The organism is Flavobacterium sp. GW823-FHT06G12, from assembly GCF_058794775.1.
Genome location: NZ_JBXAHE010000006.1, coordinates 56,471 through 287,156, shown reverse-complemented (window position 1 = coordinate 287,156; position 230,686 = coordinate 56,471). Strand labels below are relative to the sequence as shown.

Genomic DNA, 230,686 nt, shown 5'->3' with positions numbered 1-230,686 from the left:
TGATAGCGAGGTAGATTGGAAATTAGCTGAATTAAAATATGAATTGTTACAAAGTATTAAATAAGCAAGTATATACTCAAGGAGATTTTTCAATTGTACCGATTCGTTATGAAGATCGATTAGATATAATGAAATGGCGTAATGAACAAATTTATCATTTGCGTCAACATAAACCGCTTACAATAGAAGATCAAAATAAATATTTTTCTGATGTCGTAGCTGGACTTTTTGGATTAGAAAAGCCAAATCAAATTCTGTTTTCTTTTTTAGAAAGTGATATGTGTATAGGGTATGGAGGACTAGTTCATATTAACTGGATTGATAAAAATGCAGAGATTTCTTTTGTGATGAATACTGAACTTGAAAGAGAAGCTTTCAGTAAACATTGGATTTTATTTTTGCAATTAATCGAAGAGGTAGCTTTTGTTGAACTAAAACTTCATAAAATTTCTACTTATGCATTAGACCTGAGACCTGATTTATATCCTGTTTTAGAGAAAGCGGAATATAATGAAGAGGCAGTATTAAAAAAACACTGTTTATTTAATTTTGAATATGTAAATGTTGTAATTCACTCTAAGTTTAATAACTTATAAAGATTAATTATTTTATAATGAAAAAAGTAGTTATAGTTACTGGTGGTAATAAAGGACTCGGAAAGGCTCTAATAGATTTGGCATTAAAAGATAATGATTCAGTAATTATATCTATTTCACGTGATTTACATATTGAGCATGTTTCAATAAGTAATCAAAAATTAATTTTAGTTAAAACAGATTTATCTCAACCTTTTTCTGATGAAATTTTAAATACTATAGATAAAGTTATTTCAAAAGAATCTCTTTTATACGTTTTTAATAATGCAGGAATTGTCCTTCCCATTAATAAAGTTGGAAATTTTGTAAAATCTGAAATTGATATTTCTATTGCGGTGAATATTCTATATCCTGTTAATCTGATAAATGCACTTTTAGATAGATATGAAAATCTTAAGATGATTATAGTAAATATTTCATCGGGAGCAGGAAGAAAACCTATTTCGCATTGGTCATTATATGGAGCCGCAAAATCGTATATGATTATGTTTTTTGACATAATCAAGGAAGAAAGCAAAGAGAATCTTATAGTACATAGTATAGATCCAGGTGTTCTAGACACTCAAATGCAGGAGAATATTCGAAAATCTGCATTTCCTAAACAAGAGGATTTTATTGCCTTTAAAAATAATGATGCTCTGATTACACCTTTGGAAGCAGCAATAAATATTTTTAAAACAATAAATTTTTAAATAATGGAGATTGGTATTATTTCAGATATACATGGGAATCATTATGCTTTAAGAGAGGTTCTAAATGATTTTAGAAAAAAAGGCATAGAAAAGATTTTAGTTTTAGGTGATATTGTTGGCTATTATTACCATCCTGAAATTATTTTGGAACTATTATCTTCTTGGGATTATGAAATTATCAAAGGTAATCACGAAGAACTTTTGGAAGAGCTTTATAATAATAAGATAGAAAGTAGTGTCTTAATCACAAAGTATGGTAGGGGGCACGAAGTAGCATTAAAGAAGCTGAATGAAGAAACGTTGCAATGGTTATTCTTTTTACCAGAACATAAAACTGTTGAGGTTGAAGGTGTACGCTTTCAATTAAATCATGGAAGTCCTAATCGTATTGACGAATATATTTATCCTGACGCGCCGAATGAAAAATTAGAGGAATGTAATTCTATTCTTCATGATTTTGTCTTGATAGGACATTCTCATTATTCATTTTCTTATCAGTGTAAAAATAGCGTTTTGATCAACTGTGGTTCAGTAGGGCAATCTAGACAAAAAGGAGGAGTTGCTTATTGGGCAAGTGTAAATACTGATGATAAAACTTATTCTTTAAATACAACGTCTTACGATGTTTCCGATCTACTTTTAGAAGTAAAAAAAAATGATCCTGAAGCTGAATATATGTATAACATACTTCAAAGATGACATAATAAAAAAAAGAAATATAAAAGCAACATAGATATTTATTAAAATGATTGATAGAAAAATTAATGTATTAGTAACGGGATGCGGAGGTGATATTGGCCAAAGTGTTGGTAAAATTTTGAACAGTCTAGATTTTATTGGTAGTTTGTACGGTTGCGATATTTCTGATAAAAATGCAGCAAAATTTATTTACGATAATTTTTTTATAGGACTACCTTGTTCAGATCCAAATTATTTAAATAATTTACACGAATTTATAATTAAATATAAGATTGATTTTGTAATTCCAATTTCAGAACCGGAATTACGATTTTTTTCAAAAGAAAACATTAATAAAATAGGATTAGCTCCATTGGTCACTGCATCTAGTGAAGCACTTAAAGTAGGTTTTGACAAATTATTTACTGCCGAATTTTTAAAAAAAGAGAATCTTCCTTTCCCTGTTACACATTCAATTGATTCAGTTAAATCAATTGAGAAATTTCCTGCAATATTAAAATCTCGTACAGGTTCTGGTAGCTCTACTGTAAGTATAGTTTATGATAATGCTAGTTTTATTTCGATTAAAGCGAAAGAAAAGGATTTTATTGTTCAAGAGTATTTAGAAGGCGATAATGGTGAGTATACCTGCGGTGTTTTTAGAAGTAAGGATGGCTTAACACGTTCCATTATAATAAAAAGGGAGTTAATGGGAGGATTTACAGGTTACGGAGAAGTTATTAAAAATGAAGAAATATCAACATTACTTTATCAAATTGCAGAAAAAATTGATTTAATTGGAAGTATTAATGTTCAATTAAGACTTACAATTAAAGGGGCTGTGGTATTTGAAATTAATCCAAGATTTTCTAGTACAGTGCGATTTAGAGATCTTTTAGGATTTAAAGATGTACAATGGTCATTAGAAGACATGATGAATATTTCCGTTTCCGAATATAAAGAGACATCGATAGGTAAAAAGATATATAAAGGTTTTAATGAATATATACAATAAATATGAAAGCATTTTCCATAGAAGATAGATTGGTAGGGGGAAATTACCCTTCTTTTATTATTGCAGAATTATCAGCTAATCATAATGGTAGTATAAAAAATGCTATTGATACAATTAGAGCTGCAAAACGTGCTGGTGCGGATTGCATAAAGTTTCAAACTTTTACTGCCGATACAATAACGCTTGACTCAAAAAAAGAAGATTTTAAGATTACCCAAGGAACTTTGTGGGATGGAAGATATCTTTATGAACTCTATCAAGAAGCTTATACTCCTTGGGAATGGCACGAAGAGTTATTTAGAGTTGCAAAAGAAGAGGGATTAATCTGTTTTTCGTCTCCATTTGACAAGACTGCAGTAGATTTTTTAGAGAATTTGAATGTACCGGCCTATAAAATTGCTTCTTTTGAAATAACTGATATTCCCTTAATTGAGTATACTGCTTCCAAAGGAAAACCAATTATCATTTCTACAGGAATTGCAGAGCAGGCTGATATAGAACTAGCTTTGGATGCATGCAGAAGAGTAGGAAATAACGATATTGCATTATTAAAGTGTACTTCTAGTTATCCAGCACCAATTGAAGAAGCTAATATGTGTATGATAAAAGATTTGTCAGAGCGTTATAAAGTAATCAGTGGCTTATCAGACCATACAATGGGCACTACCGTTCCAATCGTTGCAACTGCTCTAGGAGGGAAAATAATAGAAAAACATTTTATTTTAGATCGCTCTATTGGAGGCCCGGATGCTTCATTTTCTATGAATGAGGAGGAATTTACAGCTATGGTGAAGGCAGTAAGAGAAGCTGAAAGTGCGATTGGAATTGTTGATTATTCCTTAACTGAAAAACAGGCTAAAGGAAAAGATTTTTCAAGATCTTTATATGTTGTTAAAGACATTAAAGCAGGCGAGCAAATTACTGAAGAAAATGTTAGATCAGTTAGACCTGGATTTGGAATGCATCCTAAGTATTATAAAGAAGTTTTAGGAAAAAAAGTATCTGCTGATTTGCAAAAAGGCGATTCTCTAAAATGGGATTGTATAAATAAATAATAATTATATGAAAACAAAAGTACTTAATTTATTATTAATCTTAATTTTTTGTTTTTCTTGTACAGCACAGGATGAAAATGATAATGGTAACAAAATTGTGCAGAGAATAACTTACAGTACTGGTTTAAATAACGCTTTTACAGATTTGGTTTACTTTAAGGATCAGTTTTTTTTAGTGTATAGAGAGTCAGATAAACATGTGTTTGGACGCGACGGTGTTATTAAACTATTGAATAGTGTTGATGGGAAAAATTGGAAATTAATCAAAGATTTTGCTGTTAGTGGTGTCGATTTGCGTGACCCTAAGTTTGCAGTAAATAATGATAAATTAATGCTTTATATACATGGATCAACCTACGAAGATAAAACTCTTGTGAAATTTGCAGATTTTAGAGCAAACTTTTCTGATAATTGGAGTAAACTTGAAAATGTAACACTCGATAATAAAATAAAAACGACCGCAAAATTTGCAGGAAATGAAGCATGGCCTTGGAGGGTTACATGGCAAAATGGAAAAGCATATACTTTAGGATATAATGGGGTGGATATTTTTAGACTTTATAATAGTGAAGATGGTCTTTTTTTTAAAAGTGATTCCAAGGTTTATAGTAATGTCGCGCTTCCAACAGAAGCTACAATTAAAGTTAGTCCAACTGGTGATTTTTATGCTTTAATACGACGAAACTATGCATCTGCTTTGTTTCAAAAATATGATAAAGAGAAAAATGAATTTGTAACATTTAGTGAGCTTCCATTTACTAACTTTGGAGGACCAAATTTTGTTTTTTTAAACGATAAAAAAGTACTTTTTTCAGGATCTTTCGGATATGTGTTAGTTGGTATATATGATTTAGAAACAAAACAATATAAAATTATTAGTAGCTTTGGTGGTGGTGATTGTGGATATCCGGGTATCGTTATAAAAGATAATTTTCTTTGGTTAAGTTATTATGCATCTTATGAGACAAAAGGGGGTTCATCTATTTATATTGCTAAGATTAATCTTGAAGGTATTTTGGCGGAATAAAATCAAATGGATAAATATTTAATTAAATACCTAAGAGATAATTCAGAAGATGAATTGTCGTCTAAATATATTGATTTTTTTAAAATTGAATTAGATTGGCATATATATAATAACGAGAGACATATTGCAGAAAGATATCATAGAGAAAAAAAAAGCAGTTTTAAAGAGGAGGTTATAAAAACGCTTCAATATTGTTATGCAATTGCTGGATTCTCAGATAAAATAAAATCGGATAAGTCGAATGTTTTGTCAACATTACCATTCTTGGATCAATTGACTTTACAGGATCTTAATCTTATCTCATATTCTCCTGTTTGGCATCCAATAGGCAAAAAGAATATTTTTGGAGATTTGCAATCAATTAAATGGCATAAAAAGATTCAAAAAATTATCCAAAAAGAGGACTTCTACTCATTTTTAAATAAAAATTTGCATTTTGAGTTAGAAGAATTTCAAAATCATTTTTTTAAACAATATAAGGAAAAAGATTTTAGAGCATTATTGCTCCACACCGATCAAAATTTTTACAGTAAGTATTTCATAGATATATTCAAAAAATTAGAAAAGCCATCAATAGTCTTTAGTCATGGTTTGCCTGCAATATATTCAAAAGATATTGATAATAGATCAGATTTTTTAATGGTCTGGAGTGATAAAATTAAAGAGAATTACTTAAAAGCAGGTTTTGATTCTGAAAAGATTAAAGTTGTTGGAAACCCTCATTATAAAAAAAATCAAAAAAATAAAGAATTAAGATCTGATTTAAGCGATATATTAGTTGTACCTGTATCTTCAATACTTTGGCATCAACATGAATATGATTCTACAGTCCTCGTAGATAAAAGTATGGTAGTATTGTATCTGTATAAAGTGCAAAAAGTTTTGGAGAAATTAGGAGTAAAACAAGCAAGATATAGAACACATCCTTCAATTAATAAAGACTGGGTTCATGCATTTTTAGATCAAAATTTCTATATTATGGATAATCAAGAACTCGCAAAATCTATAAATCGTTCATCCTTAGTTATTGGTGCAACTTCTACTGTGCTATTAGAGTCTTTAATTTATGGCGTTAATTATATTGTTTTTGAACCAAAAGATAGCGAGAACGTAAATATGGCAGGATTTAAGCTTGTTCCACCATTTGATGGATCAGACGAGAAAGTTATAACTGCAAAAGATGAAAATGAATTAGAAAATATGTTAAGAAATAATAATAAAACAGATTACAGTTTACTTAAGGACTATATTCAAGATTTTGATATTTCTGTCATGAAAGAGTTGATAAAATAGTGCCATGGCCGAAAGTAAGAAATTAATTAAAAATACAACTATTTATGCTCTTGGAGATATTATACCAAGACTCTTAAGTTTTGTAGCTTTTCCTGTTTTAACACATTATCTGACACCAACAGATTATGGAATTTTAAATTATGTAAATGCACTTTCTACTTTTTTGATGGTTGTATCATTTCTATGTACAAATACTTATTATTTAGTATATTTTTATAGATGTGAAGATGAAATTGCACAAAAAAAATTATTAGGAAATCTTTCTACATTTATTATTGCTTATAATTTAATAATAGTCCTGTTGCTATTATTATGCGGAAATTACTTTTTTAAATTATTAGATAGTAAAATTTCATTCTATCCATATATCATAATTGGAATTTTGACTAATTTTTTTAATATTTTTTCAATTCTTCCTTCAGCATTATATAGATTGTTAGAAAAACCACTTTTTTTAACAATGATAAATATTTCCAGAGGTGTAATTACATTAGTCTTAACTCTAATATTGGTAGTTTTCTTCAATTACTCAGCATTAGGAGTTTTATATTCACTATTAATTCTGAGTATTGTTTATGCAATAATTTTTTTATTTATTACCCAGAAATTTATTATTTGGAATTTTAATTGGAAACAAATCAAAGAGATATTAATTTTCTCATTACCCTTAGTTCCAGGATCGTTGGCCTATTATATAACAACAATTTCAGATAGAATTTTAATAGATAAATATTTAAATTTAAACGACTTAGGTATTTACGGTACAGCATCGACATTAGCTCTAATCCTTAATATATTTTCATATGGTGCTTATAAAGCTTTTGAGCCTTTTATTTTTAAGAGTTGGGGAGAAGAGAATTTCTCATACATTTTTGAAAAGATAAGAAATAATTTTGTTTATGTATTATTATTTGGAAGTTTAGGTTTGTCACTTTTTTCAAAAGAATTTTTTCAAATTTTTTCTGGGGTCAAATTTCATGGAGCTTATTTTTATGTTCCAATGATTATAATAGGAGTTTACTGTTCGTCTGTTAAAATGTTATATGGAACTGTTGTAACTGCAAAGGGAAAAACAAAAGTTAATTCAGGAATTAGTATTTTTGGAGCAATAATAAGTGTAGTTTTAAATATTAGCTTATTGCCTTCTTTTGGTTTAGTAGCTGCGGCATTGGTATCAAGTCTTGTGTTAGCAATTGAATGTTTGATTCTAATTTGGTATGCTAAATTGGATATCCATAGAAATACTCCAATTTTAAGTTTTTTGGTAGTTTGTCTAGTTACCTTTTTGTTTGTTTATATGATAAATTTGGAAAACATATTTTTATCTATAGTATTAAAAATAACTGTATTAACTGTAACGATTTCAATTTTATCTAAAATCTTGTCTGTAAATCCTTTTGAAATTGTCAAAGGATTTATAAAAAAATAATTATTTATGAAGAAAAATGCACGTGTTATTGCATTGTACTTGCCGCAATATCACCCAATTCCAGAAAATGATCAATGGTGGGGAAAAGGATTTACAGAATGGACAAATGTTGGAAAGGCTAAAACCTTATTCAAAGGACATTATCAGCCACGAGTACCTGCAGATTTAGGATATTATGATTTAAGAGTAGCAGAAACAAGAAAAGCTCAAGCGGATATGGCGAGAGAATATGGTATAGAAGGTTTTTGTTATTGGCACTATTGGTTTGGAAATGGTAAACGATTAATTGAAAGACCCTTTAATGAAGTAGTAAAATCAGGAGAACCTGATTTCCCTTTTTGTTTAGCTTGGGCAAATGATACATGGAAAGGTTTTGCTCATGGTCTTAATAACAGAAACGTTTTAATCGAGCAATTGTATCCAGGCGTAGAAGACTATACAGCACATTTTTACGAAGTATTGGATGCTTTAAAAGACGAGAGGTATATTACTGTCGAAGGCAAACCCCTTTTTATGATTTATAAGCCATTAGATAGTGAAGAAATAAAAGTATTCATAAAAACTTGGAGACGTCTTGCAATCGAAAACGGATTAAAGGGGATTTACTTTGTAGGACATATCAATAATTCAAATGGAGATGTCAATTCTGTTATGAATGTTGGTGTAGATGCCGTAAATACGGTAAGAATTAATAATTACTTAATTAATCATCGTACTTTTTTTCAGAAAGTGCTTAAAAGAATTAATAAAGTTTTTAGAGGGGTTCCTAATGCTTTTTCTTATAAAACAATGAGTAAATATTTTATCGAATCAGAAATAGACTCTCTTGAACTTGTATACCCTAGTATTATTCCAGGTTGGGATCATACTCCACGAAGTGGAAAAGAAGGTTTAGTTATTACTGATTCTACTCCTGAATACTTTAAATCTCATTTGAAGGATGCATTAAAAACGGTTGAAAATAAAAGCAATGAGCATAAAATTGTTTTCATCAAATCATGGAATGAATGGGCTGAAGGAAATTATATGGAACCGGATTTAAAATTTGGGAAACAGTATTTAGAAGTTTTAAAACAAGAATTAGAAAGAGAATAATGAAAATTGCATTACTTGGCAGTAAAAATTTTGATAGTTTAGAGTTTCATTTGAATGATTCTTTAAGTTTTTTAAAGCATGATGTTTTTTATATAGATATTAAGGATGTTACAAAGGTTTCTTATAGGTTAAATTATTGGGGATCAAAACTTATAAAGGCCTATGATGAAATTGTGTTTAAGAAAATTGCTTATAAAATTGTAGAACAGAATCCTGAATTGGTAATCTGTACTTACAGAATAATTCATCCCATTTGTATTGAAATAATAAAAAAATGTTTGCCAAATGTACCTGTAATACATATAAACCCTGATGCTGTCACAACTTTTGAACAACAACAAATTTTTGCATCAAAATATGATGCCTATTTTGCCAAAGACGTTTTTATTGTAGACTTTATGAAAAATAAAATGGGGCTAAACACATTTTATATGCCTGAAGCGTTTAATCCTCGCGTTCATAAAATGCCTTCACAAAATAGAGTTGAGGTAGAGAATGAAACAAACATTGATGTTGTTACTTTTGGAACAATGTATCCTTACAGGGCTCAGATGGTAAGTAAATTGGTAGAAAGTGGTATTAAAATGACTCTTTTTGGTACTGCTGATAAAAAGTTTCCAAAGAAAGAAATAACAAATAATTTTAGAAACGAATATATAACAGGTAGTAGAAAAGCAGAAGTCCTTTATGGGGCGAAAGTGGTTTTCAATAATTTCCATTATGCGGAAATTAATTCTGTAAATGTTAAGTTTTTTGAAATTGCCGGTATTGGTGGATTTCAAATCTGTGATTTTAAGCCTTCAATAAAAGAGTATACTGCTATTCCTGTTGAAAAGTTTACATATAAAAATATAAACGAAGCTATAGATTTAATTAATTACTATTTAGCAAATAGAGAGGAAAGACATCAATTAGCCTTAGAGCAACATATACATTTTCTTCAAAATCATACATATGAGCATCGTGTAAATGAAATATTAAAATGTTTATAGTTCGTTATAAATAAATTTATCGTCGGTGTTTATATATTTAATAACTTTTCTTTTATTTATCTGTTTTTCATTTCTAGAGGTTCGTACTGACATAAGTGAAAGAACAAAAAAGTATTTATATACTTTCTTATTTTTTTTCTTAGTTTTTCAAGTTGGATTCAGATGGCAAACAGGAACTGACTGGTTTGATTACCTACGACATTTCGCGCAATCAACATCATATGAAGCGGTATTGATTAATGTTTTGTTAGGATACGAAATAGGATATGGTTCTTTTGTTTTTTTGGTAAGATCCTTTACAGACAACTATACTGTTTTCCTAGTTTTACATGCAGTACTATATTATTTTTTAGTATTTAAGGCTAATAAGATTTTAAGTCCATTTCCATTTCTTTCTTTATTAGTATTTTACGCTTCAACAATGGGTATTTTAGGGTCAAACAAGCAACTTATTGCTTTGGCTATTTGTTTTTATTCTTTGAAATATTTATTGGACGGAAAATCTTTTAAATTTTTTTTACTGGTTTTCATTGCCTTTCTTTTTCATACTTCTGCTCTTTTATTTTTAATCTATTATTTTCTTAATAGAGATATTAAAAAAAAATATATTCTGTTATCATTAGTTTTAGCTATTGTAATAGGAAAGTCAAGTTTGCCCAATTTATTGTTTTCTAATTTTGCTAATTTTCTAGGTGGAGCATTAGCCGATAAGGCAGAAAAATATGGAGACAATAATTTATCAGCTACTAGTTTAAGTTTGATAGGTTTAATTAGGCGACTACTATTTTTTTCTCTATTTTTTATAAATTACGACAAAATAACATCGAAGTTCCCTACTTACAAATTACTGTTTAATGGTTTTTTTGTTGGCTTGCTTATTTATTTTTTATTTTCTGGATCGCTCATTGTTTTGGCAGGAAGAGGAAGTTTCTATTTTAATATAATGGAATGTTTTTTAATGTCAAGTCAATTGCTTCTTTTTAAATCTAAAAAAGATAGGGCTTATCTATTGTTAGTATTTTTTATTTATTCATATTTTATATTTTTTCAGTCTATTGCTGAATATCCGGAATTATTTATTCCTTATAATGGAGTACTTGATAGTAGATTTCCTGTTAGTAGCGAAATTTAAAAATGTTTATGTTTTTAATTTAATCAATTAAACAGAAGTTTTTTTTATGCATTTAGATAAAAAACTAATTATATTTTCATATGATTTTCCACCTTCGAATGGTGGTATTGCAAGGTTATGTCAAGAAATAGCTGTTGGAATGAAAACTCATTATAGTTCTGTTTCAGTACTTACAAGAAAAAAGAATGGGCCAAATATTCCTTATAATTTAAAGGAAGTTCAAATAATAGAACTGCCAAATAAAAGAGTTGCCTGTGAACTTAAGGCATTATCTTATTTAAGAAAGTTAAAAGATAAAAGCAATTATGATATTATTTGTGGTAATTGGCATCCAGAATCTTTCTTATGTATAATTTCAGGGTTTAAAAATGTATTTGTGTTAGGGCATGGTACAGAATTTTTAAGTGGAGATTCTTATTTTAGAAAACAAGTATGGTTACCATATTACAGTAAATTTGTTTTAAACAGAATAAAGTTAATTATTGCAAATAGTAATTATACTGAAGGATTAATTCGTCAAATATCTTATTTAGCAAATGCAACAACCCTTCCTTTAGCAGTTAATCATAACTTTTTCAAACCTTTAAATAAAGACTCTAGTCAGTTTAGTAAATTAAAAATATGCACTGTCTCTAGAATTGAACATTTTAAAGGGCATGATTTTATTGCAAAGGTGATTGCAAATATGCCAGCAGAATTTAGAGAAAAAATTGAATGGAATATTGCAGGGACAGGTAATTATTTAAAAGATTTAGTTGGAATTGTAGATGTTTTGGGGCTCAAAAATCAGGTTAAATTTCACGGATTCGTTAAGGATGAAGATTTACCTGCATTTTATAGTAATAATAATTTATTTATTTTATGTTCAAGAGAAAACCCTAACAATACTAGCGTTGAAGGATTTGGTTTAGTTTTTTTAGAAGCACAATCATGTGGAATACCTGTTATTGGTACTAATACAGGAGGAATTTCTGATGCAATTCATGATCATAATGGAGGCTGGTTAATAAATCAGGATGATGAATCTCAATTAAAAAATTTATTGCTTAGTTTTTTAAGAGATGAATCTATTATTAATAAAATGGGAGAAAAGGCACGAGAAAGAGTTGTTAAGTATTGTACTTGGGAAATTTATTGTATGAAATTAAAAGAATTATTAAGTATATGATTTCAGTAGTAATACCAACTTATAATTCTGAAAAAACAGCATTAGCTGCTATAAAATCGGTTCTTTTTCAAACTTATGAGGATTGGAATATAATTATTATAGATGATGGATCTCAAGATAATACTTTTGTTTTAATAGATGAATTTTTAAAAACGTTGCCTGAAAATCTATCTGCAAAAATTACATTGTTTAAACAGCAAAATCAGGGACCTTCTGCAGCAAGAAATTTAGGAGTTAGTTTGTCAAAAGGAGAGTATATTGCTTTTTTAGATTCCGATGATTGTTGGGATAAAAACAAGTTAGAGATTCAGATGAAATATATGAAGAATGATGATTCTTTATATTTATGTGCAACCGCATTTGGAAGAAAAAGAATTAAAGAAAAAACAGACTCTAAATATATTTCTTTTCGAAAATTACTTTTTAAAAATTATTTTTCTACTCCGACAGTATTAGTTAAAAAAAAGATCTTTAACCAGTTTGAATTTGATGTAAATCAGAGAAATTCAGAAGATTATAAGTTGTGGTTGCAAATTGCACATGAGTATAAGTGCTTATACATTAATGAAGTTTTAGCGAGTAATCAGGAAAACAAAAAAGATTATGGGGAATCAGGATTATCAGCAAACCTCAGGAAAATGCAAAAAGGGGAGCTATCAAATTTTGTTTTTTTATATAAGCAATCTAAAATAAATGGATTGTTATTTTTGGGATGCGTTTTTTTTTCCAGTTTAAAATTCTGCATTAGATTAGTTAAGTCTAAAATTCTGTGAGAGTACGTTTTTAGAGTATAGTATTTTAGATTTTCTTCGATTGTAAATTGAAGAAAATTATTAATTAAAGTTTATGAGGATAATAATCATTATTACAAGAGGGGATACAATTGGTGGTGCTCAAACACATGTTGCATCAATAAGTAAAAAGCTAATAGAAGATGGTCATGAAGTTAGAGTAGTTTTTGGAGGAGAAGTTGGTCCTTTTGCAGAATTATTAAAAGTAAATAATATACCTTATTCAAATATTACATCTTTCACAAATAAGTTTTCAGTTAAGAATGATTTTCAAGCTTATAAAGATGTAAAAGAGATAATTAAAAATTTCCAACCAGAATTAATCTCGTTGCATTCTACCAAAGCGGGTATATTAGGAAGAATTATAGCAAAAAGGGTTGGTTTACCAGTTGCCTTGACGGTTCATGGCTGGTCTTTTTCTAATGGGATACCTTTATATAAGAGAATAATTTCTGGCTTTATTGAAAGAAGCTTAGCGTTTATGGTCGATAAATATATTTTAGTTTCTAGGTATGATTCAAATATTGCTAAAAAATTAAAATTTAAAAAATCTAAATTATTTGTTATACACAATGGTGTTGAAGACTTTTTAATTCAAGCTGATGAGAAAAAAGAAGAAACATCAAAACTTTCGATTGTAATGGTGGCAAGATTTGATAATCAAAAAAACCAGAAAATGTTAATAGATGTTTGTAGAGATATTTCTGATATAGAGTTAAGTTTTATTGGAGATGGACCTCTTTTAGAAGAAATTAAAGCGTATTCTAACGATCTTGACCTTTTATGTGAGATTAATTTTCTAGGATTACGACTGGACGTTAAAAAAATTATAAGGCAGTATGACGTTTTTGCTTTAATCTCAAATTGGGAGGGATTCCCAATTTCAACAATTGAAGCAATGTGCGTAGGAATGCCAATTATTGTTTCTGATGTTGGTGGAGCTGCCGAATGTGTTGAGGAAGGAGTAAATGGTTATGTGATAAAAAATGAAGACAAGAATTATTTGAAAAATGCTATACTTGAATTAAGAGATAACAAAGCATTATTAAAAAGATATGGAGAAGGTTCAAGAAAAATATTCTTAACGCAATTTACTGATCAAGTTATGTATGATAAAACAAAAACAATTTTCAATGATATATTAAATAATTCGTAAATGAAAGTTTTATTGACAGGTTCAAGTGGTTTCTTAGGTAGTTTTATTAAAAGTAGTTTTGTTGATTACGAGGTTTTCGAATTAAATCGTAATTCAGGAAATTATCACTATTCATTAGAAAATGAGATTCCACAATTCGAACATCATTTTGATTTGATTATTCATTCTGCAGGAAAAGCTCATAGCGTTCCTAAAACACAAATTGAGAAGCAAGCATTTTATGATATTAATGTAAAAGGTACTGCAAATTTGTTAGAAGCCCTAAAAAAAACAGGTTTGCCAAGTCAATTCGTATTCATAAGTTCAGTAAGTGTTTATGGCTTAGAGGAAGGAAAAAATATTGATGAGAGTTATCCTCTTTTGGCAAAAGATGCTTATGGGATAAGTAAAATTGAGGCAGAAAAGTTGGTGCAAAAATGGTGCAATGAGAACGAAGTAGTTTGTACTATTTTGAGGTTGCCCTTATTGGTTGGAAAAAATCCGCCTGGAAACTTAGGCGCAATGATTAAAGCCATCAATAAAGGTTATTATTTTAATATTGGAGGAGGTACTGCAAAAAAAAGTATGGTTTTAGGCAAAGATATAGCTCCTTTTATTTTGGCAGTAGCATCAGTTGGAGGTGTTTACAATTTAACTGATGGGGTGCATCCTAATTTTAAAGAATTAAGTCTTGCTATTTCTAAGAATAAAAAAGAAAAAGTAAATTTACCTTTGCCCATTGCTATTATGATAGGAAAAATTGGAGATTTCTTTGGAGATAAAGCACCTATTAATTCTTTAAAAGTTAAAAAAATAACTTCAGATTTAACATTTGATGATGCTAAAGCAAGAGAATTATTGAATTGGAAACCAGAATCAGTTTTAAATTATTTAAAGACCGAAAGTTTATAAAGATTAAAGTTTAGTTTGATATATCTTTTTTAAAATCCATAATTAATTTTACATAATAATGCAATACACAATAATAGGTTTAATTTTAATGATATTAATGCTTCTTTATTTCAAAGTTGCGGATCGTTTTAATATTATTGATAAACCGAATCAAAGAAGTTCACATACAGAAATAACACTTCGAGGAGGTGGTATAATTTTTTGGTTTTCAGCTTTGCTTTATTTTTTTCAGCATATCGAAAGCAATTATTTTTTCTTTGCAGGAATTACATTGGTAAGTTTAGTAAGCTTTTGGGATGATATTCAAAGTCTTTCAAATAAGATTAGAATTTCAATTCATTTTCTTGCTATCACATTGATCTTCTTAGATCTCAACTTGTTTACTCTTATGCCAATTTGGGGAGTTGTTATATCTTATGTGCTTGCAATTGGATTAGTAAACGCTTACAATTTCATGGACGGTATTAATGGAATAACAGGACTCTATACTTTGGCGGTACTTGGATCTTTATTATATGTTAATGCCAAAATTCAACTATTTACAGATGGCAGTTTCATAAAATATGGAATGATTGCAAGTCTTGTCTTTTTGTTTTTTAATTATAGAAAAAAAGCGAAATGTTTTGCAGGCGATGTTGGTAGTATTGCAATTGCATTTTGGATTATTTATCTAGTTTTAAAATTAATTTTAAGTACAAACTCGGTTATTTGGCTTTTGTTTTTAGCTGTTTATGGAGTTGATGCTGTTTGTACCATTTTACATAGGCTTTATTTAAAACAAAATATATTCGAAGCACATCGTTTACATTTGTATCAAATTCTTAGCAATGAATACAAAATACAGCATAGATTAGTTTCGTTATATTATGCATTGGCACAAATTGGAGTTTCTATTTTAGTAGTATCACTTTATCAAAAAATAAGCGATTATATATTATTTGCGATTATAATTGTTCCATTGCTTTTAGTATATTCTTTAAAATTTTATTTAATAAATAAAAGCAACTTAAAATTACAAGTATGAGTCCAGAAGTAATTCAGGGAGGAAATTTTTCTGATCACCGAGGAACTATTTCATATGTTAATGATTTTAGTTTTAGTGACATTGAAAGATTTTATATCATTACAAATTCAGAAGAAAACCCTATCCGTGCTTGGCAGGGACATAAATTAGATTCAAAGAATTTTTATTGTGTAAAAGGATCTTTTAAAATCCATTTTGTCAAAATTGACAATTGGGAAAACCCTTCAAAAGATTTGACTATTGAAACAGTAGAAGTCTCTGAATTTGACAGTAAAATTGTTCATATTCCTGCAGGTTATGCAAATGCAGTAGAATCACTAGAAAAAGACTCAAAATTAATATCATTTTCTACTTTGCCATTATCAAATGTAAAAGAAGATGATGCACGATATCCTTCAGATTATTGGAGTTTAAATGAGTAGAATTTATTTATCTTTATCGCAACAAAGTGGTTTTGAAATAGAATATATTGAGAAAGCATTACAATCTAACTGGATTACTTCTGGAGGACCAAATGTAAATGATTTCGAAATTGAACTTCAGAATTATTTCGGAGAAGATTCATTTGTTTCAGCGTTAAATTCTGGAACATCAGCTATTCATTTATCATTAATTTTATTAGGTGTTAAACGAGGAGATGAGGTTATTTGTCAAAGCTTGACATTTTCAGCATCTGCGAATCCGATTTTATATCAAGGCGCAATTCCTGTTTTTGTTGATAGTGAACTTGAAACTTGGAATATATGTCCTGATAATCTCGAAATAGCGATTAAAGATCGGATTAAAAAAGGTAATAAACCAAAGGCAATAATTGCCGTTCATTTGTACGGCATGCCGTACAAGGTAGATGAAATCCATGCTATTGCTGATCGTTATGGAATTCCAATTATTGAAGATAGTGCCGAAGCATTAGGAAGTTCTTATAAGGGAAAAAATTGCGGTACTTTTGGCGAATTTGGAATATTGTCATTTAACGGAAATAAAATAATTACGACCTCGAGTGGTGGCGCTTTAATATCTAATTCAAAAGAATTAAAAGAGAAAGCCATTTTTTATGCAACCCAATCAAAAGACGATGCTATTCATTATCAGCATAGTCAAATTGGATATAATTACAGAATGAGTAATATTTGCGCTGGCATTGGTTTAGGTCAAATGAAAATTTTTCAGGAAAAAATAGATTCAAGAAGAAATAATCATATGTTTTATCAAGAGCTTTTTTCAAGTATTGAAGAGGTAGGGCTTTTTGAGGTAAAAAATGAAGATTATTTTTCAAATTATTGGCTCAACACGATTTTGCTAAAATCAAGCGAAGTTAAAAATGATTTATTGCAAGCCTTTGAAGAAGCAAACATTGAGACACGTCCTATTTGGAAACCAATGCATTTGCAACCAATTTTTGAAAGCTATCCTTATTACGGCAATAAAATATCAGAAAGGATATTTGAAAATGGATTATGTCTTCCATCTGGAGCAGATTTAACAATTAAAAATAAACAAAGAATAAAAGAAGTAGTCAACGCTTTTTTTCATAATTAAAAAAAACATTTACCCAATTTATATGAAAATTGAAGAAACCTATATTAAAGATTTAGTTATTATTGAACCAACTGTTTTCGGAGACGAAAGAGGTTATTTTTTTGAATCTTACAGTAAAACGAAATTTGAAGATTTAGGAATTAATATTGATTTTGTTCAAGATAACCAGTCATTTTCAAAATATGGTACATTAAGAGGCTTACATTATCAAAATCCCCCTTTTGCACAAACGAAATTAGTGCGTGTTTTAGAAGGTGAAATTATTGATGTTGCTGTAGATTTAAGAAAAGATTCACCTACTTACGGAAAATCTTTTAGTATTTTACTTTCATCTGAAAATAAAAAGCAATTGTTAGTTCCTCAAGGATTTGCCCATGGATTTTCGGTTATTAGCGAAACCGCATCAGTAATGTATAAATGTGACCAATTTTATAATAAAGCTTCTGAAGGAGGAATCAAATATGATGATCCATCTTTAAATATTGATTGGGGAATGGATTTGAACAATGCAATCGTTTCTGATAAAGATCAGATTTTGCCGTTTATTGAAAACTGTAATAGCTTATTTTAATGAAAAAAATTCTTGTAACGGGTGCAAATGGTCAATTAGGATCAGAACTTTCAGTTTTATCATCAAAATATCCAGAATATGAATGGGTTTTTGCCGATAGAACAAAAATTACATTAGACAATCTAGATCTTTTGCCTATTCAGTTAAATGAAATTAAGGCAGATGTGATTTTGAATTGTGGTGCTTATACTGCAGTTGATAAAGCTGAAACAGAAAAAGATCTAGCTTTTACAGTAAATTCTTCGGCAGTAGAAATAATTGCAAAATATGCTTCAGAAAATAATGTGAAGTTAATTCATGTGTCCACAGATTATGTTTTTGATGGTACTTCATCAGTTGCTTTAAACGAAGAAGCATTTACAAATCCTATTAATGCCTACGGGGAAAGTAAATTAGCAGGAGAAATTGTATGTATGAAGCAAAATCCAGATTCAATTGTTATTAGAACTTCTTGGGTTTACAGTAAATTTGGAAATAACTTTGTAAAAACCATGCAACGCTTAATGCAAGAGAAAGAAGAAATAAGTGTTGTGAACGATCAAGTTGGTTCACCAACTTATGCAGCTGATCTAGCGCAGGTAATGATCAATATTGTTAATTCACCAAATTGGATTTCAGGAATATATAATTATTCTAACGAAGGAGAAATAAGCTGGTATGAATTTGCTTTGAGCATTAAAGAGTTAGGAAATTATAATTGCCAAGTAAACGGTATTCCATCTTCTTCATATCCAACACCTGCAAAAAGACCGAGTTTTTCATTATTAGATAAAAATAAAATAGAATCAATCTATAATTTAGAAATTCCATATTATAAAGAAAGTTTAAAAAAGATATTTCTATAATATAAATATTGAGTTTGATTTTTATATTCTGATTAAAGTCAAAGTTTAAAATACTAAAATTAAAATTTATGAAAGGGATTATATTAGCTGGAGGTTCTGGCACAAGATTACACCCATTAACTTTAGCGGTTAGTAAGCAGTTAATGCCCGTATATGATAAACCCATGATATACTACCCATTATCAACTTTGATGATGGCAGGAATTAGTGAAATTTTGATAATCTCCACACCTCATGATTTGCCTCATTTTAGAAAACTTCTAGGGGATGGAAGCGCGATTGGTTGTAAGTTTAGTTACGCAGAACAACCAGATCCAAATGGTTTGGCTCAGGCTTTTGTTATTGGAGAAGAGTTTATAGGCAAAGACAAAGTGGCTTTAGTGTTAGGAGACAATATCTTTTTTGGAACAAATATGCAGCAACTTTTAAAGGATAATGCTAATCCAGATGGAGGTGTAGTTTTTGCTTATCACGTTGCGGATCCCGAAAGATATGGCGTCGTTGAATTTGATGAAAATAAAAAGGCCATTTCTATAGAAGAAAAACCTATCCTACCTAAGTCAAATTATGCAGTTCCAGGACTATATTTCTATGATAATTCTGTTGTAGAAATTGCTAAAAATATAAAACCAAGTGCCCGTGGTGAATATGAGATTACAGATGTCAATAAAGTTTACCTAGAAAAAGGAAAATTGAAGGTTGGAATATTAAGTAGAGGGACGGCTTGGTTAGATACAGGAACATTTAATAGTTTGATGCAAGCAGGACAATTTGTTCAAGTAATTGAGGAAAGACAAGGACTAAAAATTGGTTGCATTGAAGAAATTGCTTGGAGACAAGGTTTTATTGATGATCAACAACTTGAAAAGTTAGCACAACCACTGTTAAAATCAGGATATGGATCATATTTAATAGATTTTCTGAAACAAAAGAAAAAAAGTGTTAAAATTTAATTTGTATCTTTAACTAATTATTTAAAATCTTTAATTTGTATTTTTGTATAAATGTCGGATTAAAGGCACTTAAAAAAAAGAACAATTGAACACAGAAAAACCAAATAATATAACCTCTTTGTTATATAATACCTTTTCGCCAAGAAATCTTCGGGCAAATATTAATAATCTAAGTTATTTGCCTAGATGGATTATTGTTGCTATAGATGTAATGGTTTTGGTTTTTTCTTTTTGTCTTACCTATTTGCTTTTTGAAGGTACGGCAATAGGGTATCTTATTACGTCTCATAATTTTTTCTTTGTTGCAGGATTAATTATTGCCAATGTATTTTTTTTCTGGCTTTTTAGAACATACTCAGGAATTATTAGGCATTCTTCCTATATAGATGCAATAAAATTGTTGTTTTCTCAAATGTCTGTTCTTGTGTTTTTCTTGTTTATAAATTTAATCTTTGAATTATATACGGGCCATAAAGCATTTTTAAATACTGCCCTTTTTATTAATTTAGTATTGTCTTTTTGTGGACTTTTCTTATATCGTGTTGTAGTAAAGCAGACATTTGAAATGTATTTTTCTGAAAAAGCTACGACTAAATTAATTCGAACTGTAATTTATGGCACAGATGCTAATGCAATTTCTGTTGCAAATGCATTGAAATTTGAAAGCCCTTCTCGTTTTAAAATAGTTGGTTTTGTTGATAAGAATAATCAGAATGCGTCTAAACGTATGCTAGATCTTCCTATCCTTATTTTAAGAAAGAAGTTGCCTGCTTTAATGCGTTCTGTAGCTGCAGAAGGTGTAATTATTGCAGATAAAAGTTTAAGCAAAGACGAACAGCTTATTATAGTTGATCAATGTTTGGAGTTTAATTACAGAGTATATACAGTACCTCTTATTTCAGACTGGGAAAATCAAAAGGAAATTTCGCAAAAAGTTAAAAATATCCAAATCGAAGACTTGTTAGAAAGAAAACCTATAGTTCTAGACAGTAGATCTATTTCTAAGCAGTTAAAAGATAAAACAATTTTAATTACAGGAGCAGCAGGATCGATAGGAAGTGAGATTGTAAGGCAAGTTTTGAATTTTAATCCAAAAAATGTTATCGTTTTAGATCATGCAGAAACACCATTGCACAATTTGTGTTTGGAAACTCAAGCAATGAATGTAAGCACTAAAATTGTTGCGGTAATTGCAGATGTAAGAAGTAAAAAAGCTTTAGATAAAGTTTTTAAAAATTATAATCCACATGTTGTTTTTCATGCTGCAGCCTATAAGCATGTACCTTTGATGGAAGAAAATCCTTCTCAGGCAATTCAAACTAATATCAAAGGAACTAAAAATCTTGCTGATTTGGCTTGCAAATATCACGTGAAGAAATTTGTAATGGTTTCTACAGATAAAGCGGTTAACCCAAGTAATGTAATGGGAGCCAGCAAACGAATCGCAGAAAAATATGTACAGTCTTTATTCTTAAAAAATCAAAGAGAGAACATTCAAGGAGGGACAAAATTTATAACTACTCGTTTTGGAAATGTTCTAGGTTCAAATGGGTCAGTCGTTCCGTTGTTTACTAAACAAATTGCAGAAGGTGGACCTGTAACAATCACACATCAAGACATTATACGTTATTTTATGACAATTCCAGAAGCTTGTCAACTTGTATTGGAAGCTGGAGCTATGGGGAACGGAGGAGAAATCTATATTTTTGATATGGGTAAGCCAGTTAGAATTATTGATTTAGCCCGAAAAATGATTAAGCTGGCTGGTTTTATACCAGATAAAGAAATCAAAATTAAAATTGTCGGATTAAGACCTGGAGAAAAGCTTTATGAAGAATTATTAAATGATACTTCAAAGACTCTTCCAACATATCATAATAAAATTATGATTGCGCAAGAAATTCAAGACGAGTATGAGAATCTTCATATTGATGTTGATGAGTTAATTGGAATTGCTGATTTTTACGAAAATGATGATATTGTTGCTAAAATGAAAAAAATAGTTCCAGAGTTTAAAAGTATGAATTCGACTTTTGAAGTTTTAGATAAATAATATTAAACAAAAATAAAATCAAATATAATCAAGAGGTGTTTTTTTAAACGCCTTTTGACATTTTTAAACAAATTCTAAAATATTAAAAATCTTGTTAATTTTTTGCAATAAGGTTTTTACGCTCTTAAATGGATTCTAAAAATACAAATGATTGGTTGTTTGAGATAACACCAAAAAATAAATTTCTTACGCTCAATTTTAAGGAAATTTGGCAGTATAGAGATTTATTAATGCTTTTTGTCAAAAGAGATATTATAACAGTTTATAAACAAACTGTTTTAGGGCCTCTATGGTATTTAATACAGCCTTTGTTTACTTCTATTACTTTTACTATTATTTTTAATAACGTTGCAGGAATTAAGACTGGAACGATTCCTCCATTTTTATTCAATTTAGCAGGAATAATGGTTTGGAATTATTTTACTGCTTGTTTAAATGGGACTTCAGATACATTTAAATCTAATGCCAATATATTTGGGAAAGTATATTTTCCAAGAATTATTACTCCTTTGTCTATAGTGATTTCGAACTTAATTAAATTTGGAATTCAATTAGGTATATTTATTTTCTTTTACATTTTCTTTTATTTTCAAGGAGTAGATTTACAACTTAATATATCTATATTATTTTTCCCAATCTTAATTTCGTTTATGGGAATTTTAGGACTAGGTTTAGGAATGATGATTTCTTCAATGGTTACAAAATATAGGGATTTAAATAATTTAGTTGGTTTCGGCGTACAGCTTTTAATGTATATATCTGCCGTAATGTACCCGATGGAATTAATAAAAGAAAAACTCCCAAAATTTGGCTGGATTGTAGAATACAATCCATTAGCTTATGTGATAGAAACTTCACGTTATATGTTATTAAATATTGGGAATATATCAATTTTAGGTTTAATATATACAATGGTAGTTACAATTGTTGTTTTCTTTACTGGACTATTGGTTTTTAATAGAACAGAAAAAAGCTTTATAGATACCGTATAAATGAAAGATATAATATTAAAAGCCGAAAATATTTCTAAACAATATCGCTTAGGTCAAGTCGGTACAGGTACTTTAAGCCATGATTTAAATCGATGGTGGCATAAGATTAGAGGAAAAGAAAATCCATATCTAAAAATTGGAGATACTAACGATCGTTCTACCAAAGGAACGTCAGATTATGTTTGGGCTTTAAAAGATATAAATTTTGAAGTTGAAAGAGGTGAGGTTTTAGGAATTATTGGAAAAAATGGAGCAGGAAAATCTACGCTTTTAAAAATACTTTCAAAAGTTACCGCTCCAACAACAGGTAATATAAAATCACGAGGGCGTATCGCTTCTTTGCTAGAAGTTGGAACAGGGTTTAACGGAGAGATGACAGGAAGAGAAAATATTTTTCTTAATGGAGCTATTTTAGGAATGACCAAAAAGGAAATTACTTCAAAGCTTGATGAAATCATTGAGTTTTCTGGTTGTGAACGTTATATAGATACTCCTGTAAAAAGATATAGCTCAGGAATGACAGTTCGTTTGGCATTTGCTGTTGCAGCTTTTCTAGAGCCTGAAATTTTAGTGGTTGATGAGGTTTTGGCAGTTGGTGATGCTGAATTTCAAAGGAAAGCAATAGGGAAAATGCAGGACATCTCAAGACAAGGTGGTAGAACTGTTTTATTTGTAAGTCATAATATGCAAGCAGTAAGTACTCTTACAACAAAATGCATTATCATGCAAAACGGAGGAATAATCTTTGAAGGCGAAACAGGGGCTGCAATTTCTAAATATTTGGCTTTAGAATATACCAAAGACAATATTTACTTAGCGGAGCCAAAATTAGATAAAGCTTCAATCACTAAAGTGGAATTAAAGACTACATTGCCTAATAACGTTCAAAGGAATAATGAAGCGTTTGAAATAGATATTCAGATATTTGTGCCAGAGGCTTTAGAACAAGCGGCTATTGCTGTTCAGGCAATTAATGAGAATGAATCTCCAATATTGTATTCTTGGAATTTTGATAAAAATATACCATTTGCGAAAAAGAAAGGCTATTACAATTTAACTTGCAAAATTCCACGATTAAGGCTTTTTATGGGGAAATATAGTCTTATTATTCATTTTGCAGATAACAATGGCCTCAATAAATTGGAAACTATCAGTGAAATATGCCCTTTTGAAGTTGTAATGTTTGGGATAGTACACCCATATAAATGGGTTGCAGGGACTTGTGCATATATTGAAGAAGCTGAGTGGGAGGTTAAATTTGTAGATGAAATCTAGATGGGACTAAAAAAATTAGTTAAGAAAATTCTAATTGTATTTTCTTCACAGAAGAAGGATCTAGAGGCAGAGAAAAAATATATCATAGGGAATAATGTAGAGTTTTTTGCATCTGAGATAGGAGATTATTCATATATTTCTCCGAGTTCGAAAATACATTCTACAACCATAGGTAAGTTTTGTTCGATTGGTCCGCATGTTATAATTGGTTATGGAGATCATCCTACTGAATTTTTGAGTACAAGTCCATTATTTTATTATGGTACAAAGAAATTTGACATCAAAATTGCAACGAAAGATTATTTTGATCATCATCAGAAAGTAATCATTAAAAATGATGTTTGGATTGGGGCTAATGTATATATCAAAAATGGTATAACAATTGGCAACGGAGCTGTCATTGCCGCTGGAGCTACGGTGATTAATGATGTACCAGACTACGCCATTGTAGGAGGTGTGCCAGCAAAGATAATTAAGTATCGATTTGATAGCAAAATTATAAATGAATTACTCGAAATTAAATGGTGGGATTGGGAAATTTCGAGAATTAAAAAGAATCATAAGTTTTTTGTGATGAAAAATATTGAAGATGTTTTTAAAGTGCTAAAAAATGAAAGTGAATAAAAATAATTCGGATGACGGTTTTCTTTACATTAAATTAAGTTATTCAAATTTAGACAGATATTACATTAGAACTTCTATTTTAAATGCATTAACAAAGAATTTGAATAGATTTGATGGAAAAATATTAGATATAGGTTGTGGCAAAATGCCATATAGAAATTATATTCTTAAAAATAGTGAGGTAACAAATTATATTGGTCTTGACATAGAAGAAGCACTGGTTTATGATTCGGAGATAAAACCAGACTTTACTTGGAATGGAATCAATATGCCTTTTGAAGACAACTCTTTTGATTGTGCATTTGGAACAGAAGTTTTAGAGCATTGTCCAGAACCAGAAAGAATTTTAAAAGAAGTTTATAGGGTTTTAAAAGAGAACGGTGTTTTTTTCTTTACAGTTCCATTTTTATGGAATCTTCATGAAGTGCCTCATGATGAATATAGATACACCCCTTTTTCCTTACAGCGACATCTTGAGAATTCAGGATTTGATAATATTGAAATTAAAGCGTTAGGTGGCTGGCACGCTTCTATGGCACAAATGATGGGGTTATGGGTAAGTAGAGCTCCGATGAGTGGTAAAAAGAGAAAAATTCTGTCTTTAATTATAAAACCTTTAATTCATTATTTAATAAAAAAGGATAAAAGTTTGAATACAGATTTTAAAGAAGGACAAATGATAACTGGACTATATGGGTTTGCAAAAAAATAAAATCGCGATTGTATCTCCAGGACAAAATATCTATTCGGAGACTTTTATTCAAGAGCAAAAAAAAGGATTGAAAGGAGAAATTTTTTATTATTTTAATGGAACCGTACCAACTTTTCTAGAAAATAAAGGAAAGTTGTTTTCAAAATTTGACCTAATCATCTTTAAGATAAAACAAAAAATAGCTTTTACTAAATTTAGTGCCACAGAACAGGCCTTTATACGATCACTCAAAAAAAATAAGATAGATGTAGTTTTGGCACAATATGGTCCAACAGCAGATAAAATTGTTTCAGTCTGCGAAAAATTAAATCTACCTTTAATAACTCACTTTCATGGTTATGATGCTTCAGAGTATTCTATCATAACGCAATGCAATAATTACAAAGAAGTGTTTTTATATAGCAAATATGTTATTGCTGTATCTTTATCAATGAGGCAAAGATTAATTGAGCTTGGTTGCCCAAATGAGAAAATTGTCTACAATGTCTATGGACCAAATTCTGTTTTTTTAGATGTTAAACCTTCATTTAAAAGCTCAACTTTTATAGCTGTAGGACGTTTTGTAAATAAGAAAGCTCCATATTATACTATTTTAGCCTTTAACAAAGTTTTGAATAAATTTCCAGATGCAAAATTAGTTATTGGCGGAAACGGAGTATTGTACGAAACCTGTGTAAATTTAATACGTTATTTAAAAATAGATAATAATGTATCATTGCCTGGAATAATTGGAAGAGAAGATTTTCTTGGATATTTAGAAGACTCTTTAGCTTTTGTTCAACATTCAATAACTGCAATTTCTGGAGATCAGGAAGGTACACCTGTCGCAATTTTAGAGGCTTCTGCTGCAGGATTGCCTGTTATTTCAACCCAACATGCTGGCATTCCTGATGTCATCATTGATGGCAAGACCGGTTTTTTAGTAGAAGAGCATGATGTAGAAATGATGGCAGAAAAGATGATTTTTTTTCTAGAAAATAGAAGTTTGGCAATGCAATTTGGTGAAAAAGGGAAAGAACTCGTAAAAAGTAATTTTACGTTAAAGAAACATTTAGATGTAATAGATGATTTAATAGAAAAAGCCTTAATTGAAAGGTAAGTATTCTATAATTTCTATTATTGCTTTATACGATTTAGAAATGTTAATCAAAGAAAATTAGAAAATATGGATACGATTGATAAATCTAAAATTGCCATTCTTACCACTGTTGCAAATTTTGAGTTGTATAAAAGAACAGCTACAATTTTTCCAGAGGAGATTGATAAAATCGTTATTGATGGAACTAATGGGATGTATGGTTTAGAGAGTATAAACTATATGTTTAAGAAACTCAACAATAAAAAGTATGAGTGGATTATAATGGCAGATGAAGACGTTTTTTTCTATGATTCTAATCTTGTTTTCGATTTGATTACATACATGGACAAAAATGATTATCAAATATCTGGAGTTAGGGATGGTGGATTAATTAAACACAGAATTAATAATCCAGAAGTAATTAACACTTTTTTCTCTGTAATAAATTTCAAGAAATTATCAGAAATATACGATTTTAAGTCAGTCAAAGAACACCAAATATTTATCCCAGAAATTTTTGAGAATAAAGACTATTCTTTTTTAAAATACGATTATGATATAAAGAGCCTTGATGAACCATATTACTGTTTTTATTTTTGGTCTATTCTAAAAGGCTTTAAAGTTTTATATCTCGATACAATAAATCCAGTTAATAATGATGAAACGGGAAATATAGTTCTTGATGTAAATGGAAAAAAAATAGCTTTTCACAGCTGGTATGCTCGTGCCTATAAAGTTCATGAAGATCAAACCAAAAGAATTGATCATTATATAAAAGAATTTAAGATTGAAGAAGCATCAATCAATTTAAAAGATGTGCATGTTTTAAAAAAGAGATTTTTTAATTTTAAGAAAAGACTTAAAAAAAGTATAAAAAAATATATAGGAAAATGATAACAATAATTTTTCCTTATCGCAATAGAGAACCGGCCCGGGTTAAACGTTCTTTAGATTCGCTGAAAGGCCAGACAAATTCTAACTTTGAAGTTGTTTTTGTAGACTATGGCTCAAATTCAGTATCAGCATCCAATATTAAAGACTTAGTGGCTAATTATAAATTTGTAAAATACATTTATAATTATTCAGAATTTCAGCCTTGGTCAAGAGCTAAAGCAATTAACATCGGACTAAAAAATGCTACCACAGAGTACATATTTACAGCTGATGTTGATATGATTTTTAGTCCAAATTTTGTTTGTAAACTTCATGAATTAAAAAATCCATTTAAAGGCTATTATTTTAAAGTTGGTTTTTTGAACGAAAAAGAATCAGAATCTGATAAGAAATTTCAAGATTTTAAAATTGATTTTAGTAGTGGAGTTGGAGCGCAAGGACTATCATTATTTCATCTTAATAGTTTGAAAGAAGTAAGAGGATATGATGAATTTTTGCATTTTTGGGGAGCTGAAGATATCGATATTCATAATCGATTAGAAAAAAATGGGGTTGAAAGTGTTTTTTATTCGGAAGAAATTTTAATGCTCCATCAATGGCATACCAGCTATAGAAAAGAAGAAAAAAAAGTGCTTGCAAAAGATCTGCAACTGACATATATTATAAAAATAAATCATCAAAAACTGTTAGCAAATACAAAAAATAAAGGAGTACAAGTCAATAGTATAAACTGGGGAGCTGGTATTTGTAAAAATGATTTTGAGATTTTAAAAAAGGACAAGCAAGAAAAAATAATGCTTAACAAAAAAGAGGTTGTCAGCCACTTTCTGTTTTGTGAATTACCGAATTTTGAAGACAATATTTTAAACATTAGTTTTATGGAAGATCCTTTTCAGAATTCTCTGAAATATAAATTAAAGAAAATTCTAGGCAAAAAAGTTCCTAAATATTATACTTTAAAAGAAATTAATGATTTACTGTTGCTTCATATTATTTCTTTTTATCATACTTTTCCTTACTTGTACGAGGTCAGTGACGAATTAAATAGTATCAGATTCAAAATAAAAAAAAGTGATTAGAGGAGCATTCTCAAAAGAATTGAGCAGCTTCGAAAATATAATTTCATGAATTCACCTAAAGTTTCAGTAATAATTCCAACCTATAATCGTGCACACATTATTAGTGCGACGCTAGATAGTATACTAAACCAAATCTATCAAAATTGGGAATGTATTATTGTAGATGATGGTTCAAATGATGGTACGGAAAATATAATAAACAAATATTTAAAGCATGATAATCGCTTCAAATTTTATCGCCGCCCATCTAATCGTTTAAAGGGAGCAAATGCTTGCAGAAATTATGGAATTGAAAATAGTTGTGGGGCATATATAATGTTTTTAGATTCAGATGATATTTGTGAGTCTTTTTGCTTAGAAGAAAGGGTAAAGATAGTTACTAGTGACCTTTCGATAGATTTATTAATTAGAGATGGAGCCTTTTTTATTGATGATGTAAAGCAATCATTTTCCTTTAACAAAGATCCAGAAATAAAAAATAATGAAAATTATTTGAGGATGTTTTTAAGCCATAATACTCCTTGGCAAACTACCGCGGTTCTGTATAAAAAAAGTAATATAAGAAATTGTCAGTTTGATGAAAAATTAAAGCGTTTTCAGGATTTAAGTTTTAATATTACAGTACTTTCGCAACCTGAAAGAATAAAAATTCATAGAGACTTTAAAATTGATTATTACTACAGAGATGATAAGCAGAAAGTTTTTAGTCCAAATTTTATAAGTAATATGTATGAATCTTTTGTTGTTTTTCATCAAGTTCATATTAATTTGTTTGAAAATAAAATTTACGAAGGAGACTTTAGAAGATTTAATTGTAAAATCATTTATCAGTTTGTCATGCCATATTTCTATCAAAATAAAAAAGCATCAAATCAATTTCTTTTCTGGACAATAAGTTCCGATATGTATTCATTTTCGCAAAAATGGACATTGATTGTATTGTTGTTTGTTCTAAATATAAATCTATATAGAATAAAAGGTATCGGAATGTATCAATTTAGGAATAAGATAAAAAGCTTTGAAAATTAATTCTAATAAATAAATGCCAAATAAAACCTTAATATCTGTTGTTGTTCCTTGTTATAAACAATCTCATTTTTTAGCGGAAAATCTACAGTCAGTTTTAGATCAGACTTTTGAAGACTGGGAATGCATCATTGTTAATGATGGTAGTCCAGATAATACAGAGGAGATAGCTCAAGAATGGTGTAGAAAAGATCATCGTTTTAAATATTTAAAAAAAGAAAATGGAGGCTTACCAAGTGCGAGAAATGCAGGAATTGCTCTTAGTGAAGGAAAATATATTTTGCCATTGGATTCTGATGATAAAATTCATTCAAGATATCTTGAAAAAATTTGTGAAGCGTTTTCTGAAAATCCAGAAGTAAAAGTTGTTACTTCTAGAATTCAATTATTTGGAGCTAGCAATAAGGAATTGAAATTACCAGATTACAGTTATAAAAAAATATTGGTTAGAAATTGTTTCGGCCATTGTTCTGCTTTTAAGAAAGACTCTTGGAAGGAGGTTAATGGTTATGACGAAAATATGAAATCGTTTGAAGATTGGGAATTTTGGATAAGGATATTAGATGGAAATAGTAAAGTGTTTAAAATTCCGGAGTTGATGTTTATATATAGAAAACATTTTGAAGGTAGTATGAGTAATAAATTCGCATTGGATCCTGATTTTTATTTTGGCCTTTACGATTATGTATTTCAAAAGCATAGGGAGATTTATAGAAAATATTTTCCAAATCCAATAATAGCTTATAATGAAAATTTAATTTTAAAAGAATTCAACGAAAAAGTCAAAAGAAATTTTATTTTCAAAATGTATGTTAAAATAAAAAAAATATTATGATTAGTGTTGTAATTCGAAATAAAAATCAAGAAAAGGCACTAGGGTTTTTATTAAAAAATTTAAAAGAACGCTATCCTGAAGATATAGATGAGATTATTGTTTTAGATAATCTATCTACAGATGGAAGTAAAGATATAGCAACTCAATTCAATGCCAAATTTGTTTCCATAAAAAAATTCAGTTATGGAGGAAGCGCAAATTTGGCTGCAATGTCTGCGTCTAATAATATTGTGGTTATCTTTAGCGCTCATTCTTATCCAGTTAGTCCAGATTTTTTTAAAGTAATTAAAGAAAAGTTTGAAAATAATAAAAATCTAGCAGGCTTACGTTGTTTGCATTCTTCAAATGATTTTAGAAATTATATACTTGGAATTGATGCTAGGAGTGATCCTAATAAATCAGGGGTAATTTTTTCGGGATCAGCTTTTAGCCGTAAAGTATGGGAAATCATTCCTTTTAACGAGCAAGTTCCTACCTTTGAGGATAAAGATTGGACTTTGAGAGTTTTAAAAGCTGGTTATGATGTAGAATTTGCACCAGTTGTTTTTAATTACGAAATAAAGAGAACTCTGGCACAAGAGTACTTTAGATTTAAGAATGATATATTAGGAAATTATCAAATTTGGCACGTCGAGCCCAGTATGATTTCTGTTGTTAAGGGTTTTATTATGTCATTGCTTAAAGTTATTAAAAATTCGTTTATTCAAATTTATTATATACTGAAGAGATTCTTTTTTATGATAAAATTTAAAATTACCAAACCTCAAAAGTTTAATTATTAATGAGAATTATTTTTTTATACTGGTGTTCATTAGAGAGAAAAGATGGGAAGGATAATTATGGAGATTTATTATCAAAATATATTGTAAAGAAAATTTCAAAGTCAATTGTTTTTAAAGTTAAATATCCATCCTCTAGATTTTACAATTTTTGGATTAAGAACTACAGTGTTATAGGAAGTATTATTACTTCCGCAAGTAGAAACACAATTGTCTGGGGAAGTGGTATCATAAAAAAAAATGAAAACATTAGAAACGCAAAATTCTTAGCAGTTAGAGGTCCATATACCCGCAAGAGAATTATGGAGTTAAATTATGAATGTCCAGAAGTTTATGGTGACCCAGCTATTTTACTGCCGTTTTTTTTTGATAAAAAAACAAAGAAAAAATTTGAAGTCGGAATAATTCCTCATTATGTTGATTTTGACGAGGTAAATGAATTTTATAAAAATGATTCAAGAATTAAAGTAATAGATTTGCTAACTAACGATGTCGAAGCAACAACATTAGAAATATTGGAATGTGAGCAAATAATATCATCATCTTTACATGGAATAATTGTTTCTCAAGCTTATGAAATACCGGCAATTTGGGTTAAGTTTTCAGATAAATTATCAGGAGATAATATAAAGTTTTATGATTATTTTGAGTCTTTAGGTATTCAATATAAGAATGAATTTGTTTATAATGTAAATGATTTAGACTATGTAGAAATAAAAAAATTACTAATGTCTGAAAAAGAAATTTTACTTCCCGAGAAAGAAGTAGTTAGCTTAAGAAGAAAAGAATTATTAGATAGTTGTCCTTTTTAAATGAGAATTGGCGAAAACCCTACAAGAGATAGATTAATAGAAAAAAGTGATTCTTCGCACCGAATTATCATTCCTTTATATATACCCCATGAAAAGGATTACTATAAGGATGCATTTAAAATTTTTAAATTATGTGTCTCATCTATAATAAAGACAAGTAATTCGATAGTAAAGATCTCGGTAGTCAGCAATGGATGCAGCGATTCTATTAACGAAAGGCTATTGGATATAGCTAAAGAAGGTTTAATAGATGAGCTAATTATTGAAAAAGGGGCAGTTGGAAAAGTAAATAGTATTTTAAAAGCATTAAGAACTGCGCAAGAACGCTTAGTTACTGTTACTGATGCAGATGTATTATTTGTCAATGGATGGGAAGAAGGAATTTTAGAAGTTTTCAATGCTTTCCCTAAAGCCGGATCAGTCAGTCCTGTACCGGTTTTTAGAACACATTTAAGACTAACTAGTAATATATGGTTGAGGAATTTTTTTTCTAAGAAATTATATTTTAGAGAAGTTAAAAACCCCGAAGGGCTTACTGCATTTGCAAAAAGTATTGGGTGGCCAGATTTAGAATTGAAATTTAAAGATGTTATTGCGACAATTCAATCTAAAAATAATACGATCGCTGTGCTAGGATGTTCACATTTTGTAGTTACTTATAAACGAGAAATTTTCGATCAGTCTCCAAAAACAAATAGTATTTATCAATTGGGAGGCAATAGCGAACATCTTTATCTTGATGAGCCTGTTATTAAGATGGGAGGATATCGTTTAGCCACTTACGATAATTATGCTTTTCATATGGGTAATGCTTTTGAACCTTGGATGGAAGATGTTTATGAAAATCTGAAAGTAATAGACAAAATGGTGATGGACTATAATACCCTTCCGTTTTTAAAGAAAAAAAAATTAGAGTGTTTTTTTTCTGAAAAAATTTTTAAAAAGATTTTTATGAATAAAAAAATACGTAGTTTGATTTTTAAGTATAAAGGACTAAATCAAGAACAGATAAAAAATTTTTTAAGTTGGTAACTTACTTTTAAAAGTGCTCAAAAAACTTTGGATTCTCATTTAAAGAGATAAATTAAAAAGGTAAATTTTATGAAAAAAACCGCTATAATTCCACTTCGTAAAAATTCAAAAGGAATTCCTGGGAAAAATAAAAAGAAAATGCTTGGAAGACCACTTTTTTCATGGGTTTTAACAGAAGCTATTTTCTCAGAATTAGATGAGGTTTATATTTTTACAGACGATCAAGATATTATTGATTATATCAAGAGAGAATATTTTTGGACTCCAAAAGTAAAGGCTCTTTTAAGGAATGACGAAAATGCTTCTGACTCCGCATCTACAGAAAGCGCCATGCTGGAATTTGCTACATTGGTAAAAAACGATTTTGATGTGCTGTGCTTATTGCAGGCAACTTCTCCAATGACAAAAGCCCAAGATATTAATGCTGCATTAAACGAAATCCTTATCAATAAAAAAGAATCGGCTTTGACTGTTGTCAATACACACCGTTTTATTTGGAATTCAAATGGAACTCCAAGTAATTATGATGTTTTTAAAAGACCAAGGCGCCAAGATTTTGATGGATTATTGGTTGAAAATGGAGCTGTTTATGTTACCACAAAAGACGCTTTCTTAAATTCGAAAAATAGAGTAAGCGGTTCTATTGGTTTGGTAAAAATGGCAGAAGAATCTCTTGTAGAAATTGATAGTTTATCTGATTGGGATATTATTGAAAAACTTTTAGGAGATCGTCAGAAAAAACAAAAATTACACCAAAGAATAGATTATTTAGTTTTAGATGTCGATGGTGTTTTTACAGATGGATGCGTCTATTATGATGCTAATGGCGAAATGGCTAAAAAGTTTGATATGCGCGACGGAATGGGCTTGGAAATTTTAAGACAGAATAATGTCGAAGTTGTAGTTATGACTTCAGAAAATTCTGAATTAGTTGCGCAGAGAATGAAGAAATTGCAGATTAAACATATATTTTTAGGAGTAAAAGATAAATTTTCCTTTTTAACACATTTTCTTTCAGAGAGAAATAGTAGTTTTGGCACCGTTTCCTACGTGGGTGATGACGTAAATGATTTGACTAATATTTGTAGTGTTGGATGGTCTTTTGCACCAGCTGATGCAACAGATATTGTAAAAGCAAATGCAGATTATGTTTTAACACACCAATCTGGAGGTGGAGCAATACGAGAAACTTGTGAAATTTTATTAAAGTATAATAAACGTTATGAAGGAATTTAAAAAACCTTATGTGATTGCAGAAATTGGATGTAATCATAAAGGCGAAATGGAAATAGCAAAGGAATTAATTAAAATTGCAAAGATCTTCGGAAACGCAGATGCAGTAAAATTCCAAAAGCGCAATAATAAAGAACTTCTAACAGAGGAACAATATTATGCTCCGCATCCAAATGCTTCTAATTCTTATGGAGAGACTTATGGTGCACATAGAGAGTTCTTAGAATTTGATGTTGAACAGCATAGAGAGTTAAAATCATATTGCGAAGAAATCGGAATTATATATTCTACATCGGTTTGGGATACAACTTCAGCAAAAGAAATCGCATCATTAAATCCAGATTTTATTAAAATACCATCTGCTTGCAACAACAATTTTGAAATGTTGGAATGGCTTAGCGAAAATTATTCGGGAGAAATTCATATTTCTACAGGAATGACAACTAAAGATGAGACAGATACTTTGGTCGAATTTTTTACTAAAAAAGAAAGAAACCAAGATTTAGTTTTATATAATTGTACATCAGGTTATCCAGTTCCTTTTGAGGATGTTTGCCTTTTAGATATTACTATCCTACAGCAAAAGTATGGACATTTGGTAAAGCATATTGGTTTTTCTGGTCATCATTTAGGAATTGCTGTAGATGTGGCGGCTTATACTTTAGGAGCTAATATTATCGAAAGACATTATACCCTAGACAGAACTTGGAAAGGTACAGATCATGCTGCTTCATTAGAACCAATGGGTTTACGCAAACTTACTCGTGATCTTCAGGCGGTTTATCAAGCGTTGAATTTTAAGTCTACCGATATTTTGCCAATCGAACAAATTCAAAGAGACAAACTAAAAAACAAAAAAGTACAAGCTTAAAGGATTTCAATTAAAGCCATTTAAATATCTTAACTTGTAACAGAGGCTAAAAATGAAGATGTAAAATTTTCCTATTAGATCCTATTTAAATTAAAATGAAAAAAAACATATTTATTTTTTTGCCTGATGGTGTTGGACTTCGAAATTTTGCCTTAACCTCTTTTAAAGAAATTGGAGAACAAAATGATTTCGATATTACATATTGGAACAACACTCCATTTTCGATTAAGGAGAAACTAGGTTTTGAAGAATTAAAAATTCAAGAAAAAGCATTACATCCATTAACAACAGTTTATAGCCGTGCGCGTAAAAGAATGGAATTAAATTTCTTTGATAAGAAATTTAAAGAGGTGGTTTACAATACCTATAATTTTCCGCAATCTTATAAAGGAGTTGCTAACCTTGCTAAAAGTTTAATGGTCGATGCTTTGACAACTTTTGGATCTAACGAAAAAGGAATCAAATTTGTTAGGAATCAAATAAAAAAAGGCGAGCGAACTACAAGTAAATACAAAGAAAGTAAAAGACAATTAGAAAAATACAGACCAGATTTTGTTTTTTGCACCAATCAGCGTCCAACGCAGGCAATTGCTTCTATTTTAGCAGCACAAGACTTAAGAATTCCAACAGGAACTTTTATCTTTTCTTGGGATAATCTTCCTAAAGCAACGACGCTAGTCGAAACTGATTATTATTTTGTGTGGAGTGAACACATGAAAAAAGAGGTTTTAATGTATTGTCCTTATGTAAAAGAAAACCAGATTTTTGTAACAGGAACACCTCAGTTCGAAAGTCATTTTGATAAAACAATTTTACAATCAAAAGAAGAATTTTATAATTCACATAATCTCGACTTAAACAAAAAATATATTTGTTACTCTGGTGATGATATAGTTACATCTCCTTTAGATCAATATTATTTAGAAGATTTAGCATTATCAGTTAGAGAATTAAACCAAAATGGATATTCTTTAGGAATCATTTATCGAAAATGCCCAGTAGACTTTACAGATCGTTATGATGAGGTTTTGAAGAAATATCAAGATGTTATTGTAAGCATTGATCCATTATGGAGTCCAGTTGGGGAAAGTTGGAATGAAATTATGCCGACAAAAGAAGATTTTGCATTGCAGGCAAATATTTGTGAATACACAGAATTTGTTGGTAATATAGCTTCATCAATGGTATTTGATTTTTCTGCGCACGATAAATCTTGCTTATTTTTTGACTACGAACAGCCACAACTTAGAAAGGGAATTCGTGATATTGGGCAAAACTATAAATACATTCATTTTAGATCAAAACCTTCAGAGCAGTCTGCTTTATGGATAAGAGATAAAAAAGATCTAACCAATATGGTTAAAGATATTATTGACGGAAAAATTTCAAGTGTTAAAGACAGTAAAAAGTGGTTTGAGATTATTGTTGGACCAAATCCTACCAAAGCATCTGAAAAAATCTGGGAAAGTTTAAAAGATATCTCAGGAAGTAATTTAGATTAATCAATAATATTTAATTCAGAGAGATGTATTATCTACTATGTCACAAGTAAATCGTATTTATTTACCCAATTTAAATTCATTAAGAGGAATTGCTGCCTTAATGGTCATTTTTTCTCATTTACCTGCTGATAAATTTATATTAGCATTTAAAAATTTCGGCACTATTGGTGTAGCCATTTTTTTTACACTAAGTGGTTTTTTGATTTCATATCTTTTACAAGTAGAAGCAAAAGAGTTTTTTACTATAAATGTAAAAAACTTTTATATAAGAAGAATCTTAAAGATATGGCCACTTTATTTTTTAATATTGTTTTTTGTATATATACTATATCCACATATTTTTCCGTCATGGTATGATACTGAACAGGAGAGGTTTTCTGCAAAAAGTCTATTGATGAATATCTTCTTTTTGACTAATGTAACTCTTATTTTGAAGCTAACTCCTTTCATTATTAGAGTAATTTGGTCAATCGGAATTGAAGAACAATTTTATTTGATTCTGCCGTGGATAATGAAAGTTGAGGAGAAAAAACGAATTTTTATACTTTTCGCATTAATTTTTCTATTGCCATTTTCTAAGCTGTTTTTAGTATTATATCAAAAGATAACAGCTAGTGATTCTTTACAAATTATTTCAAGTATAATAACTGTTACAAGATTTGATTGCATGGCAATTGGGGTATTGTTTGGAATTTTATCTTTTTCTAAAGAAATTAAACTAGGGAGGTTTATTATCAAACAACAGTATTTTACAAAAAAAGAAGTTCAGATAACGATATATGCTCTTGCATTAATCTTTGTTTTAATCACTATAATAGTTCCTTCTCTTTTCAATATAATTAATTATGTAGTTTTACCATGGCTATTTGCAATTATAATTTCTAATCTGGCTACAAACAAAGAATCTATTTTTCATTTAGAAAATAAAGTATTCAACTATTTAGGCAAAATTTCATATGGTATGTATTTGCTACATGAGTTTGTTATTTTGATGTTATTGCCTTTAGTATTGCCTTATCTTGTAGATTTACCGTCGTTTATTAAAAGTTTTATTGGTTATCTGATTGCTTTTGGTTTGACTATTATTATTTCTCACATTTCCTTTTATTGTTTTGAAATTCAATTTTTAAAACTTAAAAATAAAGTGTCGTATTTTAAGACATCTAATGAATATTAAATTTTATAACCGTTCGTACAGAATCATATGTTTTTTAATTCCTTAGCATTTGCTGTTTTTCTGCCAGTAGTTTTTTTTCTCTACTGGTTTGTTTTCAATAAAAACAAGAGCACACAAAATGCTTTATTAATTGTTGCAAGTTATTATTTCTATTCTTGTTGGGATTGGAGGTTTCTATTTCTGCTAGTTTTTTCAACATTTTTAGATTATTTCACAGGAATTCAAATCGAGAAAAGTAATTCGGGAAAAAGTCGAAAATTTTGGTTTTGGCTTAGTATTTTAGTAAATTTAGGATTTCTAGGAGTCTTTAAATACTATAACTTCTTTGCAACTTCATTTGCCGAAATGTTTACCTCAGTTGGCTTTAAAGTAAGTCCAATGTTGTTGAATGTAATTTTACCTGTTGGAATTTCATTTTACACTTTCCACGGATTATCTTATGTAATTGATATTTATTATAAAAGAATTAAGGCGGAATATAATTTCATAGATTATTCTTTATTTGTAAGTTACTTTCCTCTTTTAGTTGCTGGACCAATTGAAAGAGCAACGCATTTACTTCCAGAGTTAAAAGAAAAACGCGAGTTTAATTTAGAAAAAGCAAAAGAGGGAGTCTATCAAATTGTTTGGGGACTTGTTAAAAAAGTGGTTATTGCAGATACTTGTGCAGTTTATGCTAATGCTATTTTTGATCATTATCAGTCAATGAATTCTTTTTCATTAATCATGGGGGCAATTTATTTTGCATTTCAGATTTACGGAGATTTCTCAGGATATTCAGATATTGCACTAGGAGTTTCTAAATTATTTGGTTTAGACTTATTGCGAAACTTCAATTACCCATATTTTTCAAGAGATATAGCAGAGTTTTGGCGTCGTTGGCATATCTCACTTTCCTCTTGGTTTAGAGATTATTTATATATTCCTCTAGGTGGAAGCAAAGGTGGACTTTGGATGAAAATCCGAAATACATTTATCATTTTTGTTGTTAGTGGATTCTGGCACGGAGCCAACTGGACATATATTGTTTGGGGATTTATAAATGCTGTTTATTTCCTTCCACTATTGCTTTCAAATAGTAATAGAAATAATATGGATTCTATAATTTTAAAATGGAATCTAGATTCTGTCAAAGTATTGTTTAGTATTCTAACAACATTTTTGTTAACTTGTATTGCTTGGGTATTTTTTAGAGCAAAAACTATTACAGATGCTGTTTTGTATCTAAAAAGAATATTTACTAACGGCGAGTTTAGCCCTCAGTATTTAGATAACGAACGATATAATTATGAATTACTATTGATGATTGGTCTGTTTGTTTTAGTAGAATGGAATAATAAAACTAAAGTAGAACCAATTTCAGGAAAAAGAAGTTGGTTAAAAATGGCATTGGCAATTATTGCAATTATTGCTTTCGGAACTTATTCTGATTATAAAGAATTTATTTATTTCCAGTTTTAATGAAGAAGTTTTTATTATACATATTAGGAATTTTTCTTTTAACAGTTGTGATAGCAGTTCTTCTGGACGGATTGTATACTTGTGTTTTTATACAGTCCAAAAATCGTGGAAAAATAGAAACCGTTTTCAATTCTACATCAAAAAAGTATGATGTGGTTATTTTAGGCTCTTCAAGAGCTAATAATCATTTTGTTTCCCAAATGTTCGAAGATAAAGGATTAAATACGTTTAATTACGGAATGAGTGGCGGACATTTATTTGAAGCTTCATTAATGTTAAAATTAATGATAGAAAGAAAATATGAAATAAAAAATTTAATTCTCGAAGCAGATTTGAATCTTTCTAACGATCAGGAATCTGAGGGAGTTGCTGCAAAATTTCTTCCCTACATACATTGTTCAAAAGCCATTAAAGATCATTTTTTACCAGAACCAAATTTCAACGAATTATATTATATTCCTTTTTACAGATATGTAAAATTCGATTCGAAAATTGGTTTTCGAGAAATCTATAAAATTGCTGTAAACGAGAAAACTAATGCATTAGACAATTTAGGATATTACCCTTTAAAGAAACATAAAAATGGTAATATGAAAAATAATATTGTTAATCTAAATCCGTTGCCACATAATAAATATTACGAGGAAATTAAGAATATTTGTAAAAAAAATAATATAAATTTTATTGCTGTTATGACGCCAATGTGCGAAAATGTTGTTGGAATGAATTACTTTGATAAGGTAAAAAAAGCGTATCCTGAAATTCATAATTATGAAAATGTTGTTGTAGAAAATAAATATTTTTCTTCATGCGGCCATATGACAAATCATGGAGCTCGATTATTTACAGCAAGAATTATCAGAGATTTTTTTGGGAAATAATAAATATAGGCAATGAAGAATTTTTTAATTTATGTATTCAAAATTTTAGTATTAACTTTTGTTTTGATGTTTATATTGGATAAAATTTATTCATATGCCTTTCTCCAATCGAATAAAAGAAGTAAAATCAGTCTTATTTATAATTCGCCGCCAACAAATTATGATGTTGTAATATTGGGCTCTTCTAGAGCAAACAATCATTTCGTGACAAAAATGTTTACAGATAAGGGGCTAAAAACATTTAATTTCGGAATGCAAGGCTCTAAACTGTTTGAGTCTGATTTGATTCTGAAATTACTTTTAGAAAAAAAAAATAAAATCAAAAATGTAATAATTGATGTTGATGTTACACTAAAATCTGAAAACAAATCAGAGAGAACATTTTTGATGTTTTTGCCTTATTTTGATGATTCTCGTGTTATTAGGCGGCATTTTGAAGAATTGGAAGACTTTAACAGCTTTTACTATATTCCATTTTATAGATACCTAAAATTTGATTCAAAAATTGGTTTTAGAGAAATGTTTTCTTCTGTCTTAAATAAAAAAAGTAATGAAATTGGTAATGGAGGATATTATCCTTTACCTGAAAATAATGGAAAACTAAATGCCGAAATTTTAGATTTTCAACCACAAAGGAATAAATATTATGAAGAAATTAAAAAGATTTGTAAAGTAAATAATATTAATCTCATTGCAATTATGACACCTATGTGTGAAAAGGCTGTAGTTAATGATTACTTCAAAAAAGTCAATATGCTATATCCTGAAATTTATGACTATGAAAATAAGATAATTGAAGATAAATATTTTTCTACCTGTGGACATATGAATGATATGGGAGCCAAAGCTTTTACAACAAAAATTTTAAACGATTTTTTTAATAAATAATGCATATTGCTTTTTTAACCCCAGAATATCCCCATTCAAAAACACTGCCATCTGGTGGGTTGGGCACTAGTGTAAAAAATCTTGTATCAGCGTTAATTGCTGAAGAAATTAAAGTTTCTGTATTTGTTTATGGACAGAAAAACCAAGAGGTTATAAAAGAAGATAATGTTGAAATTCATCTTATTAAAAACAAAAAATATAAGTTTTTAAGATGGTTTTTTTATCGTAAATACATAGAAGAATATTGCAACTCATTTATAAAAAGAGAGTCTATTGATTTAATAGAAGCTGCTGATTGGACAGGAATAACAGCTTTTATGAATTTCAAAATTCCATTGGTAATTCGTTTTCATGGAAGTGACACTTACTTCTGTCATCTAGAAAATAGAAAACAGAAGATAAAAAATTTCTGGTTTGAAAAATTGGCCATAAATCGCGCACAAGCATTTATTGCACCAACTAAATTTGCCGGAGAAGTTTCAAAAAAACTTTTCAAAATTCGAGAAAAAGAAATCAAAATAATTCATTATGGGCTTAATCTAGGAAATTTTGAAAACCAAAATCCTCATCAATTTGAAAAGAATTTGATTCTATACATTGGAACTTTAATTAGAAAAAAAGGTGTTTTAGAACTGCCGGAAATTTTTAACAAAGTTCGAAATGATTTCCCAAGTGCTAAATTAATTTTAATAGGAGCAGATTCTTTTGATATAAAAACAGGTTCAAAATCGACTTGGGAATTAATGAAAAATTTATTTAATGAGGATGATTTAAAACACGTTCATTATTTAGGTAAAATTCCTTACGATGAAATTCAAAATTACATAAGAAAAGCAAATGTGTGCGTATTCCCAACTTTTGCAGAAACTTTAGGAATGGTAACAATAGAATCGATGGCTATGCAAAAAGCGGTTGTGAATAGTAATATTGGTTGGGCACAAGAACTTATTGTAGACGAAGAAAGCGGTTATTTGGTTCACCCTTCAAATCATGATCTATATTCTAATCGAATTATTCAATTGCTAAAAAACAATTCACTTTGCCTAGAAATTGGAAAGAAAGCAAGAATTAAGGTAGAACTTAAATTTGATATCAATAAGTTAGTAAAAGAGAATATAGAATTTTATAGAAAGATAACCAATCAAAAAAGGTAATGGTCGTTGTTTGTCATCAAAATAATAAGGTTGTAAAAGTTTACCGAGAGAGAGAAGTTATTTCATTTAGCGCTTCTTTAAATCTTGCCGCAACTTTAATGACGTTAGCAAAAAAATTCCCAACAGATAGATTAATCTGGAGTCATACTGCAATAGAAGCCAACATAAACTGGGATGCTTTAGATTCAATTTTTCATCATGACAGAATTATGGCATCTTTCAATAGCGACCAAGAAGAGTATTTTTCCGAAGGTATTGGTTATATTGACGAATCTATTTTTATAAATGTCAATAAAAATGTAAGTTATCCGACTTGGTTATGCAGTAGTGCTTTGGGAGGAATTAGTTCTAAAGCATTTTTGCAATTTGAAAATACAATTGAGTTAGAAGATAACTTTGATTATTTCTTGAACAGTATAGCAAAAATTGGAGCTCCAAAAGGATTATTTTGCTATTATGAGCCAAGACTTGTTATAGATAAAGCAATTTCTGTACCTGTTAAAAAGGCAAATGTTTATACCTTATTTCGATTTACAAAGCAACATTATCGTACACGTTGGATATTCATATTGCTATTGAGTTTTTTAGTTTTCGAAAAACGTTTTCCTATAATGGCTTTGTTGTTTTCTTTAAGATTTAAAAAGCGTGATAAAACCGCTATTGACATGTCTGCAGTACCAGTTCAATCAAAGTTGAAAGTTGTAGAGTCTAAAACTATTGATGTTATTATTCCGACAATAGGACGAAAAGATTGCTTATATGATGTATTGCAAGATTTAGCAAAACAGAGCCATTTACCCAAAAATGTTATAATCCTAGAACAGAATCCGATAGCAGAGAGTAGTAGTGAGTTAGATTATTTAACCACAGAGAAGTGGCCTTTTGTTATTAAACACATTTTTACTCATACAACGGGAGCTTGCAATGCGCGAAATGTTGCTTTGGGCCAAGTCTCGAGCGAATGGGTTTTTTTAAATGATGACGATAATAGGTTTAATGAAAATTTAATCATTGACATTTTTGATAAAATAGAACAGTTCGGAATATATGTTGCGACAACATCTTATTTGCAAAAAAATGAAAAATTAGTTTATAAGGATATTCATCAAACGGATATTTTTGGCTCAGGAAATAGTTTTGTAAAATCAAGTTGTTTAGATAAAGTTTCTTTTTCAATGGCACTAGAATTTGGTTATGGAGAAGATTTTGACTTTGGCGTGCAATTACGAAAAGAAGGCTTTGACGTAATATATTTTCCTAATCCATCTATTTTACATTTAAAAGCTCCTTTTGGAGGATTTAGAATTAAACCCAAATTTCCTTGGTTAAATGATAAACATCAGCCAAAGCCATCGCCAACAATCATGTATATAAAGAAAAAACATTTACATCCAAAACAACTAGAAGGATATAAATTAAGACTCTTCATGAAATCTATCAGAAATGAGTCTTTTTTTAATTGGTTTAAATTTTATGCATCATTTACGAGACGATGGAATGCAAGTATAAATTGGAGTAATAAACTGTAAGAATTTAAAATGTCTGCTAAAAGATGGTGAAGATATATACAGAACATAGTTTTTTGAATGCTGATAAAAGGAAAATAATATTTCCATTATTATTTGATTTAGTATATCTGCCAAATGATAAAGCGAGATCAAATTTTATTTTAACAGATTCTATTTTAGAAGCAGACGTTGCTATTTTTCCTGTAGATATTGTTTCTTTTTTGAGAAAAGATAAGTCTGATTTTTTTGAAAATTGGATTTCAAAAGTATCAGAATATAAAGTTCCCATTTGGATTTATGCAGCTGGCGATTTTGGATTTACTTTTAAGAATAATAATGTTCTAACTTTTAGATTAGGAGGTTTCAATTCAAAGTTGAGTAATAATTCATGTATAATTCCTTGTTTTGTAAATGATCCTTATGATAAAATTTTAAAAAATGATTTTTTTGTGCTTTCTAAAAACGAAAAGCCAAATATTGGCTTTGTAGGAAATGCAAATGGTTCTTTTTCTAAATTAATCAAAGAGTTTATCTTATATTTAAGAAGGAATGTAATTAATATAAAATTCAAATTTCCAGAAGATTATCATCCTTTTTATCCTGCAGGAAAAAATAGGCATAAATTATTGCAGAAGATTCAGAAGGAAGATAAAATTGAGAGTAATTTTATTTTTAGAGATAAATATCTAGGAGGAAATAAGGATAAAAGCACTAAAGAAAAAACAACTTTAGAGTTTTTTAAAAATATTCAAGATAATCTCTATACTTTTTGCCTAAGAGGAAATGGGAACTTCTCTGTTCGATTTTATGAAGCATTGATAATGGGCAGGATTCCAGTTTTAATCGATACAGATGTAAGACTTCCTTTAGTTAATTCGATTGATTGGACTAGACACTGTGTGATAGTTTCAAAAGATTCTATAATTCAGGAATTACTAGATTTTCATTTATCCAAGCCAGATGAAGAAATAAGAAAAATACAGGAAAACAATCGAAAATTAGTGTTAGAAAAATTGAATAGAGTTGACTATTTTATTCAAATTAGTAATCTATATTTGAAAAAGTAATGAAATTCTCTTTAATCATATGCACTTACATGCGTCCTACTCCGTTATTAAAATTATTAATTTCGATTAAGGATCAAATTTTATATCCAGATGAAATCTTGATTATTGATGGCTCACTTGACAATAAGACTAAATCGATCTTGGAAAACAATAATTTCGATCATTTAAAATATTATTTAATCTCAGAGCAAGATAGAGGTTTAACAAAGCAACGTAATTTTGGAATTTCGAAAGTAGACCCAACTAGTGATATAGTCTGTTTTTTAGATGATGATACAATTCTCGAAACTGAATATTTTGCAAATTTGTTGAATACCTATAATTTGTTTCCAGATGCTTTAGGAGTTGGAGGTTACATTACAAATGAGATTAAATGGCAAAAAATACCAGAAAGTTATTCAGAAAATAAAAATGAATTTTATTATGATGGTTGGAAACGAAAAGATGGAAGCCGTTTTGTTCTGAGAAAAAAAATAAATCTGGATAGTGATTGCCCTCCTGGATTTTCTCCAAAATTTTCGCATGGAAGAAGTGTCAGTTTTTTACCTCCGAGTGATAAAATTTATCCAACAGAACAATTAATGGGAGGGGTTTCTTCATTTAAAAAATCTGTCTTTGAACAATTTTCATTTTCCACATATTTTCAAGGTTATGGCTTATATGAAGATGCTGATTTTTGTTTAAGATTGGCTAAAGAAGGTAAACTATATTTAAATACAGCAGCAAAACTTAGTCATTATCATGACTCAGCAGGTAGGCCAAATCAGTATACATATGGCAAAATGGTGGTTAGAAACGGATGGTATGTTTGGCGTATAAAAAACCCTAATCCAATTTTAAAAGACCGTTTAAAATGGAACTCAATTACAATTTTATTGACCGTTGCAAGATTTGTAAATGCGATTAAAGGGAGAGACAAAAAAGTTGTCTTTACAGAATTTGTTGGAAGAGTTGTAGGCTGGTGGAGTTTAATATTTAACAAACCAAAACAAAAATGATTTTTGTTATAAAAAAGAAGATCGTAAAAAAACTTAAAGAATTTAAGAAGAATTACTCTTATGTTAGATTTTACAATAATCAAGATCCGGTTATCTATTTAAATTTAAAACATAAGACAAAAGTTCGGACTTATCTAAATCTTTTTTTTAGAATTAGAGCAGTGTATAATGAACCAATAGTTATAGAATTTTCACTTTTAAGGATGGTATTTTTAGCAAGATGGTTTAAAGATCTTGACTATATTTATTTTTCAAAACCTTTTTCAAAACTTAATAAAGTAAAAGTATTTAGCCATAATAAAAAAGCTGATTTTAATGTTAACTATAATTTTAAAAAAGTTTATTCTTCTGTAGATTTTAATAAAAATGCATTGCCATACATAATGCATCCTAATAACTATTTAAGCAAGGAAGCTCAAATTATGGAAAAAAAAGTTGGCATTTTAATGAGTGGCAATTTTGACAAAAAAATTTATGATACAAACATCATTTCTAAAAACTTTGGAATGATGAATAGATGGGATGTTTACCAGGAAATTTTGAAACATAGTGCCCTACTTTCTATTTACGGAACAGATCTTTTAGAGAATTTAGATTCAGGAAAATTTAAAGACAAATTTGTTTTAATGAAATGGCAAACAGGAGCAATCCCAATAGAAAAATGGAGAGATTATCTTTCTTCTGCAGATTTTATATTTTGTGCTCCTGGCATGACCATGCCTATGTGCCATAATGTACTTGAAGCAATGTCTGTTGGAGTAATTCCAATTTTAAATTATTCGAATTGGCTAAATCCTTCATTAGAAGATGGTGTTAATTGCTTAGAATATTCTAATTCCAGTAATATAGCTAAGGTAATAGATACTGCCCTGTCTTTGCCAGAAGAAAAGAAACAGATTTTGAGAGAAAATACAATAGCGTATTTCAAAAAATATTATGATTTATATGATTTCAAAAAGAATTCATCAAATGAACTAGTAGTTTTAAATGAAAATATTTCTGATTTAATTTAACGAATGTCTGCATGAAAAAATTTGTTATTATAACGCATGTAAATCACATTCGAAATCAAGATCAGTATTATGGTTATGCTCCATATGTGCGTGAAATGAATCTTTGGCTTCAATATGTCGATCAATTAATTGTAGTTGCGCCATTAAAAAAAGACAATCTAACATCTATTGATTTAGCGTATAATTGTAAAGATATTTTTTTTAGTAATATTCCAGATATTAATTTCATTACATTTAAAAGCAGATTTTTTTCAGTTTTTAAATTACCAGTTATTTTTTGGAAAATATTTCTAGCAATGTATCGCGCAGATCATATACATTTAAGATGCCCAGGAAATATTGGGCTTATTGGGTGTTTTGTTCAAATTCTATTTCCAAAAAAAATAAAAACAGCTAAGTATGCTGGTAATTGGGATCCTAAAAGCAAACAACCTTGGACTTATAGACTACAAAAATATATCTTAAACAATACCATTCTAACGAGAAATATGCAAGTTCTTGTATATGGAAATTGGGATGGCCAATCAAAAAATATTAAATCCTTTTTTACAGCAACTTATTCCCAAACCGAAAAAGAAGCTGTTCAAAAGAAAAGTTTTCAGGAAGGAATTTCTTTTGTTTTTGCAGGAAGTTTGTCAAAAGGTAAAAATCCGCTTTATGCAATACAAATTGTAAATCAATTATTGAAGAAAGGGTATAATATTACTTTTAATCTTTTTGGCGAAGGAGAAGAAAGGGACAATTTGCAACGATTCATTTTAGAGAATAAAATAGAAAAATTTGTTTTCTTACATGGGAATCAAGATAAAGAAACAATTAAGAAGGCCATGAAGGAAAGTCATTTTGTAATTTTGCCTTCTAAAAGTGAAGGTTGGCCAAAAGTTGTTGCAGAAGGAATGTTTTGGGGTTGTGTTTCAATTGCAACAAAAGTGTCATGTGTTCCGTATATGTTGGATTATGGTAAACGTGGAATTTTACTGGAAATGAATTTAGAAAAAGATACTGAACAGATTGAAAATGTACTGATGAATCAAGATGTTTTTTTAAGCAAAAGTCAAGTTGCCTTAAAATGGTCGCAGGGTTATACTACAGATGTTTTTCAAGAGGAAATAAGGAAATTAATTAAATGAGGATTGTACAAATTATAGACTCTTTAGAAATTGGAGGAGCTGAACGCATGGCAGTTAACTATGCAAATGCATTAGGCGAAAAAATTGAATTTTCGGGTTTAATTGCTACTAGAAGTGAAGGTGAGATGCTAAATCAGATTTCAAAAAAAGTTTCTTATTTGTTTTTAAATAAAAAGAGAAAAATTGATTTTAAGGCAATTTTTAAATTAAAAAAATATTTAAAGCAGAATAGAGTAAATACTATCCACGCTCATAGCTCTTCCTTTTTTACAGCTGTTTTGGTTAAATTAATTTATCCAAAAATAAAAGTTATCTGGCATGATCATTATGGACCAAGAATAGAACAGACAAAAAAAGATAATATAATTTTGATTTTTTGCTCTTTATTTTTTGCCTCGATATTTGTTGTAAATAAACAGCTAAAAGAATGGAATATGAAAAATATGAAATGCAAAAACGTTGTTTTTGTTCCAAATTTCATTCAGCAAAATCATTCCTCTGAGCAAATAACCGAATTAAAAGGAATAGAAGGAAAGCGTATAGTTTTTTTGGCTAATTTAAAAACTCCAAAAAATCATATTGTAATTTTAAAATCCTTTTTTGATCTAAAACTGTTTAATCTTGGGTGGAGCTTACATTTAATTGGTAAAGATTACCATGATCAATACTCCCAAGTTTTAAAAGATTTTATTCAAAAAAATAATTTGGTTAATCACGTACATTTGTATGGAACTAGAAAGGATATAAGATTTATTCTTTCGCAAGCTTCAATAGGAGTCTTAGCTTCTACCTTTGAAGGATTTCCAGTAACATTGATTGAATATGGAGAATCGGAATTGGCCGTTCTTTGTACTAATGTAGGGTTCTGTTCGGATATAATTAAAAATGAAGAACGAGGATTATTATTTGATCCAAAAAATGAGTTTGAACTTCTTGCTCAATTTAAAAGAATAACGGCAGATAAAAATTTGAGAAGAGAAGTTGCATATAACTTAAAGAATTTAGTCCAAGATTATTACACAGAAGATAAAGCTGTTGAAAAAATTCTTAAAGAATATTACAAAGTAAAATAATGAAAAACATAAAACTTAATTATTTCTCTCTAATTGTAATTCATGCTTTAATTGCATTAATTGTTTTCATAATTCCATTTTTATCAAAAGTTTATGCTCTGTCGATTCTTTTTATAGGGGTTTTTATTGTTTCTAAAAATAAAAATAAAAATAATGAAGTCCTTCTTATAAGTGCTTATTTAGTTGGAGCAGAGGTTTTTTTACGGATGACATTAGGTAGTTTGAATAATGAGTACGTAAAGTTTTCTGTGATATTTTTTATGCTTTATGGAATGCTTTATAGTAATTTTTCTAAAAATGCATTTATATATCTTGTTTTCTTATTTTTTTTAATTCCAGCAATTTTTGTAACCACTAGTGAAGCTACTTTCAATATAGATGTTAGAAAAGTTTTAGTTTTTAATTTGTCTGGCCCTTTCTGTTTGGGTATTTGTGCTGTTTATATGTTTAAGAGAAGAATTACTTTTGATAAACTACAGAGTATTTTAATTTCATTAGGATTGCCAATAGTTACTACTACAGTTTATTTGTTTTTATATACACCCAATATTAAGGATGTTGTAACGGGGACTCAATCAAATTTTGAAACTTCAGGAGGTTTTGGTCCAAATCAGGTTTCTACAATTTTAGGTCTTGGAATGTTCGTTTTTTTTACACAATTAGTGCTTTTTTCCAAGTCTAAATTACAATTTTTGATTAACGGAGGACTATTTATTTTTATCAGTTATCGAGGAATTGTTACTTTTTCGAGGGGAGGAATTATTACAGCAGCCTTTATGATTGTATGTTTTTTAGCTATTTTATATTATTTTTCTAATGCTGAAGGAAAAAGGAAATTTAGTTTCGTATTTGTTCTGACGTTTTTAATTGGCACAGGAATATGGTTTTATAGTTCGTTTCAAACTAACGGTCTTATTGATAAACGTTATGCTAATAAGGATGCGAGAGGACGTGAGAAGGGAGATCGTTTAGGAGGAAGAGAAGAAATTATGAATCAAGAGACAGATATTTTTATTGATAATCCAATCTTTGGCGTAGGTGCTGGAATGAGTAAGTATGCGAGAGCTCAAATTACCAATGAAGAAGTTGCATCACACAACGAAGTAACCAGAATGTTTAGTGAACATGGTTTGTTCGGAATATTTGCATTATTGATTCTTCTTATCACACCTTTCATTTTATATATTAATAATAAACAGCATATATATTTTTTCTCATTTTTTGTTTTTTGGCTTCTTACCATAAATCACGCCGCAATGCGAACTGCAGCTCCTGCATTTATATATGCATTAAGTCTTCTTTCAGTACAAATAAAAATTCCTGAAAAAACAAGAGAAGCAAATTAGCTAAATTCAATTTTTATAATACATTTGCCTCAAGTTTAAGCCCCTAACAAACTGAAAAATAATGTTGTCAAAAAAGAAAATGCATTTCGAAATTTCGGAAAGGAGAATACTGCTTCTTTCTTTCGATGCTGTTTTTGTTTTATCCGCTTTATATCTATTAAGTTCAATATTTGAGTATCATTATTTTGATTTCGGAGTAAGTAGTTCTTTAAGTATTGTTCTATTAATAGCATATCTTTACATTTTTGGAGTAATATTTGAAATTTATAATTTACAAGTAGCAAGCAACCATCTTCAGATTTTGCAAAATGTTGTTTTTACTGCAACAGCTACTGTTTTAGCCTATTTATTTACGCCAATTTTCTCTCCGGTACTTCCCAAACAAAGACTCGTCATATTAATATTTTATTTTACGATATTAATTACGTTGTTGTTATGGCGTTTATTTTACTGCTACTTTTTAGCTTCTCATAGATTTTCTCAAAATGTCGTTTTGATTTGTGATCAAATTGAAGTTGAAAAATTGGTTTTGGGATTGGAGAATGTCGATCCGCATTATAAAATTATTGGTTTTGTAAACTCCGATTCTATTGCAGATGAAAATTTAGATTTTCATTACGTAAAAGAAATAAAAAAGGACGATTTAGAACATTTTGTATCAACGAACCATATTTCAGAAATTATTATTGCTTCTCAGAATACAGATGGTATTACTCCAGATTTATATCAGCAATTGCTTCATTTATTAGAAAAAGGAATTATTATACGAGAATATACTCAAGTTTATGAAAGTAAAACGCAAAGAATCCCCGTTCATCATATAGAAAGAGATTTTTATAGATTTTTTCCTTTCAGCAGAAGCAATAGTAATAAACTTTATTTGTCTTTTGTTCGACTTATAGAAATCATGTTTTCTATTCTAGGGCTATTAATTTCTCTGTTTTTTATCCCAATAATTTTTCTTTGCAACATCTTCGCAAATAAAGGGAGTCTTTTTTATACTCAAGAAAGAGTAGGGAAGAATGGAATCATTTTTGAAATTTATAAGTTTAGAACCATGACAGAGAATTCAGAAGCCAATGGCGCTGTTTTCGCTAGTCATAATGATAAAAGAATTACTCCGTTTGGTAAATTCATGCGAAAGTCAAGAATTGATGAATTGCCTCAATTTATTAATGTTTTAAAAGGAGATATGGGAGTAATAGGGCCAAGACCTGAGCGACCATTTTTTGTCGAAGAAATCGCCGCAGTAATGCCTTTTTATGAAACACGCCATGTAATTAAACCTGGACTTACGGGCTGGGCACAGGTAAATTATTCTTATGGAGAATCTATAGACGAAAGTTTGATTAAGCTTCAATACGATCTATACTACATCAAGCACAGAAGTGTTTTTCTTGATTTAAGTATCACCTTCAAAACCATTACAACGGTTTTATTCTACAGAGGGCAATAATTTTTTTAGATTATAATCGGAATTGGTTTTTTGTTTCGAATTGCTGTTCGTACTAAAACCACTCCGCTCGTAATGATTAATGGTAAAGTAATAAAGAAATGCGCCTTGTTAATCAAAAATAGAAAGTAAACCACTAAAAGTACAAAGTTGATTAGTGAAAATCTATAAGTCCATAATTTGTTTTTGAAAATAGAAAACAAAACTAAAACCAATAAAAACGGGCTAAATAATAGAACATTGTAATTCATCGCCAATTCTTGGTGAAAAGAGTAAAATCCCATAATAACGAAGAATATCCCAATAAGAGATAAAATCACAAAGTAGATTTTATCTACCGTTTTGTTTCTTGCAAAGATTACAAAAAGCAAGATAAAGAGATAAGTGTAAATGTTATTCCACCAAGATTTTGGTGTTTCTTTTGCAAACTCTAATAGTGTTTTGCTTTTTGCCGCTAAGGGTTTATTTTGAAAACTTGTTTTGTCTAAACTATTCTTCAATTCAAAAGGAAGAAAAATTCTTGTTCCCATTTGATCGACTTTCGTTCCAAAAATAATACTTGTTCCCAACTGATCGTAGAAATGGCCATCAAAATAAGGAAATAGGATAGAACGATAGGTTTTGTCTGTGTCTTGTGTTTTTACGATAACATCTCCGCCTAAAGTTTTATTCACTACATCTACAACCATCGAAGTACAGTTTTTATCGATGAATTTATAAGTATAATAGCGCTCTTCAGAATCTAATACAGCATTTAACTGGTCGAAAAGTTTTTGTTTTAAATCTGGTGAGATCAATAATTCCTGCTCGTAAATACTTCTTTTCTCATAAGTATATTCTTCAAAAAAATCGGCATATGAATGTACAGTTGCAAAATATTGCAAATCTCCTTTAGCAAACTTTAAAACAAAATTTGGAGTTCTAAAATCAAAAGTTCCATAATTGTAAACAACATCAAAATTGTTTACGGGATCTAAAACTCTAATTCCCGTATGTCCGAAATAAGAATAAGTTTCGTTTCCAAGTCCGCAGGTCAAAATGCTTATTTTGGCATCTTTCGATAAAGCTAAACTTTGGCTGAAACCAATAAAACTTGATAAGAATAATAAAATAAAAAGTGCTTTTTTGGACATGAGAGTTTTCATGATTTAAAATTTTAAATGTTTGCGGTTTCTAATTATCTAAAGATACCCAAATCTACTTTTAACGAAAAAATATTAGAATACAAAGCGGTACTTTGATTTCCTAAATCGGTTAAAGCATAATCAATCTGTATGCCTTTATATCTAAACCCTAAGCCAATGTTAGGCTGAAAGTTTATTTTTTCGGTATTATCTAATTGTGTTACATTCTGAAAATTTCCTGCTCCAGCTCTTACGAAAACTAAATCGGTATAACCAAATTCAAACCCTAGAGCTGGGTCTATACTTACGGCTTTTGACGAAATAATATCATTTGTCTGCTCAAAGCGCATATTTAAATTTGCAGAAGTGACAAGACTACATTCGTTATGGAAATCAAATCTTTTTGAAACTCCTAATTGAGCTTTTGGCAATGTTATTTCTGTACTTTCTGGCAATTCGTTGTTTTCTCCCGGAATTGCATTTGCAATTTTAGCATATTCTTCTTCATCAATATTCCAAACATTGTAAGTTGTGGTAATATCGCGAAGCATTAAACCAAATTTCCAGTCATTTCTTTCAAACTGAAGTCCGATATCAAATCCAAATCCCCAAGAATTGGCGAATTTCCCAATTATTCTTCGAATTACTTTTGCATTTACACCATATTGAAATCCATCAACAGGCAATTTTCGAGCATAAGAAAAAGTAAAGCCATAATCTGCCGTAGAGAACAAGCTGATTCTGTTATAATCAATATTTCCTTGATTATCGATTAACTGCGTGGTGTCCATAATGTCGTCTACTCCAAAACGAATCATCGAAATTCCCCAAGCACTTCTGTCATCAATTGGACTTGCATAACCTATGTAGTCGTACTGTGCAATATTGGCGAAGTAGCTGGCATGCATTAAAGCAATTTGATGATCTTCAAGATGAGTTAAACCTGCTGGATTCCAGTAACCTGCCGTTACATCATTTGTTGCAGCAGTTACAGCACTTGCCATTCCAAGAGCTGCGGCATCGACCCCAATATTCATAAATTCATTCGAGTATTTTCGAACGGTTTGTGCATACTGAAAAGTACAGCTGCAAAATAATAAAAACACTAAATATTTCTTCAACGTATATGTTTTTGCAGATCGAGGCCTGTTTTAAAATTTTTATCAAAAATATAATATTTTACTCATCTAATAAGTTCCTTTAGTTAAATATTCCCAAAGTCATACTTCGAATTAAAAAACTCTCGAAAAAACTCGTTTTGCATCGAGTTATTATACTAAATTTGTTCTCTGCCATTATCAAAATTTAAAGCTATGAATATTAAAAAACACATTCCAAATCTAATTACATTAATTAATCTTTTCTGCGGTTGTGTCGCAATTGTCTTTATTTCCGAAAACAATTATTTAATGGCTTTTTTCATGGTTTGCTTAGGAATCTTTTTTGATTTCTTCGACGGCTTTTTTGCTAGATTATTTAAAGTTTCAAGTCCGCTTGGATTGCAATTAGATTCTCTTGCAGATATGGTAACAAGCGGAGTTGCTCCAGGATATGTGATGTACAGTATGTTTGTACATAGCGGTCATGAATTAGGAACTCACCCTGCAATTCCGTTTTTAGGGTTTATTATCACTTTAGGATCTTGTTATCGTTTGGCCAATTTTAATATTGACACTCGTCAGACAGATTCTTTCATCGGATTGCCAACTCCAGCAAATGCCCTTTTTATTATTAGTTTGCAAATTGTTCTAGATATGTATGCAGAATCGTCACTGCTTATTCTTGAATTATTGACCAACCAATGGGTTTTGTTGATTATAACATTTTGTAGTGCTTATATTTTGAATGCTGAGATTCCGTTGTTTGCTTTAAAAATTAAAAAATTCAGTTTGAAAGAAAATGCCCTTCAAATTGTATTTCTTGTTATTTCGGTATTGATGATTATTTTACTTCATTACATCGCAATTCCACTAATTATTGCTTTTTATGTATTGTTGTCAGTTATCAATAATCTTTTCTTGAAAAAGTAATTCTGTTTAATGGCAAGAAAAACGACTTATCGTAAAACATATACAAGAAAGCCCGCTGGAAGATCATTTCTAAGCAGGCTTTTTCGTTCATTTTTATTGATTCTTTTGGGACTTTTATTCATTGGGATAATTTATCATTATCGCAAAGGACTTGCTTATTATTTAGGTTTTAAAACAGAAAGAGTTTTAGATGAAGATGAGGTAGACAAACATCTTTCTGATGTTCGAAACATTCGTGTTCTCGAAAACCATAAAGGAAAAGTAATTGGAATTGACGTTTCTGAATTTCAAGGAAAAGTCGATTGGGAAGAAGTCGAAATCTTGGATGAAAAATATCCTGTTCAATTCGTGTTTATTCGTGCAACAGCAGGAAACGACCGTGTAGACAGACAGTTTAAAAGAAATTGGGAAGGTGCAAAAGAGAATAAAATCATGCGTGGCGCTTATCATTATTATCGCCCAAACGAAAATTCTATTGAACAGGCAGATCTTTTTATCAAAACAGTAAAATTGCAAAAAGGAGATCTTCCGCCAGTTTTAGATATTGAAAAATTGCCTAAAAATCAGCCTTTAGATAGTTTGAAAAAAGGATTAAAACGTTGGTTAAATAAAGTAGAAAAGCATTACCAAGTTCGTCCAATAATTTATTCAGGAGAACGATATTATTCTGATTTTTTAAAAGAAGAGTTTAGCGAATATCTTTTCTGGATTGCGAATTATAATTTTTACAGAGAGAAAATTGAAGATGATTGGTTGTTCTGGCAATTTACAGAAAAAGCTTCTCTGCCAGGAATAAAACATCGTGTTGATGTTAATATTTACAATGGAGATTTAGAGCAATTGCATTTTATTACTGTTGAGTAGTTTTAGTTTCTGTCGAGAACTATTTCCATAAAACCAAAATAACAATTATTACAAAAGGCAATAAAAGCATTACAGAATATGGATTGGCAAAATTTATAGTATAACCCATCCATTGAATCTTTTTCGGAGGAAGTAATCTTTTGTCTTTTGGGTTATAATAAAAGCTATTGAAGAAATACCAGTTTTTTGGGTCTTTGTGCCAGTTGTCGTAATCTTCCTGAGTTGGTTTTTCTGATTTCATTTGCAACTATTTAAGAATCTTAGATTAAAAAAAAATGGTAAAAAGAAATTTACTTTTTACCATTGATGTATAACTGTCTTAAAATTCAAGTTTCTTTTTACGTAGCTCGAAGTTTTGCCCAAGATAAACACGACGAACCATTTCGTCTTCTACCAATTCTTCTGGAATTCCTGCTTTTAGAATTCCTCCTTCAAACATTAAGTATGTTTTATCAGTAATTGCTAATGTTTCCTGAACGTTGTGATCGGTAATTAAGATTCCGATATTTTTGTTTTTTAATTGCGCAACAATTCGCTGAATATCCTCAACCGCAACAGGGTCAACTCCTGCAAAAGGCTCATCCAATAAAATAAACTTTGGATCGGTTGCCAATGCGCGTGCAATCTCTGTACGACGGCGCTCACCTCCAGAAAGTAAATCGCCTCGGTTAGTACGAATGTGCTCTAAGCTGAATTCTTCAATTAAGCTTTCCATTTTAGCAATTTGCTCCTCTTTAGAAAGTTTAGTCAATTGCAGTACACTAAGAATGTTATCCTCAATGCTAAGTTTTCTAAATACAGAAGCTTCTTGTGCCAAATAACCAATTCCTTGTTGTGCACGTTTGTACATTGGGTAATCGGTAATATTCAAATCATCAAGATAAATGTTTCCTTGATTTGGTTTTACTAATCCCACAATCATGTAAAAAGACGTTGTTTTTCCAGCTCCATTTGGACCCAAAAGCCCTACAATTTCTCCTTGATTTACTTCAACAGAAATTCCTTTTACAACACTACGTCCTTTATAGGTTTTGATTAAATTATCGGCTCTTAATTTCATTTGTTTAATGTGAAAATTAGATAATTTGAAAATGAGATAATTTTTTTTAAAACTAAATCATGATCAATTTTATAATTTGATTTGAAAGGCAAAATAAGTGTAAAATATTCAATAGAATGAATCAATTAACAAATTATTGCGTTTTCAAAATTTAGAACTTGTATTTCAAAATTAAATAATTAGCGCATTTCAAGAGAAATTATCTAATTATCAAATTGACACATTTTCTAATTATTTGCCTTGCTCTTCAAGTGCTTCCCAAAATTCGTAAGCTCTTCTTAAATGTGGAATTACAATTGTTCCTCCAACAAGAGTTGCGATTCCCATTGCTTCCATCATTTCTTCTTTAGAAACACCTTCTTTATAACTTGTTTCTAAATGGTATTTTACACAGTCGTCACATCTCAAAACAGTTGATGCAACTAAACCTAAAAGTTCTTTTGTTTTTACATCAAGAGCGCCTTCAGCATAAGCATTGGTGTCAAGATTAAAAATTCGCTTTACAATTTTGTTATTGTCAGCAAGCAGTTTTTCGTTCATTTTAGAACGATAGTCATTAAATTCTTGAATTATATCAGACATTTTCTTTCATTTTATTTTTATACACAATCTTCGATATCCAGATACTTAATTCGTAAATGATTAGCATCGGAATTGCAACAATAGTTTGACTCACAACGTCTGGCGGAGTTACAATTGCAGCAATAATTAAAATAATTACAACGGCGTATTTCCAATATTTTCTTAAAAAAGAAGGAGTTACTAAGCCTAATTTGGTTAAGAAGTAAATTGCAATTGGAAGCTCAAAAAAGATCGCACTTCCTAGAATACTTGTTTTTACCATTCCCATGTAAGATTCTAGTGTAAACTGATTTTTTACAACATCACTCACAGAGAAAGTAGCAACGAAATTAACCGACATTGGAATAACTACAAAATAGCCAAATAATACGCCTAAGAAGAAAAGCATTGAAGAAACAAAGATGAATACTTTTGCATTTTTGCGTTCTTTCTCATATAAAGCAGGACTGATAAACTTCCAGATTTCCCATAAAATATAGGGAAAACTCAAGATAAAACCTGCCAGAAGGCACATCCATACAAAAATATTTACCTGACCTTCCATTTCTGTATTCTGAATGATAAAATTCAATTCAGTAATACAAATGCTGTCTGCAAATCCTAATGAATGCGATAAATCACAGAACCAAACGTAGGTAAAAAATGTTGGCCTAATTGGCCCTAAAATAATCTGATCAAATAAATAATCACTGATAAAATAAGTGACAAATGCCATAATACATATTGCAATTGTACTTCTAACTAATAACCATCTAAGTTCTTCAAGATGGTCTAAAAATGACATCTCGCCAAGGTTTTTCTTTGCCATTATACGATTCCTTCTTTTAAAATGTCATGTAAATGTAATACTCCTTTATATTCGCCATTGTCGGCTACGATTAATTGTGTAATCGAGAAATCTTCTAAAATATTTAAAGCGTCAACCGCCATAGTTTCCGAGGAAACTACTTTTGGATTTTTAGACATAATATCTTTTGCTGTTAAGTCTGCTATAGTATCTACGTCGTTTAGCATTCTTCGGATGTCTCCATCAGTAATAATTCCAACAATTTTATTGTCTTCAATTACTGCTGTTACTCCTAATCTTTTTTCAGAAATTTCAAAAATTGCTTTTTTAATAGAAGTTTCTGGTGTAACTGCAGGTTTTAATGAATGCTCAATCATATCTTTTACTCTAAGCAGTAATTTTTTTCCTAAAGCTCCTCCTGGATGATAAACCGCAAAATCTTCGGGTTTAAAATCACGCATTTCCATTAAGCAAACAGCCAATGCATCGCCCATTACAAGCTGTGCTGTTGTACTATTTGTAGGAGCTAAATTAATAGGGCAGGCTTCTGTATCAACAGTTGTATTTAAAACCAAATCAGAGCCTTTTGCCAAAAATGAAGTTGTATTTCCTGTAATGGCAATTAAAGTGTTTCCAAACCTTTTTAATAAAGGAACAAGAACTTTAATTTCTGGACTATTTCCGCTTTTAGAAATGCAGATAATAATATCGTCGTTTTGTACCATTCCTAAATCACCGTGAATTGCTTCTGCTGCGTGCAAAAACATAGAAGGAGTTCCAGTTGAGTTAAAAGTAGCTACCATTTTTTGAGCAATGATCGCGCTTTTTCCAATTCCAGTAACGATCAGACGGCCTTTGGTTTCATATATGCGTTGGACGGCTTCGTAAAAATTTTCGTCCAAAAAATCAATTAGTTTTGTAATTGCTTCACTTTCAGAGAGTATTGTTTTCTTGGCGATCGCCAATATATTTTCTTTTGTGATCAAAACAGAATATTTAAAATTTGTATGTATAAAAGAAAGTTGTATCTTTATGTGTTGCAAATTTATACAAAATACCATTAATATAGAGAATGAATTCAAATGAAATTGAAATACATAAAGAATTAAAGAAGTATTTCGGCTTTAGCCAATTTAAAGGCTTGCAGGAGCAAGTCATTACGAGCATTTTAGACGGAAAAAATACATTCGTAATTATGCCGACCGGTGGAGGAAAGTCTCTTTGCTACCAATTACCGGCTTTAATTCAAGAAGGAACAGCAATTGTTGTTTCTCCTTTAATTGCTTTGATGAAAAATCAGGTAGACGCAATTCGAAGTCTTTCGTCTGAAAATGGAATTGCACATGTATTAAATTCCTCTCTAACTAAAACAGAAATTGCTCAGGTTAAAAAAGATATTACATCTGGATTGACCAAACTTTTGTATGTCGCCCCCGAATCATTAACAAAAGAAGAATATGTGGCTTTTTTACAAAGTGTTCCAATTTCTTTTGTTGCTATTGATGAGGCACACTGTATCTCAGAATGGGGACATGATTTTAGGCCAGAGTACAGAAATCTGAGAAATATAATCAAGCAATTGGGTAAAGTACCAATTATTGGTCTTACCGCGACGGCAACCCCAAAAGTTCAGGAAGATATCCTGAAAAACCTTGACATGGCTGATGCTAATACTTTTAAAGCATCATTCAACAGACCGAACTTGTATTATGAAGTTCGCACAAAAACGAAAAACATTGAGTCGGATATTATTCGATTTATCAAACAACATAAAGGTAAATCTGGAATTATTTACTGCTTAAGCCGTAAAAAAGTAGAGTCGATTGCCGAAGTTTTACAAGTAAACGGAATCAGCGCAGTTCCTTATCATGCAGGTCTAGATGCCAAAACACGGGCCAAACATCAAGATATGTTCTTGATGGAAGATGTCGATGTTGTTGTAGCAACAATCGCATTCGGAATGGGAATTGATAAACCAGACGTTCGTTTTGTAATTCACCACGACATTCCAAAATCACTTGAAAGTTATTACCAAGAAACTGGTCGTGCAGGACGTGACGGCGGAGAAGGACATTGTTTGGCTTACTACTCTTATAAAGATGTAGAAAAGCTAGAGAAATTTATGTCTGGAAAACCAGTTGCAGAACAGGAAATTGGTTTTGCACTTTTACAGGAAGTTGTGGCTTATGCCGAAACCTCAATGTCACGCAGAAAATTCCTGTTACATTATTTCGGAGAAGAATTTGATAGCGAAAATGGTGAAGGTGCCGATATGGACGATAACGTTCGTAATCCTAAACATAAAGTAGAAGCCAAAGAACAAGTAGTTAAATTGCTTGAAATTGTTCGTGATACCAAACATATTTATAAATCAAAAGAAATTGTGTTTACTTTAATCGGACGTATTAATGCCGTAATTAAAGCACATAAAACAGATACTCAGCCTTATTTTGGCGTAGGTTCAGACCACGATGAAAAATACTGGATGGCATTGCTAAGACAAGTTTTGGTTTCTGGTTATTTGTCTAAAGACATTGAAACTTATGGAGTAATCAAAATCACAAAAGCTGGTTTAGATTTTATTAAAAAACCAGTTTCATTCATGATGTCTGAAGATCATGAATACAGCGAAGCAGATGATGAAGCAATAGTAACATCATCAAAATCTTCTGGAACTGCCGATGAGGTTTTGACAGGAATGCTTCGTGAACTTCGTAAAAAAGTAGCCAAAAAACTTGGAGTGCCTCCATTTGTAGTTTTCCAAGATCCGTCAATTGAAGATATGGCTTTAAAATATCCGATAACAATTCAGGAATTATATAATATTCATGGTGTTGGTGAAGGAAAAGCTAAAAAATATGGTAGTGAATTTGTTGCTTTAATCAGTCGTTATGTAGAAGACAACGATATTATTCGCCCAGACGATTTAGTGGTTAAATCTACAGGAGTAAATTCTGCCAACAAATTATATATTATCCAAAATATTGATAGAAAGCTTTCATTAAATGATATCGCTTCCGCGAAAGGACTTACGATGGATGCATTAATCAAAGAAATGGAACAAATTGTTTATTCTGGCACAAAATTGAATATCAAATATTGGTTAGACGATATTTTAGATGACGATCAGCAGGAAGAAATTCACGATTATTTCATGGAATCTGAATCTGATAAAATCGAAGATGCTCTTAAAGAATTTGATGGCGACTACGATATAGACGAATTGCGATTAATGCGTATTAAGTTTATTAGTGAAGTAGCGAACTAAAAAATAAATTCCAAATTCCAACCCTTTTTGGGAATATTCAAAATAAAAATTCCAAATTCCAAGTTTTCTATAGCATTGGAATTTGGAATTTCATTTTTTTAAGTATTTCAGTTTTGGAATTTGGAATTTAAAATATTGGAATTTTATTCAGTATATAATTCCCCACGATGCGGTTTCAAAGCATCTCTTACCTGAATCATATTTTCGTCTGTTACAACCATAAATGCTATGGCGTACATTTCGTCTATGATTTTATATCCAGTAATATTTAAAGGTAGCTTTTCTATTGTAATATATTCTTTAAGATGAATTTCGTGATGTTCTGCAGTTTTAGCAGAAGCTGGCCCACGGAAATCCCAGATTAGTTTTATTTTTCGTGACATTTTATTTAAAGGTGCAAAGGTTCAGAGTAGCAAAGGTACAAAGTCTTTCTCAAAGGTTCTAAGATTCTGAGATGCTAAGGTTCTAAGTTTTTTTCTGTAGAGACATACTGCAGTGCGTCTAACTGCTCTTAAGAGAAATCTTTGTAATCCAAATAATCTGTGGCTAAAAATAAATCGCAAAGATTTTATGAAAAATAAATTAAGGATAAAATCTGCTTAGATCTGCGTAAATCTGCGTGAAAATTTAGAGTAAATATAAAATCTCATTTCAAAATAGTACTTTTGCATGTTCTTTTCATAGAAAGAAAAGCTAATAGAATAAATAAAACAAAATGCCTAAAGAACTTTTACTTCAAGTTACACCCGAAATTGCTGCAAACGAATCATTGCTAAAAGATTATTTGTCTAAGCAGATTAAAGTTTCTGCTCAAGAAATTCAGCACGTTTCAATTTTAAAACGCTCTATTGATGCACGTCAGAAAGCGATTAAAATTAATTTGAAAGTTCTTATCTATTTAAAAGGCGAACCTTTTCAGGAAACTAAAATTGAGCTTCCTATATATAAGGACGTTTCCAATGCACAAGAAGTTATTGTTGTTGGCGCTGGTCCAGCTGGGCTTTTTGCGGCATTGCAATTAATTGAATTAGGTTTAAAGCCAATTGTACTCGAAAGAGGAAAAGATGTTCGTGGCCGTCGTCGTGACTTAAAAGCAATTAACCGTGAACATATCGTAAATGAAGATTCAAACTATTGTTTTGGTGAAGGTGGGGCAGGAACGTATTCTGATGGAAAACTATATACTCGTTCTAAAAAGCGTGGCGATGTAACTAGAATTTTAGAACTTTTAGTTGCTTTTGGAGCTTCTGAAGATATTTTGGTAGAAGCGCATCCGCATATCGGAACTAATAAACTTCCAAAAATTATTGAAGATATTAGAAATAAAATTAGGGAGTTTGGTGGTCAGGTTTTGTTTGAAACCCGTGTCAGCGATATTTTAGTAAAGAATAATGAAGTTGAAGGAATCGTAACGCAAAACGGAGATAAAATTCATGCTAATAAATTGATCTTGGCAACAGGACATTCGGCTCGCGATATTTTTGAGTTATTAGACAAAAAGAAAATTTTAATAGAAGCAAAACCTTTTGCTTTGGGAGTTCGTGCAGAGCATTCGCAAGAATTAATTGATAGTATTCAGTACAGCTGTGATTTTAGAGGAGAACATTTGCCACCAGCACCATATTCTATCGTAAAACAAGTGAACGGCCGCGGAATGTATTCATTCTGTATGTGTCCGGGTGGAGTAATTGCGCCATGTGCGACAAGTCCGGGAGAAGTAGTTACAAATGGTTGGTCACCATCTAAACGTGATCAGTCAACGGCTAATTCTGGAATTGTGGTCGAGTTGAAATTGGAAGATTTTAAACCATTTGCAAAATTCGGAGCTTTGGCTGGAATGGAATTTCAAAAAAGCATCGAACAAAAAGCTTGGCATTTGGCTGGCGAAACCCAAAAAGTTCCAGCACAAAGAATGATTGATTTTACCAAAAGTAAAGTTTCAGCAGATATTCCGAAAACATCTTATGTTCCAGGAACCACTTCGGTTGAGTTAGGACAGGTTTTTCCTGGATTTTTAACTCAAATTATGCGTCAAGGTTTTCAGGATTTTGGAAAATCAATGCGCGGATATTTAACTAACGAAGCAATTTTGCATGCGCCAGAAAGTAGAACTTCATCGCCAGTTAGAATTCCGAGAGATCCGATGACTTTGGAACATTTGCAAATCAAAGGTTTATATCCTTGCGGAGAAGGTGCAGGTTATGCAGGCGGAATTATTTCTGCGGCAATTGATGGCGAAAAATGTGCTTTAATGATTGCGGAATCCTTGAAATAATTGACTTCAGGTTTTTTGGTCCAGTAAAGATTGTTATCTTAGTATTCTGATTTTAATAGAATATTCCCCCAAAGATGACAATACAAGAAATCGAAAAAAAATACAGATTTGAATACCCTTTCTTATACAAACAGTTAGAGGCTGATGGCATGCTAGATGTTGGAGAATATGGTCCAAATTGGTATACAGATGTCTATCCTACTTTAAAAGACAATCCGCCTTTGCTTTTACATTCTTATGATTTTGAATCGCTGAATTTAAAATCTGTTGCAGAAGAAATAGAAGAGCTTCAAGATCCAGAAGATTATCGAAATATCAACCCAGAATTTAAATTTATTCCGTTTGCTAAAAGTGGCGGCGGCGATCATTATTGTTTCTTTTTAAACGAAGAAAACAATGGAGATGTGCCGATTGTTTTTGTTTGGCACGATTCTAATGAAGTTAATTATTTGGCAAAAAATCTTCAGGATTTTATCTTCAAAGTTTTATTAATCGATATGTCTAAACAAGATGTCTATAATGAACTTACTGATGAGGAATTTAGAGACGATATAGAATCAGTATTTAAATCGCACAAAAAGTATCTGACTGAGCAGCAAAACGCAATCCTATCAGCTATTTTAGAACGAGATATAGTTGATTACGAAATACATGTTTCGCCAAAAATAGTTGAATCTGCTAGAGGATTATTAACAGATCATGAATTAGAATCGATTGTTAATGAAGTGATTCCTTTTGATAAAATGAATCAGAGTTTTAAATATTCTAACGATTAGTTTTAATACCAGTAATTGTAATGAGCTTTTTCTCAAACATATTTGGACGCAATAACGACCCAAAATCGATTATCTCTTTTGATGTTATTGATCCTATTTACTCCTATTTATATAATGAGCAGTCAAGTCTTGAATTTAAAGTAAAGGGAATTCAGGAAGATGTGATGGTGAATTTGTTTTTCTTTCCAAGTTCATTTGATCGTGAAGAAGGAAATGAAGAAATTAAAAAAGCAGGTTTCAATAATGCTTATGAAGTTTTGAATGAACTTTATAAAAAAATGAATATTTCGACTCTTTCTGATGAGAAGATTCAAGAAGGTTTAGAATACGATTTTATACACATTCAATTTTATTCAGAACCGACCTCAGAAGAGAAAAAGTTCTTTAAGCGTTCTATAAAAAACTTCGTGATCTTTTTCTGCTGTACGAATAGTTTAGAAATAAACGATTTTAAAATATTGTATTCAGGAAGACATTTCTTTGATTATACAAAAGGATTGCTCGAAAGCGAACTTTTAGATATAAATAATCCGAAGAATGAAAGTGAAGAAATCGGAATTAGAGATTTTAAATTGGTTTTGCAGGGAATCTGCCAATATTTAAATATTGAAATTCCTAAAACAATAGAACTTTCTTCTCAAGAAAATTTAGTGCAAAATGAAGAAGCGACTGTAGAAACATTTAAAGAATTTCTGCAATTAGTTTCTAGAGGAGAAATCGACGAAGAACTATTACAAAGTCAATCCCAAGAACTTTTTGATAAGAGAAATCAAAATCATGATGAATTTGATTATGATTTTGACTTTTTTGAAGAAATAAATACTTGGCATAGCGACTGGAAATTTGATCCCGAAGATGCAGAATATTTTATTTCTGAAATGCTTGGTGAAGATTTTAGGTTTGATTATCCAGAAGAAACCTATAGTCATGATTTGTTTCCATACATTCAATCTGAATTAGAAAAAAGGAATTTGGAATTAATGACGTATGAAACGTATGGCGATAGTTATTTGTTTTTTCTAGCCAATAAAAATGAAGTAAATAGGATTCTAGAATTGTCTGAAGTGACAAAAATGGAAGTCGTTAAATTATGATGTTTTGCCACGAATTACACCAATTCTCACGAATTAAATTTAAAACCAAAAATAAAAATTAGTGAAAATTGGTGTAATTCGTGGCAAAAAAAATTAAGGAATCAAAATAATTTTCCCAGTGCTTTTTCTGCTTTCTAGAAAATCGTGCGCCAGTTTTCCTTCTGATAATTTAAAGGATGTTGGTTCTGAAAGTTTGATTTTTCCTTCGGTAATCCAACTAAATAATTGAGTTGCTCTTTTAATTCTTTCTTCTTTAGAATTTAAATAACTCCACAAATCGCCTCCAGTTAAAGTTTTAGAACCGTCCATAAGCATTCTTGGGTCTACAGGTGCTGGATCTCCGCCTGCCATTCCGAAGAAAACTACTTGTCCACATTCTTTGGTGACTTCAAAACTTTCCATCAAAGTACTTCCTATACTATCATAAACAGCATCGACACCATTTGGAACAACTTTAAAAACTTGCGATTTCCAATCGTCATTATAAAGAAAAACGTGATCTGCACCTTGTTTAAATCCAGTTTTTGCTTTTTCAGCCGATGAGGTTAAGCCAATAACGGTTGCTCCAAGAAGTTTACTGATCTGAGTTAGTATTTGACCAACTCCACCTGCAACCGCATGTATTAAAACAGTTTCTCCTTTTGCAGTTTTATGACTATCTGTTGCAAGATAATGAGCGGTTAAACCTTGAAGCAAAACAGAAGCTGCGATTTCAAAAGAAATATTTTCAGATAGTGGAATAATGTGATTTACATTTACGGCCACCAATTCTGCATTGGCAAACGGAGCATCGGCAAAAGCCACACGATCGCCAATTTTAAATTCTGAGTGATTATTTGCATCAACAACAATTCCTGCTCCTTCATAACCGGCAATAAAAGGCGGATTTCCTTTTAAGTGATAATTTCCCTTGCGTCGGTAAACATCTGCAAAATTTAATCCGATGGCTTTCATTTCGACTAAAATTTCGTCTTTTTTTAATTGCGGATTAGGGATTTCTATATATTCTAAAACATCTGATTCTCCAAAAGAAGAAAAGGTAAGTGCTTTCATTTTTAATTGATTTAAGAATGTAAAGTTCGGGAAAATTCAAAAGAAAAAGCCTCAAATTATTTTGAGGCTTTTTTTATTTTTTCTTGGACACTCCCGATAGCTATCGGGATAAAAGGATTTTCACAGATTTTTTTACTTTTTACTTTAAAAATCTTTAGGATCCTTTTAATCTGTGGCAAAAAAACTAATTAGATCTTAGGGAATTTCATGTCATTAAAAGTGCTTTTTTGTTTGGCCAAAGCTTCAATGTCTTGCCATTTTCTAGGAGAATCTGCAGAAAGATTTTCATAAGAATCTTTAAGCATTAAAATATCATCTTCGATACGAACACCTATATTCCACCATTTTTTATCGCATTTACTGTTTGCTGGAATATAAATTCCAGGTTCAACAGTAAGAATCATGTTTTCTTTTAGAGTTCCCATATAATTTCCTTTATCATGAACATCTAAACCAAGAAAGTGCGAACATCCGTGCGGATAATAAATTCGGACATCTTTAGGATCTGTAATAATTCCTAATTTAATTAATCCAGCAGTTATAACTTCTTTTGCTTTTTTATTTAAATCCTGAATAGGAGTTCCTTCTTTACAGATTTTAAAAACTTCTTCCTGTGCATCATAAACAATTTGGTAAATTGCTTTTTGCTCTTCAGTAAATTTTCCGTTTGCAGGAATTGTTCTAGTAACGTCTGCAGAATAACCGTGATATTCAGAACCAACATCCATTAATAATAATTGATTGTCGATTTTTGTAGCGTTATTGTCTCCATAATGCAAAATACATCCGTTTGCTCCAGCGCCAACAATTGGAGGATAACCTTCTCCTTCTGCACCGTAATGTTTGTGAATGTAGGCATGAATTCCGTCTGCTTCATTTTCGCTCATATCTGGGCCAACTGCTTTCATAACCTCATTATGTGCAACGCAAGAAAGTTTTACCGTTTTGCGCATTAAAACAAGCTCTTCAGGAGTTTTGATTTCGCGAAGAGAATTGGTGATTTTGTCAAACAAATCTGTAGAAGCTTCATTTGCTGTTGTAATTCCTGCTTTAGATTTAAAAGATTTTAGTAATGCATATAAATTATCAGGACTGTTGTTTTCTGCAACATCTGTTGGAATTTCGTCATAAATAACTTTGTCAAATTTTGCAAAATCAATTGCAAAGGCATTAAAGTCTTTTCCGTTGTAAACAGTTGTAAAACCTAATTTAGATTTAGCTCCTTCAATTCCTAAACGTCTTCCGGTCCATGTTTCGCGAGATGCATTTCTTTCTCTTACAAAAAGAACTTCGTTGTATTTTTCTGTTCCTTGAGGTTCTTTAAAAAGCACTAAAATAGCATCGGGTTCTTTGTATCCTGTTAAGTAATACATGTCAGGATTTGGATGATAATTGTAGTTAATGTCTTTAGAAAAAACTTTTTCTGGATAAGAAAAAACAATGGCGACAGAATTAGCAGGCATTAAAGCTCTAAAAGCTTCACGTCGTCCTTGATGGAATTCTTTTTTTAGGTAATCTGTTGGAAGGTTTTCTTGCGATTGAACAAACGGAGCTGTCAATGCAAATACAAACAAAAATAGAAATTGTTTCATTTTTTGGTTTTTTTGTTGATGATTTGGCTTTTTGATTGATGCAAATTACAAAAAAAATAGTGTTACTTGTTTTATTTTAAACATCTGGGCGATAAAACTTTAAATAATTTGTAGTAACTTAGAGACAGAAAATAACAGCGTTGAGTTAAATTTAAACTTAAGAAAAGCTGTAACTGGGCATGAATATTGAGAATAGGATTTTTATAGAATTATTTTAGTTCAAAAAAAGAAAACAAATTATAAATCTTTAAAAAACATTTTTATGAAAAAATACACATTTGCAGTCCTTTCAGTTTTAACGCTATTATTTGCTTCATGTAAGACATCAAAAACAGATAAAAGCGCAGGCGATCTATTTGACACAACTTGGGAACTTGAGTATATTTCTGGACCAAGAATTGCTTTTGAAGGATTGTATCCGCATAAAAAGCCACAACTTACTTTCGATCAAAAAGAAACAAAAGTATACGGAAATAATGGATGTAACGGTTACAGTGCGCCTTATACTTTAAAAGGTAAATCTTTGACTTTTGGAGAAGCGGGGCCAACTACAATGATGTTTTGTGAAGGTGGTGGAGAACAGGAGTTTTTAAAACAAATTAAATTAGTTACGAGTTATTCTGTTGATAAAGACGGAAAACTAAATTTAATTCATGATAATGTACCAGTGATGCGATTTAAAAAAGTAGCTAAACAATAGTTTTAAAAATCAATATATAAGAAAGGTGAAATGAAATTTATCATTTCACTTTTTTTATGCTAAATCTAATTTGTCTTTAATTTCAAGTGTTCAATGTTTTTGTTGATGATATTTTTGTCGGATGCTGTTTTAGCTAAACCAAGAGCTGTTTCAAAATGATGTAATGCCTTTTTTATGTCAATTCCAGAATAGAGATTTCCTAGTAGAGAATAATAAAAATGATTATCGGTTAAATTCAATTTTTCAGCTTCTTTGATTGCTTCTTCTTTGCCTTTTACTTTAGATAGAGCATAAGTTCTGTTTAAAGCTACAATTGGCGAATATTCTAAAATGATTAGATTGTTATAGAGTTCCAGAATATTTTCCCATTTTTCTAGAGTTTCTGTTTTTATCGTGTGCCAATAGGCAATTCCAGCTTCTAAGTGATATTTTGAAAGTGTATTTCCGGTTGAAGACTGACTTAGAAAATAAGTTCCTCTATTGATTAATTCCTGATTCCAAAGCGTTTGATCTTGATCTTCGTATAAAATAATTTCTCCATTTGAACCAGTTCGCGCATCAAACCTTGAAGAATGAAAACACATCAAAGCCATTAAAGCATTGGTTTGCGGCAAATTTGTACTTTCATTCTGAATTAGTAAATAAGTAAGACGCATCGCTTCGGTGCAAAGATCTTTTTGTAAAGTGGTGTTTTGCGAAATAGAGTAGTAGCCTTCAGAATAAAGCAGGTAAATGGTTTTGAGAACTGTTTGTATCCTGTCTTTTATTTCAGTATTGTTCGGATGCTGAATTTTTATGTTTTCTTCTTTTAGCTTTTCTTTGGCTCGATTAATTCTTTTGTAAATGACATCTCTGTTAGATAAAAAAGCATCGGATATTTCATTGATTCCAAAACCGCATAATAAATTTAAAGCAAGAGCAATTTGAGCTTCTTCAGAATTACACGGATTACAAACCGTGAAAATCATAGCAAGCTGACTATCGGCAATATTTTGATCAGATAAATCAATGTCGATTTCAGGATTGTTTAATGGAGTGTTGTGTTTTATTTCAGTAACGATTTTGGTCTCAAAAACGTTGTTTCTTTTCAGATAGTTTTTGGTTTTATTTTTGGCAACGGTATAAAGCCAAGCTGAAGGGTTTTCTGGAATGCCTTTAATTGCCCAAGTTTCTGAAGCGGTCAAAAAAGTATCACTTACAATATCTTCTGCAATTTCGATATGCTGAATTCCGAATAAGCTGCAGAGAACTGAAACTATTTTTTGATATTCGGTCCTGAATAAGTTAGGCAAAAGTTCTTTGTGCTCCATGTTTTTAAGAGAAAAATGCCTAAGTAAAGATACAAAGGCATTTTTGTTTAAGTTGATTTAAAATCTAAACGGCCATTCTAATTTCAACATTTCCGCCAAAATTTAAAACCGGACATCCTTGCGCGATTTCGGCTGCTTCGTCATAATCTTTGGCTTTAATTATAATCAATCCGCCAATAGATTCTTTAATTTCAACAAAAGGCCCGTCGGTAATTCCCTTATTTGAATTTACAAGTTTTCCTTGGCCGTCCCATTTTTGTAAAGGTCTTGCTAGTTTATCTTGAGCAGCAAGACTTCCAAACCAGTTTTGCCATTGCTGTAAATGCTGCTGCAATTCTTCTGGAGACGGCTGTGTTTCTTTTGTTTTAAAATCTCTTCTGAAAATCAATAAAAACTCATTCATTTTTTATGTTTTTAAATTGAATAATTTGCTTTGAGTTGTATAAAGTTAATTGTTTTTACAAAATAAAATCAATTACTGTTTATCCGAACTGTCCAACTCTATAAGTTCCAGGTACATTGGCAAAAGTGATGTTAAGACGGTTCCAAGCGTTGATGGCAGCAACTGCAAGCGTAAGATCTATTAATTCTTGTTCTGTAAATTCAGCTTTTGCGATTTCGTAAATTTCGTCTGGAACATCACAAGCATTTACAGCTTCTGCTAAAGCAAGAGCGACTCTTTCTCTTTGTGTAAAATACGGAGTTTCTCTCCAGACACTTAATCCAAATAAACGTTGTGTTGTTTCTCCAGCGGCTAAAGCTTCTTTTGAATGCATGTCTAAACAATAACCGCAGTTGTTGATTTGAGAGATTCTGAAATTTATTAATTCCATAAGAGAAGTTTCGATTGCTCCTTTTTTCAAATAACCGCTAATTCCAAATAATGTGCTAACTGCTTTTTGACCTTGTTCGAATAAATTAAGTCTAGTTTCCATGATGTATATTTTTTAATTGTTTATACCCTAATAACAATCGAACTTTCAGAATTGGACAAAAAAGAGAAAAAAAAAATTAAAATATTTTTTCAATTAAAAGAAAAACCCAGTGTTTACAAGGTTTGGTGAAATAAAAAAAACCGTCCATTTTTGTGGACGGTTGATAATAATAAGTTGTATTAGCCTTGTTTCTTTTTCAGTTTATCTTTAAAAACCTTTTCAAACTTTTCTATTTTAGGCTGAATCACCATTTTGCAATACGGCTGGTTTTTATTGTTCGCATAATAGTTTTGATGATAATCTTCGGCTTTATAAAAAACTTTAAAAGGTTCCACCTTGGTCACAATCGGACTATTGTAGACTTTTGCTTTGTTTAGTTCGGCAATAATACTTTGAGCCGCTTTTTTCTGTTCGTCATTTCTATAGAAAATAACGGAGCGGTATTGTGTGCCAACATCTGCACCTTGGCGGTTTAAAGTAGTTGGATCGTGAACGGTAAAGAAAACTTTGAAGATCTCGTTAATATCAGTTACAGTTTTGTCATAAGTAATCTGAACCACTTCGGCGTGGCCCGTTTCTCCTGTGCAAACTTCTTCGTAAGTAGGGTTAGCAACATTTCCTCCTGAAAATCCAGAAACAACAGATTTTACTCCGTCCAGATTTTCGTAAACGGCTTCAACGCACCAATAGCACCCGCCGCCAAGCGTAATAGTTTCTAGATTGGATTTTTTATTTTGAGAAATGCCATTTAGCGAAAGCGTAAAAAGACATATTAAAAGTATATTTTTCATTTTTAGTTTATTTATTGTCAGGAATAAAATCAAGAGCAATCGAATTCATGCAGTAGCGTTTTCCAGTAGGAGCAGGACCGTCATCAAAAATGTGGCCTAAATGTCCACCGCAACGTCCGCAAAGCGCTTCGGTTCTTTCCATTCCAAGTGAGTTGTCTTCTTTAAAAACTATGCTTTTTTTGTTTTCCTGTTCAAAGAAGCTTGGCCATCCGCAACTGCTTGAAAACTTAGCTGTAGATCTAAAAAGCAAGTTGCCGCAAGAAGCGCAGTAATAAGTTCCTTTTTCATCAGAATTCCAATATTTTCCCGTAAAAGGTCTTTCAGTGTCGGCTTCGCGCATTACAGCATAAACATCCTCAGGCAAAACCTTTTTCCATTCAGCGTTGCTTACATTAAGTTTTGTGGTGTCGGTATTTGAATAATAAGGATTTCCGGGTTTACTGATTTTGTTTTCCATAACGGCTGTTTTTGCAGATTGTTTTTTTGTGTTTTGTCCGCATGCCTGAAAAATAAAAAGCGGAATCAAAAAACAAAGGCTGAAAATTAGGTTTTTAGATTTCATAAGTTCTTAGGTAAATTAATCTGTATATCAAAGATACGTTGAGAATTAGCTTCAAATTACAGTGTTTATTATTATTGAGATTTTTTTAAGTGTGTTTTAACTTTTTATTAGTTACGTAAAAGAGGGCAATGTAGTTTTTATGTCTTAATTTTAACAGCTTTTAAAATTTAGTATAAATTATAACGCTGTAAATCAAGAAAATAGAAGCGAGGTGAAAAGCTTAGTTTTGAGCAAGCTTAATTAGCATTTTTAAGCCATTTCTTTTTTCGTATTTTTGTTTGCTTAAGAAGCCTTATGACAGAAGAAAACGTAATACTAGTTAATCAGAACGATGAACAGATTGGCTTAATGCCAAAATTAGAAGCACATGAAAAAGCGCTTTTGCACCGTGCCTTTTCGGTTTTTATTCTAAATAGTAAAAACGAAATTATGCTGCAGCAGCGTGCTCATCATAAATATCATTCTCCGTTGCTTTGGACCAACACTTGTTGTAGTCATCAAAGAGAAGGAGAAACAAACATCGAGGCAGGAAGCCGAAGATTGTTTGAGGAAATGGGTTTTAAAGCCGAATTGAAAGAGCTGTTTCATTTTATTTATAAAGCGCCTTTTGATAACGGCTTGACAGAACATGAACTGGACCATGTTATGATTGGTTACTATAACGACGAACCAAACATAAATCCAGATGAAGTAGAAGACTGGAAATGGATGAGTATTGAAGATGTTAAAGCAGATATTGAAAAACAGCCCGAAATTTATACCGTTTGGTTTAAGATAATTTTTGATGAATTTGATCATTATCTTGAAGACCATAAATTATAGCCAACTAACCAGAAACATAAATGAGAGTAACCATATCAAGAAAAGCACATTTTAATGCTGCACATCGACTGCATCGAAAGGATTGGTCATTTGAAAAAAACGACGCTGTTTTTGGAAAATGCAATAATCCGAACTTTCATGGTCATAATTATGGTTTAACAGTAAGTGTTACAGGAAAGATTGACCCGGAAACTGGTTTTGTTTTAGATGTGAAAGTATTAGCGGATATTATACGAGAAGAAGTAGAAATTCCGTTTGATCACAAAAATCTTAATCTGGATGTTCCAGAATTTGCAGATTTGAATCCGACTGCAGAGAATATTGCTGTTGTGATATGGAATAAAATTAGACAACGAATTCATGCCGACTTTGATCTTGAAGTTGTGCTGAACGAAACGGACCGAAATTTTGTAACTTATAAAGGAGAATAAAAAATGTCATTAAAAATAGGAGATATAGTTCCGAATTTTACTGCGAAAGACAACAATGGTGAACTTTTTGAAAGCCAAAGTGTTTTAGGAAGAAAGCCACTGGTGATTTATTTTTACCCAAAAGATAATACGCCAGGATGTACAACCGAAGCTTGCAGTTTTCGGGATCAATACGAAGATTTTAAAGATTTGGGAGCTGAGGTAATTGGTATTAGCAGCGATAGTGTAAAGTCACATCATAAATTTGCTTCTAAACATAAATTGCCTTTTATTTTGCTTTCAGATCAAGATAAAAGATTAAGAAAACTTTTTGGTGTTCGTAATAATTTGTTCGGGCTTTTGCCAGGACGCGTTACTTATATAATTGATAAGAATGGTTTATTGATTTCGATATTTGATAGTGCAAATGCTGCCAAACATATACCGAAAGCCTTAGAAATTGTTCAAGAATTAGTATCATAGATTACCAAAATAGTATCAAATTAGAATTAATTAAACAAATATATTAGCCTAAAAAACATGAGTCAGAATTTATACCCTTTGCAATTTGAACCGATTTTGAAAGAAAGAATCTGGGGAGGAGAAAAACTAAAAACTATTCTAAACAAACCAATCGTTTCTAAAATTACTGGCGAAAGCTGGGAATTGTCCACTGTACAAGGTGATATAAGTGTCGTTGCAAATGGAGTTTTAAAAGGAAAATCTTTAATGGATTTGATTGATGAAACACCAGATGCTATTTTAGGAACTAAAGTTTATGAGCGTTTTGGAAAGCAATTTCCGTTACTTTTTAAATATCTAGATGCAAGAGAAGATCTTTCTATTCAAGTGCATCCAAACGACAAGTTGGCAAAAGAACGTCACAACTCATTTGGTAAAACTGAAATGTGGTACGTAATGCAAGCCGATGCTGATGCGAGAATTATTGTTGGTTTTAAAGAAGATTCTAGTAAAGAAGAATACTTAAAACATTTGCACGATAATACTTTGGTTTCGATTTTAGATGATGTGAAAGCAAAATCTGGTGATGTTTTCTTTTTAGAAACAGGAACTGTTCATGCTATTGGTGCAGGATTAGTTGTTGCAGAAATTCAGCAGACTTCTGATATTACATATAGGTTATATGATTTTGATCGTGTAGATGCACAAGGAAATAAAAGAGAATTGCACGTAGACCTTGCACTAGATGCAATTAACTATAATAAAGTAGATACACAGAAAAAATACGAGACAAAAGTTAATACCTCAAATACTGTTGTAGACTGTCCATATTTTACAACGAATTTCCTTCCGTTAGAAAATAAATTAGAAGTTGCCAAAAATGGAGAAACATTTACAGTATATATGTGTATTGAAGGTGATTTTGAAATTGAATATGACGGATTCAAGCAAGCTTATAAAAAAGGAGATACTGTTTTGGTTCCAGCTGCAATAAATGCATTTAATTTGAGCGGAAAAGCTTCAATTTTAGAAATTTACATTTCTTAGCATTAAATTTAAAGATAATATGTACTTTTGCAGACGCAAATTAAAATAAAAAGAAAATGGCAAACGTTAAGAATTTAAAGAAAGACATCAACTTCGTATTAGGAGATATTATTGAGGCAGTTTACTTGTTTGAGATGTCAACAACAGGAAATCCTACTCCAGAAACGAATGCTTTGGTCGATGAAGCTATCGCTGCATTCGATACTTTGATTACAAAAGTGAACGCAAAGAACGTTGAAAATAAAAAAGCACATTTCAAACAAATTAATGTTGAATTAGAACAGGCTGCTAATCAATTGATTGAAAAAATCAACGCATTATAAGAAAAAAAAAGTGTAAAAAAGTGCAAATTTATTTTGGGAAATTGAAAAACCGCTTTATATTTGCACCCGTAATGAGGCCGATGTAGCTCAGCTGGCTAGAGCAGCTGATTTGTAATCAGCAGGTCGTGGGTTCGAGTCCCTCTATCGGCTCAAAAAAACGGAAACCATCACAGAAATGTGATGGTTTTTTTAATTATAGAGAGAGGTGTGAAAATTTTTTTGGAATATTAAAAAACATTTATATCTTTGCACTCGCAAAATAGGCCGATGTAGCTCAGCTGGCTAGAGCAGCTGATTTGTAATCAGCAGGTCGTGGGTTCGAGTCCCTCTATCGGCTCAAAAACCATCACAGAAATGTGGTGGTTTTTTTTATGCCTAAAATCAAACTCCCGTTTTAGAGTTTGTGTTTTTCGTTTAATTAAAATCGATTTAAGTTGTTTTTATTTTGATGATATAATTGCTTTTTAACGCTTGAAAATATTAATAGCGAGCACGAATGTCTTCTTGTTAAAATTTGTTGATTTAAGATATAAAAAAAGCCCTGAAATATTCAGGGCTTTTTTGTTTTTATAAAATGAAATTATTTTTTTGCTTCAGTTGCTGCAGTTTCTGTTTTAGTTTCTGCAGGAGCCTTTTGTTCTTCTTTTTTGATTTCAGATACATATTTTGTTAGTTTCTTTCCGTAAAAAGATTGAGCTACTTTTGGCGTCATCGATTTTTGGATTGTATCAAGAAATTTTAAATTGATATCGTAAATTTCTGCTAAAGCAATATAAGGTGCTACCTCGTGATCTTTATTGTTTATAGCAAAGTTTGTAGCGTATAAATATTTTCTTTTGATATTTGACTGCTGTTTTGCATCTATGCTGTCAATTGCTTTTTGATCTTGTCTTTTTAAGGCTTTGAATTTTGATTCTACCATAGAAAGGTTTTCATCTCTAAAACGAACATTTATTTTTTGATACTCTTCGTATAGTTCTTGGTTTTTAGATCCAGTAATTTTTGCGCCGGTGATGAAGTTGTCCAAATTGGTCTCGATATTCATGTTTCCTGGCTCAGCAAAAAATAAGATGTTGTTATCTAAAGAATTTGTTACACCGCGATCTAGAAACAAATAAAGCATCTCAGGAGATTCTAATTTGATATCTCTTTCAAAAGTTGAATTTCCGTCGATTTTAATACTGTCGATGGCAACAAGAGAAGTATCAACAACTCTTTGGATATATAAAGTTCCGGTTTTTAAACCTTTAATGTTTCCTGTAAGGTGTAGGTTGTCAGCAGCAGATTCTTTTTTGCTGCAAGATGCTAATACTGCAAGAGTAACAAAAGCAATTAGTGTTTTTTTCATTAGTTTTTGAGATTTTGGTGCAAAATAAAGAAAATAGTTTAAATGTAATGAGGCTGTTGTTTTATTTTTATAAAAAAATAAATCCCAATCTATTTCTAAATTGGGATTTTAAAGTAATGCAAGAAAAGGTCTTACATTGATAATTGGTATGAAGCGCCATTTTCTTGTGTATAGGTGTAAATCGCATCACAGTCGTTGTTTCCGTAATCTATTACTCCGTTTAAAATTTCTCCTTGTACTTTTAATTGTCCTTTAGAGATGAATAAACAAGAATATTTTTTAGTCAATGGCTCTTTTATTGTTAAGGTAATTGATTCGCCATTTGCAGATGTCACTTTATGTGAGCCTTCTGTTATTTCGTATACATTGTCAGATAAAACCAAAGGAGTATCTACGCCTGCAATTTGTTTAGTGGTATAAAATCCAGAATTAATGTAAACTCCTCCCTGTATATCTGTAAGTTTGCCATTTATTACTTTTCTAGTCCATTGTGGTGTAGCGGCAACAGTTGTGGTGTTAGTGTATTCAATAGTGCCTTCTAGCTTGGTATAGTTTATTGAGTAGTCAATTCTTTCAATTGTCATTTTACTTCCAGTTTCCATAATTGGACCTGTAAGAGTTACTTTTAATTGTCCTTTTCGAGTAAGGTTGTTTATGTCTTTACATCCTGCTGTTCCAAAATCTGCTAAAAATACTTTAGGATATTCTTCGCCGTTTGGAGTGCTTATTGTTACAGTTGCGCAAAGTCCTGCAGGCGTTTCTGCAGTTTTTGCAGTAGTTGAAGTGGCTGTAGTAATTAAAAGCCCCGTGTTAAGATCCATTTCGTTAGAAGTATCAACAAAAATCGATGCTCCAACATTTGTTAGATTTGTTGAATTTCCTGGTTCGTCGTGATTGTCGCTAGAACAAGAAATATATAAAAATGCTGTAGTGCAAATAGTTGATAATAAAATGACAGTTTTTTTCATGGTTTTTTTGTTTTGGATTAGATTAATAAGGCAGTCAAATGTAATAAAAAAATAAGTTACAATTTAAAAATCCTATAGTGGTTAATTTATAAGATATCCTAACGATTTTTTGAACAAAAAATTATAATAATTGCTAATTAATGAGATGATTTAAACAATCTAAAACCGATTTTGGTTTAAACAAAAAAAAGCTGCCCAATCGGACAGCTTTTGTTAGGAAAGCAATTTTATGCTTATTTGATCATTTCAAAACTTCTTTTTACGAAAGCAGTAAGCGCTTCGCCTTTTAATAGGTTTTGAGATAATTTAGCTAAATCTAATGCTTGTTTGACCAAATGCTCTTGATGCGTTTTGTCTTCTGTGTTTAAGATGCTTGAAGCAAGATCAGAATTTGTATTTACCACCAAATTGTACATTTCTGGCATATTACCCATTCCGAACATTCCGCCGCCTGTTTGGCTCATTTCTTTCATTCTACGCATAAATTCTGGTTGCGTAATAAGGAATGGGGCAGCTTGAGAATCCATAGCTTCTAGTTGAACGCTGTATGCTTTTGGAATATAAGCTTCTAAAGAAGTTTTTAAAGCTGCTTTTTCGTCATCAGATAATTTAGAGATCGTATTTTCTTCTTTTTTGATTAAGTTGTCAATATGATCAGAGTCAACACGTACAAAAGTTAATCCGCTGTTATCGTTTTCAATCTTTTGGATTAAGTGCGAAATAATCGGAGAATCTAAAAGCAATACTTCGTAACCTTTGTCTTTTGCTGCTTCAATATAAGAGTGCTGTGCATCTTTGTTTCCAGCATAAAGAACGACAAGTTTACCATCTTTATCAGTTTGGTTTTCTTTTAGTTTTTCTTTTAATTCTTCTAAAGTAAAGTAAGTGTCATCTACAGTTGGGTACAAAACAAATGCACCTGCTTTTTCGTAGAACTTATCTTCAGAAAGCATTCCGTATTCTAAAACGATTTTAATATCGTTCCATTTTGCTTCAAAGTCAGCACGGTTTTCGTTAAATAAAGCTTTTAATTTATCTGCTACTTTACGAGTAATGTAGTTTGAGATTTTCTTAACTGCACCGTCAGCCTGTAAACCAGAACGAGAAACGTTTAATGGAATATCTGGAGAATCGATAACTCCTTTTAACATTGTCAAGAATTCAGGAACAATTCCTTCTACGTTATCTGTAACGTAAACTTGGTTTTGGTACAACTGAATTTTGTCTTTCTGGATCTGCATGTCGCTTCCTAATTTCGGGAAATACAAAATGCCAGTTAAGTTAAACGGATAGTCTACATTTAAATGAATGTGGAATAAAGGATCCTCAAACTGCATTGGATACAATTCTCTGTAGAAGTTTTTGTAATCTTCATCAGTTAATTCAGAAGGCTGTTTTGTCCAAGCTGGATTTGGGTTGTTAATGATGTTGTCAATTTCAACAGTTTCATTAACGTAATCTTCTGGAGCGTCTTCTGGTTTTGGAAGCGTTTCAGTTCTTGTTCCGAATTTAATCGGAATAGGCATGAATTTATTGTATTTGTTTAATAAACCACTGATTTTAGAATCGTCTAGGAACTCTAAAGAATCTTCTGCAATATGCAGAATGATTTCTGTTCCGCGTGAAGTTTTGTCAGCTGGTTCTAAAGTAAATTCAGGGCTTCCGTCGCATGTCCAATGTGCAGCTGGTTCATCTTTGTATGATTTTGTGATGATTTCTACTTTTTCTGCTACCATAAAAGCAGAGTAAAAACCAAGACCAAAATGTCCGATGATACCAGAATCTTTAGCAGAATCTTTGTACTTGTCTAAGAATTCTTCAGCACCAGAAAAAGCAACTTGATTGATGTATTTTTCAACTTCATCAGCTGTCATACCCAAACCTTGATCGATAATGTGGATTTTTTTACCTTCTTTATCTACTTTTACTTCGATAATCGGGTTTCCGTATTCTACTTTAGCTTCACCAATGCTAATAAGATGTTTTAATTTTAAAGTAGCATCAGTACCATTAGAAACAAGCTCGCGCAAGAAAATTTCGTGGTCGCTGTATAAGAACTTTTTAATTAAGGGAAAAATGTTTTCTACTGAAACATTAATTTTACCTGTTGCCATATTTTTTAATTTTTGAGTTTTAATTTGATGATTTTCATTTGTTCAAATAAAATACCAATTCTATTTTGGGTGACAAAATGGCGGAAATGTTAATTTTGAAAGAAAATAAATAGATTCTAAAACGAAAAATATCTCAATGAATCGTATATTTGTGGTACAATAATTGTTAAAAAGGCAAGTATTAATCTAAAAAAAATTGTACAAAATGAAGAAGAGTATTTTTATATGCTTGATTGCCGCTATGTTTTTTGCGTGTAAATCAGCTTCGTCAACAGCTTCATCTTCTGAGGCTACTACGCTTTCAACAAAACTTGACAAATCGACTCAAGTAGCGTTAAAAGGAAATTGGGTGCTTACCAATGTTTCTTACCCAGGTTCTGATTATATCAAAGTAAATTCATTTGATCTTGCAGATTCAAAATGTTTTATTGGAAGTACTTGGAGCTTTATTTCAAACAACAATAAAGGAAATATGGCTTTAACTTCTCCAAGTTGTACTGGATTTTCTTCGCCGATTGTATGGAGCATTAATAATCAAGGCTTATTTGTATTAAAGATTCTTAATGCAGGTGAAAAAGCAAAGAAAGTAAGAGATGGCTATTTGCTTAAAGTTGCAGGTGTAACTGAAAGTTCTTTTCAGTTAGTTGATAATATCAATGTTGGAGGTCAGGTAAAAGATGTAGTTTACCAATTTCAAAGAGCTAATTAATATTTTAAAGATATAGAAAATGAGAAAGATAACGGTTTTAGGTTTAAGTAGTTTAATGGTTATAGCTAGTTTTTTTACAAGCTGTGATTCGGTAAAAAACGCAAATAATACACAAAAAGGAGCCGGAATTGGTGCAGTTGCAGGAGGTGTAATTGGTGCTGTATTGGGAAATAATATCGGTCGAGGCGGAAACGCTGCTTTAGGTGCTGCAATTGGAGCTGCTGTAGGTGGTGGAACTGGAGCATTGATCGGAAACAAAATGGATAAACAAGCTCGTGAAATTGATCAAGCTTTGCCAGGTGCTTCTGTTGAAAGAGTTGGAGAAGGAATTCACTTGACATTGAATGAAAATGCAGTGCGTTTTGATACTAACAAATCAACTTTGACATCTCAAGCAAAAGCTAATTTGGATAAACTGGTTCCTGTATTTAATGAGTATGGCGATACAGATATTCAAATTTTTGGTTACACAGATAACACTGGAAAACCAGAGTATAACTTAACACTTTCAGGACAAAGAGCTGCTTCTGTGCAAGCGTATTTAGTTTCAAAAGGATTAAAAGCAAGCCGTTTCAAAACTTCAGGTTTAGGAATCGCTGATCCAATTGCAACAAATGATACTCCAGAGGGAAGAGCGCAAAACCGTCGTGTTGAATTCTCAATTACAGCAAACGACAAAATGGTAAACGATGCTAAAGCAGAAGCTGGAAAATAAGTTTCTAATTAAAATAAATCATAAAAAAAGCTGTTTCAATAATTGAAGCAGCTTTTTTTTGACTTTAGAAATTAAACATTGTAAATTTGACGTCTCATATTACAACTCATGCTTGACATTCAAAATATATCTTTTTCGTACACCGAAAGCCCCGTTATAAAAAATATTTCCTTTTCTATTGAAAAAGGTCAGAACGTTGCCATTATTGGCGAGAGTGGTTGCGGAAAAAGCACACTGCTCAAGCTTATATATGGACTATATGATTTGAACGAGGGAAACATTTTTTATGGTGATAAACCTATCTTGGGACCAAAATTTAATTTGATTCCAGGAATGCCTTATATGAAATATTTGGCACAAGATTTTGACTTGTCTCCATATGAAACGGTTGCAGAAAACGTGGGCAAGTTTTTATCTAATGGTTTTGCAAACATGAAAAAACTTCGTGTTCAGGAATTGCTAGAGATGGTAGAAATGGATCAGTTTGCCAATGTTAAGACCAAATTCTTAAGTGGAGGACAGCAACAAAGAGTTGCTTTGGTTCGAGTTTTGGCTTTAGAGCCAGAAGTAATTTTGTTAGACGAACCATTTAGTCAGATTGATGCTTTTAGAAAAAATGCTTTGCGCCGTAACTTATTCCGTTACCTAAAGCAAAAGGGAATTACTTGTATTATTGCAACGCATGATAGTACAGATGCTTTATCTTTTGCAGATCAAGCAATAGTAATGAGAAATGGAGAAGTATTGGTAAAAGATGATCCTTCAAAAATATACGAAGATCCAAAGGTTAAGTACGTGGCTTCTTTGTTTGGAGAAGTAAATGAAATTCCGACTCATTTATTATTGTCTTATCCAGACGAAACACATAAAACGCTAGTTTATCCGCATCAATTTAAAATGGTTTCGGAGTCAAAATTAATGGTAAAAATTAGGAGAACGTATTTTAGAGGAAGCCATTATTTAATTGAAACTGTTTATAAAAGACAGTTGATTTTCTTTGAAAGCGAAATAGATTTACCGCTTGAACAGGAAGTTTTTCTGGCACTAAATTATTTATAATTAGAGGATGTGTCAATTAGAAAATTATATGATTTCTAATTGTTAAAATAATAAACCCGACAGGTTTTAAAAATCTGTCGGGTTTACTTTTGGAATCAAATTATGAATTTAGTTTTTCAGATATTTCTCTAAGAATTGATCTTGTTCCCAAAGCAAATGAAGAATGTTTTCTTTAGCAACATAGCTATGAGATTCTTTTGGCAAAATAACCATTCTTGCAGGAGCTCCTAAACCTTTTAATGCTTGAAAATAACGTTCTGTCTGCAAAGTAAAAGTTCCAGGATTATTGTCTGCTTCTCCGTGAACCAATAAAATTGGAGTTTTCATTTTTTCTGCATTCATAAATGGAGACATTGCATTGTAAACTTCTGGAGCTTCCCAGTAATTTCGTTGTTCAGATTGGAATCCGAATGGTGTTAGAGTTCTGTTGTAAGCACCACTTCTTGCAATTCCGCAAGCAAAAAGATCAGAATGCGTTAGTAAGTTTGCTGTCATAAAGGCTCCATACGAATGTCCTCCTACAGCTACTTTTTTACGATTGATATAGCCTAAAGCGTCAACAGCGTCAATAGCTGCTGCGGCATTATCAACTAATTGAGAAATAAAGTTGTCGTTCGGTTCTGTAGTTCCCTCTCCAATAATCGGAAAAGCGGCATCGTCTAAAACCACATAGCCTTTTGTAACCCAATACACAAATGATCCGTAATAAGGAAAAGTGAATTCGTTTGAATTTTGAGTCGATTGAGAAGCGCTATTTCTATCTTTATATTCTGCTGGATAGGCCCAGATCAATAGCGGCAATTTTTCTTTTTTAGTTTTATCGTAACCAGCAGGTAGATATAAAGTTCCTGAAAGTTCCAATCCATCCTTACGTTTGTATTTAATAACTTCTTTGCTAACGTCTTTAATGCTTTCAAACGGATTCTTGAAATCAGTAACTTGTGTTAAGCTGTTTTGTTTTTTAATATTTCTGAAATAGTAATTCGGATATTCTGTTTTTGACTGAATCATAACTAAGACCTTTCCAGACTTAAAATCTTCAATTTCTAAAATATCTTCTTTTTTATCTTTGTATGGAGAAGTATAAATGCGCTTTGATTTTAAAGTTTCCAGATTGAATTCGTCAACAAAAGGGAATTGTCCATTTTTGGTATAACCCTCGCCAATTCTGTAAAGGTTATTTTTTTCGATAGCTAAAACATATTTGTTGTAGGCATTTTTTCTTGTTTCAAAAACTCCAGGATCAGAATAAACATCTTGAGAATTTCTGTCTGTGATTAATTTTGGCTGTTGATTTGGATTTGAAGGATTAATCAAAAATGTTTTGGTGTTTCTCGTATCGTACCATTCTTCTGAAAGGACTGCTAAATTATCATTTCCCCAAGTAATGTCACTAAAACGTTGTGGTGTTTTTGCCAATGATGTTGCTTCTTTGTCAAAAGGTGCATCCCAAAGAAAAACTTCATCTCTAAAATCAACTTTGTTGGCAGGATCTCCTTCGTCTAAAGCTACAACGTACGATAATGTCGCAGGTTTATCGTTTCTCCAAGCCATTTCTCTTTTTCCTTTTCGAACAGCCATAAAACCTTTTGGCATAATTTCGTTTAAAGGAACCTCGTTTACCGTTTTAATTTCTCTTCCGCTTAAATCGTAAACAACGGTTTTGAATGGAAATCTATTCAGTGGAACTACATAAGAAAATGGTTTTTGAATGGTAGTAAGCATAATATAATTGCCATCTGGTGAGATTCTTTCTCCAGCAAACATGGCAGCGTCTTTATACAAAACAGCATCACCATTTAGTTTTACTTTGTATAATTCAGAAGTTATGCAGTTTTCAAAATTAGCTTCGTCGTTTTTGTTTTTCAACATGTCTGGATACGTTCTGTTTTGAGATTTTTCTCCCGAAGTATTTGAAATAATTGGCCCAGTAGGCAAATCTTTTTTAGAATCCAAAAGTGGCTGTCTGTTTTTAGGAAGCATTTTTACTAATATAGTTTCACTATCCAAAAACCAGCTAAACGGATTTCCAAGGTTTGCATTTACTCTAGCCTCTGTAAGTTTTGTTGCTTGGGCAGTTGCCACATCCAAAACCCAAAGTTCAACACCCGAATTTGTAGTATGAGAGAATAAGATTTTTTTGTCGTTTGGTGACCAAAGAATATTTGTTATTTTCGGATTCTCAGGTAAGCCTTTAACTTGAATTTCTTCCTTCCCACTTATTTTTTTTAGTTTAAGATTGATCAAGTAAGTTGCTGTGCTTGAAATATTAGTAACAGGATTAATTCTTAAACCTGCTAGTTTAACTTCTTCTTGATTTAGATCTTCTAGCGTTTTATAAGTATTGCGATACATTAAGAGCATGTTCTCTTTTTTTGTATCCATAGATACCGAAGGAGGCCTTTGGTAATCTGCCAAATCTAAAATAGATTTCGAAGGTTTTTGATAAACTAGATTCTCTTGAGCAAAAGAGAAAAAGCTTATGTTTAAAAATAAAAACAGCGTAACCTTTAATTTCATAGTTTTAATTTTATGAGTTTATAAAATGGTATTCAAAATGTTTGTCTAATATACTTTTGTCTTGTTACAACTTGTATCTGATTTTTCATTTTTTTCAATATTTATGTCCGAAAATTGCCTTTTCAAGAAGTAAATGATTATAAGTTGCTTTAGAATTAAAATATATTAAATTGCTAATAACGAAAAAAATAGTATTTTGTGTACGTATATTTTAAAGTATGCGTAAATTTGCAATCCAATTTTTTAATAAATAATAATAGATTATGTATCATTCAAAAATAGCTGGTTTAGGATATTATGTTCCTTCTAATGTGGTGACTAACGATGATTTGTCTAAGATCATGGATACTAATGACGAGTGGATTCAGGAAAGAACAGGAATTCAAGAAAGAAGACACATTATCCGTGGAGAAGACACTACGACTTCAATGGGAGTAAAAGCAGCTAAAATTGCAATCGAGCGTTCTGGTGTAGCCAAAGAAGATATTGATTTTGTAGTTTTTGCTACCTTAAGCCCAGATTATTATTTTCCAGGCCCAGGTGTTTTGGTTCAAAGAGATTTAGGTCTAAGAACAGTTGGTGCATTAGATGTTAGAAATCAATGTTCAGGCTTTGTTTACGCAATTTCTGTTGCAGATCAATATATCAAAACCGGAATGTATAAAAATATTTTGGTAATTGGTTCTGAAGTTCATTCTACAGGACTAGACATGACAACTCGCGGACGTGGAGTTTCTGTAATTTTTGGTGATGGAGCAGGAGCAGCAGTTTTAAGCCGTGAAGAAGATTTAACAAAAGGAATTTTATCTACACATTTACATTCTGAAGGCCAGCATGCTGAAGAATTAGCATTGCAAGCGCCAGGAATGGGAGCGCGTTGGGTAACAGACATTATTGCAGATAATGATCCGAATGACGAAAGTTATTATCCTTATATGAATGGGCAGTTTGTATTTAAAAATGCTGTAGTTCGTTTTGCAGAAGTAATCAATGAAGGATTAGAAGCAAATGGTCTTCAGGTTTCAGATATCGACATGTTGATTCCGCATCAAGCAAACTTGAGAATTTCGCAATTTATTCAAAATAAATTCAAATTGACAGACGATCAAGTTCATAATAATATTCAGAAATACGGAAATACAACAGCTGCATCTATTCCGATTGCTTTAACTGAAGCTTGGGAACAAGGAAAAATCAAATCTGGCGATACTGTAGTTTTAGCAGCTTTCGGAAGTGGATTTACTTGGGCAAGCGCTATTATTAAATGGTAAATTAATTCATCTTACATTATATTTAGAACCTGCTTCTTATTAGGAGCAGGTTTTTTTATACAGATTTGTCAGGCTGAGCGGAGTCGAAGCCCCGTTCCAATAGGAGCGCCCTTCGACTCCGCTCAGTGGGACAAAACTTTGACGATTGTATGTGATTGATTTCTATTTGTCAGGCTGAGCGGAGTCGAAGCCCACATTCCAATTGGCACGTTCTTTTATTTAATGATTTGAATTAAATTTCTTACTTTTATTTTTTTTGAAAATAAAAATTATGAAAAGATATTACGTTTATATTTTGAAATGCTCCGATGGAAGTTATTACACAGGAATGACAAATGATATAAATAGGAGACTAAATGAACATAATTATGGCTTGAATAAAGAAAGTTACACTTTTGAAAAAAGACCTTTAGAGTTAGTATTTTGCACTGAGTTTAATGATGTTATCCAAGCTATCGCATTTGAAAAGCAAGTGAAAGGCTGGAGCAGAAAAAAGAAAGAAGCTATAATAAAAGATAAATGGGAGGACTTGAAAAAACTTTCTCAATGTCTGAATAAAACAACTCATAAAAATTTTAATAAAAAGGATGTTTAGTATTAAATTAGCCTTCGATTTTGCTCAGTAGAATACAAGCGACTTGTCAGGCTGAGCGGAGTCGAAGCCCACGTTCCAATAGGAGCGCGCTTCGACTCCGCTCAGGGTGACAAAGATTGAACTTAATTGTTTTAAAGTTTGTGAGGCTGAGTGAAATAGAAGCCCTTTTAATAAAATCAAAATGAAAAAAAATCAACTAGAAATAGCTTGTTTTAATTATGAATCGGCATTGATTGCTCAAGCAAACGGTGCAGATAGAATTGAGCTATGTGAAAATATGAAACTGGGAGGAACTACTCCAAATTCTATTTTGGTAGTAAAAGTTCGCGAAAGCATAAGTATAAAAATGCATGTTATCATTAGGCCTCGTGGCGGAGATTTTGTTTATTCTGACGAAGAACTCACAGAAATGAAACAAGACATAAAACAATATAAAAAACTAGGTGTTGACGGTTTTGTTTTCGGAATTCTAAAAGAAAACGGAAAAATAAATAAAAAGCAGAATAAAGAATTGGTTCATTTAGCGCATCCGCTTTCATGTACTTTTCATCGTGCTTTTGATGTGGTTAAAAATCCAGAAAAGTCACTAGAATCTATCATAGACTGTGGTTTTAAAACCATTTTGACTTCTGGTCAAGGCGTAAGTGTCGAAGAAGGAATTCTCGCTTTAGAAAGACTTCAGGAATTGGCAGGAGACAGAATTGAGATTATGCCAGGTGGTGGTTTACGGTCTTCTAACATCAAATTGTTGCAAGAAAAATTAGATCTGACTTTTTATCATTCTTCAGCAATTACAGATAATTCTGAAACTGCAAATCCAGAAGAAATAAAAGAACTGTGTAATTTTTTATAAGTTTAATAAAACAAAAAAAGTCTGGAGGTGGCAATCTCCAGACTTTTTTTCTACAAGAAATTATTCAAAAATTATTTAAAAAAAATCTTTTTAGGTAAGATTAGAACATTCCGCCCCCACCTTTATTAGTATTATCTTCTCTTTGTTTACGCTGTAAGTTTTTGATTTTTCCTCCTCCAAAGTTGTATGTCAAACCTAAATAAACTGTTCTGCTTTCCCAAGAAAACTGACCTGTTTGAGGATAAGGATAAATTCCATCAAAAGCATATTTCATTGTCTTGAAAACATCATTAAAACGTACACTAATGTTCATTTTGTTGTCTAGCAATGTGTAACGTGAACCAATATCCATTTTGTACATTTCATGTCGATTTTGCTGAACATCTTCAACAGGTCCTCTGTAAAAACCAAATAGCAAGAAACTTAAGCGTTTTGTAGGTTTAAAGTTAGAGTTCATACGAGCGTTAAAAGCTGTAGTTGTTACGCTACGTTCAAGAGGTGAACTTGTGCTAGTTGCTGGATCAAATTCAAATACAATACCTTGTTGTTTAATGCTCGAAAAGTCGATAGACGGTTGAATATCCCACCATTTTGTCAATTTATAATTTAACGAAACATCAAAACCATAAGCACTATTGTGATCATAATTTGTATAGCTCAAGATTTGTTTGTATCCAGACGGATCATTTGGATCTGGACTCAATGTTCTGCTTATTTGATCATTAATGCTTCTTACATAAACACCTGCAGTAACACTTCCTTTTTCAAGTGTTTTAGTATAATTAACCTCTACCGAATTTGTAAACTGAGGTCTTAATTCAGGATTTCCATATGAAGTTACTAATGGAGTTGAGAATTCACGAATTGGCTTAGTTTGCTCTATACTTGGACGGTCAACACGACGGCTATAGCTAAATTGAAGAACATTTTTTTCATTCAAATTATACGTCAAATAAGCTGATGGATATAAAGTAATATAATCATCATTAAACTTATCTTGGCCGTGGTTTAAATTAGCTTGAACTTTATAGCTCTCAAAACGAGTTCCTAATTGGTAACTGAATTTCTTGAATTTTTGACCAAAAGTCACATAAGCCGAATAAATATCAGTGTCGTAAGTGTAATTTGAAACTCTTTCGTCAACAGGAACTAAAGGATTACCAGTATTATAATCATTATTTGTTCTAGTAATTCTAGCTTCTGCACCAGCTTCAAGCGTGGTTTTGTCATTTAATGGATTTACATAATCAACATTTATCGTGCTTAATTTTCTTTGATCACCAATTTGATCGCTATAAATTACACTATTTGAAGTGTTATCAGGTCTTGTTGTATTAGTATCAAAACTTGCATTTTGGTCTGATTTCGTATCACTGTAATTACCTTCAAAATCTAAAGTATGTCCTTCTTTTTTGAAAATATGTTTGTATGCCAAATTGTAAGTTCCAGTTTTTGTTGGCCCTTTGTAAAGTGAATTTTGGTAAATGTTTAAAATATCTGGATCGCCATTGTTGTAATCGATATTAGTAATTACATTTCCGTTTCCAGTTGATTTATTTTGATTGGTATAGAAAGACAAAGTGTTTTTGTCATTAATTAAATAATCCATTCCTAACTTGTATAAGTAATTATCATTTTCGTTAGAAATTTTCAAATTTTGTTCTACATCCTGATCCAATCTTAAGATTCTACCTTTGTTATAGTACGTTCCAAAGTTTTGTCCTCCATTTCCAAAGAAGTTTACTTTTCCTGTTTTGTAGTTCAAATCAAGCGATTGATTGTATTTTGCAGTTTCTCCAAAAGTAATACCTCCGCTATAGCTTCCGTTAAAACCAGTGTTTGCACTTTTATGCAATACAATATTAATAATTCCAGACATTCCTTCTGGATTGTATTTTGCACTTGGGTTTGTAATTAACTCAATTTTTTTGATAGAAGTTGATGGAATTTGTTTCAATAATTGAGCAGGATCAATGTTCGATGGACGGCCGTCAATTAATACACGTACATTGTCATTTCCGCGAAGCGAAAGTTTTCCGTCCTGATCTACATTTACAGATGGAATATTGCTCATAATGTCAGATGCAGAAGCTCCAGCAGTTGTTAAATCTTTACCAACAGTAATTACTTTACGATCAATTTTTTGTTCAATTGTTGAACGTTCTGCAACTATATTTACACCTTTTAACTGAGTCGCTTCTTCTTCAAGAGCAACATTTACAGTTGCTGTTTTTCTATTTTCGCTTAAAATTACAGAACCAATATATTTCTTGAATCCGATATATTGAATTTCTATTGTGTAATTTTTTAAAGCAATGTTTTTAAATGAAAAGCCTCCGTTGTCATCTGTATTTACTCCAGAAACCACTTTTCCATTTTCTTTAAGCGAAACAGTTGCATAAGAAATCGGCGCATTGTTCGACTTTTCTGTAATTTTTCCAGAAACACTTCCGGTATTCTGGGCCTGTGCAGTTGCGATTATACCTAATAACGCAAACAGAAAGAATTTTAATTTCATGATTTTTTTACTGATTATTTTTTGATTTGATTGATGATGATTTTCGTTTTGTTAGTTTTTCTTTTTTGTTTTTTTCTGGCTTCAATAAAAATTGAAATCACTATGTAAGACTCTTTTGCATTTGATATGTTACAAGAAATTGAAGAAAAAAAAATATTTTTTTTCTCATAGGCTGTTTTGTAAGAGATTAGGCTTTTGATTTTTTGATAATTTTAACAATTAAAAAATGTGCTTTTTTGTCAAATCGAAACTCTTTTCTTGAATTTAATATGTTTTTGATTTTCTCTAATTGATGAATAAGCAGTATCTTTGCTCACTTAAAAAATAAGTTTACATGTCATTATCACAAATTCTTACACCTTCTATACAAAAAGCAATACAAGTATTATTTGATGTTACTGTTGATAAAATTGAGTTTCAAACTACTAGAAAAGAGTTTGAAGGAGATATTACAATGGTAATTTTCCCTTTATTGAAAGTCATCAAAATCAATCCGGCTGAATTAGGAAATAAAATTGGAAATTATCTAGTTGAGAATGTTTCTGAGGTTGCTCGCTTTAATGTAGTTTCTGGTTTCTTGAATATTGTTATTTCGGACAGTTATTATGTAAATTTCTTTAACGGAATAAAAGATCAAAAACAATTCGGATTTGTAGCTGCAAACCCAGAAGAAAAGGCAATTATGGTAGAGTATTCTTCTCCAAACACCAATAAACCTTTACACTTAGGACACGTTCGTAACAACTTGTTAGGGTATTCTGTTGCAGAAATTCTAAAAGCTTCTGGTAAAAAAGTTTATAAAACACAAATTATCAACGATCGCGGAATTCATATCTGTAAATCAATGTTAGCTTGGGAGAAATTTGGTAACGGAGAAACTCCTGAAACTTCTGGTTTAAAAGGAGATAAGCTAGTTGGTAAATATTATGTAGAGTTTGATAAAGCTTACAAAAACGAAATTAACGGTTTGGTAGAAGCTGGTAAAACTGAAGAAGAAGCAAAAAAACAAGCACCTATTATTATCGAAGCGCAAGATATGCTTAAGAAATGGGAAGCTGGCGATGAAAAAGTGATTGCTCTTTGGAAAAAAATGAACGAATGGGTTTATGAAGGTTTTGCAACAACTTACAGCAATCTTGGAGTTAATTTTGATAAATATTACTACGAAAGCAACACCTATCTTTTAGGTAAAGATGTTGTGCAAGTAGGTTTAGATAAAGGTGTTTTTGAAAAAGATCCAGACGGTTCTGTTTGGATTGATTTGACCGGCGAAGGCTTAGATCGTAAAGTTGTTTTACGTTCTGATGGAACAGCGGTTTATATGACACAAGATATCGGAACAGCAATTCAGCGTGTAAAAGATATGCCAGATGTTGGCGGAATGATTTATACGGTCGGAAATGAGCAAGATCATCACTTCAAAGTGTTATTCTTAATCTTGAAGAAATTAGGTTTTGATTGGGCTTCAAGTTTATATCACTTATCATACGGAATGGTAGATTTACCTTCTGGAAAAATGAAAAGCCGTGAAGGAACTGTTGTAGATGCTGATGATCTGATGCAGGATATGACCGATACAGCAAAACAAATTTCAGAAGATTTAGGAAAATTAGACAGCTATTCTGCCGAAGAAAAAGCAAAATTGTACAAAACGATTGGTTTAGGAGCTCTGAAATATTATATTTTAAAGATAGATCCGAAAAAACGTATTTTGTTCAACCCAGAAGAATCGGTAGATTTTGCAGGAAATACAGGTCCGTTTATTCAATATACATACGCAAGAATTCAGTCAATCATCCGTAAAGCCGATTTTGATTTTTCTAATAAAATTGAAATTGAAGAATTACATGAAAAAGAGAAAGAATTGGTAAAACAAATCGAACTTTTCCCAGAAGTAATTCAGAATGCTGCCCAAAATCATAGTCCGGCATTAATTGCTAATTATACGTACGATTTAGTAAAAGAATATAACTCTTTTTACCAATCTGTTCATATTTTAGGTGAAGTTGATTTGACGAAAAAAATATTCAGAGTGCAGCTTTCGCAAAAAGTTGCCGAAGTAATTAAATCTGCATTTCAATTGTTAGGAATTGAAGTTCCTGAAAGAATGTAAGAAAAAATAGAGTTAAAGAGTAAGAAAGCCAATAGTTTTAAACTATTGGCTTTTTTTATTGCTTTTTTGGCTTCAATGGTACAAGTCTAGTAAAATTCTGAAGTAGGTTTGCAGTGGCTTTGTAAATATTACAATGCAAGTGATAAAATTATAAGTCAATTCTTCTAATATTCATTTTTAACTATTTTGAATTAGTACGCTTTTAGTAAAGATGATAGAGATAAAAAAGAACCATCTAATTTAAGTAGATGGTTTTTATTCTTAATGACATTTCTACTTCGAGTTTTCTTCCCATAAAACTTTTCCTTTTTAAATAGCTTTACCAGTAAATCCTTATTTGTAGTATTAATATTATATTTTGTAATGTTAAAAGAAGTTTAATTCTTGTTAAAATTATTTTAATTTTTTAAGTTCGCCCTCTCTAATTAAAAAAACAAAATAATGAAACAAAAATTAAAAGGACTTATGATGCTTTTTTTCGTTCTGATTTTGCAATCGGCGATTGCTCAAGAGAAAAAAATTACAGGAAAAGTTTCAGATAATGCGGGAGTGCCTTTACCGGGTGTGAGTGTGTTGGTTAAAGGAACTAAAGTAGGATCACAAACAGATTTTGATGGTAAATATGAGATTAAGGCTTCATCAAATCAAGTGCTAGTATTTAGTTACATTGGAATGAAATCTAGTGAAATTACTGCAAGCTCCTCAGTTATTAATGTAAAAATGTTAGATGCTGGAGCTCAAGAACTCGAAAGTGTTGTAGTTACAGCTCTTGGTATTAAAAGATCTGAAAAAACTTTAGGGTATGCAGTTTCAAAAATAAACTCTGATGAGATAACAAAATCTGGTGAGCAGAATGTTTTACAAGCTTTAGCAGGAAAAGCAGCAGGAGTTCAAGTTATTGGTACAGGAGGTACTCCTGGTGCTTCAAGTAAAATTATTATCCGAGGAGTTAATACAATTTTAGGAAGTTCAGATCCTTTAATTGTTGTAGATGGAGTGCCTATTGATAATACGACAAGCCAAACAACCGCAGGTGATAATCCATTTAATGCAAATCTTTCGGGTATTAATAACTCTAATAGAGCTTTAGATATAAATCCAGAGGATATTGAAAATGTATCGGTGCTTAAAGGACCTGCTGCAGCTGCATTATATGGAGAACGCGCTGGGAATGGAGTTATAATTTATACGACCAAAAAAGGAAAAGCTGGAAAAGGACTTGGTATAGATTATACAACTTCATTGGCTATTGATAAAGTCAGCCAGTTGCCAGCAAGACAATCAAAATATGTTCAAGGAACAAGTGGCACTGCTACTGCCGTTAATCCAAATACACCTCAAAGTTGGGGGCCGTCTGCTGAACAATTAGGTATACCAATGTATGATAATGTTGGTAATTTTTTTAAGGAAGGATTAACCTTTACAAATAATATATCTTTCTACGGAGGAGATGATAAAGCAACTTATAGAGCTTCTTACGGGAATGTCACTCAAACTGGAATGATCCCAGAAACAGGATTGAAAAGAAATACGCTTAGAGTTGTGGGAGACTTAAAGTTAAGTAATAAATGGAAAACAGGTGGGAGTTTGCAATACACGCATACTACTAATACGTTAGCTCAAAACGGGAGTAACTCTTCTGGAGTTATGCTGAGTTTAATGCGTTCTGTTGGGAATTATGATTTAAGAAATTATATAGATAGTGAGGGAAATAATTTAAACTATATTTCTTCATACGACAATCCTTATTTTACAGTAAATGAAAATCCAGCAACAAGTGATGTAAATAGAGTGTTTGGTAATATGTATTTAACATATACTCCTGCAACATGGATGTCTTTAACTGCAAAAGGAGGAATAGATGCCTATTCAGACTATCGTAAACAGATTTATGCTATTTCTTCAAATGGAGATAACTTAGGAGGAATTGGAGAAGTTGCTTTCAATAACATTAATAATAAGCAATTCTATGCAGATTTTTTAGCAAATGGTTTACTTCCATTAAAATCAGAATGGTTGAAAATAAATTATACTGCAGGTCTTAATCTTCGTTCATCGCAAAATACAGATGTTTTTTCAAGAGGAAAAGAACTTGCCGTAAGAGGGCTTTATAATTTATCAAATGCTACTCAGTTGTATACTTCAAATACTGAGAGTAATATTATGTCGAGGGCTTTATTTGGGCAGTTAGAGTTTGATGTTAAAAACCAATTGTTTGTAACAGGGTCTGTTAGAAAAGAATGGTCATCAACTTATGGAACAGATGCTAATAGTGCTATATTTCCAGCAGCATCTGCTTCTTGGGTTTTATCAAATTCATTTGCTTTGCCAGAATGGACAACTTTCGCAAAAGTAACTTATGCTTATGGAGAAGTTGGTATTGCACCAGCTCCATATAGAACAATTAGTACATATTCGCAACCATTTATGACAGATGGGTTTACGGATGGATTAAGCTTTCCATACAATGGTATCAACGGAATGGCAGTTTCAGGACGTTTAGGTAATCAGCAATTAAAACCTGAAAGAGTTTTAGGCCACGAAGTTGGATTAAATACTAAATTTTTTGAAAGCCGTCTGACTTTTGATGTTAATTTATATTATAAGACTTCTAAAGATTTATTGATCGACGTGCCATTACCACAATCAAGCGGTTTTGCTGTTGTTTATCAAAATGCAGCTGAGCTTGTAAATAAAGGTATTGAAGTTGAATTTGGTTATGATGTATTTCAAAAACACAATCCTTTTCAATGGAATATCAATTTGAATTGGGCGAAAAATGAAAATAGGGTAACAGATATTGCTGGAAATCTTGATGAAATTAGTATAGAGACTGCTTTTGGATCAATAGGTTATTATGCTGTAAAAGGACAGCCATTAGGAAGTTTTTACGGTACAAAATGGCAACGAAATGCAGATGGTCAAAAAATCATTGGAACAGACGGTTTGCCAGTATTGCAAAGTGAAATAGGAAACTTAGGGAATTCTGCGCCTAAATGGACAGGCGGAATAAGAAACACTTTTACATACAAAAGGGTTACTTTATCAGGACTCTTAGATTTTAGACGCGGTGGAGTTGTGTATAACGGAACATTAGCAAGATTGCACAATTTTGGTATCTCAGAAGCTTCTGCAGATAGGGAACATTCTTATGTTATTGAAGGTGTGAAACAAGATGGTACACCAAACAATATTGCTATTACTGCAAAAAATTATTACCAAAAATATTTAGGTGATGGTGGAGGTGCTTCTGAAGAAGCAGTAACAGATGTAAATTGGGTAAGATTACGTGATGTAACATTAAGTTATGATTTTAATGTGAAAAAATTTAGCGTATTCAATTCTGCACAACTATCATTTACAGGAAGAAATTTGTGGCTAGACACAAATTATAAAGGTGTAGATCCCGAGACTAGTTTGACTGGTGCAGGATCAAGAATTAATGGATTGGATTACTTTAATAATCCAGGAAGTAAATCATTTATTATGAGTCTTAAAGTAGGCTTTTAAATTTAAAATAATTCGAAATGAAAAAATATATAACAAGTATAGTTCTAGCAACCATTGGTTTTGGTATGCTGATGAGCTGTCAATCTGAATTAGATAATTTTAATGAAAATCCTAATTCGCCTATTATAACCACTCCTAGTTTGTTATTAGCTGCGATGGAAGTTTCGACTTTTTCAACACATACAACAGGGTTAATTAGAACATCGAATATTTTTGATCAGCATCTTGCCGGTACTAGTGTTGGTCAATTAGGAGATATCCAGCGTTACATAGTTACTGAACAAGATGTAAATAACGAATGGAATACCTTGTATAGTACAACTTTGATGAATGGTTATTTATTAAACCGCGATTTTGCCATTTCACATCCTTATTACAATGGTATTGGGCAGGTGTTAACAGCTGTTAATTTAGGTTATGCGACAGATTTGTGGGGTGACGTTCCTTATGATGAAGCTTTTAGAGCAGATCAAGGAATAAAAAATCCAAAATATAATACACAACAGGAGATCTATCAAAGACTACAGACAATTTTAGACGATGCTATCGCTAATTTACAAAAGCCAGTTTCAAGTAATAGTACTGTCCCTGGTAATGATGATTATATTTTTAATGGAGATACTAAAAAATGGATTCAGATTGCCTATGTTTTAAAAGCAAGGTTTGCTTTGCGATTGACAGAAGTTGATTCTGAATCTGCTCAAAAAGCATTAGATTATATTAATAAATCGGGAATTAGTTCAAATGCGGATGACGCAAATACTTTCTTTACAGGAACATCAAATGGACTTAATCAATGGTATGCTTTTGATGTAAGTCGTCAGAACTATCTTAAAACGGGAGCTTACTTTGTAAATTCTTTAAAAGATAATGATGATCCAAGATTGTCATTCACTATTGCGCTAAATAAACCAAAATCTCCTTTGGAGCCAACTTATGTTGGTAATGTACCTGAAGATGTAGATACTGTAACGTCTTCTTACATTGGTTCGGCTTTTGCAAGCCCTTCATCAGCGATTGGAATTGTTACCTACGCAGAAGCAAAATTTATTGAAGCAGAAGCAAAATTTAGGTTAGGGCAAGATGCAAAACAACCATTTCAAGACGCAGTAGCGGCTTCAGTTCTTAAAATCACAGGAAGTGCAGTAACGTTTGATTTTTTAAATTCTGCAACTCAAACGGTAGATTTAGAGTCAATAATTCAACAAAAATATATTGCTCTTTTTTTAACTATGGAACCTTACAATGATTATAGAAGAACCGGGTTTCCTTCATTGATTCCAAATCAAAATTCTAATGTAAAACTTATTCCAGTAAGACTGCCAATACCATCGGATGAAAGACAATATAATCCGAACGCGACAGTTGTGAGTAATGTAACGAGCCATGTATGGTGGGATAAATAATAAAAAAAATCCGGAAGCTTTAAAAACTTCCGGATTTTTTTTAAAAGAATTTTCGTGTAAAAAAGTAGTAACGAGATTTGTACATGTCATTTTTATAAGTATGTTTACAGTAAGAAATAATTGGTTATTTTTCAGTTAAAAGTGCCAATAAACAAAAGAGAAAGATCGGCTAATGATCCTATAAAATAAATACGAGGAAGCCGAAAATCGCGAGAGTAGGCAAAATTTAAACCCAAAAACAATGATTAAAAAATCTTTACTTTTAATGATGCTTCTTTTTGCACTTACAGCAACAAAAGCTCAAGATTTAATTAACCCATCTTATGGATTTTCACACAGTAAAACAGCTTACATTACACTAGCAGACGGAACAGAACTTAGCGGAACTATTCGCGATATTGACAGAGAAAAAGGACTAATTGAATTTATTAAGTTACAAGACGCAGCTGGAAAAAAGCACAAACTAAAACCAGAGGATATTAAGTATATGTATTTACCACCTAGTGGACTTGATAATTTGACAAAAAAAATTGATTTTGGTACAGATTTTCAAAAATGGAACGATGATAAACTTAACCAAGAGTACTTAAAGGAAGGTTACGCATACTTTGAAACTGCTGATGTGCAAATCAAAAAGAAAAAATCAAAATTATTAATGCAACTTTTAAACCCTGCATTCAGTAAAGAATTTAAAATATATTGTGATCCACATGCAAAAGAAACTACTTCTTTAGGAGTTGGAGGTGTTAAATTTGTAGGTGGAGATGCTAAATCTTACTATGTTGCTAAAAAAGATGCACCTGCATTTTTATTAAAGAAAAAAGAATACAAAAAAGAGTTTGCAACATTGTGGAGCGGATGCGACAAATTAATTACTGCATCTTCAGCAGATCCAAAATGGACAGATTTATCAAGACACGCTGTTACCTATTCAGAGTGCGCTCAGTAATTAAATAAAACAAATAAAAAAATCCGGAAGTTTTTTAAACTTCCGGATTTCTTATTTTAACAACTAATTCTAATTACTTAACAAATTTGTCAATAATAGCATCTGATTCTGCTTTTGCAGTATCTGGTTTTAAATCAAATAATAAAGAGTAAAGTGCTTTTCTGTCTACTTTAGCTTCTAAGTTAAGATCTTTATGTCTGTCAAAAAGAGTTTGCCATTTATCACGAACGTTTTTCCAAAGAGCGTTATTTGCTACCCACCATTTTTGAGCTGCGATACATTTTACATCTGGAACTTTAGTATACACATCAAATCCTTTTTCTTGCGCCAATAAAACATCTTTTCCAGCATCGTCACGAACCAATTTATCATTGTCTTGCTCATGATTCCAACCTGTAGCAGTGATTTCGTGAATATTTCTTCTTTTTAAAACATTGTAATCGTTACGTTTTGTTTGCTCTCTTCTAGGAAGCGGTGCATCAGCAACGTTTGCCCAATAATCTTGTCCATCAACGTGAACCCATGTTGAAGATCCTTCATATCTAGGACTATCATCTACTTGATATACTTTTTGAGTCCATTGGCCTTTAACCGCTTTTTTGTCTAATTTTTTATATTTCCAAGAATTTCCTTTATCAAATGTATATAAGTCTGTGTTTTCGTAAAGCCAATCTTGTCTCCAGTGTTTGATAATCATATCGTCACTCACGATCAATAAATGCTGCATTACGATTTTGTTAGGAGTATCTTCTAATAACTCTACCCATTCTAAAGCAGATTCATGTTTCGTTTCAGAAGGTTTATAAGTAAGAGAATCTTTTGGGTATGAGAAAGTTTCAGTAAAATTGAACTTTACCTCATAACAACCACACATAGATTTAATAGATTTTATGTCTTGTTGTTTTTTATCCTGACTAAAACCAAGACTGCATGTTAAAGCCATAGCGGCTGACAAAAAAAGGTTTTTTGAAATCATAACTTATTGTTTTGTTTTTAAATTTTTCGCAAATATATAAATTTAATTTAGAACAATTAAAAATAATCATATATTTGCACCGATTATTAAGACTCAATAAAAATAATGAAAATTAAAATTACTCTTTTTGCAGTTGTGCTTTTTTGTCAAATTTCTGTTTGTCAAGAAGTTAAAAAAGATAGTGTAGAAACAAATGAATTATCGGAAGTTAAAGTTACTACTGCAACAAGAACAGAAAGAGTGCTTTCATCATTGCCTTTACCAATGACAATTATTACATCTGAAGCAATTATTAAGTCTGGTGTTACAAGATTGAATGAAATTTTAAGTGAACAAACGGGGATTATTTTGATTCCTGATGAAAGTGGTTTTGAAGGAATTCAAATGCAAGGATTAGATGCCGCATATACAATGATTTTAATTGATGGAGTACCGTTAGTAGGTAGAAGTGCTGGTGTTTTGGACCTATCAAGAGTTTCTGTTGGAAATATAGAAAGAATTGAAATTGTTAAAGGAGCTTCTTCAGCATTGTATGGTTCTGAAGCAATGGGTGGAGTAATAAATGTAATTACAAAAAGACCTAAAAAAGATACGTTTACGGGAAGTCTTTCTTATCGATATGCGACTTTTAATACTAGCGATGCTAATACCAATTTATTGTGGAAAAAGAAGAAGTTCTCGGCTAATCTTTTTGCTAATTTTTATTCTACAGATGGTTATGATTTAGATAAAAGTACACCTTTAAAAAATGTAGAGCCATTTTATAATTTTACTATTCAGCCTAAGATATATTACGACTTTTCGGAGAACCTGAAGTTAATTGTAAATAACCGTTTTTATGATATGAAAATGGATAGCAGAGCGATAATAGATGCTGAAAATTATAGTGGAGATGCAAAAGAAAAAGAATGGAATTCGCAACTAAAATTAGAGCATAAATGGAGTTCGAAAGTATATTCTGAATATGAATTTTATGCTACAAATTATAAAAATGATTCCTTTTTAAAAGACGAGAATAATGTTCTTTTTGAAAGTGCTTATTATAACCAATGGTTAATTCGACCAGAGGTTAGAACGACACTTTCATTAAAAAATGATAAACTAACAGGTGGGGTTGGGGTAAGTTATGAGACTTTAGACAGAACTTATTTTGAAAAACAAGTAAACTTTAATTCACAATATGTTTATCTGCAATATGATTACAACCCAACGGAAAAATGGAATATTCTTGCTGGATTTAGGTACGATAATCATAGTGTGTATGCTTCGCAATTTAGTCCAAAATTAGCGGTCAATTTTAAGGTTAGCGAAAATTTCTCTTTAAAGTCTTCTGTAGGTTATGGATATAAAGCGCCAGATTTCCGTCAGTTGTATTTTGACTTTACAAATCCATCGGTTGGGTATACCGTTTTGGGATACAATGTTGCCGAAGATCGTTTAAATCAATTAGACGAACAGGGACAGCTTTTATCTAGAGTAGATGGAGTAAATTTTAGTGAACCATTAAAGCCAGAAAGTTCAATAAATGTGAATCTTGGAACTTTTTACAAGAAAAATAAATTAAGATTAGACGTAAATGCTTTTTATAATTCAATAGAAAATTTAATTGATACCCGTGTTGTAGCTCAAAAAACGAATGGACAGAATGTCTTCAGTTATTTTAACATTAGTAAAATTTTTACTTACGGTTTAGAATTTAATTCAACTTACGATTTCACAAAAGAATTATCGGTATCATTTGGATATCAGTTTTTAACAGCAAAAGACAAATCTGTTCTAGATAATTTCGAAAACTATCAATACGTACGTAACTCAGATTTACAAACCATTCAAATTAAAAAATCTGATTATTTTGGATTGTTTAACAGATCAAAACATACGGCCAATGTTAAGTTAGCGTACACTATACCTAAAATAAAAACAGATATCAATTTGCGTGTTTTCTATAGAAGCAAATACGGAATGTTCGATACCAATGGTAACCAGATTCTAGACAAATATGACACATTTGTCGATGGCTACTTCTTAACAAACTTATCTATATCAAAATATATCGGAGATAAATTTATGCTTCAGGCAGGAGCAAATAATTTATTTGATTTTACAGATCCATCTCAAATTAGCAATCTAGCAGGTAGACAGCTTTTTGCACGAATTCAATATAATTTTTAATCAACATTTATTTAACACCTTTCACAAAATGAAAACAAAAATTTTAAAACTTTCGCTTTTAGCATTATTTATTTCTACAGCATCTTGCAGTAGCGATGACGACAAAAATGAAGTAACACCGGTGGTAACAACAAAAGTTTCTAATGTTTATGCTCCGCAAACAGGAGGACAAGGACAACCAGTTGGTGGTGAATTTACAAAATTCAGTTTTTCTCAAAATAAAATTGTAACTGACGATAGTTGGGATATCGCTTTCCGCGGTACATCAGTTATTGTTAATGGAGGAGCAAAAATTAGCGCTACTGATACAGGAGAGCCAGAAAGAAAAGGACAAGGAGCAGTAAGTGTTGTTTCAGGTATTTTTGCAAACGTAACAGCTTTTCCAGCTGCATCTACTTTTGCTCAGGATGCTAGCGGTGCTTCTGCATTCCCTTCTTCAGGAGATAATGCTTGGTACGATTATAATGGAGCAACTCATATTATTTCTGCAAAAGCAGGAAGAGTATTTGTTATCAAAACTCATGATGGAAAATATGCAAAAGTAGAATTCTTAAGCTATTATAAAGATGCACCTGCAACACCAGACCCAAATACTGCTGTAGCAAGATATTATACTTTTAATTTTGCATACCAAGCAAATAGCACTACTACATTTTAAATAAAGAGTTAATCTCGAATATTTTTATTTTATACAGGTATTTTTAAATAAAAACATCAAAAATCTAGTTAATCATTAGCTTTGTTTTTTTTATTTTTTTTTTTGATTCAAGAGGTTAGAAATTCTAACCTCTTTTTTTTGTTCTACTTTCTTGTTAAAATTAAATAGAAACAAAATGTTATTCTATCTTTGCACAAATTTTTTCTGCAATAAGTTAACAATTATTTAATTGGTTTAATTTTTGAATGCAGTTCTTCATATTTTATAATTATTAGGTGAATACAAAATCTTATTTTTTTCAGTCTTTTGCAATCGTAGCTTTGGCGCTAGTTGCTTTTATTGGGTTTAAACAAATCCTTCCAGACAAAATATTTTCTGAGAGTAAGTTAGATTCTAAAAATATATTGATAGACAGTTTGCTTTTAGAATCTGTTGCCGAAGATTCCTTATCGTTAGACAAAGACAGTATTGCGAAAAGTGAAGAAGCATTAAACGGACAGAAAATTGTTTTTGATCAAACAGAAGGAATCGAGTTTCCTGCAGAAACATTTGAAAACTACAAAGGTTATCAATATCTAATTTCTTTTTATGAGAAATTGTATCAGTTAGAAAAAAATCCGCAGAATAAAGTGAGAATCGCTTATTATGGAGATTCTATGACCGATGGAGATTTAATCGTTCAGGACGTTCGTACCAATTATCAGGAACGTTTTGGCGGTAATGGTGTTGGTTTTGTTTCTATTACTTCAGAATCTGCTGCGTCTAGAGGTTCTGTAAAATCAACGTATTCTAAAAACTGGAAAACGCAATCTTACTTAAATGTGAAAAGACCGACGTGTCCTTTTGGAGTTAACGGACACGTATTCTTCGCAAATGATAAGTCCAATTCAACTTGGGTTCAGTATGAAGCTGGATTGAATAAATATTCTACTTCTTTAGATAATGCAACCTTATTTTACGGCCGTTCGTCTAAAACTGGAAAAGTTAATTTCATTATCGGAAAAGATACAATCAAGAAAAGCCTTTCTCCAAATAGTTTGGTTAATACGCTTAAAGTTTCATCAGGAAGTTTAAAATCGTTTAAAGCAAATTTCGTTCAAGCAGATTCTATTCCGATTTACGGATTTAATTTTGATAACGGCGCAGGAGTTCACGTAGATAATTTCTCGCAGAGAGGGAATTCTGGACTACCGATTTCGATGTTTAATGCAGACGTAATGAGAGCATTTAATAATAGCTTGAAATACGATTTGATTATTTTGCACTACGGAACCAACGTTTTAAATTACGGAACTAAAAATTATTCTTGGTATGAAAAAGGAATGACAAAAACCGTAAATAAAATTAAAGAATCTTTCCCAGGTGTTTCAATTTTAATTGTTTCTACTGCAGATAAATCAACTAAATATGATTTAGAAATGAAAACCGATTCTGCTGTAGTTCCGTTAATGAAAGCGCAAAAACATTACGCGCTTGAAGCACAGGCAGGTTTTGTGAATTTATATACTCTAATGGGAGGAGACGGTTCTATGATTAAATGGGTTGATGAAACTCCTGCAAAAGCAAATAAAGATTATACCCATTTTAACCAACGTGGAGCAAAAGCAATTGGAAATTTGCTATACGGGCAATTAAATAAAGGATACGAAGAATATAAAGTGCTCAGAGAAAAAAGAGATGCTGAGGGAACTAAGCCAAAACCAGTACGAAAAGCCAGACCAGATTCCGTTTCAGTAACAAAAGACAGTGTATGATAAACAAACTTATTCTTTCTTTTTGTTGTCTTTTTTTTGCAACAAATGAAAAAACTTCAAAAACACCCGTACATCCAACACCAAAAAGTATGATTCAAAAAGCAGATACAGCAGCAATTGGTGCTCCTTCTGAGGGTCAAATTTACAATGCAAAAGCATTAAATGATTTTTTTCAGAAACTGGAAAAAAACGAAGATCAGAAGAATCAAAAAATCAATATTGTACATATTGGTGATTCGCATATTCAAGGTGATTTGATGACCAATGAAATTAGAAAAAAACTGCAACACAAGTTTGGTAATGGAGGGCGAGGTTTAGTGTTTCCATATCAACTGGCTAAAACAAATGGTTCTTATAACGAACGTTTTAGATCAAACAGAACTTGGGAAAGCTATAGAAATATTCATCCTGTTAAGAATTGTCCGATTGGGTTAAGCGGAATAGGACTTTGGAGAGATTCTGGTGGATTCGTAATAGAAATGAATGTAAAAGATCTAGCTTACAAATTCAATACGATAAAAATTATTACGCCTCAGAATCAAGATATGTTCGATTTGGCGATTTCATCTAAGATCAATTCTATTCAGACCACAGAGCCCAAAATAATTACACACAAAATTAAAAAAGGCGAAGTACTTGGTTCAATTGCAGATAAGTATAATGTTTCGATTATAGAAATTAAAAGAGAGAATCATTTAAAGTCTAATAATATTCGAGCAGGAAGAATTCTGAAAATTCCCACAAAGGAAACGAAACCAAAGACAATCTCAATGTCAGAATTTGTTCCTTTAGCAATAAAAACAGATTCGTATTCGCATTATTATAATTCAGAAAATGCTTTGAGTCGAATTTTCTTAATTCCGAACAAAGAAGCAAAAGATTATGAATTAAACGGAATTGTTTTAGAAAAAGATGCTCCAGGATTAATCTACAGTAGTATTGGAGTAAATGGCGCTAAATATTCAGATTACAATAAATATCCGTTATTCTTTGAGCAATTAAAATCATTGCAAGCAGATTTACTGGTTTTTTCGTTAGGAACAAATGAAAGCTACGATCATTTAGATGTAGAAAAATATATTCGTGAGCTAAAAGAATTTATCAGCAATATAAGAGCACAAAAAATAGATGCGCCAATAATTGTAATGACACCGCCGCCATCTTTGCTAAGAAGAAAACCAAATACTTATATTGATGATTATGCGAGACAAATTATTGATATAGCTCAGAAAGAAGGTTTTGCCGTTTGGGATCTGTACGATGAGTTTGGCGGAATGAGCGGAATAAGACAATTAAAAATACAAGGATTAATTGGTCCAGATTGGGTTCATTACTCAAAAAAAGGATACGAGAAACAAGGAGATTTGTTTACTCAGGCATTTTTAAAATCATACGATAATTTTAAATTAAAGAATTAAATTGACAACAATAGATAGCATTAATAATTGGTTTATTCAAAACTTTGGTGCAATTACGATAGAACAAGTTAAGAGTTGGTTCGTTTACGATCCAGACGAAAAACTTTTATTCAATACTGGTTTATTCTTAGGTTTATTTCTGGTTTTCTATTTTGTGTATGGTTTTTTACGCAAAACATTTTATTTGAGATTAACATATGTTATTCTCTTCTCACTTTTCTTTTACTATAAATCAAGTGGAATTTACTTTCTGCTGTTATTGCTTTCATCGGTTGTAGATTATGGTTTGAGTCAGATTATTTATAGAGAAAGTAGAGATGGCGTTAAGAAGTTATATTTGGTTATAAGTGTTATTTTGAACTTAGCTCTTTTAGGCTATTTTAAATACATGAACTTCTTGATTGTGACTTACAATGATATGTTTCATGGTAACTTTGCACTTCATAATGTTTTCCTTCCAGTTGGAATTTCGTTCTATACTTTCCAATCGATGAGTTATATTATTGAGATTTACAGAGAAGAAATTAAACCGACAAAAAATTATATCGAATATTTATTCTTCGTTTCTTTTTTCCCGCAGTTAGTTGCTGGACCAATTGTGCGTGCAAAAGATTTCTTGCCTCAGATTTATCAAAAATTAAACTTGACTAAGCAGGATGTAAATAATGCTTTGTTTTTAATTATCGGAGGTTTAATTAAGAAGACAGTAATCTCAAATTATATATCGGTAAACTTCGTAGACCGTGTTTTTGATACGCCAATGAGTTATACTTCGTTTGAAAACTTAATGGCTTCGTACGGATATGCAATTCAGATTTACTGTGATTTTTCTGGATATTCAGATATGGCAATTGGTATTGCATTATTGCTTGGGTTTAAATTGCCAGTTAACTTTAGAACACCATACAAATCGACTTCTATTACAGATTTTTGGAGAAGATGGCATATTTCGCTTTCAACTTGGTTAAAAGACTTTTTATATATATCAATCGGAGGAAACAGAGAAGGTTCTTTCGCAGGATATTTATTTCCGAGTTTATTCTTCTTCGGATTATTACTTTGGGGAATGTCTTGTTACAACGAAAGTGTAATTCCGCTAATAATTGCAGGAATAAGTATTTTGATTTTTGCTTTGTCATTTCTGCTTTCAAGTAAAATAAAACAGACATTGGTAACCAATTTCAATCTGTTTACCACAATGCTTTTAGGCGGTTTGTGGCACGGAGCAGGAGCACAGTTTATTGTTTGGGGAGCGCTTCACGGATTAGCTTTGGCTGTTCATAAAATATTTATGGAATTCTTTCCTTCGAAGAAAGATAAAAGTCCGAATTTCTTATGGAGATTTTTCTCAATCGTGATCACATTTCACTTTGTGGTTTTCTGTTGGATTTTCTTCCGTGCAAGAGATTTCGAAACTGCTTTGCAAGTAATTAATAATATTGGCCAATTAACATTCGAACCAGAACTTTGGAAAACAATTGTATTAGGTTACAAAAATGTTTTCGGATTAATGTTGTTCGGTTACGTTTGGCATTTCTTACCAGAATCATTCACAAACGGAATGAAATCTGTTTTCGACAAAACGCCTTTACTTATTAAAGCAATAATCTTAGGATTTGTTTATTGGATCGTTTACGCAACAGCGGTAGCAGGTTCGCAACCATTTATATACTTCCAGTTTTAATTCTGGAGGTTCAAAGGTTCATAGTAACAAAGGCACAAAGATTTTATTCTTTGTGTCTTTTTTCTTTTGCCACAGATTAGAAGGATTAAAATGATTTTTTTCTCTCGCAGATATAGGAAATTTTTATTCTCAATCAAAAAATAATCTGTTCGATCTGCGAGAGAAAAATATTAGTTTAAATAATTCGAGAAATTAGCGTAATTCGTGGCAAAAAAACTTTGCGCCTTTGTGCCTTCGTGGCAAAAAATTGCGTACAAATAAAAATTGCCTGAAATATCTAATTAGATTATCTTTGCACTTCAAATAAAGAAAATGATATGTTTGATAATTTAAGTGATAAGTTAGATAAAGCGTTCCATATATTAAAAGGACACGGTAAAATTACAGAAGTAAACGTTGCAGATACTTTAAAAGAAGTTCGTCGTGCGTTACTTGATGCCGATGTTAACTTTAAAATTGCTAAAGATTTTACAGCAAGAGTAAAAGATAAAGCAATTGGTCAGGATGTATTAACAACATTACAGCCAGGACAATTGTTGGTTAAGTTAGTAAAAGACGAACTTACCGAATTAATGGGTGGAGATGTTGCTGGCGTTAACCTTTCAGGAAATCCAACAGTGATTTTGATGTCAGGTTTGCAAGGTTCTGGTAAAACTACTTTCTCTGGAAAATTAGCAAACTACTTAAAAACAAAGAAAAATAAAAAACCACTTCTTGTAGCGTGTGATATCTACCGTCCGGCGGCGATTAATCAGCTTCATGTTGTGGGAGACCAAATAGGTGTTGAGGTTTACTCAGAACCAGAAAATAAAAATCCTGTAGAGATTGCTCAAAACGCAATTAAACATGCTAAATCAAACGGATTCAATGTTGTTATCGTCGATACAGCAGGACGTTTGGCAGTAGATCAGGAAATGATGGACGAAATTGCTCGCGTACACAAAGCAATTCAGCCACAAGAAACATTGTTCGTTGTAGACTCTATGACAGGACAAGATGCTGTAAATACAGCAAAAGCTTTCAACGATATCTTAAACTTTGATGGAGTTATCTTAACGAAATTAGATGGTGATACTCGTGGTGGAGCTGCGCTTTCAATCAAATCGATTGTAAACAAACCAATCAAATTTGTTGGTACTGGAGAAAAAATGGAAGCAATTGATGTTTTCTATCCAGAACGTATGGCTGAGCGTATCTTAGGAATGGGAGACGTTGTGTCTCTTGTTGAAAGAGCTCAGGAACAATTTGATGAAGAAGAAGCAAGAAAACTTCAAAAGAAAATCGCTAAAAACGAATTCGGTTTTGACGACTTCTTAACGCAGATTCAGCAAGTAAAGAAAATGGGTAACATGAAAGATTTAGTCGGAATGATACCAGGTGCTTCAAAAGCGATGAAAGATGTTGAAATCGAAGACGACGCTTTCAAACATATCGAAGCGATCATTTATTCGATGACTCCAGGAGAAAGAAGCAAACCAGCCATTATCGATGTAAAAAGAAAAGCTAGAATTGCAAAAGGTTCGGGAACAAAAATCGAGCAAGTAAATCAGCTGATGAAGCAGTTTGACCAAATGAGCAAGATGATGAAGATGATGCAAGGTCCAGGCGGAAAGAATCTGATGAAAATGATGGGGGGTATGAAAGGAATGCCGGGTGGTATGCCAGGCGGAATGCCAAAATAATAAAAAGAGTTTCAAGTTTAAGGTTTCAATTTAGAAACCAAAACTTGAAACTTTTTCACTTAATATATTAAGAGTTTCGTTTTAACATGAAACCTGAAGCTTGAAACAAAAATTAAAACCTGAAACAACACACAATGCAGCTACTAGACGGTAAAAAAACATCTAATGACATTAAAAACGAAATTGCAGTCGAAGTTCAATCTATAAAAGCAGCTGGAGGAAAAGTACCTCATTTAGCAGCGGTTTTAGTGGGTAATAACGGAGCAAGTTTAACTTACGTAGGAAGTAAAGTAAAATCATGTCAAGAAATTGGTTTCGATTCAACTTTAGTTGCTTTACCAGAAACGATTACAGAAGACGAGCTTTTAGCAAAAATTAAAGAATTGAACGAAGATGACAATCTAGATGGATACATCGTTCAATTGCCTTTGCCAAAACACATCGACGAGCAAAAAATTCTATTAGCAATCGATCCTGACAAAGATGTAGATGGATTTCACCCAACTAACTTTGGTAGAATGGCTCTTGAAATGGAAAGTTTTATTCCAGCAACGCCATTCGGAATTATGGAATTGTTAGAACGTTACAAAGTAGAAACCGCAGGAAAACATACAGTTGTAATAGGAAGAAGCCATATCGTAGGACGTCCGATGAGTATTTTAATGAGCCGAAAAGGAAATCCAGGAGACTCAACCGTTACACTTACTCACAGCCGAACTAAAGATTTAGCAGAATTCACTAAAAATGCTGATATTATTATTACTGCTTTAGGAGTTCCAGAATTCTTAAAAGCAGATATGGTAAAAGAAGGAGTAACAGTTATCGACGTTGGAATTACACGCGTAGAAGATGCATCAAATGCAAAAGGATATGTTATTAAAGGAGACGTTGATTTTGATGGTGTAAGCAAAAAAGCATCATTCATTACGCCAGTTCCAGGTGGAGTAGGACCAATGACAATTGCAATGTTGCTTAAAAATACACTTCTGGCAAGAAAAATGAGAAGCGCAAAAAATAAATAATATTGTGTCAAAATAAAAATAAAAAGCCTGTTCATTAAAAGAATAGGCTTTTTTGTTTTTATCATTTGGGCGTGACCGTATTTTGCGAATGGCGCGCCAATCTTTACGCATATGCGCGCCATTCGCAAAATACGGTCGGGCTATCCGCGCTACTTCGGTAGCCAGCTTCTATCCCTCACGCGGTTTGTACAAATAGACCTGATAGGTTTTTAAAACCTGTCAGGTCTTGTTGAAATAAAAAATCACTTTTTTATTTGCCAATTAAAAATAAATAATAACTTTGTAACGCAAAGTACTTTAATTATGAATCAAAAGCACCAAGAAGATTTAGCACATATTCGTTCCATGATGGAGCGCTCTTCAAGAGTTTTATCATTAAGCGGACTTTCAGGAGTTTTCGCGGGTCTTTCGGCTTTAATTGGCGGAATCTATGTTTACGAGCTTTTCAAAGCAAACGGAATGGATTATCTAAGCGATGAGCATAGATTATATTCTGCCAATTTGGTTTCAGAATTATTCTGGATTGGAATTACAATTTTAGTATTTGCATTTTTATTCGGAATCTTTTTTACCATAAGAAAAAGCCGAAAATATAATTTGCCAATCTGGACTTCAGTAACAAAAAAATTATTGTTTAATTTGGCTGTTCCGCTTGTAACAGGTGGTGTATTTTGTCTAGCTTTAATGTATCATGGGCACTTTGGTTTAGTAGCGCCAGCAACATTAATTTTTTATGGACTAGCACTTATAAATGCAGAAAAATATACATTTTCAGATATAAAATATCTAGGTTTTTCGGAACTGATTTTAGGATGTATTGCACTTTTTAATATAGGATATGGGTTGATTTTCTGGGTTTTAGGATTCGGAATCTTACATATCGTGTATGGATTAGTGATGTTTAAAAAATACAAATAATCCAATGGGAATTATTGATAAACTAAATAAAGATTTTGAAAGCCGTGTCAGACTGGGTATTATGTCCGTTCTGATGGTTAACGACTGGGTAGATTTTACCGAGATGAAAGCGCTTTTAAATATCACTGATGGTAATTTAGCAAGTCATTCCTCTGCGCTTGAAAAAGCGGGTTATATCGAAGTGAAGAAAGAATTCGTGGGCAAAAAGCCAAAAACCTCTTATCAGGTGACCGATTTGGGGCGTGCGGCTTTTAAAGAACACTTATCGTACCTTGAAAAATTAATGAAATCCTAATAACGCTATTTTTTTATCCATAAACTTTGAAATACAAAGTACTTTTAAATTTAAAACAATGAAAAAACATCAATTTATTTTAGCTTGCACAGCGGTTTTTTTACTGCTTTTTTACAACGAATCTGTTGGAATCAATATTTCTATTTTCGGTGTAGTTCTTACGCTCTTGATTAGTTATTTCTATCAGGAAAAGATGGTCGACAGATCACATTTGGTTCTTGTAATGACCTCTATTTTATCTTGTTTTGCCTTTGCTTGGTACGGAGATGCAGCATCATTCTTTGCCTTAGCCCTATCAATTGTATTTTTGCAATTCAAAACTCAAAATGGAGAACTCAAGATAATTCAGGTTTTCCCACTAATATTCTTAAATGGATTTGCTTCTGTAGGTAGAATATTTATGTTTCATCAATGGCTTCCAGAGCGAAAAATCCATAATGATTTTGCTAAAAAACTAGTGGCCTTTGTTTTGATTCCAATTGTTTTTCTCGGATTGTTTTTTATCGTGTATTCTTTCGGAAGTGATCATTTCTCTTCATTATTTACAGATTATGAACTGGATATCAATTTACCGCAATTAATAGGAATTAGTATTTTAGGATTTTACATTTCATTCAATTTTTGGAATTATTGGGTTCCAGATGCCTGTTATGAATACAATCCGAAATTAAACAATGATTTTAGCAATATTTCTGAAGTGAAAAATCAAAGTACTTTTTCTTTTTTAGATCTGGATTTCGAAAGAAAAAGTGGTGTGATTACTTTGTTTCTGTTAAATATTATGCTTTTAGTTTTTATCGGAACATATAATTACGAGCAGTTTTTTGAAGTAGTGACAGCACAGGCTTCTAAACTTAGTTCTGATACACATGAAAGAGTAAATTCTGTTATCTTTTCGATTCTCATGGCAGTTGGTGTAATTATGTTTTATTTCAAAGGCGGATTCAATTTTGATAAAAAAGCAACACTTCTTAAAACACTTGCCAAAATCTGGATTTTTCTAAATGGAATTTTGATTGTAAGTACCATCATCAAAAATTCAGAGTATGTTTCATTTTTTGGTTTAACCTATAAACGTTTGGGAGTTTACGCTTTTCTTATTTTGGCAATCATTGGTTTGGTTTACACTTTTTTGAAAATTAAAAAACAAAAAACCAATGTTTATTTAGTAAATCAGATGGTTTGGTGTTTTTACGGGACTGTACTTTTATGCAGTTATGTAAATTGGGGAAACATAATTACCAATTATAATATCTCAGTAAATAAGGGGGTTTCGCCTATTTTTTTAAGCGGTTTAAATTTTAATGATGAGGCTCGAAGAGAATACTTCCAAAAGAACAATTTAGACGGGAAATATGCAGAATCAGTCAGAGAAGAAATGATTTTAAATTATCAAGAGGCTAGTTTTTTATCTAAAGCATTATACTATGATTTTTTAGATAAAAAGAAATAAATAAAAAAATCCCATTCGTTTGAATGGGATTTTTTTATTTATTATCTCCTCTTTTTTTAAATCTAGGATCGTGTTTTGAAATAAATGCTTTTCTTCTGGTTGGAGTTGCAGCGTTTGAGGTTGAACTTTCAGTTTTAGGAAAGCTTGCTTCTTCCGTTTTGCTAGAAGGCTCAATTAACTGATTTAATTCTTTTATTTCAGCATCTGTCAAATCTCTATATCTTCCAACAGGAACATCCAAAGAGATGTTAATGATTCTAATACGTTTTAAGGCAGTAACTTCATAACCCAAGTATTCAGACATTCTTCTAATCTGACGGTTTAATCCTTGCGTTAAAATGATCTTGAAAGTGAATTTGCTAATTTGTTCGACTTTACATTTTTTGGTAACCGTATCAAGAATAGGAACACCATTCCCCATCCTCTGAATAAAACGATCTGTAATTGGTTTGTTTACCGTAACGGTATATTCTTTTTCGTGGTTGTTTCTGGCACGAAGAATCTTATTTACAATATCACCGTCGTTGGTCATAAAAATTAATCCTTCACTGGCTTTATCCAATCGTCCAATTGGGAAAATACGTTTTGGATAATTAATATAATCAACAATATTATTTTTAACTTCAAGGTTAGTCGTGCATTCAATTCCGACAGGTTTATTGAAAGCTAAATAAACCAATTTTTCATTTTTCTCTACGATTAATTTACCATTAATACGTATTTCGTCATCTGGCGAAACTTTAGTTCCCATTTCCGCCACCGCACCATTTATAGTTACGCGTCCTTCTTCAATTAATTTATCAGCTTCGCGACGAGAACAATAACCGGTTTCTCCGATAAATTTATTGAGACGTTTCAAATTTTCTTCCATACTGCAAAAGTAGACAAAATTTAAATTTTAGACTTGAGATTTCAGATTTTAGATTTTATTTTAGAAAAAACCTTTGTTCCTTTGAACTTCTGCACCTTTTTTTAAGAGTGATGAAACTCCTTACTATCTTTGGGTGTTTCATTTCTTTCAAACATTCCGTAATCACGGACTACAGATGCAATTCTTAAATGATAATCTTTGAAAACTTCATTTCTACCTTTTGCCTGAGCTGCACGATGCATCTCTAGATTTCTCCACTGCTGAATGCTTTCTTCATCTCTCCAAAAAGATAAAGATAAAATTTTTCCAGGATCAGCTAGACTCTGAAATCTTTCTATTGAAATAAAACCATCAATGTGACTTAATTCGGGTTTTAAATTTGCAGCGATATCTAAATATTCTTCTTTCTTTCCCTCGTTGGGAATGACTTCAAAAATTACAGCAATCATTTTAATTTTAGATTTTAGATTAAAAAAGCTTAGGGTCTTAGCGACTTAGTGGCTCAGTAACTTCAGAAAACAGAAACTCAATCACTTTATCGTACAATTCGTCATCGTGCATGCCGTGGCCTAAACCGCTAGTTTCGATAAATTGACTGTTTTTCCAATTGCTGGCTATTTTTTTTCCTTCTTCAAAAGCTACAATCTTATCTGTCGTATCATGAGCAATAAAACCAGGAATAGTAAATTGAGAGGCAAATTTTTGTCCCGAAAAATCTTCCAGTTTAAAATTGAAACGATTAACAAATTTGTTTTCTAATAAAGACAACATTCTTCTATTCAAACTCAGCATTGAGATATAATTATCGATCAAAGTTTTTAAATCAGAAGGAGCGCCAAGAACAACCATTTTGTTAATGCTCGTGTTCGGAAACAAATATTGATGATAAACGCAGGCCGCTCCGCCAATAGAATGCCCAATTATAATTTCTGGCTGATATTTTTCTACAGCTTTATTGATAAATTCGGCGTAAAGTGGCACATTAAATTCTTTTCCGCTACTTTGTCCGTGTGCAGGCGCATCAATTGCAATAATGGTGCTTCCAGATTTTTGAAGATGTGGTAAGGTTTTTTTCCATCGTGCAGCATTGCTTTCCCAGCCATGCACTAAGAGAATTTTGGTTTCATTTCCTTTCCAGATGTAGGTTTGAAAATGATGTTCATTATGATGAAACATTTCTGTTTCTGTATGTCGTAAAACTTTTGGAAGTTCCTCTTTTTTTAATCGGCCAATTCGAGGCTGGCTAAAAAGAGCATAAGAAAGTTCCATAGCTTTTTTCGGACGAACATAACTCAAAAAGTTAATGTAAGATCCAACTGATTTTAATGTGATGAACCGAATTCCTTTTTTAATTCCCAAAACTTAAATTTTTTCTAAAGATAAAAAAAGGTCTGCCACGAATTACACAAATTGGCGCGAATTTTTTATTCTCAAAGGAGTAGATTAAAAAAATAATTTGTGAAAATTCGTGGAATTCGTGGCAAAATAAACGTAAAAAAAAAGTCCCGATTTAATCGGGACTTGATATTTAGAATTTTGTGAACAATTGTTCCATTTTTTCTTTTTCTTCTTCAGCTAATTGTGTATCAACTAAGATTCTTCCAGAGTGCTCATCAGTGATGATTTTCTTTCTTGAAGCAATTTCAACCTGAGTTTGAGGTGGAATTGTAAAGAAAGATCCAGCAGAAGCTCCTCTTTCGATAGAAACTACAGCTAATCCGTTACGAACACTGCTTCTGATTCTGTTGTAAGCAGCCAATAATCTGTCTTCGATTTGTGCAGCAAATTCAGCAGATTTCTCAGTTAAGAAAGTTTCTTCTTTTTGAGTTTCAGCCATGATAGCATCTAATTCAGATTTTTTATGTTTTAAATGAGAGCTTTTAGCATCAAGTTTTTCTTTTAAATTAGAAATAACTTCTTTTTTGTGCTCGATAGAAGCTTTCATTTCTTTGATTTGCTTTTCAGCCAATTGAATTTCTAATTCTTGAAATTCAACCTCTTTTGTCAAAGAATTAAATTCTCTGTTGTTACGTACTGATTCTTGTTGTTTTGTGTACTTCTTGATCACTTCTTTATGCTCCTCAATAGCAATTTTTTTTGCTTTGATTTGCTCCTCAATCACTTCAAGTTCACCTTTCAGTTTTTCTGAACGAGTGCTTAAACCTGCAACTTCATCTTCTAAATCTTCAACCTCTAAAGGAAGTTCTCCTCTAACGTTTCTGATTTCGTCAATTCTAGAGTCAATAAGCTGTAAATCATATATTGCTCTTAACTTGTCCTCAACACTTAATTCTTTCGTATTCGTCATATTCTATAAGTACTTAACTGGATTTGTATTTTCTTCCGATAAAATGATTGCAAAATTAAGAATTTTTTTTCGAAGATAATCAACAATATAATTTTTTGTATAGCGTTCGCTCTCAAAATGACCAATATCTGCCAAAAGTAACTTGTTTTCGGCTTCATAAAACTGATGATACTTCAAATCGGCAGTCAAAAATGCATCTGCTCCAGAACTTATTGCATTTCTAATTGCAAAACTTCCTGAACCTCCTAACACAGCGACTTTTTTGATTTTTTTTTCTAAAAAAGCAGAATGGCGAATTCCGTCGGCAATCATTTTTTCTTTTACAAACTGAAGAAAGTCTTTCTCGTCCATTTCAACTTCAAATTCGCCAATCATTCCTAAACCAATATTCTGATGAGAATTTTCAAGATTGTAAATTTCATAAGCTACTTCTTCGTAAATGTGATTCGCAAAAAGAGCTTTTAAAATTCGGGATTGCAAGTGCTTTTCAAACGTAACTTCGATTTTTATTTCCTGTGTTTCGGTTAAGTTGTGGCGTTCTCCGATTACAGGATTGCTTTCAGAATTTCCTTTGTATGTTCCAACTCCTTCAGAGTTAAAACTGCAATTGTCGTAATTGCCAATTGTTCCTGCACCCGCTTCAAATAATGCTTTGCGAACTTTATCTGCATTATCAGGAATTGTATAAGTAACTAATTTTTGGATGAAATTATTTTTAGGAACTAATATCTTAGTATTTGTCAGACCCAAAGCATCACAAAATATTTTATTAACTCCTGCCGAATGATTGTCTAAAGCTGTGTGAACGGCATAAATAGCTATATCATTTTTAATTGCTTTTAGAATGGCGCGTTCCACATAATTTTTACCTGTGATTTTTTTAATTCCAGAAAACAATATCGGGTGAAAGCAAACGACTAGATTAGAGTTTTTAGAAATAGCTTCGTCAATTACATTTTCTAATGCATCGTGACAAACTAAAACTCCCGTACATTCGGTTTCAGAATCTCCGACTAAAAGTCCAACATTGTCAAAATCTTCGGCATAGGCCAAAGGAGCCATTTCTTCAAGAACCGATATAATATTTTTGATTTTCATTTTAAGATTTGTTTCAAGTTTTAGGTTTCAAGTTTCAAGTTCTTCGACTTGTGGCAAAACCTCAAACAAATTAACGAAAAAAATTATACTTTCGTAAAATGAACTTACTTCGAAAATTACTTTTCCTTTTTTAGTATTTAGTTTTAATATATCGCTTAAATTTGCCTGTTTTTTCTTTCATTTTTTAAGGTTTAAATGATAGAGTAATTTTTAATAGATTAAGGCGTTACAGGATTTTATAAGATGGCAAAAAATAGAAAGATAAATGTTCAGGGAATAGATATAGTTTTATACCAAGATAATAAAGATGATTTTATGTCACTTACTGATATTGCGAGGCATCGTGATAGCGAACGCAGTGATTATATTTTGCAGAACTGGATGAGAAATCGCAGTACAATTGAATTTATTGGATTGTGGGAAAAATTTAATAATCCTGATTTTAATTCCATCGAATTTGATGGAATTAGAAATATGGCAGGTTCTAACAGTTTTTCTTTAACTCCCAAAAGGTGGATTGAAGCTACGAATGCTATTGGAATCATTTCGAAGACTGGGAGATATGGAGGGACTTTTGCTCATAAAGATATTGCATTCGAATTTGCAACTTGGCTAAGTGCAGAGTTTAAATTTTATTTGATAAAAGAATTTCAAAGATTAAAGGAAGAGGAAAGTAGTACTAAGAAGCTCGAATGGGACCTACAACGAACAATTTCAAAAATTAACTACGTTATACATACCGACGCAATAAAAGAAAACTTAATTCCCTTGTCTTTAAATGCTAAGCAAAAGAACTTTATTTATGCAGATGAGAGCAGATTTATTAAATGTTGCTTTGTTTGGTAAAACAGCCAAAGAATGGAGAGACGAGAATCTTAATGCAAAAGGAAATATTAGAGATGTCGCTTCTATTGAGCAGTTAGTAGTATTGTCAAATTTGGAAAGCATAAATGCTATGTTGATACAACAAGGTATGATACAAAAAGAAAGATTAATAAAATTGAACGGAATTGCTATTAATCAAATGAAAACGCTAATTAATTCTAACGTTTTGAATAAACTAAAATAATGAACATACTTCGAAAAATACTTTTCCCTTTCGCCATTTTATACGGATTCATTACTTCAATCCGCAATTTTCTTTTTGATAAAGGAATTTTAAAATCAACTTCATTTGATCTTCCTGTTATTGCAGTTGGAAATTTAAGCGTTGGCGGAACTGGGAAAACTCCTCAAATAGAATATCTGATTCGATTATTATCTGATAAATATAAAGTGGCAACTTTAAGTCGAGGTTATAAAAGAAAATCGGAAGGTTTTGTTTTGGCTGATGAAAATTCGAATGCTGAAATTTTAGGCGACGAACCTTTTCAGTTTTATCAAAAATTTCCAAATGTAATGGTTGCTGTTGACGCCAATCGTACAAATGGAATTCAGCAACTGCTTTCGCAAAAAGAAAAACCTGAAATTGTTTTGCTCGATGATGCCTATCAGCATCGAAAAGTAAAAGCAGGTTTTTACATTTTGCTTACTTCTTATGGAGATTTATTTGCAGATGATTTTATGCTGCCAACAGGAAATTTGCGGGAAAGTAGGAGTGGAGCAGAAAGAGCCAGTATCGTAGTCGTTACAAAATGTCCAAGTATTTTAACTGAAGAAGAACAAACTGCGATTAAATTAAGATTGAAGCTTAATTACAAGCAAAAGCTATTTTTTAGTTTTATTGATTATGATAATGTGATTTACGGTAAAAATGAAAAAATTTCCGTTAACGAAATTAAATCACAATCAAAAATTCTTTTAGCCGGAATTGCGAAACCAAAACCATTTTTTGATTATTTAAAGAATGAAAACGATGAATGTTTGACTTTTCCAGATCATCATCATTTTTCTGATGCGGATCTAGATTCAATTCAAGTTAAAGCAAACGGCAGAAAAATAGTTACAACCGAGAAAGATTATGTGCGTTTAAAAGATTCAAAATTGGTTTCTCAATTGTATTATCTTCCAATAAAAAGTTCATTCATCAACTATCAGCAAGACTTCGATGCTACGATTTTAGAGTATGTAAAAGAAAACTTAGCACCTTAGTATCTTTGTATCTCAGAACCTTTGTTAGTCAAAAAACTTAGCAATAGTACTGTAGAATTCGTCTGGAACAAAAGGTTTGGTAATAACATCATCCATTCCAAAAGAAAGAAGCATATCTCGGTTTTCGTCAAGCGAAATTGCTGTTAAGGCAATAATTGGAGTTGCTTTGTCAAATTCACGAATCAATTTAGTAGCTGTAGTTCCGTTAATACCAGGAAGATGAACATCCATTAAAATCATATCGAAGCGCTTGATTTTTAAAAGTTCGACAGCATCTTCTCCATTGTCAACAATCTCGCAGGTGATGTTTTTGTTTTCTAGCATTTTGCGAGTGATCATTTGATTGATCTTGTTGTCCTCAATCAATAAAATAGATTTGTTTTTCAATTGTTTGTCGTTATAAGGTTTTACTTCTTCGATTACTTCCAATGGTTCGTTGTTAATTTTAAAATTTAGTTTAAAGGTAAATGTAGAACCTTTACCCACTTCACTTTTTAGTTTTATTTCGCCTCCTAAGAGTTCGATTAATTTTTTTACGATAGTTAATCCAAGGCCAGTTCCTCCGTATTTTCTATTTACTTCTATAGAGCCTTGAGAAAAACTTTCAAAAACAGTTTGGAGTTTATCCTCAGGAATTCCAATACCAGTATCCACAATTTCAAAGTAAACTGTTGCTTCTTCTCCTTCTTGCGAATACAATTTTGCAATAACATTTACATGTCCGTTTTGAGTAAATTTTAAAGCATTGTTGATTAAGTTTAATATAATCTGAGATAATTTGGTCGGATCACCAATTAGATTGTCTGGAATTGCTTTGTCTATTTCTAGATTAAAATAATTTTTGTTGGCAGTTGCTAGTTCTTTTAATGAACTTTGAATATTAAAAAGCAGTTCTTTCAAATTAAAGCTGATATTTTCAACTTCAACTTTAGTCGAATCAATTTTATTAATTTCTAAAATTTCATTGATAAAAGTAGTTAGATAATTACCAGAGAATTTTAAAGATTCTAAGTACTTTAATTGCTTTTTCTTCGGTTTGTCTTCAAGTAGAATATGGGTTATTCCGTTAATGGCGTTCAATGGCGTCCGGAGTTCATGGCTTACTGTAGATAAAAATTCAGATCTGGCTTTTGATGCTTTTTCTGCTTTGTTTTTAGCCAAAATCAATTCTTTGTTCTTTTCTCGAAGCAATAAATTATTCTGATTTCTAATAATATTGTTTTTGTACAATGCTAAACTCAAAAGAGATAAAATTGAAATTAAAGCAATTGCCAGTATACTCACCAACTTAGAATAGCGATATGTTTTGAGCTGAAATTTTTCTTCGCTTTCTTTTTTTATGGTATTGTTTAAAGATTGATTTTTTTTGAATTTTGAGAATTCATCCAAATCAATTTTGGCATTCTTTAATTTTAAAATATAATTTTCAAGCTGATAATGTTCGTCTAAATACGAATACGCTAGATCATAATTTTTATTTTGTTTGTAATATTGGCTAATCGCTAGAACGATTTTAGATTTCTTGGCAAAATCATTTATTTTGGCATTGTAATCTAATGCTTTGTCAAAATAAATCATTGCCGAATCATTTCGTTTAAGCTGTCCCTCAATTAGTCCAAGCTGATAATATGCATCTATTTTGGTTTTTATAATTGCATTGTTATCCGGCTTTTTGGTGATGGCTTTAAGAGTTTTTACTGCCGATTTAAGATCATTATTAGTCTTAAATGCCAAAGCTTTCTGATAATCTAAAACTGCGGCATTATCATTAATGTTTAGTTGTTTTAGTAAATCTGTGGCTTTCGTATAATAGACACTGGCCGTTTTGTAATCGCCTTTTGCTGTATTGGCTACTCCAATATAATGCAATGCCAAAACTTTTGTGCAGCTTGGTTTTAAAGTGTCAAATAAAGAAACTGTTTTATGGAAGTTTTTTAAAGCTTCTTCAAATTTTCCTTGGTTATAATAAATTTTACCAAGCTTAAAAGTCTGATTTGCAAGATTCTCTTTTTTGCCATTTTCTTCACAAAAATTAATCGATTTTTCAGTGTAGTAAACTGCTTGATTGAACTTTTTATTGTTAAGATTAGAATTAGCGAGCTTGTTATAATACATGACGCTATCCGTATTCTTTTTGGCTTGAGAATACAAAAACGAGTTAAAAAAACAAACAACAATAAAAAGATAGTATTTCATGTATGGCAATGCTATTACAATGAATCTTATTTTTTTCTTATCAGTAAAATTAAATCGATCAACCTTGATGAATAGCCAATTTCGTTATCGTACCAGCCTACAACTTTTACCATTTTGTCGATAACTGAAGTTAGCTGAGCATCAAATAAACAAGAATGTGTGTTGCCAATTACATCTACCGAAACAATCGGATCTTCGGTATAATCTAATATTCCTTTTAAATTTGTTTTTGAGGCTTGTTTGAATGCTTTATTTATTTCTTCAATGCTCACAGCACGTTTTACATTGAAAGTTATGTCTGTTAATGAGCCGTCTGGAACAGGTACTCTAATACCACATCCACCCATTTTGTTGTGCAATTTAGGAAAAATTTTCGTTAATGCCTTAGCTGCACCCGTAGTTGTTGGAACAATCGACTGGCTGGCACCTCTTGCACGGCGTAAATCCTTATGGGGCTGGTCATGAAGACTTTGGTCTGTTGTAAAAGAGTGTATAGTTGTAATGTATGCCTGTTCAATTCCGCACAACTCTTCGATAATTTTAATCATCGGAGCGGCGTTGTTTGTGGTACAGCTCGCATTAGAAACTATATCTTCATTTCCTTCCAGAATATTTTGGTTTACACCAAGAACAACCGTTTTTATGGTGTCAACTTCTGATGGAGCAGAAAGAATTACTTTTTTTGCTCCAGCTTCTAGATGCGCATTTAATTCTTCATGCGTTTTGTATTTACCTGTCGATTCGATTACAATATCAATCGAATGCGATTTCCAATCTATGTTTGCAATATTTTTTTCGTGAAAAAAGAAAAAATGCCTTCCATCTACAATGATACTATTTTCGTCATGACTTACTTCAGCAGGCAAAACTCCATGTATACTGTCATATTTAATTAAATGCGACATGGTTTTATTGTCTGCAATATCATTTATAGCTACGACTTCGATTTCGGGGTGATTTAAAAGCAATCGGAATAAATTTCTTCCAATTCTTCCAAACCCATTAATAGCAATTCTTGTTTTCAATGTTTTGTTTATTCGTTTAACTGTTTAATCGTTTAATCGGTTTTACAATTAAACGATTAAACGATTAAACTTTTTTATAAAATATGTTTTTGTGCTTTATAAGAAGAACGAACAAGAGGTCCGCTTTCTACATGTCTAAAACCTAATTCAATACCAAATTTTTCATATCTGGCAAATTGTTCAGGTGTAATAAATTCTTTTACAGGAAGATGTTTTTTACTTGGCTGTAAATACTGTCCAATAGTAACCACATCAACATTTGCATTTCTCAAATCAGTCATAGTCTGGAAAACTTCTTCTTCAGTTTCTCCAAGCCCAAGCATAATTCCAGATTTTGTTCTATTAATTCCTTTTTCTTTTAAATAACGAAGGACTTCTAAACTTCTATCATATTTTGCCTGAATACGAACTTCGCGAGTTAAACGTCGTACCGTTTCCATGTTATGAGAAACAACCTCAGGATTTGCTTCTACAATACGATCAAGGTTTCTTTCAATTCCTTGGAAGTCTGGGATTAAAGTTTCAAGAGTAGTTTGAGGATTCATTCTTCTGATAGCTCTTACAGTTTCCATCCAAATGATAGAACCACCATCTTTAATATCATCTCTATCAACACTGGTAATTACAGCGTGTTTAATGTTCATGATTTTAATAGAACGAGCTACTTTTTCTGGCTCATCCCAATCTACTGTTTCTGGTCTTCCGGTTTTTACACCGCAGAAACCGCAAGAACGAGTACAAACATTTCCTAAAATCATGAAAGTTGCTGTTCCTTCACCCCAGCATTCGCCCATGTTAGGACAGCTTCCAGAAGTACAAATGGTATTTAAACTATATTTATCAACTAAACCTCTAAGTTCAGTATATTTTTGTCCGATAGGTAATTTTACTTTTAACCACTTTGGTTTTGTGGTTTGTATATTTTCAGTGACTGTTTCCATATATCAATGTTCAAAGTACAAAGATACGGAATGTAGTTTATTTAGAGATGTTTATTTGCTTTTCGTTTGCTTTTGTTGAAAGAGTAGACATTTTTGCAATAAGTAAATTTTAATGTTAATACTTTGATTTAAAATGTTTTTTTGACTTTGTTTTCCTTGCTGATTGTTTCTTCTTCTAACGTTTTGGCTATTTTATTGTAAAATAAGAATATAACCTTAATCTGTTACAAATTTGACTTCTTCAGATATTGTAAAATTTATACTGTACTAATTTTGCTGTTAATTTAACAGTTTAAAAACATGAAAAAGAAATTTATTCTAGTAGGAATGTTGTTTGCAGCTCTTGGCTTTGGTAAAATAGAGGCACAAATACTTTCGGATAAATCAATGGGAGCTTTGAGCAAAGGTGTTTCAGGATTTACTTTTAGTGATGCAGATGCGGCGGCTCTAGCAAAAAAATCTATCGATGAAATGGATGCAAATAATCCCGTTGCAACACCTGCAGATGGCTATTCAATTCGTTTAGATCGAGTATTTGGAAAACACACAACCACCGAAGGGGTAACTTTAAATTATAAAGTATATCTGGTAAAAGATATTAATGCTTTTGCTTGTGCTGACGGTAGTGTTCGCGTGTTTGCAGGTTTGATGGATATTATGGATGATAATCAATTGCTTGCTGTTATTGGGCATGAAATTGGACATGTTGTTAATCATGATACAAGAGACGCAATAAAAGCGGCTTATAAAAAAGAAGCCCTGATGGATGCCGCATCGTCACAATCTGGAAAAATGGAAACGCTAACCAATTCTCAATTAGGACAAATAGGAAGTGCCATGATTGATAGCAAACACAGCCGAAAACAAGAATCTGAGGCAGATGCTTTCTCTTATAATTTCATGAAAAAAAATGGCTATGATGTGAATGCTGTAGAATCTGCTTTTAGAATTCTGCAAAATTTAAGCGAAGGAGCTGAGTCGTCTTTTATGACCAAAATGATGAGTTCTCACCCAGATTCTGGAAAAAGAGCCGATGATGCTAAGAAAAAGGCAACAAAAGACGGTTTGTATCATGCTTATGTGCAACAGAAAATTGATAACACAGCGCCTGTAAAAGCAAAAACAACGACAACGGCTAAAAAAACGACTGCAAAAAAGAAATAATTTTTTTGATATAAAGGTAAAAGGCAAATTCATTAGTGTTTGCCTTTTTTTGTTTTAAAATATTGTTAGATAATATTTTAAGCGACTGCAGTATAGCTAGTTTAAAAATTATACCTTTAAATGTTAAAAAACTAGATTTCTAATAGAAATGTGAAAATGTTATTATAGTATATTTGTTGTTAAATTAATAAAAGTAAAAAATGAAAAAGAAATTTATTGTATTGGGAGTTTTATTGGCCGCTTTTAGTTTTACTAAAACAAATGCACAGATTAATCTGGGAGATAAAGCAATTGGGGCAGTTCAAAAAGGAGTTACTGGTTTTACTTTTAGTAATGCTGATGCAGCAAAACTATCTAAAGAAGCCGTTGATAAATTAGACGCTGAACATGAAATTGCTGGACCGACAGATGGTTATGCTTTAAGATTAAATCGTGTTTTTGGCAAACATGCATCTGGAGAAGGATTTACTTTAAATTATAAAGTGTATAAATTGAAAGAAGTAAATGCTTTTGCAACTGCAGACGGAAGCGTTCGTGTGTATTCTGGATTAATGGATATCATGGATGATAACGAATTAGTTGCTGTAATTGGGCACGAAATCGGTCACGTTGCAAACAACGATTCTAGAGATGCTGTTCGTGCAGCTTATCAAAAAGAAGCTTTAATGGATGGAGTTGCTTCTCAGTCGGCAACTGTGGCAACAGTTACAGATAGTCAGCTTGGAAAAATTGGAAGCGCGATTATTGATAGTAAATACAGCCGTAAGCAAGAATCTGAAGCCGATTTATTTGCTTATAATTTCATGAAGAAAAATGGTTATGATGTAAATGCTGAAGAATCTGCTTTTAGAATTTTGGCAAAAATGAGCGAAGGATCTGAAGCGTCATTTATTGATCAAATGATGAGTTCGCATCCAGATTCTAAAAAGAGAGCAGATGATGCTAAGAAAAGAGCAGAAAAAGATGGTTTGTACAAACCATATGTACAGCAGAAAATTGTAAATACAGTTCCTGTAACAACTACTAAAAAGACAACTACAACAACCAAAAAGAAAACAACTACAACCAAAAAGAAATAAGAGTTGTTCTTTAGAATTATAAACCCCAGCAATGCTGGGGTTGTTTTTTTATCCTAATACATGAAAAGCAAGAACTTTTTGCACTTCATAAACATTAACCGATTTGTTGAATTGTTTTACAATACTTGGTTGCTGTTCGCTTGAGATCCAGATTTTTAATTCGGCATCAAGATCAAAAGTTCCTGCAGTTTCTACACTGAATCTTGTAATGTTTTTGTAAGCAATAGATTTGTATTCTGTTTTGCTTCCTGTAATTCCTTGCACATCAACTAAGATTAATCTTTTGTTGGTAAAAATAAAAGTGTCGCGAATAAGTTTAAAACCCATTTCGATTTCTTCATTTGTAGTTAAAAGCTGTCCATACTTCTTGATTAAATCTTCTGAACTTACAGAACCTGCATTACCAAGAATGGCTGAAAATATTCCCATTATTTTGTTTTTAATTAGTTGAAATGAATTCCGTTTTTAAGAGGTAAATGTAGTGGATTTTAAACGAATATAAACAAAAAAGCAGAACCTAAAGTTCTGCTTTTTACTTTTCAAAATATCTATAAATTAGTCAACTTCTGTTTTTATCGTAATAGGAAGATTGTATGCAGTTCGCACTGCTTGTCCGTTAAGAACTCCTGGAGTCCATTTTGTTTTTAATGATTTTAAAACTCTAATTGCTTCTTTACCCATTCCGTAGCCAGGATCATTTTTTACCATAATGTCAGTAAGTGATCCGTCTTTTTCAACTACAAACGATACATACACTTTTAATGTTTTTTCTACATCAAGTTCTGGTCTGCGGAAATTATTTCCAACATATTTGTAAAACTGTGCAATTCCGCCTGGGAATTCTGGAAGCTTATCCAAAACGGCAATAGAAACAGGCTCATTAGTTGGTGGCGCAACCGAAGCAACTTCACCATTTCCTCCAGAAGAAGGCATTGTATTAATTGCAGGTCCATTTCCAGTTGTATTGTCTGAAACAGGTACATTTTCTGTATTTACCGCAATGTTTTCAACTGCATCTTGTGTTCTACTAACAACAGGATTTGTCAACTGAACCGCATCCGTTTTTGGAGCTGTGCTATGTTCAACCATAGGCGCAGGTGGAGCTGGCGGTGGCGGCACAACAATTGGATCCACAGGTATAACCGTAGGTTTGTAGATTGTTGGTTCTGGCTCTACTTCAACGGGTGAAGTCCTAAATAGTTTGCTAATAAGTACTGGTGTACTTCCTAAAGCCGTTATTAACAATAAACCCATAAAGAGAGCTGTAACAGAATTTTTGGAATTCTCCTGGCGTAATTGATACGCGCCGTATTCTTTGTTTTTGTTCTCGAAAACAAGATCGGTCCACTTGTTTTCATAAATGCTTGATTTAGACATAATTTTTGGGTTTTAAGGTTAAGTAACTTTAAATCATACGCAGAAAAGGTTTAGGGTTGAGCTAACAACGTAGAAGTTGTAGTTTTAATGTTGTGAAAATGTGTTTATTTTAAGAATAAAGGTAAGAATTGTTTATTCTTTGATTAAAGATAATAAATTATCTGTTACGTTCAATGATTTCTGCTAATAATTTTTTAGCACGTAAAAGTTTTACTTTGACGCTACTTAAAGGTTCGTCAATCTTAGCAGCAATTTCCTGATAAGACATTTCTTGGAAATAACGAAGCTGAATTACTTCTTGATAATGTGGTTTAAGTTCTTTGATGCATAAGAGCAGACGAGAGAGATTCTGTTCTTTAATTAAAGCATCTTCTGCAGATGGAGTAGGGTCGGCAATGTTGTATGCCTGTTGGTCTTCGTTGTCTGTGATTTCTATAAAAAGATTGGTTTTCTTTTTTCGAAGTAAATCAATATAGACATTTTTTGCAATTGCAATAAGCCAGGTGTTAAACTGAAATTCTGGATTATAAGAAGCTATTTTGTCAAAAGCTTTAGAGAATGTTTCTATGGTAATATCTTCTGCGGTGGTTTCATTTTCGGTTCGTTTGAGCATAAACGAATACACCTCATTCCAATAATGATCTAATAAAAAAGTAAAGGCGATCTGATCGCCTTTTTTTGCTTTTTCTATTTTAGAATTTATTTCCAATATACTGGTTTTGAAAAGATATTAGTTATAAAGATATTAATTTGCGTTAATATAAGCGCTATCTCAACAACTGGAAACCAAATTTTAATATCTTTTTCTTTTAGTTTTCCTGCTGAAAATCCGATTACTGTCCATACAACAGTGTAACGTGTTGCTAAAATTGCTAATACGGCGATCCATTGAAATTGAAACGCTAACAATATTATAACTGACAAAAAGAAAAATAATTGCGAAAGAAAGAACAAACCTAACTGCATTTTGTCAAAAAACTTGTAATGTTCTGCAGTAGAAACATGTCTTCTTTTTTGAGTAAACCATTCCTTATAAGTTGTCTTAGGTCTTGAATATGTAAAACTTTCAGGTGTATAAGAAATAGTGGTATTTGTTTTATTCGCCGCTTGGTTAATGAACAAATCGTCATCGCCAGAACGAATCTGAATATGGTCAATAAAACCATTTACATTAAAAAATTCTTCTTTTTTATAAGCAAGATTTCTGCCGACTCCCATGTATGGAAGTCCCATTTTTGCCCAAGAAAAATATTGCATTGCTGTTAAAACAGTTTCAAAACGAATAATTTTGTTTAAAAACGAACGCTCTACTTTCTCATAGCCACCATAACCCAAAACGATAGTTTTGTTCATAGTAAAATGAGAAGACATGGAAGAAATCCAATCTTTAGAATTTGGGAAACAATCTGCATCTGTAAAAAGTAAATAATCTTTCTTTGCTGCTTTTATTCCAAGCGTTAAAGCGTATTTTTTATTTCCCCAAAAAGCCTCATTGTTTTCGACTTTAACCAAACGGATATTAGAGAATTCTTTTTCAAATTCTTCAAAAACTTCAAGAGTTTCATCGCTAGATGCGTCGTCAATTAGAACAACTTCGAAATCTGGATAATCTTGCTGTGCTAAAAGCGGAATGTATTTTTTTACATTCTCCTCTTCGTTTTTAGCGCATACAATTACAGAAACCGGAAGATTTTTAGGTTTCACATGTTGAGGTTTGGCAAAAGCAAATTTTCCAAAAACTCCTAAATAATAAAATAATTGAACTACGACAATAGCAATAAAAAAGTAAAATATGTATATAAGCATCTGATTTATTTGGTTCTATTAATTTCACGTTCTGCGACTGCAAATGTACTTATCAATTCGCTAAATTCAATAACCAAAACCGATTTACTTTCGGCATTTTGACATTTCTTTTGCAACAGCAATAGACTGAGGGTTTTCGGTTTTTTCCAGTTCCGAAATTATATTTTTGTAATTGTGATCATCGCGGTTTTGGGACAGTTTTTTTGTAGCTTGAATTTCTTCAATTTCGATTTCAAAACCAAAAATTCCACGGGCTTCCCGCATAGTTTTTTCAGATAAATCTTCAACACGAATAGGGTTCTTAGAATTCGCTTCGTATTTGTCTACAAGTTTTTTCAGTTGTTCTACAGAAGTTTCATAATCTACAATCTTGATTTTTCCGTAAACATGTACGGCTATGTAATTCCATGTTGGAACATTTTCGTGATCATACCAAGACGATGAAATATAACTGTGTGGTCCTGTAAAAATAGCTAGAACCTGATCGTTTGCTGCAAAACCTTCTGCTTGTGGATTCAGTTTTGAAATATGCCCTTGTAAAATTTCCTTTCCATCAGAATTTAATTCTAATTCTATCGGAATATGAGTTGCGCACAACTTCCCGTTAGTCTGATTAACTAGAATTCCAAAGCTGTTTTCTTTTAAAAAAGCTCTAATTTCTCCAGGATTTTCGTTTTTATATAGGTCAGGTGTGTACATTATTTGTGGTTTAAGAAAGATTTACAAATAAATTTTTATGTTTAATTTTCAGCAACTTCTTTATCTAAATTAAACAATTTTGAATTTACGCTAAAATAAATAAGGAAAAGTCCAATGATCGTAAAAACAATTCCTTCGATTAAGCATTGTATGGCAAAATCATCTGAAAGCATTACTCTGATTGGTCTAAAAAGAAGTGAAAATATTTCTTTTCTAAAAAACTTTAATCTTAAAAGAACATACAAGGCGATTGCAAGCAAAATAGTGTTTATAGAAGAAAGTTTACGTTTCCAGTTAAGAAATGCAACGTAGAAAATGCCCATTAAAAGAGCAAAAAAGATCCATATAAAAACACTTGGCCAGAAATTGGAAACATCTTCATTTGTAGGGAATAGTCTGTTCCAATTTTCGGATTTTTGAAACTGAAATTGATTTTTCATGCAAATGACTTTTTCTGCAACAGTAAATAAACGCAACTGAAAAATGCCATTAATTAGGAAAATCATTCCTAGAAATTGAACTAAAAGAATTCCTATGTTTAGTTTTTTCATTAAAGATTTAAAAAATGAAGATTATATTTAAATCACATTAACTTCCGCCTCGATCTGAATGCCGAAAGTTTCAAAAACCGTTTTCTGGACTTCTTTCGAAACCGCTAAAATTTCTTGACCTGTCGCGTTTCCGTAATTTACCAAAACTAAAGCTTGATTTTTATGAACTCCAGCATCGCCAAAACGTTTTCCTTTAAAACCCGTTTGCTCAATTAGCCATCCTGCAGGAACTTTTACTTCTGTTTCTGAAACTTCGTAAAATTTCATTTCTGGGAATTTTTGGTGTATTTTTTCAAAATCAGATTTCAATAAAATCGGATTTTTAAAGAAACTTCCACTATTTCCTAATTCTTTTGGATCTGGCAATTTACTTTGTCTAATAGCGATTACAGCATTACTTACATCTTTTAAGGTTGGTTCTGTAATGTTGTTTTTAGCCAATTCAGCCAAAATATCTCCGTAAGATGTATTGATTTTATGATTGCGTTTGGTCAGTTTAAAAATAACCGAAGTAATGATATATTGGTCTTTAGCTTCATGTTTGAAAATACTTTCGCGGTAGCCAAAATTACATTCGGCGTTCTCAAAAGTTTTTATTTCCTGAGTTGCAATATTCATGGCTTCACAAGAAACAAAAGTGTCTTTAATTTCCGTTCCATAAGCGCCAATATTTTGCACTGGAGTTGTGCCGACATTTCCAGGAATTAGTGACATATTTTCTAATCCGCCAAAATTGTTGTCTATTGTCCAAAGAACGAAATCGTGCCAAGTTTCTCCTGCTTGACTTTCGACCCAAACAAAATCCTCGTCTTCTTTTGTGATTTTTTTTCCTTTTAAATCGATATGAATAACCAGCGCCTCAATATCTTTTGTCAAAAGCATATTGCTTCCGCCGCCCAAAATGAATTTTTTCTCGTTTTTGTTTTCTGCTAAAACTGTTTTTAATTCATCAATAGAATGAACCGCAACAAATTGTTTAGCACTGGCTTCAATGCCGAAAGTATTATATTTTTTTAAAGAAAAATTGGATTGGATTTCCATAAATAAAAGGCTTTTTAAGTTCCGAAACTTCGGAAAAATTCTGAGATCAAAAGTAACGATTATAATTTATTTGAGTAGATTTTCTGTAAAAAGACTTTTTTCAAAATTTTACTTTATGGCTTCAATAAATCGCTGCATTTCTTTCATTGTGCCAATAGTAATTCTAGTCCATTTTCCGTTTTCTTCGTAGATTTTTGTTCCTTGTATATTATGGGCTTCTAATTGCTTGAAAAAATCTTTTTTATAATTGTCTAAAGAAAAATAAATAAAGTTTGCGTGCGAAGGAATGCATGTTAAATTTAGTTTGGTAAGCTGGTCGATAGTATATTTTTTTACTTCTTCATTTGCCGTGTGTACTTGTTGAATAAATTTATCGTCATTTAGCGATGCTATCGCCGCAGCTGTAGATACCACACTAACAGACAAATTAGGAGAAGATTTTAAAATGCTAAGTTCTTCAATTGTTGACGAAGATGCAACAGCGTAGCCTATACGGGCACCGGCTAGACCGTACATTTTTGAAAAAGTTTTTGTAACGATTAAGTTTTTATTTTCGATTACAAGATTACTTAATGATTTTTCTTTTGTGAAATCAAGATATGCTTCGTCTACAAAAACAATTGCTTTTTTAGAAGCTTCTTTTACAAAAGAAACTAGTTGCTCATAATCGCAAATTGTTCCTGTCGGATTATTGGGATTACAGATATAGATCATTTTTGTATCAGAATCAATTGCTTTTAGCATTGCAGTTAAATCATGTTTTTTATCAGCAGTTAGCGGAACTGTGATTTTTTTTAACCCTAATTTCTCAGAAGGAAATGTCCAATAATTAAAGGTTGTTTCGGCGAGTATAAAATTGCCTTTTTGTAAAGCAGTATATTGAAGAACCAAGTCTAGAATTTCTGTTGAGCCAGCGCCAAGTAAAATATTCTGGTTTGAAACATTGTTTTTTGTAGCAATAAGTGCAATTAATTCGTCTGAAAGATTCCAGCCATATCGATTACTATTATTTATGCTTTTTTGCATGGCAGCGCGAGCAAGTGGAGAAGGGCCGTAAGGATTTTCATTTGATCGTAATAATATGGGCGATTGGTCTAAATCTGGAATTATATAAGTTTCTGATGGAGTATTTGCGAATGTTTCAAATTGGCAGAGGCCTAATCCAACTGCAACTAAACCTATTTGTTTTAACCAGTTTCTTCTATTGCTCATATTACTAAAGAATTAAATTAGACAATTTGTTTTGGTAATATGTCGTTGAGTTTTAATAAAAGTTACGATGTAGTTTTTACCGCAAAGACACAAAGTTTGCGCAAGGAGCGCTAAGCTTTGTGTTCTTTGCGCAGATCTTAGCGAACTTTGCGGTTAAATTATTTTCTAGAATCAATCAATTTATGATATCGATCAGCGATAACTTTCATATTGATGTCATAATTAGCATTTTCTTCCACAAATTTTCTATTTCGAATAATAGCCTGATTTCGAGATTCAGAATTTTCAAAAGACCAAATTAATTCTTCGGCCAGCATTTCGATATTATCAATTGTAATTAATTGACCATTTTCTCGATGCGTAATCCAACTTTGGTTTCCGGGAATGTCTGAAACAACTGGAAAACAATTAGAGGCCATTGCCTCAAACAAAGATGCAGAAACACCTTCGGTAATTGGCATGCTGATATAAATATTCGATTGTTGTAGTAATTTTGGAAGTTCTGTATTCGGGATTCTTCCTGTAAAAATTACTTTATTTTCGATTTGAAGTTCTTTAGATAAATCTTTTAAATACTGCAATCTTGTTCCGTCGCCAACAATTGTCAAAGAAAAGTCAATTCCTTTTTGATGTAAAATTCCAAATACTTTTAATATACAATCGTGTCGATATTCAGGCATTAAAGAACGCGTTACAATAGCTTCAATTTTATTTGAATTGTTTGTGGATGGACTAAAAAGCGATAAATCAATTCCTTTTGGAAGTATTAAAACTTTATTCATGTCAACGCCACTTGCTTTCATGTGAATTGCCATAACTGGTCCCCAGGCATGAATTAAATGCGCTTTTTTGAAAGCATATTTCTGAATGAATTTTTTAAAAGGGTATAATTTAGATTCCTCAGGCCATAAATCGGTTCGGCCTTGCTGTGCGATGGCAATAGTTTTAGATCCAGATAATGCCGCAAGAAAACCATAACTGGTTGTTCTTTCTGCAATAACCATATCTGGTTTTTCTTTTTTAATGATTTTTCGAATAGAAAGAGGAGAGAAGAAATACTCTAAAATACGCTTGAATCTATGATTGTTAGATGTTTGAAGTTCCCAAGTGACAATTTCAAAATCGCCAAATTCTTTGAGGCCTTTCATCCAAGTGATAGCATCGGCGCGATAAGATTCTCCAAGAAAAAGTATTTTCCTTTTCATTCAGTAAATGAGTTTTTGTCGCCGCGAATTTCACAAATTTTCACTAATTAATTCGTGTCAATTCGTGAAATTCGTGGCGTTTTATCTTTTTCTAGAATTCTTCAGTGTCTAAAGCTCGGTTTATAAATTCGTTTAAAGGTTTTAGAGCAATCAATTTCTGGCTTATCTTTTTTACAAAGTCTTTCTGAGTAACTTCGGAGATGTCATATTTTTGAGTTGCCGTAAAACTTTTCAGTTTCAAAAACTCAATTGCTGGATGGTCTTTTTCGTAACCGCGAGGCATGCTTTTTAGGGAATTGTTCTCGTTTATATCTAAACTTCCAAACTCTTTTTTGAAGTTTTTGTCATTTAAGATTTCCTGTAAATCATCGTAGAAAAAAGCAATTTCTTTACGGACTTTTTTCAAATCTTCAGATTCGGGAGAATAAAATCCGCCGGCAATAAAACTTGCTCCTTTCTCAATATGTACATAATATCCTGCGCGGTTTAAACCTTTTGTTCCGCCAGACATCCAGATTCCTAAATGCGCTTTGTATGGAGATTTGTCTTTTGAGAATCGAATGTCACGATTAATTCTGAAAGTGCAATTTTTTACTTCCAATAATTCTAGTGAAGGATCAAGCGGTTTCATTGCATCTAGAAAATCGCTTACCAATTGATGATAATCTTTTTTGAAAACTTCGTATCGTTTTTTATTTTCTTGAAACCATTCACGGTTATTATTCTTTTTTAAATCGTCTAAAAATTGCAATGATTCTTTCGCTAACATATTCTGTGTTTTTTGATTGCAGTTACTTTTTTTCTAATCCGTTTTTTTAGTTTGCCACTAATTGCACGAATTTACACTAATTTGTTTTCTTATTTAGACACAGATTAAAAGATTTACACAGATTGAATCATTTTAATCCTTGCAATCTGTGGCAAAAAAACTTTACAAATTAAATATCTTATAAGTCTGATGTGTTGATTTTACAATCGCTTCGGTTCTTTCGGGATGAGTATCTGAGATGAAAAGTTGTCCAAACGTCTCGCTGTTTACCATTTCTATGATTTTAGCAACACGCGTTTCGTCTAGTTTGTCAAAAATATCATCAAATAAAAGAATAGGTTTTACACCACTTTGTTTTTTCAAGAATTCAAATTGTGCCAATTTTAAAGCAATCAGAAAAGATTTCTGCTGTCCTTGCGATCCGAATTTTTTTATCGGATGTGAATCAATTTCAAAAGACAAATCATCTTTATGAGTTCCAACGGTTGTGTAATGCAACGCTCTGTCTTTATTGATGTTTTCCTGTAAAAGTGTCAAAAGATCTTTTTCGAATAAATGGCTTTCGTAAACCAACTGCACACTTTCTTCAGATCCTGTAATTGCTTGATGATGTCTATTAAATATAGGTATAAACTGCTCTAAGAAATCTTTTCGTTTTTCAAAAATCGATTTTCCGTAGCCTTGCAGTTGTTCGTTATATATAGATAAGGTATCGTTGTCAAAGACATGATTGAGAGCAAAATATTTTAAAAGTGCATTTCGTTGCGTAATTACCTTTTGGTATTGTATTAATTCGTGCAGATAAGTCGCGTCTAATTGCGAAATCACGCTGTCCATAAATTTACGACGTGTTTCACTTCCTTCAATAATCAAATCGCGATCGGCTGGCGAAATAATTACAAGCGGAATAAACCCAATATGATCTGAAAATTTATCGTAAGGTTTTCCGTTTCGCTTTAAAACCTTTTTTTGCCCTTTTTTTAAACTGCAAACAATCTGTTCTGTTCTCTCATTTTTTTCGAGTTCGGCATCAATTACAAAAAATTCTTCACCGTGTTTGATATTTTGTACAGCAAGCGGATTAAAATAACTTTTTCCGTAAGCTAAATGGTAAATAGCATCGAGCACATTGGTTTTTCCAATGCCATTTTTACCCACAAAACAGTTGATTTTGATGTCAAAATCAAAACTTGCTTCAGAAAAGTTCTTATAATTGAATAATGAGATTTTGTTTAAATGCATTTTTAGGGACTCCAAGTGTAAAATTCACCGTTTTTGAACAGTAAAAATTTGAGGCTGCAAATTACCGAAAATTATCGATATAATTGGCTTTAGGGCGATTCTCAGCCAATTTATTTTAGCGCTTCCGCGAAAGTACAAATCACAAAAGAAAATATTTCTTTTAAAATAGTGATAAAATTGAAATTTTTTACGTCATTTTCAATAAAAATTTTATTTTTGCCGTTCACTAAATAAATTTTAAATGGCAACTTACAATAAAAGAGGATATAAGACACCAAAAGAAAAGGAAGTAAAAGAAGTGGTTACTGAAGAGCAACAAGTAGTTATTGACGAAAAAGACAGCACAACAGCTGGAGTTTTCTCAAAATTAGATGAAACGGCTTCAAGAACTGAGGATTGGGTGGCTAAAAATCAAAAAATCATTATTGGTTTAGTTGCTGGTATCGCAGTTGCTACAATTGGATATTTGGCTTATCAAAAATTTATTGCAACTCCTAAACAAGAAGAGGCTGCAAGTGAAATGTTTGTTGCGCAACAAAACTTTGAAAAAGCTGTAAACGGTGTTTCTAGCGATTCATTATTCAAATTATCATTAAACGGTTCAGAAGGTAAATTCGGATTTATCAAAATCGCTGACGAATATTCTGGAACTGATGCTGGAAATTTAGCAAACTACTATGCTGGTATCGCTTACTTGAATACTGGTAAATTTGATGAGGCAATTAAATATTTAGGTGAATTTAAATCTGAAGATGTAATCTTGAGTGCATTAGCTAAAGGTGCTACAGGAGATGCTTATTCTCAAAAAAATCAGCAAAAAGAAGCTTTAGATTTTTATGTAAAAGCTGCTGAGTCTAACAAAAACGATTTTACAACGCCTCGTTTCTTATTAAAAGCTGGAAAAACTGCTTTGGCTTTAGGGCAAAAAGAAGATGCTTTGAAATACTTTAATGACATTAAAGATAATTACGACAGTACTCCAGAAGCTGCATCTGTTGATGCTTTGATCGGATTAGCACAATAATTATACTATTTGAGTTCAGTTTTTAGATTTTAGATTCGTATTTTAGCAGTCTGAAATTTAATAACAAAAATAGTACAGATGGCTACTGAAAATAAAAATCTATCAGAATACGATAAAAACACAATCCCAAATGCGAAAGACTTTCGGTTTGGGATTGTTGTTTCTGAATGGAATGATACTATAACAGAAGGACTTTATAATGGTGCTTTTGACGCTTTGGTTGATTGCGATGTTCCTGCTCAACAAATTATCCGTTGGAATGTTCCAGGAAGTTTTGAGTTGATCTACGGAGCTAAAAAAATGCTTCAAACACAAAATGTTGATGCGGTTATTGTAATTGGATGTGTAATTCAAGGAGAAACTAAACATTTTGATTTTGTTTGTGAAGGCGTTACACAAGGAATTAAAGATTTGAATGTTCAAACTGATGTTCCAGTTATTTTCTGTGTTTTAACAGATAATAATATGCAACAGTCAATTGATAGAAGTGGAGGAGTTCACGGAAACAAAGGAACTGAAGCGGCGATTGCAGCAATTAAAATGGCTTATATTCGTCAGCAAGCTTCAATAGCTCACGTTTTTAATCAGCCATTATTAACTTCTGGAGCAATTCAAATTGAAGATTCTCCGAAGAAAATAGAAAACGAATAAGCACATTTGTTTTAAAAAATATTAAAACCTATACTGTGTAATAACGGTATAGGTTTTTTGTTTTTTTTATGATTGTTCTTATTCTAAAAGCCAATCAAAATTTACTAAATTTGTACTTCTTGGTTTGCAAAAACCTAATCTAACTTTTAAACTTATTTTTGCTTAATGTCGAGTATTATTCAATTGCTTCCTGATCACGTTGCTAACCAAATTGCTGCTGGAGAGGTGGTTCAAAGACCAGCTTCAGTCGTAAAAGAATTGTTAGAAAATGCTGTAGATGCGAAGGCAACTGATATTAAATTAATTATTAAAGATGCGGGCAAATCATTAGTCCAAGTTATTGATAACGGAGTTGGAATGACAGTTACAGATGCACGTTTGTGTTTTGCGCGTCACGCCACTTCAAAAATTCGTCAGGCAGAAGATTTATTTTCTCTTGGTACAAAAGGTTTTCGTGGAGAGGCTTTGGCTTCTATTGCAGCGATTGCACACATGGAAATGAAAACGAAACAGGACCAAGACGAACTAGGTACACATATTGTAATTGAAGGAAGTAAATTTGTTTCGCAAGAAGTGGCTGTTTTGCCAAAAGGGACTTCATTTGCGGTTAAAAACTTGTTTTTTAATATTCCTGCTCGCCGTAATTTCTTAAAATCAGATACGGTTGAATTTCGTCATGTTATGGATGAGTTTCAGCGTGTAGCATTAGCGCATCCTAATATTCATTTTAGTTTTTATCATAACGGAAGCGAGATGTATAATCTTCCAGCAGCAGGATATCGCCAGCGAATTGTTGGTATTATGTCTGGAAAAACGAATGAAAAATTAGTTCCTGTAAACGAAGATACCGAAATTATAAATGTTCAAGGTTTTGTATGTAAACCTGAATTTGCTAAGAAAAATAGAGGAGAGCAGTTCTTTTTTGTAAACGATCGATTTATAAAAAGCAGTTTCTTGCATCACGCTGTAATGTCTGCATATGATGGATTACTGAAAGACGGTTCTCAGCCAAGTTATTTCTTGTATTTGCAGGTTCCGCCAAACACAATTGATATTAATATACACCCAACTAAAACGGAAATTAAATTTGATGACGAGCAAGCATTATATGCCATTTTAAGAGCCTCTATAAAACATAGCTTAGGACAATTTAATGTTGCGCCGGTTTTAGATTTTGATAGAGATTCTAATTTAGATACGCCATATCATTATAAAGATGTAGAAGCAGAAGTACCAACGATTCAAGTAGACGGAACTTTTAATCCATTTACTGATGATAAAACCAATCAGCATTATAGTAAAGCTGGTTCGGGGTCATCAGGATATAGTTCTGGTTCTTCTTTTTCGTCTTCATCAGGATCGTCATCTTCTGGATCGTCATTTTCAGGATATTCTAAAAGGGTAGAACCTACAGCAAGCTGGGAAAGTTTATACGTTGGTTTAGATACAGAAAATCCTGAAAGTATAGAAAGCTCGCCTTTTACATTTGAAAATGAAGAAGTAACCTCTTCTTTGTTTGATGATGAAGAAGTAGAACAAGCAACGCAGAAAACCTATCAAATACATAAAAAATATATTGTATCGCCAATAAAATCGGGAATGATTATTGTGGATCAGCAGCGTGCGCATCAGCGAATTTTGTATGAACAATTTTTACTGAACATGACCGTAAATCAAGCTTCGAGCCAGCAGTTACTTTTTCCTCTGGATTTGTTTTATTCGGCGTCAGAAATGAAACTGATAGAAGAATTGAAACCTTCTTTGGAAACTACTGGATTTGTTTTTGACGAAAGTAAAACCGATCATGTTGTAATTTCGGGAATCCCTGTAAATATTACAGAAAGTGAAGTTTCGCAGGTAATTGAGCAATTATTGAGCGATTTGCAAGATGGAATTCCGGCCAACAGTTACAGTCAGAACGATACAATTGCCAAATCAATGGCTAAAAGTTTAGCGGTTAAAACAGGATCTTATTTAACCGAAAAAGAACAAGATAATTTGGTAAACGGTTTGTTTGCCTGCAAAGATCCAAATATTTCACCTTTTCAAAAACCTACCTTCATTACGATGCGTGTTGAAGATATAGATAAAAAGTTTGCCGTATGATGAATATGACTCCAGTAGTTAAACAACTGCTAATTATTAATATTATTTTTTTTATTGGCTCTCAGTTAGTGCCAGTTTCCTATCAGTATTTAATGCTGTATTATCCTGAAAGCGACAATTTTGGGATTTGGCAGATCATTACGCATATGTTTATGCATGCACAATTGCCAAATTTCATGCATATTTTATTTAATATGTTTGCATTGGTTTCTTTTGGATCTGCTTTAGAGCATTTTTGGGGCGGAAAAAAATTCTTGTTTTTCTATATTTCATGCGGACTTGGAGCTGCTTTATTGCATACGGGAGTAAATTATTTGCAAATACATTCTCTTTTAGATTCTGTATCTAATTTGAATTTGTCTAAATCGGATCTTCACGTAATATTAAATGCTGATTATCAATCTCTTTTTGATTCAAATGGTAAAATGGTTCAGGGCGAAGTTTTGAATATTTTAAGCGAAGCACATTGTAATCAAGAGCAGTTTAATATATTGAGAGAAACAAGTTTCATTGTGCAATCGCCTGTTTTGGGAGCTTCTGGAGCAATTTATGGTTTGCTGACTGCTTTTGCATTTATGTTTCCAAATGCTCAGCTTGCTTTGATGTTTATTCCTGTTCCAATCAAGGCAAAATATTTTGTACCTGGAATTTTAGCAATTGATTTATTTTTAGGTTTTAAAGGAAGTTCTTTATTTGGAAGCGGAGGAACTGGAATTGCACATTTCGCACACGTTGGTGGTGCAATTGCAGGTTTTTTAATGATGCTGTACTGGAAAAAAAATCAGTTTAATAACAACCGTTGGAATTAATTTTTAACTTTAAAGTACGAATTCTAAAATAGAAGAATTTTTATGAATATTCTAGACGATTTAAAATTACAGTATAGATTGGGTGGTATTGCTATGCGAGTTATGTATTGGAACGTAGCATGTTTTATTGTATCACTTATCTTTTTCTATCAATTTTCAGTAGGTCAGTTTGCATTTCCAAATTGGCTGGCTTTGTCGTCAGATCCTCAGGTTTTTATGTTTAAACCTTGGACTTTTTTAACGTATGCGTTCTTTCACGACGGATTTTTTCATCTGTTATTTAATATGATGGTGCTTAATTTTGCAAGTACCTTGTTCTTGACTTATTTTACTCAAAAGCAATATTTAGGATTGTATCTTTTAAGCGCTCTTTTTGCAGGAGTAGCTTTTGCGCTAAGTTTTTATTTTTCTAATATCAGCGGTTCTATTGTTGGTGCCTCGGCGGCTATTATGGCTATTTTAGTGGCAGCAACAACTTATTCTCCTTTAATGAATGTGCGATTATTTCTCTTCGGAAATGTAAAACTTTGGCACATAACAGCTGTTATTATAATCTTAGATTTAATGCAGTTTCGTTTAGGAAATATGGGCGGACATATTTCGCATCTTGCAGGTGCTTTCTTCGGATTTGTATATATTAAATTACTCCAGAACGGTACCGATTTAAGTATCATTGTTTCTAAAACCTTAGATTTCTTCGTAAATCTTTTTAGAAAATCTCCTACGACCCCATTCACAAAAGTTCATAAAAATTACAAAAAACCTACAGAAAAAACAACATCAAGAATTGTTACGAAAGACAAAACGCAGCAACAGATTGATGAAATTTTAGACAAAATTAGTCAATCAGGATATGATTGTCTGACAAAAGAAGAAAAAGAGTTTTTATTTAAAGCTGGAAAATAAACTTGTAGGAGAATTAAATATGAAAAACCTTTCTTGGTTTAATAAAATAATGTTCTTTTTGAATATAGTGCTAACTGTGCTTACATTTAGCGTCTATGTTTTACCCTTTTTAGCACCTAAAAGTTTTCCGCTTTTATCGGTGCTTACGTTGTTTATGCCCGCTTTTTTTGTAGCCAACATATTGTTTTTCGTCTATTGGGGAATTCAGTTCAAAAAACGTCTTATTTTATCTGGTTTAGTTTTATTGACAGGTATTACATTTATTAGTAAGTTCTATAAGTTTTCTGCAAAAGAATATGTGAAAGACGAAAAAGATTTTTCTGTTATGAGTTACAATGTTCGTCTTTTTAATGTTTTTAAATGGCTTGATCGCGATGATATTCCAGCAAATATTAAAGCTTTTATAGACGAAAAAGACCCTGATATTTTGTGTATTCAAGAATATTCTAATTCGGCACATTTAGATTTGAAAGTATATCCGCACCGTTATATTTTTATCGATGGAAAAAAAATAAAAACGGGACAGGCTATTTTTTCTAAGTTCCCAATTATTGAAGAAGGAAAAATTATTTTTCCAAAATCAGACAATAATGTAGTTTATGCCGATATTAAGCGTGGAAAAGATATTATTCGTGTTTATAATATGCACTTGCAGTCTATTAAAATTTCTCCTGATGTAAGTGAAATATCAGATGATATTGATAATGTTAACCAAAAGAAATCTCAGCGAATTTATGGCAGAATAAGCAAAGGGTTTAAGCAACAGCAAGAACAAGCTGAGATTTTTAGAGAGCATATAAAAAACTGCAAAACTCCAATGATTATTTGTGGAGACATGAATAATAGTCCGTTTTCTTATGTGTATAGAAGCATCAAAGGAAAATTGAAAGATGCTTTTGAAGAAGCAGGAGAGGGTTTTGGAGCTACTTATAAATTTAAATATTATCCAGCAAGAATTGACTACATCTTTACAGACAATAAAATGAAAGTAAAGCAATTTGAAAGCTTCCCTGATTTCGAAAATTCAGATCATTATCCGATTATGACAAGATTGTCAATGGAATGATTTATTAATTAATCGAAAGTGATAAGTTAAGAAAGATATGAGAATTCATAACTCATAACTTACAATTCATAATTTATACGATTTTCTGTGTTTTTAAATAATCCATTGCAAATTTTCCTTCGTTAAAAAGTAGATCCAAAACACTTAAATTATTAATGAAGCCATGTTTGTCATCAAAAACCTGAGTGTATTTTTCAAAAGAATTAGCATCTTTTTTACCATTTGCCAAATATCTGAAATCGTTAAAATCATTTACTTCATGAAAGTATTCTGCGGTTTTTCCAAATTCCAGTTTCATTCGAAGACATTTAGTTACAACATCTAGAACTTCGAAGTTTAAATCCATCAAAAATTGGTGTTTTTTCTCGAAAATAGGAGCGATATCGTCTTCAAAGTACTCGAAGAAAGGAGAGCTTCTATATGCCGCTTCAAGCGATTTAAAATGCTGTTTCTGCCAATCAAATTCGTTTTCGATCAAAATGTCTTTTGTCTTCTGATGCGTAGCTTTAGAATGCTTAACAGGGATATTTAATAATTGAATTCCGTTTGGACTATAGATATAAGTTCTGTTTCTATTGGTCTGTTTTTGGAAATTATCTTCCATTTCAAAAGTAATACTGTCAGATTGTGCTATAACAGCAAAATGACTGATAGATGGGAAATAAGTTGGAAGTATTAAGGAATTCATAGTATGTCTAAAGTTTTTAAAGTCAAAAGTCAAAAGTCATAAAGTAAGTTTTTGGCTTGACTTTATGACTTTAGACTTTTAAACGTTTGACTGTTTGTTTTTTTAATTATGCTTTATTTTCTCTCCTTTTTTTCCAGATAAAATCTCCTACGAAATAAATAGCTAGAAGTATCAAGAAATATTTAAAGTAAGATTGAGGCTGACCTTCGCCATCTACAGTTGTAAATACTCGGCTCCAGCGAATCTTGTTAATTCCTTTTCCGTTAGTATCCCAGCTCATCCAAATGAATACTGGTTTACCTACGATATGATCTTCTGGAACATAACCCCAATAACGGCTGTCTTCTGAGTTATGACGGTTGTCTCCCATCATCCAGTAATAGTTTTGTTTGAAGGTATATGTTGTAGCAGGTTTTCCATTAATAATGAATTTAGAACCTTGTAATTCTAAAGTGTTTCCTTCATAATTCGTAATAATTTCTTTATAGAAAGGAAGTGATTCATTTGTTAATGCAACTGTTTTTCCAGCTTCAGGAATATAAATAGGTCCCATGTTATCTTGGTTCCATTTGTTGATATGAGGGAAAATATCATTGTTATTTCCTGTATCAATTTTTCTAATTACAGCAGTAACTCCAGGAGTATGTTTGAATCTTTCTGCTCCAGCCTCAGTTAATGAACCCAAGTAAAGTGTGTCTCTTTTTTCGGTTCTAAAACCTGCTGGGTCTGTAATGTCTAATTCTTTGAAGATCGTTTCAAAGTCAATTGGAGTTTTTCCGTCTAAAGCTACAGCGTATGAATACTGTGGTTTTGCTCTTTCTGGTAAAACTAATTTTTTTCCGTTAATAAAAACGTAACCATCTTTTATTGATAAGCTGTCTCCAGGTATACCAACACATCTTTTTACGTAATTTGATTTTTTATCAATTGGTTTAATGACACCAGGTCTTCCTTTTGGCTCAAAGAAGTAATGAACGGTATCGACCGGCCAGTTGAAGACGACAATGTCGCAACGGTTTATTTTTTGAAGGGCTGGAAGTCTTAAATACGGTAATTGTGGCCAGCTTAAATAGGATTTAGTTTTGGTTAAAGGAATAGAGTCGTGGACCATTGGCAAAGCTACCGTGGTCATTGGGACTCTAGGCCCATAGTTTAATTTACTCACAAATAAGAAATCACCAATCAATAAAGATTTTTCTAAAGATGATGTCGGAATTGTGTATGGTTGTACAACATAAGTGTGTACTAATGTTGCTACTATAATTGCAAATAATAAAGAGCTAACCGTATCTGCAGTTTTATTTTCGGGAGTTAATTTACGGTCTTTATTATACTCTAATTTCTGTGTGTAATTGACAACATAAATGTAAAAACCTAAAGTAAAAAGACCTAAAATAGTGTCTAAAGTTGATTTTTTGCCAAAAGTTCTTAAAGTTTCTACCCATATAACTGGAAACATAATCAAGTTAATGATTGGAATAAAAAGCAGTAATGTCCACCATGTTGGGCGTCCAATAATTTTCATTAAAACGATAGAATTGTATACCGGAATTGCGGCTTCCCAACTTTTTCTTCCTGCTGCCTGATATAATTTCCATGTTCCTAGAAAATGAATAATTTGAACGGCTAAGAAAAATACGAACCAAGAGTAAAATGTCATAATATTGTATTTTAAGTTTCAAATTCAAGTTTTTATTAATCTTGAATTTAAGTCAATTTATTGTAAGTTTAATACATCTTTCATTGAGAAAATTCCCTGTTTTCCTGCTAGCCATTCTGCAGCGATAACAGCTCCAAGAGCAAAACCTTCGCGGTTATGAGCAGTATGTTTAATTTCGATGCTGTCAATAGCAGAGTCGTAATTTACTGTGTGTGTACCAGGTACTTCTCCAATTCTTTTTGCTTCAATTTGGATTTCATTTGCTTTAGCTTCTTCCATAGTCCAATTAGCGTAATTGCTGTTTTCAATAACGCCTTGAGCTAAAGAAATTGCCGTTCCACTTGGAGCATCAAGTTTATGAATGTGGTGAATTTCTTCCATCGAAACTTTATAAGAATCGAATTGCTTCATGATTTTAGCTAAATATTCATTTAATCCAAAGAAAATATTTACTCCTAAACTGAAGTTTGAACTAGAAATAAATCCTCCTTTTGTCTCATTACAAAGTGCAATCATTTCGTCATAATGTTCTAACCATCCAGTAGTTCCTGAGACTACAGGCACATTAGCATTAAAAGATGCAGAAATATTACTCACTGCTGCAGAAGGAACACTGAAATCGATGGCAACATGAGCAGTCGAAAGTCCGTCATAGGTGTTAAATTCATCTTTTCTTAAAACTATTTCATGACCTCTTTCCAAAGCAATTCTTTCGATTACTTTGCCCATTTTTCCGTATCCTAAAAGCGCAATTTTCATTATGATTTGTTTTTTGATTTTTTAAATAGAATTCAATCTATTAAAACTTATAATTAAAGGTTAGTCCGACGTTTGGTTTAAATGTTACATCGGCAGGATAAATTTCTGGACGCATTGAGAGTCTTTCATTTACGTTAAACTGTATCAAAGCCGCGTCAACATTGGCATCAATAATGTTTAAAACATAAAATCCGACAACAAATAAGGCAGATAAGTCTCTGTTTCTCTGGTAGAATTTTTGACCAGCAACAAGTCGGCTTTCATCCAAATATTTATATTTATCATCATTATAGCCTTCTAATCTTCGTTTGTAGGCGTCACGATAATCGTGGTATTTTTTATTGTTGTCTATGTAGAAATATAAACTTGTTCCAATTGCTCCGTAAACCAATGGAATTTTCCAATATTTTTTGTTGTATGCTTGACCTAAACCTGGTAATACAGCAGAATAGAAAGCTGCTTTTGCTGGTGTAAGCGGGTCTATTTCTTCTAATGCAGTAGTGTCTTTTACGACCAAAACCGTGTCTTTTTTTGCTTGGGCAAAAAGAGAAACGGTTCCTGTTAGAAAGAACAATAGACCAATGGGGACAATTTTATTCACTATCCGTTTATTAATTTCATAATTCTGTTAAAGTCAGCTTCAGAATTAAATGGAATTGTAATTTTTCCTTTTCCGTTGCCAGCGACTTTTATATCAACTTTTGAGCCAAAATAATCGTTAAAACTGTTTTTTTGAGTTTCTCTAACTACGAATGCAGCATCAGCTTTTGGCTTTCCGTCAGCTTTTGGCTGTAAACCTTCGTGATAATTTTTAACTAAAGCTTCTGTCTCACGAACTGATAAATTTTGGCTAACGATTTTTTGATAAATATCGGTCTGAACGTCTAAATCTTCAATGTTGATAATTGCTCTACCATGTCCCATGCTAATAAAACCATCGCGAATACCTGTCTGGATAATCGGATCTAATTTTAAAAGACGTAAATAATTGGCAATTGTAGAACGTTTTTTACCAACTCTTTCACTCATTTGTTCTTGAGTTAATTGAATTTCGTCAATTAAACGCTGGTATGATAAAGCAATCTCAATTGGATCTAAGTCATGACGCTGGATGTTTTCAACCAAAGCCATAACCAAAGATTCGTTGTCATTTGCAATACGAATATAGGCAGGAACATGAGTTAAGCCTACTAATTTTGATGCACGAAGACGACGTTCTCCAGAGATTAATTGATATTTATTAAAATCTAATTTACGAACAGTAATAGGTTGAATTACACCAAGTTCTTTGATTGAAGTGGCTAATTCGCGTAATGATTCTTCATTAAAATTGCTTCTAGGCTGAAACGGATTTATTTCAATCGCACTTATTTCAAGCTCAATGATGTTTCCAACAACTTTATCAGCATTTTTGTCTTCTACTGATTTAATGTCGTTTTCTGGATCTTTTAATAGTGCAGATAATCCTCTTCCTAAGGCTTGTTTTTTAATTACTTTTGTCATAAAAACTATTTACTGTTTTTCTTTATAATTTCTTGAGCTAAATGAATATAGTTTACAGCACCTTTACTTGTAGCATCATAATTAATGATACTTTCTCCAAAACTCGGAGCTTCACTTAATTTTACATTTCGCTGAATTACAGTGTCAAAAACCATGTCGTTAAAGTGTTTTTGAACCTCTTCTACAACTTGATTAGATAAACGTAATCTTGAATCGTACATTGTTAGCAATAAACCTTCAATGTCTAAATCAGGATTGTGTATTTTTTGAATACTCTTAATAGTGTTCAATAATTTTCCTAATCCCTCAAGTGCAAAATATTCACATTGAATAGGAATAACTACAGAATCTGCTGCTGTTAAGGCATTCAAGGTTAACAAACCTAAAGAAGGCGCACAGTCGATAATGATATAATCATATTCTTCTTTTGCTTCTTCCAATGCTTTTTTAAGCATGTATTCACGGTTTTCTTTGTCAACCAATTCAATTTCGATAGCAACAAGGTCAATGTGAGCTGGTATCACATCTACATTTGGAGCTGTACATTTTAAAACGGCTTCTTTTGGTGTTACAGTATGCTCAAGTATTTGGTAAGTTCCAGTTTCAACTGTTTCTACGTCAATTCCAAGACCAGATGTAGCATTGGCCTGTGGATCTGCGTCGATCAACAATACTTTTTTCTCTAAAACACCTAATGAGGCAGCAAGATTTACTGATGTAGTAGTCTTTCCAACGCCTCCTTTTTGATTAGCAATAGCAATGATTTTGCCCATTTATTTTCTGAATTTTGAACCGTAAAAATACAATTATTTATGGTTTTTGAAAATCTATTTTGTTAACATTTGTGAAAGTTCGCTTAATCGTGGTTTCATGGGTGCTTGGCGGAAAATAATTTTAGTTATGAATAAAATTATAATAAGATTTTTGAATAATTTAGTTGATATTCTAGCTGGAAAAAGACAAGAATCTATTTTTGTTTCGAAAAAAATCTTATTTTAAGATTTCAATTGTAACATAAACTAAACCGCTTTTTTTATTTGAAGCAATCTCCATAAATGCTCTTTTACTGAGGTCAATTTCTCGTCCTTTTACAAAAGGGCCTCTGTCAGTAACTTCTACAATTGTAAATTTCTTATTTATTTCGTTTGTTATTTTTAGGATAGTGCCAAAAGGAAATTTTTTATGCGCTGCAGTGAGTTTATTATTATTAAATCTTTTGCCACTTGCTGTTTTTCGTCCATTAAATTTATCATGATAATAGGAAGCGTGTGCATTTTTCTTATATAAAATACTTTCTTTAATTAGCGCACATGAGTCAATAGGAGAGCAGTTTTTTTGCTGTGCTTTAATAATGGTGAAAAAAAGTAAAGCAATAAATAGTACAATTTTTTTCATTTGATTTTTTCTTTCTATTTGCACACAAAAAAAAGCGATTAAAGACAAACAGATGAGTTCAATAAGCTTTCTTTATGTTATAAAAAGGCAAAATATCCAGTTTTTGTAGTGTTTTTGATAAGAAAATTGAATGTTCTAATGAAGATGCGGGTTAAAGATTATTGCTATTTTGGGATTTCTAAAAATTACATTTATTACAATCTATCAAACCACAAAAAAGAACATTCTTATGAGTAAAAAAGCATTCTCATTACTTGCAGTATTTGCGTTTTTTCTGTTTTTATGCAGTTTTGTTTCACCTGATTCGATCAACGAAACAATGGAGGGAAATAAAAAAATAGAACGCAAAATTGTTTACGACAAAAAGAAACATACTATTACATTATCATGGTCGGCTTTTGGCTCTTCGGGAAATTATGTTATTACAAGAGGAGGAAGTCGTTTAGCATCAGAATTTGTGTCAGTGGGATCGACTTCTAAATTGATATTTATTGACAATAAGCCTAATAAAGCTAAATATGAGAATTATTATAAAGTCACTCGTGACAATATCACTATTGTAATTTCTCTCGAAAATCAAATTTTTGGAGACAATATGTATTTCTATGATCGAAAACACGAAAAAACTGAAACTGCACGAGATGAAATTAACTCTCAGTTTAGCAGTATTGGTTTAGGTGGTGCAAATGGCGAATGGACAACAAAACGCCAAGCTTATTACTTTAAACCAAATGTAAATGGTCAGACTTATGATGTTGGTGGTTCTGGTTCTGCATCGTCAAAAGAGGCAAATGCTATAGAGTTGGGGTTTTATTCTCATATTGGAGGTTTAGGAAAAGTGCCTTCTGACGTTAAATTGGGCGCAATATTTACAAGACCGCATCTTTCTGGCGGAGCAAATGCAACATGTACGTTTTGGCGTTCTGTAGAAAACGTAGAAATTATGCGTGATTTTTCGTGGACGGTTTCTCAATCAACGAGCGCAAGAAGACTTTTGATTGAAAGTACTTCTAAGTATATTTCGGATATTGGAGATACCAATTTTTGGGGAAGTGGCGGTTTTATTGTCGATGCTCATTACACTACGTCAAGGCCGAATTGGGGCGGACAGCAACAATGGTATATAAGAAATGCTGTTTTTCCTTCGGGTTCTGGTGCCATGGGAGGTTCTTATAATATGGTGTGGCAAGGTTGCGTCAATGCTCCTGAAGCAGATGATAGTAATTCGCCTATTCCTACGACACCTATTATCAGAGAAAAACCTTTTCTTTTTATTGATAGTGATGGAGAATACAAAGTGTTTGTTCCAGCGTGGCAAAATGATAGAGTTGGGGTTTCTTGGTCTGTGAAAGATATGGGGAAAGGTAAAATTCAAGATTTAATTACGAGTTGGTATGTTGCTAAAGAAGGAGATACCGATAAGGAAATTAACGCAGCTTTGAAAGCTGGCAAAAATATATTTTTTACTCCAGGACATTATGCATTAAATGCTCCAATCCAAGTAAATAGGAAAGATGCGATTCTTTTAGGAGCAGGTATTGGATCAGTTACGCTTGAGCCTACCGAGAAAAATAGTTGGGGATGCATTTATGCAGATGATAAAGATGGAATTATCATTGGGGGACTTTTGATGGATTCATTAAATAGTACCACGTATCAAATTAGAATTGGTAATGAAGGAGCAAATACGGATCACAGTGCAGATCCTATTCTGCTTAGTGATATTACTTGTAGAGTAGGTGGAGTTCAGTCAAAAAATATTCAGATTGAGGCTTCTATGCAAATAAATAGTAATAATGTTGTAGGAGATCATTTCTGGTTGTGGCGTGCCGATCATGGTTCGCAAAAAGGAGGCGATGCACGCTGGACGAGAGATAGATGTAAAAACGGACTTATTGTTACAGGAAATGATGTTACGCTTTATGCATTATTTGTTGAGCATTATCAGGAATACGAAGTGTTATGGCTTGGTGAGCGCGGGAGAACTTTTTTCTTTCAGAATGAACCTCCATACGATGCTCCGAATCAAGCAAGTTGGAGTAGTCAAGGAGGTAGAGTTGATGGTTATGCGGCTTTTAAAGTAGCAAATACCGTCAAAGAACATCATACAGTCGGAATGGGTTCATATGCAGTTTTTACAGGAACGGATGGAAATGTAAATAAGAAAAATGGTTTTGAAATACCAAACAGTCCAAATGTGAAATTGGAGAAAATGTGCATTACTCGGTTTGCTGGATCGGGTAATATTCAAAATGTTATAAATAGTACGGGCGGAAGCACGTCAACTGGTGTAAAACGTGTAGCGTCTTATAATAATAGCGAAGGCACACAGCCTTTTGATGAGGAATTTGTTTTGCCAAAACGTGAATCGTATCCTTCTTATATTAGTATGGGGAAATAATAAAAAAAATCTCGAAACAAAAACTCTGAAGACTATTGGTTTTCGGAGTTTTTTTTTATTTTTCTATTGCGTTTTTTGCTCGTAAAGTTGCAAAAACGCAAAGTTGATGTTTAAGTTTATGGAAATAAAAAAGCCGAACATTTCTATTCGGCTTTTGTCGGGGTGGCAGGATTCGAACCTGCGGCCTCCTGCTCCCAAAGCAGGCGCGATAACCGGGCTACGCTACACCCCGAAGATGTAATTTTTGTTGTAGTGCCCGAAAGCGGATGCAAAGATATAAATAAATTTGATTTGTAAAAGAAAAAAAGGAAAATAAATAAAACTTATTTTAAGATAGCTATTTCAGATTTATTTTCGAGGTTATTTTTTATAATAAAGTTTACATTTGCAACTCAAAAAAACTATTACTATGTCAAATACAATCGAAAAAATTAAATGCCTTATTATAGGTTCTGGTCCTGCAGGTTATACTGCAGCTATTTATGCGGCTAGAGCTAACATGAATCCAGTATTATATCAAGGAATGCAGCCTGGTGGTCAGTTGACTACGACTAATGAGGTTGAGAACTTTCCAGGTTATGTTGATGGAGTAACAGGGCCTGAAATGATGATTCAGTTGCAAGAACAAGCAAAACGTTTTGGTGCAGACATTCGTGACGGATGGGCAACAAAAGTTGATTTTTCTGGAGATATTCATAAAGTTTGGATTAATGATACAATCGAATTACACTGCGAAACTGTAATTATTTCTACAGGTGCTTCGGCTAAATATTTAGGATTGCCATCAGAACAACACTATTTAAATATGGGTGGTGGAGTTTCTGCTTGTGCGGTTTGCGACGGATTCTTCTACAGAAATCAAGATGTTGTTATTGTTGGAGCAGGAGATTCTGCTTGTGAAGAAGCACATTACTTATCTAAACTTTGTAAAAAAGTAACAATGTTGGTTAGAAGTGAGAAATTTAGAGCTTCTAAAATTATGGAAGAGCGTGTTCGTAAAACTGAAAACATTGAGATTTTAATGAACCATGATACAGTTGAAGTTCTTGGAGATAATAATGTAGTTCATGCTATTAAAGCATTAAATAAAACTACGGGAGAAACTATCGAAATTCCTGCAACTGGTTTCTTCGTAGCAATTGGACACAAACCAAATACAGATATCTTTAAAGATTATATCACATTAGATGAAACAGGTTACATCGTAAATACTCCAGGAACATCTAAAACTAATGTTGATGGTGTTTTTGTAGCTGGTGATGCCGCTGATAATGTATATCGTCAAGCAATTACTGCTGCAGGTACAGGATGTATGGCTGCATTAGATGCAGAAAGATATTTAGCTTCTAAAGAATAATAAGTTTTAAGCTTCAAGTTGTTGAAACGTTTAAAACTTTGCTATAAAAAAATCCCAATCTAAAATTTAGATTGGGATTTTTTTGTTTTGTATTCAAATCTTTCTTTCAACTTAAAACCTGAAAGAAAGAAAATCTAACACAAATTATTTTATCTTCTTAAGCAACTTCGCTTCTTCAGAAAAACGCGTAAGCTGTATTGCTGGATTTCCGTAAAGAGAAATTTCTGCTTTGTCACCTATTGCTAAAGAAAGTGTAGTTTCGGCTAGAATACTTCCAACAGCAGAACTTTCAGCAGTTACATTTGCTTCTTTCAAAGTAAATTTTGCTCCTGTAAAAACAGAATTATTGTCTAATCTAATAGTTGCTTTTTCAGCAATACCTTCTATCGCAGCATTTGCTTTTTGATATAAATCACATTTGAATTTTATAGAAGAAACTAAAGATTTAACAACTGCATTTTTGCTCAACTGTAAGATTCCGTCTTCTGCTTTTAAATTTAATTCTGTTCTTGTTTTATCATCTGCTATAAGAGTGAATTTTTTAGAATTTACATTCAAAAATAGTTTAGAAAAATCAAGACAATTCATTGTGATGTCATCTAGATGCAATTCTTGAATAGCATAAACAACGGCTTCATTTTTAGTAATTACTTTTTTCAACGATTTAGTATAAGTAACTTTTACAGATAATTTCTTGAAAATAGTAGATTCTTTATTAGTATATAATCGAAGCGTTTTTTCTCTTAAATCCATTCCTACAATATCGTGCAGGTTGTCATCGGCTTCGATTTTGATCGCATTTTTTTCTCCCTCTTCCAAGTAAACTTCCAGGTTATCATCGACTTCAAGAGCGTCAAAACTTCCAATTTCTTGTAATGAAGTGGTAACGATTTTAGAACCTTTTATTTTTTCTCTTTTTTGTGCAAAAGTCAAGGTTGTAACAAATAATAATAAGAGCAGCGCTGTACTTTTTTTCATTAATTCTAGATTTGATTTTGACAAATATAAAAAAATCATCCACTTTTGATGAATGATTTCTTTTATATTTAACAGTTGTTTGTCTAGCTTTTGCTAACGCTTCCTCCAGAAGTTTCAGATTTTTCAACTTTTTTTGGATTACCGCTGTAGTTTACATTTCCACCGCTAGAAGCTTCTGCTTTTAGACTTAAGATTGGGTGTACAGAAACTGTTCCTCCGCTAGAAGCATCTGCATGAATATCATTTGCCATTAATTCCTCAGCATCAATACTTCCGCCGCTTGAAACAGAAGCGTTAAGGCTTAATGCTTTACCTTTAATTTCTATAGAACCAGCACTTCCTGTATCTATTGAAATTCTATCCGATTCAATATTCATATCCATTGATGCGGCGCTAGAAAGTTCCAAAGTAATATCTTCACCATGAATAAGTCCGCTAGTTTCAACAGTTGATGCGCTAGAAGCTTCAATTCTATTAATTGCAGGCATTTTTACCGTTACCTTTTTTGACGTAATGTTACGGAAAGAGCTGTATTTACATTCAATAATAAGAGTTCCGTTTTCTACTCGAGTAACAATTTCTTTTTGAAGATTATCGTCGGCTTCAACTGTAATTTCTGTTTGGTCAGATTGCTGAATAACTAGATCGATAGCATTACTTACAGAGATATTTTTAAACTCTCCATTAACGGTTCTTTTTTCTGTTGTAACATTTCCGCTTCCTTCAATTGCATTCATGTTAAAGTTGCATGAAGCAAATAATAAAGCCGTAATAGTTATAATTATAAATTTCGTAATATGAATGATTATTTTTATCATGGTTTAGTTAATTTTGATTATCACTCCGTTTTTATCAGTAGTTAGTCTTCCTTTAGTTTTTTTTCCGTTTAAAACTTCTTTTCCGTTAATTTTAACCGAAACTTCTTTTATAGTGTCAGCAGGATCAATTTTAGCATCATTAATTGCTTCATTAACATCTTCGTTGATACTATCGTAGTCAATTTCATCATTGTTTTCATCAGCAGGACAGTTTAAACATTTTACTTTAGCCCCGATAACTTTATAGTTGTAATCTCCTTTATAATTTAATTCGAAGAAATTGTCATCTGAATTGTAATAATCTCTAACAGATGAGTCTGGTTTAATTAGTTGTCCTTCTGGAAGATAAAGGTAAATATCAACTTCTTGACCTCTAAATTTATTTTTAACATCTGTCAGAAAATAGTTATCCAAAATTAAATGATTTCCGTTAACTTGAAACTTGTAATTAATTTTTTCTGCTCTTTTTTTAGCATTTGTAAAAGAGTTTCCTCTTGCACTTTTTTCGATCTGCATAAATGGAGTCGACTCGTCTGTATGCAATACATGTATACGTACATCATTAGAATAAATCAGTTCATTGTTTGCAGAATCTTGTACAAATTCAAATTCTCTATAGTGGTTCAAGCTTTTTGTATAGTAATCATTATACTTGAATTTAATGTATAAAGTATCAGTTGGTTTAATTGCTAGAACTTTTTTCTCTACTACTTTATTATCGTATGAAATTTCAGTAGCCTGTTTGATTCCAATACTAGTAAGAATTGCAATAGATATAATCCAAAGAGCTAAAAGCGTGTATTTTGTAATATTCCCGATTGATTTTAAATTTGGAGATAACAATTTAAATCCTAAAAGTGTTAAGAAGAAAAATGGAATTCCAATTGCAAAGAACATTAATAATCCAAATGACCAAAGCGGATATTCTGCAAAGTTTCCTGCTTCAATAAAATTTTGCCAAGGGAAATCGATAAAAATGTTAGTTCCTAGAGTAAAAACCCCAATCAATAACATGATCAAAGTTGAAAGTCCTGCTATAATTAGAATCACACCTAAAAACTTAGCAAAAATTTTAAAAACCGTCATGACAAAGTCTCCAAATGAACTACTTATTCTCTCAGCTCCCGACTTTACTTGGTTTCCCATTTTATCATAATCTGCATTTTTGAATTTTTCAGAAAGCGTATCAATTTCTTCACGAACTTTTTTTTCGATGTTCGAAATCGTTACTGGCTCTCCTGTCATTTCTAATTTTTCAGAAGTTGTAACCGCTTCAGGAGTTACAATCCAAAGAACGAAATAAGCTAAGATTCCTGTTCCAAAACCTGCAAAAACGAAGATTAAGAATATGATTTTAATCCAAACAGCGTCAATTCCAAAATAATGTCCTAAACCTGTTGCTACACCACCAATCATACCTTTTTCTTTATCGCGATATAATTTTTTGTGTTTTCTTGGGCCGTAATTATTGAAAGATTGGTTTGCGTTTTCTTCATCTTCAATGCGGTAATCTTCTGGCTGACCCATTACTGCAATCACTTCGTCAACATCTTTCAGTCCAACAACATGTTTTTCGCTTTTTTGTTTTTCTGTCAATAATTCAGAAACACGCATTTCGATATCTTTAATAATTTCATCCTGACCAGATGAGTTGTTAAGTGATCGTTTTATAGCGTCAAAGTAGCGTGTCAATTTTAAGTATGCATCTTCATCGATGTGAAAAAACATCCCGCCTAAGTTAATATTTACTGTTTTGTTCATGACTTATTGATTTTGATTGGTGATTAGATTTACGGCGTCAGATAATTCTGTCCAAGTGCCGCTAAGTTCGTTTAAAAAAGTTTGTCCTATTTCGGTTAATCCATAATATTTTCGTGGCGGCCCTGAGGTCGATTCTTCCCAGCGATAATTTAGTAAACCGTCATTTTTTAATCTAGTTAACAACGGGTAAACGGTTCCTTCTACAACTAGTAATTTTGCGTTTTTTAAAGTGTCTAATATTTCAGATGTATATGCGTCTTTTTCTTTTAGAACTGATAAGATGCAAAACTCAAGAACACCTTTGCGCATCTGTGCTTTTGTGTTTTCAATGTTCATAATTTCATTTTGTTTTTTTTTGATTGAACAATTCGTTTTTTGATTGATGATGATTTGATTGATGATTGATTTCGAAACGTATATGATTTGATTGATGTTTCGGCTATAACTTTTAATTTTGTCGTTTTACTTTACAAAAGGAATCGTAAGCGGATATTTATATAATTCTCCGTTTGAAGCTTTTATTGAAGCATAAATCACTAAAAAGAATTCAACAAATTTCAAAACTGCAAAAAGAACGACAGCTGTAATCCCGACACTTAAAATTCCAATGTTTGCTTGAATGTTGAAATTTCTGATTACAAAATCGTCGTCATTAAAAACAGCTTCTATTGGAAGATTCTGCAAGAAAACTGTAATAAAAATTGGGATAGCAATAAGGGCTAAAATTAAAGAGTAAAGCAAAATGCTTAACTGAAAGTTCAAAGCCTGTTTTCCGTGATGATCTGCAAATTCAGATTTGTCTTTGTAACTAGTCCAAATTATTAGCGGAAAAATATAGTTCCCAAACGGAATTATATATTGGCTTAAAGTACTCAAATGAGTAAATGCTGCTGTATTCTTTTCTGATGTTTTTTCCATGATTAGTGGTGTTGTTGTTTCCATGATTAAAAGTATATAGTAATTTCTTATGCAAATATATGGCTAAAAAACAGTATCTTGTTTTGCATAGTACTAATTATTAACAAAAATTTAACAAATTTAAAACTATGAAATTGACTTTAAATTGTTGAAAATCATTCGAAAGTCTTATGTTTATTGGCTTCGTTTTGTTAAGTTAATAATTTATTGTGCGTGCATAGTTTTTTTGTATTTTTACATAAAAAATAAATCATATGGCACTTTCGGTATCAAAACTTAATAAATTCGTCTTATTCAAATTGCCTTCTGCATACTTTTGCGGAGTACGTGTAAAAGATATAAACAATAGCAGTTGTACAGTAACGGTAAAGCACAGATGGATCAATCAGAATCCGTTTAACTCTATGTATTTTGCAGTTCAAGCTATGGCGGCAGAGTTAACAACTGGAGCTTTGGTAATTTCTCAGATTCAACAGAGCGGTAGAAAAATCTCTATGTTAGTAGCCAACAACAAAGGAAATTTTACAAAAAAAGCAACTGGAAGAATTACATTTGTTTGCAATGATGGCCATTTAATTGCCGATGCTATAAAAAGAACAATTGAAACTGGAGAAGGACAGACATTCTGGATGAAATCTATTGGAACAAATGAAGAAGGTGTTCAGGTTTCTGAAATGGATTTTGAATGGAGTGTTCGTTTGAAATAAAATAAAAACTTTTAAATATTAATAAAGGCCTGTTGAGAAACAGGCTTTTTTTGTGCATAAAAAAACGATTTTGTTTTTAACTATTTGAAATTCAGTGCGTTTTTGATTTTGTTAAATTTTCTTTTGTAAATTTATTTGAAAAATTATTCAGCTAAAACTCTAATATTTTAGTGTTTTCATTCCGTCTTCATGTTGAGATACTACTTTTATATTCTAAATTGAGCTTTATATTTGTAGGAAAAATATGTTATTGTTTTTGTATGCAAACAATTAATTCATTCGAAAAAAGAATTTATGGAGGAAAAAAAACAAATATTTCAAACAGAGACTAAAAAACGTTGGAAAACATTTCAATGGTCTAGCCGACTTATTTTGTTTCTTCTTATTTTAATGGTTCCGATTTTTTTCATCACTTTAAAAAGAGGATTAAAACCAGAACTACCACTTTTAGCAAATAAATCAACTGCGGGAAAAACTCTCGATAATCCGATTGTTCCAAAAGAATTAAGCGCAAAAGAATTAAAAAAGTTTAGAGGATTCGATTATTTTTTAAGATCAAAATCAAGAGTTGAGAAACTCGCAAGTCAACCTCGTGTAACTAAAACGGCTACCGAAGTTCGAGCAGCTTTCTTGGTGGACTGGGATCCACAAAGTTTATTTTCACTTCAAAAAAATGTAGATAAACTGAATATGGTAGTTCCAGAATGGTTTTTTATTGATCCAAAAACAGATTTGCTGAGAACCGAAATTGATACCGCAGCGCTTAAAGTCATGAAAAAAGCGAAGGTGAAAATTCTTCCGTTAATTAATAATATCAATGAATCTTTGGGCGAAGGAGATTTTGATGGTGATTTGATTCATCAAATCCTTCATGATAAGTCAAAAAAAGAAAGACTTATAAATGATATTGTAAAAGTTTTGGATAAATACAAACTGCAGGGAATTAATATCGATTTTGAAGAATTTAAAGAGAATAGTGATGAGCCCATAATTGCTTTTCAGAAAGAATTATATGAAAAATTGCATCCGCTTGGCTATTTGGTTTCGCAAGATATAATGGCTGGCAATGAAGATTTTAATGTCAAAGAATTGTCAAAGTATAATGATTATATGTTTTTAATGGCCTATGATGAGCATTACGCGAGCAGTGTTCCAGGCGAAGTAAGCAGTCAGAAATGGATTGAAAGAATTGTAGATAAAACAGCGAAGGAAATTCCGTCAGACAAAATTATTCTTTGTTTTGCCGGTTATGGTTATGATTGGGAAGAAACAGAAGAGGGAGAAACCATCACTTACGATCAAGCAATTGCAATTGCAAAACAACACAATGCCACAATAAAATTTGATAACAATACCTACAACAACTCTTTTAAGTATATAGATAGTAATGGCAAAAAACACGAAGTTGATTTTGAAGATGCGGCAACTAATTTTAATACTATCAGATTTAGTGATGAATATGGTTTGGCAGGAACGGCCTTATGGCGTTTAGGAAGCGAAGATCAGCGTTTATGGAGCTATTACCAGCGTAGTCTGACAAACGAAAGTGTCAGTAAAAAGCCTTTTGATTTTAGTGTAATGAAACGTGTCAGTACTAGAATCGAAAGTCCTGCATATATTGGCGATGGCGAAATATTGAATGTAATAGCCGATCCTGCGCCAGGAAAAATTGATTTGGAAATTGATAAAGACGATAATATTATTACCGAACAAAAATATGTAGAATTGCCAACTAAATACGTAATAAGTAAGTTTGGAAATGTTCACAAACAAGTGATTCTGACTTTTGACGATGGCCCAGATCCTACTTATACACCACAAATATTAGATATTTTAAAAAGAGAAAAAGTACCAGCCGTATTTTTTGTTATTGGTATTCAAGCCGAAGACAATATTCCTTTGCTGCAAAGAATTTATAATGAAGGGCATGAAATCGGTAATCATACTTTTACTCATCCAAATATTGCTTTGGTAAGTCCAGAAAGAGCTTCAGCCGAAATGGAAACGACAAGATTGTTGATTGAAGCTGTAACAAGACGAAGCACAGTACTTTTTAGAGCACCTTACAATGCAGACGCAGAACCTACAACTGAAGCCGAATTAAAACCAATTGCATTAAGTAAAGCTCAAAATTATTATTCTGTTGGAGAAAGTATTGATCCTAACGATTGGGAAAAAGGCGTTAGTGCCGATTCGGTTTATGCTAGAACCATAAAACAATACGGGGCAAATCCTGATAAAGGAATTATTTTGCTTCATGATGCGGGCGGAAACAGACAAGCAACTGTTGAAGCTCTGCCTAGAATTATTAAATATTTTAAAGACAGAAATATTCAGTTTACAACAGTTTCGCATTTACTGGGCAAAACCAAAGATCAAATTATGCCTAAAGCAAAAGGCCAGTTTATAAGTTTAGATAATTTTATTTTTGATTTTGGATATTGGTTCGGGCATTTTATTACAGCTACATTTTGGGTTGCTATTTTTCTAGGTTTTTTGAGAATTGCATTAATGGCAATTATGGCTTTTCTGAAAAAATGGCGTGATCATAAACATCCTCCAGTTTATAAGACAAATAATGAAAGTCCTAAAGTTAGTATAATTGTTCCGGCTTATAATGAGGAAATAAATGCTGTAAAAACAATTGAAAATTTATTGGGACAAGATTACCCAGATTTTGATATTGTTTTTGTGGATGATGGTTCTAAGGATAAAACTTTTGCCATGATTAATGAAGCTTTCGCGAATAATTTAAAAGTCAAAGTACACACAAAACCAAATGGTGGAAAAGCTTCGGCACTAAACTACGGAATCAAGCTTACCGAAAATGAATATGTAGTCTGTATTGATGCAGATACACAATTGAAAAAAGATGCGATTTCACAATTAATGAAAGGTTTTACAATGCAATTAAAAGACAACCAAGAAATTGGTGCTATTGCTGGGAACGTAAAAGTTGGAAATGAGAACACTATGCTTACCAGATGGCAAAGTATTGAATATACAACGGCGCAGAATTTTGATCGAAGAGCTTTTGATTTAATAAACGGAATAACTGTAGTTCCTGGTGCAATTGGTGCATTTAAGAAAAAAGCAATTGAAAAAGCTGGAGGTTTTACAACTGATACACTTGCAGAAGATTGTGATTTGACCATACGTATTCTAAGAAACGATTATCATATTATAAATTGCATTGAAGCAGTTGCGGTGACAGAAGCGCCTGAAAGTTTGAAGGAATTTATGAAACAACGTTTCCGTTGGAGTTACGGAATTATGCAGGCTTTTTGGAAAAACAGAGATGCGTGTTTTAATCCGAGATACAAAGGTTTGGGAATGGTTGCTTTGCCCAATATTTTGATTTTTCAGATCGTTTTACCCATTTTTGCGCCATTGGCAGATTTAGTTCTTATTGTAAGTTTGATTTGGAATCACAACGATTCAGACAGTCTTCATAAAATCCTGATTTATTATATTGCTTTTATGCTAGTTGATATGTTAGTTAGTGTTGTGGCCTTTGTTTTTGAAAAAGAAAAACTTACAAAGCTAATTTGGTTGATTCCGCAACGATTTGTGTACAGACAATTAATGTATGTGATTTTATTTAAAGCGTTGAGAAAAGCTATAAAAGGAGAAAGCCAAAGTTGGGGTGTTTTGACTAGAACAGGAAACGTTGCGACAGTGAAATAGTTTTTTTTACCCACAAATTAAAAGGATGTAAAAGATTTCTCTATGAAGATTAAAAAAAATCTTTTCTAATTCTTTTAATCTGTGGCAAATAAACACAAAAAAAGACCTCAAATAGTCGAGGTCTTTTTCTTGAAATAAATTTCAGTTTATTTTTTAACGCAACAAGATTTTTTATCTTTTTTATCTGCTGTTTTTTTGCAGCAAGATTCTTTTTTTGCTTTTTCTTTTGTAGCAGGTTTTGTTTCTTGAGCCATTACTCCAATTGAGAATAAGGCTGCTGTCATTACTGTGATAACTTTTGTCATTTTAATTAAATGTTTTTTGAGTTAGAGATTATAATTGGTAGTCAAATATAGAAAGATTTCGTTGAGTTGATTCTTACAAAAAAGTTAATGTTTTTATAATTAATAATTCAAATTCACTCCAAATCCAATACCCATATCACTATCGTAATGTGTTGTGATTCCGAAGTTTCGGGCAACGATATATTTTAAACCAGCCATATATTCTTTGTCGGTATTCCACATTAGATTCATACGAAGACGTTTTGAAAGAGGAATGTCTTTTCGTTCAAATTGCAGGCGGACATTTCCATCTGTATATACTTCGACTTGCGCTTTTATGAGCATTGGCAAAGTATATTCAAGACCAGCGCTAAAAACCGAACGATTATCTTTGGTATTTTTCTGTCCGAAAAGATTTTGTTCCTGTTCGTCTATTCCCATTCTTCGGTATCGCCAGTCAAAACCAATAAAAGGCATCAGCCACTGATTTTTCCCAATATATCTTCCAATATGTGTTTCAGTTTCATAACCATGTTCGTTATTATAACCCAACCTCCATTCGGTTCCAATACTCCATCTGGTATTGCTGAACATTGCTTCACCGTCATTTCCGTTAGACGCAAAATCATTTTCAGCCATAAAATGAAACATTCTGTCGTCCATTTTAAGCATTTTAAAAGCCATTTCCGGATGATGAATCAACGGATTTGGAGCTGAATTTTCGTAAGTAAAAATTCTTCCCATTCCAGCCATCATATGATATAAAATATGGCAGTGAAAGAACCAGTCGCCATCGGCATTTGCCTGAAATTCGATCGTATCGGTTTCCATTGGCATAATGTCAATCACATTTTTCAATGGAGAATAATCGCCGTGTTCATTCAAGATTCTAAAATCATGTCCGTGTAAATGCATTGGGTGGCGCATCATCGAACCGTTGTATAAAACGATACGAACGTTTTCTCCTTTTTTAATTAAAATTTTATCGGTTTCAGAAACCACTTTATTATCTAAACTCCAAACGTAACGATTCATGTTTCCAGAAAGCGTAAAACGCAATTCTTTTACAGGCGCATCTTTTGGAAGATTGGTTTTAAATGGAGATTTCAGCATTCCGTAATTCAAAGTCACAATTTCTGAAGTTTCAGTGCTGTCACTTTCCATTTTCATGTCTTCCATATTATGATTAGAATGATCCATTTTAGGTTTTGAATTTTCATCTTCGCCCGAAATTTCTGGATACATTACGGCATTCATATCCATTTTATTCAAAGACATATTCATGCCCATATCGTTCATTTCTCCATTCATTTTCATCATATCGTTCATCATTTTCATTCCCTCAAAATATTTTAGTTTTGAAAGATGATGAATAGGCTGTTTTTCTCCATTTCCTAAAAACAAAGACGCAGATCCTGTTCTGTCTTCGGCTGTAGCCAAAAAAGCAAAAGATTTGTTGTCTTCAGGAATTGTAACCACAACATCATAAGTTTCAGAAACGGCAATAATCAGACGATCGACTTCTACAGGTTCAACATCATTTCCGTCACTGGCTACAACGGTGATTTTCCCTCCGCCATAAGTCAGCCAAAAATAACTTGATGCGCCTCCGTTGGCAATTCGTAAGCGGACTTTTGAACCTGGTTTAAGGTCTGAAAACTGCTGTTCATTTTTACCATTGATTAGAAACTTTTCATAATAAACATCACTGACATCCATGGCGTTCATTCGTTTCCATTCGTTGGTTACTTTGGTCGAAAAATGTCCTTCTTTGATAGCCTCGGCATAACTTTGTGTTGTTCCTTTTTTAATCGCAAACCAATCATTTGCATTATGAAGCATTCGCTGAATATTCTCTGGTTTTAAATCTGACCATTCGCTTAAAATAACTGGAATAGTAGGTAAATCGTCAATGCCTTTTCTAATAGTTGAATCGTCTTTTTTCTTGTTGATGATAAAAAGCCCGTATAAACCAATTTGTTCCTGCAAACCAGAATGGCTATGATACCAATAAGTTCCATTCTGAATAATCGGAAAAGTATATTTATGAGTTGTTCCAGGCTCAATTGGCATTTGAGTTAGGTACGGAACACCATCTTCTTTATTTGGCAGAAATAATCCGTGCCAATGCATTGAAGTCGTTTCTTTTTTGAGTTCGTTATGAACATAAATTTCTGCAATATCGCCTTCAGTAAAAGTCAGAGTTGGCATTGGAATTTGTCCGTTTACCGCAATTGCACGTTTTTCTTTGCCCGAAAAATTCACAATCGTATCGCGAACATGCAAATCATAACGCACTACTTTTTGCGCCTTTAGCTGAAAAGCGATTAAAAATAGTATAAGTATATATTTGATCTTAATCATTAGCTTATAATTTTAAATTTCTCAATCGCAACGCATTTACGATTACAGATACAGAACTCAAACTCATGGCAACTGCAGCCAACATCGGCGAAAGCAAGATTCCTAAAAACGGATATAAAATTCCTGCTGCAATTGGAACGCCCAAAGTGTTATATATAAAAGCAAAGAATAAATTCTGTTTGATATTTGACATTACAGCATGACTGAGGTTTTTAGCTTTTACAATTCCGTTTAAATCGCCTTTAACCAAAGTAATTTTAGCGCTTTCGATTGCAACATCTGTTCCTGTTCCCATGGCAATTCCGATGTTAGATTGCGCTAAAGCCGGAGCATCATTGATTCCGTCTCCCGCCATGGCAACAATTTTTCCTTGAGCTTGAAGACGTTCAATTTCTTTTAATTTATCGTGTGGAAGACAATCTGCTTTAAATGAACTCAAATGCAAATGTTCGGCAACTGCTTTTGCGGTGTTATGATTATCTCCCGTCATCATGATAACCTCAACGCCTTGATCGATTAATTCTTTGATCGCTTTTGCACTATTTTCTTTAATGGCATCAGTAATGGCAACATAACCTAAAACAACATTTTCAATTGCGATGTACGAAATAGTTTTTCCTAAATTTTGTTCGGCAGTTACTTTTTGTTCTAAATCACTAGAAACAGAAGCACCGATTTCGTCCATTAATTTTTTATTTCCTAAGGCAACTTTTTTGTTTTCGATTGTTCCTAAAACTCCTTTTCCAGCAATAGTTTCAAAACCTTGAACTTCTTTTAAAGCACTATTTTTTGCTTTCGCGAAATTAACTACGGCTCGCGCCAAAGGATGCTCGCTGTGCTGATTTAACGAAGCAATATTTTGAAACAGAAAATCTTCCTCATTATTAACCGAATAGACTTTTTCTACAGATGGTTTTCCTTCTGTAATGGTTCCTGTTTTGTCAGTGATTAAAACATCAATTTTATTCATGTTTTCTAGAGCCTCGGCATTTTTTATTAAAATTCCGTTTTGAGCGCCTTTTCCAACACCAACCATAACCGACATTGGAGTTGCCAACCCAAGCGCACAAGGGCAGGCAATAATTAAAACAGCAATAGCATTAATTAATCCGTAAACATAAGCAGGTTCAGGACCGAATTTCGCCCAAGCAAAAAAGGTTAAAACCGAAATAATAACAACGGTTGGAACAAAATATTTAGAAACACGATCGACTAATTTCTGAATCGGAGCGCGAGATCTGCTTGCGTCATTTACCATTTGAATAATCTGTGAAAGCATCGTTTCTGACCCCACTTTTTCGGCAATCATTACAAATGACTTTGTTCCGTTTATTGTTCCAGAAATTACAGCATCGCCTGTTTTTTTATCAACAGGAATTGGTTCTCCAGTTATCATTGACTCATCGATACTGCTTTCGCCAGTAGTTATTTTTCCGTCAACCGGAATTTTTTCTCCTGGTTTTACACGAAGTAAATCGCCCTTTTTAATGTTATGAATAGAAATTACTTTGTCAATTCCGTTTTCAACTAAAGTAGCCTCAGTTGGCGCTAATTTTAATAGTTCTTTTATGGCTCCATTCGTTTGTCCGTGTGCTTTGGCTTCCAATAATTGTCCTAATAAAACTAAGGTGATAATTACAGTTGCGGCTTCAAAATACAAATGAATGGTTCCGTGATGTGATTTAAATTCGGCTGGAAAAATATCTGGAAAAAACATTCCGACAATACTAAATAGAAAGGCAACACTTGTTCCAATTCCGATTAGTGTAAACATATTTAAATTCCATGTCACAATGGATTTGTAAGCGCGGACAAAAAACATCCAGCCAGCATAAAATAAAACAGGAAGTGAAAATAGAAACTGAACCCAGTTCCATTTTTCTATGGACATAATATTGTAAAGCGGATTATTTGGAATCATTTCTGACATTGAAATAATGAAAATAGGAAGCGTAAACAAAATCGCGATTTTCATTTTCTTCAATAAATCAGTGTAAGTTTTGTTTTCCTCACTTTCAGAAGCTTGCATTGGAACTAAATCCATTCCGCAAATTGGACAATCTCCTGGTTCGTTTGAAACGATTTCTGGATGCATCGGACACGTAAATTGTGTCGCTGTTATAGCAACTTGAGGCACTAAATCCATTCCACACACTGGGCAGTCGCCAGGTTTGTTATACGTTTTGTCACCTTCGCAATGCATTGGGCAATAATAAACGCCATTTGCACTGTGCACGTGTACTTTTTTAGTTTCTGTTTTATGATGATTATGATCGTGATTCTCTTTTTTATGGCCAGAGCAGCAAGATTTAGCTTCGCCGTGATTTTTAGGAGAATCCATTTCAATACTATAATTTCCGGCAGCAGCTAAAACTTCTTGAAATTTTTCTGTCGGAACATGTTTGTCCATTGTGATCGTAGCCATTGGCGGATTCAAAGTCACTTCTGCCTGAACGCCTTCAACTTCGTTTAGAGTTTTTTCGACTTTAGTTCGACATCCGTTGCACGACATTCCTGAAATTATATATTGATGAGTCATTGTATTGGTTTTTAAGTATTACAATGCAAATTTCCGAAGTAAGATTTACAACGGTTTGTAGAATTTTGGGAATGATTTGTAAGATTTACTAAATGCTGTTTTTTTAACGCAAAGGACGCAAAGAATTTACGCAAAGAGCACTAAGTTTTGTTTGTTTAAAGATTAGAGAGTTCTCAAAGCTTTGCGCATAAAAAGTTAGCCACAGATTAAAAAGATTAACACAGATTTTTGAAATCCTTTTAATCTTTTTAATCTGTGGCTAAAAATCTTTGCTCCCGATAGCTATCGAGATTGCGTAAACCTTAACATCTTTGCGGTTTAAAAAAAACTACAAATTCTCGATCTGAATACGCTTATTATCTTTCAATTGTTTAAATGAAGTAGGAGTGTAGCCCGTAATTTTTTTGAACTGATTACTCAAATGCGCTACATTACTGTAATTTAGAATATCGGCAATTTCGCTTAATGAAAGCTCATTGTAAATCAGTAATTCTTTTACTTTTTCAATTTTCTGATTGATAAAATACTTTTCGATTGTTGTGTTTTCGATTTCAGAAAATAAATTGCTTAATGAATTATAATCTTGATTTAAGTTTTCTGCGAGATATTCTGATAGGTTGATTTTTAAATCATTGTTTTTATGATGAACCAAATCTACAATCAGGTTTTTTATTCTTTCGACTGTTTTTGTTTTTTTATCATCGAGTAGATCAAAACCCAAAGATTGCAGGTTTTCTAATAAAATTTCTTTTTGCAAATCGTTGATTTCTTCCTGTAGTTCAACTTCTCCTAATTCTACAGAAATAGGTTGAAGTCCGAGTTTTTCGAACTCAGACTTCACTACCATTTTGCATCGGCTGCACACCATATTTTTGATGTAAAGCTTCATATTTATTTGATCGTTTCTACCACATTTCCGCAAGTCAGCATCGAAGAACCGTAATATGGATTCTTAACCGCTTTTTCTTTGCTTAACCAATCAGCGTCTGCCATTGGGCAATATTGTTTGTAGATTGGCTGTTCTGGATTAGAAACTTTTATTAAATCGTAAGTGTTTTTAGATAAAGATTTAAAAGTTTCACGTTGCTTTTTAAGATCTGTTGTAGCTGAAATACTTTTAGCGTCAGTAGTTAATTTCTTTACCACTTTCATCCAAACCGTATGTTCGTTGCTTTTTAATTTGTCCATTTTTACGGCAGTAATAGCAGTCAATAATGTTGCTGCTTTTGCCGAAGTCAATTTGCTATCACTTTTTATAAGTGCATCTTTAACATCAAAATAAGCGTCATATACAGATTGAAGCTGATTTGCGTCAACGACTTCTGTAGTTCCTGATTCTAATTTTATTGTATTTGCTTGAATATTGTTTGCACTAAATAATGCGGTTAGTACTGTTGCTAAAGCTATGATTGATTTTTTCATTGTATATAATATTTGGTAAAGGATTTATTTTCCTTTAAAATTAATTAAAAATTTCGTTTTAAAAAAGACCCAATATGGGCTGTCATAAATGCGATAATTATATTTTCGGCTTCAGCCAAATAGAAGTAAATCCCGCAGAAATAGTGGAATTACTGTAAGATGAAATCGCGTTTTTTAAAGAAAAATTGAAAACGTCATTTTGCAAATCAAGATCGGTTGAAGTTAAAATAACGAATTGTAGCGCAGAAGTTGTGCAACCAGAATGACGGCATTTTCCATCACAATTGTGTTTTTCTTGTTTTGAAGTTTTCCTTTCGCAGCATTTTTTAGAACAGCTGTTTTCTTCTTTAGAAGCAATTTCTTTGTGATTCCCGATATTACATGCGTAGGTATAACTCGGATTCAAAAAGAAACTAAGTGTTATAAAAAGCAATATTATGTGGGTTTTCTGTTTCAAAGAAATTGTTTTTGAGGTACAAATTTAGATAAAAATGCGTGAGGAAATCACTTTTTAAGATTTCGCTAACTACAGTTTCTTAAAATCAGTCGGTTTCATGTTTTTACGTTTTTTGAAATAATTAGTCAAATGACTTTCGTCTGTAAAGCCAAATTCGTACGCAATTTGTTTAATCGGCAATTGATTGTTATGAAATCTTTTTTCGATTAAAGTCGTTCTCAAATTATGGATGTATTCGCGATAACTTATGCTGAAAGTTCTTTTGAAATAAGCACTAAAATAAGTTTGGGCAATATTAAAATGTTCTGCAATGACTTTTACTTGAACTAGTTTTGGCTGATATATATTTTGATGAATATAATTGGCAATTTGCTCATTATCCAAATGTGTCGATTGCATCTGTAGATTCATACCGCGAATCGTTTCTTTAATTAATCCAAAAATGGAAAGAATCTGATAGAAAACAATTGGAGAAGAAGTAACATCAATATAGCGATCGTATGTTACAATATTTTCAACTGTATTTTTTAGAATCGTTTTGCAAGGTTCATCAAACTTTAAAACTGTTTCTTTTAAGATTTTATCTCGCATGAAACTTTCGGGAGTATTTACGAGAAATTCATCACAAGTTAGATTTTGTTTGGAATTGAAATAATTATCAGTGAATTTGATAAAAATGAATCGTGTACTTTTCTTTATATCGAAATAATGTTCGTCGTCTGGCGAAATAACAAATAAGTCTCCAGCTTTGTATGAAAGCAGATTGTTATTTAAATGATGAATGCCACTCCCTTTCTTTATATAAATGATTTCATAATAGGTATGAGTATGTGGAGGAAGATGAAATTTCTCTTCTTCAAATTCATCAAGAACAAGTGTTTTAAACTGATTTAATTTAGGCATAACTTAAATGTACAATTTTATGTCACAAATTTACAATTTTTTTAAAGGTTAACGGTGTTAATTTTGCATCGTAGAAATCTATTCCTTTCTACAATAAATCAAAATGAAAAAAAGTCTTATTGCACTCTCTTTAGGAGGGTTAACTATTGGTATTACAGAATTTGTAATGATGGGATTGCTCCCAGATATTGCTTCAGATATGAAAGTCTCGATTCCGGTTGCTGGATATTTAATTTCGTCTTATGCACTTGGAGTTGTTATTGGAGCGCCTTTATTAGTAATCGCAGGAAGAAATTATGCGCCTAAAAAAATGCTTTTAATTTTGGCTTTAATGCTGGCAGTTTTTAATGCATTGTCAATTATAGCTCCTGATTATAATGTTCTATTTGCTTCTCGATTTTTATCTGGATTGCCGCACGGAGCATTCTTTGGAGTGGGAGCGGTAGTCGCAAGCCGTTTGGCAGACAAAGGAAAAGAAGCGCAGGCAATTTCTATAATGTTTGCTGGTTTAACGATTGCTAATTTAATAGGTGTGCCAATTGGTACTTATATAGGTCACCATTTTATTTGGCGTTATACCTTTGTATTAATTGCGATTGTTGGTTTGTTGACCTTTTTGGCAATTTATTTATGGATGCCGAATCTTGAAAAAGGTGAAAGCGTGAATATGAAAACACAACTTCAGTTTTTTAAGAAAACAGAAGCATGGTTAATTATCGGAATTACGGCAATTGGTTTTGGAGGTCTTTTTGCTTGGATCAGTTATATTGCTCCTTTATTAATTAATGTATCGAAATTTTCACCAGAAGATGTTTCTACAATTTTAATCTTAGCAGGATTAGGAATGGTTGTCGGTAATTTTGTCGGAGGAAAATTGGCAGATAAATATTCGCCAGCACCAACCGTACTTGCGTTACTATTTGTAATGGTGCTTGATTTGTTGATGGTTTACTTTTTCTCTTTCAATCAATATGTTTCATTGTTTTTGACATTCTTAACAGGAGCAATTTCTTTCTCTGTTATTGCGCCAATTCAGATGCTTATGATTAAGACAGCCAAAGATGCAGAGATGATCGCATCAGCAGCGCTTCAAGGAAGTTTTAATATCGGGAATGCTTTAGGAGCTTTCTTAGGAGGACTGCCTCTAGCAGCTGGTTATAATTTTGCTTCGCCTAATCTTATAGGTATTGCAATGGCTATGACCGGAATGGTGATTACATTTATATTGATGAGGTTACATCAAAAACAAGTGCACATGCAAGCTGCATAATTTTAAAATATATTCTTTTTAAGGCTCTTAACGTTTGTTTAAGGGCTTTTTTTATGTCTTCAATGAATCAATTAGCTTAAGAATGTCTTTTCGTTGGCTAATGATTTTACTTCTATAGTCAGAAAATACTCTTTAAAATAAATCTCATCTTTATTCTGTATTTAAATTTTTTTAGGATCTTTTTAACTTTTTAAGTGTAAAACTAACACATAATAAATTTTGTAATTTATATTCATGTAATCGATTGTTTTTTTTGTAAAAATCGAATCAAATGAACGATTAATAATAATATTATTAATATTTTATATTGATATAAATTACATATGTTACATAAAAAAGCAATAAAATTTCTAATATGTAATTTTTTTTATGAAATTTTTGGGAAATTTTATTTTTCGTTTAAAAAAAATATCTATGTTTGTGTAATCGATTACAACTTTTTTTGCATAGTTCGAAAACGATTAAGTAAAAGAGAAGTAAAATGGGCAAGAATAAAGATTTACTTCGGTGATAAATAAAATACTGTTAAAATAAAAACCACAAAAATTAACCATAAATGAATTGAAAGTAACCACAAAAAACCACTTAAACCACAAAGAAAAACCATTTAATAACTTAAACAATCAACCATGAACTTTAAAGAATTATTAAACAAAGGAGCAAACTTTTGCTTTAAACTTGTTTTCTTACTGTGCTTATTGATCGGTAGTCAAATACACGCGCAGGGCACAACGATAGAGGGAACCGTGAAGGATGCCGCGGGACTTTCTCTTCCTGGGGTAAACGTCTTAGAAAAAGGAACTAAGAACGGAACTTCTACCGATTTTGACGGGCATTACAAATTAAAGCTTACTAATCCGAAAGCAGTCTTAAGCTTTTCTTTCATAGGATTTAAAAGCATTGACATTTCTGCAGACGGAAAAACAAAAGTAAACGCAACAATGTCTGAAGATTCTAATAACTTAAATGAAGTTGTTGTAATTGGATATGGAACATCTAAGAAATCTGATTTGACTGGAGCAGTTGCTACATTTTCTGGAAGCGAAGTTCGTAAAATTCCAGTGCCAAACGTAGCTGAGGCATTAACAGGACGTATTGCCGGAGTATCGGTAAGCAGTTCTGAAGGTTCTCCAGATTCAAACGTTCAGATAAGAATTCGAGGAAATGGATCTTTAAGTCAAGATGCTTCTCCATTATATATCGTAGATGGATTTCCGGTAAATAATATCAATGATATTTCTTCTTCTGACATTGAAACAATGACAGTTTTGAAAGATGCATCATCTACTGCAATCTATGGTTCTAGAGGAGCTTATGGAGTTATTATCGTTACAACTAAAAAAGGTAAAGATGGTAAAATAGCAGTAAATTATAATATGTTCTACGGAATGAAAAAGCTGGCTAATACTATCGATGTTACATCTCCAGAAGATTACGTAAAATGGCAGTATGAGTATGCTTTACTAGATCAAAGCGATAAAACTATTTTGAGTAATCCAAGTTCTTATACTAAGTATTTTGGTAATTGGCAGGATTATGATATGTACAAAGGTATGAAAGGCAATAACTGGCAAAAGCAAGTTTTTGGACGTACCGGAGAAGTGCAAAGCCGTGATTTATCTATTCGTGGTGGAAGTGATAAAATGAACTATAACTTCAATTATGCACATTATGATGAAAAAGCAATTATGCTTGGATCAGATTTTAAAAGAAACAACTTATCTCTTGCTTTAAATAGTAAAGCTTCTGATAAAGTAGATTTAAGTTTTACAGTACGTTACTCTGATACTGAAATTAACGGTGCCGGTATGAATGAGCAAAATGAAGCTTCTTCTGCAGATTCTCGTTTAAAAAATATTGTGGGTTATGCACCAATTCCTATTCCAGGTTTAACGACAGACGATACAGACGAAGCGGTTGCTAACAACTTAACACATCCTTTTGTTGCTATTACAGATAACAACCGCCAGCAGTTTAGAAAGAACTTTAATACATTGGGAAGTTTTTCTTGGAAACTTACTTCAGATTTAATATTCAAAACAGAATTAGGTTTAGATAATTACAACTTCCAAGATTATCGTTTCTACGGCCGCACAACGTATTATGTAAAAAATAATCCTGCAGCCGAAAGACAAGGTATGCCTGCATTGATAATGTCAGATAGAAAAGATACTCGCTTTAGAAATGCAAATACTCTTAACTATGATTTGAAAAAAATAATGGGAGAAGATCATAGCTTAAAATTACTTTTAGGAGAAGAGTCTATTAATTATAATAGAAATGATTTGACAAGTACAATTCACGGATTTCCATTATCTTTTGAATTAGATGAAGCAAAAAAATTAACTACACAAGGAACGCCAGTTTCAGTTGATAATTTCTATTTCCCAGATGATAAATTACTTTCTTTCTTCGGACGTGCAAATTATGATTACAAAGACCGTTATCTTTTAACAGCGACTTATCGTGCCGATGGTTCAAGTAAGTTCTTAGGAAGTAATAAATGGGGATTTTTCCCAGCAGCAGCAGCAGCTTGGAAAATTTCGGGAGAAGAATTTATGAAAAATGCTTCATGGGTTAATTTGCTTAAATTAAGAGTAAGTTATGGTGAAGCAGGAAACAATAATATTCCGACAGGACAAATGGTTCAAAGTTTTGCATCTACTACATCTACATGGATTAATGGAGTAGATAGCTATTGGGCAGCTTCAAAAACAATGGCTAATCCAGATTTGAAATGGGAAACTACTGTAACGCAAAATATTGGTTTAGATTACGATCTTTTCAAAAATAAGGTAACAGGATCTGTTGAGTTTTATAAAAACAAAACAAAAGACTTGCTAATGAATTTCCCAATTTCTGGAGGTTATGACTATCAGTATAGAAATATGGGTGAAATTCAAAACAGTGGTGTAGAGGCAACTTTAAACCTTAACTTAATTGAAAGACCTAAATATGGAGTGAGTGTATCATTTAATGCTGCATTCAATACTAACAGAATTAACTCTCTTGGTGTAATGAAAGATTTTACATGGTCAAGTGGATGGGCTTCTTCTTCAATCACAGCAGATTATCTTGTAAACGTAGGACAACCTCTAGGGATTATGTATGGATATAAAAGTGATGGACGTTATGAAGTTTCAGACTTTGATTATAATGCAGGAACTTATACTTTAAAAACAGGAGTTGCAGATGCTAAAACTGTCGTTGGCCCAATGAAGCCAGGTGCTATGAAATTAAAAGATATTAATGGTGACAATGTTGTAGATAGCAAAGATCTTACTGTTATAGGAAATGCGAATCCAAAAAGCACTGGAGGTATGGTGTTAAATGCTAATGCTTACGGATTTGATCTTTCTGCAGCTTTTAACTGGAGTATTGGAAACGATGTATACAACGGAAATAAAACAGAATTTTCTACTTCAGTTCCTAACGGACAATATAGAAATTTAGGTTCTGAAATGGCAGATGGAAAAAGATGGACAAATCTTGATCCTAATACAGGACAACTAGTAACCGATCCTGCTCAGTTAACTGCTTTAAATGCAAATACTACAATGTGGTCTCCATACATGCCTCGTTATGTTTTTACTGATTGGTCTGTTGAAGATGGGTCTTTCTTAAGACTTAACAATTTAAGTTTAGGTTACACTACGCCAGATGCGCTAACTTCTGCTCTAGGAATTTCTAAGTTAAGATTTTACTTAACAGCTAGTAATGTTTTTGTTTGGACTAAGTACTCAGGTCAAGATCCAGAAGCTTCAACTAGAAGAGCGACACCGTATACTCCAGGAGTTGATTATTCAGCTTATCCAAGAAGTAGACAGATGATATTTGGTTTAAACCTTAATTTCTAATTCAGTTAAATTTTCACAAGATGAAACATAAAATATTAATAGCAGGAATGTTTGTTGCAAGCTTTTTTACTTCTTGCTCAGATGATTACTTAGATGCACCAGCAAAATCAACATTAGATGAATCAGTTATTTTTTCTAATCCAGGATTGGCTGAAGGCGCAATTGATGGAATAAAAATTCCTTTTGCAGAAACGAATTCATATAGAGGCCGTTATCTTCCTTTTTATGGTTTGAATACAGATACAGAATGGTATAACTCTTCTCAAACCGTGAGTGATGCGTCAGATTTGTGTACTTATGATGCACAATCGATTAATTCTCAAATGAATACAACTAATAATGCGTGGGCAATGATGTACTCAGGTATTGAACGTGCTAATATTGCTATTAGAGGTTTGCGTACTTACGGAAATCCAACTCCTGGATCGGAGCTAGGATATTTATTAGGTGAGGCATTAACTCTAAGAGCTATTTATTATGCCGATTTAGTAAAAGCATGGGGAGATGTGCCAGCAAGATTTGAACCGTTAAATAACGAAACTTTATATGTGTCGAAATCAAGTCGTGATGTGATTTACAAGCAGATTATTGCCGATTTAGGAGAAGCTGCAACATTAGTGCCTTGGCCAGGTGGAAGCGCAGCAACAAGTAGCGTAGAAAGAATTAATAAAGCGTTCGTAAAAGGATTCCGTGCTCGTTTGGCATTGGCTGCCAGCGGTTACCAGCAATATCCTGACGGTATTAGAAGAAGTACAGATCCTGAATTGTCTGTTGCAAATATGTATGCTCTAGCATTGGCAGAATCTCGTTCTGTTATTGCAAGCGGTTCTGCACATTTAGAGTCTTCATTTGAAACATTCTGGAAAAAATACAATCAAGAATATATCGTTGCAGGCGGAGAATCTCTATGGGAAATACCTTTTTCAGATGGTAGAGGGCGTATGTTGTTTACTTTTGCTGTAAAACATACTACAAACGACCAGTTTCATGCAAATGGAGCGAATCGTGGAGGAACTGCAGGACCACTTCCTACGGTTTTTTATGATTATGATCAAGAAGATACAAGAAGAGATGTAACATGTGTTCCTTATAAATATGGTACAGCGGTAAATAATGTTGCTAAGCAAGAATTAGGGGCATTAAATACTTGGTATTTTGGAAAATATAGATACGAATGGATGACTCGCTTTGTGACATCAACAAATGATGATGGAGTGAATAAAATTTATATGCGATACGCCGAAGTTCTTTTAATAGCAGCAGAAGCAGCAAATGAGTTAGAAGGTCCAGCAGCAGCAGCTCCATATTTAAAAGAAATTAGAAGAAGAGCATTTCCAGCAGCATCTCAGAATGAAAAGGTTGATAACTATGTGAATTTACTAACTAGTAAAGTAGCCATGTTTAATGCTCTTGTTGATGAAAACAAGTACGAGTTTACAGGAGAAATGGAGCGTAAACAAGCACTGATCCGTTGGAATTTACTTAAGACAAAAATGGATGAAGCTAAAGCTGATATGAGAGATTTGTCTAATCGTTCAGGAAATTATCAAGATGTTCCTACTACATTGTATTATAAATACAAAGCAGATAATGTTAGTCTTGATATTTATGGTTTGAACCGTGGAGAAACTACAAACCCGGGAGCAGATTATTCGCAATTTACATGGACTTGGACAGGTGCAACAGCAGATACTAAAATCAATACTTTATATAAACCTGGAGTAGATCCAAACAATAGACAATTCTGGCCAATTTGGAAAGTGTTTATTGAGAGTAGTAATGGAATGCTAACAAATGATTACGGTTATTAATAACAAGTGATTATAGTTAGTAACGTGAAAATTAATAAAGTATAATTATGAAAACAAAATATAAAGTAAAAGGATTTATTGCTGTAATGTTGCTGGCTCTGGCGGTTTCAAGCTGTGAGAGTTACAATGAAGCGGTTATTGACAGTTTAGATGTAAATAGGGCTTTTTCGCCAGTAGGCATCTCGGCCGTGGTTAGAAATAAAACTACAGTCGAATTAAATTGGACAGTTAAAGATGATGCAGATCATTATGTAGTAGAAATTAGTGCCGATGATCCTAATTTCGGTACAATTTATAAAACTTTAAATGTTGCTCCAACAGAACTTCCTGTGCAAATTGCATTAGAAGGAGAAACAGTTTATTCGTTTAGAGTAAAGGCAATTAGCGCTACAGGTCTAGAAGATTCTAAGTGGTCTATTGCTACTGCTACAACTTTGGCACCAGAGCTTTTCTTGCCTATTCAAGATGGAGATATAGAAGCTAAACAAGCTACATTGAGATGGACTCCTAATAATAGTGTTGCACAAATTGTTTTAAATTCAGGAGCAATAACGCATACTCTTACAGCGACAGAAAAGACAGAAGGAATTGCCATTATTACAGGATTATCTCCAGAAACAGCTTATACAGCAGAGTTAGTGAATGGTGCTAAAAAGAGCGGAAAAACAACATTTACAACAGGAATTGATATTGGAACAGGAATCTTAGTAAAAGCAGAAGATAATTTAAATGCTAAAATTAATGAAGCAGCTTCAGGATCTATTCTTGTATTAATGCCAGGAGATTATACTGTATTTACAGGCGAAGTAGTTTTGAATAAATCGATTACCTTAAGAGGACTTCGTAGTTATGATAAACCAAAACTGCATGTGAAGTTTACACTTAATGCAGGAACATCAAATCTTTCATTAATTGACTTAGATTTAGAAGGAACAGCTGTTGGTGATAGTAACTTTATTACTTTGTCTGGAGCAAGTACAAGTTATGGAGACATCTTAATTAGTAGTTGTAATGTTCATGATTATTTAAGAGCCTTGGTTTATGGAAATGCTGCTGCAGCAAAACTGAATTCGTTTACAGTTGATAATAGTATTGTTAAAAATGTAAATACAAATGCACAAGCTGATTTTATTGATTTCAGAAACACTTATGTTGCAAACGTCGTTGTGAAAAATAGCACATTTGATACTTGTTCTGTTGGACGTGACTTTGTTAGAGCCGATGCTGTTGCTCCTGCAAATGGTTTTTCGGGGACAGGATTGACAACAAATGTATTAATTGAAAGCTGTACATTGTATAAAGTATCAAATACTTCAGCGCCAAAGAGATTATTGTATTTACGTTTTGCGTCAAATGCATCAACGGTGAAAAACACATTAATTACATCAACAAGTGCAATTTATACAAACCAGCCTGCAACAACAATGCCTACGTTTAATAAAAATTATTATAATGATGCTGTAAGTTTTGTAGATGGTACAATTGTAAACAATAAAATTGATGCGTCTGCTACTAGTGTTAATCCACAGTTTGTAGATCCTGCAAATGGAGATTTCACAGTTAAAAATCAAACAATAATTGATAATAACATTGGAGATCCTCGTTGGTTAAAATAAAAATCGTGGTTGATTAAATAGAGAAAAGCGGGATGCAATTGAATTTGCAATCCCGCTTTTTATCTTTAGATTGAATTGAATAAAACTAAAAACTAAAAATTACTCAATAGATAAATCAAATTTTTGAAGTAAACCTGCAAGTGCTGTGTGTGAAACCTTTGTTCCTTTGATTTTATTTTCAGAAGGATCAAAAGCATAATTTCGAGAACTTCTGAAATCTGTTTTTTCTAGAATACTTTCCACGAAAGTGGCACCAGAAAGATCACAATTCTTAAAAACTGCCAGAGACAAATCGGTATTAGAAAAATCAGTTTCTTTTAAAAAACAATCTACAAAAGTAGTTTTCTTTAGCTTTTTGTAAATGAAAGTAGAATAGTCTAAAATGCAATCTTCAAAATTCATTGAAAACAGAAAACTATTGCAAGCACTAAAATCCAATCCCATTAATTTACAGCCAATAAACTTGATGTTTTTCAATCCGGTATTTCTTAAAGTTGCCAAAGAAAGGTTGCAATTTTTAAAAGTACAATCTAAAAAGTCGTTATGGCCTAAATCACTTTTAGAGAAATTACAGTTAATGAATTCGCAGTTTACAAATTCAGTATGGGCTAAACTTTGTTCCGAATAGTCGATCGTTTCAAAAGTGCGGTTTTGATATAATTTTGATTCCATTATAATTTTTATGAAGGCGTATAAAGTTTTATTCTAATTCGATGCATTCAAAAACAGTATTGTTTTGAAGCAGTTCTACAGCATTCAATTCGCTATCAATTCGTAAAATATTATCACAATCTTCGAGGTCGAAATTCCACTTAGATTCTGGTAATAATTGATTTAGTAATGCAGAAGCCGATTCGAATTTGGTCTGATTATCAACGGAAGTTTTAAAAACATAAATCATAATTTGCATTTTGAGGTAGCAAATTTCTGAAAAACACCCGCATATTTGTTAGGATTCTATAATCAATAATTAGGACTTATCAATCATTTTTCGGTATCGTATAGGAGAGATTCCTTCTGTTTTTTTAAAAAATCGGCTAAAGTAAGATTGATCTTCAAAGCCTACTTGTGTTGCAATTTCGCCCACAGAAAGTGTAGTTTGAAATAGTAAATATTTGGCCTCTAGTAATATGTTTTCGTCAATCCATTTAACAGCAGATTTTCCTGTTACGGTTTTAACGCATTTGTTTAAATGGTTTGGAGTAACATTTAATAAAGAAGAGTAGTAATTAACTTGGTGCTGCGTTTTAATGTGGTCATGAATCAATTCTTTGAACTTTGCTGTAATTGCTTCTGCTGCCGAAATGCTTTTAGAAGTTTTTACCGCATTTTTATTCATTTCATAAAACAGCGTAATCAAGTACGATTGCACAATATTCAAATCTGTAACAGTTGTTTCAGAATATTCCTTTTTCAATCGTTCTAAAATATTGGTTATTGGAGTAATATCTTCAGGAGCAAGTTTTATTTTTGGATTTCCCGAAATTTTTAAAAAATCAAAATCATTAAGAAGCTCGCGGCTTCCATATTTTCGAATCAAAATATCAGGATGAAACTGGCAGATGTAACCTTTATGAATATTGTTAACATTATCAAGCGAAAAAATTTGACCGGCCGGAACCATAATCATTTCGTTATCGGTTGTAATGTATTCTTGATAACCTAATTTCATAACATGCTGACCAGAAGAAATAAAAATCAAAGTATGGCAAGAATGTTTAGAAGGCGGAACTGGATGCTGCATTTGCATCATTTCTTCGATTTCAAGACAGAAAAAATGATCAGAATTCGACTTGAAAAGCAAATGAATAGGATTATCTTCTCCTAAAAACTTCTCTCGAAATCCTTTTGGGCCATAGGTTTTTATTTTCTCTGCTTGCTTCTTTTTCATTTTTAATAATATAATCTAAAATCAAGCAGTTTACACAGATTATAATGTTTGGTATAAAGATCTTCAACAACTTCAATTAGGTTGTCGTTTTCCTGATACAAACTAAAAAAAGCTTTGTCGATCGTGCTGCAACTTGCAATTTTATTGTAAGTCGAACCATACCCAGAAATAGCTCTAGCGCCAGTAATATCTAAAAAATATTGGGCTTCTTCTTCGTTTAAATCCAAAACCTTAAGATTGGCAAAATGAATGATTTTACCTTTCATTTTACCTTCAAACAATTCGGCAATTTCTTCAATGCTGTAATAATAATCGTGAAGACAGATATTGTTTTCCTGACCTGGCATTGCCAAATAAATAATTTCATAATCTTTGAAATTATGATCTTCATAAAGCAAAATATTCAGACTTTCTTCTAAACCTTCGATTGTGTCGCAAGTTTTATGAATGCTCGAAATACCTTGGTCAATAGCCAATTCTTCCAGACATTTTACCACATTGGTCGGCGTATGATCGTCTATATCTTTAACGCCTTCAAGGCAGAAAATAAATTTTTCATTATCCATGCAGTTATTCTTTCTGGTTTTAAACTTTTTTACTGGTTTTAGCAAATGTATTTTTTATATCATAAAATCCAATAGAGAAAACAGACTTTAACGTGTTTTTTTGATTTTAAATTTAGGTTACAGCTGCGTAAATTTTTAAGCGTATTTTTGTAAACCAAAAATAAATTACGCATGATACAAATTAACCAAACGGCATCTTTTGCCGTTGAAGATATATTATTCTGTTTTGCTCTTGAATCTGAAGCAGCAGAAGTTTTTAAAGGGCATAATATTTTATTTACAGGAATTGGAAAAGTAAATGCAGCTTACGAATTGACAAAAGCCATTCAAAAGAAAAGGCCTTCTATCATTATAAATCTAGGATCGGCAGGAAGTGGTTGCTTTCAAAAAGGCGAAGTAATTTGCTGTACCAAATTTGTACAAAGAGATATGGATGTTCGCGGTTTAGGTTTTGCATTATACGAAACGCCACTTTCTGGTTTACCGCCAGTTTTAGAATATGGTTTGTTGATGGATAATCTTCAAGAAGGAATTTGCGGAACTGGAGATAATTTTGAAATGGAACATTGTTCAGATGTCTACAATATAGTTGATATGGAAGCCTACGCTTTGGCGATGATTGCCATGAAAGAGAATATTCCGTTTTTAAGCTTAAAATATATTTCTGACGGAGCCGATGATAATGCCGCCGAAGATTGGACGGTTCAGGTTCATAAAGCAGCAATTGCTTATGGCAAAATTTTGGGATTGATTGAAGAGACAGAAGAAGCGGTTTAAAATTTGAGATAATCGCTTTTAAGAAAGTGCTCCAGCGGAGCAAAATATTTCTAGCAAATTAATACGAAAGTATAAAAAGCTCCAGCGGAACGAGACATAAGCCATTTCTTAATTGAAATGGCTTTTTTATTTTTAAGAGACAGTTCCAGCGGAGCACAATATTTATAGCATAATTTAAATCCTCAAAAACAAAAAGCTCCAACGGAGCGGCACATTAATTTTTATCGAGACATATAGTTTTCATGAAAATACAACCCACAATCAGCAAGAATGCTTGTTCTAAGATAAAACTGATAAGTATTTGATGGGTTATTTTGGACAATCAAAAGACAGTAGTTTACCGCTGCATTAGAGAAACTTTTTAACTTTATAGTTTTCATTTTTTAATGAAAAACGAATTAACTATTGAAACCAAAATGATTTTATTATGAAGAAAATTGCAATGCTGTGCTGTACTTTTTTGTTGATGGGAAAAACAATAGCTCAGGAAATTCCATTAGTAACTAATATTTCAGCTAGAAACAATATTACTTTAAACGGAAAATGGAGATATATTGTAGATCCTTTAGAAAATGGATATTTTAATTACCGTTTAGAACCTTTTAAAGACAATGGATTTTTCGAAAATAAAAAATGGAACACCACAGAATTAAGCGAATATAATTTTGCAACCTCAGCAGTTATGGATATTCCGTCTGATTGGAATTCGAAAGATCAAAGACTGTTTTTTTACGAAGGAACGGTTTGGTTTCAGAAAGACTTTAATTATAAGAAAGATGCAAAATCGAAAGGAATTCTTCATTTCGGGGCAGTCAATTATGATGCAAAAGTCTACGTGAACGGAAAATTGGCAGGAACACACATTGGAGGTTATACACCTTTTAATTTTGATGTAACCGATTTGTTAGTTGACGGAAACAATTTTGTAGTAGTAAAAGTCGATAACAAACGCCATAAAGACAACGTGCCAACGGTAAATATGGATTGGTGGAATTACGGCGGAATCACAAGAGACGTAACTCTGGCTCAAGTTCCGAATACGTATATTGAAGATTATTTGGTTCAATTGGATAAAAAAGAAAAAGGAAAAATTTCGGGTTGGATAAAACTCAATAATGAAAGCGGAAATCAATCAGTTTCAGTTTCAATTCCAGAATTAAAAATCAAAAAGAAAGTTACAACAGATGCTAAAGGAGTTGCCTATTTCGAAATAAAAGCCAATCCTGTTTTATGGACGCCCGAACAACCAAAATTGTACGATGTAACTATAGGTAAAGCAGATGAAAATATTACTGATAAAATTGGGTTTAGAACTATCGAAACCAAAGGCAAAGAAATTCTATTAAACGGAAAAAAAGTTTTTTTGCGAGGAATTAGTATTCATGAAGAAGCGCCTTTTAGATCTGGAAGAGCTTGGTCTCAAGAAGATGCCATTACGTTATTGACTTGGGCAAAAGAAATGGGATGCAATTATGTTCGTCTGGCACATTATCCGCACAACGAAAACATGGTTAAAGAAGCCGAAAAAATGGGATTGATGATTTGGTCTGAAGTTCCGGTGTATTGGACAATTTCGTGGACAAATCCAAATACATATGCCAATGCCGAACGTCAGTTGCACGATATGATTTACAGAGATAAAAATCGTTGCGGAATTGTAATCTGGTCAATTGCCAATGAAACGCCACACGGCGATGACCGAGATGCTTTCTTAAGCAAACTGGCAAAATATGCGCGTACGCAGGACAATTCTCGTTTGATTAGCATGGCGATGGAAGTTACTTCGAGTTCGAATAACATCAATACACTTCATGATAATATGAATGAATATGTAGATATCGTAAGTTTCAATCAATACTTAGGTTGGTACAGAGGAACTAACGAATCTTGCAAAGACATGCAATGGGTAATTCCATATAACAAACCCGTTATTATAAGTGAATTTGGAGGCGAAGCGTTACAAGGTCTTCATGGCAATAAAAAAGAACGTTGGAACGAAGAATATCAAGAAGAATTGTACATTCAAAACACACAAATGTTCAACAGAGTTGAAGGTCTAGCAGGAGTTTCGCCTTGGATTTTAGTCGATTTTAGATCACCAAGAAGACAGTTGCCGAATATTCAGGATTTCTTCAATCGCAAAGGTTTAATTTCTGATCAGGGAATTAAAAAGAAAGCTTTTTATGTCATGAAAGATTGGTATGCAAAGAAAGAACAAGAATATAAATAAGTTAAAAATTTAGATAAAGGGAAAAGCCTTCAAAGTTTAATTTGGAGGTTTTTTTGTGTTTTTTATGTAATTTTATTTGAAAAATAGAAGACTTTAATGGAACTAGAAATTATCATAAGATTGCTTTTAGCAGCATTTTGGGGCGCTTTAATTGGGGCCGAAAGAGAATACAGAGGAAAAGCAGCTGGTCTGCGCACCACAATAATGATTTCTGTTGGAGCTTGTTTCTTTACTTTAATGTCACAATGGATCGGAGGAGCAGGAAATCCAGACCGTATAGCTTCTAATATTGTAACAGGATTAGGTTTTCTTTGCGCAGGAGTAATTTTTAGATCAGACAACCACGTTTCGGGTATTACGACCGCGGCGACAATTTGGTCGGTTGCGGCTGTAAGTATGGGAGTTGGCGCGGGTTATTACTTTGCTTCGGCTTGCGCGGCACTTATGATTCTTATAATTTTAACGATGCTTACCATTCTTCAAGATAAAATTGACCTCATCAACGAACATAAAACGCTCAGAATAACCTTTAAACGTTCAGACGCAGGACACGCAAGATGCAAAGAACTTTTTTCGACTTATGGTATAAAATCTAAACTGTTAGTGCAACACCGTAATATAGACCATATTATTTTAGAATGGCAAATACATGGTTCTAAACATGCCATAGAATCCTTATATGCTGCGCTTTTGCAAGACCCAATTTTTGAAGAATTAGTTTTATAAAAAAATAAGAATAATGAATTTTAATTTACAACCCGTTTTAGAAAATGATCTCTGCATTCTATCTCCTTTAGAAGAAAAAGATTTTGATGCATTATATAAAGCAGCTTCCGATCCTAAAATTTGGGAACAACATCCAAACAAAGACCGATGGAAAAAAGAAGTCTTTGAAAATTTTTTTGAAGGTGCTATTAAAAGTAAAGGAGCTTTTAAAATTATAAACAAAGAAACCGGAGAAGTTATCGGAAGTACACGATTTTATGATTTTGATCAAGAAGACGATAGTATTTTTATTGGCTATACTTTTTATGCTGTTTCGTGCTGGGGAAAAGGCGTGAATCAAAGTGTAAAAAAGACTATGCTGGATTATCTTTTTCAATATGTGTCCAAAGTGAAATTTCATATTGGTTCAGAAAATATCCGTTCGCAAATTGCAATTTCGAGAGTAGGAGCAAAAAAAATAGCTGAAGAAGAAGTGGCTTATTTTGGAGAAAAACCAAAGTTGAATTTTGTTTATCAGATCGAAAAAACAAATTAAAAACTGTTTCTAATATCTCAAATTACTGGTGTCTTTTGATTTTTTGTTTTATCACAAAACTATTTTATTTAAAAAGTTAAATTAAGATTACAATTCTTACATTAGCCAATTCAAAATTTGGACTATGGAGAATTTTATTCTTTTATCATTAATTGCATGTGTTGTCATTTTATTTAATAATTTTTCGAAATTAAAGAAGGAGAATGAATTTTTAGATTCTTCTTATTCAAAGATTAAGGAAGATTATAAATCTTTGAAAAAAGAAATTGAAGAAATAAAAAATCAGCTGACTCAACCTGATTTTAAACCTGGAGACTTGACTTCTATAGCAGAAGAGATTGAAATAATTTCTGAACCTATACCCGAAAATATACCTTTAATTATTCCAGATGCTGCTTCTCTTATTGACGATATTTCTCAAGAAAACAATATTGTAGCAGCAGAAATTTCAGAAAGTCCAATATTAGTTTCAGATACTTTAACAGCTGATTCCTATAACGAAATTGAAGCAAACGAAAATTCTCAGTTTGTAGAAAATTTTGAAACGCTTCCTATAAACAAAGAGACTGTAAATGATGATTCGAAAGAATTTGAAGAAGAGAAAATTTATGTAGAAAGCGCTTTTTCAGTTTTAATCAAAAAATTAGAACAGCAATTTGCCGAAAACTGGACAGGAATTCTTGGAACCGCAATTATGGTGTTAGGAATTGGTTATCTGAGTATTTATACAGCATTGAAAGTTTCGCCAATGTTCCGTGTATTAATTCTTTGGTTGTATGCTGGAATTTTAGCTGGATCTTATTATTTTTTAAAGAAGAAAGAAAAATGGTTCAAAACAGGACTTTGGCTTCGTAGCGCTGGAGCAAGTTTATTCTTGTTTGGCTGTTTTGGTGCATCGCAAATTCCGGCTCTTACATTTATAGATAATATTCCCCTTGCGTATTCGCTTATTGGAATCGGAATCGGAATCAATTTGTATGTGGGATATATTATTAAGCAGCAAACCTTTTTATCGCTCCATACTATTTTGAGTATTTTAATTCTCTGCGTAATTCCCGAAAAACTATTAATTACATTTTTACTAGCGTCACTCACTGCAACAGCGGGAATTATTTTATCGTACAAAGAAAAATGGGAGTATCATTTACTAATTGTTATTTCTGGTTTTATAATATTTGATATTTGGTTTACACAAGGCACAAATGCGTTAAGCAAGTCTCAAAATATCTTAGCTATAATCGGTATTGTTTTGGTTTCGGTTAGCTGTATGTATATGCAATACAGAAGTATTTATGCCAATACAAGATTTGATAAAATTGCCTTTGTAACGCATTTAACAAATTGGATTTTATTTGCTTTAGGCCTGGTTTTGCATTCAACCGGAAGCAGAATCAAAATTTTTGTTTTGCTGGCCGCGGGTATTCTTTGCCTTTTTGCTACACTATTTGCCAGAAAGAAAAAGATTTTCTGGCTGTATCATCTTGACGGAATGGTTTCGTTTGTACTTTTTGCGTTAACCATTTTTATGCTTAATGATTGGAAAGTAGGTTATGATATAATCGCATGCGGATTGTACTTCTTAGTGGTTACATGCCTAATAATTGTTTACAAAAGCAAGGAAATTTTATTGCATAAAATATTTTTAGGACTCAATCATGCTCTAGGGGTTTTTATTTTAGGATTCTTTATTTTGCACATCAATCCATCCTCAGTACAAACCAACATTACAAATATCTTTGCTTCCTTAATTGTGATGATAGTAGCAACATTATCAGTTTCTGTTTTTTGTGTTGCAAGAAAAGAATTTTTAGAAACAGATGTTTTCGTTTTAAAGAAAGATTTGAGCTTAAATGGAATTCTCTCTATTCTGTTTTCGATGTTCTTTTTCATAAGCTGGTATCATACAATCGAAATTTCGTTCTATTATCCGCTTGTGTTTATTGCTTTATTGTGGTGTCTTTTGCGCTTCAAATTCAAAACAAACACATTTGATATAGGAAGATTTACTTTTTTAAACATTGCTATTGTAGTAGGTGTAGTATTAATTGCTATAGAAGCAAAATCTAATTTAGATATTTTTTATGCTCTAGGAATTATTGCTGTAATTATAGCAAACTGGTTTGTAAAAGAATTTTATACAGATAAAAGCATCATTAAAACAATTAGCATTGTGGGTGCAAATGCGTTACTTGTTTCGCTTTCTTATAAATATCTGTTTTTAGGAAATATTGTTCAAATTTTGCCTTGGATTGCGATTGCTTTATTAAACCATGAATTTCTTTGGCTTCAATTTAAGCGAAAAACACTTTCTTCAGACAACCAAATTCTGCTGTATCTATTTTGTGCAGTTTTTTTAATCTTCGGAAATGCTTTGTTTTTATATAACACCCAATTTTTAAATACTATCGAAATTGGATTGATTGCTTTGGGACTTTCTGCTGTCGAAGTTTATATTTTGTTTGCAGATAAAATAAGAAACAAGTCAAACGAGGTTATTTCTGGATGGGGAAGTTTCCATACATTAAATTGTGAGCTGATACTTTTTAATGCTTTAATTTTTGGTTTCTCTTGTATTGAACTTACCTATATTCCAATATATTTAGGAGGTTTGGCTATATTAATTTTTTGGATTTTTCAGAAAATTGAAAAATTTGAGCGTTACAACATTTATTCGTTTGTACTATTAATTGGAACAATATTTTTAAGTATTTATCAGGCCATTTTTGATGCCAATCTTGATAATAGAATTATACTTTATAGTGTGCAAGCCTTATGCGTTTTGCTATCTGTAGTTTATTATTATTTGCAAGTAAAAAGTACAAGAGAAGCAGGTAAAATGTTTATTTCAGTTTTACCGATTGTTCAAAACTTATGGATCATAACTTTATTATTTATTCAGGTAGAAATTGCTTATTTGCCAACTATATTTATGCTTTTGGCCATCTTGAATTTTGGTCTGATTTTATACAGAAAGATAAATTTAGCTCCAGAATCGATTTTAATTATTTCACTTTTGTCCATTTTAGTTTCTGCTTTTTACAGCGTCAAAAAGCTTAATGATTTTGATTTGATCGATTGGGGATTACAGCTATTGAGTGTGGCTTTATTGATTGTCTTAGTTATCCTGATCAAGAAAAAAGATTTCATAAAAGAATTGAAAGTAGATTTTCAAATCGTCATCAATCTTTGGCTTTCTACAATTATGTTTGCGCAATTAGAGCATAAATGGCTTCCTGTATTTTGGGCCTCAACTGCTATTGTAAATAGTATTCTTTATTATAAAAAAATAGGAAACAAAAAGGAAATCAGTATTGTGTATTACTTACTGGCCAATTTTCATTTGGCTTTTGTAAGTTTCAATTATTTTGAATCTAGATTTGAATTTGTATACCTTATTATATTTGCGTTACTGGCGCTATACATTTTTATTGTCTATAAATATATCGAAGATTTCGAATTTAAAAACAGCATTATTATTTATCCAGCTACTTTTAGTATTGGTTTATTTTTGTTCCTTACATTCGATAAAGGAATCTTAACCTTCTTCTGGATATTAGAATCTCTAGGATTGCTTATATTAGGTATTCTTCTTAAAGAAAAATATTTTAGATATGTATCATTGTCTTTGGTAGGAATTTGTGTTATACGACTCATGTTTTTTGACTTATCAAACGCAGATTTCCTAATCAGAGCTATGGTTTTATTAGGAGTTGGAATAATACTTTTAATTATGAATACGCTATTTAAAAAATACAAAGAACGATTTGATTAACATAAATCTTTCTCAATAAAAAGAACCACAAATTCAAATTAATGAATTTGTGGTTCTTGTGTTTTAGACCTGATTTAATTTATTTTTTTTAGCTAAAATATCATTTCCTAAGTTTTGGTTTTTCTTGAATTATATTAAAGTAAGAAGCGCTAAAAGCAGATAAACTTTTATAGCCGACCAAATGAGCAATCTGACTTAAAGTATATTGTTTGGCATCTAAAAGTTCAATGCTTTTTAGAATACGAATTAGCTGCAAATATTTTTGAAGCGTAATATTTGTTTTCTGTTTAAAAATCCTTTGCAAACTGCGAACCGACATTTGGGCTAGATTGGCCAATTCGTCAATTTCAAAAGCATATTGATAATTTTTGTTGATGTAATTGCAAACAGGAATCAAACGGTCATCTGCAGGAATTGGAATTTGTAAGGCATTGTTTTCTTTGCAAAAGTTAGGAAGACTCGTTAAAATCGCTTTTAAGAAATTGGCTTGTTCTTCATTTTCTGTTAAAAGTTTATCCCATTTTTGAGCATAAAGAATCATTTCTTTTAAAACATTGGGAGCCGAGAAAACATGTACATTTTGAAAAAAATCTTGCGTGGGAACAGATTTGAATAAAGCAATTATCAAGTTTACGGTTTTAGATTCTGAAGAAATGCGATGTTCTTTTTTGGTCGGAATCCAGATAACATGGTTTTGCGGAACTAGATAAGTCTTTTCTTCAATATGAAAATATTGATAGCCTTCTTCTACATAAGTTAATTGGTAACGTTCATGCGTGTGCAGATATTCGTCATGTTGCCAGTTTTGGTCATACCAAACATAAGCGTTTGTTGATATATTGTCTAGAAATTGACCTTCTGTTGGTTCAGATAAGCCACATTTTAAATTGGCGTTTTGCATGTACTTTTTGGCAAAGTTAATAAAAACGTCATCGCTAATTTTGTAAATGAATATAATTTACAATAACATGAATAAACTACATCTCTTTTGGATAGGTATTTTGACAGTATTAGTGATCCATACAAGTGAAGCGCAGAATAAAAAAACGAATATATTGGTACTTATACATTCTGACAATGGCGGAACTTGCGAATTGGCAAAAGAAATTGCTAAAGGAATCGAGAGTGACCCAAATGCTACAGCAATTATAAAACAAGTAAAAACGGCAACTAGTTCAAAATTAAAAGAAATTCCAGTTGCAACGGTTGAGGAGTTACCATCGTATGACGGAATCGCGTTTGGTTCGCCAGTTTATTTTGGAAATATTAGTACTGCCATGAGTGAGTTTCTCTCTAAAACAGTCAATTTATGGACGAATCATGCTTTAGAAGGAATGCCTGCAATGGTTTTCATGTCGGCAGGAAGTGGCGCTGGAAAAGAATTGGCTTTACAGTCTTTTTGGAATAGCTTGGCTGTGCATGGAATGGTTTTGGTTTCAAACGGAATTAGAGGTAATGAAAAAATCGACAAGAAAATTCCACAGGGAAATTCTGTTTTAGGAACCACAAGTTTGGCTTCCTTAAAAGATGTTGAAAGACCAACAAAAGATGAACGTTATTTAGCCGAATTGCAAGGAAAAAATTTTGCTAAAGTTGCTTCTGCTTTAAAAGGAACTTTTGCTAAGAAAGAAATAACAGTAAAACAAGAATCTTCAATTAATGCTATTTTAAAATCGAAGAATATTGTATTGCCGCAAGTGCCTAAACCAGCAGGAAATTATCAGCCATATGTTCGTACAGGAAATTTGATATTTATTAATCAAGTGGCTTTAAAAGATGGAAAAATCCTGAATCCAGGAAAATTAGGATTGAATGTAGATGAACAGCAAGTTAAAGACGCAACCGAACAGACAATGCTAAACGTAATTTCGGTTTTGAATGAAGCAGTTGACGGAGATTTAAACCGTGTAAAACGTTGTGTGCAATTGACAGGGATTTTCAATACCAAAGACGATTATACCAAACACGCCGATTTAATGAACGTTGCTTCAAATCTTACTGTTGAAATTTTTGGCGAAAAAGGAAAACATGCTAGAGCGACTTTCGGAGCTTCATCAATTCCTGTAAATTCTTCGGTAGAAATACAAGCTGTTTTTGAGGTAGAATAAAATTAGCTTAAAAAGAAAAACTCCTTAAATGTTTTATTTAAGGAGTTTTTGAATTTATGAAATGGTTGTTTATTTATTTCACCAAGTAAGGAACCTGATCTGCTTCGCAAAGTCTAAAATAGCCCAAAGCAAAATTAGTAGCATCGGTTGTATTTACAATGTTTCCTCTAATATTTCCAGGAGGAATAGAAAACGGATTAGAATTTGAAGCTTCTAGAATTAATTTCCAATAATTATAGAAATTTTTAGAAACACCTCTATGCGTAATTGTTACAGTCGTTCCCGTTTTTATATCGTCTTCATGAGAATATCTTGTACTGATTTCGTTTCCGTTATAAAATTCATCATTTGTGATTTCATATTCTGGATAAATCAAAAATGAACTTTGATAATCAGTCACATAATAATTGGTTTGATCTGCAGGATCAGTGTAATAAAAAGTCAATTCAATGATATCTGTTCCGTCAAAATCTTTAACAATATTTTGCTCCACTTTATTAATTGGAGTTACAGAAGTCAATTTTTCAACAGCTGTAAAACTTTGGCCTTCGGCATCAACAAATAATTTATAATCAGCATTAAGTACAGGAACAAAATTGGTGCATTTGTACACTCCAGCTTCGGTTTCGTTAAAAGTAAAAGTATCGCCATTACCGTTTTCTACTCGTACCTGCGCACCCGAAACTTTTGGCGTCGAGCCGCTGTAGTAAGGAGCTGTTTTACTAATTTTTATAGTTTGTTCTTTCCCGTCGGTTCCTTTTTTCCAAATAATTTCAGCATCAATAACCAGTTTGGTTTCACCAGTTGGCAAATCAAGATTGACCACATCTTCGCATGAAGCAAAAGAAAAAACAAAAAGTAGAGTTATTAATGCCAGTGCTTTGTTCATTATGTGTTTTTTTAATTTATTCATAGCATTAAAATTTAAAATTATAAGTAACTCCAGGTACAATTCCGAAAATAGAAAGTCTTCGGGTTTCATTTGCTCCTGTGTCTTCATTGGTTGTAAAACTCATAGAAGCTGCATTTTTTCTGTTGTAAACGTTGTAAAGGCTAAATACCCAATAGCTTTGCCACCCTTTCTTTTTGTCTGGTTTTGGCGTATAAGTCGCTGCGAGATCAAGATGGTGGAAAAGTGGTAATCTGTTTTCGTTTCTTAAAGAATAATTTGGAACATGGATGCCGCCCATTTCATAATAACCATTAGGATACGTTACTGGCTGACCAGATTGTAAAGTGAAATTACTATTGAAAGACCATTTCGGATTCAATTCATAACTTCCCACAATGCTTAAATTATGCAATTTGTCATATCCAGATAAATACCAATTACCGTTTGCAATTCCCGGTTCTTCAGGAGTTCTTCCTGGTGTTTTTTGTTCGGCTCTAGATAAGGTATATGAAACCCATCCTGTGAATACGCCAGTATTTTTTCTAAACAGTAATTCCATTCCATAAGATCTGGCTTTCCCGTTTAGAATAACTTGCTCAATGTTGTTGTTAGCCAAAACATCAGCACCGTCAATATAGTCAATACGATTTTGAACATTTTTATAAAATAATTCAGTTTCTAAAGAGTAATCTCCGTCTTTAAAATTTCTAAAATAACCCATCGCATACTGATCCAAAAGCTGAGGTTTTGTAAAAGGTCCGCTTGGAGTCCAGATGCTCATTGGTAAAGGAGATTGTGTGTTTGATAAAATATGAATGTACTGCGCCATTCTGTTGTAACTTGCTTTTATAGAAGTTTCGTCATTAAAGGCATAAGATAAAGCAGCTCTAGGTTCAAAATTATTGAATTTGCTGATAGTTTTTCCTTTTCCGTAAGTAATGCTTCCGTTTGGCGTTCCTTCTTCATAAATATTGTATAACGGATTATACACTACTGCCTGACCATTTTCGTAAGTGCTTATTGTTTCATCTCCTAAACGATAAAACATGCTGTAGCGAAGTCCGTAACGGAAATTCAATTTCTCAGTAATCTGATTTTCGAAATCAACAAAAGCAGATGCTTCTAAAGCATATTTTTTATCCAATTGCATATAATTGAACTGAGAATCTGGGCTAGTTGGTTTTACAACTCCCGGATTGAAATTATAATACAAACCATCAACACCATAATTGATTTTAAATTTCTCAGACTGCTGAAGATTCCAATTGTATTTCAATCCGTAACTCTGAATGTTGCTGTCCCATTTAAAGCTTTCAATCGGAATTTCTAAATTAAATCTGTAATCACTATAGAACGTTGATAAATTACTGCTTAAGCGATCAGAAAATTTATGTTTCCAGCTCAAAATTCCCATTGTGCTTCCATAAGTGCTTGCAAAACGATCATTAATATCGAATACGTCATTTCCGAAATAACCAGAAAATGAAAGCGTGTTTTTGGCGTTAAAACGATAGTTCAGCTTTGTATTCAAATCATAAAACATTGCTGAGTTATTATTATCAGCCAATTTCATAAATAAATGTGCATAAGAAGCACGCCCAGAAAGAATAAAAGAACCTTTTTCTTTTTGCAACGGACCTTGAACTAAAAGACGGCTCGAAATAATCCCGATTCCTCCATTAACTTTATACTCTTCAAAATCTCCCGTTTGTTGCGTAACATCTAAAACAGAAGAAACGCGTCCTCCAAATTTTGACGGAATTCCTCCTTTGTATAAATCTAAACCGTTTACGATATCAGCATTAAAAATAGAAAAGAACCCGAACATATGCGAATCTGCATAAACAGGAGCACCATCTAAAAGAATCAAATTCTGATCGGCAGCACCACCGCGAACATTAAAGCCAGAAGAAGCTTCTCCAGCATTGGTAACACCAGGCAAAGTCAAAATCGATTTTAAAGGATCGGCTTCTCCCATTGCAACTGGAATTTTTTTGATTTCCTGCATAGAAAGCCTGTTAACACTCATTTGGGTTGTTTTAATGTCAACTGCTTTATTATTCATTACAATAACTTCTCCCAATTGCTGACTGTCAGAATCGATGTTGAAATTAACCTTAGTGTCATCAGAAACAGAAACTCGTTTTTCTTCATTTTTAAATCCAACATAACTTACCTGAACGGTATAATTTCCATTTGGAACATCGATGCTATATTTTCCGTTAGGATCTGTTACAACACCAGTTTCGAGTTCTTTAATGTAGACATTAGCGCCAATAACAGGTTGTCTTTCGTCATCAAGAACGTGGCCGGTTAGCTTGCTTTTTTTTTTGGCAGGCTTTTGAGTTTGTTGCACTTTCTGTTTAACAAAAATATTGTTACCAACTACAGAAAATTGTACAGACGAAATTTTATTCAATTCCGTAATAAGACTGCTGATTTCAATATTCTTAAAAGTATTTTTCTGAGTAAAATACTTTTTATTGGTATCAATTTGATCAGTAAAAGCAAATTTAAGATCGGTTTGATTTTCGATCTGTTTAAAGAATTCTTTTAGAGTTACATTTTGGTCAACAGTTACGGTAACGCTTTGAGCAGACATACACAAACTGAATAAAAAAAAGCATGCTGAAATTATATGCTTCATGAAATTTTGTATTTTTGAATATTATTAAATGGATAACTTGATGTTATCCTGAACATTAAGGAGGATGTGGAGTTTCGCGGCTTACATCCTTTTTTGTCTTCATTGAAAAGTGATCTGCTTTAAATCTTCATTTATTTCAAAGTTTAGGTTATACATTTCTGATAGCAATTGTAAAATCGTTTTTAAATCTTCTTTTCTATTAATTCGAATTGTGATTTTCTGATTTTGGTTTTCTTTCGGAAGAACCACTTTATAGCCATAATTCTCTTCGATGTAATGGCTTATCGCAGAAAGATTTTCATTATCAAAATCTACAAAACGGCTAAATTCTGATACCGAAGCGGTTTGGTTTCCGTAGGTGAATTTTTCTCCCGGTTTCAAAATCCATTTTTGATTTTGACCTTTCACATTCATCTGAACGCTTCCTTCAAATAATTCAACAGTAATTTCTTCGTTTTTAGATTCTTTCACTATAAAGGAAGTTCCTAAAACGGTAGTTGTTGTTTCATCGCAAAAAACCTGAAATGGATGCTGTTTGTCTTTCTTGACTTTAAAATAGGCCTCGCCATCCATTTGGATTTTTCTATTTAAAGCAAAATCGTTTCCATAAATAATTTTAGAATTTGGAGCCAATTCTACTTTTGAGCTATCTGGCAAAACCACATATTTTATTGTTGAGGTTTTATTTTCGATTACATTTTCAGAAAGAACTACATTTTCAGCTGAAGGGTTTTCTGTAAAATAAAATCCAGTTCCAATAAGAGCAAAAAGTAATACCGAAGCCGCCGCATAAAGATGCCAAGGCTTAAATTTTCTTTTCTTTTTTGAAAATGTTATAGAATGAAATTGTTCCCATGAAGCTTCTTTTTCATCTTCGGAGTGAGAAAGGGGAGACTCTTTCCATAATTTTTTAAATTCTTCGTCAAATTTTTCCTGATCCATCTTTTCTAGATATTAAATGATTTGACAATGAAATCCTTGTTTGCTGAAAACACGATAAACCATTTCTTTAATATCACGGTTGGTTTCGATTTTGAGGATGTTTTCGCGTCCCTGACGATCAAAATTGATGATACAGTCAGAAATGACAAACTGAAGATAAGCTACAAGCAAGCTGGCATCTTTCTTTGTTTTTACATTAGTTTTATACGCTTCGATATGCATTTTTAGTTCTTGTTTTATAGTATAACAAACGAGAACTAAAAAGTTCCTAATGGTTTTCGATTTTTTTTCGAATAAATTTACTGGCGAGATAAATATGATTGGCAATGGTCTTTTCAGAAAGATCTGTTATTTCTGCAATCTCCTTATAGCTAAGGTTTTCCAGTTTATGTAAAGTGAAGATTTTTTGTTGCTGTTCTGGAAGCTGATTAATGAAATTTTGTAGTTTTTCTTGCCTTTCTTCAAAAATTCCAGAGTCAGGTTCTTCCTGTGGCACGTCAACTTGATTCGGATCAAGCTGAATTATTTTATTTTCTCTGTTAACGTGATTGATAATAATGTTTTTGCAGATAACAAATATTTGTTTATCAAACAAAACATCTTCGTTAAGCAGTTTTCTTTTATTATATAGTCTTATGAAAGTTTCCTGAACAAAGTCTTCAGGAGTAAATACAGAAGAGTTAAATCGTTTGGCAATATTTATTAGTTTATCGTAGTAGCTGAAGTAAACTTCCTTAAAAGCCGCTTCATTACCTTTTTTTAAACTTAAAATAAATTTTTTATTGTCCATAACGAAAATATCGTAACTAGCTTCCTAGTCTAAACTCATTGGTATCAATATTATTGTATTCAGAAATTTGAGCAATTTCAAATCAGAAATGTAATAAGTTGCAAAGAACCGTAATTAAATTTAAGATTTGACGCTTTTGCAGCAGAAATGTTACAAATAGGAGGAAGCTTTTTTTTCTGGTGGAGTAAAATTAAAAAGAATGTTTTGGAGTTGAGGACTTTCTTTTAGTAAAAATGGAAAGCAATTATTCTCTTTTTATTTCTGAAAATGTATCGTCAATTTGAGACTCCTTATAAATACCTTTATAAGCATCTGTAAGTTTATCTAGAAAAACAAAAAGCTTTTCGTTCATTTCTGTATAATCATGAGAAAGAATTTCTTCAGGATTTTGAACAAATGGATATTTTTTGCTTTTGGCTAATAAATCAGTTTCACTTTCAATTAAAAGAGAAACGACTTTGATTGTGAGTTCCATATGACATTGAAAGCCATAAACAAGATCAGAATAGGAAACAATCTGAACAGGACAGCCTTCGCTAAAAGCTAAGACTTTACTTTCTTTGGTTAAACCTGGCATATCGTTGTGCCAATGGCCAACATTTAAAGTGGTGCCAAAATGATTTATTTTGTCGTTTATTAATCCTTCTTTGGTTAAAGTAATCGGAAAGACTCCAATTTCTTTTTCTGGACTATGACCAAAATTTGCTCCTAAAGCTTCGCCAATAAGTTGCGATCCCAAACAAACTCCCACAACTGCTTTTCCTAGAGAAATGCATTTTTGAATCAAAGCAATTTCAGCTTCAGCATTAAAATAACGACATTCTTTAAGAGTCGTGTTTGGACTTTGAGGCCCGCCCATTACAATCAGCATGTCTATAAAATCAGCAGAATCTGGCAAAGCTTCATTTTTATAAACTTTAGAAAAAGTTGTTTTGTGATTTCTGCTTTCTGCCCAATTCAAATACGCGCCTGGAGCTTCGTAAGTTTCGTGTTGTATAAAGTGTATGTTCATTCGATCTAAAAAAAATTACAGCAAATATATTAGGATAAAGAGCGTTTTTGATAGTCCACTTTTTCTTTTACTGAAATAGTCCAGATTTAAGAATTTAACATAAGAATCATCTGAATATCAACTCTATCATAAGCTGACGAAAGGCCTGTTACTTCTTTAAATCCTAATTTCTCATACAATTTAATAGCTGGTTTCAATTTGGTATTGCTTTCTAAATAGATTTTAGAAGCTCCTTTTTCTTTAGCCCATTTTATCGCAGATTCTGCCAATAATAATCCAACACCTTTTCCTTGTGCTCTCGGACTAACGGCCATTTTGGCTAATTCGTAATCGTAGTCTTTTCCTTCGCTTTTTATTAATGCGCAAACGCCTAAAACTTCCTCGTTTAAAACTGCCGCAAAAATTTCTCCGCCTTTGTTTATAATGTAATCTTCGGCATGATCAAGCGCTTTTACATCATTTGGTTCAACTACAAAATAATTTGAAATCCATTCTATGTTTAAATCCTTGAAATCTTTTTTGTATTTCGGGTTATAAGTTGCTATTTCTACTTGTTCGTTATTTTTCATAATGCTATTAAAGACTATTTTTTATTATTCTGCCCAATTTTTCCAGATCAGAATTTACGCGTTCATTCCATTCTAAAACATAGGTTAATCTCATGCAGTTGTTGTATTGATTGTACTGCGAAAAAATTCTTCCTGGTGCAAAGACGATTTTTTGGGCGAGAGCAGTGTTGTATAATTCTGTTGTAGAAATTCTTTCATCTAATTCTATCCATAACATAAAACCGCCTTTTGGCTGTGCTATTTTGGTGTTGTCTGGAAAGTAAGATTCTACAGCACGGCTAATCTGAAGGTAATTATTGTAAAGCTTATTTCTAAAAGACCTCAGATGATGATCGTAACGTCCATGTTCTAAGAAATCTGCAATGACATCTGAATATAAAGAAGAATTGCAAACCGTTTGAACTAGTTTTTGACGTATGATTTTATCTTTAAATTTTCCGGGCGCAATCCATCCAACGCGATAACCTGGTGCAAGCGTTTTAGAAACAGATCCGATCCACAAAACCAAACCAGCTTCGTCATAAAACTTACAAGGCTTTGGGCGTTCTGAACCAAAGTAAAGATTGCCGTAAATATCGTCTTCAATTAATGGAATATTATATTGTGTTATTAGTCGTACCAGTTCTTGCTTGTTTTCATCAGGCATTTGAAACCCCATTGGATTATTAAAATTAGTAACAAAACAACAGGCCTTTATTTCAGGCATTACTTTTTTTAAAGCGTCGAGATCTATTCCATACAAAGGATGGGTCGGAATTTCAACAGCTTTTAAACCTAATGCCTTAATGGCTTGAAGTATTCCAAAATAAGCAGGACTTTCTACAGCAACACTGTCTCCTGGAGATGTCACAGCCATAAGTGCATTGTACGTAGCATGCATAGCGCCAGAAGTAATTACAAGATCGTCTTCGGTAATTTTTCCTTCCATAACAAGTGCCCATTTTGCAATGGCACGTCGAAGTTCTTCTGATCCTTGAACGGGTTCGTAGGTTGTGCCGGCGTCACTTCTATTTCGTACAGCATTGATGATTCCTTTGTTAAGTTTTGCAATTGGAAGAAAATTTTTTCCAGGTAATCCAAGTGCAAATTGTGTCACATCAGATTGATTGATGGTACCGAAAACTTTATCAATAAGCTCCTCGGGCGTATTTTCTGTTTCATGATTATCTATACTCGCAATTGTTGGAAGTGCCGTTGTGCGTTGTGAACTTTTGCTTACATAATATCCCGTTTTTGGACGAGATTCTATAAGAGAACGGCTTTCGAGTTCTAAATACGCTTGTTTAATGGTATTAAGGCTAACATTATATAGTTTTTGCGCACTTCGTACAGAAGGCAGTTTGTCGCCAAGCATTAAAGTTTCAGTGTGAATTTGATCTTCAATGATTTTGGCAATTTTTAAATATAATGTTTCTTGATTCTTCATTGTGCTTTTTCTTAAGCGTTTAAAGGTTGAGATAATGAATAAAATGTTCGGTACTTTTTTTTAGTTGTTCAGCATTATTGAAATTGGCACTTCTTTTTTTCGTTAGAAATTTTTTGATGTATTCGTTAAATGCTGCTTTATCTTCATTTGTCAAACTTCCGTTATCATAAACTTTAAATCCGATTTCATTATTTTCATTCAATACTAAACTTGCAAACGAATTTATTTCATTGTCTTTTTCGCAGAGAAGAAAAGGCATTCCAAAAAGCATTTTGTCTTCAGCTTTTTCACGCATGTTCTGAATGAAAATGTTTTGCAAAATTTCCATATCAAATACATAAACTTCTCTAAATGTTGTTTTTTTCTGTGTTGCTGCTTTAGATTCCATATCTTTTTTTAGCAAAATTATTGCTATCGGGTTTATGGGTACAGATACAGAAAAAACTTTTTTTATGGGTACAGATTAAAATTACTGTTTTTTGTAGAGAGGAAGAAATAATTGTAAAAAGAAAGTCCCTGAATGTTATTCAGAGACTTTAAATTATAAAGAAGAAAAGGGAATTAGTTATTGATTTTCCTTTTCTAAATCGGCAGCAGAAATCTGATCTAATATATTCGTTTGATTTGGCGAAATATAGTTTTTATTTTCGATAGTTGCTTCTTTCTTAAAAAGAAGATCTAAGGCATTATATAGTTTTAATAAAACATCACGATCTGCTTTATCAATTTCTAAAGCAGTATTAAAGTTAAAAACATAATTATTCGAATTGCGCACTTCGACTTTTATTGTTTTTGATGTGATCTTAAATTTAACTATATCCATATGTTTGTAAATTACCTTTGCAAAATAACTATTTTAATGGCAGTTTTTGCGGATATTTTTTGATTTTTTAATTACAAATATTTTTTATTCTCCTCTTTTAATTTTAGCAATACATCCATTGCTTTTTGCGCGTCATTTTCATCAACAAATATATGGTCGTGCAAATAGGCAGCAACTACATTGCAGCTTATATTGGCTTTTCCTAAAGCTTGAGAAAATGCAGCAGTTAAACCTACTGCAGCCAAAGAAGAATGAACTTCTAAAGTAATCCAAGAAGCAACATAAGAGAAGTTAAGATTAAGTTCTTCTGCAAAGTGTTTTTCTAGTACAACTGTAATTCCTTCTTGCTCTTTAAATAGAAATAAAATTTTAGAAAAAGGAATTAAATCTAAAGAATCTACTTTGGTGAAAACATACTTTCCGTTATTAAGAAGAGGATTAAGATTCTCTAAAATAGTGCTCAAATTTGTTTCGCCTTCCATAAAAATAGGATTGATTTTTATTTAAAAATAATAAAAAACCCTTAAACATTTCTGCTTAAGGGTTTTACCTTCTAAGTAGCGAGGACGGGAGTTGAACCCGTGACCTCAGGGTTATGAATCCTGCGCTCTAACCAACTGAGCTACCTCGCCTGGACTGCTATCATGAATTCGTGATTGCGGGTGCAAAGATAGAAATAATATTAAAGCGTGCAAGCATAAATTGAAGAAAAAAAAATATTTTTAAAAATGCATTGTTTTTGGACATATATTCTTATATTTCGAAAAAATTAAAAGTAGCACATGGATTCAAAAATACGTTACGAAATCGAGTTTCCGATCAATTCTTCGCCACAATTATTGTATCAATATATATCAACGCCGTCAGGTTTACAAGAATGGTTTGCTGACAATGTTAATTCAAGAGGTGAAATTTTTACTTTCATCTGGAATGATTCGCAGGAAAAAGCACGTTTGGCTTCAAAAAAATCTGGAGAAAAAGTAAAATTCAAATGGGTTGATGATAGCAGTAAAGATACCGAGTACTTTTTTGAACTTCATATTTTAGTTGATGAGTTGACTAAAGATGTATCGCTTATGGTAGTCGATTTTGCTGATAAAGAAGAATTAGGCGAGGCTAAACAATTGTGGGAGAACCAAATTTCAGATCTAAAACATCTTATAGGATCTGTTTAGTAAAAGTCTATTTTATACCTTATATTTGCCCTGAACAAAATTCAGGGTTTTTTTATGATTAATTTTAACGGAAACATAACGCAAGAAGATACAATATTAACTCAAAACCGCGCTTTTTTATACGGAGACGGTATCTTTGAAACAGTAAAAATTATCAATGGAAAAATCTTGTTTCTTGAGGATCATTATTTTAGACTAATGGCTTCTATGCGAGTAGCGAGAATGATGATTCCGATGGATTTTACAATGGAATATTTTGAAGAGCAAATTCTGAACTTGGTAAAAGAACAAGGAATTGCATCTTCAGCTCGTGCAAGAATAACAGTTTTTAGAAATGATGGCGGTTTGTATCTTCCGAAAACTAATGATATCTCATTCTTAATCAATGCAACTCCAATTGAGAGTGTTTCTTATACTATAAATTCAAACGAATACGAAGTAGATTTGTATAAGGATTTCTATGTGACAAAACAGTTATTGTCGTCTCTTAAAACGACTAATAAAATGATTAATGTTACTGGAAGCATCTATGCGCACGAAAATAACCTTGCCAATTGCATTTTGCTAAATGACAGTAAAAATGTAGTCGAGGCACTTCAGGGAAATATTTTTATGCTAACAGGTAAAAAGCTTATTACTCCTCCAGTTTCAGAAGGAGCTTTAAACGGAGTTATGCGTAAACAAATTTTAGCGATTGCTAAAAAAATAGAAGGCATAGAAGTGCTAGAAGAAATAATTTCGCCATTTGATCTTCAAAAAGCAGACGAATTATTTCTGACTAATGTAATCATGGGAATACAGCCGATAACTAAATATCGAAAAAAAGAGTTTACAACAAATCTGGCTCATTTATTAGTGCAGAAACTAAATGAATCCATAGCTGAAAATTAATTCAGATATGGATTTTCTGGTGCGTTAGACCAAATAAGATAATCACCGCCTAGCTCAATAATCTGCTCTTTCCAAAAGTGAGTGGTAGATTTTCCGATAATTTTATTTTTATAATTATTATCAGCAATAATCCAAGAGTTTCCTTGCATCTCATTCTCAAGCTGATTTTCTTCCCAACCGGTATAACCTAAGAAAAAACGAATATTATTTTTGCTAATAGATCCGTTGTTTATAAGGTCTTTGGTGGACTCAAAATCGCCTCCCCAATAAATTCCATTTGAAATCTCCACACTGTTTGGAATTAACTCAGGAATATTATGGATAAAATAAAGGTTGTCTTGTTCTACAGGGCCTCCGTTATATATCTTAAAGTTAGCATCAATCTCAGGGATTAAGTCATTAATAGTATATTTTAATGGCTTATTAATTATAAAACCTATTGATCCTTCTTTGTTATGGTCTGCTAATAAAATTACCGATCTGTTAAAAGATAAATCTCCAATTATTGAAGGCTCGGCAATAAGCAGGTGTCCTTTTTTTAATTTTTCTGAAATCATACGGTTACAATTTTTATTAAATTTAATCATAAAAAAATTAAAATCACAAAAAAAATCGTTAAACCGCATAAAAAAACCTCCCATATGGAAGGTTTTAATTATATTATAAGTTTAGAGAACTTTCTTACTTAGTTCACTGCACCTTCTAATTCAGCTCCAGCTTTGAATTTTACAACGTTTTTAGCTGCGATTTTGATAGTTTTTCCTGTTTGAGGGTTTCTACCGTCTCTAGCAGCTCTTGAAGATACTGACCATGATCCGAAACCTACTAATGAAACTCTTCCACCTTTTTTCAAAGTAGTTCCTACATTACCTAAAAAAGACTCTAAAGCTAATTTCGCCGCAGCTTTTGTAATTCCTGCATCAGCAGCGATAGCATCGATTAATTCTGATTTGTTCATAATAATTAGTTATTAATTGTTGGTTAAAAAAAATTGTTAATACACAAATTTAGTAGGAAATCCGTTGCGTGCAAGTGTTTTCTTTATTTTTAGCAAAAATTGTTAATAACTTGCTTTTTTTGTTCATAAAGAGTGTTGTTTATCGATAAAAAGTAGGTGCAAACCCCTGTTTTACTGACCTTAATACACTTTTGCAGACTCCGAAAAACTCACTCCATTTAATAATTCTGAAGCAAGCATTCTCTTTTTTCCTGGAAATTGTAGACTTAATAACTGAATAAAGCCATCTTTTATTGCAATTTTGATTTCTTTTTTAGTACTAATTAGCTTTCCAATCTCATAAGAGTGTGATTCTGAGACTAGTTTGGCTTCATAAATTTTGATGTTTAATTCTTCATTTTGGTCTTTCAAAAAACACCAAGAAGCGGGATAAGGACTTAAACCTCGAATTAAGTTGTTGATTTCTGTCCCAGATTTGGTCCAATCAATTTTGCAGTTTTCTTTATTTAGTTTGTAAGCCGTTTTAATATCGTCATTATCTTCTTGAATTGTTGTGGTAACATTTCCGTTTTCAATAACCTTTAAAGTATCAATTACAGTTGTGCTTCCTAATTCCATTAAACGATCATGCAGTTGTCCTGCCGTTTCTTCTGGTTCAATATTGATTTCAGAATTTAAAATCATTGCACCAGTATCAATTTTATCATCTATAAAAAAAGTGGTAACTCCAGTTTTAGTTTCACCGTTAATAATTGCCCAGTTAATTGGAGCGGCTCCACGATAATTTGGAAGCAGTGAAGCATGAAGATTAAAAGTTCCTAAACTAGGCATTTTCCAAACCACTTTTGGTAGCATTCTAAAAGCAACTACGATTTGTAAATTAGCATTTAACGCTTTTAATTCTGCTAAGAAACTTTCATCTTTTAAATTAGTTGGCTGTAATAAAGTAAGATTGTTTGCAAGCGCATATTCTTTTACTGCAGAATATTTTATTTTTTGTCCGCGACCTGCTGGTTTGTCTGCGGCAGTAATTACGCCCACGACTTCGTAGTTATTTTTGATAATGGTATCCAAAATGCCAACAGCAAATTCTGGCGTTCCCATAAATATAATTCTCAATTTCTCCATTATGATTTTAAAGTGTATTTATTATTCGCTTGTATAATGATATGATTATTTTCGAGTAATTCCTGAAGAACCGATAGAATATCTTTGCTATTCATTTTTATCTGGTTTTCAATTTCTCTCGAAGTCAGCGAAGCGTTTTTCAATAGAGATAAAATCCTATCTGCAATCGAATCGGCTTCGGTAATTTTTCCTTTTAGTGTAATGCAGTACGAACAAATGCCGCAATTTTCTCTGGTTTCTTCTCCAAAATAGTTTAAAACCAATCTGTTTTTGCAGGTTTTATTGTCTTTTATATAATGTAAAACAGACAAAAGCTGTTCTTTTTTAACTTCATTTTGCTTTTCTAAATACTTTGAAACCCTATTTATAGTAAGGTCGTCTTCACGGACTTCATTAAATAAAATGGTAGCGTCGTTGTTTTTAGATTTGTATTCTATAATTTCTTTTTCTTTCAGTTTTTCTAAAACCGCAATAATTTGTTCTTCAGACCGATTTGATTTTTTTGCAATTAATCCTAAATTCAAATTAGCTTTTACATCGTAAATGCCTGGATAAGTTCTTAAAATTGCCAAAATAATTTCTTCATCATTCGGATTCAAGCTCATATATCGAATCACTTCTTTAGACTCAATCAAGAATTGTACGCTAATTTTTTCTGAAAATTCCTGAGACATTGTAATAATTCCTTGCTGGCTCAAAAACTGCAAAGCATTGTATGTTTTGAGAGTAGGGAATTCGTATTTATTGCAAAAATGATTCAATTTGAACGAGAAAGTTTCGTCTAAACCTTCGCCGTATGCAATCTGAAAATAATTGCAGAGTTTGATGTACATCGTTTTTAAAAACTTCTTATCAGGAAGAATATTTATAAACTGCTGTTCGGTCTGGATCATGTCTGAATTATTGTAAAGCAAAACCGAAAAAGCTTTTTCGCCATTTCGTCCAGCCCTGCCAGACTCTTGATAATAATTTTCTATATTTTCTGGAAGCTGTGTATGAATAACAGTTTTAACATTGTCTTTGTCAATTCCCATTCCAAAAGCATTTGTTGCCACAATAACCTGAGCTTGTTGTGACATCCATAATTGCATGTTTTTGTCTTTTTCTTTAGCCGAAAGACCACCGTGATAATAAGTCGAAGTGAATCCTAAAGATTGCAATTGAGAAGACATGTTTAAACACGCTTTACGATTTCGTACATATATAATAGAAGGCTGCGGATTTTTTTTAAGAATTTGTTCAGTTCTATAAAGTTTATCTTCAACTTCAAAAACCATATAAGCAATGTTTTTTCGCTCAAACGATTGTTGAAAATGTCTTGGATTTTTTAATTCTAATTGTGTTCTGATATCTTCAATAACTCTCGGAGTTGCCGTTGCTGTTAAAGCCAAAAAAGGAATTTTCGGAAAGTGTTTTTTAAGTTCTGAAATTTTAAGATAAGCAGGTCTAAAATCATGACCCCATTGCGAAACACAGTGCGCTTCGTCAATAGCAATTAAATTTATGGGTAAATTTTTAATACGCTCCAAAATCCAGTCCGACTGTAATCTTTCTGGAGATAGATATAAGAATTTGTAATTTCCGTATTGGCAATTGTCTAGAAGATCGATCAATTCTTCGGTATGAATTCCGCCTGTAAGAGCAATTGCTTTAATATCTCTTTTTTGCAGATTGGCAACCTGATCTTTCATTAAAGCAATTAGAGGAGAAATAACAAGACAGATTCCTTCCTGCATCATGGCGGGAACCTGAAAACAAATCGATTTTCCGCCGCCCGTAGGAAGTACGGCAAAAGTATCCTGTCCTTCAAGAACAGAGTCAATAATTTCTTTTTGCAACGGTCTAAAACTGTCGTGTTTCCAGTATTTTAGAAGAATATCCTGCGCTCCGAGCATTGCTTTAGTTTTAAAGTTAAAAATTTAGAAAAACAGTTTCTAGTTTTACAACTTTAAACCATACCGCTAAATTTTGTCTAAGATATAAAGAATTCTGTTTTCAACCGTATCTTTAGGAACTTCAATCAGTTCGTAACCGTATTTTTTATAGGTTTCAATAAGATGATCTTGAATTTTTACTGCCTGATCAAAATTTTCATAGCGTTCTGCATCACTTTGGTAGATTTCTTCCCAAGGTGGCAGAATAAAAGTTTTAGTGTATTTATAGTCTTCACAAGCTTTTGTGAAATTTTCCGGATATTCATCGCCAATATAATCCATATAAGCTACCACATCAGGAATACCGCGATCAATAAAAACTACATTATCAGGTTCTTCAAGAGCGTTTTTGTATTGTTCAATACGACCTTCCAATAACATTTCGCTAAACAAAAGTGGCTGTTCTAGAAACAATTGCTCAATGCCTTCTTGTTGCGCTTTCATGGTAACCTGTCTTGAGATTTCAGGATAGCAGCAAAAGCCACGAGCTACCAATTCGTTAATAAGTGTTGATTTTCCAGTACCAGGTCCGCCAAGCAGGACTATAATTTCTTTTTGCACTATTCTAAAAATAAAGGGCAAATTTACCTAAACTTATTCATAATTAAAAAGAATTTTTACTTGAAGCGAAAGATTTGGCATTTTTAGCTATCATGGGTTCCTGCTGTCCGCTCCAATCTTTTGCTTTTTAAAGAAAAAAGTAAAAGGATTTCCGCTTCCATCAGGGCTAAAAAAGGAGAAATGTTTTTTTTTTTGAATTATTTTGTATTTTTTTCTCCTGCAAGGTTTTCAAAACCTTGTAGGTATTATTTTTTCTCTTTTCACCTAATTAATAATTCGTATTTAGAAACCTACAAGGTTTTGAAAACCTTGCAGGAAACCAAACTCTAAATGTAATATTTTGCTCCAGCGGAGCAAATTTTATTTGAATTGCCGTTGGTTTTAACTAACGGATTTAAATGGTTTTAAAATCTTGGCTTTAGCCAAATATCTGTAGCTATTTCTTTTTTTATTATTTTGAGATGTCTTCTAATAAATTTCCATCAAAATCAAGAATGTATCTGTTCGATTCAAAATCTACTAAAAGTATAACATTATCTTTAATAATAAGCTCTTCACTGCTTTCAGGATTTATCCAAATATCTCTTCCTCCAAAACGCCAGATAATCTCTCCATTTTTTGTTATTCTGAAAATTTCTAATTCTCCATGAATAAGGAAATCTTCTTCAAGTTTGTAAAAACAAAAGTTGGTGAATTGATCAAACTCTTTTTGCCATATAATTTCTAATGAAGGAATTTTTAAACAGTAAATTTTATTGGAAACACGAATCCATATTTTATCATTTTCAATGATGTATGAGTTTTCATATATTCCTGTTGCGCCCTCAGTTTCACAAATTATTGCATTTGAAATCTCGATTCCATGTTCTTTAATAATGACAGCGTGCTTACTACTACAGTGAAATTCACTTTCTTCATAATAAACTTTTTGATATTGACGTAAATTATTGCTTGAATTCAAAATGTAATTTTTATCATCAATAACTTCAATTTCAAAATTTTTATAATCAACTTTCATTGTTTTACTTTAAGAATTACTCACAAAACGAATACTTCCCAGAACTTTTGCCATTTTTAGAAGGAACAATCAAATGCGATTGGAATTTTTTACCATTCAAAACATCATTCACAAAATCTAAAACATACTGCTGTCCTTCATGAAAAAGATAACCCGAGAATTCATGTCCGCCGCCGCAAAAAGTAATTAGTTCAATATCTTTATGTAAATCGTTCATTTGATTGTAGACTGCATAAGAGCCAAAAAGAATCAGCCAGCCAGAAGCATTTGTTGGGCAAGAACGATGTGAACCTGCAGCATACGGAACCGTGTCGTCATTGTTTCCATGCGCCAGTAACATTGGAATTGCTTTTTCTTTTGTAATCAGATTAATATCCTGAATCGCTCCTGAGCCTCCAATGAAACCTTTGTATTTAAAGTTTTCGGGCAAATTGCTTTTGTATAAATTCATTAATTTATAATCCCAAAACGAAGCATGAAAACCAATTTCGGCTCCCGCACTTATTCCGGAAATAAAGATTTTTGAAGTATCAAGATTGTATTTGTCTGCATTTTCAATTAAGAAAGCCGTTGCTTGCCACATATCGCTCACGCCAATTTGTATTGCTTTTATTTTTTCGGTTAAAGTTCCTTTACAGCCAAAATCTTTTCCTTTCATGTATAGACTGTACGAAATGCTTGCAACTGCATAACCATTTTTAGCCATGAATAAACCAAAATCTTTTTCGCTAGTGCGTTCTCCGCCAGAAAATCCTCCACCAAAAGCAAACATAATTAACGGGATTTTTTCGCCAGCTTTTTTCTTTGGTAGATATAAATCTAAATCAAGTTTTAAAGTGTCGTTTTGGAAATAAGTCAGTGTTTTGACTTCTTGTGCTTGAATCGAATTTAAGGTAAGAACGATAAAAAGTAAAAGGAGTTTTTTCATTGTAATGTGTTTTTAATCTCGCAAAGTCACAGAGACGTAAAGTTTTTCCACAATATTGTCATTTCGACGAAGGAGAAATCTCCACGAGAAGCTCGACAAAGGTTGGCGAAATACCGTGAGGAGTTACTTACGGAGATTTCTCCTTCGTCGAAATGACAAACAGTAAGTTGTATGAGTCCTTCTGATAAACTTTTTGAGAAATATTTTAAGGATTATTTTCTCAAATATAAGCGTAAATTTTACAAAGAAATAATCTTCGATTGCTTTTTTCTCTGCACCTTTGCGCCTTAGTAACTTTGTCCCTTTAAAACAAAGTTTTAAGCCCAAAAAAAATCTAAAATCTAAACTCAAAAGTCTAAAATCAAAACCGTATATTTGCGTTTATTTTTAATTACGAATGGAGAACGATAAAGAAAAAAACACCGCCGAATTTTACGAAAGATTAAAAGTAGAACTTGATAACGCAAACACTTGGCCAGCAGAATATTTGTATAAGTTTATTGTGCCTTCTGTAGGTGATAATGTAGAGCGTGTTGAAAAAGCTTTTGATAGAATGGGAGCGGTTATTAAAACAACAAAATCTAAAACAGGTAAATTTACCAGTGTTTCTGTAGATGTTACGATGCACAGCTCAGACGATGTGATTAGTAAATACAAAGAAGTTTCTACAATAGAAGGTATAGTTTCATTATAAACTTATGATCGAAAAATATAAAAGAGAAGCCGCAAGCGACGTTGTGTATAATTTGGAATACAATTCTGAAAGACAACGTTTAATTATCCCAGAATATGGGCGTCATTTACAAAAATTGATCGATCAGGCAACTGCAATCGAAGATGATGAAACACGCAATAAAGCCGCGAAATATATCATTCAGGTTATGGGAAGCCTAAATCCGCATTTGCGTGACGTACCAGATTTTCAGCATAAACTTTGGGATCAGCTTTTTATTATGTCTGATTTCAAACTGAATGTAGAATCGCCATACCCAATTCCGTCTCGCGATGTATTGCAGTTAAAACCTGAAACTTTGCAATATCCGCAGAACTTTCCAAAATATAGATTTTATGGCAATAACATCAAATATATGATTGAAGTTGCTAATAAATGGGAAGAAGGCGAAATGAAAAATGCGCTGATAATGGTAATTGCCAATCACATGAAAAAGTCGTTTTTAAGCTGGAACAAAGACACAGTAAAAGATGATGTGATTTTTGAGCATTTATATGAATTATCTGGCGGTAAAATTAATTTACTACACAGTACAGAAGAATTGTTGAATACAACAGATTTAATGCGCACTAATAAACGCATGTCTAATAAAACAGCTTCTGGAACACAGCCAAAAACGCAGAATAACAAAAACAATAACAAAGGCGGTCAAAAAAAGACATTTCAAAAAAACAATAATCAAAAGTAAGAAAAAGCGACTAAGAGGCTAAGCTCCAAGTTGCTAAGTTTTTTTTTTTACTTAGATGCTTAAAAAATAAACAAAAACAAAAATAAAAAAAAGCTGCTAAGCTGCTAAGCTACTAAGTTGCTGAGTTTTTTTACTTAGAATCTTAGAATCTCAGAATCTTAGAAACTTTGAAAGAACCTAAACAAGATCTATGGGAATTTTTAAAATCGAAGGAGGAACTCCTTTAAAAGGAGAAATCACTCCGCAAGGAGCAAAGAATGAGGCATTACAAATTTTATGTGCCGTGCTTCTAACAGGAGAGAAAGTAAAAATTAATAACATTCCTGATATTATAGACATCAATAAATTAATCACTTTGTTGGGGAATTTAGGGGTGAAAATTCAACGTAACGAACCAGGTTCAATTACTTTTCAAGCTGACGAAGTTAATGTTGGATATTTAGAAACTGAAGCTTTCAAGAAAGAAGGAGGAGCGCTTCGTGGTTCTATTATGATTGTTGGCCCTCTTTTGGCTCGTTTCGGAAAAGGATATATTCCAAAACCAGGTGGAGATAAAATCGGTCGCCGTAGATTAGATACTCACTTTGAAGGTTTTATTAACCTTGGAGCAAAATTTAGATACAATAGAGAAGATCATTTTTATGGAGTAGAAACTCCAAAAGAAGGTCTTAAAGGAACAGATATGCTTTTGGATGAAGCGTCTGTAACTGGAACTGCAAATATTGTAATGGCTGCAGTTTTAGCAAAAGGAACAACTACAGTTTACAACGCAGCTTGCGAACCATACTTACAGCAATTGTGTAAAATGCTGAACTCTATGGGAGCTAAAATTACTGGAGTTGGATCTAACTTATTGACTATCGAAGGTGTTGAAAGTCTTGGAGGTTGTGAGCATAGAATTCTTCCAGATATGATCGAAATCGGTTCTTGGATTGGTCTTGCGGCTATGACAAAAAGCGAAATTACAATCAAAAATGTAAGCTGGGAAAACTTAGGTTTGATTCCAAATACGTTTAGAAAGCTTGGAATTACAGTTGAAAAACGTAATGATGATATTTATATTCCTGCTCACAAAGATGGATATGAAGTAAAAACAGATATTGACGGTTCTATCTTAACTATTGCCGATGCGCCATGGCCAGGATTTACGCCAGATTTATTAAGTATCGTTTTGGTTGTGGCAACTCAAGCAAAAGGAGACGTTTTAATTCACCAAAAAATGTTCGAAAGCCGTTTATTTTTCGTGGATAAATTGATCGATATGGGAGCAAAAATCATGTTATGTGATCCGCACAGAGCTGTGGTTATGGGGCATAATTTCGAATCTCAATTAAAAGCAACTACAATGTCTTCTCCTGATATTCGTGCGGGAATCTCATTGTTGATTGCTGCGCTTTCTGCAAAAGGAACTAGTACAATTCAAAATATCGAACAAATCGATCGTGGATACGAGCGTATCGACGAACGTTTGAGAGCAATTGGAGCTAAAATCGTGAGAGCTTAAAAGTTTATAGCCACAGATTACAAAAATTGCACTAATTTTTATTTTTGAAATTTAATTTTGCGATTTTAATTTTTAAAAATTAGTAAAATAAAACACAAAGCTAATCTTCGTGTAATTTGTGTAATTCGTGGCTAAAAAAAATAGTCTAAATGACAAACGAACAAAAAGCTATAAAAGCTACTATTTTTAGTATAATAGGAAATACCTGCCTGGCCATTATAAAAGGTCTCGCAGGTTTTTTTGGCAATTCTTATGCCTTGATTGCCGATGCAATAGAATCAACGACAGATATATTTTCGTCTTTTTTGGTGCTTTTTGGAATCAAATATTCGAATAAACCAGCAGATGAAAATCATCCTTATGGACACGGTCGTGCAGAGCCTTTAATAACATTTTTAGTTGTTGGTTTCCTAATTACTTCAGCAACAATTATTGGATATGAAAGTATTGCCAATATTGGAAGTGATCATGATTTGCCAGAATCTTGGACGCTTTATGTTTTGGGAGCTATCATAATTTGGAAAGAGTATTCATTCCGTTTGGTTATGAAGCGAAGCAAGCAAACCAATAGTACCTCTCTTGCTGCTGATGCTTGGCATCATCGTAGTGATGCTATAACCTCTGTTGCAGCGTTTATCGGAATTTCGATTGCGCTGATTATGGGAAAAGGTTATGAATCTGCAGATGATTGGGCAGCGCTTTTTGCAGCTTTTTTTATTCTCTATAATAGTTATAAAATCTTTAGACCTGCACTTGGTGAAATTATGGACGAAAATCTTCATGAAGATTTAGTTGAAGAAATTCGTGTAAAAGCTTTATTAGTTCCAGGAATTCTTGGAACAGAAAAATGTTTTATTCGTAAAGCAGGAATGAGATACCATGTAGATCTTCACGCAATTGTTTCGGCAAAAATTTCAGTAAAAGAAGGACATGATTTAGCACACGAATTAAAAGATACTTTGAGAAAAGAAATTCCAGAACTTGGGCACGTTTTAATACATGTTGAGCCAGATGATTATTCTTAAGACACTAAGGTTCTGAGATGCTAAGATTCTAAGTTTTTTTTTCTTTGTCAAAGTTTTAAACTTTGACAAAGATTAATTTAAAAAGCTTCACGTGGGCTTTGACTTTGTTTAGTCTGAATAAAAAAGTATTAAGTACTAAAAAAAACTTAGAATCTTAGCATCTCAGAACCTTAGAACCTTTTAATCTAATGCATTTAAAATCTTCAATCCAAATAGAACACCATTTTGTTGGATGCCACCTTGGTAAGAATGAACATAATCGATTCTGAATAATTTGAATTTTCCGAAACCTAAATTGTCTAAACCAATTGTAAATTCAGAATATGGTTTTTTGTCTGGAATTGCCAAAGCATGAAATCCGATATTCATAGTTGATTTTAAAAGATTCAATAACGGAATTTTATTCATAATAAAGCCCGTATCATTGTATTCGGTATGCATTTCAAAATAACTATCGTTTGTGTTGTTAGAATAATACGGCATCATGTTGAAAACATTTAGATAGCGTTCACTTGTTCCAATATGAGTTTGGTTTCCGTTAAAATGTCTGTAATCAATAAACGAAATATTCTCAGCATTGAAGAATTTTCCTCCTCTAAAATTGGTTCCTAAAAGACCTTTATTACCAAGCGATAAATCATATTGAACGGAAGCTCCAATTCGTTCATATTCGTACTTTTTTTCGCTTGCTGCAAAGGTTTTTTCGAATGCTAAATAAACCGTCGGATATCTATCGTCTTTAAAATTAAATCTTCCGTCAGGTCTTGAAATATATTTGTTTCCAAAATTGATCTTCGTTGTCAGAAGCGCTTTAAACAAATGATGCTGATCAAAAGCTGGAGTTGTAAAATCGTTTGGCGCTAACGGATTATTTGAGGAGTAAAGATCATCTTTTTTAAAGAATGAATAATCGGTTGTATTCAAAAGCGGTTTTCGCTGCTCGTAACCAATTTTTCCAGTAAGATTTATTCCATTAGCAATATCTTGTCCGTAATTAATTTCAGCAAATTCTAAGTTATAAAGCTTCATGTAGTTGTCTTTAAAAAATAGAGAGCTTATAGAATTAATAAATTTTGAAATTGGTTCGGCACTATTAAATTGAGCAGTTTTTGTTCCTCCAGAACCCCAAATTGTAGCATAATTAATAGTGTTGAATCGATGACTGAATTCTCCAATTGCGCGAAAACGTTCGTCAGAAAATCCATAATTAAAAGTAGTACTTATCGAAGTACTTTTTCCTTCTTCTTCATTCCATTTTTTAAAAGAGAAGCCAGAATCCAAATTAAAACCTTGAACAGTATTGAAACTTAATGAAGAAATATTCAATAAGCCTTTATAGTCAAAAGAATATTTCTTAAAAGTATTTTTATAATCGTAACCCATTAAAATATCCCAAACCTTGAATTTGTTGTTTTTTGCATCAATAGAATCGGTATATTTTTTTGATTTTCTAATAGTCTGCAAACTATCTTTTTTTGCATAATCACTGCTTTCTTCAATCGTTAACGGAATGGGACGAATTTCATTCCAGAAAGCATCATCTTTTTTATTGGCATTGAGATCAAAAGCTACGAGCTCGTTTCCAAAAGTTTTCTTTTCAAATGAGGCAGGAAATTCATAATTAGAATAAACATAATTGAAATTTCCAGAGAACTTTACGCCAAAAATTCCAGCATTAAAAGAAAGTGTCTGCGCATTTTTTGACCAGATTTTATTTTTGGTGTTGTAGCTGAAACTCTGTTTTAAAGTCATTATTTCTGTAAATTCATTTTTCATTCGATATCCTTTGATGTCTAAATCAATGGCATAAATGGCAAAACTATCATCTACAATATAAATGTATCCTTCAAAAACAGGTTCTTTATCTCGTTTCGGAATGACTTTGATTTTATAAATCTGCTGATTGTTGTCATCGTAAAAAGTGCTTTCTAATTTGTATTTGTAATAATTGAAAGCATTGTCTGCGATAGGTGAGATGAGTTTTACATCAAAATCTAAAGTGTTGTCATAAAAGTCATAATTTGATAATGCTGCTGTATTATAACTATAGCCACGATTGTTTCCTGAAACTTTAGAAGCAATAATATTTTCTTTAAACTTGTTTGGTTTTTCAAGGCTAACTTTAGATATCGTTTCAGATAAATATAAGATTCCAGTTCCCGTCGAATCTAAATTAGAAGCCATATCATCGCCAAGTTCTACTTTTTTGCCCAGTATTTTTTTAGGAAGATCTTTTACTTTAAACATTCCTTTTGAATAAAAATCGGCTGTATATCTTTCAGTTTTATCCGAGTTTTCTTTTTTATGAGCTATTGCACTTTTTATGATGGCATTTGCTGGATTGTTTTTAGGATCGATAATTACTTCATTTAAAGCAAAACTTTCTTCTTGGAGCTGAACGTCTAAAGTAACGGTTTTGTTTCCGGCGACAACGGCTATTTTTTGAGTTTTAAAGCCTAAATATTGAAATGTAATTTTGTTTTTTCCAATTTCTTTTACATTAAGCTGATATTTTCCCTGCTCATTTGAAGTGGTTCCTGCATAAGTGTTTTCTTCAAAAACCGATACAAAAGGAAGCGGATTTCCTTTGTCATCTGTTATAGTTCCTTTAATTTGTGAAAAGGTAGTAATAGAAAAAAATAAGAAGGAAAATAAAGTAAAGTTTCTCATGTAGTGTGGCTTGTCTTACAAAAATATAATAAGTTAAATCTGAGCTTATTAATAATTTGTTAAATTCTAAGACATTAAATGAGATAACATATCAAGTTGAACGAAGTTGAAATTCTTTAGTTTTTGGTAATTCCAACTTCGTGCAATAAAAATGTTTTTATAGAAAGGATTGAATAGCCAATTCGTAACTTTTAAGTCCGAAACCTAAAATAACACCTTTTGCATTTCCAGATAAATAAGATTGGTGTCTGAAACTTTCTCTAGCATAAGTATTAGAAATATGCACTTCAATTACAGGAGTTGTAACGGCTTTCATAGCATCTCCTAAACCAATAGAAGTATGTGTATAAGCACCTGCATTCAAAATAATTCCGTCAAAAGTAAAGCCGCATTCTTGAATTTTTCCAATTAGTTCGCCTTCAATATTACTTTGATAATAAGAAAGTTCAATATTTGGAAATTTTTGTTTCAACGTTTCAAAATAATCTTCGAAAGTTTGGCTTCCATAAACTTCAGGTTCTCTTTTTCCTAAAAGATTCAAATTTGGTCCGTTGATAATGCAGATTTTCATAAAGTAATTTGTTTTTTAATTAAGCGATGTGAATGCATTTACATTTTTACAAATGACATTTCACATGTAAGTGTAAAAATAAAAAAAACCGCACTAATAAATAGGGCGGTTTTTGTAAAAGTATGTGATATATTTTTAGAACATGTATCCAGCTGAAAGTTGGAATACAGAGTTTTTAAAATCAGCTTCTTTTGAAATTTCTGTCAAACCAATACCGTAACGAGCTTGAACGAAAAGACCTCCAACAACTTTTAATCCTAAGCCTGCGTTAAGAGAAAAGTCAAATGTTTTTGGATCTGCAACATCAAATTCTTTTTTATTGCTAACAAGGAATGATGCCTGTGGACCAAGTTCTAAACTAAGAGATTTAGTCATATAGATTTTTGCCATTACTGGAATAGCAATATATCCCATTTCATTTTTAAATTCTGAAACAGCATTTTTATAAGTTGCTCCTTGAGTAGTATATAAAAGTTCTGGCTGAATTGAGAATTTTTCTAATAATTTAAGTTCTGCTACAAGACCTGCGTGGTAACTTGTAATTCCTTCTTTGTCAACAGAAATTCCATTAAAGTCAGAACCTCCAGTTTGATTAGCAAAGTTAACCCCCGCTTTTACCCCGATTTGTACAAATTGTGCGTTTACTGCCGCTGATGTTGCGATAAACATAACAGCTGCTAAAAATATTTTCTTCATAAAAAGGTTTTTAAAAATTGGTATTTTAAATGTTATTTATAGATCAAAACTACATATTTAGCATTTTATTGCATTATATTTTCGATTAAATAATTAATAAAATTCCCACCGAAAAGTAAATTTTAAGGTTTTAAAGCCGTTTGTAATCTGTTACTAATCTGAAAATCAGCTATTTTTTTGGTAATTTTTTTCTGTCTTATTTTGATACTTTTTAAGCTTATTGCGGAGTTTATTTTGTAAGTGTAATCTTAGTTTTGTCGAATATTAATCAAGTAATATTTGAAAAAATTATGAAAAAAATTGTTTTAACTGCTATTGCAGTATTAGGCTTTACATTTGCTAATGCACAGACTGGAGGATTTTCAAAAGGGGACACTTTTATCTCTGGAGCTTTAAATGTAAGTTCAACAAAAGAAGGAGATGCTAAGAGCAGTGGTTTTGAAGTTGAGCCAAAAGTTGGGTATTTTGTTACTGAAAACATTGCAATTGGTGCAAAATTAGGTTTTGGTACAGATAAAGAAGGCGATAACAAAACAAATTCATTTACAGCTGGAGCTTTTGGTAGATATTATTTTACTCCTGCTTCTCAATTTTCAGTTTATGGACAAGCTGGTCTTGATTTTACAAACTACAAGTATAAACCAAGCGATGCTAAATCAAACGAAATTGGAGCTAACATTGGTTTAGGTTTAAGCTATTTCTTGTCTAATCATTTTGCTATTGAAGCTACTTGGTTAGGTTTAGGATATAGTGTAAACAATAATGGTGGTCATGGAGCTGATAAAACTAATTCATTTGGTTTTGGTACTGACTTAAGAGACGTAAGTTTTGGAGTTATTTACAAGTTCTAAGAAAAAAACAGTTAGTTAATTTTAAAAGGCCTTCCTCAATTTCGAGGAGGGCTTTTTTTGTGCCGAAAACTCTAATTTTTAAATTGGCTTAATTTAAAATTAACAAATAATGTAATAGTTACTATTTTATTTGTTAAATTCCTAATATAGATTTATGAAGAATATTTTTATATTTGGCTAATTAAATTTAACCCAAAACAAATTTAGAATGAAAAAAATTATTTTATCTGCCATTGCAATTATGGCTTTTACATTTGCAAATGCTCAGTCAACAAGATTTGGAGTAAAAGGAGGTCTTAATATCACAACTTTTGCTGGTGGAAATTATTGGGATGCTAGCTCTTTAGTAGGTTTTCAAGTTGGAGGTTTCGCTGAGATTAAAGTTATTGAAAGATTAGCTATTCAGCCAGAGGTTTTGTTTTCTACGCAAGGTGCTAAATTGAAATTTGCAGGTGATAAGTATGATACTAAATTAAATTATATTAACGTTCCTGTTTTAGCGAAGTTTTATATCACAAAACAATTTACTGCTGAGGCGGGTCCACAAATAGGATTTTTAGTTTCTGCGAAAAGTGATGGAGAAGATGTTAAAGATGGTTTCAAATCTGTTGATACAGGATTTAACTTTGGATTAGGATATAACTTTACAGATAATTTCTCAGTTGGTGCGCGTTATACAGTAGGTTTGTCTAATATAGCAGATAACAATGCAGATACTTGGGATGAATATTATGATAGCCCAAAAAATAGTGTTTTTGCTATAACTGCAGCTTATAAATTTAATTAAGAAATTAAAAAATATTTGAAGAACCTTCCTTTTTTAAGGAAGGTTTTTTTATGCCAAAAAATCACTTACTTTGTAGATATGAATTGGAGTAGATATATAAAAGATTATCAATCATACTTAAGGATTGAGAGAGGTTTGTCTAAAAATACGATCGAAAACTACGGCTTTGATATTGAACGTTTATGTCTGTTTTTAGAAACCAATCAGATTGATATCTCTCCAATAAAAATTTCCGATGAAACCTTACAACAATTTATTTATTCGGTAGCCAAAGAAGTTAATCCGAGGTCACAGGCAAGGATTATTTCTGGACTTAAAAGTTTTTTTAATTATCTGGTTTTTGAAGATTATAGAAACGATAATCCGTTAGAATTAATTGAAGCTCCAAAGACTGGCCGTAAACTACCAGATACTTTATCACTTCAGGAAATTGATGCTTTGATTGAAACCATCGACTTAAGTACTAACGAGGGCGAACGAAATAGAGCGATGCTCGAAACTTTATATGGCTGCGGCTTACGTGTTTCTGAATTGATTTCGCTTAAAATTTCTGATCTCTTTTTTGATGAAGGATTTATTAAAATTACTGGAAAAGGAAATAAAGAAAGATTTGTTCCAATTGGGCCTCTAACTCAAAAATATATTGATATATATCGAAATGCGATTCGTTGCAATCTCATTATAAAAAAAGGAGCGGAAGATACTTTATTCTTAAATAGAAGAGGAAATCAGTTAACACGTGCAATGGTTTTTACTATCATAAAAGATCTTGCTGAAAAAGTGGGGCTTAAAAAGAATATAAGTCCGCATACGTTGAGGCATTCTTTTGCTACACATCTGCTTGAGAATGGTGCAGACTTAAGATCTATTCAATTAATGTTGGGGCATGAGTCTATTACAACAACAGAAATCTATGTGCATTTGGATCGCAGTTTTCTAAAAGAAGTAATGCATAGTTTTCATCCTAGGAAATAATTTTTGTTGAATTGTGTTTTTTTGTTCTATAAATTTATATATTGTGTTAAAATTTTGTTTTTAACTGGAGTAAAATAAAGCATTGCAGTTTGTTTTTGCTTTTCCAAATAAGTTCTGAATATTTTATTTACATAAAAAAGTAGCATATGGTTTTTGATTTGTATGGAAATGACGATTGCTTGGAGGTAAATAATTTTTATAAAAAATTGTTGGCCGAAATGCCCGACCTGCTTTTTCAATTTAGTATTGATTCCGATAATAATTATACTTTTCCTCTCGTAAGTAAATCGGCAGATGAGATATTTGAACTTTCTGCCGCGGATTTTAATAATGATATAAAGTTTGTAATCTACGATCGAATTCTTCCACAGGATCGTGAGCTTTTTTTTCAGTCTTTGGTCAAAGCTAGGAAAGAAATAAAGCCATGGGAAATTGAGTTTAGAGCTGTGCTTCCAAAAAAAGGGATTCGATGGTTTAAAGTTGCCTCTAAAACGGAATCTTCTATAAATGGAAATGTAATTTTCTATGGTCATGTTTCGGATATTACCGAAATAAAGGATAAAGAAGAAAAACTTAGAATTTCTGAAGAACGTTTTCAATTTGCTTTAGATGCTTCTACAGTCGGAATTTGGGATTGGGATATGGTTACAAATAGTGTCTTTTACTCTTCTTTGTCTCTTAAAATTTTAGAGTTAGAATCGACTGATATTTTTGATGATCCTGAGCGTTGGGATAAAATTGTACATCCTGATGATCTTCCCAAATATTACTCTGATATTCACGAACATTTTGATAATAAGATTCCGTTTTACGAAAATTATCATCGTGTAATGACTTCTAGTGGTAACTATAAGTGGATTTTAGATCGAGGAAAAGTAATTAAACGTGATGAAAACGGAAGGCCTTTGCGTGTAATTGGAACTCATACTGATGTTTCGGCTCAAAAAGAGAAAGAACTCGAACTTGTGAAAACAATGAAATTGTATAGTGATCAGAACAGTCGTTTGCTGAACTTCTCTCATATTGTTTCTCATAATTTAAATACGCAGGCTGGAAACATAAAATCAATTTTAGATTTTATAGATGCTGATGTGAATAAGCAAACTGTAGCCGAAATGCTGGAACATTTGAGAACCGTTTCAAACGATTTGAATGAAACGATTTCAAATCTTACTCAAATTGTAAAAACACAAAGTAATATTAATATTGCAGTTGTTCCGCTAAAACTTTGCGAGTATATCGAAAAGACGATATCGACTATTAAAGGTTATGATAAGCAGCGAAAAGTGACTATTGTGAATAACGTCCCAAAGTACCTCACGATTAATTTTAATCCGGCGTATATGGAAAGCGTTTTGCTCAATTTTACGACAAATGCAATTAAATATGCACATCCAGATCGAGATCCAGTAATTACTTTTGATTTTGCTATAGAGCCAGAAGGTTTTAAATCGCTTACAATTACAGATAACGGACTTGGAATCGATTTAAAAGTATATGGTGATTTAATGTTTGGAATGTATAAAACATTTCATAAGCATGAAGAAGCTCGCGGAATAGGATTGTATATTACGAGAAATCAAATTGAAGCCATGAAAGGAACGGTTGAAGTAGAAAGTGAAGTAGGAGTGGGAACCAGCTTTAAAATCATTTTTAATGATATGTAAAACTTGAAATAGAGATAAAAAACAAAAGGCTGTCATTGACAGCCTTTTGTTTTATTTATGATTCCTTAGATTATTTAGCAATATTTACAGCTCTAGTTTCTCTAATAACTGTAACTTTTACTTGTCCAGGATAAGTCATTTCTGTTTGAATTTTTTGCGAAATTTCGAAAGATAAGTTTGCAGCATTATCATCAGAAACTTTTTCGCTTTCTACAATTACACGAAGCTCTCTACCAGCTTGGATAGCGTAAGCATTTTTAACACCGCTAAATCCGTAAGCAACATCTTCAAGATCTTTCAAACGCTGAATATAAGAATCTAGAACTTGGCGTCTTGCACCTGGTCTAGCTCCAGAAATAGCATCGCAAACTTGAATGATTGGAGATAGTAAAGATTTCATTTCAATCTCATCATGGTGAGCTCCAATTGCATTGCAAACTTCTTCTTTTTCACCGTATTTCTCTGCCCATTGCATACCTAAAAGCGCGTGAGGTAAATCACTTTCTGTATCTGGCACTTTTCCGATATCGTGTAATAAACCAGCTCTTTTTGCAAGTTTTACATTTAGTCCTAATTCTGCTGCCATGATACCGCAAAGTTTAGAAACTTCTCTTGAGTGCTGTAATAAGTTTTGTCCGTAAGAAGAACGGTATTTCATTCTACCTACAACTTTAATTAATTCTGGGTGTAAACCATGAATTCCTAAGTCGATAACAGTACGTTTTCCAACTTCAATAATTTCGTCATCAATTTGTTTTGCTGTTTTAGCAACAACTTCTTCGATACGAGCTGGGTGAATACGTCCGTCAGTAACTAATTTGTGTAAAGACAAACGAGCAATTTCTCTACGAACAGGATCAAAACAAGAAAGAATGATAGCTTCTGGTGTATCGTCTACAATGATTTCAACTCCAGTTGCAGCTTCCAAAGCTCTAATGTTACGACCTTCACGACCAATAATTCTACCTTTTACATCATCAGATTCGATATTGAAAACAGAAACGCAATTTTCAACTGCTTCTTCTGTTCCAACTCTCTGAATAGTGTTGATGATTATTTTTTTAGCTTCTTGCTGTGCAGTCAATTTTGCCTCTTCAATAGTTTCTTGAATATGAGACATTGCTTTTGTTTTAGCTTCAGCTTTTAAACCTTCTACCAATTGCTCTTTTGCTTCTTCAGCAGAAAGACCAGAAATTACTTCTAATTGTTGTAATTGGCTTTTGTGAAGTTTGTCAACTTCAGCTTGTTTTTTATCTAAAACTTCAATTTTGTTATTGTATTCAGCTGTTTTAGATTCGTAATCTTCGTTTACTTTTTTAGCTTTAGAAAGTTCGTTAGAAACTTGAGATTCTTTATCGCGCACACGTTTTTCTACTTCAGCAACTTTTTTATCACGTGCTAAAATAACTTGTTCGTGCTCAGATTTAAGTTCGATAAAACGCTCTTTTGCTTGAAGAATTTTATCTTTTTTGATATTTTCGGCCTCCAAATTAGCGTCTTTTAAGATAGAAGCTGCTTCTTTTTTAGCGTTTTTAATTAGGTTTGAAATATTACTTTTCTCGATAATTTTAGCTATCGCAAATCCTGCTGCAATACCTACAATACCAATAATGATCGTTATGATGTCCATGTTTGTTAGGGTTTATATATAAAAAAAGCCTACATTAATTGCTTGTATAAACTCGTAAAGACAAGTTTTGAGCTAACTCACTGTTCAAGTTTCCCAGCCAAATGGAGGGCATACTATAGTAGCGACGATTTGCTCATTCTAAATTGTTAGTGTTGAGTTTACCAATTGTGAACTAATGTAGGCAGTATCTTAGTTTCTGTAAAGAACGTTTATTTTTCGAGATATTGATCTAAAAGCGTATTTAATCTTTTAATTCTTTCGATAGTCTCTTCTCCATCGATTGTATTGTCAATCTGTTTTTGTTCTACTTGCGATGCAAATTGTAATGCACACATTGCTAGAACATCTTGTTTGTCACGAACCGCGTAATTTTCTTCGAACTGCTTGATCATGGCATCAATTTTTTTAGAAGCACTTCTAAGTCCTTCTTCTTGAGCGGGTTCAACCGTAAGTGGATAAACGCGGTCGGCAATTGATATTTTAATTCTAAGCTTTCCGTCCATGTTATTAATCTGATAGTTGTGCTATACAGTAATCAATTTCGCGAATTAATGAATTTATTTTAAGCTTTGTCTCTCTCTTGTTATTGTCGCTGCCAAGCAACGAATTGGCTATCTTAAGTGTTTCATTTTGCTTCTTCAAAGCTTCCATTTCCTCAGATTGTTTCTGGATAATTTGCGCAGCTTTGGCTAATTCTAATCGTAATACTTGATTGTTTTGCTCCAAGCCTTTTGATTTCTCAAAAAGCTTTTCAACTTTATATTCAAGAGTATCAATTATTTCTGCAATTACACTCATTATACATCCTATTCATTACTTAATCATACAAAGTTAATATTCCTTTTTATTAATGCAATTTTTTATCGATTTTTTTACATTAAAATAGATAAATATATGTAATTCAATTAATTGTGAAATTGTAATTTTTTTCCTGCTTTTATTGGCTTATTTTTATTTATCTTAGCAAAAATGTTGCTTATGAGATTCGCTGTACTTACCCTTTTGATTTGTAATTCTATATTTGCGCAAACGCAGTATCCTAAAGACTATTTTCGCCCTCCGCTAGATATTCCAATGCAACTTTCTGGTAATTTTGGAGAATTAAGACCAAATCACTTTCATGCTGGTTTTGATTTAAAAACCAATCAAAGAGAAGGATTAAGCGTGCACGCAATTGCGGATGGATATGTTTCGAGAATCAAAATTTCGACTTTCGGAAACGGAAAATGCATTTATATTACACATGCAAATGGTTATACTTCTGTTTACGGGCATTTGCAAACTCCAGTTGGGCCAATTTTAGATTATGTAAAAAAAACGCACTACAAAGAAAAAGCGTATGAAATCGAAATGTTTCCAAAACCTGACGAGCTTCCTGTGAAAAAGGGAGAAATAATAGGTCTTTCTGGAAATACTGGATCGTCTGAAGGTCCGCATCTTCATTTTGAAATAAGAGACACTAAAACGGAGTTTGTTATCAATCCAATTTTCTTTGGCTTTGACCAAAATATAAAAGATACCAAAAAACCTACTTTGTCAAGTTTGTATGTTTATCCGCTAGATAACGCAACCGTAAATCTTTCGAAACAGCCTTTATTGGTTAATATGACGCTACAAAAAGACGGAACTTATTTGGCTTCTAAAGTAAAAGCTAACGGAAAAATTGGTTTCGGAATCAACGCGGTGGACACTGATGATGTTTCGCATAACAAAAATGGAGTTTTTAATGTTTCGACTTTTTTAAACGGAAATCAGAATTATAATTATCAGTTTAATACCTATTCTTTTGATGAAATGCGGTATGTAAACGCTCTGATCGATTATCCTCGATATAAAAAATCAGGACAACGTGTGCAGAAACTTTTTATGAAAACGCCTTTTGCTTTGAGTATTATTAAAACAGATTCTCTTCGAGGTATTGTAAAAGCAGAGCCTAATCTGGCTTCAAATTATAAAATTGAGGTTTCGGACTATTTTGGAAATATGAATTCGATTACTGTTCCAATCGAGTTTGATGCTGCGACACCGCTTGTAGAGGCTGAACCAGTTAGCGGAAAATATTTCATCAAGTATAATAGAGATACTAATTTCGAAAAAGATAATATGTCGGTTTTCTTTCCGGCAGGAACATTCTACGATGATTTCAATATGAATTTTGATGTTAGGAATAATAAAATTTTCATTCATGACGATACAGTTCCTGTGCATTCCAATTTTACGATCACTATAAAAGACGACACTTATCCAGAATCTTTAAGAGATAAGCTTTATATTGGTAAGGGAACAAGCTATAACGGAACAATTAGAAAAGGAGATGTTTTTACTGCTAAAGCAAAAATATTAGGAACATATGGCTTGGTTTTGGATACAATTGCGCCTGTCATAAAAATTGTAAAACCTGTTGAAGGAAAGTGGATCAGCGATCAAAATAAAATTGATTTTACAATTAACGATGCATTGTCTGGAATAAAATCTTATAACGGCTATTTAAACGGAAGTTGGGTTTTGTTTGAATACGAAAATAAAGCAAGAAGAATAACTCATACTTTTGATGATCAATATTTGGCAGAAGGAGAAAACGTTTTAAAAATTGAGGTAGTTGATAATGTAGGAAATACTGCTATCTTTGAAACACGTTTTTTTAGAAGTCAAAAAAAATAAAACCCAAAATCTTTGAGTCAAAATAGGTTTACATTCGCTTTTCTTTTTTTATTTATCAGCTGTATTGCATTGGCTCAAAACGCTCATATTAAGGGGCTGATTTTAGATGCAGAAAAACATCCTGTTTCTGGGGTTAATGTTTCTTCACAAGATGCTTTTGTTCAGTCTGATTCGAATGGCTTTTACGAAATTGTAATTCCGTCAAACAAAAAGGTTTCTTTGATATTTACTCACGTTTCTTTAAAAATGATGAGTTTGACTGTTAGTTTGAAAACAAACGAAGTTTTTGTTTTTAATCCGATTATGAATAATTCTGAGGAACAAATGGGTGAAGTTTTTGTTTCTTCTGGAAATAGAAAAAGAGTTCAAGGGATTACATCAGTAGATACTGAAACCATTAAGAAAATTCCAGGTGCAAATGCCGGAATCGAAAACATTCTAAAAACACTTCCGGGCGTTAATTCAAATAACGAATTAAGCACGCAATATATGGTGCGAGGCGGGAATTATGATGAAAACTTAGTTTATGTAAATGAAGTAGAAGTGTATCGTCCGTTTTTAATTCGTTCGGGGCAGCAGGAAGGACTTAGTTTTACCAATACAGATTTAGTGCAGAATGTTGAATTTTCTGCTGGTGGATTTCAGGCGAAGTTTGGAGATAAATTATCTTCTGTTCTAGATATTACGTATCGCAAGCCAACTCAATTTGGAGCTGCTTTTGAAGCAAGTTTTCTAGGAGGAAGTGCTGCAGTCGATTTGGTTTCAAAAAACAAAAAATGGTCTGCCGTAACTGGAGTCCGTTATAGAAATAACAGTCTTTTAGTAAATAGCCAAGATACACAGACAAATTACAAGCCAACTTTTGCCGATATTCAGACTAATATCAATTATGATATTTCTGAAAAATGGCAGATGAGCTTTTTAGGGAATATTTCTCAGAATAAATATTCGTATGAGCCTTTGGTGCGCCAAACTAATTTTGGAACAATAGATCAGCCAATGGCGCTTTCGGTTTATTATGACGGACAGGAAAAAGATCAGTACGATACTTATTTCGGAGCTTTAAAAACTACTTATAAAGTATCGCCTACACTTACTTTAAAATTAATTGGTTCCTTATTTCATACCACAGAAAAAGAGCATTTTGATATTTTGGCTCAATATCGTTTAGGAAATGTAAACGCTGAAAATTCAGAAGATGCTTCAGTAATTGATTTTACACGCGGAATTGGTTCTCAGTTAAATCATGCTCGAAACGATTTAGATGCTTTAATTGCAAACATTGAGCTTAAAGGAATTAAAGACTGGAAAGAAAGCCAATTAGAGTTTGGTTTAAAATATACCAGAGAATCTATTAGAGATCGAGTAGTGGAATGGGAAGTAATTGATTCTGCAGGATTTTCTATTAATCCGCCTTTGGTAGTTATTCCTAAAAACAATGAACCTTACACGCCTTATACAGGGCCGCTTTTACCTTATCAAAATATTCGTGCTACAAATTTTAATACTATAAATAGATTTTCGGGTTACGCACAATGGAACAAACAATCAGAAATTGGTTCAAGCCAAATCTGGTATCATTTAGGAGCGCGTTTTCAAGGATGGAATGTTGCGGGAGCGGCAGAAGAAGGAAAAACACAATTTGTAGTAAGTCCGCGTGCACAATTTGCAATAAAACCAGATTGGGATCGCGATATGGTTTTTAGAATTTCCGGAGGATTATATCATCAGCCTCCATTTTATCGAGAATTGAGAGATTTGGACGGAGTTGTGAACCCAAATGTAAAAGCTCAAGAAGCTATTCATATTGTTTTAAGTAACGATTATAACTTTAAAATGTGGAATCGTCCTTTTAAATGGGTGACAGAGCTATATTATAAATCGCTTTCAGATGTCAACGTTTATTCGATAGACAATGTTCGAATTCGATATGTTGCCAATAATAATGCAAAAGCCTATGCGCAAGGTCTTGATTTTAGATTAAATGGCGAATTTGTACCAGGAACCGAATCTTGGATAAGTTTTGGATACATGAAAACCGAAGAGAATTACGAAAATAGAGGCTATATTGCTCGTCCGACAGATCAGCGATTGAAGTTTGCAATGCTGTTTCAGGATTATATGCCGAATATTCCAAGTGTAAAAGTGTATTTGAACTTGGTTTACAATACAGGATTGCCAGGAGGAGCGCCAGCATATTCAGATCCATATTTATATCAAAATAGACTGAATGATTATAGAAGAGCTGATATTGGTTTTGCAAAGGTTTTTGTAGATGCAAGTACGCAAAATATAAAAACAGGCTGGCTGAAAAAGTTTAAAGAGTTGTCTCTTGGGCTAGAAATTTTTAATCTTTTCAACAATCAAAACGCAATTACAAATACTTGGGTTCGTGATGTCTATTCAAAAAATCAATATGCGATTCCAAATTATATGACTTCGAGAGTTTTTAACGTTAAATTAAATGCGAGGTTATAAACTGCTTCGATGTTGGTTGTAAAATTCAATAAAACTCAAAAATACAATCAAAAATAGTATATTTGATAATCGTATATAATCATTGTAGATGAAAAAGTATTTTAAATATATTGCCCTTATACTTGTCGGGACGGTTATAAGTTGCCGAGAAGAAGTTCAAAAACCAAAAGTAACTTATGGTGCTTCTAATAAAGTAAGCACAGGCGCAGTAAAAACAGACTCAACACAAATTGAAATTGCAGATCTTCCTATTCAAATGGAAGGCACTAATTATTTGATTCACCCCGTTGGAGATTTAAGAGTTTATGAAAGGGGGGCAAAAGCTCGTTATGGTTCTTCGAGTGTAAACGATGTAAGTTTTACAATTTCTAATTTAGGAGAATATGAAATTACAGGATTTCTTCAGAATTTAAAATTTCAAAAAGTAGATTCAGATTCTATCCGACCTTTATCTGATAAACCAGTTTTAATTTTAACAGCTACTTATTTAAAAACTGTTGCAGATAAAACGCATAATAATGTTATGGTTTATACACTAACAGATTCGGATACAAACAAAGATGGTAAAATAGATACCAGCGATATTAAAACTTTATATTTAAGCGATATAAGTGGAGGAAATTTCACAAAAGTTTCAGCAGAATTAGAGGAATTGGTAGATTGGAGTTTAATTGAATCTAAAAACCGTCTGTATTTTAGAACAATTGAAGATACCAACCAAAATGGTCAGTTTGATAAAAATGATGTTTTGCATTATAATTATATAGATTTAGCTTCTAAAAAATGGGAAGTGAAGAGTTATAAGCCTATCTAAGATTCTGAGTTTCTAAGATGCTAAGGATCTAAGGTTTTGCCACAGATTAAAAGGATTAAAAAGATTTTTATTAAAAAGAGAGGCTGTTTCAATAAGTTGATACAGCCTCTCTTTTTAAATTACTTTTATTAATTAAAACAGCGTTTTTCATTTTTATGCATCAGGTCATCATTCCGTAGGAATGTCTGGTCGGTAAAAAAAATGACGTTCAACCAATTTACGTTCCGTAGGAACGTTTGATGCGTTGCATTGTTAAAAAAATATCTAAATCAAACGTTCCTACGGAACGTAAAATAACTGTAACTATATAATTTTCTACCAATGAAATGTTCCTACGGAACATAATCAAATCAGAAACGGGAAAAAATTTTTCTAATCCTTTTAATCCGTGGCAAGAAAAAAAACTTAGAATCTTAGCATCTCAGAACCTTAGCAACTTCAAATCAATATATCACTCTCAAGATCAGATTTTTCGATTTCAAAACCAAATCCTAGACGTTCAACTAATTCTATTACCAGTTTTTTGTACCAGTTTTCAGATTTTGGATGAATGTATATTTTTTCGATCAATTGATTAATGTCGACGTTGATTTTTAATCCGTCGTTTAATTTGATATCGCTTTTTGAAGTATCACTTAGAATTCGGACTTCTCTTTCGTACTGAAAACTTTTTCTTTTGAATAAAAACGGAAAGAATAGATCGTCAAACGGAATGTATTCTTTTTTGTAATCAATATAGTTTACTTCGCCAATATATTGATCAAAATTATTCTCCGGTTTTACTGCTTTCTGTAATCTTTTGATAGTAGACTGAATGGCTAAACCTTCATTGTTTTTGGTAAAAATCTGCCACATAGCAAACGATTCGTATTCGTTAATATGCCAGCTGCTTATTGCTACTTTTTCACGATGCGTTTTGTAGTAATTTAAAAACTCTGGATTGTCTGCAGCAAGTTTTTTTATCTCTTCGTAAGTTGGTTCGCTAAAAGTGCCTTCATATTGGTCTTCAAACTTGTCTGAACGCGACATAAAAAGCTTCTTAGAGAGTAATAAATCAAGAAATTTAGATAAGTCCAGATATTTCCAAACAATAGTATCGGGATCATCGGGAAGTTTTATGTTGGGGTTGTTAAGATACATTTTCTTGAGATTAAATGATTTCAATCTTTAACTAACCTAAAGTTATAAAAATAAACACAGATTAAAGAAATTAAAATTGAGTTTTAATATTTCCTTAATCTGCGTGTATTAATTTGGATTTAATGATTTCTTACGATTCGAAAGATTGCATTGTTACCAATTTATTATAAGTTCCGTTGTGTGCAATTAGCTCTTCGTGGGTTCCTTGTTCAACGATTTTTCCTTTTTGCATTACTACAATTACATCTGCTTTTTGAATGGTAGAAAGACGGTGTGCGATTACGATCGAAGTTCTGTTTTGCATCATGTTTTCTAGTGCGACTTGAACAAATTTTTCGCTTTCTGTGTCTAATGCTGATGTTGCTTCATCCAAAATCATAATTGGTGGATTTTTTAATACGGCACGAGCTATAGATAAACGTTGTTTTTGTCCTCCAGAAAGCTTGTTTCCGCTATCTCCAATGTTAGTGTAAATTCCTTGCGGAAGATCTTTTACAAATTCATAAGCATTTGCAATCTTAAGCGCTTCGATAATTTCGTCATCACTAGCATCTAGCTTTCCTAAAGAAATATTTGCTTTAATAGTATCATTAAATAAAATGCTGTCTTGCGTAACTAATCCCATCAAACTGCGAAGCGATTGTAAATTCATGTCTTTAATGTTAATTCCGTCGATAGAAATAGAACCGTCATTAACATCATAAAAACGTGTCAATAAATTAGCGATTGTACTTTTTCCGCTTCCAGATTGTCCAACCAAAGCAACAGTTTGTCCTTTTTTAATTTGAAGAGAAAAGTCTTTTAAAACGGTTTCTTCTTCATATTTAAAGTTTACATTTTGAACACTGATATTATTATCAAAAGTTGTTTTTTCAATTGCATTTTCTTTAGAAACGATGGTGTTTTCCTGTTCTAAGATTTCAAGAACACGTTCTGCAGCGGCGTTTCCTCTTTTTACTCCGTAAGAAGCTTTAGAAATTGCTTTTGCAGGAGTTAGAATATTATAAGCTAATCCCATGTAGGCAATAAATGCTGCGCCTTGTAATGTTTTATCAATCAAAACCATTTGACCTCCGTACCAAAGTAGAATGGCAATTACAGTAATTCCCATAAATTCACTTGCAGGCGAAGCTAAGTTCTGACGGTTTCCGATGCTGTTTGATAAAGTGAAAAAACGCTCTGTCGAATTTTGGAAAACTTTATTAAAGTAGTTTTCAGAATTATAACCTTTTACAACTTTTAATCCTCCAATTGTTTCTTCGATTGTAGAAAGAAATCTTCCTTGTTCTTCTTGTGCTTTAGTAGATTGCTTTTTAAGCTGTTTTCCAATCAACGAAATAATATATCCAGAAACAGGAATGAAAATGAATACAAACAAGGTTAGCTTAGCACTAATGATAAGCATAGTGGTGATTGTAAAAATAATCGTTAAAGGCTCTTTTACGATAAGCTCTAAGATGGCTAAAAAAGAATTTTGAACCTCGTTTACGTCAGCTGAAATCCTAGAAATTACATCTCCTTTTCTTTTTTCAGAATAAAATGCCAAAGGAAGCTCCAAAGTCTTTTTGTACAATGCATTTCGCATGTCTTTTAAAACACCATTTCGAAGGAAATTAATAAAAAACATTGCCAAATAATCGGCTAAGTTTTTAAGCAAAAAGATCGAAATAATAATGGCTACCATTACCGATAAAACATAACCAGGTTCGTGGTTTTTTTGTGCCGTGGTAATGTAATAGGCCAAATAGTCTTCGGCATAATCTTTTATTTTAAAAATACCTTGATAAATTGGTTCTATTTCAACTTTTTTTCCTTTTTCGAATAATACTTGAAGCATAGGTATTAAAGCGACAAACGAAAGTGTGCTGAAAAGCGCATACAAAATATTAAAAAAGATATTTAAGAATGCGTATTTTTTATACGGATATATAAAAGGAATTATTTTTTTGAAATTACTCATTTATTTTTTTTGATATTGTTTTCTTTTAATGCGATAACTCATTTCTGGATTAAAATTATTTTGAGCAAGCAAATTTTATTGCACAAAATTAATCCAATTGAGGTGTTTTCAATTTCTTTTTAGTTTTTTTTATAAAAGAAACTCTGATTTACTTTAGAGATTGTAAATCAGAGTTCAAAGATATCTAACTTGTTAATTTTGCATGTTAGGTGCAAAATTGTACAATTGAGAAAAGCAGATTTAATTTAACTGCATGTCTGCAATGATATTTTGTATTTTGCTGTCTAAGAATTTCTCTGCTTCATCAAAATCTAAAACCGATTCGATTTCAGCATTTACGCTGATATAAAATTTAATTTTAGGTTCAGTTCCACTAGGTCTAGCGCAAATTTTAGATCCATCTTCTGTGTAATAAATCAATACGTTTGATTTAGGAATATCCATTGTTGATTCAGATCCATCCAATAAATTTAATGCGATAGAAGATTGGTAATCCTCAACCATGATAACTCTTTGTCCGTTGATTTCTTTTAAAGGATTTTCGCGTAAATCAATCATCATTTGGTTGATTTCTTGTAAACCTTCCATTCCTTTTTTAGTCAATGAAACTAAGTGCTCTTTGTAGAAGCCATTTTCTACATAAAGCTGTAAAAGTTCTTTGTAAACAGAGCTTCCAGCAGCTTTAGCTTGAGCTGCAACTTCGCAAATTA

General features: G+C 32.1%; 212 protein-coding genes and 4 tRNA genes (2 of these 216 cut by a window edge). 123 read left to right on the top strand and 93 right to left on the bottom strand.

The window, feature by feature from the left end:
• The 51 genes from pseF to AC1Q5Z_RS21565 form a co-directional block, all read left to right on the top strand.
• On the top strand, positions 1-64 hold the end of the coding sequence (pseF, locus tag AC1Q5Z_RS21815) for a pseudaminic acid cytidylyltransferase (protein WP_343588626.1). The gene continues 629 nt to the left of window position 1, outside the view; 64 of the gene's 693 nt are visible here — the last part of the coding sequence; its start codon lies beyond the left edge, outside the window; its stop codon occupies positions 62-64.
• Positions 39-596 (top strand): GNAT family N-acetyltransferase, encoded by a 558-nt coding sequence (locus tag AC1Q5Z_RS21810; protein WP_343588625.1) that lies wholly within the window; start codon positions 39-41, stop codon positions 594-596. The genes pseF and AC1Q5Z_RS21810 overlap by 26 nt, the downstream gene beginning before the upstream one ends.
• Before the next feature lie 17 nt (positions 597-613).
• Positions 614-1,288 carry an SDR family NAD(P)-dependent oxidoreductase gene (locus AC1Q5Z_RS21805; protein WP_343588624.1) on the top strand — a complete coding sequence of 225 codons (675 nt, stop codon included), beginning with the start codon at positions 614-616 and terminating at the stop codon, positions 1,286-1,288.
• Positions 1,289-1,291: 3 nt separating this feature from the next.
• Entirely contained in the window at positions 1,292-1,987 is a 696-nt protein-coding gene (locus tag AC1Q5Z_RS21800; RefSeq protein ID WP_343588623.1) for a metallophosphoesterase family protein, read from the top strand.
• Between the two features lie 46 nt (positions 1,988-2,033).
• Positions 2,034-2,981, top strand: a complete 948-nt coding sequence (locus AC1Q5Z_RS21795; protein WP_343588622.1) for an ATP-grasp domain-containing protein — start codon at positions 2,034-2,036, stop codon at positions 2,979-2,981.
• Between the two features lie 2 nt (positions 2,982-2,983).
• Positions 2,984-4,036: a pseudaminic acid synthase gene (gene pseI, locus AC1Q5Z_RS21790; RefSeq protein WP_492446802.1), complete on the top strand. Its 1,053-nt coding sequence runs from the start codon at positions 2,984-2,986 to the stop codon at positions 4,034-4,036.
• 7 nt (positions 4,037-4,043) lie between these two features.
• Entirely contained in the window at positions 4,044-5,063 is a 1,020-nt protein-coding gene (locus tag AC1Q5Z_RS21785) for a hypothetical protein (RefSeq protein ID WP_343588620.1), read from the top strand.
• 6 nt (positions 5,064-5,069) lie between these two features.
• Positions 5,070-6,356 carry a hypothetical protein gene (locus tag AC1Q5Z_RS21780; RefSeq protein WP_343588619.1) on the top strand — a complete coding sequence of 429 codons (1,287 nt, stop codon included), beginning with the start codon at positions 5,070-5,072 and terminating at the stop codon, positions 6,354-6,356.
• Positions 6,357-6,360: 4 nt separating this feature from the next.
• Positions 6,361-7,785: a lipopolysaccharide biosynthesis protein gene (locus AC1Q5Z_RS21775; protein WP_343588618.1), complete on the top strand. Its 1,425-nt coding sequence runs from the start codon at positions 6,361-6,363 to the stop codon at positions 7,783-7,785.
• Between the two features lie 6 nt (positions 7,786-7,791).
• Positions 7,792-8,880 (top strand): glycosyltransferase WbsX family protein, encoded by a 1,089-nt coding sequence (locus tag AC1Q5Z_RS21770; RefSeq protein WP_343588617.1) that lies wholly within the window; start codon positions 7,792-7,794, stop codon positions 8,878-8,880.
• A complete protein-coding gene (locus tag AC1Q5Z_RS21765) occupies positions 8,880-9,872 on the top strand; it encodes a CgeB family protein (protein WP_343588616.1) in 993 nt (330 codons plus the stop codon). The genes AC1Q5Z_RS21770 and AC1Q5Z_RS21765 overlap by 1 nt, the downstream gene beginning before the upstream one ends.
• A gap of 25 nt (positions 9,873-9,897) precedes the next feature.
• Positions 9,898-11,004 carry an EpsG family protein gene (locus tag AC1Q5Z_RS21760; RefSeq protein WP_343588615.1) on the top strand — a complete coding sequence of 369 codons (1,107 nt, stop codon included), beginning with the start codon at positions 9,898-9,900 and terminating at the stop codon, positions 11,002-11,004.
• A 46-nt stretch (positions 11,005-11,050) separates the two neighbouring features.
• The gene (locus AC1Q5Z_RS21755; RefSeq protein WP_343588614.1) at positions 11,051-12,172 is read left to right on the top strand and encodes a glycosyltransferase family 4 protein; all 1,122 of its coding nucleotides are present in this window, start codon (positions 11,051-11,053) and stop codon (positions 12,170-12,172) included.
• On the top strand, positions 12,169-12,945 hold the full coding sequence (locus AC1Q5Z_RS21750; RefSeq protein ID WP_343588613.1) for a glycosyltransferase family 2 protein: 777 nt from the start codon (positions 12,169-12,171) through the stop codon (positions 12,943-12,945). Before AC1Q5Z_RS21755 ends, AC1Q5Z_RS21750 begins: the two co-directional genes overlap by 4 nt.
• Positions 12,946-13,018: 73 nt before the next feature.
• Positions 13,019-14,119, top strand: a complete 1,101-nt coding sequence (locus AC1Q5Z_RS21745; protein WP_343588612.1) for a glycosyltransferase — start codon at positions 13,019-13,021, stop codon at positions 14,117-14,119.
• On the top strand, positions 14,120-15,010 hold the full coding sequence (locus AC1Q5Z_RS21740) for an NAD-dependent epimerase/dehydratase family protein (protein ID WP_343588611.1): 891 nt from the start codon (positions 14,120-14,122) through the stop codon (positions 15,008-15,010).
• Positions 15,011-15,068: 58 nt separating this feature from the next.
• The gene (locus tag AC1Q5Z_RS21735) at positions 15,069-16,034 is read left to right on the top strand and encodes an MraY family glycosyltransferase (protein ID WP_343588610.1); all 966 of its coding nucleotides are present in this window, start codon (positions 15,069-15,071) and stop codon (positions 16,032-16,034) included.
• A complete protein-coding gene (locus AC1Q5Z_RS21730; protein ID WP_343588609.1) occupies positions 16,031-16,456 on the top strand; it encodes a cupin domain-containing protein in 426 nt (141 codons plus the stop codon). Before AC1Q5Z_RS21735 ends, AC1Q5Z_RS21730 begins: the two co-directional genes overlap by 4 nt.
• Complete coding sequence (locus AC1Q5Z_RS21725) at positions 16,449-17,573, top strand: DegT/DnrJ/EryC1/StrS family aminotransferase (protein WP_343588608.1); 1,125 nt, start codon at positions 16,449-16,451, stop codon at positions 17,571-17,573. The genes AC1Q5Z_RS21730 and AC1Q5Z_RS21725 overlap by 8 nt, the downstream gene beginning before the upstream one ends.
• Positions 17,574-17,595: 22 nt before the next feature.
• Entirely contained in the window at positions 17,596-18,144 is a 549-nt protein-coding gene (gene rfbC / locus AC1Q5Z_RS21720; RefSeq protein WP_343588607.1) for a dTDP-4-dehydrorhamnose 3,5-epimerase, read from the top strand.
• On the top strand, positions 18,144-18,989 hold the full coding sequence (gene rfbD / locus AC1Q5Z_RS21715) for a dTDP-4-dehydrorhamnose reductase (RefSeq protein ID WP_343588606.1): 846 nt from the start codon (positions 18,144-18,146) through the stop codon (positions 18,987-18,989). The genes rfbC and rfbD overlap by 1 nt, the downstream gene beginning before the upstream one ends.
• Positions 18,990-19,057: 68 nt before the next feature.
• Positions 19,058-19,942 (top strand): glucose-1-phosphate thymidylyltransferase RfbA, encoded by an 885-nt coding sequence (gene rfbA / locus AC1Q5Z_RS21710; RefSeq protein ID WP_343588605.1) that lies wholly within the window; start codon positions 19,058-19,060, stop codon positions 19,940-19,942.
• Between the two features lie 85 nt (positions 19,943-20,027).
• Positions 20,028-21,995 (top strand): polysaccharide biosynthesis protein, encoded by a 1,968-nt coding sequence (locus AC1Q5Z_RS21705; protein ID WP_198857736.1) that lies wholly within the window; start codon positions 20,028-20,030, stop codon positions 21,993-21,995.
• 128 nt (positions 21,996-22,123) lie between these two features.
• Positions 22,124-22,987: an ABC transporter permease gene (locus AC1Q5Z_RS21700; RefSeq protein WP_198857735.1), complete on the top strand. Its 864-nt coding sequence runs from the start codon at positions 22,124-22,126 to the stop codon at positions 22,985-22,987.
• A complete protein-coding gene (locus AC1Q5Z_RS21695; protein ID WP_343588603.1) occupies positions 22,988-24,262 on the top strand; it encodes an ABC transporter ATP-binding protein in 1,275 nt (424 codons plus the stop codon).
• Complete coding sequence (locus AC1Q5Z_RS21690) at positions 24,263-24,886, top strand: CatB-related O-acetyltransferase (protein ID WP_343588602.1); 624 nt, start codon at positions 24,263-24,265, stop codon at positions 24,884-24,886.
• Positions 24,873-25,598 (top strand): class I SAM-dependent methyltransferase, encoded by a 726-nt coding sequence (locus tag AC1Q5Z_RS21685; protein WP_343588601.1) that lies wholly within the window; start codon positions 24,873-24,875, stop codon positions 25,596-25,598. The genes AC1Q5Z_RS21690 and AC1Q5Z_RS21685 overlap by 14 nt, the downstream gene beginning before the upstream one ends.
• Positions 25,579-26,697, top strand: a complete 1,119-nt coding sequence (locus AC1Q5Z_RS21680) for a glycosyltransferase (RefSeq protein WP_343588600.1) — start codon at positions 25,579-25,581, stop codon at positions 26,695-26,697. The genes AC1Q5Z_RS21685 and AC1Q5Z_RS21680 overlap by 20 nt, the downstream gene beginning before the upstream one ends.
• A 66-nt stretch (positions 26,698-26,763) precedes the next feature.
• Complete coding sequence (locus AC1Q5Z_RS21675; protein ID WP_343588599.1) at positions 26,764-27,570, top strand: hypothetical protein; 807 nt, start codon at positions 26,764-26,766, stop codon at positions 27,568-27,570.
• Positions 27,567-28,649, top strand: coding sequence for a glycosyltransferase family 2 protein (locus AC1Q5Z_RS21670; RefSeq protein ID WP_343588598.1), 1,083 nt, complete (start codon positions 27,567-27,569; stop codon positions 28,647-28,649). The genes AC1Q5Z_RS21675 and AC1Q5Z_RS21670 overlap by 4 nt, the downstream gene beginning before the upstream one ends.
• Positions 28,650-28,694: 45 nt before the next feature.
• Entirely contained in the window at positions 28,695-29,678 is a 984-nt protein-coding gene (locus AC1Q5Z_RS21665) for a glycosyltransferase family 2 protein (protein ID WP_343588597.1), read from the top strand.
• Positions 29,679-29,691: 13 nt separating this feature from the next.
• Positions 29,692-30,510 (top strand): glycosyltransferase family 2 protein, encoded by an 819-nt coding sequence (locus tag AC1Q5Z_RS21660; protein WP_343588596.1) that lies wholly within the window; start codon positions 29,692-29,694, stop codon positions 30,508-30,510.
• The gene (locus AC1Q5Z_RS21655; protein ID WP_343588595.1) at positions 30,507-31,292 is read left to right on the top strand and encodes a glycosyltransferase family 2 protein; all 786 of its coding nucleotides are present in this window, start codon (positions 30,507-30,509) and stop codon (positions 31,290-31,292) included. The genes AC1Q5Z_RS21660 and AC1Q5Z_RS21655 overlap by 4 nt, the downstream gene beginning before the upstream one ends.
• A complete protein-coding gene (locus tag AC1Q5Z_RS21650) occupies positions 31,292-32,101 on the top strand; it encodes a polysaccharide pyruvyl transferase family protein (protein ID WP_343588594.1) in 810 nt (269 codons plus the stop codon). Before AC1Q5Z_RS21655 ends, AC1Q5Z_RS21650 begins: the two co-directional genes overlap by 1 nt.
• A complete protein-coding gene (locus tag AC1Q5Z_RS21645) occupies positions 32,102-33,133 on the top strand; it encodes a glycosyltransferase (protein WP_492446792.1) in 1,032 nt (343 codons plus the stop codon).
• A 69-nt stretch (positions 33,134-33,202) separates the two neighbouring features.
• Positions 33,203-34,369: a cytidylyltransferase domain-containing protein gene (locus AC1Q5Z_RS21640; protein ID WP_492446791.1), complete on the top strand. Its 1,167-nt coding sequence runs from the start codon at positions 33,203-33,205 to the stop codon at positions 34,367-34,369.
• Entirely contained in the window at positions 34,356-35,237 is an 882-nt protein-coding gene (locus AC1Q5Z_RS21635; RefSeq protein WP_343588591.1) for an N-acetylneuraminate synthase family protein, read from the top strand. The genes AC1Q5Z_RS21640 and AC1Q5Z_RS21635 overlap by 14 nt, the downstream gene beginning before the upstream one ends.
• A gap of 95 nt (positions 35,238-35,332) precedes the next feature.
• Positions 35,333-36,739: a glycosyltransferase family protein gene (locus tag AC1Q5Z_RS21630; RefSeq protein WP_492446789.1), complete on the top strand. Its 1,407-nt coding sequence runs from the start codon at positions 35,333-35,335 to the stop codon at positions 36,737-36,739.
• Positions 36,740-36,776: 37 nt separating this feature from the next.
• Positions 36,777-37,916: an acyltransferase family protein gene (locus AC1Q5Z_RS21625; RefSeq protein ID WP_492446787.1), complete on the top strand. Its 1,140-nt coding sequence runs from the start codon at positions 36,777-36,779 to the stop codon at positions 37,914-37,916.
• Between the two features lie 27 nt (positions 37,917-37,943).
• Positions 37,944-39,377: an MBOAT family O-acyltransferase gene (locus AC1Q5Z_RS21620; protein ID WP_343588588.1), complete on the top strand. Its 1,434-nt coding sequence runs from the start codon at positions 37,944-37,946 to the stop codon at positions 39,375-39,377.
• Complete coding sequence (locus AC1Q5Z_RS21615) at positions 39,377-40,258, top strand: hypothetical protein (RefSeq protein WP_343588587.1); 882 nt, start codon at positions 39,377-39,379, stop codon at positions 40,256-40,258. The genes AC1Q5Z_RS21620 and AC1Q5Z_RS21615 overlap by 1 nt, the downstream gene beginning before the upstream one ends.
• 213 nt (positions 40,259-40,471) lie before the next feature.
• On the top strand, positions 40,472-41,146 hold the full coding sequence (locus AC1Q5Z_RS21610; RefSeq protein WP_343588586.1) for a hypothetical protein: 675 nt from the start codon (positions 40,472-40,474) through the stop codon (positions 41,144-41,146).
• A complete protein-coding gene (locus tag AC1Q5Z_RS21605; protein ID WP_343588585.1) occupies positions 41,146-42,300 on the top strand; it encodes a glycosyltransferase family 4 protein in 1,155 nt (384 codons plus the stop codon). Before AC1Q5Z_RS21610 ends, AC1Q5Z_RS21605 begins: the two co-directional genes overlap by 1 nt.
• Positions 42,300-43,829 (top strand): glycosyltransferase family 2 protein, encoded by a 1,530-nt coding sequence (locus tag AC1Q5Z_RS21600; protein ID WP_492446784.1) that lies wholly within the window; start codon positions 42,300-42,302, stop codon positions 43,827-43,829. Before AC1Q5Z_RS21605 ends, AC1Q5Z_RS21600 begins: the two co-directional genes overlap by 1 nt.
• A gap of 23 nt (positions 43,830-43,852) precedes the next feature.
• The gene (locus AC1Q5Z_RS21595) at positions 43,853-44,875 is read left to right on the top strand and encodes an exostosin domain-containing protein (RefSeq protein WP_492446783.1); all 1,023 of its coding nucleotides are present in this window, start codon (positions 43,853-43,855) and stop codon (positions 44,873-44,875) included.
• Positions 44,875-45,873 carry a glycosyltransferase family 2 protein gene (locus tag AC1Q5Z_RS21590; RefSeq protein ID WP_343588582.1) on the top strand — a complete coding sequence of 333 codons (999 nt, stop codon included), beginning with the start codon at positions 44,875-44,877 and terminating at the stop codon, positions 45,871-45,873. Before AC1Q5Z_RS21595 ends, AC1Q5Z_RS21590 begins: the two co-directional genes overlap by 1 nt.
• Positions 45,870-46,886 carry a glycosyltransferase family protein gene (locus AC1Q5Z_RS21585; protein ID WP_343588581.1) on the top strand — a complete coding sequence of 339 codons (1,017 nt, stop codon included), beginning with the start codon at positions 45,870-45,872 and terminating at the stop codon, positions 46,884-46,886. Before AC1Q5Z_RS21590 ends, AC1Q5Z_RS21585 begins: the two co-directional genes overlap by 4 nt.
• Positions 46,887-46,897: 11 nt before the next feature.
• Positions 46,898-48,016 (top strand): glycosyltransferase, encoded by a 1,119-nt coding sequence (locus tag AC1Q5Z_RS21580; RefSeq protein WP_492446780.1) that lies wholly within the window; start codon positions 46,898-46,900, stop codon positions 48,014-48,016.
• Entirely contained in the window at positions 48,013-49,089 is a 1,077-nt protein-coding gene (locus AC1Q5Z_RS21575) for a glycosyltransferase (RefSeq protein WP_343588579.1), read from the top strand. The genes AC1Q5Z_RS21580 and AC1Q5Z_RS21575 overlap by 4 nt, the downstream gene beginning before the upstream one ends.
• A complete protein-coding gene (locus AC1Q5Z_RS21570; protein WP_492446778.1) occupies positions 49,089-50,435 on the top strand; it encodes an O-antigen ligase family protein in 1,347 nt (448 codons plus the stop codon). Before AC1Q5Z_RS21575 ends, AC1Q5Z_RS21570 begins: the two co-directional genes overlap by 1 nt.
• 61 nt (positions 50,436-50,496) lie before the next feature.
• Positions 50,497-51,891, top strand: coding sequence for a sugar transferase (locus AC1Q5Z_RS21565; protein ID WP_343588577.1), 1,395 nt, complete (start codon positions 50,497-50,499; stop codon positions 51,889-51,891).
• 5 nt (positions 51,892-51,896) lie between these two features.
• Here AC1Q5Z_RS21565 and AC1Q5Z_RS21560 read toward each other — a convergent pair whose 3' ends face one another.
• A complete protein-coding gene (locus tag AC1Q5Z_RS21560; RefSeq protein ID WP_343588576.1) occupies positions 51,897-53,033 on the bottom strand; it encodes a lipoprotein N-acyltransferase Lnb domain-containing protein in 1,137 nt (378 codons plus the stop codon).
• Between the two features lie 32 nt (positions 53,034-53,065).
• Positions 53,066-54,133, bottom strand: a complete 1,068-nt coding sequence (locus AC1Q5Z_RS21555) for a putative type IX sorting system protein PorV2 (protein WP_233074172.1) — start codon at positions 54,131-54,133, stop codon at positions 53,066-53,068.
• 192 nt (positions 54,134-54,325) lie between these two features.
• Here AC1Q5Z_RS21555 and AC1Q5Z_RS21550 point away from each other — a divergent pair, with 192 nt between their 5' ends.
• Together AC1Q5Z_RS21550 and AC1Q5Z_RS21545 are read left to right on the top strand one after the other, a co-directional pair.
• On the top strand, positions 54,326-55,042 hold the full coding sequence (locus AC1Q5Z_RS21550; RefSeq protein ID WP_492446775.1) for a CDP-alcohol phosphatidyltransferase family protein: 717 nt from the start codon (positions 54,326-54,328) through the stop codon (positions 55,040-55,042).
• Between the two features lie 9 nt (positions 55,043-55,051).
• Entirely contained in the window at positions 55,052-55,906 is an 855-nt protein-coding gene (locus AC1Q5Z_RS21545) for a glycoside hydrolase family 25 protein (protein ID WP_343588574.1), read from the top strand.
• Between the two features lie 19 nt (positions 55,907-55,925).
• Here AC1Q5Z_RS21545 and AC1Q5Z_RS21540 read toward each other — a convergent pair whose 3' ends face one another.
• From AC1Q5Z_RS21540 to AC1Q5Z_RS21520, 5 genes are all read right to left on the bottom strand, one after another.
• Entirely contained in the window at positions 55,926-56,147 is a 222-nt protein-coding gene (locus AC1Q5Z_RS21540; RefSeq protein ID WP_278020462.1) for a DUF5808 domain-containing protein, read from the bottom strand.
• Between the two features lie 78 nt (positions 56,148-56,225).
• Positions 56,226-56,966 (bottom strand): LPS export ABC transporter ATP-binding protein, encoded by a 741-nt coding sequence (gene lptB / locus AC1Q5Z_RS21535; protein WP_026982881.1) that lies wholly within the window; start codon positions 56,964-56,966, stop codon positions 56,226-56,228.
• A 231-nt stretch (positions 56,967-57,197) separates the two neighbouring features.
• Positions 57,198-57,548, bottom strand: a complete 351-nt coding sequence (locus AC1Q5Z_RS21530; protein ID WP_223708414.1) for a carboxymuconolactone decarboxylase family protein — start codon at positions 57,546-57,548, stop codon at positions 57,198-57,200.
• Positions 57,541-58,356 carry a twin-arginine translocase subunit TatC gene (tatC, locus tag AC1Q5Z_RS21525; protein ID WP_198857706.1) on the bottom strand — a complete coding sequence of 272 codons (816 nt, stop codon included), beginning with the start codon at positions 58,354-58,356 and terminating at the stop codon, positions 57,541-57,543. The genes AC1Q5Z_RS21530 and tatC overlap by 8 nt, the downstream gene beginning before the upstream one ends.
• A complete protein-coding gene (locus AC1Q5Z_RS21520) occupies positions 58,356-59,321 on the bottom strand; it encodes a KpsF/GutQ family sugar-phosphate isomerase (RefSeq protein WP_198857705.1) in 966 nt (321 codons plus the stop codon). Before AC1Q5Z_RS21520 ends, tatC begins: the two co-directional genes overlap by 1 nt.
• A gap of 86 nt (positions 59,322-59,407) precedes the next feature.
• On the opposite strand from AC1Q5Z_RS21520, the gene recQ reads away from it, so the two are divergent.
• Positions 59,408-61,603 carry a DNA helicase RecQ gene (recQ, locus tag AC1Q5Z_RS21515; RefSeq protein ID WP_198857704.1) on the top strand — a complete coding sequence of 732 codons (2,196 nt, stop codon included), beginning with the start codon at positions 59,408-59,410 and terminating at the stop codon, positions 61,601-61,603.
• Positions 61,604-61,746: 143 nt separating this feature from the next.
• On the opposite strand, the gene AC1Q5Z_RS21510 is transcribed toward recQ, so the two are convergent.
• Positions 61,747-61,986, bottom strand: coding sequence for a hypothetical protein (locus tag AC1Q5Z_RS21510; RefSeq protein ID WP_492446771.1), 240 nt, complete (start codon positions 61,984-61,986; stop codon positions 61,747-61,749).
• Positions 61,987-62,318: 332 nt separating this feature from the next.
• Here AC1Q5Z_RS21510 and AC1Q5Z_RS21505 point away from each other — a divergent pair, with 332 nt between their 5' ends.
• From AC1Q5Z_RS21505 to AC1Q5Z_RS21495, 3 genes are all read left to right on the top strand, one after another.
• Positions 62,319-63,878 (top strand): NAD(P)/FAD-dependent oxidoreductase, encoded by a 1,560-nt coding sequence (locus tag AC1Q5Z_RS21505; RefSeq protein ID WP_492446770.1) that lies wholly within the window; start codon positions 62,319-62,321, stop codon positions 63,876-63,878.
• 74 nt (positions 63,879-63,952) lie between these two features.
• Entirely contained in the window at positions 63,953-64,654 is a 702-nt protein-coding gene (locus AC1Q5Z_RS21500) for an SMI1/KNR4 family protein (RefSeq protein ID WP_492446768.1), read from the top strand.
• Positions 64,655-64,674: 20 nt separating this feature from the next.
• Complete coding sequence (locus AC1Q5Z_RS21495) at positions 64,675-65,748, top strand: DUF6630 family protein (protein WP_492446766.1); 1,074 nt, start codon at positions 64,675-64,677, stop codon at positions 65,746-65,748.
• Between the two features lie 93 nt (positions 65,749-65,841).
• Here the strand turns inward: AC1Q5Z_RS21495 and AC1Q5Z_RS21490 are convergent, their stop codons facing one another.
• Together AC1Q5Z_RS21490 and AC1Q5Z_RS21485 are read right to left on the bottom strand one after the other, a co-directional pair.
• The gene (locus AC1Q5Z_RS21490) at positions 65,842-66,801 is read right to left on the bottom strand and encodes a quinone oxidoreductase family protein (RefSeq protein WP_492446764.1); all 960 of its coding nucleotides are present in this window, start codon (positions 66,799-66,801) and stop codon (positions 65,842-65,844) included.
• A gap of 188 nt (positions 66,802-66,989) precedes the next feature.
• Positions 66,990-68,393, bottom strand: a complete 1,404-nt coding sequence (locus tag AC1Q5Z_RS21485) for an aminopeptidase P N-terminal domain-containing protein (RefSeq protein WP_492446763.1) — start codon at positions 68,391-68,393, stop codon at positions 66,990-66,992.
• A 262-nt stretch (positions 68,394-68,655) separates the two neighbouring features.
• Here AC1Q5Z_RS21485 and AC1Q5Z_RS21480 point away from each other — a divergent pair, with 262 nt between their 5' ends.
• A complete protein-coding gene (locus AC1Q5Z_RS21480; RefSeq protein WP_286965815.1) occupies positions 68,656-69,093 on the top strand; it encodes an META domain-containing protein in 438 nt (145 codons plus the stop codon).
• Between the two features lie 65 nt (positions 69,094-69,158).
• Here the strand turns inward: AC1Q5Z_RS21480 and AC1Q5Z_RS21475 are convergent, their stop codons facing one another.
• The 5 genes from AC1Q5Z_RS21475 to msrB all read right to left on the bottom strand — a co-directional run bounded on the left by AC1Q5Z_RS21475 (position 69,159) and on the right by msrB (position 72,691).
• Complete coding sequence (locus AC1Q5Z_RS21475) at positions 69,159-70,403, bottom strand: RNA polymerase sigma factor (protein ID WP_492446761.1); 1,245 nt, start codon at positions 70,401-70,403, stop codon at positions 69,159-69,161.
• A gap of 64 nt (positions 70,404-70,467) precedes the next feature.
• The gene (locus tag AC1Q5Z_RS21470; RefSeq protein ID WP_308068737.1) at positions 70,468-70,806 is read right to left on the bottom strand and encodes a YciI family protein; all 339 of its coding nucleotides are present in this window, start codon (positions 70,804-70,806) and stop codon (positions 70,468-70,470) included.
• Positions 70,807-70,885: 79 nt separating this feature from the next.
• Positions 70,886-71,338 (bottom strand): carboxymuconolactone decarboxylase family protein, encoded by a 453-nt coding sequence (locus AC1Q5Z_RS21465; RefSeq protein ID WP_343588386.1) that lies wholly within the window; start codon positions 71,336-71,338, stop codon positions 70,886-70,888.
• 179 nt (positions 71,339-71,517) lie between these two features.
• Complete coding sequence (msrA, locus tag AC1Q5Z_RS21460) at positions 71,518-72,129, bottom strand: peptide-methionine (S)-S-oxide reductase MsrA (RefSeq protein ID WP_198857693.1); 612 nt, start codon at positions 72,127-72,129, stop codon at positions 71,518-71,520.
• A gap of 7 nt (positions 72,130-72,136) precedes the next feature.
• On the bottom strand, positions 72,137-72,691 hold the full coding sequence (gene msrB, locus AC1Q5Z_RS21455) for a peptide-methionine (R)-S-oxide reductase MsrB (protein ID WP_492446759.1): 555 nt from the start codon (positions 72,689-72,691) through the stop codon (positions 72,137-72,139).
• A gap of 294 nt (positions 72,692-72,985) precedes the next feature.
• Here msrB and idi point away from each other — a divergent pair, with 294 nt between their 5' ends.
• From idi to AC1Q5Z_RS21420, 7 genes are all read left to right on the top strand, one after another.
• Positions 72,986-73,513 (top strand): isopentenyl-diphosphate Delta-isomerase, encoded by a 528-nt coding sequence (gene idi / locus AC1Q5Z_RS21450; protein ID WP_177212124.1) that lies wholly within the window; start codon positions 72,986-72,988, stop codon positions 73,511-73,513.
• Positions 73,514-73,533: 20 nt separating this feature from the next.
• Positions 73,534-73,944: a 6-carboxytetrahydropterin synthase gene (locus AC1Q5Z_RS21445; RefSeq protein ID WP_095929382.1), complete on the top strand. Its 411-nt coding sequence runs from the start codon at positions 73,534-73,536 to the stop codon at positions 73,942-73,944.
• A 3-nt stretch (positions 73,945-73,947) separates the two neighbouring features.
• Positions 73,948-74,406, top strand: a complete 459-nt coding sequence (locus tag AC1Q5Z_RS21440; protein ID WP_198857691.1) for a peroxiredoxin — start codon at positions 73,948-73,950, stop codon at positions 74,404-74,406.
• A gap of 57 nt (positions 74,407-74,463) precedes the next feature.
• Complete coding sequence (locus AC1Q5Z_RS21435) at positions 74,464-75,432, top strand: type I phosphomannose isomerase catalytic subunit (RefSeq protein WP_492446756.1); 969 nt, start codon at positions 74,464-74,466, stop codon at positions 75,430-75,432.
• Between the two features lie 56 nt (positions 75,433-75,488).
• Positions 75,489-75,755, top strand: coding sequence for a hypothetical protein (locus tag AC1Q5Z_RS21430; RefSeq protein WP_111364281.1), 267 nt, complete (start codon positions 75,489-75,491; stop codon positions 75,753-75,755).
• A 76-nt stretch (positions 75,756-75,831) separates the two neighbouring features.
• Positions 75,832-75,905, top strand: a tRNA-Thr gene (locus AC1Q5Z_RS21425).
• 113 nt (positions 75,906-76,018) lie between these two features.
• Positions 76,019-76,092 (top strand) — tRNA-Thr (locus AC1Q5Z_RS21420).
• A 243-nt stretch (positions 76,093-76,335) separates the two neighbouring features.
• Here the strand turns inward: AC1Q5Z_RS21420 and AC1Q5Z_RS21415 are convergent.
• From AC1Q5Z_RS21415 to htpG, 3 genes are all read right to left on the bottom strand, one after another.
• Entirely contained in the window at positions 76,336-77,103 is a 768-nt protein-coding gene (locus AC1Q5Z_RS21415) for a DUF4369 domain-containing protein (protein WP_343588389.1), read from the bottom strand.
• A gap of 131 nt (positions 77,104-77,234) precedes the next feature.
• Positions 77,235-78,071 carry a hypothetical protein gene (locus AC1Q5Z_RS21410; protein WP_492446754.1) on the bottom strand — a complete coding sequence of 279 codons (837 nt, stop codon included), beginning with the start codon at positions 78,069-78,071 and terminating at the stop codon, positions 77,235-77,237.
• Positions 78,072-78,304: 233 nt separating this feature from the next.
• On the bottom strand, positions 78,305-80,185 hold the full coding sequence (gene htpG, locus AC1Q5Z_RS21405) for a molecular chaperone HtpG (protein WP_345158356.1): 1,881 nt from the start codon (positions 80,183-80,185) through the stop codon (positions 78,305-78,307).
• A 205-nt stretch (positions 80,186-80,390) separates the two neighbouring features.
• Here htpG and AC1Q5Z_RS21400 point away from each other — a divergent pair, with 205 nt between their 5' ends.
• The 3 genes from AC1Q5Z_RS21400 to AC1Q5Z_RS21390 all read left to right on the top strand — a co-directional run bounded on the left by AC1Q5Z_RS21400 (position 80,391) and on the right by AC1Q5Z_RS21390 (position 82,668).
• Positions 80,391-80,894 (top strand): lipocalin family protein, encoded by a 504-nt coding sequence (locus AC1Q5Z_RS21400; protein ID WP_198858427.1) that lies wholly within the window; start codon positions 80,391-80,393, stop codon positions 80,892-80,894.
• Positions 80,895-80,913: 19 nt separating this feature from the next.
• Positions 80,914-81,609 carry a YiaD family glycine zipper/OmpA-like lipoprotein gene (locus AC1Q5Z_RS21395; RefSeq protein ID WP_198858426.1) on the top strand — a complete coding sequence of 232 codons (696 nt, stop codon included), beginning with the start codon at positions 80,914-80,916 and terminating at the stop codon, positions 81,607-81,609.
• 108 nt (positions 81,610-81,717) lie between these two features.
• A complete protein-coding gene (locus tag AC1Q5Z_RS21390) occupies positions 81,718-82,668 on the top strand; it encodes an ABC transporter ATP-binding protein (protein ID WP_198858425.1) in 951 nt (316 codons plus the stop codon).
• 108 nt (positions 82,669-82,776) lie between these two features.
• Here the strand turns inward: AC1Q5Z_RS21390 and AC1Q5Z_RS21385 are convergent, their stop codons facing one another.
• Entirely contained in the window at positions 82,777-85,188 is a 2,412-nt protein-coding gene (locus AC1Q5Z_RS21385) for an alpha/beta hydrolase family protein (RefSeq protein ID WP_492446752.1), read from the bottom strand.
• A 263-nt stretch (positions 85,189-85,451) separates the two neighbouring features.
• Between AC1Q5Z_RS21385 and AC1Q5Z_RS21380 the strand changes: the two genes are divergently transcribed.
• From AC1Q5Z_RS21380 to AC1Q5Z_RS21370, 3 genes are all read left to right on the top strand, one after another.
• Entirely contained in the window at positions 85,452-86,459 is a 1,008-nt protein-coding gene (locus AC1Q5Z_RS21380) for a 3-oxoacyl-ACP synthase III family protein (protein WP_111379936.1), read from the top strand.
• A gap of 271 nt (positions 86,460-86,730) precedes the next feature.
• Positions 86,731-87,054: a GIY-YIG nuclease family protein gene (locus AC1Q5Z_RS21375; protein WP_492446750.1), complete on the top strand. Its 324-nt coding sequence runs from the start codon at positions 86,731-86,733 to the stop codon at positions 87,052-87,054.
• Positions 87,055-87,235: 181 nt separating this feature from the next.
• A complete protein-coding gene (locus tag AC1Q5Z_RS21370; protein ID WP_343588394.1) occupies positions 87,236-87,907 on the top strand; it encodes a copper homeostasis protein CutC in 672 nt (223 codons plus the stop codon).
• Between the two features lie 100 nt (positions 87,908-88,007).
• Here AC1Q5Z_RS21370 and AC1Q5Z_RS21365 read toward each other — a convergent pair whose 3' ends face one another.
• Positions 88,008-90,425 (bottom strand): TonB-dependent receptor, encoded by a 2,418-nt coding sequence (locus AC1Q5Z_RS21365; protein ID WP_343588395.1) that lies wholly within the window; start codon positions 90,423-90,425, stop codon positions 88,008-88,010.
• 334 nt (positions 90,426-90,759) lie between these two features.
• On the opposite strand from AC1Q5Z_RS21365, the gene argS reads away from it, so the two are divergent.
• The 4 genes from argS to AC1Q5Z_RS21345 all read left to right on the top strand — a co-directional run bounded on the left by argS (position 90,760) and on the right by AC1Q5Z_RS21345 (position 98,403).
• Entirely contained in the window at positions 90,760-92,538 is a 1,779-nt protein-coding gene (gene argS / locus AC1Q5Z_RS21360) for an arginine--tRNA ligase (protein WP_492446748.1), read from the top strand.
• A gap of 441 nt (positions 92,539-92,979) precedes the next feature.
• Positions 92,980-96,048 carry a SusC/RagA family TonB-linked outer membrane protein gene (locus AC1Q5Z_RS21355; protein ID WP_492446747.1) on the top strand — a complete coding sequence of 1,023 codons (3,069 nt, stop codon included), beginning with the start codon at positions 92,980-92,982 and terminating at the stop codon, positions 96,046-96,048.
• A 17-nt stretch (positions 96,049-96,065) separates the two neighbouring features.
• A complete protein-coding gene (locus AC1Q5Z_RS21350; protein ID WP_343588397.1) occupies positions 96,066-97,454 on the top strand; it encodes a SusD/RagB family nutrient-binding outer membrane lipoprotein in 1,389 nt (462 codons plus the stop codon).
• Positions 97,455-97,695: 241 nt separating this feature from the next.
• Positions 97,696-98,403, top strand: coding sequence for a hypothetical protein (locus AC1Q5Z_RS21345; RefSeq protein ID WP_198858418.1), 708 nt, complete (start codon positions 97,696-97,698; stop codon positions 98,401-98,403).
• Positions 98,404-98,476: 73 nt separating this feature from the next.
• On the opposite strand, the gene AC1Q5Z_RS21340 is transcribed toward AC1Q5Z_RS21345, so the two are convergent.
• A complete protein-coding gene (locus AC1Q5Z_RS21340; protein WP_286965841.1) occupies positions 98,477-99,379 on the bottom strand; it encodes a DUF6607 family protein in 903 nt (300 codons plus the stop codon).
• 105 nt (positions 99,380-99,484) lie between these two features.
• Here AC1Q5Z_RS21340 and AC1Q5Z_RS21335 point away from each other — a divergent pair, with 105 nt between their 5' ends.
• The 10 genes from AC1Q5Z_RS21335 (at position 99,485) to AC1Q5Z_RS21290 (ending at position 112,435) form a co-directional block, all read left to right on the top strand.
• Complete coding sequence (locus AC1Q5Z_RS21335) at positions 99,485-101,551, top strand: TonB-dependent receptor plug domain-containing protein (protein ID WP_343588398.1); 2,067 nt, start codon at positions 99,485-99,487, stop codon at positions 101,549-101,551.
• A 28-nt stretch (positions 101,552-101,579) separates the two neighbouring features.
• On the top strand, positions 101,580-102,209 hold the full coding sequence (locus AC1Q5Z_RS21330) for an HmuY family protein (RefSeq protein WP_492446744.1): 630 nt from the start codon (positions 101,580-101,582) through the stop codon (positions 102,207-102,209).
• A gap of 275 nt (positions 102,210-102,484) precedes the next feature.
• Entirely contained in the window at positions 102,485-103,963 is a 1,479-nt protein-coding gene (locus tag AC1Q5Z_RS21325) for an SGNH/GDSL hydrolase family protein (RefSeq protein WP_492446742.1), read from the top strand.
• Complete coding sequence (locus tag AC1Q5Z_RS21320; protein WP_492446740.1) at positions 103,960-105,381, top strand: GDSL-type esterase/lipase family protein; 1,422 nt, start codon at positions 103,960-103,962, stop codon at positions 105,379-105,381. Before AC1Q5Z_RS21325 ends, AC1Q5Z_RS21320 begins: the two co-directional genes overlap by 4 nt.
• A 1-nt stretch (position 105,382) precedes the next feature.
• The gene (locus AC1Q5Z_RS21315) at positions 105,383-107,065 is read left to right on the top strand and encodes an MBOAT family O-acyltransferase (RefSeq protein ID WP_198858412.1); all 1,683 of its coding nucleotides are present in this window, start codon (positions 105,383-105,385) and stop codon (positions 107,063-107,065) included.
• 317 nt (positions 107,066-107,382) lie between these two features.
• Positions 107,383-108,747, top strand: coding sequence for a signal recognition particle protein (ffh, locus tag AC1Q5Z_RS21310; RefSeq protein WP_198858411.1), 1,365 nt, complete (start codon positions 107,383-107,385; stop codon positions 108,745-108,747).
• 134 nt (positions 108,748-108,881) lie between these two features.
• Positions 108,882-109,769, top strand: coding sequence for a bifunctional 5,10-methylenetetrahydrofolate dehydrogenase/5,10-methenyltetrahydrofolate cyclohydrolase (locus AC1Q5Z_RS21305; protein ID WP_198858410.1), 888 nt, complete (start codon positions 108,882-108,884; stop codon positions 109,767-109,769).
• A 303-nt stretch (positions 109,770-110,072) separates the two neighbouring features.
• Positions 110,073-110,687: a hypothetical protein gene (locus AC1Q5Z_RS21300; RefSeq protein WP_198858409.1), complete on the top strand. Its 615-nt coding sequence runs from the start codon at positions 110,073-110,075 to the stop codon at positions 110,685-110,687.
• 4 nt (positions 110,688-110,691) lie between these two features.
• Positions 110,692-110,982, top strand: a complete 291-nt coding sequence (locus AC1Q5Z_RS21295; protein WP_198858408.1) for a winged helix-turn-helix domain-containing protein — start codon at positions 110,692-110,694, stop codon at positions 110,980-110,982.
• A gap of 58 nt (positions 110,983-111,040) precedes the next feature.
• Positions 111,041-112,435 carry a DUF4153 domain-containing protein gene (locus AC1Q5Z_RS21290; RefSeq protein ID WP_492446738.1) on the top strand — a complete coding sequence of 465 codons (1,395 nt, stop codon included), beginning with the start codon at positions 111,041-111,043 and terminating at the stop codon, positions 112,433-112,435.
• A 34-nt stretch (positions 112,436-112,469) separates the two neighbouring features.
• Here the strand turns inward: AC1Q5Z_RS21290 and rluF are convergent, their stop codons facing one another.
• The 5 genes from rluF to AC1Q5Z_RS21265 form a co-directional block, all read right to left on the bottom strand.
• Positions 112,470-113,306: a 23S rRNA pseudouridine(2604) synthase RluF gene (gene rluF, locus AC1Q5Z_RS21285; protein WP_278020489.1), complete on the bottom strand. Its 837-nt coding sequence runs from the start codon at positions 113,304-113,306 to the stop codon at positions 112,470-112,472.
• 101 nt (positions 113,307-113,407) lie between these two features.
• A complete protein-coding gene (locus tag AC1Q5Z_RS21280) occupies positions 113,408-113,755 on the bottom strand; it encodes an antibiotic biosynthesis monooxygenase family protein (RefSeq protein ID WP_492446736.1) in 348 nt (115 codons plus the stop codon).
• A 37-nt stretch (positions 113,756-113,792) separates the two neighbouring features.
• Positions 113,793-114,665, bottom strand: a complete 873-nt coding sequence (locus tag AC1Q5Z_RS21275; protein WP_343588403.1) for an alpha/beta fold hydrolase — start codon at positions 114,663-114,665, stop codon at positions 113,793-113,795.
• A 169-nt stretch (positions 114,666-114,834) separates the two neighbouring features.
• Positions 114,835-115,614 carry a zinc ribbon domain-containing protein gene (locus AC1Q5Z_RS21270; protein WP_198858403.1) on the bottom strand — a complete coding sequence of 260 codons (780 nt, stop codon included), beginning with the start codon at positions 115,612-115,614 and terminating at the stop codon, positions 114,835-114,837.
• Positions 115,615-115,617: 3 nt separating this feature from the next.
• A complete protein-coding gene (locus AC1Q5Z_RS21265) occupies positions 115,618-116,712 on the bottom strand; it encodes a Nif3-like dinuclear metal center hexameric protein (protein WP_492446734.1) in 1,095 nt (364 codons plus the stop codon).
• A gap of 243 nt (positions 116,713-116,955) precedes the next feature.
• Between AC1Q5Z_RS21265 and AC1Q5Z_RS21260 the strand changes: the two genes are divergently transcribed.
• From AC1Q5Z_RS21260 to lpxK, 3 genes are read left to right on the top strand one after another with little or no spacing between them, the layout of a single operon-like run.
• Complete coding sequence (locus tag AC1Q5Z_RS21260) at positions 116,956-117,558, top strand: KilA-N domain-containing protein (RefSeq protein ID WP_492446732.1); 603 nt, start codon at positions 116,956-116,958, stop codon at positions 117,556-117,558.
• A complete protein-coding gene (locus tag AC1Q5Z_RS21255) occupies positions 117,521-117,781 on the top strand; it encodes a hypothetical protein (protein WP_492446730.1) in 261 nt (86 codons plus the stop codon). Before AC1Q5Z_RS21260 ends, AC1Q5Z_RS21255 begins: the two co-directional genes overlap by 38 nt.
• Entirely contained in the window at positions 117,781-118,803 is a 1,023-nt protein-coding gene (gene lpxK, locus AC1Q5Z_RS21250; protein ID WP_343588404.1) for a tetraacyldisaccharide 4'-kinase, read from the top strand. The genes AC1Q5Z_RS21255 and lpxK overlap by 1 nt, the downstream gene beginning before the upstream one ends.
• Positions 118,804-118,827: 24 nt before the next feature.
• Here the strand turns inward: lpxK and AC1Q5Z_RS21245 are convergent, their stop codons facing one another.
• The 3 genes from AC1Q5Z_RS21245 to lipA all read right to left on the bottom strand — a co-directional run bounded on the left by AC1Q5Z_RS21245 (position 118,828) and on the right by lipA (position 122,965).
• Positions 118,828-120,999, bottom strand: coding sequence for a tetratricopeptide repeat-containing hybrid sensor histidine kinase/response regulator (locus AC1Q5Z_RS21245; RefSeq protein WP_343588405.1), 2,172 nt, complete (start codon positions 120,997-120,999; stop codon positions 118,828-118,830).
• 26 nt (positions 121,000-121,025) lie between these two features.
• Positions 121,026-122,024, bottom strand: coding sequence for a type I glyceraldehyde-3-phosphate dehydrogenase (gene gap / locus AC1Q5Z_RS21240; protein ID WP_198858399.1), 999 nt, complete (start codon positions 122,022-122,024; stop codon positions 121,026-121,028).
• Between the two features lie 74 nt (positions 122,025-122,098).
• Positions 122,099-122,965, bottom strand: a complete 867-nt coding sequence (gene lipA, locus AC1Q5Z_RS21235) for a lipoyl synthase (RefSeq protein ID WP_492446728.1) — start codon at positions 122,963-122,965, stop codon at positions 122,099-122,101.
• Positions 122,966-123,265: 300 nt separating this feature from the next.
• Between lipA and AC1Q5Z_RS21230 the strand changes: the two genes are divergently transcribed.
• The gene (locus AC1Q5Z_RS21230; protein WP_492446726.1) at positions 123,266-124,129 is read left to right on the top strand and encodes a M48 family metalloprotease; all 864 of its coding nucleotides are present in this window, start codon (positions 123,266-123,268) and stop codon (positions 124,127-124,129) included.
• Between the two features lie 200 nt (positions 124,130-124,329).
• Positions 124,330-125,208 carry a M48 family metalloprotease gene (locus tag AC1Q5Z_RS21225; RefSeq protein WP_492446725.1) on the top strand — a complete coding sequence of 293 codons (879 nt, stop codon included), beginning with the start codon at positions 124,330-124,332 and terminating at the stop codon, positions 125,206-125,208.
• A gap of 48 nt (positions 125,209-125,256) precedes the next feature.
• Here AC1Q5Z_RS21225 and AC1Q5Z_RS21220 read toward each other — a convergent pair whose 3' ends face one another.
• The 11 genes from AC1Q5Z_RS21220 to recF all read right to left on the bottom strand — a co-directional run bounded on the left by AC1Q5Z_RS21220 (position 125,257) and on the right by recF (position 135,110).
• Positions 125,257-125,637: a PH domain-containing protein gene (locus AC1Q5Z_RS21220; protein ID WP_198858395.1), complete on the bottom strand. Its 381-nt coding sequence runs from the start codon at positions 125,635-125,637 to the stop codon at positions 125,257-125,259.
• A 126-nt stretch (positions 125,638-125,763) separates the two neighbouring features.
• On the bottom strand, positions 125,764-126,585 hold the full coding sequence (locus tag AC1Q5Z_RS21215; RefSeq protein WP_343588407.1) for an energy transducer TonB: 822 nt from the start codon (positions 126,583-126,585) through the stop codon (positions 125,764-125,766).
• Positions 126,586-126,742: 157 nt separating this feature from the next.
• Entirely contained in the window at positions 126,743-127,294 is a 552-nt protein-coding gene (locus AC1Q5Z_RS21210; RefSeq protein WP_066033644.1) for an RNA polymerase sigma factor, read from the bottom strand.
• Entirely contained in the window at positions 127,285-128,391 is a 1,107-nt protein-coding gene (locus AC1Q5Z_RS21205) for a glycosyltransferase (RefSeq protein ID WP_198858393.1), read from the bottom strand. Before AC1Q5Z_RS21205 ends, AC1Q5Z_RS21210 begins: the two co-directional genes overlap by 10 nt.
• 84 nt (positions 128,392-128,475) lie before the next feature.
• On the bottom strand, positions 128,476-129,090 hold the full coding sequence (locus tag AC1Q5Z_RS21200) for an FMN-binding negative transcriptional regulator (protein WP_492446722.1): 615 nt from the start codon (positions 129,088-129,090) through the stop codon (positions 128,476-128,478).
• Positions 129,091-129,131: 41 nt separating this feature from the next.
• Entirely contained in the window at positions 129,132-129,641 is a 510-nt protein-coding gene (locus AC1Q5Z_RS21195; RefSeq protein WP_343588409.1) for a hypothetical protein, read from the bottom strand.
• 27 nt (positions 129,642-129,668) lie between these two features.
• Positions 129,669-130,682, bottom strand: a complete 1,014-nt coding sequence (gene murB / locus AC1Q5Z_RS21190; protein WP_492446720.1) for a UDP-N-acetylmuramate dehydrogenase — start codon at positions 130,680-130,682, stop codon at positions 129,669-129,671.
• 108 nt (positions 130,683-130,790) lie between these two features.
• Positions 130,791-131,894, bottom strand: a complete 1,104-nt coding sequence (locus tag AC1Q5Z_RS21185; RefSeq protein ID WP_492446718.1) for a pyridoxal phosphate-dependent aminotransferase — start codon at positions 131,892-131,894, stop codon at positions 130,791-130,793.
• Between the two features lie 158 nt (positions 131,895-132,052).
• The gene (locus AC1Q5Z_RS21180; protein ID WP_492446716.1) at positions 132,053-133,099 is read right to left on the bottom strand and encodes a glycosyltransferase; all 1,047 of its coding nucleotides are present in this window, start codon (positions 133,097-133,099) and stop codon (positions 132,053-132,055) included.
• Between the two features lie 91 nt (positions 133,100-133,190).
• Positions 133,191-133,868: a DUF2461 domain-containing protein gene (locus AC1Q5Z_RS21175; protein ID WP_198858387.1), complete on the bottom strand. Its 678-nt coding sequence runs from the start codon at positions 133,866-133,868 to the stop codon at positions 133,191-133,193.
• Between the two features lie 162 nt (positions 133,869-134,030).
• Complete coding sequence (recF, locus tag AC1Q5Z_RS21170) at positions 134,031-135,110, bottom strand: DNA replication/repair protein RecF (RefSeq protein ID WP_343588414.1); 1,080 nt, start codon at positions 135,108-135,110, stop codon at positions 134,031-134,033.
• 241 nt (positions 135,111-135,351) lie between these two features.
• On the opposite strand from recF, the gene AC1Q5Z_RS21165 reads away from it, so the two are divergent.
• The 6 genes from AC1Q5Z_RS21165 (at position 135,352) to AC1Q5Z_RS21140 (ending at position 141,672) form a co-directional block, all read left to right on the top strand.
• Positions 135,352-136,134 (top strand): tetratricopeptide repeat protein, encoded by a 783-nt coding sequence (locus AC1Q5Z_RS21165; RefSeq protein WP_286965903.1) that lies wholly within the window; start codon positions 135,352-135,354, stop codon positions 136,132-136,134.
• 78 nt (positions 136,135-136,212) lie between these two features.
• Positions 136,213-136,785 (top strand): 6,7-dimethyl-8-ribityllumazine synthase, encoded by a 573-nt coding sequence (gene ribH, locus AC1Q5Z_RS21160; RefSeq protein ID WP_278020500.1) that lies wholly within the window; start codon positions 136,213-136,215, stop codon positions 136,783-136,785.
• Positions 136,786-136,950: 165 nt separating this feature from the next.
• Positions 136,951-138,891, top strand: coding sequence for a DNA mismatch repair endonuclease MutL (mutL, locus tag AC1Q5Z_RS21155; protein ID WP_492446714.1), 1,941 nt, complete (start codon positions 136,951-136,953; stop codon positions 138,889-138,891).
• Complete coding sequence (locus AC1Q5Z_RS21150; protein WP_492446713.1) at positions 138,888-139,700, top strand: rhomboid family intramembrane serine protease; 813 nt, start codon at positions 138,888-138,890, stop codon at positions 139,698-139,700. The genes mutL and AC1Q5Z_RS21150 overlap by 4 nt, the downstream gene beginning before the upstream one ends.
• Before the next feature lie 42 nt (positions 139,701-139,742).
• Positions 139,743-140,606 (top strand): rhomboid family intramembrane serine protease, encoded by an 864-nt coding sequence (locus tag AC1Q5Z_RS21145; protein WP_286965910.1) that lies wholly within the window; start codon positions 139,743-139,745, stop codon positions 140,604-140,606.
• Between the two features lie 19 nt (positions 140,607-140,625).
• Positions 140,626-141,672: an endonuclease/exonuclease/phosphatase family protein gene (locus AC1Q5Z_RS21140; RefSeq protein WP_198858380.1), complete on the top strand. Its 1,047-nt coding sequence runs from the start codon at positions 140,626-140,628 to the stop codon at positions 141,670-141,672.
• 73 nt (positions 141,673-141,745) lie between these two features.
• Here the strand turns inward: AC1Q5Z_RS21140 and AC1Q5Z_RS21135 are convergent, their stop codons facing one another.
• The 7 genes from AC1Q5Z_RS21135 to AC1Q5Z_RS21105 all read right to left on the bottom strand — a co-directional run bounded on the left by AC1Q5Z_RS21135 (position 141,746) and on the right by AC1Q5Z_RS21105 (position 147,677).
• A complete protein-coding gene (locus tag AC1Q5Z_RS21135; RefSeq protein ID WP_198858379.1) occupies positions 141,746-142,360 on the bottom strand; it encodes a WbqC family protein in 615 nt (204 codons plus the stop codon).
• Positions 142,361-142,466: 106 nt separating this feature from the next.
• The gene (gene lepB / locus AC1Q5Z_RS21130; protein ID WP_198858378.1) at positions 142,467-144,020 is read right to left on the bottom strand and encodes a signal peptidase I; all 1,554 of its coding nucleotides are present in this window, start codon (positions 144,018-144,020) and stop codon (positions 142,467-142,469) included.
• 57 nt (positions 144,021-144,077) lie between these two features.
• On the bottom strand, positions 144,078-144,779 hold the full coding sequence (gene dapB / locus AC1Q5Z_RS21125) for a 4-hydroxy-tetrahydrodipicolinate reductase (protein ID WP_492446710.1): 702 nt from the start codon (positions 144,777-144,779) through the stop codon (positions 144,078-144,080).
• A 40-nt stretch (positions 144,780-144,819) separates the two neighbouring features.
• Positions 144,820-145,380 carry a DUF5683 domain-containing protein gene (locus AC1Q5Z_RS21120; protein ID WP_198858376.1) on the bottom strand — a complete coding sequence of 187 codons (561 nt, stop codon included), beginning with the start codon at positions 145,378-145,380 and terminating at the stop codon, positions 144,820-144,822.
• The gene (locus AC1Q5Z_RS21115; protein WP_095929441.1) at positions 145,380-146,282 is read right to left on the bottom strand and encodes a ParB/RepB/Spo0J family partition protein; all 903 of its coding nucleotides are present in this window, start codon (positions 146,280-146,282) and stop codon (positions 145,380-145,382) included. Before AC1Q5Z_RS21115 ends, AC1Q5Z_RS21120 begins: the two co-directional genes overlap by 1 nt.
• Positions 146,283-146,287: 5 nt before the next feature.
• Positions 146,288-147,055 (bottom strand): ParA family protein, encoded by a 768-nt coding sequence (locus AC1Q5Z_RS21110; protein ID WP_008464569.1) that lies wholly within the window; start codon positions 147,053-147,055, stop codon positions 146,288-146,290.
• A 217-nt stretch (positions 147,056-147,272) separates the two neighbouring features.
• Complete coding sequence (locus tag AC1Q5Z_RS21105) at positions 147,273-147,677, bottom strand: septal ring lytic transglycosylase RlpA family protein (RefSeq protein WP_492446707.1); 405 nt, start codon at positions 147,675-147,677, stop codon at positions 147,273-147,275.
• A gap of 229 nt (positions 147,678-147,906) precedes the next feature.
• Between AC1Q5Z_RS21105 and AC1Q5Z_RS21100 the strand changes: the two genes are divergently transcribed.
• Positions 147,907-150,078, top strand: coding sequence for a pectate lyase-like domain-containing protein (locus AC1Q5Z_RS21100; RefSeq protein WP_492446705.1), 2,172 nt, complete (start codon positions 147,907-147,909; stop codon positions 150,076-150,078).
• A gap of 157 nt (positions 150,079-150,235) precedes the next feature.
• Here AC1Q5Z_RS21100 and AC1Q5Z_RS21095 read toward each other — a convergent pair.
• Positions 150,236-150,310: transfer RNA gene (locus tag AC1Q5Z_RS21095), tRNA-Pro, on the bottom strand.
• Positions 150,311-150,487: 177 nt separating this feature from the next.
• Here AC1Q5Z_RS21095 and trxB point away from each other — a divergent pair.
• Entirely contained in the window at positions 150,488-151,435 is a 948-nt protein-coding gene (gene trxB / locus AC1Q5Z_RS21090) for a thioredoxin-disulfide reductase (RefSeq protein WP_198858372.1), read from the top strand.
• Between the two features lie 144 nt (positions 151,436-151,579).
• On the opposite strand, the gene AC1Q5Z_RS21085 is transcribed toward trxB, so the two are convergent.
• The 5 genes from AC1Q5Z_RS21085 to AC1Q5Z_RS21065 form a co-directional block, all read right to left on the bottom strand.
• Entirely contained in the window at positions 151,580-152,413 is an 834-nt protein-coding gene (locus AC1Q5Z_RS21085) for a GIN domain-containing protein (protein WP_343588421.1), read from the bottom strand.
• An 83-nt stretch (positions 152,414-152,496) separates the two neighbouring features.
• Complete coding sequence (locus AC1Q5Z_RS21080; protein WP_278020509.1) at positions 152,497-153,231, bottom strand: head GIN domain-containing protein; 735 nt, start codon at positions 153,229-153,231, stop codon at positions 152,497-152,499.
• A gap of 3 nt (positions 153,232-153,234) precedes the next feature.
• Positions 153,235-154,992, bottom strand: a complete 1,758-nt coding sequence (locus tag AC1Q5Z_RS21075) for a PspC domain-containing protein (RefSeq protein WP_492446704.1) — start codon at positions 154,990-154,992, stop codon at positions 153,235-153,237.
• A 3-nt stretch (positions 154,993-154,995) separates the two neighbouring features.
• Positions 154,996-155,328, bottom strand: coding sequence for a PadR family transcriptional regulator (locus AC1Q5Z_RS21070; RefSeq protein ID WP_008464689.1), 333 nt, complete (start codon positions 155,326-155,328; stop codon positions 154,996-154,998).
• Positions 155,329-155,454: 126 nt separating this feature from the next.
• Positions 155,455-155,934: a DUF4870 domain-containing protein gene (locus tag AC1Q5Z_RS21065; RefSeq protein WP_343588527.1), complete on the bottom strand. Its 480-nt coding sequence runs from the start codon at positions 155,932-155,934 to the stop codon at positions 155,455-155,457.
• A 230-nt stretch (positions 155,935-156,164) separates the two neighbouring features.
• Here AC1Q5Z_RS21065 and AC1Q5Z_RS21060 point away from each other — a divergent pair, with 230 nt between their 5' ends.
• Entirely contained in the window at positions 156,165-156,617 is a 453-nt protein-coding gene (locus AC1Q5Z_RS21060) for a DUF4442 domain-containing protein (RefSeq protein ID WP_286970763.1), read from the top strand.
• A 294-nt stretch (positions 156,618-156,911) separates the two neighbouring features.
• Complete coding sequence (locus AC1Q5Z_RS21055; protein ID WP_492446701.1) at positions 156,912-160,304, top strand: trifunctional glycoside hydrolase family 18/polysaccharide deacetylase/glycosyltransferase family 2 protein; 3,393 nt, start codon at positions 156,912-156,914, stop codon at positions 160,302-160,304.
• Between the two features lie 146 nt (positions 160,305-160,450).
• Here AC1Q5Z_RS21055 and AC1Q5Z_RS21050 read toward each other — a convergent pair whose 3' ends face one another.
• The 7 genes from AC1Q5Z_RS21050 to AC1Q5Z_RS21020 all read right to left on the bottom strand — a co-directional run bounded on the left by AC1Q5Z_RS21050 (position 160,451) and on the right by AC1Q5Z_RS21020 (position 168,273).
• A complete protein-coding gene (locus AC1Q5Z_RS21050) occupies positions 160,451-160,609 on the bottom strand; it encodes a hypothetical protein (RefSeq protein ID WP_345158402.1) in 159 nt (52 codons plus the stop codon).
• 99 nt (positions 160,610-160,708) lie between these two features.
• On the bottom strand, positions 160,709-162,952 hold the full coding sequence (locus AC1Q5Z_RS21045; RefSeq protein ID WP_492446699.1) for a multicopper oxidase family protein: 2,244 nt from the start codon (positions 162,950-162,952) through the stop codon (positions 160,709-160,711).
• Between the two features lie 4 nt (positions 162,953-162,956).
• A complete protein-coding gene (locus AC1Q5Z_RS21040; RefSeq protein ID WP_492446697.1) occupies positions 162,957-165,491 on the bottom strand; it encodes a heavy metal translocating P-type ATPase in 2,535 nt (844 codons plus the stop codon).
• Positions 165,492-165,819: 328 nt separating this feature from the next.
• Positions 165,820-166,380 carry a helix-turn-helix domain-containing protein gene (locus AC1Q5Z_RS21035; RefSeq protein ID WP_281633787.1) on the bottom strand — a complete coding sequence of 187 codons (561 nt, stop codon included), beginning with the start codon at positions 166,378-166,380 and terminating at the stop codon, positions 165,820-165,822.
• Positions 166,381-166,382: 2 nt separating this feature from the next.
• Complete coding sequence (locus AC1Q5Z_RS21030) at positions 166,383-166,913, bottom strand: DUF3347 domain-containing protein (RefSeq protein WP_343588523.1); 531 nt, start codon at positions 166,911-166,913, stop codon at positions 166,383-166,385.
• 97 nt (positions 166,914-167,010) lie between these two features.
• Positions 167,011-167,370: a hypothetical protein gene (locus AC1Q5Z_RS21025; RefSeq protein ID WP_343588522.1), complete on the bottom strand. Its 360-nt coding sequence runs from the start codon at positions 167,368-167,370 to the stop codon at positions 167,011-167,013.
• Between the two features lie 69 nt (positions 167,371-167,439).
• The gene (locus AC1Q5Z_RS21020; protein ID WP_278020521.1) at positions 167,440-168,273 is read right to left on the bottom strand and encodes an AraC family transcriptional regulator; all 834 of its coding nucleotides are present in this window, start codon (positions 168,271-168,273) and stop codon (positions 167,440-167,442) included.
• 103 nt (positions 168,274-168,376) lie between these two features.
• Here AC1Q5Z_RS21020 and AC1Q5Z_RS21015 point away from each other — a divergent pair, with 103 nt between their 5' ends.
• The 4 genes from AC1Q5Z_RS21015 to AC1Q5Z_RS21000 all read left to right on the top strand — a co-directional run bounded on the left by AC1Q5Z_RS21015 (position 168,377) and on the right by AC1Q5Z_RS21000 (position 176,827).
• Positions 168,377-169,543 carry an MFS transporter gene (locus AC1Q5Z_RS21015; RefSeq protein ID WP_343588521.1) on the top strand — a complete coding sequence of 389 codons (1,167 nt, stop codon included), beginning with the start codon at positions 168,377-168,379 and terminating at the stop codon, positions 169,541-169,543.
• A gap of 629 nt (positions 169,544-170,172) precedes the next feature.
• A complete protein-coding gene (locus AC1Q5Z_RS21010) occupies positions 170,173-173,400 on the top strand; it encodes a SusC/RagA family TonB-linked outer membrane protein (RefSeq protein ID WP_343588520.1) in 3,228 nt (1,075 codons plus the stop codon).
• A gap of 20 nt (positions 173,401-173,420) precedes the next feature.
• Positions 173,421-175,211: a RagB/SusD family nutrient uptake outer membrane protein gene (locus AC1Q5Z_RS21005; RefSeq protein WP_492446695.1), complete on the top strand. Its 1,791-nt coding sequence runs from the start codon at positions 173,421-173,423 to the stop codon at positions 175,209-175,211.
• Positions 175,212-175,258: 47 nt separating this feature from the next.
• The gene (locus tag AC1Q5Z_RS21000) at positions 175,259-176,827 is read left to right on the top strand and encodes a DUF5123 domain-containing protein (RefSeq protein ID WP_492446693.1); all 1,569 of its coding nucleotides are present in this window, start codon (positions 175,259-175,261) and stop codon (positions 176,825-176,827) included.
• A gap of 99 nt (positions 176,828-176,926) precedes the next feature.
• On the opposite strand, the gene AC1Q5Z_RS20995 is transcribed toward AC1Q5Z_RS21000, so the two are convergent.
• The 4 genes from AC1Q5Z_RS20995 to AC1Q5Z_RS20980 form a co-directional block, all read right to left on the bottom strand.
• Positions 176,927-177,499: a pentapeptide repeat-containing protein gene (locus AC1Q5Z_RS20995; RefSeq protein WP_492446692.1), complete on the bottom strand. Its 573-nt coding sequence runs from the start codon at positions 177,497-177,499 to the stop codon at positions 176,927-176,929.
• A 28-nt stretch (positions 177,500-177,527) separates the two neighbouring features.
• Positions 177,528-177,728, bottom strand: coding sequence for a hypothetical protein (locus AC1Q5Z_RS20990; protein WP_343588516.1), 201 nt, complete (start codon positions 177,726-177,728; stop codon positions 177,528-177,530).
• Positions 177,729-177,797: 69 nt separating this feature from the next.
• The gene (locus AC1Q5Z_RS20985; protein ID WP_343588515.1) at positions 177,798-178,718 is read right to left on the bottom strand and encodes a helix-turn-helix domain-containing protein; all 921 of its coding nucleotides are present in this window, start codon (positions 178,716-178,718) and stop codon (positions 177,798-177,800) included.
• A gap of 2 nt (positions 178,719-178,720) precedes the next feature.
• A complete protein-coding gene (locus AC1Q5Z_RS20980) occupies positions 178,721-179,284 on the bottom strand; it encodes a DUF6642 family protein (RefSeq protein ID WP_286970722.1) in 564 nt (187 codons plus the stop codon).
• Positions 179,285-179,455: 171 nt separating this feature from the next.
• On the opposite strand from AC1Q5Z_RS20980, the gene AC1Q5Z_RS20975 reads away from it, so the two are divergent.
• The 5 genes from AC1Q5Z_RS20975 to AC1Q5Z_RS20955 all read left to right on the top strand — a co-directional run bounded on the left by AC1Q5Z_RS20975 (position 179,456) and on the right by AC1Q5Z_RS20955 (position 187,324).
• Positions 179,456-180,061 (top strand): 5'-methylthioadenosine/S-adenosylhomocysteine nucleosidase family protein, encoded by a 606-nt coding sequence (locus tag AC1Q5Z_RS20975; RefSeq protein WP_343588514.1) that lies wholly within the window; start codon positions 179,456-179,458, stop codon positions 180,059-180,061.
• 427 nt (positions 180,062-180,488) lie between these two features.
• On the top strand, positions 180,489-182,291 hold the full coding sequence (locus tag AC1Q5Z_RS20970; RefSeq protein ID WP_343588513.1) for a glycoside hydrolase family 2 protein: 1,803 nt from the start codon (positions 180,489-180,491) through the stop codon (positions 182,289-182,291).
• Between the two features lie 96 nt (positions 182,292-182,387).
• On the top strand, positions 182,388-183,017 hold the full coding sequence (locus AC1Q5Z_RS20965; RefSeq protein ID WP_492446689.1) for an MgtC/SapB family protein: 630 nt from the start codon (positions 182,388-182,390) through the stop codon (positions 183,015-183,017).
• Between the two features lie 13 nt (positions 183,018-183,030).
• Positions 183,031-183,552 (top strand): GNAT family N-acetyltransferase, encoded by a 522-nt coding sequence (locus AC1Q5Z_RS20960; RefSeq protein ID WP_343588511.1) that lies wholly within the window; start codon positions 183,031-183,033, stop codon positions 183,550-183,552.
• A 124-nt stretch (positions 183,553-183,676) separates the two neighbouring features.
• Positions 183,677-187,324 carry a hypothetical protein gene (locus tag AC1Q5Z_RS20955; RefSeq protein WP_492446688.1) on the top strand — a complete coding sequence of 1,216 codons (3,648 nt, stop codon included), beginning with the start codon at positions 183,677-183,679 and terminating at the stop codon, positions 187,322-187,324.
• Between the two features lie 100 nt (positions 187,325-187,424).
• Here the strand turns inward: AC1Q5Z_RS20955 and AC1Q5Z_RS20950 are convergent, their stop codons facing one another.
• Positions 187,425-188,225: a helix-turn-helix domain-containing protein gene (locus tag AC1Q5Z_RS20950; protein ID WP_492446686.1), complete on the bottom strand. Its 801-nt coding sequence runs from the start codon at positions 188,223-188,225 to the stop codon at positions 187,425-187,427.
• A 67-nt stretch (positions 188,226-188,292) separates the two neighbouring features.
• Between AC1Q5Z_RS20950 and AC1Q5Z_RS20945 the strand changes: the two genes are divergently transcribed.
• Complete coding sequence (locus AC1Q5Z_RS20945; protein ID WP_492446685.1) at positions 188,293-189,432, top strand: Atu1372/SO_1960 family protein; 1,140 nt, start codon at positions 188,293-188,295, stop codon at positions 189,430-189,432.
• Between the two features lie 73 nt (positions 189,433-189,505).
• Here the strand turns inward: AC1Q5Z_RS20945 and AC1Q5Z_RS20940 are convergent, their stop codons facing one another.
• The 12 genes from AC1Q5Z_RS20940 to AC1Q5Z_RS20885 form a co-directional block, all read right to left on the bottom strand.
• Positions 189,506-190,321, bottom strand: a complete 816-nt coding sequence (locus AC1Q5Z_RS20940) for a DUF4249 domain-containing protein (RefSeq protein WP_233074205.1) — start codon at positions 190,319-190,321, stop codon at positions 189,506-189,508.
• A 28-nt stretch (positions 190,322-190,349) separates the two neighbouring features.
• A complete protein-coding gene (locus AC1Q5Z_RS20935) occupies positions 190,350-192,971 on the bottom strand; it encodes a TonB-dependent receptor (protein WP_345158429.1) in 2,622 nt (873 codons plus the stop codon).
• Positions 192,972-193,070: 99 nt separating this feature from the next.
• On the bottom strand, positions 193,071-193,913 hold the full coding sequence (locus tag AC1Q5Z_RS20930; RefSeq protein WP_198858233.1) for a FecR family protein: 843 nt from the start codon (positions 193,911-193,913) through the stop codon (positions 193,071-193,073).
• A gap of 12 nt (positions 193,914-193,925) precedes the next feature.
• Complete coding sequence (locus AC1Q5Z_RS20925; protein ID WP_198858232.1) at positions 193,926-194,135, bottom strand: hypothetical protein; 210 nt, start codon at positions 194,133-194,135, stop codon at positions 193,926-193,928.
• Positions 194,136-194,181: 46 nt separating this feature from the next.
• On the bottom strand, positions 194,182-194,703 hold the full coding sequence (locus tag AC1Q5Z_RS20920) for an RNA polymerase sigma factor (protein ID WP_492446682.1): 522 nt from the start codon (positions 194,701-194,703) through the stop codon (positions 194,182-194,184).
• A 244-nt stretch (positions 194,704-194,947) separates the two neighbouring features.
• On the bottom strand, positions 194,948-195,715 hold the full coding sequence (locus tag AC1Q5Z_RS20915) for a type 1 glutamine amidotransferase (RefSeq protein WP_492446681.1): 768 nt from the start codon (positions 195,713-195,715) through the stop codon (positions 194,948-194,950).
• A gap of 86 nt (positions 195,716-195,801) precedes the next feature.
• On the bottom strand, positions 195,802-196,284 hold the full coding sequence (locus AC1Q5Z_RS20910) for a GNAT family N-acetyltransferase (protein ID WP_343588503.1): 483 nt from the start codon (positions 196,282-196,284) through the stop codon (positions 195,802-195,804).
• Positions 196,285-196,291: 7 nt separating this feature from the next.
• On the bottom strand, positions 196,292-197,710 hold the full coding sequence (locus tag AC1Q5Z_RS20905) for an aminotransferase-like domain-containing protein (RefSeq protein WP_343588502.1): 1,419 nt from the start codon (positions 197,708-197,710) through the stop codon (positions 196,292-196,294).
• A 19-nt stretch (positions 197,711-197,729) separates the two neighbouring features.
• A complete protein-coding gene (locus AC1Q5Z_RS20900; protein ID WP_343588501.1) occupies positions 197,730-198,098 on the bottom strand; it encodes a hypothetical protein in 369 nt (122 codons plus the stop codon).
• Between the two features lie 177 nt (positions 198,099-198,275).
• On the bottom strand, positions 198,276-198,533 hold the full coding sequence (locus AC1Q5Z_RS20895; RefSeq protein ID WP_198858226.1) for a hypothetical protein: 258 nt from the start codon (positions 198,531-198,533) through the stop codon (positions 198,276-198,278).
• Between the two features lie 71 nt (positions 198,534-198,604).
• Positions 198,605-199,015, bottom strand: a complete 411-nt coding sequence (locus AC1Q5Z_RS20890) for an ACT domain-containing protein (RefSeq protein WP_492446678.1) — start codon at positions 199,013-199,015, stop codon at positions 198,605-198,607.
• Between the two features lie 76 nt (positions 199,016-199,091).
• Positions 199,092-199,165, bottom strand: a tRNA-Met gene (locus AC1Q5Z_RS20885).
• A gap of 150 nt (positions 199,166-199,315) precedes the next feature.
• Between AC1Q5Z_RS20885 and AC1Q5Z_RS20880 the strand changes: the two genes are divergently transcribed.
• A complete protein-coding gene (locus AC1Q5Z_RS20880) occupies positions 199,316-199,708 on the top strand; it encodes an START-like domain-containing protein (RefSeq protein WP_198858224.1) in 393 nt (130 codons plus the stop codon).
• Positions 199,709-199,762: 54 nt separating this feature from the next.
• Positions 199,763-200,599, top strand: a complete 837-nt coding sequence (locus AC1Q5Z_RS20875) for an aminotransferase class IV (protein WP_492446677.1) — start codon at positions 199,763-199,765, stop codon at positions 200,597-200,599.
• Here AC1Q5Z_RS20875 and AC1Q5Z_RS20870 read toward each other — a convergent pair.
• The 7 genes from AC1Q5Z_RS20870 to AC1Q5Z_RS20840 form a co-directional block, all read right to left on the bottom strand.
• Positions 200,596-201,156: a YqgE/AlgH family protein gene (locus AC1Q5Z_RS20870; protein ID WP_008464759.1), complete on the bottom strand. Its 561-nt coding sequence runs from the start codon at positions 201,154-201,156 to the stop codon at positions 200,596-200,598. The two genes, AC1Q5Z_RS20875 and AC1Q5Z_RS20870, sit on opposite strands and share 4 nt — an antisense overlap.
• A 128-nt stretch (positions 201,157-201,284) precedes the next feature.
• Positions 201,285-201,557: an HU family DNA-binding protein gene (locus AC1Q5Z_RS20865; protein ID WP_008464760.1), complete on the bottom strand. Its 273-nt coding sequence runs from the start codon at positions 201,555-201,557 to the stop codon at positions 201,285-201,287.
• 180 nt (positions 201,558-201,737) lie between these two features.
• Positions 201,738-202,685, bottom strand: a complete 948-nt coding sequence (fmt, locus tag AC1Q5Z_RS20860) for a methionyl-tRNA formyltransferase (protein ID WP_492446676.1) — start codon at positions 202,683-202,685, stop codon at positions 201,738-201,740.
• On the bottom strand, positions 202,685-204,580 hold the full coding sequence (locus AC1Q5Z_RS20855; protein WP_198858221.1) for a RecQ family ATP-dependent DNA helicase: 1,896 nt from the start codon (positions 204,578-204,580) through the stop codon (positions 202,685-202,687). Before AC1Q5Z_RS20855 ends, fmt begins: the two co-directional genes overlap by 1 nt.
• Before the next feature lie 66 nt (positions 204,581-204,646).
• Positions 204,647-205,180 (bottom strand): AAA family ATPase, encoded by a 534-nt coding sequence (locus tag AC1Q5Z_RS20850; protein ID WP_343588497.1) that lies wholly within the window; start codon positions 205,178-205,180, stop codon positions 204,647-204,649.
• A gap of 451 nt (positions 205,181-205,631) precedes the next feature.
• The gene (locus AC1Q5Z_RS20845; RefSeq protein ID WP_488755788.1) at positions 205,632-206,198 is read right to left on the bottom strand and encodes a hypothetical protein; all 567 of its coding nucleotides are present in this window, start codon (positions 206,196-206,198) and stop codon (positions 205,632-205,634) included.
• 16 nt (positions 206,199-206,214) lie between these two features.
• Positions 206,215-207,126: an alpha/beta hydrolase family protein gene (locus tag AC1Q5Z_RS20840; RefSeq protein WP_492446673.1), complete on the bottom strand. Its 912-nt coding sequence runs from the start codon at positions 207,124-207,126 to the stop codon at positions 206,215-206,217.
• 397 nt (positions 207,127-207,523) lie between these two features.
• Between AC1Q5Z_RS20840 and AC1Q5Z_RS20835 the strand changes: the two genes are divergently transcribed.
• The 4 genes from AC1Q5Z_RS20835 to AC1Q5Z_RS20820 all read left to right on the top strand — a co-directional run bounded on the left by AC1Q5Z_RS20835 (position 207,524) and on the right by AC1Q5Z_RS20820 (position 211,076).
• Complete coding sequence (locus AC1Q5Z_RS20835; RefSeq protein WP_111285800.1) at positions 207,524-207,820, top strand: DUF493 family protein; 297 nt, start codon at positions 207,524-207,526, stop codon at positions 207,818-207,820.
• A gap of 4 nt (positions 207,821-207,824) precedes the next feature.
• A complete protein-coding gene (locus AC1Q5Z_RS20830; protein ID WP_198858217.1) occupies positions 207,825-208,547 on the top strand; it encodes a DUF4290 domain-containing protein in 723 nt (240 codons plus the stop codon).
• A 190-nt stretch (positions 208,548-208,737) separates the two neighbouring features.
• Entirely contained in the window at positions 208,738-210,051 is a 1,314-nt protein-coding gene (gene murA, locus AC1Q5Z_RS20825) for a UDP-N-acetylglucosamine 1-carboxyvinyltransferase (protein WP_144338813.1), read from the top strand.
• Between the two features lie 149 nt (positions 210,052-210,200).
• On the top strand, positions 210,201-211,076 hold the full coding sequence (locus AC1Q5Z_RS20820) for a cation diffusion facilitator family transporter (RefSeq protein ID WP_343588494.1): 876 nt from the start codon (positions 210,201-210,203) through the stop codon (positions 211,074-211,076).
• A gap of 180 nt (positions 211,077-211,256) precedes the next feature.
• On the opposite strand, the gene AC1Q5Z_RS20815 is transcribed toward AC1Q5Z_RS20820, so the two are convergent.
• The 3 genes from AC1Q5Z_RS20815 to AC1Q5Z_RS20805 all read right to left on the bottom strand — a co-directional run bounded on the left by AC1Q5Z_RS20815 (position 211,257) and on the right by AC1Q5Z_RS20805 (position 215,013).
• On the bottom strand, positions 211,257-213,746 hold the full coding sequence (locus AC1Q5Z_RS20815; protein WP_492446670.1) for a DUF5686 and carboxypeptidase regulatory-like domain-containing protein: 2,490 nt from the start codon (positions 213,744-213,746) through the stop codon (positions 211,257-211,259).
• Between the two features lie 157 nt (positions 213,747-213,903).
• Entirely contained in the window at positions 213,904-214,317 is a 414-nt protein-coding gene (gene aroQ / locus AC1Q5Z_RS20810) for a type II 3-dehydroquinate dehydratase (protein WP_198858214.1), read from the bottom strand.
• A gap of 135 nt (positions 214,318-214,452) precedes the next feature.
• Positions 214,453-215,013, bottom strand: coding sequence for a porin family protein (locus AC1Q5Z_RS20805; RefSeq protein WP_198858213.1), 561 nt, complete (start codon positions 215,011-215,013; stop codon positions 214,453-214,455).
• A 290-nt stretch (positions 215,014-215,303) separates the two neighbouring features.
• On the opposite strand from AC1Q5Z_RS20805, the gene AC1Q5Z_RS20800 reads away from it, so the two are divergent.
• From AC1Q5Z_RS20800 to AC1Q5Z_RS20785, 4 genes are all read left to right on the top strand, one after another.
• On the top strand, positions 215,304-215,864 hold the full coding sequence (locus AC1Q5Z_RS20800; RefSeq protein WP_343588492.1) for an outer membrane beta-barrel protein: 561 nt from the start codon (positions 215,304-215,306) through the stop codon (positions 215,862-215,864).
• Between the two features lie 208 nt (positions 215,865-216,072).
• Complete coding sequence (locus AC1Q5Z_RS20795; protein WP_198858211.1) at positions 216,073-216,651, top strand: porin family protein; 579 nt, start codon at positions 216,073-216,075, stop codon at positions 216,649-216,651.
• 78 nt (positions 216,652-216,729) lie between these two features.
• The gene (gene xerD, locus AC1Q5Z_RS20790; protein ID WP_343588491.1) at positions 216,730-217,626 is read left to right on the top strand and encodes a site-specific tyrosine recombinase XerD; all 897 of its coding nucleotides are present in this window, start codon (positions 216,730-216,732) and stop codon (positions 217,624-217,626) included.
• Between the two features lie 146 nt (positions 217,627-217,772).
• Positions 217,773-219,293, top strand: coding sequence for a PAS domain-containing sensor histidine kinase (locus tag AC1Q5Z_RS20785; RefSeq protein ID WP_343588490.1), 1,521 nt, complete (start codon positions 217,773-217,775; stop codon positions 219,291-219,293).
• 70 nt (positions 219,294-219,363) lie between these two features.
• On the opposite strand, the gene rny is transcribed toward AC1Q5Z_RS20785, so the two are convergent.
• From rny to AC1Q5Z_RS20770, 3 genes are all read right to left on the bottom strand, one after another.
• Entirely contained in the window at positions 219,364-220,923 is a 1,560-nt protein-coding gene (gene rny / locus AC1Q5Z_RS20780) for a ribonuclease Y (protein ID WP_198858208.1), read from the bottom strand.
• Between the two features lie 209 nt (positions 220,924-221,132).
• A complete protein-coding gene (locus tag AC1Q5Z_RS20775) occupies positions 221,133-221,426 on the bottom strand; it encodes a cell division protein ZapA (RefSeq protein WP_198858207.1) in 294 nt (97 codons plus the stop codon).
• 4 nt (positions 221,427-221,430) lie between these two features.
• Complete coding sequence (locus tag AC1Q5Z_RS20770) at positions 221,431-221,721, bottom strand: hypothetical protein (RefSeq protein WP_198858206.1); 291 nt, start codon at positions 221,719-221,721, stop codon at positions 221,431-221,433.
• 180 nt (positions 221,722-221,901) lie between these two features.
• On the opposite strand from AC1Q5Z_RS20770, the gene AC1Q5Z_RS20765 reads away from it, so the two are divergent.
• The 3 genes from AC1Q5Z_RS20765 (at position 221,902) to AC1Q5Z_RS20755 (ending at position 226,876) form a co-directional block, all read left to right on the top strand.
• Complete coding sequence (locus tag AC1Q5Z_RS20765) at positions 221,902-223,584, top strand: M23 family metallopeptidase (protein WP_343588489.1); 1,683 nt, start codon at positions 221,902-221,904, stop codon at positions 223,582-223,584.
• Between the two features lie 12 nt (positions 223,585-223,596).
• On the top strand, positions 223,597-226,062 hold the full coding sequence (locus tag AC1Q5Z_RS20760) for a TonB-dependent receptor plug domain-containing protein (RefSeq protein ID WP_492446666.1): 2,466 nt from the start codon (positions 223,597-223,599) through the stop codon (positions 226,060-226,062).
• Between the two features lie 88 nt (positions 226,063-226,150).
• Complete coding sequence (locus AC1Q5Z_RS20755) at positions 226,151-226,876, top strand: CREC-EF hand family protein (protein ID WP_343588487.1); 726 nt, start codon at positions 226,151-226,153, stop codon at positions 226,874-226,876.
• Between the two features lie 438 nt (positions 226,877-227,314).
• On the opposite strand, the gene AC1Q5Z_RS20750 is transcribed toward AC1Q5Z_RS20755, so the two are convergent.
• The 3 genes from AC1Q5Z_RS20750 to AC1Q5Z_RS20740 all read right to left on the bottom strand — a co-directional run.
• Positions 227,315-228,016, bottom strand: a complete 702-nt coding sequence (locus tag AC1Q5Z_RS20750) for a DUF2971 domain-containing protein (RefSeq protein WP_111380149.1) — start codon at positions 228,014-228,016, stop codon at positions 227,315-227,317.
• A gap of 130 nt (positions 228,017-228,146) precedes the next feature.
• Entirely contained in the window at positions 228,147-229,976 is a 1,830-nt protein-coding gene (locus AC1Q5Z_RS20745) for an ABC transporter ATP-binding protein (protein ID WP_343588485.1), read from the bottom strand.
• 240 nt (positions 229,977-230,216) lie between these two features.
• A protein-coding gene (locus tag AC1Q5Z_RS20740) for a phospho-sugar mutase (RefSeq protein WP_198858201.1) crosses the window boundary here: on the bottom strand, positions 230,217-230,686 show its final stretch. 1,258 nt of this gene lie beyond the right edge of the window; 470 of the gene's 1,728 nt are visible here — the last part of the coding sequence; the start codon falls outside the window, past its right edge — the gene reads right to left on this strand; the stop codon is at positions 230,217-230,219.

Coding starts and splice junctions, on each gene's coding strand:
- AC1Q5Z_RS21810 (WP_343588625.1), top strand. CDS start 39: ATGAATTGTTACAAAGTATTAAATAAGCAAGTATATACTCAAGGAGAT.
- AC1Q5Z_RS21805 (WP_343588624.1), top strand. CDS start 614: ATGAAAAAAGTAGTTATAGTTACTGGTGGTAATAAAGGACTCGGAAAG.
- AC1Q5Z_RS21800 (WP_343588623.1), top strand. CDS start 1,292: ATGGAGATTGGTATTATTTCAGATATACATGGGAATCATTATGCTTTA.
- AC1Q5Z_RS21795 (WP_343588622.1), top strand. CDS start 2,034: ATGATTGATAGAAAAATTAATGTATTAGTAACGGGATGCGGAGGTGAT.
- pseI (WP_492446802.1), top strand. CDS start 2,984: ATGAAAGCATTTTCCATAGAAGATAGATTGGTAGGGGGAAATTACCCT.
- AC1Q5Z_RS21785 (WP_343588620.1), top strand. CDS start 4,044: ATGAAAACAAAAGTACTTAATTTATTATTAATCTTAATTTTTTGTTTT.
- AC1Q5Z_RS21780 (WP_343588619.1), top strand. CDS start 5,070: ATGGATAAATATTTAATTAAATACCTAAGAGATAATTCAGAAGATGAA.
- AC1Q5Z_RS21775 (WP_343588618.1), top strand. CDS start 6,361: ATGGCCGAAAGTAAGAAATTAATTAAAAATACAACTATTTATGCTCTT.
- AC1Q5Z_RS21770 (WP_343588617.1), top strand. CDS start 7,792: ATGAAGAAAAATGCACGTGTTATTGCATTGTACTTGCCGCAATATCAC.
- AC1Q5Z_RS21765 (WP_343588616.1), top strand. CDS start 8,880: ATGAAAATTGCATTACTTGGCAGTAAAAATTTTGATAGTTTAGAGTTT.
- AC1Q5Z_RS21755 (WP_343588614.1), top strand. CDS start 11,051: ATGCATTTAGATAAAAAACTAATTATATTTTCATATGATTTTCCACCT.
- AC1Q5Z_RS21750 (WP_343588613.1), top strand. CDS start 12,169: ATGATTTCAGTAGTAATACCAACTTATAATTCTGAAAAAACAGCATTA.
- AC1Q5Z_RS21745 (WP_343588612.1), top strand. CDS start 13,019: ATGAGGATAATAATCATTATTACAAGAGGGGATACAATTGGTGGTGCT.
- AC1Q5Z_RS21740 (WP_343588611.1), top strand. CDS start 14,120: ATGAAAGTTTTATTGACAGGTTCAAGTGGTTTCTTAGGTAGTTTTATT.
- AC1Q5Z_RS21735 (WP_343588610.1), top strand. CDS start 15,069: ATGCAATACACAATAATAGGTTTAATTTTAATGATATTAATGCTTCTT.
- AC1Q5Z_RS21730 (WP_343588609.1), top strand. CDS start 16,031: ATGAGTCCAGAAGTAATTCAGGGAGGAAATTTTTCTGATCACCGAGGA.
- AC1Q5Z_RS21725 (WP_343588608.1), top strand. CDS start 16,449: ATGAGTAGAATTTATTTATCTTTATCGCAACAAAGTGGTTTTGAAATA.
- rfbC (WP_343588607.1), top strand. CDS start 17,596: ATGAAAATTGAAGAAACCTATATTAAAGATTTAGTTATTATTGAACCA.
- rfbD (WP_343588606.1), top strand. CDS start 18,144: ATGAAAAAAATTCTTGTAACGGGTGCAAATGGTCAATTAGGATCAGAA.
- rfbA (WP_343588605.1), top strand. CDS start 19,058: ATGAAAGGGATTATATTAGCTGGAGGTTCTGGCACAAGATTACACCCA.
- AC1Q5Z_RS21700 (WP_198857735.1), top strand. CDS start 22,124: ATGGATTCTAAAAATACAAATGATTGGTTGTTTGAGATAACACCAAAA.
- AC1Q5Z_RS21695 (WP_343588603.1), top strand. CDS start 22,988: ATGAAAGATATAATATTAAAAGCCGAAAATATTTCTAAACAATATCGC.
- AC1Q5Z_RS21690 (WP_343588602.1), top strand. CDS start 24,263: ATGGGACTAAAAAAATTAGTTAAGAAAATTCTAATTGTATTTTCTTCA.
- AC1Q5Z_RS21685 (WP_343588601.1), top strand. CDS start 24,873: ATGAAAGTGAATAAAAATAATTCGGATGACGGTTTTCTTTACATTAAA.
- AC1Q5Z_RS21680 (WP_343588600.1), top strand. CDS start 25,579: ATGGGTTTGCAAAAAAATAAAATCGCGATTGTATCTCCAGGACAAAAT.
- AC1Q5Z_RS21675 (WP_343588599.1), top strand. CDS start 26,764: ATGGATACGATTGATAAATCTAAAATTGCCATTCTTACCACTGTTGCA.
- AC1Q5Z_RS21670 (WP_343588598.1), top strand. CDS start 27,567: ATGATAACAATAATTTTTCCTTATCGCAATAGAGAACCGGCCCGGGTT.
- AC1Q5Z_RS21665 (WP_343588597.1), top strand. CDS start 28,695: ATGAATTCACCTAAAGTTTCAGTAATAATTCCAACCTATAATCGTGCA.
- AC1Q5Z_RS21660 (WP_343588596.1), top strand. CDS start 29,692: ATGCCAAATAAAACCTTAATATCTGTTGTTGTTCCTTGTTATAAACAA.
- AC1Q5Z_RS21655 (WP_343588595.1), top strand. CDS start 30,507: ATGATTAGTGTTGTAATTCGAAATAAAAATCAAGAAAAGGCACTAGGG.
- AC1Q5Z_RS21650 (WP_343588594.1), top strand. CDS start 31,292: ATGAGAATTATTTTTTTATACTGGTGTTCATTAGAGAGAAAAGATGGG.
- AC1Q5Z_RS21645 (WP_492446792.1), top strand. CDS start 32,102: ATGAGAATTGGCGAAAACCCTACAAGAGATAGATTAATAGAAAAAAGT.
- AC1Q5Z_RS21640 (WP_492446791.1), top strand. CDS start 33,203: ATGAAAAAAACCGCTATAATTCCACTTCGTAAAAATTCAAAAGGAATT.
- AC1Q5Z_RS21635 (WP_343588591.1), top strand. CDS start 34,356: ATGAAGGAATTTAAAAAACCTTATGTGATTGCAGAAATTGGATGTAAT.
- AC1Q5Z_RS21630 (WP_492446789.1), top strand. CDS start 35,333: ATGAAAAAAAACATATTTATTTTTTTGCCTGATGGTGTTGGACTTCGA.
- AC1Q5Z_RS21625 (WP_492446787.1), top strand. CDS start 36,777: ATGTCACAAGTAAATCGTATTTATTTACCCAATTTAAATTCATTAAGA.
- AC1Q5Z_RS21620 (WP_343588588.1), top strand. CDS start 37,944: ATGTTTTTTAATTCCTTAGCATTTGCTGTTTTTCTGCCAGTAGTTTTT.
- AC1Q5Z_RS21615 (WP_343588587.1), top strand. CDS start 39,377: ATGAAGAAGTTTTTATTATACATATTAGGAATTTTTCTTTTAACAGTT.
- AC1Q5Z_RS21610 (WP_343588586.1), top strand. CDS start 40,472: ATGTTTACAGATAAGGGGCTAAAAACATTTAATTTCGGAATGCAAGGC.
- AC1Q5Z_RS21605 (WP_343588585.1), top strand. CDS start 41,146: ATGCATATTGCTTTTTTAACCCCAGAATATCCCCATTCAAAAACACTG.
- AC1Q5Z_RS21600 (WP_492446784.1), top strand. CDS start 42,300: ATGGTCGTTGTTTGTCATCAAAATAATAAGGTTGTAAAAGTTTACCGA.
- AC1Q5Z_RS21595 (WP_492446783.1), top strand. CDS start 43,853: ATGGTGAAGATATATACAGAACATAGTTTTTTGAATGCTGATAAAAGG.
- AC1Q5Z_RS21590 (WP_343588582.1), top strand. CDS start 44,875: ATGAAATTCTCTTTAATCATATGCACTTACATGCGTCCTACTCCGTTA.
- AC1Q5Z_RS21585 (WP_343588581.1), top strand. CDS start 45,870: ATGATTTTTGTTATAAAAAAGAAGATCGTAAAAAAACTTAAAGAATTT.
- AC1Q5Z_RS21580 (WP_492446780.1), top strand. CDS start 46,898: ATGAAAAAATTTGTTATTATAACGCATGTAAATCACATTCGAAATCAA.
- AC1Q5Z_RS21575 (WP_343588579.1), top strand. CDS start 48,013: ATGAGGATTGTACAAATTATAGACTCTTTAGAAATTGGAGGAGCTGAA.
- AC1Q5Z_RS21570 (WP_492446778.1), top strand. CDS start 49,089: ATGAAAAACATAAAACTTAATTATTTCTCTCTAATTGTAATTCATGCT.
- AC1Q5Z_RS21565 (WP_343588577.1), top strand. CDS start 50,497: ATGTTGTCAAAAAAGAAAATGCATTTCGAAATTTCGGAAAGGAGAATA.
- AC1Q5Z_RS21560 (WP_343588576.1), bottom strand. CDS start 53,033: ATGAAAACTCTCATGTCCAAAAAAGCACTTTTTATTTTATTATTCTTA.
- AC1Q5Z_RS21550 (WP_492446775.1), top strand. CDS start 54,326: ATGAATATTAAAAAACACATTCCAAATCTAATTACATTAATTAATCTT.
- AC1Q5Z_RS21545 (WP_343588574.1), top strand. CDS start 55,052: ATGGCAAGAAAAACGACTTATCGTAAAACATATACAAGAAAGCCCGCT.
- AC1Q5Z_RS21540 (WP_278020462.1), bottom strand. CDS start 56,147: ATGAAATCAGAAAAACCAACTCAGGAAGATTACGACAACTGGCACAAA.
- lptB (WP_026982881.1), bottom strand. CDS start 56,966: ATGAAATTAAGAGCCGATAATTTAATCAAAACCTATAAAGGACGTAGT.
- AC1Q5Z_RS21530 (WP_223708414.1), bottom strand. CDS start 57,548: ATGTCTGATATAATTCAAGAATTTAATGACTATCGTTCTAAAATGAAC.
- tatC (WP_198857706.1), bottom strand. CDS start 58,356: ATGGCAAAGAAAAACCTTGGCGAGATGTCATTTTTAGACCATCTTGAA.
- recQ (WP_198857704.1), top strand. CDS start 59,408: ATGAATTCAAATGAAATTGAAATACATAAAGAATTAAAGAAGTATTTC.
- AC1Q5Z_RS21510 (WP_492446771.1), bottom strand. CDS start 61,986: ATGTCACGAAAAATAAAACTAATCTGGGATTTCCGTGGGCCAGCTTCT.
- AC1Q5Z_RS21505 (WP_492446770.1), top strand. CDS start 62,319: ATGCCTAAAGAACTTTTACTTCAAGTTACACCCGAAATTGCTGCAAAC.
- AC1Q5Z_RS21500 (WP_492446768.1), top strand. CDS start 63,953: ATGACAATACAAGAAATCGAAAAAAAATACAGATTTGAATACCCTTTC.
- AC1Q5Z_RS21495 (WP_492446766.1), top strand. CDS start 64,675: ATGAGCTTTTTCTCAAACATATTTGGACGCAATAACGACCCAAAATCG.
- AC1Q5Z_RS21490 (WP_492446764.1), bottom strand. CDS start 66,801: ATGAAAGCACTTACCTTTTCTTCTTTTGGAGAATCAGATGTTTTAGAA.
- AC1Q5Z_RS21485 (WP_492446763.1), bottom strand. CDS start 68,393: ATGAAACAATTTCTATTTTTGTTTGTATTTGCATTGACAGCTCCGTTT.
- AC1Q5Z_RS21480 (WP_286965815.1), top strand. CDS start 68,656: ATGAAAAAATACACATTTGCAGTCCTTTCAGTTTTAACGCTATTATTT.
- AC1Q5Z_RS21475 (WP_492446761.1), bottom strand. CDS start 70,403: ATGGAGCACAAAGAACTTTTGCCTAACTTATTCAGGACCGAATATCAA.
- AC1Q5Z_RS21470 (WP_308068737.1), bottom strand. CDS start 70,806: ATGAATGAGTTTTTATTGATTTTCAGAAGAGATTTTAAAACAAAAGAA.
- AC1Q5Z_RS21465 (WP_343588386.1), bottom strand. CDS start 71,338: ATGGAAACTAGACTTAATTTATTCGAACAAGGTCAAAAAGCAGTTAGC.
- msrA (WP_198857693.1), bottom strand. CDS start 72,129: ATGAAAAATATACTTTTAATATGTCTTTTTACGCTTTCGCTAAATGGC.
- msrB (WP_492446759.1), bottom strand. CDS start 72,691: ATGAAATCTAAAAACCTAATTTTCAGCCTTTGTTTTTTGATTCCGCTT.
- idi (WP_177212124.1), top strand. CDS start 72,986: ATGACAGAAGAAAACGTAATACTAGTTAATCAGAACGATGAACAGATT.
- AC1Q5Z_RS21445 (WP_095929382.1), top strand. CDS start 73,534: ATGAGAGTAACCATATCAAGAAAAGCACATTTTAATGCTGCACATCGA.
- AC1Q5Z_RS21440 (WP_198857691.1), top strand. CDS start 73,948: ATGTCATTAAAAATAGGAGATATAGTTCCGAATTTTACTGCGAAAGAC.
- AC1Q5Z_RS21435 (WP_492446756.1), top strand. CDS start 74,464: ATGAGTCAGAATTTATACCCTTTGCAATTTGAACCGATTTTGAAAGAA.
- AC1Q5Z_RS21430 (WP_111364281.1), top strand. CDS start 75,489: ATGGCAAACGTTAAGAATTTAAAGAAAGACATCAACTTCGTATTAGGA.
- AC1Q5Z_RS21415 (WP_343588389.1), bottom strand. CDS start 77,103: ATGAAAAAAACACTAATTGCTTTTGTTACTCTTGCAGTATTAGCATCT.
- AC1Q5Z_RS21410 (WP_492446754.1), bottom strand. CDS start 78,071: ATGAAAAAAACTGTCATTTTATTATCAACTATTTGCACTACAGCATTT.
- htpG (WP_345158356.1), bottom strand. CDS start 80,185: ATGGCAACAGGTAAAATTAATGTTTCAGTAGAAAACATTTTTCCCTTA.
- AC1Q5Z_RS21400 (WP_198858427.1), top strand. CDS start 80,391: ATGAAGAAGAGTATTTTTATATGCTTGATTGCCGCTATGTTTTTTGCG.
- AC1Q5Z_RS21395 (WP_198858426.1), top strand. CDS start 80,914: ATGAGAAAGATAACGGTTTTAGGTTTAAGTAGTTTAATGGTTATAGCT.
- AC1Q5Z_RS21390 (WP_198858425.1), top strand. CDS start 81,718: ATGCTTGACATTCAAAATATATCTTTTTCGTACACCGAAAGCCCCGTT.
- AC1Q5Z_RS21385 (WP_492446752.1), bottom strand. CDS start 85,188: ATGAAATTAAAGGTTACGCTGTTTTTATTTTTAAACATAAGCTTTTTC.
- AC1Q5Z_RS21380 (WP_111379936.1), top strand. CDS start 85,452: ATGTATCATTCAAAAATAGCTGGTTTAGGATATTATGTTCCTTCTAAT.
- AC1Q5Z_RS21375 (WP_492446750.1), top strand. CDS start 86,731: ATGAAAAGATATTACGTTTATATTTTGAAATGCTCCGATGGAAGTTAT.
- AC1Q5Z_RS21370 (WP_343588394.1), top strand. CDS start 87,236: ATGAAAAAAAATCAACTAGAAATAGCTTGTTTTAATTATGAATCGGCA.
- AC1Q5Z_RS21365 (WP_343588395.1), bottom strand. CDS start 90,425: ATGAAATTAAAATTCTTTCTGTTTGCGTTATTAGGTATAATCGCAACT.
- argS (WP_492446748.1), top strand. CDS start 90,760: ATGTCATTATCACAAATTCTTACACCTTCTATACAAAAAGCAATACAA.
- AC1Q5Z_RS21355 (WP_492446747.1), top strand. CDS start 92,980: ATGAAACAAAAATTAAAAGGACTTATGATGCTTTTTTTCGTTCTGATT.
- AC1Q5Z_RS21350 (WP_343588397.1), top strand. CDS start 96,066: ATGAAAAAATATATAACAAGTATAGTTCTAGCAACCATTGGTTTTGGT.
- AC1Q5Z_RS21345 (WP_198858418.1), top strand. CDS start 97,696: ATGATTAAAAAATCTTTACTTTTAATGATGCTTCTTTTTGCACTTACA.
- AC1Q5Z_RS21340 (WP_286965841.1), bottom strand. CDS start 99,379: ATGATTTCAAAAAACCTTTTTTTGTCAGCCGCTATGGCTTTAACATGC.
- AC1Q5Z_RS21335 (WP_343588398.1), top strand. CDS start 99,485: ATGAAAATTAAAATTACTCTTTTTGCAGTTGTGCTTTTTTGTCAAATT.
- AC1Q5Z_RS21330 (WP_492446744.1), top strand. CDS start 101,580: ATGAAAACAAAAATTTTAAAACTTTCGCTTTTAGCATTATTTATTTCT.
- AC1Q5Z_RS21320 (WP_492446740.1), top strand. CDS start 103,960: ATGATAAACAAACTTATTCTTTCTTTTTGTTGTCTTTTTTTTGCAACA.
- ffh (WP_198858411.1), top strand. CDS start 107,383: ATGTTTGATAATTTAAGTGATAAGTTAGATAAAGCGTTCCATATATTA.
- AC1Q5Z_RS21305 (WP_198858410.1), top strand. CDS start 108,882: ATGCAGCTACTAGACGGTAAAAAAACATCTAATGACATTAAAAACGAA.
- AC1Q5Z_RS21300 (WP_198858409.1), top strand. CDS start 110,073: ATGAATCAAAAGCACCAAGAAGATTTAGCACATATTCGTTCCATGATG.
- AC1Q5Z_RS21295 (WP_198858408.1), top strand. CDS start 110,692: ATGGGAATTATTGATAAACTAAATAAAGATTTTGAAAGCCGTGTCAGA.
- AC1Q5Z_RS21290 (WP_492446738.1), top strand. CDS start 111,041: ATGAAAAAACATCAATTTATTTTAGCTTGCACAGCGGTTTTTTTACTG.
- rluF (WP_278020489.1), bottom strand. CDS start 113,306: ATGGAAGAAAATTTGAAACGTCTCAATAAATTTATCGGAGAAACCGGT.
- AC1Q5Z_RS21280 (WP_492446736.1), bottom strand. CDS start 113,755: ATGATTGCTGTAATTTTTGAAGTCATTCCCAACGAGGGAAAGAAAGAA.
- AC1Q5Z_RS21270 (WP_198858403.1), bottom strand. CDS start 115,614: ATGACGAATACGAAAGAATTAAGTGTTGAGGACAAGTTAAGAGCAATA.
- AC1Q5Z_RS21265 (WP_492446734.1), bottom strand. CDS start 116,712: ATGAAAATCAAAAATATTATATCGGTTCTTGAAGAAATGGCTCCTTTG.
- AC1Q5Z_RS21260 (WP_492446732.1), top strand. CDS start 116,956: ATGGCAAAAAATAGAAAGATAAATGTTCAGGGAATAGATATAGTTTTA.
- AC1Q5Z_RS21255 (WP_492446730.1), top strand. CDS start 117,521: ATGAGAGCAGATTTATTAAATGTTGCTTTGTTTGGTAAAACAGCCAAA.
- lpxK (WP_343588404.1), top strand. CDS start 117,781: ATGAACATACTTCGAAAAATACTTTTCCCTTTCGCCATTTTATACGGA.
- AC1Q5Z_RS21245 (WP_343588405.1), bottom strand. CDS start 120,999: ATGAAATACTATCTTTTTATTGTTGTTTGTTTTTTTAACTCGTTTTTG.
- lipA (WP_492446728.1), bottom strand. CDS start 122,965: ATGGAAACAGTCACTGAAAATATACAAACCACAAAACCAAAGTGGTTA.
- AC1Q5Z_RS21230 (WP_492446726.1), top strand. CDS start 123,266: ATGAAAAAGAAATTTATTCTAGTAGGAATGTTGTTTGCAGCTCTTGGC.
- AC1Q5Z_RS21225 (WP_492446725.1), top strand. CDS start 124,330: ATGAAAAAGAAATTTATTGTATTGGGAGTTTTATTGGCCGCTTTTAGT.
- AC1Q5Z_RS21220 (WP_198858395.1), bottom strand. CDS start 125,637: ATGGGAATATTTTCAGCCATTCTTGGTAATGCAGGTTCTGTAAGTTCA.
- AC1Q5Z_RS21215 (WP_343588407.1), bottom strand. CDS start 126,585: ATGTCTAAATCAAGCATTTATGAAAACAAGTGGACCGATCTTGTTTTC.
- AC1Q5Z_RS21205 (WP_198858393.1), bottom strand. CDS start 128,391: ATGCTTATATACATATTTTACTTTTTTATTGCTATTGTCGTAGTTCAA.
- AC1Q5Z_RS21200 (WP_492446722.1), bottom strand. CDS start 129,090: ATGTACACACCTGACCTATATAAAAACGAAAATCCTGGAGAAATTAGA.
- AC1Q5Z_RS21195 (WP_343588409.1), bottom strand. CDS start 129,641: ATGAAAAAACTAAACATAGGAATTCTTTTAGTTCAATTTCTAGGAATG.
- murB (WP_492446720.1), bottom strand. CDS start 130,682: ATGGAAATCCAATCCAATTTTTCTTTAAAAAAATATAATACTTTCGGC.
- AC1Q5Z_RS21185 (WP_492446718.1), bottom strand. CDS start 131,894: ATGAGCAATAGAAGAAACTGGTTAAAACAAATAGGTTTAGTTGCAGTT.
- AC1Q5Z_RS21180 (WP_492446716.1), bottom strand. CDS start 133,099: ATGAAAAGGAAAATACTTTTTCTTGGAGAATCTTATCGCGCCGATGCT.
- AC1Q5Z_RS21175 (WP_198858387.1), bottom strand. CDS start 133,868: ATGTTAGCGAAAGAATCATTGCAATTTTTAGACGATTTAAAAAAGAAT.
- recF (WP_343588414.1), bottom strand. CDS start 135,110: ATGCATTTAAACAAAATCTCATTATTCAATTATAAGAACTTTTCTGAA.
- AC1Q5Z_RS21165 (WP_286965903.1), top strand. CDS start 135,352: ATGGCAACTTACAATAAAAGAGGATATAAGACACCAAAAGAAAAGGAA.
- ribH (WP_278020500.1), top strand. CDS start 136,213: ATGGCTACTGAAAATAAAAATCTATCAGAATACGATAAAAACACAATC.
- mutL (WP_492446714.1), top strand. CDS start 136,951: ATGTCGAGTATTATTCAATTGCTTCCTGATCACGTTGCTAACCAAATT.
- AC1Q5Z_RS21150 (WP_492446713.1), top strand. CDS start 138,888: ATGATGAATATGACTCCAGTAGTTAAACAACTGCTAATTATTAATATT.
- AC1Q5Z_RS21145 (WP_286965910.1), top strand. CDS start 139,743: ATGAATATTCTAGACGATTTAAAATTACAGTATAGATTGGGTGGTATT.
- AC1Q5Z_RS21140 (WP_198858380.1), top strand. CDS start 140,626: ATGAAAAACCTTTCTTGGTTTAATAAAATAATGTTCTTTTTGAATATA.
- AC1Q5Z_RS21135 (WP_198858379.1), bottom strand. CDS start 142,360: ATGAATTCCTTAATACTTCCAACTTATTTCCCATCTATCAGTCATTTT.
- lepB (WP_198858378.1), bottom strand. CDS start 144,020: ATGACATTTTACTCTTGGTTCGTATTTTTCTTAGCCGTTCAAATTATT.
- dapB (WP_492446710.1), bottom strand. CDS start 144,779: ATGAAAATTGCGCTTTTAGGATACGGAAAAATGGGCAAAGTAATCGAA.
- AC1Q5Z_RS21115 (WP_095929441.1), bottom strand. CDS start 146,282: ATGACAAAAGTAATTAAAAAACAAGCCTTAGGAAGAGGATTATCTGCA.
- AC1Q5Z_RS21110 (WP_008464569.1), bottom strand. CDS start 147,055: ATGGGCAAAATCATTGCTATTGCTAATCAAAAAGGAGGCGTTGGAAAG.
- AC1Q5Z_RS21105 (WP_492446707.1), bottom strand. CDS start 147,677: ATGAAAAAAATTGTACTATTTATTGCTTTACTTTTTTTCACCATTATT.
- AC1Q5Z_RS21100 (WP_492446705.1), top strand. CDS start 147,907: ATGAGTAAAAAAGCATTCTCATTACTTGCAGTATTTGCGTTTTTTCTG.
- trxB (WP_198858372.1), top strand. CDS start 150,488: ATGTCAAATACAATCGAAAAAATTAAATGCCTTATTATAGGTTCTGGT.
- AC1Q5Z_RS21085 (WP_343588421.1), bottom strand. CDS start 152,413: ATGAAAAAAAGTACAGCGCTGCTCTTATTATTATTTGTTACAACCTTG.
- AC1Q5Z_RS21080 (WP_278020509.1), bottom strand. CDS start 153,231: ATGATAAAAATAATCATTCATATTACGAAATTTATAATTATAACTATT.
- AC1Q5Z_RS21075 (WP_492446704.1), bottom strand. CDS start 154,992: ATGAACAAAACAGTAAATATTAACTTAGGCGGGATGTTTTTTCACATC.
- AC1Q5Z_RS21070 (WP_008464689.1), bottom strand. CDS start 155,328: ATGAACATTGAAAACACAAAAGCACAGATGCGCAAAGGTGTTCTTGAG.
- AC1Q5Z_RS21065 (WP_343588527.1), bottom strand. CDS start 155,934: ATGGAAACAACAACACCACTAATCATGGAAAAAACATCAGAAAAGAAT.
- AC1Q5Z_RS21060 (WP_286970763.1), top strand. CDS start 156,165: ATGGCACTTTCGGTATCAAAACTTAATAAATTCGTCTTATTCAAATTG.
- AC1Q5Z_RS21055 (WP_492446701.1), top strand. CDS start 156,912: ATGGAGGAAAAAAAACAAATATTTCAAACAGAGACTAAAAAACGTTGG.
- AC1Q5Z_RS21050 (WP_345158402.1), bottom strand. CDS start 160,609: ATGACAAAAGTTATCACAGTAATGACAGCAGCCTTATTCTCAATTGGA.
- AC1Q5Z_RS21045 (WP_492446699.1), bottom strand. CDS start 162,952: ATGATTAAGATCAAATATATACTTATACTATTTTTAATCGCTTTTCAG.
- AC1Q5Z_RS21040 (WP_492446697.1), bottom strand. CDS start 165,491: ATGACTCATCAATATATAATTTCAGGAATGTCGTGCAACGGATGTCGA.
- AC1Q5Z_RS21035 (WP_281633787.1), bottom strand. CDS start 166,380: ATGAAGCTTTACATCAAAAATATGGTGTGCAGCCGATGCAAAATGGTA.
- AC1Q5Z_RS21030 (WP_343588523.1), bottom strand. CDS start 166,913: ATGAAAAAATCAATCATAGCTTTAGCAACAGTACTAACCGCATTATTT.
- AC1Q5Z_RS21020 (WP_278020521.1), bottom strand. CDS start 168,273: ATGCCTAAATTAAATCAGTTTAAAACACTTGTTCTTGATGAATTTGAA.
- AC1Q5Z_RS21015 (WP_343588521.1), top strand. CDS start 168,377: ATGAAAAAAAGTCTTATTGCACTCTCTTTAGGAGGGTTAACTATTGGT.
- AC1Q5Z_RS21010 (WP_343588520.1), top strand. CDS start 170,173: ATGAACTTTAAAGAATTATTAAACAAAGGAGCAAACTTTTGCTTTAAA.
- AC1Q5Z_RS21005 (WP_492446695.1), top strand. CDS start 173,421: ATGAAACATAAAATATTAATAGCAGGAATGTTTGTTGCAAGCTTTTTT.
- AC1Q5Z_RS21000 (WP_492446693.1), top strand. CDS start 175,259: ATGAAAACAAAATATAAAGTAAAAGGATTTATTGCTGTAATGTTGCTG.
- AC1Q5Z_RS20995 (WP_492446692.1), bottom strand. CDS start 177,499: ATGGAATCAAAATTATATCAAAACCGCACTTTTGAAACGATCGACTAT.
- AC1Q5Z_RS20990 (WP_343588516.1), bottom strand. CDS start 177,728: ATGATTTATGTTTTTAAAACTTCCGTTGATAATCAGACCAAATTCGAA.
- AC1Q5Z_RS20985 (WP_343588515.1), bottom strand. CDS start 178,718: ATGAAAAAGAAGCAAGCAGAGAAAATAAAAACCTATGGCCCAAAAGGA.
- AC1Q5Z_RS20980 (WP_286970722.1), bottom strand. CDS start 179,284: ATGGATAATGAAAAATTTATTTTCTGCCTTGAAGGCGTTAAAGATATA.
- AC1Q5Z_RS20975 (WP_343588514.1), top strand. CDS start 179,456: ATGATACAAATTAACCAAACGGCATCTTTTGCCGTTGAAGATATATTA.
- AC1Q5Z_RS20970 (WP_343588513.1), top strand. CDS start 180,489: ATGAAGAAAATTGCAATGCTGTGCTGTACTTTTTTGTTGATGGGAAAA.
- AC1Q5Z_RS20965 (WP_492446689.1), top strand. CDS start 182,388: ATGGAACTAGAAATTATCATAAGATTGCTTTTAGCAGCATTTTGGGGC.
- AC1Q5Z_RS20960 (WP_343588511.1), top strand. CDS start 183,031: ATGAATTTTAATTTACAACCCGTTTTAGAAAATGATCTCTGCATTCTA.
- AC1Q5Z_RS20955 (WP_492446688.1), top strand. CDS start 183,677: ATGGAGAATTTTATTCTTTTATCATTAATTGCATGTGTTGTCATTTTA.
- AC1Q5Z_RS20950 (WP_492446686.1), bottom strand. CDS start 188,225: ATGCAAAACGCCAATTTAAAATGTGGCTTATCTGAACCAACAGAAGGT.
- AC1Q5Z_RS20945 (WP_492446685.1), top strand. CDS start 188,293: ATGAATAAACTACATCTCTTTTGGATAGGTATTTTGACAGTATTAGTG.
- AC1Q5Z_RS20940 (WP_233074205.1), bottom strand. CDS start 190,321: ATGAACAAAGCACTGGCATTAATAACTCTACTTTTTGTTTTTTCTTTT.
- AC1Q5Z_RS20935 (WP_345158429.1), bottom strand. CDS start 192,971: ATGAAGCATATAATTTCAGCATGCTTTTTTTTATTCAGTTTGTGTATG.
- AC1Q5Z_RS20930 (WP_198858233.1), bottom strand. CDS start 193,913: ATGGATCAGGAAAAATTTGACGAAGAATTTAAAAAATTATGGAAAGAG.
- AC1Q5Z_RS20925 (WP_198858232.1), bottom strand. CDS start 194,135: ATGCATATCGAAGCGTATAAAACTAATGTAAAAACAAAGAAAGATGCC.
- AC1Q5Z_RS20920 (WP_492446682.1), bottom strand. CDS start 194,703: ATGGACAATAAAAAATTTATTTTAAGTTTAAAAAAAGGTAATGAAGCG.
- AC1Q5Z_RS20915 (WP_492446681.1), bottom strand. CDS start 195,715: ATGAACATACACTTTATACAACACGAAACTTACGAAGCTCCAGGCGCG.
- AC1Q5Z_RS20910 (WP_343588503.1), bottom strand. CDS start 196,284: ATGAAAAATAACGAACAAGTAGAAATAGCAACTTATAACCCGAAATAC.
- AC1Q5Z_RS20905 (WP_343588502.1), bottom strand. CDS start 197,710: ATGAAGAATCAAGAAACATTATATTTAAAAATTGCCAAAATCATTGAA.
- AC1Q5Z_RS20900 (WP_343588501.1), bottom strand. CDS start 198,098: ATGGAATCTAAAGCAGCAACACAGAAAAAAACAACATTTAGAGAAGTT.
- AC1Q5Z_RS20895 (WP_198858226.1), bottom strand. CDS start 198,533: ATGGATATAGTTAAATTTAAGATCACATCAAAAACAATAAAAGTCGAA.
- AC1Q5Z_RS20890 (WP_492446678.1), bottom strand. CDS start 199,015: ATGGAAGGCGAAACAAATTTGAGCACTATTTTAGAGAATCTTAATCCT.
- AC1Q5Z_RS20880 (WP_198858224.1), top strand. CDS start 199,316: ATGGATTCAAAAATACGTTACGAAATCGAGTTTCCGATCAATTCTTCG.
- AC1Q5Z_RS20875 (WP_492446677.1), top strand. CDS start 199,763: ATGATTAATTTTAACGGAAACATAACGCAAGAAGATACAATATTAACT.
- AC1Q5Z_RS20870 (WP_008464759.1), bottom strand. CDS start 201,156: ATGATTTCAGAAAAATTAAAAAAAGGACACCTGCTTATTGCCGAGCCT.
- AC1Q5Z_RS20865 (WP_008464760.1), bottom strand. CDS start 201,557: ATGAACAAATCAGAATTAATCGATGCTATCGCTGCTGATGCAGGAATT.
- fmt (WP_492446676.1), bottom strand. CDS start 202,685: ATGGAGAAATTGAGAATTATATTTATGGGAACGCCAGAATTTGCTGTT.
- AC1Q5Z_RS20855 (WP_198858221.1), bottom strand. CDS start 204,580: ATGCTCGGAGCGCAGGATATTCTTCTAAAATACTGGAAACACGACAGT.
- AC1Q5Z_RS20845 (WP_488755788.1), bottom strand. CDS start 206,198: ATGAAAGTTGATTATAAAAATTTTGAAATTGAAGTTATTGATGATAAA.
- AC1Q5Z_RS20840 (WP_492446673.1), bottom strand. CDS start 207,126: ATGAAAAAACTCCTTTTACTTTTTATCGTTCTTACCTTAAATTCGATT.
- AC1Q5Z_RS20835 (WP_111285800.1), top strand. CDS start 207,524: ATGGAGAACGATAAAGAAAAAAACACCGCCGAATTTTACGAAAGATTA.
- AC1Q5Z_RS20830 (WP_198858217.1), top strand. CDS start 207,825: ATGATCGAAAAATATAAAAGAGAAGCCGCAAGCGACGTTGTGTATAAT.
- murA (WP_144338813.1), top strand. CDS start 208,738: ATGGGAATTTTTAAAATCGAAGGAGGAACTCCTTTAAAAGGAGAAATC.
- AC1Q5Z_RS20820 (WP_343588494.1), top strand. CDS start 210,201: ATGACAAACGAACAAAAAGCTATAAAAGCTACTATTTTTAGTATAATA.
- AC1Q5Z_RS20815 (WP_492446670.1), bottom strand. CDS start 213,746: ATGAGAAACTTTACTTTATTTTCCTTCTTATTTTTTTCTATTACTACC.
- aroQ (WP_198858214.1), bottom strand. CDS start 214,317: ATGAAAATCTGCATTATCAACGGACCAAATTTGAATCTTTTAGGAAAA.
- AC1Q5Z_RS20805 (WP_198858213.1), bottom strand. CDS start 215,013: ATGAAGAAAATATTTTTAGCAGCTGTTATGTTTATCGCAACATCAGCG.
- AC1Q5Z_RS20800 (WP_343588492.1), top strand. CDS start 215,304: ATGAAAAAAATTGTTTTAACTGCTATTGCAGTATTAGGCTTTACATTT.
- AC1Q5Z_RS20795 (WP_198858211.1), top strand. CDS start 216,073: ATGAAAAAAATTATTTTATCTGCCATTGCAATTATGGCTTTTACATTT.
- xerD (WP_343588491.1), top strand. CDS start 216,730: ATGAATTGGAGTAGATATATAAAAGATTATCAATCATACTTAAGGATT.
- AC1Q5Z_RS20785 (WP_343588490.1), top strand. CDS start 217,773: ATGGTTTTTGATTTGTATGGAAATGACGATTGCTTGGAGGTAAATAAT.
- rny (WP_198858208.1), bottom strand. CDS start 220,923: ATGGACATCATAACGATCATTATTGGTATTGTAGGTATTGCAGCAGGA.
- AC1Q5Z_RS20775 (WP_198858207.1), bottom strand. CDS start 221,426: ATGGACGGAAAGCTTAGAATTAAAATATCAATTGCCGACCGCGTTTAT.
- AC1Q5Z_RS20770 (WP_198858206.1), bottom strand. CDS start 221,721: ATGAGTGTAATTGCAGAAATAATTGATACTCTTGAATATAAAGTTGAA.
- AC1Q5Z_RS20765 (WP_343588489.1), top strand. CDS start 221,902: ATGAGATTCGCTGTACTTACCCTTTTGATTTGTAATTCTATATTTGCG.
- AC1Q5Z_RS20755 (WP_343588487.1), top strand. CDS start 226,151: ATGAAAAAGTATTTTAAATATATTGCCCTTATACTTGTCGGGACGGTT.
- AC1Q5Z_RS20750 (WP_111380149.1), bottom strand. CDS start 228,016: ATGTATCTTAACAACCCCAACATAAAACTTCCCGATGATCCCGATACT.
- AC1Q5Z_RS20745 (WP_343588485.1), bottom strand. CDS start 229,976: ATGAGTAATTTCAAAAAAATAATTCCTTTTATATATCCGTATAAAAAA.